This window comes from Novosphingobium sp. ES2-1 (assembly GCF_015169775.1).
Lineage (GTDB): Bacteria > Pseudomonadota > Alphaproteobacteria > Sphingomonadales > Sphingomonadaceae > Novosphingobium > Novosphingobium subterraneum.
This window is the reverse complement of the sequence record NZ_CP063445.1, coordinates 615,463-838,098: the sequence shown is the minus strand read 5'-3', so window position 1 is coordinate 838,098 and position 222,636 is coordinate 615,463. Positions and strand designations below refer to the sequence as shown.

At 63.4% G+C, this 222,636-nt stretch carries 226 protein-coding genes, 2 tRNA genes and 4 pseudogenes (2 of these 232 cut by a window edge); 117 read left to right on the top strand and 115 right to left on the bottom strand.

Annotation, left to right across the window (positions count from 1 at the left end; all coding sequences use genetic code 11):
- The 6 genes from IM701_RS04150 to IM701_RS04125 all read right to left on the bottom strand — a co-directional run.
- Positions 1 to 542, bottom strand: the 5' portion of a protein-coding gene (locus IM701_RS04150) for a family 16 glycosylhydrolase (protein WP_193827864.1). The gene continues 364 nt to the left of window position 1, outside the view; only the first 542 of its 906 coding nucleotides appear in the window; its start codon is at positions 540 to 542; its stop codon lies off the left edge, out of view.
- Complete coding sequence (locus IM701_RS04145) at positions 539 to 2,041, bottom strand: tryptophan halogenase family protein (RefSeq protein WP_193827863.1); 1,503 nt, start codon at positions 2,039 to 2,041, stop codon at positions 539 to 541. Before IM701_RS04145 ends, IM701_RS04150 begins: the two co-directional genes overlap by 4 nt.
- Positions 2,038 to 3,060 (bottom strand): cupin-like domain-containing protein, encoded by a 1,023-nt coding sequence (locus IM701_RS04140; protein WP_230487789.1) that lies wholly within the window; start codon positions 3,058 to 3,060, stop codon positions 2,038 to 2,040. Before IM701_RS04140 ends, IM701_RS04145 begins: the two co-directional genes overlap by 4 nt.
- Complete coding sequence (locus tag IM701_RS04135; RefSeq protein ID WP_193827862.1) at positions 3,053 to 3,772, bottom strand: SapC family protein; 720 nt, start codon at positions 3,770 to 3,772, stop codon at positions 3,053 to 3,055. Before IM701_RS04135 ends, IM701_RS04140 begins: the two co-directional genes overlap by 8 nt.
- Positions 3,769 to 5,316 (bottom strand): tryptophan halogenase family protein, encoded by a 1,548-nt coding sequence (locus IM701_RS04130; protein ID WP_193827861.1) that lies wholly within the window; start codon positions 5,314 to 5,316, stop codon positions 3,769 to 3,771. The genes IM701_RS04135 and IM701_RS04130 overlap by 4 nt, the downstream gene beginning before the upstream one ends.
- Before the next feature lie 126 nt (positions 5,317 to 5,442).
- The gene (locus IM701_RS04125) at positions 5,443 to 8,418 is read right to left on the bottom strand and encodes a TonB-dependent receptor (protein WP_193827860.1); all 2,976 of its coding nucleotides are present in this window, start codon (positions 8,416 to 8,418) and stop codon (positions 5,443 to 5,445) included.
- Between the two features lie 273 nt (positions 8,419 to 8,691).
- On the opposite strand from IM701_RS04125, the pseudogene IM701_RS21810 reads away from it, so the two are divergent.
- From IM701_RS21810 to IM701_RS04100, 7 genes and pseudogenes are all read left to right on the top strand, one after another.
- Positions 8,692 to 9,543: pseudogene (locus IM701_RS21810) on the top strand (DUF3422 family protein); the annotation flags it as partial.
- Between the two features lie 65 nt (positions 9,544 to 9,608).
- Positions 9,609 to 9,788: a hypothetical protein gene (locus IM701_RS22230; RefSeq protein ID WP_193827859.1), complete on the top strand. Its 180-nt coding sequence runs from the start codon at positions 9,609 to 9,611 to the stop codon at positions 9,786 to 9,788.
- A complete protein-coding gene (locus tag IM701_RS22090) occupies positions 9,760 to 9,885 on the top strand; it encodes a hypothetical protein (protein WP_255527780.1) in 126 nt (41 codons plus the stop codon). Before IM701_RS22230 ends, IM701_RS22090 begins: the two co-directional genes overlap by 29 nt.
- A complete protein-coding gene (locus IM701_RS04115; protein ID WP_193827858.1) occupies positions 9,882 to 10,370 on the top strand; it encodes a chemotaxis protein CheW in 489 nt (162 codons plus the stop codon). The genes IM701_RS22090 and IM701_RS04115 overlap by 4 nt, the downstream gene beginning before the upstream one ends.
- 71 nt (positions 10,371 to 10,441) lie before the next feature.
- Positions 10,442 to 12,367: a methyl-accepting chemotaxis protein gene (locus IM701_RS04110; protein WP_193827857.1), complete on the top strand. Its 1,926-nt coding sequence runs from the start codon at positions 10,442 to 10,444 to the stop codon at positions 12,365 to 12,367.
- Positions 12,321 to 12,572, top strand: coding sequence for a chemotaxis protein CheB (locus IM701_RS04105; RefSeq protein ID WP_193827856.1), 252 nt, complete (start codon positions 12,321 to 12,323; stop codon positions 12,570 to 12,572). The genes IM701_RS04110 and IM701_RS04105 overlap by 47 nt, the downstream gene beginning before the upstream one ends.
- A gap of 3 nt (positions 12,573 to 12,575) precedes the next feature.
- Positions 12,576 to 14,285: a hypothetical protein gene (locus tag IM701_RS04100; RefSeq protein WP_193827855.1), complete on the top strand. Its 1,710-nt coding sequence runs from the start codon at positions 12,576 to 12,578 to the stop codon at positions 14,283 to 14,285.
- A gap of 23 nt (positions 14,286 to 14,308) precedes the next feature.
- On the opposite strand, the gene IM701_RS04095 is transcribed toward IM701_RS04100, so the two are convergent.
- A complete protein-coding gene (locus tag IM701_RS04095) occupies positions 14,309 to 14,491 on the bottom strand; it encodes a DUF1508 domain-containing protein (protein ID WP_039336565.1) in 183 nt (60 codons plus the stop codon).
- A gap of 349 nt (positions 14,492 to 14,840) precedes the next feature.
- Between IM701_RS04095 and IM701_RS04090 the strand changes: the two genes are divergently transcribed.
- Together IM701_RS04090 and IM701_RS04085 are read left to right on the top strand one after the other, a co-directional pair.
- Positions 14,841 to 15,791, top strand: coding sequence for a sugar phosphate isomerase/epimerase (locus IM701_RS04090; protein WP_039336564.1), 951 nt, complete (start codon positions 14,841 to 14,843; stop codon positions 15,789 to 15,791).
- An 18-nt stretch (positions 15,792 to 15,809) separates the two neighbouring features.
- Complete coding sequence (locus tag IM701_RS04085) at positions 15,810 to 16,733, top strand: sugar phosphate isomerase/epimerase (RefSeq protein WP_193827854.1); 924 nt, start codon at positions 15,810 to 15,812, stop codon at positions 16,731 to 16,733.
- Here the strand turns inward: IM701_RS04085 and IM701_RS04080 are convergent.
- Both IM701_RS04080 and IM701_RS04075 read right to left on the bottom strand, forming a co-directional pair.
- Positions 16,724 to 17,803, bottom strand: a complete 1,080-nt coding sequence (locus IM701_RS04080) for an FAD-binding oxidoreductase (RefSeq protein ID WP_193828334.1) — start codon at positions 17,801 to 17,803, stop codon at positions 16,724 to 16,726. The genes IM701_RS04085 and IM701_RS04080 overlap by 10 nt on opposite strands.
- Before the next feature lie 32 nt (positions 17,804 to 17,835).
- Positions 17,836 to 18,825, bottom strand: coding sequence for an alpha/beta hydrolase (locus IM701_RS04075; protein WP_193827853.1), 990 nt, complete (start codon positions 18,823 to 18,825; stop codon positions 17,836 to 17,838).
- Between the two features lie 70 nt (positions 18,826 to 18,895).
- On the opposite strand from IM701_RS04075, the gene IM701_RS04070 reads away from it, so the two are divergent.
- From IM701_RS04070 to IM701_RS04055, 4 genes are all read left to right on the top strand, one after another.
- On the top strand, positions 18,896 to 19,396 hold the full coding sequence (locus tag IM701_RS04070) for a prepilin peptidase (protein ID WP_193828333.1): 501 nt from the start codon (positions 18,896 to 18,898) through the stop codon (positions 19,394 to 19,396).
- Positions 19,397 to 19,468: 72 nt separating this feature from the next.
- Positions 19,469 to 20,500, top strand: coding sequence for a Flp pilus assembly protein CpaB (cpaB, locus tag IM701_RS04065; RefSeq protein ID WP_039336557.1), 1,032 nt, complete (start codon positions 19,469 to 19,471; stop codon positions 20,498 to 20,500).
- Positions 20,500 to 22,158 (top strand): type II and III secretion system protein family protein, encoded by a 1,659-nt coding sequence (locus IM701_RS04060; protein ID WP_370584350.1) that lies wholly within the window; start codon positions 20,500 to 20,502, stop codon positions 22,156 to 22,158. The genes cpaB and IM701_RS04060 overlap by 1 nt, the downstream gene beginning before the upstream one ends.
- A gap of 14 nt (positions 22,159 to 22,172) precedes the next feature.
- Positions 22,173 to 22,844, top strand: coding sequence for a CpaD family pilus assembly protein (locus IM701_RS04055; protein ID WP_193827852.1), 672 nt, complete (start codon positions 22,173 to 22,175; stop codon positions 22,842 to 22,844).
- Positions 22,845 to 23,233: 389 nt separating this feature from the next.
- On the opposite strand, the gene IM701_RS22225 is transcribed toward IM701_RS04055, so the two are convergent.
- Positions 23,234 to 23,335: a TilS substrate-binding domain-containing protein gene (locus IM701_RS22225; protein WP_156451923.1), complete on the bottom strand. Its 102-nt coding sequence runs from the start codon at positions 23,333 to 23,335 to the stop codon at positions 23,234 to 23,236.
- Between the two features lie 815 nt (positions 23,336 to 24,150).
- Here IM701_RS22225 and IM701_RS04045 point away from each other — a divergent pair.
- Both IM701_RS04045 and IM701_RS04040 read left to right on the top strand, forming a co-directional pair.
- Positions 24,151 to 25,125 (top strand): type II secretion system F family protein, encoded by a 975-nt coding sequence (locus IM701_RS04045; RefSeq protein WP_039336552.1) that lies wholly within the window; start codon positions 24,151 to 24,153, stop codon positions 25,123 to 25,125.
- Between the two features lie 16 nt (positions 25,126 to 25,141).
- Positions 25,142 to 26,152, top strand: coding sequence for a type II secretion system F family protein (locus IM701_RS04040; protein ID WP_039336550.1), 1,011 nt, complete (start codon positions 25,142 to 25,144; stop codon positions 26,150 to 26,152).
- A 74-nt stretch (positions 26,153 to 26,226) separates the two neighbouring features.
- On the opposite strand, the gene IM701_RS04035 is transcribed toward IM701_RS04040, so the two are convergent.
- From IM701_RS04035 to IM701_RS04010, 6 genes are all read right to left on the bottom strand, one after another.
- A complete protein-coding gene (locus IM701_RS04035; RefSeq protein WP_193827851.1) occupies positions 26,227 to 27,234 on the bottom strand; it encodes a fumarylacetoacetate hydrolase family protein in 1,008 nt (335 codons plus the stop codon).
- Positions 27,231 to 27,689 carry a MarR family winged helix-turn-helix transcriptional regulator gene (locus IM701_RS04030; RefSeq protein ID WP_062343134.1) on the bottom strand — a complete coding sequence of 153 codons (459 nt, stop codon included), beginning with the start codon at positions 27,687 to 27,689 and terminating at the stop codon, positions 27,231 to 27,233. The genes IM701_RS04035 and IM701_RS04030 overlap by 4 nt, the downstream gene beginning before the upstream one ends.
- Positions 27,690 to 27,892: 203 nt before the next feature.
- On the bottom strand, positions 27,893 to 28,531 hold the full coding sequence (locus IM701_RS04025) for a TetR family transcriptional regulator (RefSeq protein ID WP_039336544.1): 639 nt from the start codon (positions 28,529 to 28,531) through the stop codon (positions 27,893 to 27,895).
- Entirely contained in the window at positions 28,528 to 29,400 is an 873-nt protein-coding gene (locus IM701_RS04020; protein ID WP_062343132.1) for a crotonase/enoyl-CoA hydratase family protein, read from the bottom strand. The genes IM701_RS04025 and IM701_RS04020 overlap by 4 nt, the downstream gene beginning before the upstream one ends.
- Positions 29,401 to 29,519: 119 nt before the next feature.
- Positions 29,520 to 30,305: an SDR family NAD(P)-dependent oxidoreductase gene (locus IM701_RS04015; protein WP_039336538.1), complete on the bottom strand. Its 786-nt coding sequence runs from the start codon at positions 30,303 to 30,305 to the stop codon at positions 29,520 to 29,522.
- A 31-nt stretch (positions 30,306 to 30,336) separates the two neighbouring features.
- A complete protein-coding gene (locus tag IM701_RS04010; RefSeq protein WP_062343188.1) occupies positions 30,337 to 31,509 on the bottom strand; it encodes an acetyl-CoA C-acetyltransferase in 1,173 nt (390 codons plus the stop codon).
- A 105-nt stretch (positions 31,510 to 31,614) separates the two neighbouring features.
- Between IM701_RS04010 and thiL the strand changes: the two genes are divergently transcribed.
- The 5 genes from thiL to IM701_RS03985 all read left to right on the top strand — a co-directional run bounded on the left by thiL (position 31,615) and on the right by IM701_RS03985 (position 37,857).
- Positions 31,615 to 32,490, top strand: a complete 876-nt coding sequence (gene thiL / locus IM701_RS04005; protein ID WP_193827850.1) for a thiamine-phosphate kinase — start codon at positions 31,615 to 31,617, stop codon at positions 32,488 to 32,490.
- Positions 32,491 to 32,610: 120 nt separating this feature from the next.
- The gene (locus tag IM701_RS04000) at positions 32,611 to 34,734 is read left to right on the top strand and encodes a sodium-translocating pyrophosphatase (RefSeq protein WP_193827849.1); all 2,124 of its coding nucleotides are present in this window, start codon (positions 32,611 to 32,613) and stop codon (positions 34,732 to 34,734) included.
- Positions 34,735 to 34,861: 127 nt separating this feature from the next.
- Positions 34,862 to 36,031: a GNAT family N-acetyltransferase gene (locus IM701_RS03995; RefSeq protein WP_230487785.1), complete on the top strand. Its 1,170-nt coding sequence runs from the start codon at positions 34,862 to 34,864 to the stop codon at positions 36,029 to 36,031.
- Positions 36,028 to 36,909: a transcriptional regulator gene (locus tag IM701_RS03990; protein WP_193827848.1), complete on the top strand. Its 882-nt coding sequence runs from the start codon at positions 36,028 to 36,030 to the stop codon at positions 36,907 to 36,909. The genes IM701_RS03995 and IM701_RS03990 overlap by 4 nt, the downstream gene beginning before the upstream one ends.
- A gap of 45 nt (positions 36,910 to 36,954) precedes the next feature.
- A complete protein-coding gene (locus IM701_RS03985; RefSeq protein WP_039336532.1) occupies positions 36,955 to 37,857 on the top strand; it encodes an acyl-CoA thioesterase II in 903 nt (300 codons plus the stop codon).
- Here the strand turns inward: IM701_RS03985 and IM701_RS03980 are convergent, their stop codons facing one another.
- The 4 genes from IM701_RS03980 to uvrC form a co-directional block, all read right to left on the bottom strand.
- A complete protein-coding gene (locus tag IM701_RS03980) occupies positions 37,858 to 38,286 on the bottom strand; it encodes a hypothetical protein (protein WP_193827847.1) in 429 nt (142 codons plus the stop codon).
- Positions 38,287 to 38,306: 20 nt separating this feature from the next.
- Positions 38,307 to 39,236, bottom strand: coding sequence for a hypothetical protein (locus IM701_RS03975; protein ID WP_193827846.1), 930 nt, complete (start codon positions 39,234 to 39,236; stop codon positions 38,307 to 38,309).
- 128 nt (positions 39,237 to 39,364) lie between these two features.
- On the bottom strand, positions 39,365 to 40,423 hold the full coding sequence (locus tag IM701_RS03970; protein ID WP_193827845.1) for a PLP-dependent cysteine synthase family protein: 1,059 nt from the start codon (positions 40,421 to 40,423) through the stop codon (positions 39,365 to 39,367).
- Positions 40,424 to 40,438: 15 nt separating this feature from the next.
- Entirely contained in the window at positions 40,439 to 42,376 is a 1,938-nt protein-coding gene (gene uvrC, locus IM701_RS03965; protein ID WP_193827844.1) for an excinuclease ABC subunit UvrC, read from the bottom strand.
- Positions 42,377 to 42,506: 130 nt separating this feature from the next.
- On the opposite strand from uvrC, the gene IM701_RS03960 reads away from it, so the two are divergent.
- Complete coding sequence (locus IM701_RS03960; RefSeq protein ID WP_052242589.1) at positions 42,507 to 42,914, top strand: PilZ domain-containing protein; 408 nt, start codon at positions 42,507 to 42,509, stop codon at positions 42,912 to 42,914.
- Positions 42,915 to 42,918: 4 nt separating this feature from the next.
- Here the strand turns inward: IM701_RS03960 and IM701_RS03955 are convergent, their stop codons facing one another.
- Positions 42,919 to 45,501, bottom strand: a complete 2,583-nt coding sequence (locus tag IM701_RS03955) for a TonB-dependent receptor (RefSeq protein ID WP_230487784.1) — start codon at positions 45,499 to 45,501, stop codon at positions 42,919 to 42,921.
- 294 nt (positions 45,502 to 45,795) lie between these two features.
- On the opposite strand from IM701_RS03955, the gene infA reads away from it, so the two are divergent.
- From infA to IM701_RS03905, 10 genes are all read left to right on the top strand, one after another.
- Entirely contained in the window at positions 45,796 to 46,041 is a 246-nt protein-coding gene (gene infA, locus IM701_RS03950) for a translation initiation factor IF-1 (protein ID WP_039338683.1), read from the top strand.
- Complete coding sequence (locus IM701_RS03945) at positions 46,041 to 46,646, top strand: nucleoside triphosphate pyrophosphatase (protein ID WP_193827842.1); 606 nt, start codon at positions 46,041 to 46,043, stop codon at positions 46,644 to 46,646. The genes infA and IM701_RS03945 overlap by 1 nt, the downstream gene beginning before the upstream one ends.
- On the top strand, positions 46,636 to 47,628 hold the full coding sequence (locus IM701_RS03940) for a ribonuclease E/G (protein WP_193827841.1): 993 nt from the start codon (positions 46,636 to 46,638) through the stop codon (positions 47,626 to 47,628). Before IM701_RS03945 ends, IM701_RS03940 begins: the two co-directional genes overlap by 11 nt.
- On the top strand, positions 47,625 to 47,801 hold the full coding sequence (gene yacG / locus IM701_RS03935; protein WP_062343545.1) for a DNA gyrase inhibitor YacG: 177 nt from the start codon (positions 47,625 to 47,627) through the stop codon (positions 47,799 to 47,801). The genes IM701_RS03940 and yacG overlap by 4 nt, the downstream gene beginning before the upstream one ends.
- A 108-nt stretch (positions 47,802 to 47,909) precedes the next feature.
- Positions 47,910 to 47,985 (top strand) — tRNA-Phe (locus IM701_RS03930).
- Between the two features lie 107 nt (positions 47,986 to 48,092).
- On the top strand, positions 48,093 to 49,028 hold the full coding sequence (locus IM701_RS03925; RefSeq protein ID WP_230487783.1) for an NAD(P)H-binding protein: 936 nt from the start codon (positions 48,093 to 48,095) through the stop codon (positions 49,026 to 49,028).
- Positions 49,029 to 49,096: 68 nt separating this feature from the next.
- Positions 49,097 to 50,512: an FGGY-family carbohydrate kinase gene (locus tag IM701_RS03920; protein ID WP_193827839.1), complete on the top strand. Its 1,416-nt coding sequence runs from the start codon at positions 49,097 to 49,099 to the stop codon at positions 50,510 to 50,512.
- Positions 50,509 to 51,654 (top strand): FMN-dependent L-lactate dehydrogenase LldD, encoded by a 1,146-nt coding sequence (gene lldD / locus IM701_RS03915; protein ID WP_193827838.1) that lies wholly within the window; start codon positions 50,509 to 50,511, stop codon positions 51,652 to 51,654. Before IM701_RS03920 ends, lldD begins: the two co-directional genes overlap by 4 nt.
- A 19-nt stretch (positions 51,655 to 51,673) precedes the next feature.
- Positions 51,674 to 52,747: an L-rhamnose/proton symporter RhaT gene (gene rhaT, locus IM701_RS03910; RefSeq protein WP_193827837.1), complete on the top strand. Its 1,074-nt coding sequence runs from the start codon at positions 51,674 to 51,676 to the stop codon at positions 52,745 to 52,747.
- A 27-nt stretch (positions 52,748 to 52,774) separates the two neighbouring features.
- Positions 52,775 to 53,548: a DeoR/GlpR family DNA-binding transcription regulator gene (locus IM701_RS03905; RefSeq protein ID WP_193827836.1), complete on the top strand. Its 774-nt coding sequence runs from the start codon at positions 52,775 to 52,777 to the stop codon at positions 53,546 to 53,548.
- A gap of 235 nt (positions 53,549 to 53,783) precedes the next feature.
- On the opposite strand, the gene IM701_RS03900 is transcribed toward IM701_RS03905, so the two are convergent.
- A complete protein-coding gene (locus tag IM701_RS03900) occupies positions 53,784 to 54,044 on the bottom strand; it encodes a hypothetical protein (protein WP_230487782.1) in 261 nt (86 codons plus the stop codon).
- A 60-nt stretch (positions 54,045 to 54,104) separates the two neighbouring features.
- On the opposite strand from IM701_RS03900, the gene IM701_RS03895 reads away from it, so the two are divergent.
- Positions 54,105 to 54,347: a hypothetical protein gene (locus IM701_RS03895; RefSeq protein ID WP_039332849.1), complete on the top strand. Its 243-nt coding sequence runs from the start codon at positions 54,105 to 54,107 to the stop codon at positions 54,345 to 54,347.
- 3 nt (positions 54,348 to 54,350) lie between these two features.
- On the opposite strand, the gene IM701_RS03890 is transcribed toward IM701_RS03895, so the two are convergent.
- Genes IM701_RS03890 through IM701_RS03865 form a run of 6 tightly spaced genes read right to left on the bottom strand, consistent with a single transcriptional unit; the run spans position 54,351 to position 59,967 of the window.
- Positions 54,351 to 54,815, bottom strand: a complete 465-nt coding sequence (locus IM701_RS03890; protein WP_039332848.1) for a low molecular weight protein-tyrosine-phosphatase — start codon at positions 54,813 to 54,815, stop codon at positions 54,351 to 54,353.
- Positions 54,812 to 55,825, bottom strand: coding sequence for an ACP S-malonyltransferase (locus IM701_RS03885; protein WP_193827835.1), 1,014 nt, complete (start codon positions 55,823 to 55,825; stop codon positions 54,812 to 54,814). Before IM701_RS03885 ends, IM701_RS03890 begins: the two co-directional genes overlap by 4 nt.
- On the bottom strand, positions 55,818 to 58,022 hold the full coding sequence (locus tag IM701_RS03880; protein ID WP_193827834.1) for an alpha-ketoacid dehydrogenase subunit alpha/beta: 2,205 nt from the start codon (positions 58,020 to 58,022) through the stop codon (positions 55,818 to 55,820). Before IM701_RS03880 ends, IM701_RS03885 begins: the two co-directional genes overlap by 8 nt.
- 45 nt (positions 58,023 to 58,067) lie before the next feature.
- Positions 58,068 to 58,964, bottom strand: coding sequence for a carbon-nitrogen hydrolase family protein (locus tag IM701_RS03875; protein WP_039332842.1), 897 nt, complete (start codon positions 58,962 to 58,964; stop codon positions 58,068 to 58,070).
- Positions 58,958 to 59,545, bottom strand: coding sequence for a GNAT family N-acetyltransferase (locus IM701_RS03870; RefSeq protein WP_039332840.1), 588 nt, complete (start codon positions 59,543 to 59,545; stop codon positions 58,958 to 58,960). Before IM701_RS03870 ends, IM701_RS03875 begins: the two co-directional genes overlap by 7 nt.
- Positions 59,545 to 59,967 carry a ketosteroid isomerase-related protein gene (locus IM701_RS03865; protein ID WP_193827833.1) on the bottom strand — a complete coding sequence of 141 codons (423 nt, stop codon included), beginning with the start codon at positions 59,965 to 59,967 and terminating at the stop codon, positions 59,545 to 59,547. Before IM701_RS03865 ends, IM701_RS03870 begins: the two co-directional genes overlap by 1 nt.
- Positions 59,968 to 60,194: 227 nt before the next feature.
- Between IM701_RS03865 and purC the strand changes: the two genes are divergently transcribed.
- From purC to IM701_RS03845, 4 genes are all read left to right on the top strand, one after another.
- Positions 60,195 to 60,980 carry a phosphoribosylaminoimidazolesuccinocarboxamide synthase gene (gene purC, locus IM701_RS03860; RefSeq protein ID WP_039332937.1) on the top strand — a complete coding sequence of 262 codons (786 nt, stop codon included), beginning with the start codon at positions 60,195 to 60,197 and terminating at the stop codon, positions 60,978 to 60,980.
- Positions 60,981 to 61,151: 171 nt separating this feature from the next.
- On the top strand, positions 61,152 to 63,992 hold the full coding sequence (locus IM701_RS03855) for a pitrilysin family protein (RefSeq protein ID WP_193827832.1): 2,841 nt from the start codon (positions 61,152 to 61,154) through the stop codon (positions 63,990 to 63,992).
- A gap of 139 nt (positions 63,993 to 64,131) precedes the next feature.
- On the top strand, positions 64,132 to 66,441 hold the full coding sequence (locus IM701_RS03850; protein ID WP_039332838.1) for a TonB-dependent receptor: 2,310 nt from the start codon (positions 64,132 to 64,134) through the stop codon (positions 66,439 to 66,441).
- Positions 66,441 to 67,421 carry an MBL fold metallo-hydrolase gene (locus IM701_RS03845; RefSeq protein WP_193827831.1) on the top strand — a complete coding sequence of 327 codons (981 nt, stop codon included), beginning with the start codon at positions 66,441 to 66,443 and terminating at the stop codon, positions 67,419 to 67,421. The genes IM701_RS03850 and IM701_RS03845 overlap by 1 nt, the downstream gene beginning before the upstream one ends.
- 110 nt (positions 67,422 to 67,531) lie before the next feature.
- Here IM701_RS03845 and IM701_RS03840 read toward each other — a convergent pair whose 3' ends face one another.
- Positions 67,532 to 68,137 (bottom strand): TetR/AcrR family transcriptional regulator, encoded by a 606-nt coding sequence (locus tag IM701_RS03840; RefSeq protein WP_193827830.1) that lies wholly within the window; start codon positions 68,135 to 68,137, stop codon positions 67,532 to 67,534.
- A gap of 383 nt (positions 68,138 to 68,520) precedes the next feature.
- Between IM701_RS03840 and purS the strand changes: the two genes are divergently transcribed.
- On the top strand, positions 68,521 to 68,754 hold the full coding sequence (purS, locus tag IM701_RS03835) for a phosphoribosylformylglycinamidine synthase subunit PurS (RefSeq protein ID WP_039332834.1): 234 nt from the start codon (positions 68,521 to 68,523) through the stop codon (positions 68,752 to 68,754).
- A 17-nt stretch (positions 68,755 to 68,771) separates the two neighbouring features.
- A complete protein-coding gene (gene purQ / locus IM701_RS03830) occupies positions 68,772 to 69,449 on the top strand; it encodes a phosphoribosylformylglycinamidine synthase subunit PurQ (RefSeq protein ID WP_039332831.1) in 678 nt (225 codons plus the stop codon).
- Here purQ and IM701_RS03825 read toward each other — a convergent pair.
- From IM701_RS03825 to IM701_RS03815, 3 genes are all read right to left on the bottom strand, one after another.
- On the bottom strand, positions 69,446 to 71,809 hold the full coding sequence (locus IM701_RS03825; protein ID WP_230487781.1) for a bifunctional diguanylate cyclase/phosphodiesterase: 2,364 nt from the start codon (positions 71,807 to 71,809) through the stop codon (positions 69,446 to 69,448). The two genes, purQ and IM701_RS03825, sit on opposite strands and share 4 nt — an antisense overlap.
- Before the next feature lie 172 nt (positions 71,810 to 71,981).
- Positions 71,982 to 72,140: a hypothetical protein gene (locus tag IM701_RS03820; RefSeq protein WP_011444689.1), complete on the bottom strand. Its 159-nt coding sequence runs from the start codon at positions 72,138 to 72,140 to the stop codon at positions 71,982 to 71,984.
- 119 nt (positions 72,141 to 72,259) lie between these two features.
- Positions 72,260 to 73,855 (bottom strand): isocitrate lyase, encoded by a 1,596-nt coding sequence (locus tag IM701_RS03815; protein WP_193827829.1) that lies wholly within the window; start codon positions 73,853 to 73,855, stop codon positions 72,260 to 72,262.
- A 145-nt stretch (positions 73,856 to 74,000) separates the two neighbouring features.
- Between IM701_RS03815 and IM701_RS03810 the strand changes: the two genes are divergently transcribed.
- Complete coding sequence (locus IM701_RS03810; protein ID WP_230487780.1) at positions 74,001 to 75,395, top strand: short-chain fatty acyl-CoA regulator family protein; 1,395 nt, start codon at positions 74,001 to 74,003, stop codon at positions 75,393 to 75,395.
- On the opposite strand, the gene IM701_RS03805 is transcribed toward IM701_RS03810, so the two are convergent.
- Genes IM701_RS03805 through IM701_RS03795 form a run of 3 tightly spaced genes read right to left on the bottom strand, consistent with a single transcriptional unit; the run spans position 75,376 to position 77,928 of the window.
- Positions 75,376 to 75,537 carry a DUF2474 domain-containing protein gene (locus tag IM701_RS03805; protein ID WP_082734349.1) on the bottom strand — a complete coding sequence of 54 codons (162 nt, stop codon included), beginning with the start codon at positions 75,535 to 75,537 and terminating at the stop codon, positions 75,376 to 75,378. The two genes, IM701_RS03810 and IM701_RS03805, sit on opposite strands and share 20 nt — an antisense overlap.
- Positions 75,524 to 76,522: a cytochrome d ubiquinol oxidase subunit II gene (cydB, locus tag IM701_RS03800; RefSeq protein WP_062342235.1), complete on the bottom strand. Its 999-nt coding sequence runs from the start codon at positions 76,520 to 76,522 to the stop codon at positions 75,524 to 75,526. Before cydB ends, IM701_RS03805 begins: the two co-directional genes overlap by 14 nt.
- A complete protein-coding gene (locus tag IM701_RS03795; RefSeq protein WP_193828328.1) occupies positions 76,519 to 77,928 on the bottom strand; it encodes a cytochrome ubiquinol oxidase subunit I in 1,410 nt (469 codons plus the stop codon). The genes cydB and IM701_RS03795 overlap by 4 nt, the downstream gene beginning before the upstream one ends.
- A gap of 239 nt (positions 77,929 to 78,167) precedes the next feature.
- On the opposite strand from IM701_RS03795, the gene IM701_RS03790 reads away from it, so the two are divergent.
- From IM701_RS03790 to IM701_RS03775, 4 genes are read left to right on the top strand one after another with little or no spacing between them, the layout of a single operon-like run.
- Positions 78,168 to 78,677, top strand: a complete 510-nt coding sequence (locus IM701_RS03790) for a GNAT family N-acetyltransferase (RefSeq protein ID WP_062342330.1) — start codon at positions 78,168 to 78,170, stop codon at positions 78,675 to 78,677.
- Between the two features lie 22 nt (positions 78,678 to 78,699).
- Positions 78,700 to 79,269, top strand: a complete 570-nt coding sequence (locus tag IM701_RS03785) for a DUF1285 domain-containing protein (RefSeq protein WP_193827827.1) — start codon at positions 78,700 to 78,702, stop codon at positions 79,267 to 79,269.
- Positions 79,266 to 79,868, top strand: coding sequence for a CoA pyrophosphatase (locus IM701_RS03780; protein ID WP_193827826.1), 603 nt, complete (start codon positions 79,266 to 79,268; stop codon positions 79,866 to 79,868). The genes IM701_RS03785 and IM701_RS03780 overlap by 4 nt, the downstream gene beginning before the upstream one ends.
- Positions 79,861 to 81,063 carry a CCA tRNA nucleotidyltransferase gene (locus IM701_RS03775; protein WP_039332817.1) on the top strand — a complete coding sequence of 401 codons (1,203 nt, stop codon included), beginning with the start codon at positions 79,861 to 79,863 and terminating at the stop codon, positions 81,061 to 81,063. The genes IM701_RS03780 and IM701_RS03775 overlap by 8 nt, the downstream gene beginning before the upstream one ends.
- Here the strand turns inward: IM701_RS03775 and IM701_RS03770 are convergent.
- From IM701_RS03770 to hisB, 16 genes are all read right to left on the bottom strand, one after another.
- Positions 80,981 to 81,868, bottom strand: coding sequence for a phytanoyl-CoA dioxygenase family protein (locus tag IM701_RS03770; protein WP_193827825.1), 888 nt, complete (start codon positions 81,866 to 81,868; stop codon positions 80,981 to 80,983). The genes IM701_RS03775 and IM701_RS03770 overlap by 83 nt on opposite strands.
- Position 81,869: 1 nt before the next feature.
- A complete protein-coding gene (locus IM701_RS03765; RefSeq protein ID WP_039332814.1) occupies positions 81,870 to 82,403 on the bottom strand; it encodes a J domain-containing protein in 534 nt (177 codons plus the stop codon).
- A gap of 109 nt (positions 82,404 to 82,512) precedes the next feature.
- On the bottom strand, positions 82,513 to 83,031 hold the full coding sequence (gene pal / locus IM701_RS03760) for a peptidoglycan-associated lipoprotein Pal (RefSeq protein ID WP_039332812.1): 519 nt from the start codon (positions 83,029 to 83,031) through the stop codon (positions 82,513 to 82,515).
- 92 nt (positions 83,032 to 83,123) lie between these two features.
- Positions 83,124 to 84,503: a Tol-Pal system beta propeller repeat protein TolB gene (tolB, locus tag IM701_RS03755; RefSeq protein WP_062342247.1), complete on the bottom strand. Its 1,380-nt coding sequence runs from the start codon at positions 84,501 to 84,503 to the stop codon at positions 83,124 to 83,126.
- Positions 84,500 to 85,459: a hypothetical protein gene (locus IM701_RS03750; RefSeq protein WP_193827824.1), complete on the bottom strand. Its 960-nt coding sequence runs from the start codon at positions 85,457 to 85,459 to the stop codon at positions 84,500 to 84,502. Before IM701_RS03750 ends, tolB begins: the two co-directional genes overlap by 4 nt.
- 10 nt (positions 85,460 to 85,469) lie before the next feature.
- On the bottom strand, positions 85,470 to 85,922 hold the full coding sequence (locus IM701_RS03745; protein ID WP_193827823.1) for a biopolymer transporter ExbD: 453 nt from the start codon (positions 85,920 to 85,922) through the stop codon (positions 85,470 to 85,472).
- 3 nt (positions 85,923 to 85,925) lie between these two features.
- Entirely contained in the window at positions 85,926 to 86,627 is a 702-nt protein-coding gene (tolQ, locus tag IM701_RS03740; protein WP_039332807.1) for a protein TolQ, read from the bottom strand.
- Positions 86,624 to 87,103, bottom strand: a complete 480-nt coding sequence (locus IM701_RS03735) for a YbgC/FadM family acyl-CoA thioesterase (RefSeq protein ID WP_193827822.1) — start codon at positions 87,101 to 87,103, stop codon at positions 86,624 to 86,626. The genes tolQ and IM701_RS03735 overlap by 4 nt, the downstream gene beginning before the upstream one ends.
- Before the next feature lie 74 nt (positions 87,104 to 87,177).
- The gene (locus IM701_RS03730) at positions 87,178 to 87,555 is read right to left on the bottom strand and encodes a histidine triad nucleotide-binding protein (protein WP_118072178.1); all 378 of its coding nucleotides are present in this window, start codon (positions 87,553 to 87,555) and stop codon (positions 87,178 to 87,180) included.
- 1 nt (position 87,556) lies between these two features.
- Positions 87,557 to 87,880, bottom strand: a complete 324-nt coding sequence (locus IM701_RS03725; RefSeq protein WP_039332801.1) for a phosphoribosyl-ATP diphosphatase — start codon at positions 87,878 to 87,880, stop codon at positions 87,557 to 87,559.
- A gap of 33 nt (positions 87,881 to 87,913) precedes the next feature.
- Positions 87,914 to 88,078 carry a hypothetical protein gene (locus IM701_RS03720; protein ID WP_193827821.1) on the bottom strand — a complete coding sequence of 55 codons (165 nt, stop codon included), beginning with the start codon at positions 88,076 to 88,078 and terminating at the stop codon, positions 87,914 to 87,916.
- Between the two features lie 98 nt (positions 88,079 to 88,176).
- A complete protein-coding gene (hisF, locus tag IM701_RS03715) occupies positions 88,177 to 88,938 on the bottom strand; it encodes an imidazole glycerol phosphate synthase subunit HisF (protein ID WP_193827820.1) in 762 nt (253 codons plus the stop codon).
- A gap of 1 nt (position 88,939) precedes the next feature.
- Complete coding sequence (gene hisA, locus IM701_RS03710; RefSeq protein WP_039332797.1) at positions 88,940 to 89,665, bottom strand: 1-(5-phosphoribosyl)-5-[(5-phosphoribosylamino)methylideneamino]imidazole-4-carboxamide isomerase; 726 nt, start codon at positions 89,663 to 89,665, stop codon at positions 88,940 to 88,942.
- 22 nt (positions 89,666 to 89,687) lie between these two features.
- Entirely contained in the window at positions 89,688 to 90,827 is a 1,140-nt protein-coding gene (locus IM701_RS03705) for a glycosidase (protein ID WP_193827819.1), read from the bottom strand.
- 67 nt (positions 90,828 to 90,894) lie between these two features.
- Positions 90,895 to 91,524: an imidazole glycerol phosphate synthase subunit HisH gene (gene hisH, locus IM701_RS03700; protein ID WP_039332793.1), complete on the bottom strand. Its 630-nt coding sequence runs from the start codon at positions 91,522 to 91,524 to the stop codon at positions 90,895 to 90,897.
- Positions 91,517 to 92,110, bottom strand: coding sequence for an imidazoleglycerol-phosphate dehydratase HisB (gene hisB, locus IM701_RS03695; protein WP_039332791.1), 594 nt, complete (start codon positions 92,108 to 92,110; stop codon positions 91,517 to 91,519). The genes hisH and hisB overlap by 8 nt, the downstream gene beginning before the upstream one ends.
- Before the next feature lie 86 nt (positions 92,111 to 92,196).
- Here hisB and IM701_RS03690 point away from each other — a divergent pair, with 86 nt between their 5' ends.
- The 3 genes from IM701_RS03690 to gmk are packed head-to-tail and all read left to right on the top strand — an operon-like array spanning position 92,197 to position 93,823.
- Positions 92,197 to 92,694, top strand: coding sequence for an SspB family protein (locus IM701_RS03690; RefSeq protein WP_062342268.1), 498 nt, complete (start codon positions 92,197 to 92,199; stop codon positions 92,692 to 92,694).
- Between the two features lie 34 nt (positions 92,695 to 92,728).
- Positions 92,729 to 93,121 carry a hypothetical protein gene (locus tag IM701_RS03685; protein ID WP_039332788.1) on the top strand — a complete coding sequence of 131 codons (393 nt, stop codon included), beginning with the start codon at positions 92,729 to 92,731 and terminating at the stop codon, positions 93,119 to 93,121.
- Positions 93,122 to 93,172: 51 nt separating this feature from the next.
- Positions 93,173 to 93,823: a guanylate kinase gene (gmk, locus tag IM701_RS03680; RefSeq protein WP_062342273.1), complete on the top strand. Its 651-nt coding sequence runs from the start codon at positions 93,173 to 93,175 to the stop codon at positions 93,821 to 93,823.
- 116 nt (positions 93,824 to 93,939) lie between these two features.
- Here the strand turns inward: gmk and IM701_RS03675 are convergent, their stop codons facing one another.
- The 3 genes from IM701_RS03675 to IM701_RS03665 all read right to left on the bottom strand — a co-directional run bounded on the left by IM701_RS03675 (position 93,940) and on the right by IM701_RS03665 (position 97,117).
- Positions 93,940 to 94,743 carry an SDR family oxidoreductase gene (locus tag IM701_RS03675; RefSeq protein ID WP_039332784.1) on the bottom strand — a complete coding sequence of 268 codons (804 nt, stop codon included), beginning with the start codon at positions 94,741 to 94,743 and terminating at the stop codon, positions 93,940 to 93,942.
- A gap of 70 nt (positions 94,744 to 94,813) precedes the next feature.
- Positions 94,814 to 95,953 carry an acyl-CoA dehydrogenase family protein gene (locus IM701_RS03670; RefSeq protein WP_062342275.1) on the bottom strand — a complete coding sequence of 380 codons (1,140 nt, stop codon included), beginning with the start codon at positions 95,951 to 95,953 and terminating at the stop codon, positions 94,814 to 94,816.
- 3 nt (positions 95,954 to 95,956) lie between these two features.
- Entirely contained in the window at positions 95,957 to 97,117 is a 1,161-nt protein-coding gene (locus tag IM701_RS03665; protein ID WP_062342277.1) for an acyl-CoA dehydrogenase family protein, read from the bottom strand.
- 193 nt (positions 97,118 to 97,310) lie between these two features.
- On the opposite strand from IM701_RS03665, the gene IM701_RS03660 reads away from it, so the two are divergent.
- The 6 genes from IM701_RS03660 (at position 97,311) to IM701_RS03635 (ending at position 103,557) form a co-directional block, all read left to right on the top strand.
- Positions 97,311 to 98,159: an SDR family NAD(P)-dependent oxidoreductase gene (locus IM701_RS03660; RefSeq protein ID WP_193827818.1), complete on the top strand. Its 849-nt coding sequence runs from the start codon at positions 97,311 to 97,313 to the stop codon at positions 98,157 to 98,159.
- A complete protein-coding gene (locus IM701_RS03655) occupies positions 98,156 to 99,583 on the top strand; it encodes an MFS transporter (protein ID WP_193827817.1) in 1,428 nt (475 codons plus the stop codon). Before IM701_RS03660 ends, IM701_RS03655 begins: the two co-directional genes overlap by 4 nt.
- Positions 99,584 to 99,688: 105 nt before the next feature.
- Positions 99,689 to 100,981: an acyl-CoA dehydrogenase family protein gene (locus IM701_RS03650; RefSeq protein WP_193827816.1), complete on the top strand. Its 1,293-nt coding sequence runs from the start codon at positions 99,689 to 99,691 to the stop codon at positions 100,979 to 100,981.
- Between the two features lie 11 nt (positions 100,982 to 100,992).
- Positions 100,993 to 102,081, top strand: coding sequence for a Zn-dependent alcohol dehydrogenase (locus IM701_RS03645; protein ID WP_062342284.1), 1,089 nt, complete (start codon positions 100,993 to 100,995; stop codon positions 102,079 to 102,081).
- An 11-nt stretch (positions 102,082 to 102,092) separates the two neighbouring features.
- Entirely contained in the window at positions 102,093 to 103,154 is a 1,062-nt protein-coding gene (locus IM701_RS03640) for a phosphotransferase family protein (RefSeq protein WP_370584349.1), read from the top strand.
- A gap of 13 nt (positions 103,155 to 103,167) precedes the next feature.
- Positions 103,168 to 103,557 carry a ribonuclease HI gene (locus IM701_RS03635; RefSeq protein ID WP_039332771.1) on the top strand — a complete coding sequence of 130 codons (390 nt, stop codon included), beginning with the start codon at positions 103,168 to 103,170 and terminating at the stop codon, positions 103,555 to 103,557.
- A gap of 62 nt (positions 103,558 to 103,619) precedes the next feature.
- Here IM701_RS03635 and IM701_RS03630 read toward each other — a convergent pair whose 3' ends face one another.
- Positions 103,620 to 104,993 (bottom strand): class II 3-deoxy-7-phosphoheptulonate synthase, encoded by a 1,374-nt coding sequence (locus tag IM701_RS03630; protein WP_039332769.1) that lies wholly within the window; start codon positions 104,991 to 104,993, stop codon positions 103,620 to 103,622.
- A 146-nt stretch (positions 104,994 to 105,139) separates the two neighbouring features.
- Here IM701_RS03630 and IM701_RS03625 point away from each other — a divergent pair, with 146 nt between their 5' ends.
- The 3 genes from IM701_RS03625 to IM701_RS03615 are packed head-to-tail and all read left to right on the top strand — an operon-like array spanning position 105,140 to position 108,350.
- A complete protein-coding gene (locus tag IM701_RS03625) occupies positions 105,140 to 107,134 on the top strand; it encodes a TadE/TadG family type IV pilus assembly protein (protein WP_230487779.1) in 1,995 nt (664 codons plus the stop codon).
- Positions 107,131 to 107,715, top strand: a complete 585-nt coding sequence (locus IM701_RS03620; protein ID WP_193827814.1) for a TadE/TadG family type IV pilus assembly protein — start codon at positions 107,131 to 107,133, stop codon at positions 107,713 to 107,715. The genes IM701_RS03625 and IM701_RS03620 overlap by 4 nt, the downstream gene beginning before the upstream one ends.
- The gene (locus IM701_RS03615; RefSeq protein WP_193827813.1) at positions 107,712 to 108,350 is read left to right on the top strand and encodes a TadE/TadG family type IV pilus assembly protein; all 639 of its coding nucleotides are present in this window, start codon (positions 107,712 to 107,714) and stop codon (positions 108,348 to 108,350) included. Before IM701_RS03620 ends, IM701_RS03615 begins: the two co-directional genes overlap by 4 nt.
- A gap of 22 nt (positions 108,351 to 108,372) precedes the next feature.
- On the opposite strand, the gene IM701_RS03610 is transcribed toward IM701_RS03615, so the two are convergent.
- Positions 108,373 to 111,264, bottom strand: a complete 2,892-nt coding sequence (locus IM701_RS03610; protein ID WP_193827812.1) for a pitrilysin family protein — start codon at positions 111,262 to 111,264, stop codon at positions 108,373 to 108,375.
- 54 nt (positions 111,265 to 111,318) lie between these two features.
- Positions 111,319 to 111,885, bottom strand: a complete 567-nt coding sequence (locus IM701_RS03605; protein ID WP_193827811.1) for an FKBP-type peptidyl-prolyl cis-trans isomerase — start codon at positions 111,883 to 111,885, stop codon at positions 111,319 to 111,321.
- Between the two features lie 114 nt (positions 111,886 to 111,999).
- Between IM701_RS03605 and IM701_RS03600 the strand changes: the two genes are divergently transcribed.
- The 12 genes from IM701_RS03600 to IM701_RS03545 all read left to right on the top strand — a co-directional run bounded on the left by IM701_RS03600 (position 112,000) and on the right by IM701_RS03545 (position 120,824).
- Positions 112,000 to 112,578 carry a NifU family protein gene (locus IM701_RS03600; RefSeq protein WP_039332925.1) on the top strand — a complete coding sequence of 193 codons (579 nt, stop codon included), beginning with the start codon at positions 112,000 to 112,002 and terminating at the stop codon, positions 112,576 to 112,578.
- Between the two features lie 10 nt (positions 112,579 to 112,588).
- Positions 112,589 to 113,206 (top strand): tRNA (adenosine(37)-N6)-threonylcarbamoyltransferase complex dimerization subunit type 1 TsaB, encoded by a 618-nt coding sequence (gene tsaB, locus IM701_RS03595; RefSeq protein WP_193827810.1) that lies wholly within the window; start codon positions 112,589 to 112,591, stop codon positions 113,204 to 113,206.
- A 20-nt stretch (positions 113,207 to 113,226) separates the two neighbouring features.
- Positions 113,227 to 113,700: a GNAT family N-acetyltransferase gene (locus IM701_RS03590; protein ID WP_193827809.1), complete on the top strand. Its 474-nt coding sequence runs from the start codon at positions 113,227 to 113,229 to the stop codon at positions 113,698 to 113,700.
- Between the two features lie 165 nt (positions 113,701 to 113,865).
- Positions 113,866 to 114,303: a MucR family transcriptional regulator gene (locus IM701_RS03585; RefSeq protein WP_039332761.1), complete on the top strand. Its 438-nt coding sequence runs from the start codon at positions 113,866 to 113,868 to the stop codon at positions 114,301 to 114,303.
- Between the two features lie 111 nt (positions 114,304 to 114,414).
- Positions 114,415 to 114,837: a Fur family transcriptional regulator gene (locus tag IM701_RS03580; RefSeq protein WP_039332758.1), complete on the top strand. Its 423-nt coding sequence runs from the start codon at positions 114,415 to 114,417 to the stop codon at positions 114,835 to 114,837.
- Entirely contained in the window at positions 114,821 to 115,594 is a 774-nt protein-coding gene (locus IM701_RS03575; RefSeq protein ID WP_193827808.1) for a 1-acyl-sn-glycerol-3-phosphate acyltransferase, read from the top strand. Before IM701_RS03580 ends, IM701_RS03575 begins: the two co-directional genes overlap by 17 nt.
- 34 nt (positions 115,595 to 115,628) lie before the next feature.
- Complete coding sequence (gene miaB / locus IM701_RS03570) at positions 115,629 to 116,954, top strand: tRNA (N6-isopentenyl adenosine(37)-C2)-methylthiotransferase MiaB (protein WP_193827807.1); 1,326 nt, start codon at positions 115,629 to 115,631, stop codon at positions 116,952 to 116,954.
- A gap of 87 nt (positions 116,955 to 117,041) precedes the next feature.
- Entirely contained in the window at positions 117,042 to 118,064 is a 1,023-nt protein-coding gene (locus IM701_RS03565) for a PhoH family protein (protein ID WP_039332754.1), read from the top strand.
- Positions 118,061 to 118,564 (top strand): rRNA maturation RNase YbeY, encoded by a 504-nt coding sequence (gene ybeY, locus IM701_RS03560; RefSeq protein WP_039332751.1) that lies wholly within the window; start codon positions 118,061 to 118,063, stop codon positions 118,562 to 118,564. The genes IM701_RS03565 and ybeY overlap by 4 nt, the downstream gene beginning before the upstream one ends.
- Before the next feature lie 20 nt (positions 118,565 to 118,584).
- The gene (locus IM701_RS03555) at positions 118,585 to 119,535 is read left to right on the top strand and encodes a CBS domain-containing protein (protein ID WP_193827806.1); all 951 of its coding nucleotides are present in this window, start codon (positions 118,585 to 118,587) and stop codon (positions 119,533 to 119,535) included.
- 9 nt (positions 119,536 to 119,544) lie between these two features.
- Entirely contained in the window at positions 119,545 to 120,426 is an 882-nt protein-coding gene (locus tag IM701_RS03550; protein ID WP_052242137.1) for a LysR substrate-binding domain-containing protein, read from the top strand.
- Positions 120,423 to 120,824 (top strand): hypothetical protein, encoded by a 402-nt coding sequence (locus IM701_RS03545; protein ID WP_193827805.1) that lies wholly within the window; start codon positions 120,423 to 120,425, stop codon positions 120,822 to 120,824. The genes IM701_RS03550 and IM701_RS03545 overlap by 4 nt, the downstream gene beginning before the upstream one ends.
- Positions 120,825 to 121,058: 234 nt before the next feature.
- Here IM701_RS03545 and IM701_RS03540 read toward each other — a convergent pair whose 3' ends face one another.
- Positions 121,059 to 121,838 (bottom strand): inositol monophosphatase family protein, encoded by a 780-nt coding sequence (locus IM701_RS03540; RefSeq protein ID WP_193827804.1) that lies wholly within the window; start codon positions 121,836 to 121,838, stop codon positions 121,059 to 121,061.
- Positions 121,839 to 122,004: 166 nt separating this feature from the next.
- Here IM701_RS03540 and IM701_RS03535 point away from each other — a divergent pair, with 166 nt between their 5' ends.
- Together IM701_RS03535 and IM701_RS03530 are read left to right on the top strand one after the other, a co-directional pair.
- Positions 122,005 to 122,946, top strand: coding sequence for a helix-turn-helix domain-containing protein (locus IM701_RS03535; RefSeq protein WP_193827803.1), 942 nt, complete (start codon positions 122,005 to 122,007; stop codon positions 122,944 to 122,946).
- A gap of 40 nt (positions 122,947 to 122,986) precedes the next feature.
- On the top strand, positions 122,987 to 123,325 hold the full coding sequence (locus tag IM701_RS03530) for a hypothetical protein (RefSeq protein ID WP_193827802.1): 339 nt from the start codon (positions 122,987 to 122,989) through the stop codon (positions 123,323 to 123,325).
- A 12-nt stretch (positions 123,326 to 123,337) separates the two neighbouring features.
- Here the strand turns inward: IM701_RS03530 and IM701_RS03525 are convergent, their stop codons facing one another.
- Positions 123,338 to 124,273, bottom strand: a complete 936-nt coding sequence (locus IM701_RS03525) for a ribose-phosphate pyrophosphokinase (protein ID WP_039332738.1) — start codon at positions 124,271 to 124,273, stop codon at positions 123,338 to 123,340.
- Positions 124,274 to 124,391: 118 nt separating this feature from the next.
- Here IM701_RS03525 and IM701_RS03520 point away from each other — a divergent pair, with 118 nt between their 5' ends.
- The 4 genes from IM701_RS03520 to gltX all read left to right on the top strand — a co-directional run bounded on the left by IM701_RS03520 (position 124,392) and on the right by gltX (position 128,190).
- Complete coding sequence (locus IM701_RS03520; protein WP_193827801.1) at positions 124,392 to 126,062, top strand: NAD+ synthase; 1,671 nt, start codon at positions 124,392 to 124,394, stop codon at positions 126,060 to 126,062.
- Between the two features lie 53 nt (positions 126,063 to 126,115).
- Positions 126,116 to 126,313 carry a hypothetical protein gene (locus tag IM701_RS03515; RefSeq protein WP_039332734.1) on the top strand — a complete coding sequence of 66 codons (198 nt, stop codon included), beginning with the start codon at positions 126,116 to 126,118 and terminating at the stop codon, positions 126,311 to 126,313.
- 72 nt (positions 126,314 to 126,385) lie between these two features.
- Positions 126,386 to 126,814 carry a hypothetical protein gene (locus IM701_RS03510; protein WP_193827800.1) on the top strand — a complete coding sequence of 143 codons (429 nt, stop codon included), beginning with the start codon at positions 126,386 to 126,388 and terminating at the stop codon, positions 126,812 to 126,814.
- Positions 126,815 to 126,861: 47 nt separating this feature from the next.
- Positions 126,862 to 128,190, top strand: a complete 1,329-nt coding sequence (gltX, locus tag IM701_RS03505; RefSeq protein ID WP_193827799.1) for a glutamate--tRNA ligase — start codon at positions 126,862 to 126,864, stop codon at positions 128,188 to 128,190.
- A 168-nt stretch (positions 128,191 to 128,358) separates the two neighbouring features.
- Here gltX and IM701_RS03500 read toward each other — a convergent pair whose 3' ends face one another.
- On the bottom strand, positions 128,359 to 128,814 hold the full coding sequence (locus IM701_RS03500) for a peptidylprolyl isomerase (protein ID WP_039332729.1): 456 nt from the start codon (positions 128,812 to 128,814) through the stop codon (positions 128,359 to 128,361).
- Positions 128,815 to 128,924: 110 nt separating this feature from the next.
- Here IM701_RS03500 and mgtE point away from each other — a divergent pair, with 110 nt between their 5' ends.
- Positions 128,925 to 130,370 (top strand): magnesium transporter, encoded by a 1,446-nt coding sequence (gene mgtE / locus IM701_RS03495; protein ID WP_193827798.1) that lies wholly within the window; start codon positions 128,925 to 128,927, stop codon positions 130,368 to 130,370.
- Positions 130,371 to 130,385: 15 nt separating this feature from the next.
- Positions 130,386 to 130,793, top strand: coding sequence for a DUF1489 domain-containing protein (locus IM701_RS03490; RefSeq protein WP_039332725.1), 408 nt, complete (start codon positions 130,386 to 130,388; stop codon positions 130,791 to 130,793).
- On the opposite strand, the gene IM701_RS03485 is transcribed toward IM701_RS03490, so the two are convergent.
- Genes IM701_RS03485 through IM701_RS03470 form a run of 4 tightly spaced genes read right to left on the bottom strand, consistent with a single transcriptional unit; the run spans position 130,790 to position 134,723 of the window.
- Positions 130,790 to 131,482 (bottom strand): DsbA family oxidoreductase, encoded by a 693-nt coding sequence (locus IM701_RS03485; RefSeq protein WP_193827797.1) that lies wholly within the window; start codon positions 131,480 to 131,482, stop codon positions 130,790 to 130,792. The genes IM701_RS03490 and IM701_RS03485 overlap by 4 nt on opposite strands.
- Positions 131,479 to 132,360: an NAD(+) diphosphatase gene (gene nudC / locus IM701_RS03480; protein WP_174544594.1), complete on the bottom strand. Its 882-nt coding sequence runs from the start codon at positions 132,358 to 132,360 to the stop codon at positions 131,479 to 131,481. The genes IM701_RS03485 and nudC overlap by 4 nt, the downstream gene beginning before the upstream one ends.
- Entirely contained in the window at positions 132,360 to 133,655 is a 1,296-nt protein-coding gene (locus tag IM701_RS03475) for a serine hydrolase (RefSeq protein ID WP_193827796.1), read from the bottom strand. Before IM701_RS03475 ends, nudC begins: the two co-directional genes overlap by 1 nt.
- A gap of 3 nt (positions 133,656 to 133,658) precedes the next feature.
- Positions 133,659 to 134,723: an A/G-specific adenine glycosylase gene (locus IM701_RS03470; RefSeq protein WP_193827795.1), complete on the bottom strand. Its 1,065-nt coding sequence runs from the start codon at positions 134,721 to 134,723 to the stop codon at positions 133,659 to 133,661.
- Between the two features lie 29 nt (positions 134,724 to 134,752).
- Between IM701_RS03470 and IM701_RS03465 the strand changes: the two genes are divergently transcribed.
- The 4 genes from IM701_RS03465 to smc all read left to right on the top strand — a co-directional run bounded on the left by IM701_RS03465 (position 134,753) and on the right by smc (position 140,471).
- Positions 134,753 to 135,322, top strand: coding sequence for a DUF721 domain-containing protein (locus IM701_RS03465; RefSeq protein ID WP_039332920.1), 570 nt, complete (start codon positions 134,753 to 134,755; stop codon positions 135,320 to 135,322).
- Positions 135,319 to 136,038 carry a thioredoxin domain-containing protein gene (locus tag IM701_RS03460; RefSeq protein ID WP_193827794.1) on the top strand — a complete coding sequence of 240 codons (720 nt, stop codon included), beginning with the start codon at positions 135,319 to 135,321 and terminating at the stop codon, positions 136,036 to 136,038. Before IM701_RS03465 ends, IM701_RS03460 begins: the two co-directional genes overlap by 4 nt.
- Before the next feature lie 211 nt (positions 136,039 to 136,249).
- A complete protein-coding gene (locus IM701_RS03455) occupies positions 136,250 to 136,999 on the top strand; it encodes a thioredoxin domain-containing protein (RefSeq protein ID WP_039332715.1) in 750 nt (249 codons plus the stop codon).
- A gap of 31 nt (positions 137,000 to 137,030) precedes the next feature.
- Positions 137,031 to 140,471, top strand: coding sequence for a chromosome segregation protein SMC (gene smc, locus IM701_RS03450; RefSeq protein ID WP_193827793.1), 3,441 nt, complete (start codon positions 137,031 to 137,033; stop codon positions 140,469 to 140,471).
- Here smc and soxR read toward each other — a convergent pair.
- Positions 140,468 to 140,908, bottom strand: a complete 441-nt coding sequence (gene soxR, locus IM701_RS03445; RefSeq protein ID WP_039332918.1) for a redox-sensitive transcriptional activator SoxR — start codon at positions 140,906 to 140,908, stop codon at positions 140,468 to 140,470. The two genes, smc and soxR, sit on opposite strands and share 4 nt — an antisense overlap.
- Positions 140,909 to 141,013: 105 nt before the next feature.
- On the opposite strand from soxR, the gene IM701_RS03440 reads away from it, so the two are divergent.
- Both IM701_RS03440 and IM701_RS03435 read left to right on the top strand, forming a co-directional pair.
- Positions 141,014 to 141,391, top strand: coding sequence for a VOC family protein (locus tag IM701_RS03440; protein ID WP_193827792.1), 378 nt, complete (start codon positions 141,014 to 141,016; stop codon positions 141,389 to 141,391).
- Positions 141,381 to 142,226 (top strand): arylamine N-acetyltransferase, encoded by an 846-nt coding sequence (locus tag IM701_RS03435; protein ID WP_062343673.1) that lies wholly within the window; start codon positions 141,381 to 141,383, stop codon positions 142,224 to 142,226. Before IM701_RS03440 ends, IM701_RS03435 begins: the two co-directional genes overlap by 11 nt.
- Here the strand turns inward: IM701_RS03435 and ubiA are convergent.
- A complete protein-coding gene (gene ubiA / locus IM701_RS03430) occupies positions 142,205 to 143,119 on the bottom strand; it encodes a 4-hydroxybenzoate octaprenyltransferase (protein ID WP_062343674.1) in 915 nt (304 codons plus the stop codon). The two genes, IM701_RS03435 and ubiA, sit on opposite strands and share 22 nt — an antisense overlap.
- A 46-nt stretch (positions 143,120 to 143,165) precedes the next feature.
- Between ubiA and IM701_RS03425 the strand changes: the two genes are divergently transcribed.
- From IM701_RS03425 to IM701_RS03415, 3 genes are all read left to right on the top strand, one after another.
- Positions 143,166 to 143,915 carry a 16S rRNA (uracil(1498)-N(3))-methyltransferase gene (locus IM701_RS03425; RefSeq protein ID WP_062343675.1) on the top strand — a complete coding sequence of 250 codons (750 nt, stop codon included), beginning with the start codon at positions 143,166 to 143,168 and terminating at the stop codon, positions 143,913 to 143,915.
- Between the two features lie 111 nt (positions 143,916 to 144,026).
- Positions 144,027 to 145,400 (top strand): glutamate--cysteine ligase, encoded by a 1,374-nt coding sequence (locus tag IM701_RS03420; RefSeq protein ID WP_193827791.1) that lies wholly within the window; start codon positions 144,027 to 144,029, stop codon positions 145,398 to 145,400.
- Positions 145,400 to 145,699, top strand: coding sequence for a putative quinol monooxygenase (locus IM701_RS03415; protein WP_193827790.1), 300 nt, complete (start codon positions 145,400 to 145,402; stop codon positions 145,697 to 145,699). Before IM701_RS03420 ends, IM701_RS03415 begins: the two co-directional genes overlap by 1 nt.
- 3 nt (positions 145,700 to 145,702) lie before the next feature.
- On the opposite strand, the gene IM701_RS03410 is transcribed toward IM701_RS03415, so the two are convergent.
- The 5 genes from IM701_RS03410 to IM701_RS03390 all read right to left on the bottom strand — a co-directional run bounded on the left by IM701_RS03410 (position 145,703) and on the right by IM701_RS03390 (position 151,466).
- Positions 145,703 to 147,037 (bottom strand): isoprenylcysteine carboxylmethyltransferase family protein, encoded by a 1,335-nt coding sequence (locus IM701_RS03410; RefSeq protein WP_193827789.1) that lies wholly within the window; start codon positions 147,035 to 147,037, stop codon positions 145,703 to 145,705.
- 151 nt (positions 147,038 to 147,188) lie between these two features.
- Positions 147,189 to 148,529, bottom strand: coding sequence for a PQQ-binding-like beta-propeller repeat protein (locus IM701_RS03405; protein WP_039332699.1), 1,341 nt, complete (start codon positions 148,527 to 148,529; stop codon positions 147,189 to 147,191).
- An 18-nt stretch (positions 148,530 to 148,547) separates the two neighbouring features.
- Positions 148,548 to 149,306 (bottom strand): tetratricopeptide repeat protein, encoded by a 759-nt coding sequence (locus tag IM701_RS03400; RefSeq protein ID WP_193827788.1) that lies wholly within the window; start codon positions 149,304 to 149,306, stop codon positions 148,548 to 148,550.
- Positions 149,307 to 149,445: 139 nt separating this feature from the next.
- A complete protein-coding gene (locus IM701_RS03395; RefSeq protein WP_193827787.1) occupies positions 149,446 to 150,615 on the bottom strand; it encodes a glycosyltransferase family 4 protein in 1,170 nt (389 codons plus the stop codon).
- Positions 150,612 to 151,466, bottom strand: coding sequence for an alpha/beta fold hydrolase (locus IM701_RS03390; protein ID WP_193828326.1), 855 nt, complete (start codon positions 151,464 to 151,466; stop codon positions 150,612 to 150,614). The genes IM701_RS03395 and IM701_RS03390 overlap by 4 nt, the downstream gene beginning before the upstream one ends.
- A gap of 72 nt (positions 151,467 to 151,538) precedes the next feature.
- Between IM701_RS03390 and IM701_RS03385 the strand changes: the two genes are divergently transcribed.
- Positions 151,539 to 152,960 carry a protein adenylyltransferase SelO gene (locus IM701_RS03385; RefSeq protein WP_193827786.1) on the top strand — a complete coding sequence of 474 codons (1,422 nt, stop codon included), beginning with the start codon at positions 151,539 to 151,541 and terminating at the stop codon, positions 152,958 to 152,960.
- Between the two features lie 143 nt (positions 152,961 to 153,103).
- Entirely contained in the window at positions 153,104 to 154,519 is a 1,416-nt protein-coding gene (gene astD, locus IM701_RS03380) for a succinylglutamate-semialdehyde dehydrogenase (RefSeq protein WP_039332690.1), read from the top strand.
- Positions 154,520 to 154,523: 4 nt separating this feature from the next.
- Here astD and IM701_RS03375 read toward each other — a convergent pair whose 3' ends face one another.
- Both IM701_RS03375 and IM701_RS03370 read right to left on the bottom strand, forming a co-directional pair.
- On the bottom strand, positions 154,524 to 154,742 hold the full coding sequence (locus tag IM701_RS03375; RefSeq protein WP_193827785.1) for a hypothetical protein: 219 nt from the start codon (positions 154,740 to 154,742) through the stop codon (positions 154,524 to 154,526).
- 117 nt (positions 154,743 to 154,859) lie between these two features.
- Complete coding sequence (locus IM701_RS03370) at positions 154,860 to 155,336, bottom strand: glycine zipper 2TM domain-containing protein (RefSeq protein WP_193827784.1); 477 nt, start codon at positions 155,334 to 155,336, stop codon at positions 154,860 to 154,862.
- A gap of 205 nt (positions 155,337 to 155,541) precedes the next feature.
- Between IM701_RS03370 and rarD the strand changes: the two genes are divergently transcribed.
- On the top strand, positions 155,542 to 156,429 hold the full coding sequence (rarD, locus tag IM701_RS03365) for an EamA family transporter RarD (protein WP_193827783.1): 888 nt from the start codon (positions 155,542 to 155,544) through the stop codon (positions 156,427 to 156,429).
- Between the two features lie 4 nt (positions 156,430 to 156,433).
- On the opposite strand, the gene pyrC is transcribed toward rarD, so the two are convergent.
- Complete coding sequence (gene pyrC, locus IM701_RS03360) at positions 156,434 to 157,474, bottom strand: dihydroorotase (protein ID WP_062343686.1); 1,041 nt, start codon at positions 157,472 to 157,474, stop codon at positions 156,434 to 156,436.
- A gap of 39 nt (positions 157,475 to 157,513) precedes the next feature.
- On the opposite strand from pyrC, the gene IM701_RS03355 reads away from it, so the two are divergent.
- On the top strand, positions 157,514 to 158,248 hold the full coding sequence (locus IM701_RS03355; protein WP_193827782.1) for a folate-binding protein YgfZ: 735 nt from the start codon (positions 157,514 to 157,516) through the stop codon (positions 158,246 to 158,248).
- On the opposite strand, the gene IM701_RS03350 is transcribed toward IM701_RS03355, so the two are convergent.
- Positions 158,232 to 158,819, bottom strand: a complete 588-nt coding sequence (locus IM701_RS03350; protein WP_039332680.1) for a TetR/AcrR family transcriptional regulator — start codon at positions 158,817 to 158,819, stop codon at positions 158,232 to 158,234. The genes IM701_RS03355 and IM701_RS03350 overlap by 17 nt on opposite strands.
- A gap of 37 nt (positions 158,820 to 158,856) precedes the next feature.
- Between IM701_RS03350 and IM701_RS03345 the strand changes: the two genes are divergently transcribed.
- Positions 158,857 to 159,741 (top strand): metal-dependent hydrolase, encoded by an 885-nt coding sequence (locus IM701_RS03345; protein WP_193828325.1) that lies wholly within the window; start codon positions 158,857 to 158,859, stop codon positions 159,739 to 159,741.
- 37 nt (positions 159,742 to 159,778) lie between these two features.
- Here IM701_RS03345 and IM701_RS03340 read toward each other — a convergent pair whose 3' ends face one another.
- The 3 genes from IM701_RS03340 to rplU form a co-directional block, all read right to left on the bottom strand.
- Positions 159,779 to 160,348, bottom strand: a complete 570-nt coding sequence (locus IM701_RS03340) for a GNAT family N-acetyltransferase (protein ID WP_193827781.1) — start codon at positions 160,346 to 160,348, stop codon at positions 159,779 to 159,781.
- Positions 160,349 to 160,580: 232 nt separating this feature from the next.
- Complete coding sequence (gene rpmA, locus IM701_RS03335; protein ID WP_039332678.1) at positions 160,581 to 160,850, bottom strand: 50S ribosomal protein L27; 270 nt, start codon at positions 160,848 to 160,850, stop codon at positions 160,581 to 160,583.
- A 28-nt stretch (positions 160,851 to 160,878) separates the two neighbouring features.
- On the bottom strand, positions 160,879 to 161,175 hold the full coding sequence (gene rplU, locus IM701_RS03330; RefSeq protein WP_193827780.1) for a 50S ribosomal protein L21: 297 nt from the start codon (positions 161,173 to 161,175) through the stop codon (positions 160,879 to 160,881).
- 269 nt (positions 161,176 to 161,444) lie between these two features.
- Between rplU and IM701_RS03325 the strand changes: the two genes are divergently transcribed.
- A complete protein-coding gene (locus IM701_RS03325; protein WP_193827779.1) occupies positions 161,445 to 162,017 on the top strand; it encodes a hypothetical protein in 573 nt (190 codons plus the stop codon).
- Positions 162,018 to 162,068: 51 nt separating this feature from the next.
- Here the strand turns inward: IM701_RS03325 and IM701_RS03320 are convergent, their stop codons facing one another.
- From IM701_RS03320 to coxB, 16 genes are all read right to left on the bottom strand, one after another.
- Complete coding sequence (locus IM701_RS03320; protein WP_039332672.1) at positions 162,069 to 162,491, bottom strand: hypothetical protein; 423 nt, start codon at positions 162,489 to 162,491, stop codon at positions 162,069 to 162,071.
- Between the two features lie 63 nt (positions 162,492 to 162,554).
- Positions 162,555 to 163,001, bottom strand: a complete 447-nt coding sequence (locus IM701_RS03315; RefSeq protein WP_193827778.1) for a molybdenum cofactor biosynthesis protein MoaE — start codon at positions 162,999 to 163,001, stop codon at positions 162,555 to 162,557.
- Positions 162,994 to 163,230 carry a MoaD/ThiS family protein gene (locus IM701_RS03310; protein ID WP_193827777.1) on the bottom strand — a complete coding sequence of 79 codons (237 nt, stop codon included), beginning with the start codon at positions 163,228 to 163,230 and terminating at the stop codon, positions 162,994 to 162,996. The genes IM701_RS03315 and IM701_RS03310 overlap by 8 nt, the downstream gene beginning before the upstream one ends.
- 3 nt (positions 163,231 to 163,233) lie before the next feature.
- Entirely contained in the window at positions 163,234 to 164,238 is a 1,005-nt protein-coding gene (moaA, locus tag IM701_RS03305; RefSeq protein WP_193827776.1) for a GTP 3',8-cyclase MoaA, read from the bottom strand.
- Positions 164,235 to 164,996, bottom strand: a complete 762-nt coding sequence (locus tag IM701_RS03300) for an SDR family oxidoreductase (RefSeq protein ID WP_193827775.1) — start codon at positions 164,994 to 164,996, stop codon at positions 164,235 to 164,237. Before IM701_RS03300 ends, moaA begins: the two co-directional genes overlap by 4 nt.
- Positions 164,993 to 165,367: a dihydroneopterin aldolase gene (locus tag IM701_RS03295; RefSeq protein ID WP_039332665.1), complete on the bottom strand. Its 375-nt coding sequence runs from the start codon at positions 165,365 to 165,367 to the stop codon at positions 164,993 to 164,995. Before IM701_RS03295 ends, IM701_RS03300 begins: the two co-directional genes overlap by 4 nt.
- Before the next feature lie 54 nt (positions 165,368 to 165,421).
- A complete protein-coding gene (locus IM701_RS03290; RefSeq protein WP_193827774.1) occupies positions 165,422 to 166,306 on the bottom strand; it encodes a class I SAM-dependent methyltransferase in 885 nt (294 codons plus the stop codon).
- A complete protein-coding gene (thrC, locus tag IM701_RS03285) occupies positions 166,299 to 167,705 on the bottom strand; it encodes a threonine synthase (RefSeq protein ID WP_193827773.1) in 1,407 nt (468 codons plus the stop codon). The genes IM701_RS03290 and thrC overlap by 8 nt, the downstream gene beginning before the upstream one ends.
- A 59-nt stretch (positions 167,706 to 167,764) precedes the next feature.
- Positions 167,765 to 168,358, bottom strand: a complete 594-nt coding sequence (locus IM701_RS03280) for an SURF1 family protein (protein WP_193827772.1) — start codon at positions 168,356 to 168,358, stop codon at positions 167,765 to 167,767.
- Positions 168,358 to 168,729, bottom strand: coding sequence for a DUF983 domain-containing protein (locus IM701_RS03275; protein WP_193827771.1), 372 nt, complete (start codon positions 168,727 to 168,729; stop codon positions 168,358 to 168,360). The genes IM701_RS03280 and IM701_RS03275 overlap by 1 nt, the downstream gene beginning before the upstream one ends.
- Positions 168,729 to 169,550, bottom strand: coding sequence for a cytochrome c oxidase subunit 3 (locus tag IM701_RS03270; RefSeq protein WP_039332657.1), 822 nt, complete (start codon positions 169,548 to 169,550; stop codon positions 168,729 to 168,731). Before IM701_RS03270 ends, IM701_RS03275 begins: the two co-directional genes overlap by 1 nt.
- 82 nt (positions 169,551 to 169,632) lie before the next feature.
- The gene (locus tag IM701_RS03265; protein WP_193827770.1) at positions 169,633 to 170,274 is read right to left on the bottom strand and encodes a cytochrome c oxidase assembly protein; all 642 of its coding nucleotides are present in this window, start codon (positions 170,272 to 170,274) and stop codon (positions 169,633 to 169,635) included.
- Position 170,275: 1 nt separating this feature from the next.
- Positions 170,276 to 170,440, bottom strand: a complete 165-nt coding sequence (locus IM701_RS03260; protein ID WP_169745704.1) for a hypothetical protein — start codon at positions 170,438 to 170,440, stop codon at positions 170,276 to 170,278.
- Entirely contained in the window at positions 170,440 to 171,366 is a 927-nt protein-coding gene (locus IM701_RS03255) for a heme o synthase (RefSeq protein WP_193827769.1), read from the bottom strand. Before IM701_RS03255 ends, IM701_RS03260 begins: the two co-directional genes overlap by 1 nt.
- Positions 171,367 to 171,520: 154 nt before the next feature.
- Positions 171,521 to 173,212: a cytochrome c oxidase subunit I gene (ctaD, locus tag IM701_RS03250; protein ID WP_062343694.1), complete on the bottom strand. Its 1,692-nt coding sequence runs from the start codon at positions 173,210 to 173,212 to the stop codon at positions 171,521 to 171,523.
- A 30-nt stretch (positions 173,213 to 173,242) separates the two neighbouring features.
- A complete protein-coding gene (coxB, locus tag IM701_RS03245; RefSeq protein ID WP_193827768.1) occupies positions 173,243 to 174,241 on the bottom strand; it encodes a cytochrome c oxidase subunit II in 999 nt (332 codons plus the stop codon).
- Between the two features lie 269 nt (positions 174,242 to 174,510).
- Between coxB and pyrE the strand changes: the two genes are divergently transcribed.
- From pyrE to IM701_RS03200, 9 genes are all read left to right on the top strand, one after another.
- The gene (gene pyrE, locus IM701_RS03240) at positions 174,511 to 175,095 is read left to right on the top strand and encodes an orotate phosphoribosyltransferase (RefSeq protein WP_193827767.1); all 585 of its coding nucleotides are present in this window, start codon (positions 174,511 to 174,513) and stop codon (positions 175,093 to 175,095) included.
- Positions 175,092 to 175,835 (top strand): pyridoxine 5'-phosphate synthase, encoded by a 744-nt coding sequence (locus IM701_RS03235; protein WP_062343696.1) that lies wholly within the window; start codon positions 175,092 to 175,094, stop codon positions 175,833 to 175,835. The genes pyrE and IM701_RS03235 overlap by 4 nt, the downstream gene beginning before the upstream one ends.
- A gap of 10 nt (positions 175,836 to 175,845) precedes the next feature.
- Entirely contained in the window at positions 175,846 to 176,265 is a 420-nt protein-coding gene (acpS, locus tag IM701_RS03230; protein ID WP_039332649.1) for a holo-ACP synthase, read from the top strand.
- Positions 176,262 to 177,173 (top strand): signal peptidase I, encoded by a 912-nt coding sequence (gene lepB, locus IM701_RS03225; RefSeq protein ID WP_370584348.1) that lies wholly within the window; start codon positions 176,262 to 176,264, stop codon positions 177,171 to 177,173. The genes acpS and lepB overlap by 4 nt, the downstream gene beginning before the upstream one ends.
- A gap of 110 nt (positions 177,174 to 177,283) precedes the next feature.
- Positions 177,284 to 178,240, top strand: a complete 957-nt coding sequence (locus IM701_RS03220) for an AI-2E family transporter (RefSeq protein WP_370584347.1) — start codon at positions 177,284 to 177,286, stop codon at positions 178,238 to 178,240.
- Positions 178,241 to 178,269: 29 nt separating this feature from the next.
- On the top strand, positions 178,270 to 179,400 hold the full coding sequence (locus tag IM701_RS03215) for a DUF3089 domain-containing protein (RefSeq protein ID WP_193827765.1): 1,131 nt from the start codon (positions 178,270 to 178,272) through the stop codon (positions 179,398 to 179,400).
- The gene (gene ruvX / locus IM701_RS03210) at positions 179,397 to 179,864 is read left to right on the top strand and encodes a Holliday junction resolvase RuvX (RefSeq protein WP_370584346.1); all 468 of its coding nucleotides are present in this window, start codon (positions 179,397 to 179,399) and stop codon (positions 179,862 to 179,864) included. Before IM701_RS03215 ends, ruvX begins: the two co-directional genes overlap by 4 nt.
- A 53-nt stretch (positions 179,865 to 179,917) precedes the next feature.
- Positions 179,918 to 180,421 carry a PaaI family thioesterase gene (locus IM701_RS03205; RefSeq protein WP_082013294.1) on the top strand — a complete coding sequence of 168 codons (504 nt, stop codon included), beginning with the start codon at positions 179,918 to 179,920 and terminating at the stop codon, positions 180,419 to 180,421.
- Between the two features lie 50 nt (positions 180,422 to 180,471).
- Complete coding sequence (locus tag IM701_RS03200; RefSeq protein ID WP_052242158.1) at positions 180,472 to 180,834, top strand: PaaI family thioesterase; 363 nt, start codon at positions 180,472 to 180,474, stop codon at positions 180,832 to 180,834.
- Here the strand turns inward: IM701_RS03200 and IM701_RS03195 are convergent.
- Genes IM701_RS03195 through IM701_RS03180 form a run of 4 tightly spaced genes read right to left on the bottom strand, consistent with a single transcriptional unit; the run spans position 180,831 to position 183,887 of the window.
- Positions 180,831 to 181,196, bottom strand: a complete 366-nt coding sequence (locus tag IM701_RS03195; protein WP_230487778.1) for a DUF2794 domain-containing protein — start codon at positions 181,194 to 181,196, stop codon at positions 180,831 to 180,833. The genes IM701_RS03200 and IM701_RS03195 overlap by 4 nt on opposite strands.
- 2 nt (positions 181,197 to 181,198) lie before the next feature.
- A complete protein-coding gene (gene epsC, locus IM701_RS03190) occupies positions 181,199 to 181,924 on the bottom strand; it encodes a serine O-acetyltransferase EpsC (protein WP_039332639.1) in 726 nt (241 codons plus the stop codon).
- A gap of 26 nt (positions 181,925 to 181,950) precedes the next feature.
- Positions 181,951 to 182,565, bottom strand: coding sequence for a DnaA ATPase domain-containing protein (locus IM701_RS03185; RefSeq protein ID WP_193827763.1), 615 nt, complete (start codon positions 182,563 to 182,565; stop codon positions 181,951 to 181,953).
- 32 nt (positions 182,566 to 182,597) lie between these two features.
- Complete coding sequence (locus tag IM701_RS03180) at positions 182,598 to 183,887, bottom strand: heavy-metal-associated domain-containing protein (protein ID WP_230487777.1); 1,290 nt, start codon at positions 183,885 to 183,887, stop codon at positions 182,598 to 182,600.
- A 112-nt stretch (positions 183,888 to 183,999) separates the two neighbouring features.
- Between IM701_RS03180 and purM the strand changes: the two genes are divergently transcribed.
- Genes purM through IM701_RS03165 form a run of 3 tightly spaced genes read left to right on the top strand, consistent with a single transcriptional unit; the run spans position 184,000 to position 187,191 of the window.
- Positions 184,000 to 185,106, top strand: coding sequence for a phosphoribosylformylglycinamidine cyclo-ligase (purM, locus tag IM701_RS03175; RefSeq protein WP_193827762.1), 1,107 nt, complete (start codon positions 184,000 to 184,002; stop codon positions 185,104 to 185,106).
- Positions 185,099 to 186,040: a phosphoribosylglycinamide formyltransferase gene (gene purN / locus IM701_RS03170; RefSeq protein WP_193827761.1), complete on the top strand. Its 942-nt coding sequence runs from the start codon at positions 185,099 to 185,101 to the stop codon at positions 186,038 to 186,040. Before purM ends, purN begins: the two co-directional genes overlap by 8 nt.
- Before the next feature lie 8 nt (positions 186,041 to 186,048).
- Complete coding sequence (locus tag IM701_RS03165) at positions 186,049 to 187,191, top strand: MFS transporter (protein ID WP_193827760.1); 1,143 nt, start codon at positions 186,049 to 186,051, stop codon at positions 187,189 to 187,191.
- Here IM701_RS03165 and IM701_RS22220 read toward each other — a convergent pair.
- The 7 genes and pseudogenes from IM701_RS22220 to IM701_RS03135 form a co-directional block, all read right to left on the bottom strand.
- On the bottom strand, positions 187,188 to 187,331 hold the full coding sequence (locus IM701_RS22220) for a hypothetical protein (RefSeq protein WP_370584345.1): 144 nt from the start codon (positions 187,329 to 187,331) through the stop codon (positions 187,188 to 187,190). The two genes, IM701_RS03165 and IM701_RS22220, sit on opposite strands and share 4 nt — an antisense overlap.
- A 186-nt stretch (positions 187,332 to 187,517) precedes the next feature.
- Positions 187,518 to 188,909: pseudogene (locus IM701_RS22215) on the bottom strand (TonB-dependent receptor); the annotation flags it as partial.
- 489 nt (positions 188,910 to 189,398) lie between these two features.
- Positions 189,399 to 189,827: pseudogene (locus tag IM701_RS22210) on the bottom strand (TonB-dependent receptor plug domain-containing protein); the annotation flags it as partial.
- A 227-nt stretch (positions 189,828 to 190,054) separates the two neighbouring features.
- The gene (gene ndk, locus IM701_RS03150; RefSeq protein ID WP_039332627.1) at positions 190,055 to 190,477 is read right to left on the bottom strand and encodes a nucleoside-diphosphate kinase; all 423 of its coding nucleotides are present in this window, start codon (positions 190,475 to 190,477) and stop codon (positions 190,055 to 190,057) included.
- Between the two features lie 78 nt (positions 190,478 to 190,555).
- Complete coding sequence (locus IM701_RS03145) at positions 190,556 to 190,987, bottom strand: DNA polymerase III subunit chi (RefSeq protein ID WP_193827758.1); 432 nt, start codon at positions 190,985 to 190,987, stop codon at positions 190,556 to 190,558.
- Positions 190,987 to 191,142 (bottom strand): DUF2256 domain-containing protein, encoded by a 156-nt coding sequence (locus tag IM701_RS03140; protein WP_193827757.1) that lies wholly within the window; start codon positions 191,140 to 191,142, stop codon positions 190,987 to 190,989. Before IM701_RS03140 ends, IM701_RS03145 begins: the two co-directional genes overlap by 1 nt.
- 9 nt (positions 191,143 to 191,151) lie before the next feature.
- Positions 191,152 to 192,624 (bottom strand): leucyl aminopeptidase, encoded by a 1,473-nt coding sequence (locus IM701_RS03135; RefSeq protein ID WP_193827756.1) that lies wholly within the window; start codon positions 192,622 to 192,624, stop codon positions 191,152 to 191,154.
- Between the two features lie 104 nt (positions 192,625 to 192,728).
- Between IM701_RS03135 and IM701_RS03130 the strand changes: the two genes are divergently transcribed.
- Both IM701_RS03130 and IM701_RS03125 read left to right on the top strand, forming a co-directional pair.
- Positions 192,729 to 195,008, top strand: a complete 2,280-nt coding sequence (locus IM701_RS03130; protein WP_193827755.1) for an LPS-assembly protein LptD — start codon at positions 192,729 to 192,731, stop codon at positions 195,006 to 195,008.
- 126 nt (positions 195,009 to 195,134) lie between these two features.
- A complete protein-coding gene (locus IM701_RS03125) occupies positions 195,135 to 196,493 on the top strand; it encodes a peptidylprolyl isomerase (protein WP_039332619.1) in 1,359 nt (452 codons plus the stop codon).
- 3 nt (positions 196,494 to 196,496) lie between these two features.
- Here the strand turns inward: IM701_RS03125 and IM701_RS03120 are convergent, their stop codons facing one another.
- Positions 196,497 to 197,516, bottom strand: a complete 1,020-nt coding sequence (locus IM701_RS03120) for a DNA topoisomerase IB (protein ID WP_039332617.1) — start codon at positions 197,514 to 197,516, stop codon at positions 196,497 to 196,499.
- A 90-nt stretch (positions 197,517 to 197,606) separates the two neighbouring features.
- On the opposite strand from IM701_RS03120, the gene yghU reads away from it, so the two are divergent.
- Both yghU and IM701_RS03110 read left to right on the top strand, forming a co-directional pair.
- Entirely contained in the window at positions 197,607 to 198,473 is an 867-nt protein-coding gene (yghU, locus tag IM701_RS03115) for a glutathione-dependent disulfide-bond oxidoreductase (protein WP_039332615.1), read from the top strand.
- 88 nt (positions 198,474 to 198,561) lie between these two features.
- Positions 198,562 to 198,636: transfer RNA gene (locus tag IM701_RS03110), tRNA-Gln, on the top strand.
- Between the two features lie 191 nt (positions 198,637 to 198,827).
- Here IM701_RS03110 and IM701_RS03105 read toward each other — a convergent pair.
- Positions 198,828 to 198,998, bottom strand: a pseudogene (locus tag IM701_RS03105) (transposase); the annotation flags it as partial.
- Between the two features lie 73 nt (positions 198,999 to 199,071).
- On the bottom strand, positions 199,072 to 199,701 hold the full coding sequence (locus tag IM701_RS03100; protein ID WP_039332613.1) for a TetR/AcrR family transcriptional regulator: 630 nt from the start codon (positions 199,699 to 199,701) through the stop codon (positions 199,072 to 199,074).
- A gap of 192 nt (positions 199,702 to 199,893) precedes the next feature.
- Here IM701_RS03100 and IM701_RS03095 point away from each other — a divergent pair, with 192 nt between their 5' ends.
- From IM701_RS03095 to IM701_RS03085, 3 genes are read left to right on the top strand one after another with little or no spacing between them, the layout of a single operon-like run.
- Positions 199,894 to 202,068, top strand: coding sequence for a TonB-dependent receptor (locus IM701_RS03095; protein ID WP_193827753.1), 2,175 nt, complete (start codon positions 199,894 to 199,896; stop codon positions 202,066 to 202,068).
- Positions 202,069 to 202,080: 12 nt separating this feature from the next.
- Positions 202,081 to 202,860 (top strand): SDR family NAD(P)-dependent oxidoreductase, encoded by a 780-nt coding sequence (locus IM701_RS03090; RefSeq protein ID WP_370584344.1) that lies wholly within the window; start codon positions 202,081 to 202,083, stop codon positions 202,858 to 202,860.
- Between the two features lie 11 nt (positions 202,861 to 202,871).
- On the top strand, positions 202,872 to 203,741 hold the full coding sequence (locus tag IM701_RS03085; protein WP_193827751.1) for a tyrosine-protein phosphatase: 870 nt from the start codon (positions 202,872 to 202,874) through the stop codon (positions 203,739 to 203,741).
- 97 nt (positions 203,742 to 203,838) lie between these two features.
- Here IM701_RS03085 and IM701_RS03080 read toward each other — a convergent pair whose 3' ends face one another.
- Positions 203,839 to 205,476 carry a sigma-54-dependent Fis family transcriptional regulator gene (locus IM701_RS03080; protein WP_193827750.1) on the bottom strand — a complete coding sequence of 546 codons (1,638 nt, stop codon included), beginning with the start codon at positions 205,474 to 205,476 and terminating at the stop codon, positions 203,839 to 203,841.
- Between the two features lie 245 nt (positions 205,477 to 205,721).
- On the opposite strand from IM701_RS03080, the gene IM701_RS03075 reads away from it, so the two are divergent.
- The 4 genes from IM701_RS03075 to IM701_RS03060 all read left to right on the top strand — a co-directional run bounded on the left by IM701_RS03075 (position 205,722) and on the right by IM701_RS03060 (position 209,356).
- Entirely contained in the window at positions 205,722 to 206,072 is a 351-nt protein-coding gene (locus IM701_RS03075) for a hypothetical protein (RefSeq protein ID WP_062348066.1), read from the top strand.
- The gene (locus IM701_RS03070) at positions 206,069 to 206,419 is read left to right on the top strand and encodes a cytochrome c (protein ID WP_062348063.1); all 351 of its coding nucleotides are present in this window, start codon (positions 206,069 to 206,071) and stop codon (positions 206,417 to 206,419) included. Before IM701_RS03075 ends, IM701_RS03070 begins: the two co-directional genes overlap by 4 nt.
- 17 nt (positions 206,420 to 206,436) lie before the next feature.
- Positions 206,437 to 208,023, top strand: coding sequence for an FAD-binding oxidoreductase (locus IM701_RS03065; protein ID WP_052242121.1), 1,587 nt, complete (start codon positions 206,437 to 206,439; stop codon positions 208,021 to 208,023).
- Between the two features lie 127 nt (positions 208,024 to 208,150).
- Complete coding sequence (locus IM701_RS03060; protein ID WP_193827749.1) at positions 208,151 to 209,356, top strand: aromatic ring-hydroxylating dioxygenase subunit alpha; 1,206 nt, start codon at positions 208,151 to 208,153, stop codon at positions 209,354 to 209,356.
- Positions 209,357 to 209,533: 177 nt separating this feature from the next.
- On the opposite strand, the gene IM701_RS03055 is transcribed toward IM701_RS03060, so the two are convergent.
- Positions 209,534 to 210,631 (bottom strand): alpha/beta hydrolase fold domain-containing protein, encoded by a 1,098-nt coding sequence (locus IM701_RS03055; RefSeq protein ID WP_193827748.1) that lies wholly within the window; start codon positions 210,629 to 210,631, stop codon positions 209,534 to 209,536.
- On the opposite strand from IM701_RS03055, the gene IM701_RS03050 reads away from it, so the two are divergent.
- From IM701_RS03050 to IM701_RS03040, 3 genes are all read left to right on the top strand, one after another.
- Positions 210,601 to 211,431, top strand: a complete 831-nt coding sequence (locus IM701_RS03050; RefSeq protein ID WP_193827747.1) for a TonB-dependent receptor — start codon at positions 210,601 to 210,603, stop codon at positions 211,429 to 211,431. The two genes, IM701_RS03055 and IM701_RS03050, sit on opposite strands and share 31 nt — an antisense overlap.
- A gap of 67 nt (positions 211,432 to 211,498) precedes the next feature.
- A complete protein-coding gene (locus IM701_RS03045) occupies positions 211,499 to 212,485 on the top strand; it encodes an alpha/beta hydrolase (RefSeq protein ID WP_230487776.1) in 987 nt (328 codons plus the stop codon).
- Positions 212,486 to 212,741: 256 nt separating this feature from the next.
- Positions 212,742 to 214,031, top strand: coding sequence for an adenylosuccinate synthase (locus IM701_RS03040; RefSeq protein ID WP_039332593.1), 1,290 nt, complete (start codon positions 212,742 to 212,744; stop codon positions 214,029 to 214,031).
- A gap of 46 nt (positions 214,032 to 214,077) precedes the next feature.
- Here the strand turns inward: IM701_RS03040 and IM701_RS21800 are convergent, their stop codons facing one another.
- Both IM701_RS21800 and IM701_RS03030 read right to left on the bottom strand, forming a co-directional pair.
- Complete coding sequence (locus IM701_RS21800) at positions 214,078 to 216,675, bottom strand: transferrin-binding protein-like solute binding protein (protein WP_230487775.1); 2,598 nt, start codon at positions 216,673 to 216,675, stop codon at positions 214,078 to 214,080.
- A gap of 25 nt (positions 216,676 to 216,700) precedes the next feature.
- A complete protein-coding gene (locus tag IM701_RS03030; protein WP_230487774.1) occupies positions 216,701 to 217,912 on the bottom strand; it encodes a surface lipoprotein assembly modifier in 1,212 nt (403 codons plus the stop codon).
- Between the two features lie 335 nt (positions 217,913 to 218,247).
- On the opposite strand from IM701_RS03030, the gene IM701_RS03025 reads away from it, so the two are divergent.
- Positions 218,248 to 219,279 (top strand): winged helix DNA-binding protein, encoded by a 1,032-nt coding sequence (locus tag IM701_RS03025; RefSeq protein ID WP_193827746.1) that lies wholly within the window; start codon positions 218,248 to 218,250, stop codon positions 219,277 to 219,279.
- 72 nt (positions 219,280 to 219,351) lie between these two features.
- Here IM701_RS03025 and IM701_RS03020 read toward each other — a convergent pair whose 3' ends face one another.
- From IM701_RS03020 to IM701_RS03010, 3 genes are all read right to left on the bottom strand, one after another.
- The gene (locus IM701_RS03020) at positions 219,352 to 219,987 is read right to left on the bottom strand and encodes an SCO family protein (protein ID WP_193827745.1); all 636 of its coding nucleotides are present in this window, start codon (positions 219,985 to 219,987) and stop codon (positions 219,352 to 219,354) included.
- Between the two features lie 83 nt (positions 219,988 to 220,070).
- Entirely contained in the window at positions 220,071 to 221,603 is a 1,533-nt protein-coding gene (locus tag IM701_RS03015) for a DUF4139 domain-containing protein (RefSeq protein ID WP_230487773.1), read from the bottom strand.
- Between the two features lie 8 nt (positions 221,604 to 221,611).
- Positions 221,612 to 222,636: the 3' portion of a DUF4139 domain-containing protein gene (locus tag IM701_RS03010; protein WP_193827744.1), read on the bottom strand. It continues 439 nt past the right edge of the window; 1,025 of the gene's 1,464 nt are visible here — the last part of the coding sequence; the start codon falls outside the window, past its right edge; the stop codon is at positions 221,612 to 221,614.

Sequence of the window (222,636 nt, the reverse complement as noted above, 5' to 3'; positions counted from 1 at the left end):
TCGCCGCCGAAGTGGATCGTGCCGAGCACGTGGTTCTCACGGCCACCTTCACAGGTCTCGCAAGGCTCGCCAAGGTTGACCGCCTCCATGATATCGATTTCGCCGGAGCGCGCCCAGCCGCCATAGGCCCAGTCTTCGGGCAGCATCCAGATCGCTGGCCAGGTGCCCTGCCCCTGCGGCAGGCGAGCGCGGACTTGGATCTTGCCGTAGAGCCAGGCAGCTTTGCCTGCCGTCGACAGCCGGGCGGAAGTGAACGGCTTGTACCGCTTGGCCTCGGCCTTTTCCATGCTGTCGCGCTGATCGCGCGGGAAGGCAGGGCCGGTGAAGTCCTCGCGCTGGGCGATGATCTCCAGCACCCCGTCGCTTAGCCGATGGTTGGCCTTGCGCGCAGTATAGCACTGGCGCTCCTCGTTGCCGCCGCCCCAGCAGTCCTCGGCCAGGACCCAGCGATTGCGGTCAAGCGTGGTACCGTCGAACTCGTCGGCCCAGACGAGTTGCCAATCGGGTTGGACCGCCGCTGCGGCCAGAAGCAGAAAGCTCATGCCGCTGCCGGAACCTCGGCGCCGCAATAGCGCGCAACGTAATCACCGTGCGAGGGCAGCGCGGCGACGGTGCGGCTGACCTGTTCGCGCAAGCTCCCGAGCAGATGTTTCAGTTCCTCGTCACGCAGCTTGGCGGCAACCGGGTGGTGGCTTTGCGGATTGATCCCCTGCCCCATCATCACCTGCACCCACGAGTTCTCGGCGAACAGTTCTTCGTGTCTGCGGAACACGCGGCCGGTTTCGCGGAACAGCTCGATCTTGTGCTCGAGGCTGGCAGGAATCTCCATGCTGGCGCAATGCCGCCAGAACGGCGTGTCACGGCGATCGGTCGCCTTGTAGTGCAGGACCAGGAAATCGCGGATCTGCTCCATGTCCGTGAACTGCTGGTCGTTGAATTCGTCGATATCGCGCTGGCTGATGGCGCCCGCAGGCAACATCCGCACAATGCGCAGGATGGCGCGCTGGATCAAGTGGATAGAGGTGGACTCCAGCGGCTCCATGAACCCGCCGGAAAGCCCCACGGCCACGCAATTGCGGTGCCACTGCTTGCGCCGCGCCCCCGTGCGGAAGCGGATATGGTTCGGCTTGACCAGCTTCTCGCCCTCGACGGTGGAGAGCAGCTTTTCGAGCGCAGCCTCGTGGGCAAGGTAGTCGCTGCAATAGACGATGCCGTTGCCCTGGCGGTGCTGCAGCGGAATGCGCCACTGCCAGCCAGCCTCGTGCGCGATGGCGCGGGTGTAGGGGACGGGCGGGCGCACGCTCGAGGTCTGGATGGCGATGGCGCTGTCGCAAGGCAGCCAGTGGGTCCAGTCGTCATAGCCCGCCCGCAGTGCGCCTTCGATCAGGAGCGCACGAAAGCCGGTGCAGTCGATGAACAGGTCGCCCTCGATGCGGCGGTCCCCTTCCAGCACCAGCGCGGCGATGTCGCCGGTTTCGCCGTCAAGCTCCACGCGGGCGATCTTGCCTTCGATCCGGATGGTGCCGTCGGCATCGGCCATGGCGCGCAGGAACTTGGCGTAGAGGCCGGAATCGAGCTGGTAGGCGTAGTTCATCCGGTCATCGGGAAGATGCGCGAACTTGCCCGCCTCGGCGGCCTTCAGCTCAAGGCAGTATTCGCCATAAAGGGCGGTGTGACCGCGCTCTCGCCCGTTGAGCCAGAAGTGCTGGAAGCCCGCCGACCAGTGGTCCTTGCCGGTACCGCCGAACGAGTGGAAGTAGTTCTCGCCCTGCACCCGCCAATTCTCGAAATTGATGCCGAGCTTGAACGTCGCCTGCGTGGCGCGCATGAACTCGGCCTCGTTTATGCCGAGCAGGCGGTTGTAAGTGACCAGCGGCGGGATCGTGCTTTCGCCAACCCCGATCGTGCCGATCTGCTCGCTTTCGACCAGCGTGACCTCGGCCACCGGGCCGAGCGTGCGGGCAAGCGCGGCGGCGGTCATCCACCCGGCGGTGCCGCCTCCGGCGATGACGATACGGCGGGGCAGATGCGAAGCGGTCATTGGCTGAGGCTCCTCAGGATGAACTGGTGGATGCGGGCAGCGCCCTGCGCGTCGATGGGGCCCAAGGCGCCCTGCCCCTCTTCGGGAATGTGCGCGCGCGCTTCATCACCGCCCGAGAACACGTAGTAATCGAACAGGTCGCGCCACACCGCGCGGTCCGCCTCGGCCAGGTCTCGGATGGCGAGCAGGGCGTGGGTCAACGCCGTCTGCGGCTGTCCCATGTAGCGCGGGGTATCGCGCCACCAGTAATTGAGCAGGATGTTAAACGGCTCAGTCGCCTCGACATGGTGCCACCACATCGAAGGCACGAACAGCGCGTCGCCCGGTTCGAGTTCCGCCACCTGCCCGTGCTCCAGAGCTTCGGCAAAGCGCGGGTAAGCCTCGAAATCGGGCGCCGCGAAATCGACCATGCTCACCGCGCGGCCCGCTGGCGTGTTGTCGATGGGGCCGAGGTAGAGATTGCGGAACTGGTTCGGCGGGAACAGCGTGAAGCGGCGACGCCCTGCCACGCAGCAGGCGAGGTTGTCGGGAAAATCGTTGTGCGCGGCGATGCGCGTTGGCGATCCGATCCACAGGCTGGTGATGGGATCGCGCGAGCCGAGATCCACCCGGTTTTCGGTATCGACGCCGTGGAAGTGCGTCGGCACGTCGATCGAGCCGAGGTAGATCACGGGGTGATCGGCGCTGCCTTCGTTGGCATCGAAACCTGAAAAGATATCCGCCAGCTTGCCGCGCGCCGTCCTGAAATTCATCTGCATGGCAACGTCATAGAACAGCCGACCACCGCAGCCGGGGTCGGCCAGCGAGACTGTGAACGGCACGGGTCGCGCCCGTTCGACCAGATAGGCGCGGGCGGCGCGGGCAGATTCAAGGCCCGCCTGCACCAGCGGCCAATCGCGCACCACCCCGCGCAGCACGAACGGTTCGCGCGCGCCCTGCAGCATGGCGTCGAGACCGCCCGGTGCTTCGAGTGTCCTCACAGCGACTGCAGGAAGCTTCAGGGCAGTTGTTTCAGCCACCGGCAACCTTGGCGTTCTTGCGCGCGACCAGATCGCCGAAGTGGGAGAGCGAGGCGATGATCATGTAGATCCGCGCGAGGTGGCCGCTGGCCATGAGGTCCTGCAGCGCAGCGCCGTCCAGGGTCGAGAGCTTTTCCTCGTTGATGGTATGATAGCCGACGAGCGAGTTCTTCGCGCCATCGTCGAGCGTGACTTCCAGCGTGAAGGATTCCGCCAGTTCATAGCGATCGAGCGTGGCGAAGAAATCGGCGGATTCGCGGTGGGCGTGATCGAGGTCGCCCAGCTTGGCGGCGATGTCCTCGAGGTAAGGCGTGGGCTGGCCGCTGGCATCGAACACCCGCACACCCTCGCCCGTCCTGCTGATGCGGGGGTGGTCGAGATCGACGTGGACCTGGCCCACGCCGTCGGGCGTTGGCGCGCGACCGATCAGGAACGGGCGGATCGCCATCGACAGCGGGCGGTAAGGCGCATCCCACCTGCCACTGCGCAGGAACAGGTTCTCGCCCGTCTCGAAGCCCAGCAGCGCCAGCGCTTCAAGCTTGCCGGTGGCAAGGTCGCGGCGCAGGGCTATGGGGTAATGCGCCTGAACCGAGCGGAACTCGGCCGGGACCGTGGCACAGGCCATGACGTTGTCGCCAAGTTCGGCGCTGGCGGCAGTGTCGATGCGCAACTCGCCGTGGTCGGCGGGATTGAGGACTGCGTGGTTGCTCATTTCACTGCCGCTCCGTGCATGGCGATTGGGGCTGCGGCCGCAACGGGGCGCAGGGCATCGAGATAGGTCCGATTGGACGGCAACGCCGCGGCCAAGGCGCGCGAGCGCTGGCGCACTTCGGCAAGCGCTTGCGTGGCTGTAGCGTCGGCTGCTCCGCCCGGCACAGGGAAGCCCATGCCGTAGAGCACGTATTGCTGGCTGGCGGCGCAGAACAGTTCGTCCATGCGAGGGAAGTCCCACGCCGACGGCGGCTGATCGCGCCAAAGCTCCAGACACTCGGCAAGGCGCGCCGGGACTGTCGCCGGATCGCGCTGCGCCAGCCAGTAAGGCTCGGGCCGGCGGCTGAGGACGTAGTGCAGCTTGAGAAATTCGACGATGCGGTCCCAGCGGTAGCGGAACAGCTCGTTGAACCGCCCGGCGAGCAGGCCCAACGTATCCGAGCGGCGCGGAAAGTTTTCGGCCAATGCCTTGATCGACAGTTCGATGGTGACGATGGCCGAGGCCTCGAGCGGCTCGATGAAACCAGCGGAGAGGCCCACGGCAAGGCAGTTGCCCTGCCAGAAGCGTTCACGGTGGCCCGTGGAGAACGTGAGCTTGCGCGGGCGCAGGGTCTGCAGGTCAGCGGACGGTAGCCGCGCGGCAATGTAGTTCCGCAGCACATCCTCCGCCCGCGCATCATCCATGAAGCGCGAGGAGAAGACGCAACCGATGCCGCGCCGCGTCGGCAGGGCGATGTCCCAGATCCAGCCCGCTTCATGCGCGGTGCCGATGGTCTGCGACGCAATCGGGCTGCCGGGTTCGACCGGGACCTGCACGGCAAGCGCACTGTCGTTGAAGGACACGTCGGACCGGTCCACCCACGGCACGCCGCAGTGGTCACCGATCAGGATCGCGGCAAGCCCTGAGCAATCGATGAAGAAGTCGCCGGCTATTTCGCGCCCGTCGAGCAGGCGCAGACTGGCGATATTGCCGGCCTCGTCATCGGCAATTGCAATGACTTGCGCCGAAACATGCGTCACGCCGAGCCGCGTCGTCGCGTGGCGCTTGAGCAGTGCGGCGAACTTGCCGGCATCGAGATGATAACCGTAGTTCAGCGCCCCGGCATAATCGGGCATGGCCCTTTGCCTTGGTGCAAGGTTGTCCTCGCAGGCCGCAGCTTGTGGCGTCACCAGCGCTGCGAAGGACAATTCCGGTGCCTGTGCGCGCCACGCCTGCAGCATGGCGGCCATGTCACCCGGCGTGGGCGGCGTGAACGGATGGAGGTAGCTGTCCTGCGCCGAACCATCGACCCAGCCATCAAAGCGCGAACCCTGCTTGAACGAAGCGTCGCACTCGGCAAGGAACTCGGCCTCGCGGATGCCGATGGTCGAGAGCGTTTCGCGCATCGTCGGCCAGGTGCCCTCGCCGACGCCGATGGTCGGGATGTCGGGCGCCTCGACCAGCGTGATTGCCAGCTCGGGCCGTCGCGCGGCCAGCAGGCACGCGGAGAGCCACCCTGCGGTGCCGCCTCCGACGATGACAACCTGCTTCACCGACCCGATCATCTCTCACCCGTTTCAGCCGCCGGTTGATCCGGCCAGCCTGTCAGTCCTTGAAAACCCCTGCGGCCCGCACTGCCGAAGCAATACGGGCCGCCGGTTCTTCGTTACCCGAAGGTCATCCCCTCAGGCTCAGAAGGTAAACCGCGCACCGGCAGCATAGCGCGCATATCCCGGTGCCGCAAAGAACACGGTCTGGCTATTGCGCTGGTAGCCCTTGCGGTCAGCGTTGGTGATGTTGATGCCTTCGACGAACACCGTCACGCCCTTGCGGATTTCGTAGGATGCGCTGGCGTCGAACTGGCCATAGGCCTTCACGTAGTACGGATCGAAGCCGTAGCCCGAGAGGAACCCCTCGCGCCAGTTATAGGCAACGCGCGCCTGCAGGCCATTCTTGTCGTAGAACAGCACGGCGTTGGCACTGTCGCTGACCCCGTTCACCGCGAACTGCGGGATGGTGTAACGCAGGGTGTTGTCGAACTTCGTGTCGCTCTTCACCACGGTGTAGTTCAGGATCGCACCGAAGCCGGTATCCCAGAAGCTGTGCTGGACCGCGAATTCCCAGCCCCACAGCTTGGCCTTCTGGTCGCTGTTGGTCGGCTGCGTGGTGATGAAGTTCACCAGCGGATCGGAGGCCTGGCCGACGACACCGGTGACCACCCCGTTGTTGTCACGAATGACCGTCGAGGGGAAGTTGGCGCCGATGTAATCGAGCAGTTGCTGCGCCGTAGCATTGGGACCCAGCGCTGCCCGCGCTGCTGCGGCATTGGCACCGGCAGCAGCGTTGGTCAGGCCGAACGCGGGCTGGTTGACCTGCGTCTGGCTGATGAAGTTCTTCACGACCTTGTGGAAGAAGCCCACCGAAACGTAGCTGGCCGGCGCATAGTACCATTCGGCCGAGAGATCGACGTTGTTGGACTTGTAGGGCAGCAGGCCGGGGTTGCCGCTCGAGGCCGTGCTGCCTCCGATGCGTATCGGCGAAGCCAGCGTGGTGCCACCTTGCAGCGAGGCATAGTCAGGACGGGTGATCGTCTGGCTATACGATGCGCGCAGGCGGACGTTGTCGATCGGCTCCATGTCGAAGTCGATGGCCGGCAGCCAGTTCTCGTACTCACCCTTGAGCGATGCGGCAGCGACCTGCTGCGGATTGCCATAATCGATCGCGGTTTCGTTGCCGCCGGTCCAGATCGTGCGGACCGGGATCGGAACCTGCGCAGTGGAGTCGACCTTGGTCTTCTCGTAGCGCAGGCCGAAGCGCAGGTTAGCCGTGCCCGCGCCCAGATCGAACGAGTGCTTGGTCTGCAGGTACGGCGCCCAGGTCCGTTCGCGGACGGTGCGGTCGGTCGTGTACTTGGCAATGCAGGTGCCGGCGGTGACGGCGGTGCTGCAGATCCCGATCTTGCTGTCGAGCAGACGGATCAGGCCGTCCGTGTCGATGTTGAAGTAGTTCGGGATGATCGAGCCATCGTTTGAGCCCGACATGCCCGCCAAGTCCTTCGGCAGGTCGCGGATCTGGTAGAGGTCGTCCGGGGTTTCGGCTGCGGAAAGCGTGCCGCCCCAGGTATCGTTCTGGATAACGCCGAATGCAGAGCGCACCTTGTTCTCGGTGTAGGTGACGCCGAAGTCGAGGCTGTCGATGAACGAGGCGTCGAAATCCCAACCGCCGCGGAAAGTGACTTCGTTGATCTCGTCACGCATGTAGGCGGTGCGGAAGGCGTTGCCGGCAGGGCGGATGTTCGAGGCCTTGATCTCGGCCCCCGGATACATCTGAACGCTGATGACGGGCATGTCGGAGGTGTAATCGACCTTCTGCGACTTCACGCCGAAGATCGCGCTGCCGACGGCAATGCCCGAACCATAAGGCTTGGTCGGCTTGCTTTCGGCGGTCGAGTGGTGACCATCGAGTTCGAGGCGCAGGCCGCCGGGGCCATCCCACTTGAGGTTGCCGCCGATCGACTGGTTGCGCGAGCGGTTGGCCGCGACTGCGCCGGTGATGGCGAGGTCCTTGTCGGTGCCGCCGAAGTTCTCGGCATAGAAGTTCGGGCCAGCTGCCGGGCCATCGGTCCAGCTGCTCGAGGTGTCGCCATGGTTGAACCAGACGCCGATCGAGTTGGTGCGGGCGTCGATGGTGTTCTGCGAGAAGGTGTAGTCGACGGTCGCAGTCAGCGTGTCGATCGGCTTGACCTGCACCACGGCCTGACCGTTGATGCGCTTGCGGCGGAACGTGGTGAAATCGTAGCCCGCGTTCTGCGTGACCTGATAGATGTCGTTCGGGCCGGGGCGGTTCTGGATGTTGGCAGCGCCCGGCGTGCCCGGCTGTGCCAGCGAACCCCAGTTGTTTTCCGAGCCGAGATAGCCTTCGCGCCAGCCCGCGTTGAACTGCGCCTGGCTGGCCTTGCGATCCTGGTAGGAACCGGTCAGCAGAACGCCGATGCGGCCATCAGCAAAGGTATCGCTGATGATGCCCGAGACTTCAGGCGTGATGCTGGTGCCATCGAACAGCGAGGTGTCATAGACCGCCTTGGCGCCGATGCTGCCGTGGAAGCCGGGACGTTCGAGCGGCTTGGCGGTCTTGATGTTGATGACCGAACCGATACCGCCAGTGGCGAGCGAAGCGCGGCCCGACTTGTAGACTTCGACGCCGGCAATGCCTTCGGAAGCGAGGTTGGCGAAATCGAACGAGCGCGAGGCGGGGGCGCCGCTGCTTCCGCCGAGGCTGGAAGCGGGCATCTGGCGGCCGTTGAGCAGGACGAGGTTGAAGTCCGGACCGAAGCCGCGAACGGTCACGGTCGAACCTTCACCACTGTTGCGGTCGATCGAAACGCCGGTGATGCGCTGCAGCGACTCGGCAAGGTTGGTATCGGGGAACTTGCCGATGTCTTCGGCCGAGATCGCGTCGACCACGCCCTGCGCGCTGCGCTTGATGTCGAGTGCCTTCGACAGCGAGGCGCGGATGCCGGTGACGACGATGGCTTCGCCTTCTTCAGCGGGAGCAGCTGCATCCTGCGGCGCTTCCTGCGCGTGGACGGCTTGTCCTGCAAGTGCGAGTGCAAGGGCACCCATGCTGGCTGCACGAACGGCAGCGGAACGTGTCATGGAAACCTTCATGATCCTCCCCTTTTACAACCTCGGCACTGCCACGCGAAATGCTCGCCATCAGCGCTCTTGTGAACGTTCACCTAAATGAGAACGTTCACGCGGTCAAGGGCCTTCGCCGATAATAGCCGGAAAACCTAGTTCTTTTGGGCAATCCAGCCAGGCACTTGCGCGAAACCTGCGCAAATCCGTTTGGTGGTGCGCTGCTCTTGGCATAGCGTTTTGCCCAAGCGGCGGCGTCAATGGTGCCTTCTCTCCTGCCAGCCGCGTCAGGGATTTTCACCCATGCGCGACCATGACCTTCGAAGCAGGGCCGTTGGCGAGATGCACTTGCGGCGCTGGCCGCCCCTGCCGGTCCCTTGCCATATCGTGCAGTGGGTCCTTGCGATCGACGACAGCGAGCGTGCCGATGAACTGTCCGCGATTGAGGCCTTGACGGCGAGCGACGACAGCGTCGGCAATCCGACGCACCGCGAAGGCCGGATCAACGAAAGGGTCACTTTCACCTGGGAACGCCAGAGCGAAGGCAGCAGCCTGACGCTGTTTTGCGCGCCTTGCGATGATGAAGGCTTTCTCGAACCGGCGACGGACGTTGAGCTATCGGCCGCAATCGCCTGGGCACGCACTCTTCCCGGCCAGATCGTGCGCAGCACGCGCGTGTGGCTGGCGCAGAGCGATGCCGACGTCGAGCGGGTTCTCGATCGCCATCCGATCAATCGCGATGAACTTGTTTCCAGCACACTGGGCGGCGGCATCCGCATATGGTCGGACTTCAGGCTGAAGGATGACGGCTTCGGGCGATTGCTTGCAGCGGCCAACGGCATTGACCGGCGCGATCTCACCCGACAGATCCAGCGTCTTCAGGAACTGGGCAACTATCGCAACAAGGCGCTGCTTGGCCTGCCGGTTGCCCGCGAATGCTGGCCCAAGCTTGATGCTGCCGAAGAACGCCTGAGCGATCTTGCCAACCGTATCGCAGATAGCGACGCACGTGACGACAGCCTGCTGGAGGAACTGTCGCGCCTTGCGCTCGATCTTGCCTCTGTCGCGACTGCAATTTCGTTCCGCATGGACGCCACCCGCGCCTACGGTCAGATCGTCGAGGAACGTCTGGAACAACTCGATGTGCGGCCGGTCGGAGGGTACGCCTCGCTGGTTGATTTCACCCAGCGCCGTTTCCGCCCGGCCACAAGAAACAGGCAATGGCCTGCGTGCGCGAGTTCAGCCTCGGCAATTTCGAGGCTCCGATGGAACAGCTGCCCGGCAAGAAGGCCTTCATCAACGATACGATCGAGACCCTGCGCGGCAATCTTGTCGGGCTGATCTCGGAAATGAACTACATGTCGAGCGAGCATGGCCACCAAGCCGGTAAAGCGCAATAGCGTAGCCGAACAGAAGGAGCGACTGGCCGGCTTTGCCCTCAACCTTACCGACGGTGGCGCCGACGCCGACGATGCAGACTTCGGACGCGCAGCATGAGCAGCGCGGGTGAACTTCAGGTCGTGGAATTCGGCCTGGGCAACGAGGTTTTTGCCATACCCGTCGCTCTAGTGCGCGAAATCCTCGATTATGCGCCACCCTCCTACCTGCCGAATGGGCCTGCGCATTTCATCGGCCTGACGGATCTTCGCGGCCAAGGCGTGCCCACGGTCGACTTCCGCAGGCGTCTCGGCCTGCCGACTGCCGACCCCACGCTGGCCACGCGCATCCTGATCCTCGATGTGCGGTTGACCGACCGCCTGCTTACGCTGGGCGTTGTCATCGACCGGGTGTTGAGCGTCACGAGTTTCGAGAAGGCGGACATAGAACCTGCCCCGGATATCGGGATCAGCTGGAACTCCGAATACATAACCGGCGTGGTGCGCCGGGACACGGGCTTCGTGGTCATCGTCGACGCGGCCCGGATTTTCACGACCGAAGATGCCATCGGGATCGGCAGCGAAGGTCAATTGGTCAACGCCTGAAACACCCGCGACAGCGAACGGAACGTGCTGCCGCCACAGAGGTGATCAGAACAAGAAGGACGGGAACAACCATGGCCATCAATCCATTCACGGCAGTGTCTTCTGCCCAGGTTCAGCAAGAGATTGCCCGCGTAGAGGCCGCCATCTCGAACGGCGATCTGGGCGCTCGCCTGCACGCTTCAGGCTGCAATGCCCGCACCAGCGCTTTGATCGACGCGATCAATGGCCTGCTCGACCAGTCGCAGGCTCCGGTCCGCGAGCTTGGCAGCGCGATAAAGCACATGACGGCGGAGCATGAGCGGGGCGATATCGACGTGGTCATCGCCTCGGACAATCTTCCGCTGGAAATCGCTGAGATTGCCGCTGACATCAACCATCTCGTCAACGCGCACATCGCGGTAAAGAAGCTTGCGATGAGCATCGTCCACGAGTTCAGCCTCGGCAACTTCGACGCCAGGCTCGATCTGCTGCCGGGCAAGAAGGCCTTCATCAACGACACCATCGAGACGTTGCGTCGCAGTCTGACCGGATTGATCGCCGAGATGAACCACATGGCGAGCGAGCATGAGCGCGGCGATATCGACGTGGTCATCGATCATGCCAGGTTTCCCGGGGATTTCGGTGTCGTGGCACGCGGCATCAACGACATGGTCGCCAGCCACATTGCCGTGAAAAAGAAGGCCATGGCATGCATCAAGGCCTTCGGCGAAGGTGATTTCAACGCCCCGATGGAACAGTTGCCGGGCAAGAAGGCCTTCATCAACGACACCATCGAGAACCTGCGCCAGAACCTGCGCGCGATAACCTCGGAGATCCAGATGCTGATCGGCGCTGCCACGGCCGGTCGCCTCGGCGAGCGTGGCGACGATCGTCGCTTCGTGGGGGATTTTGCCAGCCTGATCAGTGGCATCAACGGTATGCTCGATGCGACGATCCTGCCGATCGAAGAAGGCAATCGCGTGCTGAGCAAGCTCAGCGCCGGCGATCTTGGTGAGCGGGTCGAGATCGATTGCCAGGGCGATCACCAGAAGATGCGGGATTCGATCAACGTGCTGGTCGACAACCTGCGTGCCTTTGCCAGCAACGTGAGCCTTGCCGCCAACGAGGTGGCCGAAGGCAGTTCACAGATGGCAACCAGCTCGCAGCAGCTATCGCAGGGTGCGACCGAACAGGCCGCGTCGGCAGAAGAGGCTTCGGCCTCGATGGAGCAGATGGCCGCGAACATCAAACAGAACGCCGACAATGCGGCGCAGACCGAGAAGATCGCGCGCCAGTCCTCAAAGGATGCAGAGCTTTCGGGAACGGCAGTCGACAAGGCCGTCATTGCCATGCGCACGATCGCGGACAAGATCGGCATCGTGCAGGAAATCGCGCGGCAGACCGATCTCCTGGCGCTGAATGCCGCGGTCGAAGCAGCGCGCGCAGGAGAGCATGGCAAGGGCTTTGCCGTTGTTGCGTCGGAAGTGCGCAAGCTGGCCGAGCGCAGCCAAAGTGCTGCAGCGGAAATCGTTTCGGTCTCGGCCGAGACGGTAAAGGCGGCGAGCGAAGCCGGCGAGATGCTGAGCAAGCTGGTGCCGGACATCCGCCGCACGGCAGAACTCGTGTCGGAAATCAGCGCCGCATGCCGCGAACAGGACATCGGAGCTTCGCAGATCAACGAGGCGATCCAGCAGCTCGACAAGGTGACTCAGCAGAACGCCAGCGCTTCGGAACAGATTTCCTCGACGTCGGACTCTCTTGCGGCGCGGGCCGAGGAACTGCAGCAAACGACCGCATTCTTCCAGCTGGAAGAGCAGCGCACGTTCTCGCCAGCGGCACCGCGCACGCAGCGCAGCGCCAAGCCGAAGCCAAAGTCGGCGCCTCAGGCTCCCACCAAGGCTCGGCCCGTCAAGCCGAACTCGGTCGCCCACCAGAAGGAGCGGCTCAACGGCTTCGCACTCGACCTGACCAGTGGTGGGGCAGACCAAGAGGACAGCGACTTCGGCCGGGCACTTTGATTACCTCACGAGCACGGTCCTGCCGCTATATGCGGAAGAAGGCTGTCGCCAGATCCGCTGCTGGAGCGCGGCATGTTCGACGGGTGCCGAGGCAAGCTCGGTCGTGTTCGGAATGCCGAAGGAAGCAATCGCGCGCGGTGCGGCTGACCGGGTGCTGGGACTCGATAGCATTGCCGGGGAAATCCTCCGGGCCACGGCGCGCTGAGCGATGGCGGCTCTCAAACTTGTCGTCCCCACTCCCGCCAAGGACATCGGTCACGCAGCGCTGATCGAGGATCTGGTCTCGCTGCTCAAGCGTCTGGACGAAAGCTTCGACATGGCCAGCACGCACCTGTGCCAGTCGGTTACGCGCATCCAGACGATCACCTCGGCTCTGACCGAAGTGACCGGCATGTTCGATGGCGGCGTCGGCGTCGAAGCGGTCAATGGATTGCGGATGGCCGCCGAATCCCTGCGCAACGTGCGCAGTCTGGTTCAGGGCAGGTCTCACGAGATCGCGACCATGCACGAGGCCGCCCGGTCTTTGCGGACCAGCGCTGGCGAGGTCATGCGCTGCCTGCAGGTCCTCGACATTTACGGCATGAACGTGAAGATCACCGCATCGGGCCATCCGCAGTTCATGGAATTTGCAGATGCTATGCGCGGCAAGCTCGATCAGGGTGACCGGGAACTGCGCGGCCTCGACCATATGCTCGGAGGGCTTCTCGCAAGTCTTCGCGAGATGGGCGAGAACGACAGGCTGCTCGATCGCGAATGTGCGAAGGTCTTCCCGCAGGTACCCGATGCGCTGATGCGCGAAGCGGGCAACCTGCAGCAGCACCAAATGCGTCTTGGCAACCTGGCCAAGACCATTGCCGGCCTTGCTCTGGCGATTCAGACCGAGCTCCACGCCGCCATCCAGGCAATGCAGATCGGCGACAGCGTGCGCCAGCGACTGGAGCACGTGCTGGCGAGCCTGCGCACGCTTGAAACGCGACGCCAGGAAGGCAGCATGGCCGGCTCTGCTGGCGCACCGTTGCTTCGCGTTCTCGCTGCATTGTTCGAAGCGGCAGTCTCCGACTATGGGCGCGACAGGGCCGAACTCGCGGCTTCTCTTTCGCGACTGCAAAGCCAGTGCAGAAATCTCCAGGGTCTTGACGACGACCAGGCCAGCGAGGGCGACAGTGACATGCTGGAGCGCATCGAGGCAAGTGTTGCCGAGGCGCACCTGATGCTGCGCCAGCTGGACCGCGCGAACAGCGAGGGCATGGCGACACTCGACCTGATCCTGCAGACGGTCGATGAAGTTACGGAACGGGCAGAAGCCATCACCCGGCTCCGGCTGGATGTGCAGCACATGGCGATCAATATCGGTCTGAGTTGCCGCACTGCGCAATCCATCGGACGACCGGTGATGGTCATCGCCAACGAGATCAGGACATATTCCGAACGCCTTGATGCAATCGCCGATGCCATCCAGCGAACGCAAACGAACCTGTCGGCGCCCTGCCACCGCCTGCAGAGCCAGTCGCACGAGAACGGTGGTGCATCGGGGGAACTCCTCGCCCGCTTCCTCACCACGATTGGCGATTGCAACGAAAGAGGCCGACAGGCGATGGCCGTGGTTGAAGCCGAGTCAGACCAGTTGGGATCAAGCCTGGCACTGGCAATCGATGCACTGGAGGAAGCAGGGATGCTGGAAGCGCCCATGCGAAACCTGTCGTCCGTCCTGCAAGGCGCCGGTTCGGATTGCCAGCCGGTCGACGGTGACAAGGCGGTTCTATTGCAGACTATGCTCGACGATCTGGCGCGAAGCTACACGATGGCAGACGAGCGCCTCATCCACAACCAGGCGCTTGTCCCTGGCCTGAATGGGATCGCCATCGCGCCGGATGTGACGTTGGCCCCTGATGACGACGAGGACGATGGCCTGTTCTGAAACCGGCCAATCATCCCCAGCTCTCAATCGGTGGTCGTATCCACCACTGCCGCCTCGGGACCGTTCTTGAGGATCGATTCAATGGCATTCCGGGCGCCGGCCTTGCTAGCGTAGCCCTCGGTCCAGAAGATGGTTTCGCTGTTGTGGCAGAAGTAGGCGACAAACTCGCCTGCCTTGTTTCTGCGGATCTCGAAACGGTGCGCCATAATGACTCTCCCTGTCGTTAGCCCAGGTCCGCAGATATCACGGAAAAGGCGCAGCACAGCAGGCAAAATACGCACGCGGGGTTGATTTTTGCCTGCAAATGGCGGATGTCCGCCAGCACAAAGTAGCGGGCGTCTGACCCGCCAGGCAAACGAGCGCCAGTGCGCGTCGGGGCCGTGGAATGGGAATGGATCCTGTGTCTGCGGCGGTAAACTCATCACCTGCCAATAGCCATGCCGCCAGCGCATCTGCAGGCGTGGTTCACTGCGCCTGCGCGGCACGCGACCATGCCCCCAACATGCACGAACGCAATTGCCCCTTTGCCGGGGCAGGAACGCCAGAAGGTTGACCATGAACCCCAAAGATACCGCGATAAGCCTCGACCTTATCAATCGCCACTACCAGGAGCCGAACCGCAACCGGTTCGAAAGCAAGTATTTCTGGGAGGAGCTTTACCCCCTGATCGCCACGGCAGGGTTTTCTGCCATCGAAATTCCCTATGAGCCGGTTTGGCAGTTCGGCGGGCGCAGCGGCGTGCCGATGAACCGCTATTGCATCAACACCAAGTACAGCAGCGCGGCGCAGTACCGCGAAGTGCTGGCCGCAAGCGGAATCACGCGCGTCACAGGCGTGACCTTCGATCCCAACCTGTTCATGCGCAACGACAACATCCACTTCTTCTTCGGCGCATCCGGCCATTTCGCCGGCGAGGCCCTCGCCCATGCGGCCGATCTTGGCGCGGACTATTTCGCCATAAGCCCCTCGCCCTACTACGGGCGCATCAGGCAGTATCACCCCGATATCGACGCCCAGATCGCCATGTTCACCGATCGCACGGTCGAACTGCTGAGCGGCCTTGCCGCCAAGGCCGAGGAACTGGGCGTAAAGCTGGTGCTGCGCAATGAATACTGGAGCCTGTTCGGCGGTGAACGGGTGCTCGCGCTGCTTGCGCGCTTGCCCGAAAGCGTCGGCCTTGACGCTGACACCGCCAACCTCACCGTTGCCGGGATCGACCCGGTGCAGTTCATCACCACCAACATCGCCCGCATCGGCTGTGTCCACCTGACCGACACCAGCTTCGTTGACAGCAACGACACATGGAAGACGCCGAACCCCGAACACCCGCAGCCCCAGGCCACGCAGGTCTTCCGCGATCCCGGCACCGGCTCGGTCGATTTCGCCGCGATTGCCAGCACGCTCGACAAGCTGGGCTATTCAGGCCCCGTGACCTGCAGCGCCCGCCAGACGCGTGATCCGTTCCGCGCACTGCTGCGCACGCGCGCCATGCTCAACCAGCTTTGATTTCCGGAGTTATCCGAAATGCCCAATATCCAATACGCCAACATGAGCCACTGGAAGTCGATCCCTTTCAAGCAGATCGATAACTTCCGCGACTTCTACTACGAGGACAAGACCAACAGCGCCTACTATTCCGACTGGGACAACATCCTGAAATATCAGTCGGCGCTGGGCTTCAGCGGCATCGAGATCGCGCCGTGGGACATGGCAGACATCCTGCCGCTGTTCGGCTCGCCCGAAAACTTCACCGCCTTTGCAAAGGACCGCGGCGTCGAGGTTATCGGCATGTTCCATGGTGCCCACGCCTCGCACGATGTCGGCCACTTTGATGAAGCCGTGCAGTCAGGCCGCGAAGCGGTGGACACCATCGTGCGCTTCGGCGGCACCTACATGAACACCTGCCCGACCCAGAACTACTTCGGCTGCGGCCCCCTCACCCGCGAGGAAGTGCAGCAGTGTGCCAAGGTGATGAACGAGATCGGCCGCTATGCCACCGACAAGGGCGTCAAGATCGGCCTGCACAACGAGTTCTTCTGCGCGATCAACCTGCCAAACCATCGCGAACTGATCGAATCCACCGATCCCGCGCTGGTCCACTACTGCATCGACACCGCCCAGATCTCGATCATGGGCGAGGATCTGGTGACCTTCTACAACGACTATCACGACCGCATCAGCACGTTCCACCTCAAGGACACCGCCTCGTCCAACCAGCCCGACAGCCTGCGCTATTCACAGGACCCGGAAATCACAGACGACGGCACGCGCTGGTTCTGGGAACCGGGGATGGGCACGCTCGATCTCAAGGGACTTTACCGCGCGCTCAAGCAACACGGGTTCAAGGGCTGGATGTCGATCGAGTACGACGGCTCGCCCGACCTCCTCGCCTCGATGGCGATGACCCGCTACTACCTCGATAACGAACTGCGCCCGATCTACGATTGATCAGGCAGGAATCGCGCCGGCGCATATGCGTCGGCGTCGATTTCCACGGTCAGCTCGTCGCGGGGCAAGCCGAGCAGTAGCTGAGCGCCCAGCCGCGCCGCGGCAGGTGCCGTCTGTATGCCGAAGCCGCCTTGCCCGGCGAACCAGAACAAGCCCTCCACAACCGGATCGAAGCCGTAGACCGGCAGGCGATCCGGCGAGAAGGATCGAAGGCCTGCCCAGCGGCGCTCGAGCGCGGCAATGTTCCAGTCCACCACGTGCTGAAAGCGGTCGATGGCAATGGCAACGTCCAGTTCCTCGGGCGCGGCATCGCCAGCGACATCGGGGATCTCATCGTGCGGTGAAAGCCACAGACGCCCGGCCTGAGGCTTGAAATAGAAGTCCTCGTTGATGCCCAGCGTCAGCGGCAGGGAATCTGCCGGGGCAGGATCGGTGCGCAACTGGACAATCGTGCGGCGCAACGGCTGGATGCCAAGCGGGCAGGCACCGGCAAGGCTGGCAAGCGAGTCCGCCCATGCTCCGGCAGCATTGGCGATGATAGGAGCGCGTGCCTCGCCCCCGGCCCAGGCCAGCCGCCACTGTCCGCCTTCCCGCTCCAGCCGCTCGACGCGGGCCCGCACGCGCATGACTGTGCCGGTCCGCTTCGACGTTGCAAGGTAGTGCTGGTGCAAGCCGGCAACGTCGATGTCAGCGCAGCCGGGCTCCCACGCGCCGACAACCCATTCGGGCTTCAGGCCGGGCACGCGGGATTCAAGCGCCGACCGGTCCTGCAGATGCAGGGTGGCACCCAGGGCAGCGAACTTCTCGATGAAGGCCTCAACCTTGTCGCGGTCCGACGCCTGCCCGATGTTCAGCGCGCCACGCTGGGACAGGAACCCGCCTTCCCGCAAGTAACGGCCCGAAGCCATCGTCAGCGGGAAGACACCGGGTCCGCCATAGGTTTCTTCCCAGAACGCGGCAGAGCGTCCGGTGGTGTGGTAGCCGGGGGTGTCCTCGGCCTCGACCAGCAGCACGCGGGCGTGGGGCGCGCATTCGGCGGCGAGACTGGCACCTGCCATGCCCGCGCCCATGATGGCGACATCAAAGTCTCCGGCAAAGCTGGTCACGCGATGGGGGCCTCCGCGACGGGCGCCATGCGGTCTAGGAAATCGTCAATCGCAGCCATGACCTTGTCTCTCACCGGGTCAGCCTCTCGCAGCAATTCGTGTCGGGCTTCCCGTCCCCAGGTCATCAGTTGCGCACGTGGCAGGCGGCGGGCGGCACGCTCGATCGCCTTCCAGCTGACCAGACCATCGTGACGCGCGGCAAGCAGAAGCACCGGCACGTCGACCGCTTCCAGAATCCCGGGAGCATCCAGCACCAGCATCGAGGCATAGGCACGCTCGACCCACCGCCAGGAGCCGGGGCCCATTCCGAGAAAGGAGCGCTGCAGCTTCCATTGCGCCTCGTCCTCGTACCGTTCGGCATCATGCGTCAGCAGTGTGTTCCGGGCTGCGGCGGTCGTCCCGGGCTTCTCGCTGATCTTCCAGGCGGGGCGGGCAGGATCGCCGAATCGGCACATCGCCTCGGCCACCTTGTGCAACGCCCGATTCGGTCCCGGAGTGAGAAAGCCCAGCATCGGAGCACTCAGAACCACGGCAACAGGGTTAATGCGCCCTTCCGCAAGAGCACGTAGCACGAGGTGACCACCCATCGAATGGCCGATGACGACATGGGGGCCAGGCGTCTGGACGACCCATTGCGACCAGAATGCGGAGAGGTCCTCGATCCAGATCGAGAAATCTTCGACGTGCCCGATTGCAGGATGGGCAGAGAGCCGTCCTGAACCTGCCTGCCCGCGCCAGTCGAGCGCAGTTACCTGCCACCCTTCCTCATGCCAGTAATCGAGAGATTCCAGATACTTCTCGTAGAAATCTCCACGCCCCGGCAAGAACAGGATCGAACCGCGCGGACCGTACTGGGCCTGAGGAGCGCCATGACCGGGCCAGTCGATCCGGCGGATGACATGGCCGTCTGATGCGGTCCAGAACCCTTCGTTCGCATCCGCCGGAATCGCCCTGCGATCGATCCGACTGCTGGTACCGAACTCCATGCCTGAAACGCCTCCAATGGCGCAGTTGCGCGCCAAGGTTTGGTTACCGTTTGGTAAGTGATTGTCCCGTATGCCCCAGGACATGCAGGGGAACATCTTCGTTTACGGACTGGTCGGGGCATTGGCAATCGCGCTGCTGGTTGCCGCCTTCACCGATATCCGCCGCCGCCAGATCGACAACTGGCTGAACGCTGCCATCGCACTGGCCGCTCCGGCCTACTGGTGGGCGTCAGGGCTGTCACTGTGGCCGGGCGTGGCGATGCAGGTGGGCGTGGCGTTCGTCGCCTTTGTCGTCCTGGCGGGACTTTTTGCCCTCAAGCTGATGGGCGGCGGAGATGTAAAGCTGCTGGCGGCACTGGCACTTTGGTTGCCGCCGTTGAGCTTCGTCAAGCTGCTAGTGATCATGTCGCTGCTGGGCGGCGCGCTGACCATCGTGGTCGCCGCGTGGCACTATACCGTGACGCGCCGGCGCGATGCAAAGATTCCTTACGGCGTAGCAATCGCAAGCGCCGGACTGATCGTCCTGGCCCCGATGCTCGAGGCCGGTTGGCGCTCCGTTACAGGTGCATGAACATCATATCACAATTTTTAACCATTTTGCCCGAGACATGCGGGCCTGAGTTAAGAGGGCGGGACAAGTAGCATGGACAAGAGGAAGCTGATGTTGCTGGTGGGGGCGCTGATCGTTGCGATCGGCACGGCCTTCGCAGCAAGGAGCCTTTTCGCTGGCGCGTCCACGCCTCAGGCAGAAGCTGCGGCAAAGATGCCGATGGGCCCGAAGGTGCTGGTAGCCCAGCGCGCCCTGCCCGTCGGCACCATCATTACCGCCGACGCCCTCAACTTCCAGGCATGGCCCAAGGACATGGTCCAGGACGCCTACTTCGTCGAGGGCGAAGCTGACATGCAGAAGCTGCTGGGCACCGTGGTGCGCAACCCGATGACTGCAGGCGAGCCGGTCACCAAGGGCAACCTCGTTGCGCCCGGCGACCGTGGCTTCCTCGCAGCTGCTCTCGGGCCAGGCATGCGCGCCGTCACCATCCCTGTCTCGGCCCGCACCGGCGTAGCCGGCTTCGTCTTCCCGGGCGACCATATCGACCTGGTGCTGACCCAGACCGTCAAGGGCAGCGGCGACAGCGGCATGGCACTGAAGGCATCGGAAACGATCCTCAAGAACCTGCGCGTGCTCGCAACGGACCAGTCGACCGAGCAGGAAATGGTCGAGGGCAAGACCCGCGTGCGCACCTTCAGCACCGTCACGCTCGAAGTCACGCCCAAGATCGCGGAGAAGATTGCCGTGGCCCAGACGATCGGCACGATCAGCCTCTCGCTGCGCTCTCTGGCGGACAACTCGGCCGAGCTTGAGCAGGCGATTGCCTCGGGCGACGTCAAGATCCCGGCCGGCGCTACCAAGCAGCAGGAAGAGGCGCTGATCAAGCAGGCCATGGCTCGCCCTATCGAAAGCAGCAAGGCCAGCTTCGTGACCGGCGGCGATGTATCGCGCTTCCAGCGCACGACCGTGCCAGTGGCAACTGCTCCGGCAGGCGGCGGATATTCCGCTCCCGCCGCGAGCCCTGCCCCGCAGATGGCAGCAAACGGCCGACCGGTGCCTACCGGCCCCGTGGTCCGCGTGACCCGCGGCAAGGACACCGAAGATGTCTCGATAGGAGCGAAGTGATGAGCTGCGCTCTCCACACCAAGATCATGCGACAGATCCCGACCTCGAAGGGCAGCACCATGAACCGCCGTTTTTCCTCCAAGCTCCTCACGGCCGCGCTGATCGCTGCCCCGCTGGCGATGATGCCCGCATCCGGCATGCTCCACGCACAAAGCCTGACGAGCCCCGCCCGCACCGTCACGATCTCGATCGGTCGCGGAGAGCTGGTCACCGTCCCCGGTCGCATGGCCGACGTGTTCGTCGCCGACGACAAGGTGGCAGACGTCCAGGTCAAGTCGACCAACCAGTTCTACGTGTTCGGCAAGTCGGGCGGCGAGACAACCGTATACGCCAGCAACGCCAAGGGTGACGTCGTCTGGTCGGCCAACATTCGCGTCGGCAACAACATCGACTCGATCGATCAGATGCTGCACCTCGCCATGCCCGAGGCTCGCGTCAACGTCGCAACGATGAACAACACGGTCCTGCTGACCGGCACGGTCGGCGCGCCCGAGGACGCGGCCGAGGCAGAGCGCCTCGTGCGCGCTTTTGTCGGCGACAAGACCAACGTGATCAGCCGCCTGAAGATGGCAACGCCATTGCAGGTCAGCCTCCACGTGAAATTCGCCGAAGTCAGCCGCACGCTGGTGCGCGACCTGGGCGTGAACCTGACCGGCATCGATGGCACGGGCGGCTTCAAGTTCGGCATCGGACAGGGTCGTTCCGCAGCATCGACCTACACCACCGACCGTAACCTGCCGTTTGGTGTCGGAACTTCGTCGACCACTGGATTTACCTTCGATCCGACCAAGGTAACTGAGTCCAATCCGCTTGGCCTGGTGGAAAAGGCCGGCAGTTCGGTCACGGCCACTACTACCGGCACCACCATTGCCGGCATGGGCAAGCTTCTCGGCCTCGATCTGCTCGGGGCGCTCGATGCCGGTGAGACGCTGGGCCTTGTCACTACCCTGTCCGAGCCGAACCTGACCGCGCTTTCCGGCGAGACTGCCGACTTCCTGGCGGGTGGCGAATACCCGATCCCTGTCTCGCAGGGGCTTGGCACCACCTCGATCGAGTACAAGCGCTACGGCGTCAGCCTGGCCTATACGCCAACGGTCCTGGCCAACGGCCGCATCTCGATCCGCGTTCGTCCTGAAGTCTCCGAGCTTTCGAGCACGGGCGCACTGAAGCTCGACAGCGTCGAAATCCCGGCCCTGACCGTGCGCCGGGCCGAGACGACGATCGAACTCGGGTCGGGTCAGTCCTTCATGATCGCAGGCCTGCTGCAGAATGGCGCGCAGAACGCGCTGACCAAGATGCCTGGCGTGGGTGACGTGCCGATCCTTGGCTCGCTGTTCCGCTCGACCCGCTATCGCAAGGGCGAGACGGAGCTGGTCATCGTGGTCACGCCGTATCTGGTGAACCCGGTAAACGCCAACGACATCAAGCTGCCGACCGACGGCTTCCAGAGCCCGAACGACATCCAGCGCCTGCTTGGCAACATGGAGAACGACGGGGTCACCGGTGGCGACCGCCCCAAGCCGACCGAAAAGGAAGGCACAGTTCAGACCGGTCCCAAGGTCGGCGCTCTCGACAAGCCCGCGAAGGCACCGCAGCCAGCCGACCGCCGCAGCGACAAGAAAGTCGCCAGCGCCGAACCCGGCTTCAGCATCCAGTGAACGAGGGACAGCTCATGCGCACCAATCATAACCGCCGCGCTTCCGCAGCGCTGCTGCTTTCACTGGCAACGGCCCTCTCGGCCTGTTCGGTCAACGCCCCCGAGAACCGCATGCTCAACTCGGTGCATCAGCCGATTGTCGAGCGCGACCGTTACGTCTTCGATGTCGAGACCCTGCCGGGAGGTGGCATTTCAATCACCGAACAACGTCGGCTCGCCGGGTGGTTCGAAAGCCTTGGCCTCAAGTATGGTGACAAGATCGCGATAGACGATCCGTTGCAGTCGAAGGCCACGATCGCTTCGGTCGATACGGTCGCCGGTCGCTGGGGCATGTTCGTCGAAGGCCCCGCCCCGGTTACCCCCGGTTATGTTCCGGCTGGCGGTGCGCGCATCGTCGTGACCCGCGCCACTGCCTCGGTACCTGGCTGCCCCGACTGGACGGCCAAGTCCGACTTCTCGATGAGCAACCGGACGACGTCGAACTTCGGCTGCGCCATCAACAGCAATCTCGCCGCGATGGTCGCCGACAAGGAACACCTCGTGAAGGGCGCCAACAGCACCGGGGAAACGGTGGTGATGAGCGGAACCAAGGCCATCGACAGCTTCCGCGCCGCCAAGCCAACCGGCGAAGATGGCCTGAAGAACAATTCGACGTCCAATGCCTCTGGCGGCAGTGGAGGAAACTGACATGAGCTGGAAGAATGCCAATCGCGACGCCTTCGCCGCTTTCATGTGCGACGAGACCGCGCTCGACGTCCTTCGCCCGGTCGTCGTCGACATGGGCTGGGCGCCGGAGAAGTGCCACCGTGGTGGCCTGCGCAACGCGATCCAGTCGCTTTCGATCACGGCCAGCCCGAACATCCTCATGGTCGACCTGTCGGAAAGCGGCGACCCGCTGAACGACATCAACGCTCTTGCCGAAGTTTGCGAGCCCGGCACCGTGGTCATCGCCGTGGGGCAGGTCAACGACGTACGCCTGTATCGCGACCTGATTGCCTCGGGCATTCAGGATTACCTGCTCAAGCCGCTCAATGCGGGGCAGATCCGCGATGCACTCGTCCAGGCGCAGACCATCTTTACCGCACCCAAGAGCCATGATCCGAGTGCGGCGAAGCGCCACATCTCGACAGCCATCGTCGGCACGCGTGGCGGCGTCGGGGCGTCGACGCTGGCGACATCGCTCGCCTGGCTGTTCAGCACCGATCACAAGCTGCCCACTGCATTGCTGGATCTCGACGTCCATTTCGGCACCGGCGCACTGACGCTCGATCTGGAGCCCGGTCGCGGCCTGACCGACGCGATCGACAATCCGAGCCGCATCGACGGCTTGTTCATCGAACGCGCAATGATCCGGGCAAACGACAATCTGGCCATTCTGTCGGCCGAAGCGCCGATCAGTTCGCCGCTCATGACCGATGGCAGCGCATTCGTGCAACTGGAGGAGGAATTCCGCCAGGCGTTCGAGATGACTGTGATCGACATGCCGCGCAACATGCTGATCAACTTCCCGCACCTGCTGGGTGACGTGAACGTGGTGATCGTTGCGACCGAACTGACGCTGGCCGGCGCGCGCGATGCCATTCGCCTGCTTTCGTGGCTCAAGACCAATGCTGCCCACGCCCGTCCGATCGTGGTTGCCAACAAGGTGCAAGCCGGCGCCAACGAGATCAGCAAGGCTGATTTCGAAGCCTCGATCGAGCGCAAGATCAACTTCATGTTGCCCTACGACATCAAGGGGGCATCCAACGCGGCCAAGCTCGGACAGTCGTTCGTTGCAGCCAATCGCTCCTCGAAGGTCGGAGCCACGATCCGGGACATCGCCTTCGCGATCATCGGAACCGGTGAGGAAGATGCAGCGGCGGACACCACAGCCAGTGCGCGCAAGCCCTCGCTGCTCGGCAAGTTCGATCTCAAGAAGATGCTAAACAAGCCCAAGGCCGGTGTGCCCGCCTGACGGCCCGCATTCGCTTGAGGTGACGGGAAGAGACCTGCAATGGGGAATACGATCCAGCTGATCCTGATGGCCGGCGGCATGATGGCGGCGATGGTGCTCGGCTATGCCGCGCTGTCCGGCCCGTCCGCGTCCAAGGAGAGCGGCCGCCGTCTCCAGTCGGTACGGTTTCGGCACTCGGACAGCGCGGTTGACAAGGTCGAAGCGCAATACCGCAAGACCGTGGCAGCCCGCAAACCGCGTGCAGGAAAGATCGCCGGCTCGGGATCGCGGATGGAAGCGCTCGAACTGCGCCTCCACCGCACCGGCAAGGGCTGGACGCTGTCCCAGTACCTCTATGTCAGCGGCGGTCTTGCCCTGGCGGTCTTGCTTCTGGTCTTCCTCAAGACCGGAGCGCCCTTGCTGTCGCTGGTCGCTGGCTTGTTTGTCGGCATCGGCTTGCCGCACTTCATCGTCGGCCGGGCCATCGGCAAGCGCGTCGAAAACTTCACCACGCGCCTGCCCGATGCTCTCGATCTGCTGGTACGCGGGCTTCGATCCGGTCTTCCGGTGACGGAGACCCTGGGCGTGGTCGCGAGCGAACTCCCCGGCCCTGTGGGTGAAGAGTTCAAGCTGGTGACCGATCGCATCAAGGTCGGCCGCACCATGGAAGAGGCACTGCAGGACACCGCCGATCGCCTCAACATGCCCGAGTTCAACTTCTTCTGCATCACGCTTGCCATCCAGCGCGAGACCGGCGGCAACCTGGCCGAGACGCTTTCGAACCTTTCGGACGTGCTGCGCAAACGCGCGCAGATGAAGCTCAAGGTCAAGGCGATGAGTTCGGAATCGAAGGCATCAGCCTATATCGTCGGCTCGCTGCCCTTCATCGTGTTTGCGCTGATCTATACGATCAACCCGGCCTATCTCAGCAAGTTCTTCGTGGACGAGCGCCTGATCATCGCCGGTCTGGGCGGGCTCACCTGGCTTGGCATCGGTTCGTTCATCATGGCCAAGATGGTCAACTTCGAAATCTGAGCGGGAGGGACCGGCCATGATCAACAACCCCGCAGGACCAACGCTGCTCGGCTTCGACGTTTACCTTGTCGGTTCAATCCTGATCGGGATTGCCGCAGCGGCCGTGATGCTTGCAGTCTACGCCGCCGTCACCGTGCGCGACCCCATGGCCAAGCGCGTGAAGGTCCTGAACGAACGCCGCGAACAGCTCAAGGCCGGCATCGTCACGGCGAATGCCCGCAAGCGCCAGAGCATCGTCCGCCGCAACCAGACCACCGACCAGATCCGCGGCTTCCTCGAATCGCTCAAGGTCCTGCAGGACAGCCAGTTGGCGGTGATCCAGCAGAAGCTGGCGCAGGCCGGCATCCGCAAGAAGGAATGGGCCGTCGCGGTCATCCTCGGACGCCTGGTTGGCCCGATCACTCTGGGTCTTCTGGGCGCGGTGCTCTTCTACTGGACCAACACGTTTGGGGATTGGGGTCCCATGAAGCGGATGGGCGCCTTCATGTTCATGCTCATCGCAGGGTACAAGGGGCCCGACGTCTTCATCCAGAACATGGTTTCCAAGCGGACCCACGCGATCCGCAAGGGCCTGCCCGATGCGCTCGACCTGCTGGTCATCTGCGCCGAAGCCGGCCTCACGGTCGATGCGGCCTTCAGCCGCGTCGCACGCGAACTGGGCCGCGCCTATCCGGAACTCGGGGACGAATTCTCGCTGACCGCCATCGAGCTGTCGTTCCTGACCGATCGTCGTCAGGCGTTCGAAAACCTCGCCTATCGTGTCGATCTGGAATCCGTCAAAGGCGTGGTGACCACGATGATCCAGACCGAGCGCTATGGTACGCCCCTCGCCTCGGCGCTGCGTGTCCTCTCTGCCGAATTCCGCAACGAGCGCATGATGCGTGCCGAGGAAAAGGCTGCACGCCTGCCCGCGATCATGACCATCCCGCTGATCCTGTTCATCCTGCCGGTGCTGTTCGTCGTGATCCTCGGCCCTGCTGCCTGCTCGATCAGCGACACGCTGATCAACAAGAAGCCCGGTAGCTGATCGGACCAGCCAAGGCATGAAAAAAGCCCCGCCGGACCTGCCGGCGGGGCTTTTCATTTTGCGGCAGAACGCGATCAGGCGCGGGTAACAGTCTGATCGATTGCCCCGAAGATGCTCTTGCCCTTAGCATCGCGCACTTCGATGCGCACCGTATCGCCCCACTTCAGGAACGGAGTCGAAGGCTGGCCCGAGGTAATCGTTTCAACCATGCGCTGTTCGGCAATGCAGGCGTACCCCTTGCCGCCTTGCGACACCGGACGCCCGGGCGAACCATCAGGATCGCGATTGGACACCGTGCCGGAGCCGATGATCGTCCCCGCCCCCAGACCGCGGGTCCTGACAAGATGCGCGATCAACACCCCAAAATCGAAGGTGCATTCCTCGCCCGCCTCGACCCGACCGAAAGGCTGGCCGTTGACGTCGACCGAGAGCGTCCGCATCAGCTTGCCACCGCTCCATGCCTCGCCAAGGCTGGCCGGCGTCACGAACACCGGTGAAAAGTGGCTGGCAGGCTTCGACTGGACAAAGCCGAACCCTTTGGCAAGTTCGCCCGGAATGAGATTGCGCAGCGAAACGTCGTTCACCAGGCCGACGAGACGAATGTGCTTGAGTGCTTCGTCAGGCGCAACGCCTTGGGGAACGTCACCGGTCACGACGACGATCTCGGCCTCAAAGTCGCAACCCCATGCCTCGTCCCTCAGGGCAAGCGGTTCGCGCCCTCCGCGCAAATCGTCGCTACCCCCTTGGTACATCAGAGGATCGGTCCAGAAGCTTTCCGGCAGTTCCGCCCCGCGAGCCTTGCGGACGAGTTCAACGTGATTGACGTAGGCGCTGCCATCGGCCCACTGGTAGGCACGTGGGAGCGGGGCGCAGGCTTCACGTTCGTGGAACCGCTTGCGCGGAATTGCTTCATGGGCAAGCTCGATCGAAAGCGCCTCGACCAAGGGGAAGTAGCGGTCCCAGTCATCCAGCAAGGCCTGCATGGTCGGCACGATGTGATCGGCGTCGGCATACCAGGCAAGGTCGTTCGACACGACGATCAGCCGACCGTCGCGTCCCTGCGGTAATGATGCGAGCTTCACTTCTCTTCGCCTTCGAGCGTCCGGGCAGCCTTGAGCAGTTTCTCAAGAATGGCGCGCAGCTTTTCCTGTTCACGCGGGGATATTGCCGAGAATATCTTCTGGTACATCTCGAACGCCTGCGGCCAGATCCTGCCGTGCAGTTCGCATCCCGATGCCGTCAGTTCCAGATGATGAGAGCGACCGTCCTGCTCGTTCGGGCTGCGCTGGACCAGGCCACGCTCCTCAAGCACCTTGCAAGCACGATTGACAGCCACCTTGTCCATCAACGTGGCTCGAACAAGATCGCGTTGGGTCAAAGGCCCTGCGTCACCCAGCACGGCCATGATCCGCCATTCGGGAATCTTCAGGCCGAATTCGCTGCGATACTCGCCCGCTATGAGGCCGCTCACCGCATTCGAGGTGATGGCCATCCGGTAGGGCATGAAGTCGGTGAGGCGCGTTTGTGTTCCGGGCATGATTTCGTATCACATGAAACCAGCCTGATGCGCAAGAGCGAAATATTATGCCACCAAGCGGTGGCATGCGCGTTAGATCAATGCGCACGTAGGCGCTAGACGACATTTTCTTTATGCCGCCATGCCTCCAGCTTTAGCGCGCATTGCAGCGCAAGGGGTGCAGCATGGTTTCATGCTGCACCTGCTCGAGACTGCGATCCCGCTCAGTGTGCGAGGATGCCGGCCATGATGAAATCGACGGTGTGCTCGCGGTAGCTGTCGCGCAGTTCCTCGGTGAGGGTGTCTTGATCGAAGCAGTGCTTGAGCACCAGACGCGCCGAAAAGAAGCGATCGGCCGCGCCGGTAACCGTGAAGTAGAACAGCTGCGGGTTGATCGGCCGGAAGACGCCCGCCTTCACGCCATCGCCGATGAACCGGTTGTAGGCGCGATGCAGCGGCAGCAGATACTGGTCGGCGATTCGCTTCGCTTCAGCCTCGTCACTGTCACGAACAAGACGCATCAGCAGGCGGTTGAGATAGGGATATTCGAAATAGGTATCGATGCACTTCGAAATGTGCAGCCGCAGCTTGGCCTCGGGGCTCATGTCGTCCTTGGCGAGCAGGGCGTCGACCGACTTGACGATGTTCTCCATGTCTCGGTCGAGCAAGGCCTTGAGCATGCCCGCCTTGTTGCCGAAGTAGTACTTCACCAACGCGGAGTTCAGGCCGGACCGCAGGCTCAATTCCGATAGGGAGATGTCGACGACATCTCCCTCGCGCATGATGCTCGACGCGGTCTGCAGAAGCTGCTCGCGTGCGCCCGGCGTTTCCAGGCTTTCCCCCTTTGACACTTCCGTACTCATTCCCAACCCGGCTCGTTCCACCACGGATAAAACGACGGCATATCCGAAGAAACGCGTCCGGGGTAGCGGGGAGCGCGTTTTTCCAGAAAACTCGCGATGCCTTCGGCCGCATCGCCGCCGCGCGAGAGGGTGTAGATCGCACGGCTGTCGACGCGGTGCGCCTCCATCGGATGCGAAAACGACGGGTTATGCCACAGCATGGCGCGGGTCATCGCGACCGAGACCGCACTGGTGTTGTCGGCAATTTCGCGTGCGAGCGCGATTGCCGCGGGCATGAGGTCCTCAGGTTCGTGCAGCGAGCGAACAAGGCCGCCGCGCAGGGCTTCCTCGGCATCGAAAACACGGCCGGTCATGCACCATTCGAGCGCTTGGGGCAGCCCCACGATACGCGGCAGAAACCAGCTCGACGCGGCTTCGGGCACGATCCCCCGGCGCGCAAAGACAAGGCCGAAGCGCGCCTTGGTCGAGGCCAGGCGGATGTCCATCGGCAACTGCATGGTGACGCCGACACCGACCGCCGCACCGTTGATAGCGCCGATCACCGGCTTCTTGGACTGATAGATGCGCAAGGTGATCATGCCGCCGCCATCGCGCACGCGAGGATCGGACAGGTCTTCCACCGCATCGCCGCTGGAGAAGACGTGCTTGCCGTCACTGGGCGTGAGGTCTGCGCCGGCACAGAATGCGCGGTCTCCCGCCCCGGTAACGATCACCGCGCGCACGCTGTCATCCGCATCGGTGCGATCGAACGCATCGATCATCTCGTTCATCATCGTGCCGGTATAGGCGTTCATCTTTTCGGGGCGGTGCAACGTGATCGTCGCGATGCCATCGGCGATGTCGAGCTTGATCTGCGTATAGTCGGCCACGAAAGTCTCCCTTGAATGCCGTTGCGCTCCCGCGCAGGCGGGAGCCTCAGTCGGTTAGCGGAAGCGCCCCGCAAGACCACCGAGGTCCCCGCCTGCGCGGGGACACAACCTTAAGGCGATCAGCGCGGCGCCATGCGGATGGCGCCATCGAGGCGGACGTCCTCGCCGTTGAAGTAGCCGGTCTCGATCATGCACATGGCAAGGTTGGCGTACTCCTCGGGCATGCCGAGGCGCTTGGGGAACGGGACTGACGCCGCGAGCGCGTCCTTCACGTTCTGCGGCGCGCCCTGCAGCAGCGGGGTGTTGAAGATGCCGGGCAGGATGGTGTTGACGCGAATGCCCTCGCTCATCAGGTCACGCGCGATCGGCAGGGTCATGCCGACAACCCCGCCCTTCGAGGCCGAATAGGCGGCCTGGCCCATCTGGCCATCTTCAGCAGCAACCGAAGCGGTATTCACGATAGCGCCGCGCTCACCGAACTCGTCGCAGGGATCGAGAGTCATCATGCCGGCGGCCGACTTGGCAATGCAGCGGAATGTGCCGACGAGGTTGATCTGGATGATCCAGTTGAACGCATCCATCGGGAAGTGCTTGATCTCGCCTGTTTCCTTCGAACGGCTTGCCGTCTTGATGGCATTGCCGGTGCCGGCGCAGTTGACGAGGATGCGCTCCTGGCCATGCGCCGCGCGCGCCTTGGCAAAGCCGGCGTCGACACTCTCGTCGCTGGTCACGTTCACTTCGCAGAACACGCCGCCGATCTCGGCAGCCACGGCCTCGCCCTTTTCCTTCTGCAGATCGAAGATGGCGACCTTCACGCCCTTGGCGGCAAGCGCCCGGGCGGTGGCTGCGCCGAGGCCGGAAGCGCCGCCGGTGACCACGGCGGCAACGGTATTGTCGAGCTTCATTGCGAGTTATCCTCTCTAAAGGGCTGAAAAATCAAAGAGCTTCGATAATGGTGACGTTGGCAACGCCGCCACCTTCGCACATCGTCTGCAGACCGTACTTGCCGCCGCGGGCGCGCAGGGCGTGGACGAGCGTGGCCATGAGCTTCGTACCCGAAGCGCCCAGCGGGTGACCGAGCGCAATGGCGCCGCCATTGACGTTGAGCTTCTCGGGGTCTGCCCCGGTGTGCTTGAGCCAGGCCATCGGCACCGACGCGAAGGCTTCGTTCACTTCATAAAGGTCGATGTCCGAGATCTTCATCCCGGCCCGCTGCAGCGCACGGTCGGTCGCGAAGAGCGGCTCTTCGAGCATGATCACCGGATCGCCCGCAGTCACGGTAAGGTTGTGGATGCGCGCCAACGGGGTGAGCCCGTGCGCCTTCAGTGCGGCTTCCGAGACGACCAGCACAGCGCTGGAACCGTCGCAGATCTGGCTGGAGCTGGCGGCGGTCAGCGAACCTTCCGGGCTGAGCAGCTTGACTCCGGCAATGCCTTCGAGCGTGGCATCGAAGCGGATCCCTTCGTCCACGGTGTGCATGGCGGGGCCTTCAGGAGTCTCGATTTCGACCGGCACGATCTCATTAGCGAAAGCCTGCGCGTTCGTCGCGGCGATAGCCTTCTGGTGACTGTTCAGCGAAAAACGATCGAGGTCATCCTTGGAGAACCCGTGCTTCTTGACGATCATTTCCGCGCCCATGAACTGCGAGAACATGATCCCCGGATACTTCTCGTCCAGACCCGGCGACTTGTAGTGGCCAAGGCCCTCCTTCATGTGGAACGTGGCGTTCGAGCCCATCGGCACCCGGCTCATGCTTTCCACGCCCGAAGCGATCACCACGTCCTGCACGCCCGACATCACCGCCTGCGCGGCGAACTGGATCGCCTGCTGCGAAGAACCGCACTGGCGATCGATGGTAACGGCCGGCGTCGATTGCGGCAGCAGCTTCGAGGCGAGCACGGCATTTCGGCCGACCTGCATCGCCTGCTGTCCGGCCTGGGTGACGCAGCCCATGATCACATCATCGACGGCAGTCGGGTCAATGCCGGTCCGAGCGATGATGGCATCCAGGCTGCGCGCGGCGAGATCGACGGGGTGAACGCCTGCAAGCCGTCCGCCGCGACGTCCTCCAGCCGTGCGTACTGCGTCGACGATATAGGCTGTTGCCATGTGTTCCGACTCCTCTCGATACATCTTTAATCGAACGATTAAGGGGCAAAATGGTGCTGGTCAAGCGGACTTGTGCGGTTCGCCAGCGCGCCCCATAGACCGGGCGTGAGCAAGGAATCCGACCTGATTGCGGACATGCGCAAGCTGGCCCTGCACCCCGCCGCCCGCGGGTTGACTGATGACTGCGCGGTATTGCCGTTCGGCGGCGAGACGCTGGTGCTGACCCATGACATGATGGTCGAAGGCGTACACTGGCTGCCGGGACAGGACATGGCGGACGTGGCCTGGAAACTCGTCGCAACCAACTTGTCCGACCTGGCAGCCAAGGGGGCCGAACCGGTGGGTGTGCTGCTGGGCTTCACGCTCGGCGAGGAGGACACGCGCTTTGTTGCCGGACTTGGCGAGGCATTGCAGGCGTTTGGCGTGCCCTTGCTGGGAGGCGATACTGTCAGCGGCAACGGGCCCCGCAGCCTTGGACTGACCGCGCTGGGACGAGCGACCTGTTCACCCGTACCTTCGCGCAGCGGGGCAAAGGTGGGCGACACCCTCTGGCTTACCGGGCCGGTTGGTGCGGCGATGCTGGGGTTCGAGGCACTGCGCGACGGGACCGGCCGCGATAGCACCACTTTCCGGCGGCCCTTGCCTCGCCTTGCCGAAGGCCGGACACTTGCCCCACTGGCAACCGCGATGATGGACGTGTCTGACGGCCTGCTGATCGATGCGGCGCGCATGGCACAGGCCAGCGGCGTGACCTTCGCCATTGCCAGCGAGAGTGTGCCCTTCCCTGCCGCCCTGCCCGACAGCCGTCGCGACGATGCAATGCGCTGGGGCGACGATTACGAACTGCTGTTCACGCTCCCCCCGGGGTTACCTGCACCAGTCGCCGCCCTTCGCATCGGGGTGGCGCAGGCGGCGACATTATCACCTGTAATCATCGATGGTGCAGTGCCGCATGGCAATCTGGGTTATATGCACGATTAAAAAGCCCTTGGCCAAGGTCATGGAAGGGCTTGCGGGGCAGAAATAAAACGATAGCTTCCCCCCACCCGCAACGACGGGGACGGGCCACTCGTGGCACCGGACATAAAGGGGGATGCCAACGTGAACCTAGTCGTATTATCGATAATACTCGGGTTGCTTGCCGTCGTTTATGGCTTCGTGACCAGCCGTCAGGTGCTCGGCGCACCGGCGGGCAACGCCAAGATGCAGGAAATTGCCGCCGCCATTCAGGAAGGCGCGCAGGCCTACCTCAAGCGCCAGTACACCACCATCGCGATCGTCGGCGTGGTCGTCGCCGTGATCATTGCCGCAACGCTGGGCGCAATCTCGGCCACCGGCTTCGTGATCGGCGCCGTGCTTTCGGGCGTTGCGGGCTTCATCGGGATGAACATCTCGGTCCGCTCCAACGTGCGCACGGCCGCGGCGGCACAGAACGGCCTGCAGGCCGGCCTGACCCTCGCTTTCCGTGCGGGCGCAATCACTGGCATGCTGGTGGCAGGCCTCGCCCTGCTCGCCATCGCGGTTTTTTACCACTACCTGACCGACATCGCCGGTTACACCGTGGGCGGCGATGATCGCACCGTGGTCGACGGCCTCGTCGCGCTCGCGTTCGGTGCTTCGCTGATCTCGATCTTCGCGCGTCTTGGCGGTGGTATCTTCACCAAGGCGGCCGACGTCGGCGCCGACCTCGTCGGCAAGGTCGAAGCAGGCATCCCCGAAGACGATCCGCGCAACCCGGCCGTGATCGCCGACAACGTGGGCGACAATGTGGGCGACTGCGCCGGCATGGCCGCCGACCTGTTCGAAACCTATGTCGTGACCGTTGGCGCAACCATGGTGCTGACCGCACTGCTGCTCAAGGGCCTGGGCGATGCGCTCGGCGCGATGATGGCCCTGCCGCTGCTGATCGGCGGCGTCTGCATCGTCACCTCGATCATCGGCACCTACTTCGTCAAGCTCGGCTCCTCCAACAACATCATGGGCGCGATGTACAAGGGCTTCCTTGTCACCGCCGTCCTCTCCATCGGTGCGATCTGGTGGGCGATTTCCTATGCGCTGGGCGACATGGAAACCGCGATGAGCTACACCATCCTCGACAGCACGGTGACCTTCACCGGCCGCGTGCTGTTCTACTGCTCGCTGCTCGGCCTCGTCATCACCGGCCTGATCATCTGGATCACCGAGTATTACACCGGCACCAACTATCGCCCGGTGCGCTCGATCGCCAAGTCGTCGGAAACCGGCCACGGCACCAACGTCATCCAGGGTCTGGCCATCAGCCTTGAATCGACCGCAATGCCGACGATCGTGATCTGCGCCGGCATCATCATTGCCTACCAGCTCGCCGGGCTGATCGGCATTGCCTATGCGGCAACCGCGATGCTGGCGCTGGCCGGCATGGTCGTGGCATTGGACGCCTATGGTCCAGTGACTGACAACGCCGGTGGCATCGCCGAAATGGCGGGCCTCGACGATTCGGTCCGTGACAAGACCGACGCACTGGACGCGGTGGGCAATACCACCAAGGCCGTAACCAAGGGCTACGCAATCGGATCGGCCGGCCTTGCCGCGCTTGTCCTTTTCGCGGCCTACACCACCGACCTCAGGGAGTTCTTCCCGAACCTCGCGGTCAGCTTCAGCCTAGAGAACCCCTATGTCATCGTCGGGCTGCTGCTCGGCGCGCTCCTGCCGTACCTGTTCGGCGCGATGGGCATGACCGCTGTGGGCCGCGCGGCGGGCGACGTGGTGATCGACGTGCGTGACCAGTTCCGCGACAATCCGGGGATCATGGCGGGCACCTCGAAGCCTGACTATGCCCGCACGGTGGACCTCGTCACCAAGGCCGCGATCAAGGAAATGATCGTGCCTTCGCTGCTGCCGGTGCTGGCCCCGATCGCGGTCTACTTCGTGATCGCAGCGGTGGCCGGTCAGGCCAACGGCTTTGCCGCCCTTGGCGCCCTGCTGCTGGGCGTGATCGTCGGCGGTCTGTTCGTCGCCATCTCGATGACATCGGGCGGCGGCGCATGGGACAACGCCAAGAAGTACATCGAGGACGGCAACCACGGCGGCAAGGGCTCGGACGCCCACAAGGCCGCTGTCACGGGTGATACCGTGGGCGATCCCTACAAGGACACCGCTGGCCCTGCCGTGAACCCGATGATCAAGATAACCAACATCGTAGCTCTGCTGCTGCTCGCAGCTCTTGCAAGCAACGCCGTGGGTTAAGGAGCCAACGCCCAAGTTGGGGAGAGGATGCCCCGTCCGGAGCAATCCGGGCGGGGTATTTCTTTGCTGGCTTGTTAACCGAGTTTTCGGGCATTCCACCTAAGGCCGGTGGCGGAGACCCGAGAACTTGAACGTCGCGACATTCACCACGGCAAGCACGCCCAGTTCCTTCTGTCCGCCGAGCGCGGCGGTGGCAACGGTGCGGCCTTGGCGCGAGTGGACGGTCGACGGACGACCGGCGCAGTGGCAGGCGCTGGCCGAGAGTGCCTCGACCCCCAATCCCTTCTTTGAACCCTGGTATCTCATACCCTCGCTCGAAGCCTTCGATCCCCAGGGGACCAAGCGCTTGCTGACCGTCGAGATTGGTGGCGAACTGGCCGCGCTGATGCCGCTGACCAGGCCGCGCCGCTATGGGCGTTGGCCGCTGCCGCACTTGGCGAGCTGGCTGCATCCCAACGCCTTTCTGGGCGTGCCCTTGGTTCGGGCCGGCTGCGAGAGAGTGTTCTGGCAAGCGCTGTTGCAATGGGCCGACGAAGCGGCGACACGCGAACAGGCTCTGTTCCTGCACCTGCCCGCAATGCCTCTGGAACAGCCATTGACCGCGGCGTTGTTCGAACTGTCCGAACTGCAGGGCCGCAAGGCTGCGCTCGTCATGCGCGAACAACGGGCCATGCTGCATTCGCCGCTTTCGCCGGATCTTTACCTCGAGCGCGCGCTGACCGGCAAGAAACGCAAGGAGTTGCGTCGTCAGCACGCGCGCCTGGCCGAACAGGGCGCGCTAGCCTTCGAACGACAGCTGGATGCCACGGATCTCGAAAGCTGGATCGAGCAGTTTCTCCTCCTTGAAAGGCGCGGCTGGAAAGGCACCAGTGGCAGCGCAATGGCCTGTGCGTCCACGACGGAATCGCTGTTTCGCAAGGCGCTTGTCGAAGCTGCGGGGATTGGCAGGCTGGAGCGCCTGGCACTGACGCTGGACGGGCGCCCCATCGCAATGCTCGCCAATTTCCTGACGCCGCCCGGCAGCTTCTCCTACAAGACCGCCTTCGACGAGGATTTCGCGCGCTTTTCTCCTGGCGTCCTGTTGCAGCGGGAGAACCTCGCACTCCTGTCGCGACCGGACATCAGCTGGTGCGACAGCTGCGCCGCACCCGATCATCCGATGATCGACAGCCTCTGGACCGAACGCCGGCCGATCGGACGCATTTCGGTTGCCATCGGCGGCAGTATCCGGCGCAGGTTCTTCGAAACTCTCCTGTCGCTCGAATTGGGGCGCAACCCTGTCGGACTGAGCCGATGAACAAACCGATTGCCTTCGCTGGCGGAGCCGCGCCCCTCGACGCTTTCGACGAGACCTCGCGCGCCGCTTTCGCCGCCTCCTATCCGGAAGTGCCGCACAAGCTGGTCCACCGGCTGGGCATGCACCCGCTGATGCATCCCGATGCCCTCGCTATCCTTGGCGAGGCGCTGCCGGACCGCTCGGTCGAATACAATCGTGCGGCCTTGCCATTGGGGCTCAACGGGGAAAAAGCTCCCGCCAACGGCATTGGTATCGGCGAGACGATCCGCAACATCGCATCCACCGGAAGCTGGGCGGCTCTCAAGAATATCGAGCAGATCCCCGCCTATGCGGAGCTTCTCGACAGCCTGCTCGACGAATTGCGCCCGGTCATCGAACAGCGCACGGGCGCAATGCTGAAACCGCAGGGCTTCATCTTCGTGACCAGCCCGGGCGGCGTGACACCCTATCACTTCGACCCCGAACACAACATCCTCCTTCAGGTGATGGGGTCGAAGGTCATGACGATGTTTCCGGCAGGCGATGCCCGCTTTGCCCCGGACGAAACGCACGAGACCTATCACACCGGCGGCGGGCGAGACCTGTTCTGGCGCGATGAATGGCTCGGCGGCGGCAAGGACTGGTCGCTGTCCCCGGGCGAGGCGCTCTACGTGCCGGTGATGTCGCCCCATTTTGTACGCAATGGCCCGCAGCCCTCAGTTTCCCTCTCGATCACCTGGCGATCAGAATGGAGTTTTGCCGAAGCAGACGCGCGCGCCTTCAACGGGTTGCTGCGCAAGTTTGGCATGAAGCCACGCCCGCCCGGCCGCTGGCCGAATGGCAATCGCACCAAGGCGCTGTGCTGGCGGGTCTATGCCAAGGCGCGTGGCTTGCGCTGAATTGATCCCGTTGACGTAAACGGCAGCCACGTCCATCGCGTTTGCATGACCGACTCTGAAAATCCGACACCGCAGGAACTCGTCGAAAGACTGCTCGACCTTCTCGACGTGAAGGACCACGGCGGCGACCGCTTCGAGGGTCGTCGCAAGATCGGCGGCGTCGGCCGCGTGTTCGGCGGCCAGGTGATCGGGCAGGCCTTGGCAAGTGCAGAACGCACCGTCCCCGCCGACCGCCCCGTCCATTCGCTCCATGCCTATTTCCTGCGCGGCGGAAACGAGGATCACGAGATCGACTTCAAGGTCGAGCGTGACCTCGATGGCGGCAGCTTTTCGAACCGCAGGGTGGTCGCCAGCCAGCTGGGCAAGCCGATTCTCAACATGGTCGCTTCGTTCCACCGGCGCGAGGACGGGCGACACCATGCAGAGCCGATGCCCCAGGTCGTGGGGCCGGACGACCTTGCCAGCGAGAGCGAGTTGCGCCTGCGTTATGCCGCAAAGATGCCCGAGAAGCAGCGCCAGCAAATGCTGCAGCCGCGGCCGATAGAGCTGCGCCCCATCGAGGCCCGGCACTGGATGAACAATGGACCGCAAGAACCGCGTGCGCACACCTGGTTCCGCTCGGTTGGCGCCCTGCCCGATGATCCCCGCATCCACCGTGCGGTCCTGGCCTATGCCAGCGACATGACCTTGCTTGGCACGTCCACCCTCCCGCACGACATCAGCTGGTCGAAAGGCAACCTGATGGGGGCGAGCCTCGATCATGCGATCTGGTTCCACGACGAGTTCCGCGCGGACGAATGGATGCTCTATGCGTGCGACAGTCCCTGGGCAGGGCGCGCGCGCGGTTTCAATCGCGGACGGATCTACACGCGTGATGGCCGTCTTGTCGCCAGCGTGGCGCAGGAAGGCCTGATTCGACCGATCGAGCGGAAGACGTCTGCCGACTGATCAGGGCTTGGCACAGACGGCGCCGACGATGCGGGGCTTGTCGATCATTGCGAAGACCACCCGTCCGAGCGACGTCACACCGGGTTTGCCGGCAAGTTCCCGGGCGACTTTCTCGAAACGGTGACAGTTGGCAGTGTCAGTCGCGCCCCCGCCATAGCGGTTGCCAAGTTGCGTGGAATAGCTTTCGTACGCCCGCTTCTGCGGCGCGAAGAACGCGCGCATGCGCCGGTCCGCCGCCGCAAAGATCGGGTGGTGCGTGCCCATCATGGCTTCGACGACCGGCCCGATATCGGTGCCGATCGCCTTGCAGCGCAGGGTTACCGCCATCATCATCGTCTCGAATTCGTGAACGCGCGCCGCAGTGATGGTTTCACGGTCAAGGCACGCTTCGGCCTGGGCCGGGGTTGCTGCAAGCAGCACGCCAGCCATTCCCAGTTCCACCGCGCGCCTCACTTCGTCGCCGTCGCGATCTGGCAGGCCGTTATCGGCAAGGCCATGAGCTGGTCGAACTGGCGAACCACCGCAGCCTGACGCGCATAGGCGGCAGCGGCGACCTGCTGCTGGTAGGAGCTGGCTTCCGCCGCCAGGGCATTCATCGGCGAAGGATCGCGGGACAGCTGAAAACTGTCATAAGCCTGCTGCAGCTTCTGCATATGGGCAATGGCCGCATCATTGTTGGCGCGGGCAAGATCGAGGTGCGGCTTGTAGCGGGTCTCGTAGAACGCATTGCGCTGTTCGGCCGAGCAGAACGAGGTTGGCAAGGACAGGTCGGCAATTTCGGTCAGGACTGGCCGCGGGGGCAACGCAAAGCCATTTGCTGCAGCGACCCGGTCCGTGCCACCGCCAACTTCCTGCGACCTGGCCAGTTCGAGCAGCAGGTTCGCATCGCTGGTCACGTCCGAGGCTTCGGCAATGGCAGCCTTGGGCGCTGCAACCACTGCTGGCTTTGGTTCCGCGGGGCTCTGCATCGGCACAGGCGCGGCCGCTGGCGCAGTTGCAGCGACAGGCGTTGGCGGCGCGGACGGCGGAGCCGGCTGCGACACCACGGTCGCCACGGCCGGCGTCAGTTGAGCCGCAGGCGCCGCAACCGGCGCAACGGCTGGAGCGGCCACCGGCGCGACTGCAGCAGGCGAAATCGGAGCCTTACGCAAGGTGGCAAGTTTCGCTCTCGCCAATCCGGCAAAGGTACCGGCAGGGTACTGCTGCAGATAGGCATCATAGACCGCCGGATCATCGCTTCCTGCCACCGACTGCCAGAAAGCCAGTTCAAAGGGCGACCCGACTCCATTGGCGGATTGCGCATGCGCAGGAGCAGAAACGCTCAGCAGCAGACCCGCTGCCAGCGGAAGCGCTGCCTTGCGCAAATTCAGCCCCACCATGCCACTAGCCCCCCGGCTTCATCCATATTCGATGCAACTTCTGTAGACAACAGACAGCAGCAGCCTGAAACCGCTCCAAACAGAATAGGTTACCGATACGTCAATAGTGTTTTTGCGTATATCCTGCTTTAATTAAGCAAGTGTGTCGCCTTTTGGCCAAATTCGCGCCAATGTAAGCCCTGCGCTTCCAGCCACTGATCATCGTAATAGGTCTGGGCATAGCGCAAGCCCGAATCACACAGAATCGTTACGATCGATCCCACCTCACCCGCAGCCGCCATCTCTTCGACCAGCTGCAGGCAGGCGTGGATATTCGTTCCGGTCGAGCCGCCCACTGGCCTGCCGATCCGCGTGGCGATGGCACGCGTTGCACCGATCGAAGCAGCATCCGGCACGGCGATCATGCGATCGATCACCTCCGGCACGAAGGAAGGTTCGACGCGTGGGCGGCCGATGCCTTCGATCAGGCAGCACGCACCCTGCGGCGGTGCTGTCACGCTACGATCGGCATGGTGACGATGGAAGACGGAGCCTTCGGGATCGGCCACGCAAAGCCGCGTCGGATATCGGCCATAGCGGATGAAGCGGCCAAGCGTGGCCGAAGTGCCGCCCGTCCCTGCCCCGCAGACGATCCAGGCCGGCACCGGATGGTCCTCGCGCGCCATCTGCTGGAAGATCGACTGCGCGATGTTGTTGTTGCCGCGCCAGTCCGTTGCCCGTTCAGCGTAAGTGAACTGATCAAGGAACAGTCCGCCCGCTTCGGCGGCAAGTCGCTCTGCCGCAGGGTACATCTCGCTCGCGCTGTCGACCATGTGAACATCGCCGCCATGGAAGCGGATGGCCTCGATCTTCGCAGGTGAGGTGCTGCGCGGGATGACAGCCACGAATTTCAGGCCGATCAGCTTGGCGAAATAAGCCTCGGAAACGGCGGTCGAACCGCTGGTGGCATCGACCAGCAATGTGCCGGGCCCGATGCGGTTGTTGCACAGGCCATAGAGGATCAGCGAGCGCGCCAGGCGGTGCTTGAGGCTGCCGGTCGGGTGGACGCTCTCGTCCTTGAGGTAAAGCGTGATCCCCGGAAACTTGGGCAGTTCGACGCGGATCAGGTGGGTGTCGGCAGAGCGGTTGAAGTCCGCCTCGATCCGGCGCACGGCCTCGTCGCTCCATGCCCTGCGCTGGTCTGCCATCCTTGCCTCCATCCTCTACCCATTGGGATGATAGAAGTCATAGACGGTTTGCGCCACTGCCGCGCTGACGCCCGGTGCCCGCTGCAGATCATCAAGGCTGGCGGCGCGCACCTTGCCCGCCGTGCCGAAGTGCAGCAGCAGCGCGCGCTTGCGCGCCGGGCCGATGCCGGGGATTTCGTCCAGCGGACTTGCAGTAATCGCCCGGCTCCGCTTGGCGCGGTGTGCGCCAATGGCGAAGCGGTGGACCTCGTCGCGCATGTTCTGGAGGTGGAACAGCACCGGAGAGTTCACGGGAAGCATCTTCTCGCGCCCGTCGGGGAAGTGGAACACCTCGCGCCCTTCGCGCCCGTGGTGGGGGCCCTTGGCAATCGCGATCAGCGGCACGTCCTCGATACCAAGCTCGCCCAGTGCTTCCTTCACCGCCGACATCTGCCCCTTGCCGCCGTCGATCAGAACGAGGTCGGGCCACATGCCGCTTTCGCGATCAGGATCTTCCTCCTGCACCTTGCCGAAGCGGCGGGTCATCACTTCGCGCATCATGCCGAAGTCGTCGTTGGTCTGCGCGGTCTTGATGTTCCACTTGCGGTACTGGCCCTTCACGAAGCCTTCCGGCCCCGCGACGATCATCGCACCCAAGGCATTGGTGCCCTGAATGTGGCTGTTGTCGTAGACCTCGATGCGCTGCGGCACTTCCGGCAGCTCGAGGAACTCGGCCAGCTCGCGCATGACTTTGGCCTTGGTGCCGCTTTCGGCCATGCGGCGGTCGAGCGATTCCACTGCGTTGCGCTGTGCCTGCTCCATCAACCGGCGCCGGTCGCCGCGCTGTGGCACCGAGATCTCGACCTTGCCGCCCGCGCCCTCGCACAGGGCTTCGGCCAGCAGCGCAGCCTCGGGCAGTTCGCGGTCCACCAGGATCAGGCGTGCAGGTGGCACTTCCTCGTAGAACTGCGCGAGGAAGCTGGTCATTACCTCTTCCTCCGACCGGCCCTCGGTGTGGCTGGGGAAGAAGGCGCGGTGCCCCCAGTTCTGCCCGCCGCGGATGAAGAAGGCCTGCACCGCAACCTGCCCGCTCTTGACCGCCATGGCGAAGACATCGGCATTGCCGACCCCTTCGGCATTGATCGCCTGGCTGCCCTGGATGAAGGTGGCGGCGCGCAGGCGATCGCGCAGCATCGCGGCGCGCTCGAAGTCAAGGTTCTCTGCCGCCTCCTGCATCTGCGCCTCGATCTCGCGTTGGACGGCGCTTGATTTGCCGCCGAGGAAATCCTTCGCCTGCCGGACCAGTTCGCCGTAGTCCTCCGAGCTGATCCGGTCGACGCAAGGGGCCGAACAACGGCGGATCTGGTAGAGCAGGCAAGGCCGGTCACGCCGCGCCATGAAGCCGTCGTTGCAGCTTCGAAGAAGAAACAGCTTCTGCAACGCGTTGATCGTGGTGTTGACGCTGCCAGCGCTGGCAAAGGGGCCATAATAATTGCCCTTGGCCTTGCGCGCTCCCCGGTGCTTCTGGATGCGCGGGAACGCGTGATCGCCGCGCAAAAGGATGAACGGGAACGATTTGTCATCGCGCAGCAGCACGTTGTAGGGCGGGCGGAAGCGCTTGATCAGCTGTGCTTCAAGCAGCAGCGCCTCGGCTTCGGAATTGGTTGTGACAATCGTCATGCTGCGCGTCTGGCTGACCATGCGGCGCAGGCGGTTTGGCAGGCGATCCACCTGTGTGTAATTCGCAACGCGGTTCTTCAGCGCCCGTGCCTTGCCCACGTAGAGCACGTCCCCGCGCGCATCGAGCATGCGGTAGACGCCGGGCTTGGGCCGCAGCGTGTTCACCGTATCGCGGATGACCGACACGCCCAGCTCAATGTCCGGCTTGTCCGCTCCGCGCACGGTGGTGGACGCGCGATCTTCGTGGAAGCGCTCGGTATCGCGGTCGGGTGGAGGGGCGGGCGTGCGGGGCATGGCGTCCCCCTGCAAATAGTCGCTGAAGCGCGCGGCGCAATGGCAAGGTGGCCGGTTTCCCCAAAGTCATCAGGGTTTTCCCGCATGGTCCGTTTTGGCAGTATTAGCGCCGTTGCGCGACAAGCCTCACATGATCGGTCAACCATTTGGCAGGGCTGGAACGAGCGCAAGCGCCATTCCTCAGGGGCGGCGTAGCGACGCTCGCGTTCGCCTGCATCTGCCCGCACGCCTGATCCTCCTGACAAGCGTGCAGTCCTGCATACTCGAAGATCTCTCGGCTACCGGAGCCGCCCTTATCCCTGAGGAAGGCCTGCCCCCGGTCGGCGCTTCAGCGATCCTGCAATGTGAACATATTGAAGCCTTCGGCCAGATTCGCTGGGCCCGTTATGGCCGTTGCGGCGTGATGTTCGAGGAGAAACTGCCCCTGTCGCAAGTCATCGCCCTCAGGCACTTTTCCGACAACTTCGAGCAGACCGAGCGCGAACGCCACAAGGAACGCGCCCGGGCCTGGGTTCAAGGCAAGAGCCGGATCGTCTGAACCGTCAGAACTGCTTGCGGAACTCGATCTCGAACACCCGGCCGCGCGGATCCTGATACCCCGGCTGATAGCGCAGTGGCACCGCCCCGCTATCGTCAGTGACCCGCTGCTGAGCGTTGAACACGTTGTCGACAGACAGAGACACGCGCGAGCCTTTCAGGAACGGCACCTGCTCCACCAGTTTCGCCTTTCTGCCCAAATCAGCGAAAAGGCGCAGGTTGAATGTCGCGATCGGCGCGAACCTGAGAGTTGTGGAACCCGGCAGGCCGCTGGCATCGATGCGGGAACCGCCAGTGTAATTGCCACTGAAGCGCAGGCCGAACCCGCGATAGAATCCGCCGCCCTCCATCTCGAGCGAATGGCGCGCCACGCTCCCGCTGATGGCATCGCCATCCAGAAGGTTAAGCACGGTTCCACCCGACGCGATCTGCACCGATTGCTGGAAGCGCACGGTGTGGAACACCGAGAGGTTCCAGCGCCCCCGACCGTCGGAGTTGAACCCGCCCGGCCCACCGCGACCGCCGCCGCCCATGCGCGGTCCGGCACCGGCAGGCGGAGGACCAGCCTGGCCTGCCCCGGCCGGAGGCGCGCCAGCGGGCGGACCACCGGCACCAGGCCCACCCGGACCGGCCCCGCCCGACCGCAGGCCGGCCATTGGCCCACGTTGCATGGTCGGGTCAGGCTTGCCGAAATTGCCCGATAGGTTGAGGCCATAGCGCAGGCGCGAACCTTTCTCTTCGGCAAAAGTGACCGGGCTCTGGTCCACTGACACGATCCGCCCCGACGCATCGCGAATGACACGTCCCGGAAACGCTGCTTCCACCTCAGACGTCAGCAGAGGAAAATCGTTCGTTGTATTGGTCGACCGGTTGCGGAAGTATTCAGCGACGAAGGTCGAATCCTTGAGGAACGGCAGCGTCCAGTTGAAGCCGAATTTCCAGTCGCGCTGGCGCTCCTTCACGAGATTGGGATTGCCGCCGGATATCACCCGGGCCAGGACCGTCTCACCGCGCGAAAAGTCGTAGATCGAAACGTTCTCGGTGAGGATCGAAGGGCCGCCCAGTTCAGTCAGGCTCGGCGCCTTGTCGGCGGCGACATAACTGGCCTGCAGGGTCAGCTTTTCCGTGGGACTGTAGGTCAGCCCGCCGCCCCAGTTATAGAGTGTGCCGAAGTCCGAAAGCCGGTGCACTTCGGCATTCGCGTTAAGCGAAATGTCGCCAATGCCCGCACCAAACCCTTCCTTGCGACTGGTGATCGGCAGGTCAAAACTGAACCCTGCCTGCGCATCGCCGCGCTTCAGGTTCACTTGGCCCGCGGTCGTCCTCGTATCGCTGCTCTCAATCCCTGCGTAATCAAACCCGGCCTTCACGGTCAGCGCGGCCTCACCGGCCGGCAAGCGCATCATTCGCCCGCTCAGCGTGGCAAGACCGGTGAACGAATCGGTCTTCGACAGCGCCTGGTCGGCAGCACCCGTCACGATAGCGCTGGTTGGCAAGCTGCCACTTGCCGACAGTTCGCCAGAGGTCACCAGTGCCTGCAGTGCGGACAGGTCCGCACTGCGATCGATCGTGCTTTTCGTCTCGACGTGGCCGCCATCGGCCGTCACCGCGAGGTTCCAGTTGCCGAGCGGCTTGTTGAGCGCAGCACCTGCTTGCCAGGTCGTCGTCCGGCGTCGGGTGGTGATCGGATCGGGATAGAGCGTGGTCCGGGCATAGCTGGCGGTGCCATCGGTCAGCGTGATGGCATTGAGGCCATTGAGCGTTCGCGAATCGTCGCGCTGCGCGAGAAGGTTGACACTCAGCCCTGCTCCGCCGCCAAGTGCCCTTGCCAGAGTTGCATTTAGCTGCGCCGACTTCGAATCCCCGATCAGCGTTCTGTAAGCTGCAGGATCGGGATCGTCCGCCACCCGCATGCCTGACGTAGCGGTCTGCACGATGCCCCGCTCAGCCTCGGTCAAGGGGCTCGTGTCTTCGATCTTGCCAGTTATGTTGATGCGATTGCCACCGGTTATCTTTGTCAGCGATAGTTCCTGCTCCCACTCGGTGAAACCACCGCCACTCGGCAGGCGCAGTTCACTGTCAGAGCCATAGGCGCTGAAATTGTCCTTGAGGATGAAGTTCACCACCCTCTGGTCGGGCCGGTATCCGAATTTGAGCGCCACCTCCTCGGGCAGCACCTCGACGCGCCGGATCGCCTCCGGTGGCAGGCCTCGCATCTCGCGGAAGCCCGAAATTCGCATGCCGTTCAGCAGCACCACCGGCATCCCGTCGCCACGTCCGCGTCCTGACGAAGTCTGCGGCGAGAGGGCCGCAAGCAGTTCCTGCAGCGAGCCTGTGCCATACGAGGCAATGGCCTCTTCATCCAGAACCGCAATTGGCGGCTGCGCAGTATCGACCTGCCCCTTGATGCGCGTGGCGACCACAAGGATCTGACCTTCCTCGGCGACGACGGCATCGCCATCGAGGTCCTGACCTGGATCCTGCGGCACCTCCTCTGTGCCTGCCACGACCTCCTGCGCCGTGGCGGTGCCGGATGCCGACAGGCAAATTGCAATGGCTGCCAGCGAAGAAGCGGCATGAAGTCTCACGTGTGCAATTCCTTGAATTTGTGCCCGCTGGCTGAGCATCGGCGCTTTCAACGAAACAACTGGCGAGAGGGTCCCTCATCGGCAACGCGCATTTCGTATCAGTTTGTCGCACTGCAGCATGCGTGGTTACATCGGCAGCGAAACCTGAACCAAAGCTGGTCACTTCCAGCGCGCCTCTTCCCTTTTTCGCCCGGCAAGGCTATGGGCCGCGCAATTCCTCTGCGCGCGGATCATTTCCGATGACCTGCGCGTTCCTTTTTGCATACCTCTATACAAAGGCATCCGAGCCCGCCGATGGCGAAAGAAGAACTCCTCGAAATGCGCGGACAGGTGGTGGAACTCCTGCCCAACGCGATGTTCCGCGTCCGCCTCGAAAACGACCACGAAATCCTCGGCCACACCGCCGGCAAGATGCGCAAGAACCGCATCCGCGTGCTGGTGGGCGATGAAGTTCTGGTCGAACTCACCCCCTATGATCTGACCAAAGGTCGCATCACCTACCGCTTCATGCCCGGTCGCGGCGGTCCCGGCGGCTTTTGATGATGGGCGAGCTTTCGCCCGCGTCATCACCCCACCAACTGGTTCTGGCATCGGCCAGCCCGCGCCGGCTTGAACTGCTGCGGCGCATCGGCGTGACGCCTTCGCGCGTCGTGGCCACCGACATCGACGAGACACCGCGCAGGGGCGAACGTCCCCGCGCCCATGCGTCGCGGCTTGCTGCCGAAAAGGCCCGCGCCGCTGCCGCACTTGCCCCGGATTGCGTGATCCTTGCGGGCGATACCGTCGTTGGCGCCGGAACGCGCATCCTGCCCAAGGCGGAAGACGAGGCAACCGCACGCCAGTGCCTCGCCCTGCTCTCGGGCCGTCGCCATCGGGTATTTTCTGCCATCGCGGTGATTACCCCCGACGGAGCCTTGCGCGAAGCCCTGTCCGAGACGATCGTGCGCTTCAAGCGCCTCTCGGACGAGGAAATGGAAAGCTACATCGCTGGCGGAGAATGGCACGGCAAGGCCGGCGGCTATGCCATCCAGGGCAGCGCCGAAGGCTTCTGCGACTGGCTTTCGGGCAGCCATTCCGGCGTGATTGGCCTCCCCCTGTTCGAAACACGCAAACTCTTGCGGGCCGCAGGCATCGATGTCTGCTGACTGGCTCCATGAAGCAGGGATCGGCGAAGAACGCGCGATCCTGGTTTCGGGCGGTCGCATACTCTCTGCCCGCGTCTGCTGGGGAGAGAAGGTGCGTCCCGGTCTGGTCGCGCAGGCCCGCCTGGTCACCCGCCACGCCGGCAGCCGGCGGGGTGTCGTGCGCTTCGATGACGGCGCCGAAGCGCTGGTCGACCAGCTCCCGCGCGAGGCTACCGAAGGCGTAAGCCTGCCCGTGCGTGTAACCCGCGCCGCCATCGCCGAACGCGGCCGCACCAAGCTCCCTGTCGTCCGTCCCGCCCCTGGCGAGGATCCTCGCCCAGCACCAAGCTTGCGCGAAGAACTCGAAGCGACCGGCGCTTCGGTCAAATCGGTCGCCATCACGGGCCGTGCCTTTGCGGAGAATGGCTGGGACGAACTCGCTGAACAGGCCGTCACGGGCGAGATCGCATTCGCGGGCGGCTCGATCATCGTCAGCCCGACCCCGGCAATGACACTTATCGATATCGATGGCACCCTTCCGCCGCTGAAGCTCGCGCTGTCCGCGGTCGATGTCATCGCCGATGCGCTGCACCGGCTTGATATCGGCGGATCGGTCGGCATCGATTTCCCGACGCTGCACGAAAAGAAGGAGCGCCAACACGTCGACAAGGCGCTCGGCGATGCGCTGATCGACTGGCAGGGCGAGCGCACCGCGATGAACGGCTTCGGTTTCGTGCATCTGGTGTCGCGGCTTGAACGCGCCTCGCTGGTGGCGCGATACACGCGCTTTCCGGTCGCTGCCGCTGCCCGTGCACTTCTGCGCAACGCCGAGCGCGTCAGCGAGCCCGGCGCACTGTTGCTGACCGCCCATCCGCGCGTGCTTGCCGCGATTCTCCCCGCATGGGAGACGGAACTGGCCAGTCGGACCGGCCGCACGATCCGCCGCAAGGAAGACCCGGCCCTTGCCCTTTCCGGCGGATTTGCCCAAGGCGTGCCGCTATGAATACGCCTGCCGCCCGGCCCACCCAGAAGCGCTGCCCGATCTGCGGCAAGCCCCGCAGCGAAGCCCACACCCCGTTCTGTTCGACCCGCTGCAAGGACCGCGATCTGGTGCAGTGGCTGGAAGGCGGATACGCGCTCCCGGGACGACCGGCCGACGAGGATCACGAAGACTAGCCCTCTCCAAAATTTTCGCGCGATGGGGCTTGCCAAGCCCGCGCCGCTTCGCCATAGGCGCGCTTCCCATCGCCTGCAGGTCCTTCTCAGGACGCGGCAAAGGACGATGCCCGGGTAGCTCAGTTGGTAGAGCAGCGGATTGAAAATCCGCGTGTCGGCGGTTCGAATCCGTCCCCGGGCACCATTTTCACCGATCTTCACATCGCCGCTTGATCGCCTTTGAGATCTGCTTGACTGTTCCCGCCTGAGGCCTGTTCGTTGGTGGGCCGGGAGGAAGCGATGCGGGTCTGCGTGGCTGGGGGGACGGGGACAATCGGGCGTGCGGTAGTTCGCAATCTGGCGAAGCGCGGGCATGTGGTCAGTTGCCTTACGCGACGGCCGGATGACGGTCTGGCAGCGATTGCGCAAGTCATCCTCGCCGACCTGTCAGACACGAACGTCTTGTGGCGCACCTTCGGTGAAGGTCGGTTCGATGCGGTCATCTCGTGCATCGCTTCGCGCACCGGAGTGCCGGGCGATGCCTGGGCGGTGGACCACCGGGCCAACCTCAACCTGCTCGATGCCGCCAAGGAAGCTGGCATTGGGCACTTCGTGCTGCTTTCCGCGATCTGCGTGCAGAAGCCGCTGCTGGCGTTCCAGCATGCCAAGCTGGCGTTCGAGGCTGCGCTTGCCGCATCCGGCATCCGCTATTCGATCGTCCGCCCTACCGCCTTCTTCAAATCGCTCTCCGGACAGATCGAGCGGGTCAAGACCGGCAAGCCGTTTCTCGTCTTCGGCAACGGCGAATTGACCGCCTGCAAGCCGATCAGCGATGGCGATCTTGCAGCCTACATTGCCGAGTGCCTCGAGCATGAGGAGCGCTGGAACCGCGTGCTGCCGATCGGTGGCCCCGGCCCTGCGCTGACTCCGCGTCAGCAGGGCGGAGCGCTGTTTGCGATGCTCGGAAAGGAGCCGCGCTTCCGCTCGGTGCCGCTGGGGCTGCTCGACACCATTGCCGGGAGCCTCGGCCTCGCTGGCAAGCTCATTCCGAGCCTGGCGACCAAAGCGGAACTGGCGCGGATCGGGCGGTACTATGCCAGCGAATCGATGCTGATGCTCGATCCGGCAACGGGCCGCTACGATGCCGATGCCACCCCATCGACGGGCAGCGACACCCTGTTCGACCATTATCGCGCCGTGCTGGATGGCCGTGCCAGCGTCGATCGCGGCGATCACGCGGTCTTCTGAGTTTTTGCTGGAAACGATCATATTTGATTGCTATTGATCGTTTATTGAAAAGTCTGCGGGAGAGCGCAGTGCCATCAGGCGCAACCATCGTCATCGATCTCGGCAAGACGCTGAGCAAGGTCAGCCTGTGGGACGCGGGCGGGACGATGCTCGACCGTCAGGTGCGCCCCAACGTGCCGCTGGAAATGGGCGGGATCCGTCGGCTCGATGCGCCCGCAACCGGCAAGTGGCTGATCGAGACGCTGGCTCGCTACGCCCATGCTCCGGTGGAGACGATCGTGCCGGTCGGCCACGGCGCGGGCGTGGTCGCGCTGGTCGATGGTGCGATGGCATTCCCGCCATTCGATTACGAGCAGGCCCTGCCGCCCGAGATCATGGCCGAATACCGCGCCCAGCGCGATGCCTTTGGCATGACCGGCTCCCCCGCTCTGCCCGATGGCCTGAACTTCGGCAGCCAGCTGTGGTGGATGGAGCGCCTGGCGCCCGAGGCGATGGCCCGCGCCACGTTGCTGCCCTGGGCGCAATACTGGGCGTGGTTCCTCACCGGCAATGCGTTGAGCGAAGTGACCAGCCTTGGCTGCCATTCAGACTTGTGGTGCCCGCAGGAGGCTGACTTCTCGCCCATGGCCAGACGCCTCGGCTGGGCGGAGCGCTTTGCCCCGCTCGCCCGCGCCGGCGATACCGTCGGCAAGATCCGCCCGGAGATTGCCGCGCAAACCGGTCTTTCTCCAAACGTCCGCGTGCTCGCCGGCCTGCACGATTCCAACGCCGCCCTGCTCGCCGCCCGAGGTTTTGCCGAGATGGCCGATCATGAGGCCACCGTGCTGTCCACCGGCACCTGGTTCATCGGTATGCGTTTGCCCGCAACGCCGGTCGATACGGCAAGCCTGCCCGAGGGCCGCGACTGCCTCGTCAACATAGACGTCCATGGCCGCCCCGTCCCCTCGGCGCGCTTCATGGGCGGTCGCGAGATCGAGACGCTGATCGAGATCGATACCCGCCGCGTCGACATCAAGCCTGACCAGCCCGCGCTTCTCGCGGCCGTGCCTGAAGTTCTGCGCGCCTCCCGCATGGTCCTGCCCACCCTGATGCGCGGTTTCGGTCCCTATCCGCAGGGCACCTTCGGCTGGGTCAACCGCCCGGAGGACTGGTACGAGCGCCGCGCTGCCGCCTGTCTCTATGCCGCGCTGGTCGCAGACACCTCGCTCGACCTGATCGGCTCGTCAGAACGCCTGCTCGTCGAAGGCCGCTTTGCCGAGGCCGAGGTCTTCGTGCGCGCGCTTGCCGCCCTTCGCCCCGACACCGCCGTCTATACCGCCAACGCCCACAACGACGTCTCGTTCGGCGCGCTGCGCCTGATCGATCCCACGCTCACCCCGCGCGGCGAACTCGTCCGTGTCGAACCGCTCGATGGTGACGTCGACACCTATCGCAACCGCTGGCACGCCGAGATCGACGCCGCGCCCGAGAGAACCGCCGCATGATCGCCGCCTCCATATCGGACTTCCGCGAACTCGCCCGCCGCCGCCTGCCGCACTTCCTGTTCGAATACATCGACGGCGGCTCCTACAGCGAGACGACGCTCAGGCGGAATGTCGAGGACCTGCGCGATATCGCCCTGCGCCAGCGCGTGCTGCGCGACGTATCGGGGCTTGACCTGTCGACCGAACTGTTCGGCCAGAAGCTTGCTCTGCCTGTCGCCCTCGCCCCCATCGGCCTTGCCGGGATGAACGCGCGGCGCGGCGAATGCCAGGCAGTGCGCGCAGCCGAAACGGCTGGTATCCCTTTCACCCTCTCCACCGTCTCGGCCTGCTCGCTCGCCGAGGTGGCCAAGGCGGCAGCCAGGCCCTTCTGGTTCCAGCTCTACATGACTCGTGACCGCGGCTTCATGCGCGAATTGCTGCAGGAAGCGGTGGAGCTGAATTGCTCGACGCTGGTGTTCACTGTCGACATGCCGGTGCCGGGGAGCCGCTATCGCGACTATCACTCAGGCCTCGCCGGTGCCTCCGGGCTGACCGGCGCCATCCGCCGCACCCTGCAGGGCGCAGTGAAGCCTGCCTGGGCGTGGGATGTGGGCGTGATGGGCCGCCCGCATGGCCTCGGCAACGTGATCCGCAAGCTTGAGGGCAAGACCGGGATCGAGGACTTCTTCGCGTGGATGCGCGAGAACTTCGACAGTTCGATCTCGTGGAAGGACCTCGATTTCATCCGCTCCGAATGGAAGGGGCCGCTGGTCATAAAGGGCCTGCTCGATGCCGAGGACGCGGTGGAAGCGGCAAACCTCGGCGCCGATGGCATCGTCGTTTCCAACCACGGCGGCCGCCAGTTGGATGGCGTGCCGTCCACAGCACGCGCCCTGCCTGCCATTGCCGAGGCCGTGGGCGACCGGCTGACCGTGCTCGCCGATGGCGGCGTGCGTTCGGGGCTCGACGTGGTGCGCCTGCTCGCGCTTGGCGCAAAGGGCGTGCTGCTCGGCCGCGCCTGGGTCTTCGCCCTTGCCGCGCAGGGACAGCAAGGCGTCGAGCACATGCTCCGCCTGATCGAGGCCGAAATGCGCGTCGCCATGACGCTGACTGGCGTGAAAAGCATCAGCGAGATCGACCGCTCGATCCTCGTGAAGCCATAAGAACAAGGGACAGGAACCGATGGGCGCGAACCCGCTGCTGGGCGTAATCTTTCACTGGATCGGGGGCTTCTCCTCGGCCAGCTTCTATGTCCCCTACAAGCGCATCAGGCTGTGGTCGTGGGAGGTGTTCTGGCTGGCAGGCGGCCTGTTCTCCTGGGCGATCGCGCCGTGGCTGTTCGCCTCGATCAAGACGAAGGACCTCATTGGCGTCCTCTCCGCAACCCCGCGAGAAACGCTGATGTGGTGCTGGTTCTGGGGGGCAATGTGGGGCTTCGGCGGGCTGACCTTCGGCCTGACCATGCGCTATCTCGGCCTCTCGCTCGGTATGGCCGTGGCCTTGGGGCTGACCACCGTGATCGGCACGATGGGACCGCCGATCTTTGACGGCACACTGGGTGCCATCGCGGCAACGACCAGCGGCAAGCTGACGCTCCTTGGCATCCTGATCACGCTGGCGGGCATCGTCGTGGTCGCACGCGCCGGCAATGCCAAGGAAGCCGACCTTGGTGGCGCCGCATCAGAGGGCGTGGCCGAATTCAACCTTCGCAAGGGCTTGCTGATCGCGACCTTCTCGGGCGTGATGTCCGGCTGTTTTGCCTGGGGCCTTGCAGCGGGCCAGCCGATCCGTGACCTGACGCTGGCCGCAGGCACAGATCCGCTTTCCCAGGGTCTCCCGGTACTCTGCGTCGTCCTCGCCGGTGGCCTCACCACCAACGCGCTGTGGTGCGCCTGGCTGATCGCGAAGAACCGCAGCCTTGGCCAGTTCTTCGGCGCAGCCTCGCCAGAGGCACACCCGGGCGAACGTCCCAACCTGCTGGCCAACTGGCTGCTGGCCGCCTTGGGCGGCACGCTGTGGTACGGCCAATTCTTCTTCTACACCATGGGCGAGAGCCAGATGGGCGAATACGGCTTCTCCTCGTGGACGCTGCACATGGCCTCGATCATCCTCTTCTCCACCCTCTGGGGCTTCGCGCTCAAGGAATGGAAGGGCGCATCGCCCCGCACCCGCGCGCTGGTGTGGACCGGTATCGGCCTCCTCGTCGGCTCGACCATTGTCATCGGCGCTGGCAACATGCTGCAGGCGAGTGCATAAGCGCCAAGTTAGGGACGATGGGGCACCATGCACGCGGCAGAACGGGAAAGACGCATCTTCGAGGCGCTGCGGCCAACCGGCTTTGTCAGCTATCGCGATCTCGAAGTCCTGCTCGATGCCTCGCCCGCGACGATCCGGCGTGACCTGACACGGCTCGAGGAGTCCGGCCAGATCGTCCGCATTCACGGTGGAGCCAAGCTTCCCGAAACCGAAGATGCCGGTGGGCCGCGCCTTCTCGGCACCTCGTTCGATCAGAACATCACCCAGAACCTCGGGGCCAAGCAGGCAATCGGCAAGGCCGCAGCGGCGCTGTGCAGCCCAAGCGAAGGCGTGATGATCGATGGCGGCACAACCACGCTGCAGATGTGCCCCCATCTCGACGGTCTCGGACTGCAGGTGCTGACCAACTCGCTGCACATCGTCAACGCACTGCTCCCGCAGGCAGGCACGCGCATCCTCCTGCCATCGGGCGCAGTGTTTCGCGAACAGAACATCATCCTTGCCCCCGTCGGCGAGGAATCGATGCCACGCTTCCACGCCCCCCGCCTGTTCATGGGTGCCGCCGCCATCGGCCCGCAGGGCGCGATGCAGGCAGACCCGGTGCTGGTCGCCGCCGAACGTCGCCTGATCGACCGTGCCGAGGAAGTGATCCTCCTCGTCGACAGCAGCAAGTTCCGCAGCCAGTCAGGCACCATCGTCTGCGGTCTGGACGAGATCGACACCGTGATCACCGACAGCGGCATAACGCCGGAAATGGCCAAGGCCCTGCAGGACGCCGGCGTGAAGCTGGTAATTGCCTGAACACAGAACAGTTCGGCACAACCGGAACACTGCCCCCTCCTCCGCTCGTCCTGAGCCTGTCGAAGGACACAAGCACAACGCCGGATGCTTCGACAAGCTCAGCATGAGCGCACTGGGAAGGGCCTTTGCTCCGATCCCGCTCGTCCTGAGCCTGTCGAAGGACATGCGCACGGTGCCAGATGCTTCGACAGGCTCAACATTTGCGGGGTTGGGCAGATTCAGAAAATAGGTCGCGCTACTTCGCCTGCCCGCGCATTTCCAGATAGGCCGCTTCGCGCGCTTCCGGCGAAAGCGTGAGAAGATAGCGGCTCGCCTCCCTGAACGTCAGGAACGGCTTGCCATCCACCACGATCGGCACGGTCCGCCCGTTGTAGATCCGCCGCAGCAATCGGCGTTGCGGTCTGGTGAGCGATGCGTCGGCCCTACCAGGTTCGATGTCAGGATCGGTTTCAGATCCGGCTTCAAGTTCCGTTTCAAGGCCCGTTTCAATGTTCATCTCAGGGCCTATAGGGCACAGGATCAACGCCTGCCATTTCAATCGGACAGAGGAGACAGAATGAGCGCCCGATTCACCGAAACCGAACTGTCCGAGCATTTCGCCCACTGCATCCAGGTACTCGGCGGCACGACCGCTGCCAGCCGCCGGCTCGGCGTCGACGAGCGCGCGATCCGGCGCTTCGTCACCGGCGAAAAGCCCATTTCCGAAAGGCTGCTGCAGGACACGGCAACCGTGCTGCAGGCGCTGATTGAGGAAGCCTCCGCTGCCGAAGCGCGGATCACGGCAGCCTTGGGCGCCTGATTCTCAGCGCAAGTAGCGCTTCACCAGCCGCTCCGCCGCTGCGCTGACGTCGGCCCAGGCCTGCTCGAAATCGTCCTCGTCGCCATAGTAGGGATCGATCACCGCCGTACCCTTGCGGCCAGGCACCAAATCCATCAACAGCCCGACTTCGGCAATGTGGCGCGAAGGCTCGATCCGGCGCAGGTCCTTGAGGTTCTGCTGGTCGAGCGCGAAGATGTGGCCGAAGCGGTGGAAGTCTTCCGTCGTGACCTGCCGTGCGCGGTAGCTTGAGATATCGAGGCCGTGCTTCCGCGCGGTTTCCTGCGCCCGGGGATCGGGCGGTCGGCCGACATGCCAGTCACCGGTCCCCGCGGAATCGATGGTCATCGCCACGCCCGCTGCCACCGATTGCGCGCGCAAGGCCGCCTCGGCGAGAGGCGAGCGGCAGATGTTTCCAAGGCAGACGAACAGTATTGACGGTTGGCTCACGGGATCACGATACTCCGCTGGCAGGGTCTCCCCAGGCCAATCAGGAACGGATCCTCTCCCTGCCGCGCAGTGAACATGCTTCGTGACGCGATGTCCATCCATTTTCGAGCAATCAGCACCTGCCCGATAGCCCCGCCCAGCGTCTCCCCCGGTCCTAGCAGAACGACCCGGTCGGGCGCGAATTCGCGAATGCCCACGGTCATCGCAGCGGTGAAGTCGTAGGGGGCCAGGATCTGGTGCCCGAAAGTATAGTCCCACAGCGCCTCGCGGGCACTTTCGAACCGCCGCCACACCTTCCCTCGCCCGTCGATCAGCGGCACCTGCGGCTGATCGAACCAGTCCGCCGGAAACTGCGCCCGCGCCGCATCGCTGCTCTGCTGCATCAGCGGGGTATGAAACGGCCCATGCCCAGCGAGCCGCATCGGCGGGCGCGAAAGCGGCGGCAAGTCCTTCTCGAACGCATCGAGCGCCGCAACCGGCCCCGCGACAACCAGCATTCCCCCCAGCCGGATCGAGGGCAGCACGCCGTGCCGCGCCATTGCCGCTTCAACCTCGGCCTGCAGTGCAGGATCGACCGTCCAATCCTCCGCGGCCAGCACGAGCACGGACTGGCCTCCGGGCACGTGCTTCTGGGAATTGATTCCCATGCCATCGGCAATGGCAAAGCCATGCTCGGGCGAAACCGCCCCGGCACAGGCCAGCGCCGTGTACCAGCCCATCGAATTGCCGGTCACCGCGACGATCTCGAACCGCTCGCGGTCGATCTCGAGAAAATCCAGCCAGGCACAGGCGTGGATCAGCGGCGCCGCATTGTCCCCCCGCAAGTGCGCAGGCGTGAACTTCGCCGCCCCATCCAGTGCCGACAAGGCCTCCTTGCCCGCCTCGATCCGCATCGCATCGAACCGCGCCAACCATTCCGACCCGGCATGATGCCGCCCCAGATAGCCCAGTTCCGGGGCATTGTAGGTGCCGCGCCCGGGGCAGACGACAAGGACGGTTTCCTTAGCCACGCACCATCTCCAGCACCTTGGCCACGATCCCGTCCCGGCTCGGCAGGGTATGCGTCGCCGCGCGCGCAAGCGGGATGAAGCTGTCCGTCGCCGCCATGCGTGCAATTGCCTTGCCCGGCGCGCGCTCGGCCAGAAGCGCCATCAGCGCCTCGTTCTGCCCACCGGTGATGCGGCATTCGTCCACCACCAGCACGCGCGAACACGGCGCAACAGCCTCGATCACGGCATCTTCGTTCACCGGCCCCAACCAGCGCAAGTCGATCACGCGCACGTCCACGCCATGCTCGGCCAGCAACTTGCGCGCCTGCAGCGAAAGATAGAATCCGTTGCCGTAAGTCACGATGGCGACATCGGTGCCCTCGCCCGCAACACCGATCTGCCCGAAGGCAATCGCGCCCTCACCCGGCGGCTGATAGACGCTCGCCCACAAGCCATCCCCCGGCTCGTGCAAGTCCCGCGTCATGTAGAGCGCGATCGGCTCCACGAAGACGACGACGCGGCTCTCCTCATGCGCCAGCCGCACGCATTCGCGCAGCATTGCCACCGCATCGCGCCCATTGGACGGCACCGCCAGCACCACCCCCGGAATGTCGCGGAAGACAGCCAGCGAATTGTCGTTGTGGAAGTGCCCGCCAAAGCCCTTCTGGTATGGCAGCCCGGCGATGCGCACGACCATCGGGTTGGTGTATTGCCCGTTCGAGAAGAACGACAGCGTCGCCGCCTCGCCCCGGATCTGGTCCTCGGCATTGTGGACATAAGCGAGGAACTGGATCTCCGGCATCGGCAGCAGACCATTATGCGCCGCGCCAATCGCCAGCCCGAGGATCGCCTGCTCATCCAGCAAGGTATTGATCACCCGCGCCGAGCCGAACCGCGCATGCAGCTTCTGCGTGGCGGCATAGACCCCGCCCTTCGGCCCCACATCCTCTCCGCAGACGATCGCGTTGGGATACTGCAACAGCAGGTCCGCCATCGCCCAGCTGATCAGCTTTGCCATATGCTGCGGCTTGTCCATCGCGGCGGCATCGTCGGCAAAAAGCGCAGCACGGTCCTGCGGCGGGGCCAGCGGCCTCTCCACACCTTCGCGCTTCGGCGGCACGATGCTGGCCATCACCGCCGCCGCATCCGGCAGCTTGGGCCGCCGGATCGCCAGCTCCACCTGCCGCTCCAGCGTCGCCTCGATCTCGTCATAGACCGCGCGGACCTCTGGCGCGGTCATCACGCCTTCCTCGATGAGCAGCGCCGCGCTCGCCAGCAGCGGATCGCGCTCTTCCTCGGCCCGCACTTCTTCCTTTGTGCGATAGGAAAGCTGCACGTCGTTCCCGGCATGGCCGTAAAGCCGCACCGTCTTCATGTGCAGGAACACCGGCTTCCTCTGCCGCCGCGCCACCTGTTCGGCCTCGCGCGCCGCACGCATCGTATCGACAAGGTCCGAGCCATCACACCCGATGTAGTGCAGCCCTGCCCGCCCCGAGAAGTTCGCCTCGATCCACCCCGGCGGCGTCCACGTGGAAATGCCGATGCCATTGTCTTCGCACAGGAAGATGATCGGCATGGGCGTACCCTGGAATGCCGCCCAGCACGCGGTATTGATCGCTCCCAGCGCGGTCGAATGATTGGCGCTGGCATCGCCAAAGCTGCACAATACCACGCCGTCCTTCGACAGAACCGTATCGCTCCAGCCCATGCGCCGCGCGATGCCGATGGAGAACGCGGCTCCCACCGCCTTGGGCAGGTGGCTGGCAATGGTCGAAGTCTGCGGCGGGATGAACAGGCGCTTCGATCCCAGCACCTTGTGCCGCCCGCCGGAGATCGGGTCTTCCATGCTCGCGGCAAAGCTCAGCAGCATGTCCCACGCCGGGTTCTCGCCCGGCACGCGGTGGGCGCGGTGGATCTGGAACGCAGCGTCGCGATAATGAAGGAACGCCATGTCGTCGATGCGCAGCACTTCGGCCAGCACCGCATTGCCCTCGTGGCCCGAGGAGCCGATCGTATAGAACCCCTCGCCCCGCGCCTGCAGCTTGCGGCTCATCCTGTCGAGCTGGCGCGACAGCGCCTGCGACCGGAACAGCGCCGCCGCACTCTCGGGCTCCAGCCCCACATCCTTCAGTCCGAGGTTCGAGCGCCTGCGCGCCGTGCCGTTCTCCAGCGCATCAAGGAACTGCCGGTGGACCTGCTCGGCGGCATCAAGCGACATTGCGGATGGTTTCCCTCGTAACGAATCCGCGTGATAGCCGCAGGCCTAGCGCAAGTCCACGACCTCCACCGGCGGCAAGGCCACCGCCCCCGGCTGCTCCGACCAATGCCGCGCATTGAGCACGCCGCCATCGGCGCGCAGCTCTGCAACCTTCGCGGTATCGACCTCGGCAAAGACCCACTGCGCCGCGCCTTCGACGCCTACCGCCAGCACGCCATCCTCAGGCATCCCGCGATCCGGCGGCCCATAGACCGCCGCCGCCCCCCGGTTCTCGTCCACCGCCGGAGACCACGCCGCCTCTCCCACCGTCGGCGAGTGCACCGCATAGCACTGCCCCTCCAGCGCGCGCGCCTGCGCCCCGATCCGCACGCGCCAGTAGCCATGCAGCGTATCCGTGCACGAAGGCACCAGCAGCACTTCTGCCCCTGCTTCCACGCAGGCCCGCGCCAACAACGGAAACTCGCTGTCATAGCAGATCGAAACCGCCAGCCTTCCCAGCGCCGTATCGAACACCCGCAACGTGGCACCGGCGGCTATGTCCCACTGCTCCCGCTCGAACCGGGTCATCACCAGCTTGTCCTGAACCGAGGACTTGCCATTCGGCGCAAACAGCCGCGCGGCATTGCGAAAGCGCCCGTCCGCATCCTTGCGCGGTGCCGAGGCTGCCAGAATATGTAGGCCGGTTCGCGACGCAAGTTGGCCATGCAGTGCATCGACACGCGGCAGCAGCGCCGAAACCGTCTCGATCGACCCCGCCAGATCGCCCATCGTCGCCGGATCAAGGCTCGCCAGTTCCATCGCCCCGTATTCGGGAAACACGGCGAGCTTGGCACCCTGCGCCGCGGCCTGTTCCACCCACCGCGTCAGCTTGGCCTCATACGCCTCCCAGCTGTCCAACCGGTCAATCGGATACTGCGCAGCGGCGACGGTGAAGCTTACCATTGGCGCATCCAATATTGCATGAGGTTGACCCGCTCGGCCTCGTCGCCATGCTCCTTCCACGCAAGCTCGGTGGTCAGGTCCGGAACCACGGCATAGCCGCGCCGCGCCCAGAAGGCATCGAGGGGCGAATAGTCTTGCGGCTTGGCCGGATGGTCGTCAGCCCGCACCACGGCAGCAAAGCACGCGGCATTGGCACCACAGCGCACCGCCTGCGCCTCGCGCTGGTCGAAGAACGCATGCCCGATCCCGTGCCCGCGATACTCCGGCAGCAGCACGCTTTCGCCGAAATAGAACAGCCGCGCCACCTCGATTCCCCGTGCCTCGAAGGGTCTGCGAAACTCCGCCTTTTGGTGCATCATCGGCGCCGCCGTGGCCGCGCCGACTATCCGCGCCCCATCGAACGCTGCCACCAGCACCGCATCAGGCGCAGCGGCATATTCGGTCAGATAGTCCGCTTCATAGGCCGCATCGCCATCATAGAGATAGGGATAGGCCGCAAAGACCGTGATCCTCAAGGCGGCCAGATCATCCAGCGCCGCCGCGATCTCGTTTCCGGTCAGCGGCCGAACCTCGATCCCCATTACCCGACGACCTGCTTCGTCCAGTCGCCAAGGTTGTAGTACATGGTCAGCCGCGTGATCTTGCCGCCCTCGATCGCGAGGAACGCCCCGGCCGGCAGCACATAGGTCTGCCCGTTGGCCTCAGGCAGTCCTTCGTCGGTCGCCAGATATTGCCCGTGCACCACGAACTCCGCAGCCGCCCGCGTGCCGTCCTCGCTGGCCATCAGCACGATGTCTTCCAGCCGCTCCTTGTAGCAGCGCTCCATGTGCCTCAGGAATTCGGCAAACGCCGCCTTCCCGACAACCCGCTCGCCCTGGTTGATATCGTGTGCCACGTCATCGCTCAGGCATTCGAGCATCCCCTCCCAGTGGCCGGCATTGAACGCGGCGTAATAGCGGGCCTGCAGGGCAATCGCGTCAGTACGGGCGGCAGGGCTTGTCATCGGCAAAATCTCCTTCACCCTCCGGTCTAGCGCCCCCCGTCGCACCATTCCAGCGCTCCGCCCTGCAAGGCACCATTGCACGGGTGCGCGGAATTGCACTTTGGCGCGTGTTCGCCTATGGGCGGCAAGAACGCCCCGGCGCTTGCGATGGATTCGCCTCCAACGCGATGCCGGGGTTTTGTATTCTGGCCGGGCCGCTGCCCGGCGCCGTGCAGGAAGACGTTATCATGTCCCGTCGCCGCCAGATCTACGAAGGCAAGGCCAAGATCCTTTACGAAGGCCCCGAACCGGGCACGATCATCCAGTACTTCAAGGATGATGCCACCGCCTTCAACGCGCAGAAGCGCGGCACGATCAACGGCAAGGGCGTGATCAACAACCGCATCAGCGAGTACGTGTTCACGCGCCTCGCCCACATCGGCATTCCCACCCACTTCATCCGCCGCCTGAACATGCGCGAACAGCTCGTGCGCCAGGCAGAGATCATCCCGATCGAAGTGGTCGTGCGCAATATCGCCGCGGGCTCGATCTCAAAGCGTCTCGGCATCGAAGAGGGTGAACCGCTGCCGCATACCCTGATCGAATACTACTACAAGGACGATGCGCTGGGCGATCCGATGATCGCCGAAGAGCACATCGCCTGCTTCGGCTGGGCATCGAACGAGGAAATGCAGGACATCTCCTCGATGGCCATCCGCGTGAACGATTTCCTCTGCGGCATGTTCGCGGCGATCAACATCAGCCTCGTCGATTTCAAGCTCGAATTCGGCCGCATCTGGGACGGCGACTACAGCCGCGTGATCCTCGCTGACGAAATCAGCCCCGACGGTTGTCGCCTCTGGGACATGACCACCGGCGAAAAGCTCGACAAGGACCGCTTCCGCCGCGACCTCGGCGGCGAAGAGGAAGCCTACCAGGAAGTCGCCCGCCGCCTCGGCCTGCTCGAGAACGACGGCGGCCCAAGCGAAGTCTTCGACCTCGGCGCCCACCGCAAGCTCCGCGGGAAGAAGTAAACTTCAGGCCCTGCGCTGACATTCAAGACCCCCTTCGGCAACGGAGGGGGTTTTTATTTGTGCAGTCCCACCTCAATCCCGCTCGCCCTGAGCCCGTCGAAGGATGCTGGCACTTCCCTATCCCTAACAGCCCATTGCGCCACCGCGCCCAACCGGGCACATCGCTAGGCAATGTTCCTCCACCGCCTGCTTCCCCTCGCCGCAGCTCTCACCCTCGCCGCCTGCGCCGCGCAACCCGCAAGCGTAGATAGCGCGCCAAAACCGACCTGGGCCTTCCAGCAGAGCGACCTGCCGCCCGATCCCGCCTACCGTTACGGCCAGTTGCCCAACGGCATGCGCTTCATCATCCGCCGCAACGCCACGCCCGCCGGCACCGCGCAGGTGCGCATGGACATTGCCACCGGCTCGCTCGACGAGCGCGAGACCGAGCGCGGGTTTGCCCATTTCGTTGAGCATATGGCGTTCAACGGCTCGACCCGCGTGCCCGAAGGCGAGATGGTCAAGCTGCTCGAGCGCAACGGCCTGTCCTTCGGAGCAGACACCAACGCCCAGACCTCGTTCGAACAGACGCTCTATATGCTCGACCTGCCACGCAACGATGCGAAGCTGCTCGACACCGCGCTGATGCTGATGCGAGAAATCGCCAGCGAGCTGACCTTCGATCCGCAAGCCGTTGTGCGCGAACGCGGCGTCGTCCTGTCAGAACTGCGTGACGGGCAAGGCTGGAGCCGCACCAACCTCGAAGACCAGCTCGCGTTCTTCTACCCCGCAGCGACCTACCCCAGGCGCCTGCCCATCGGCACGGTCGAAACACTGAACGCTGCCACCGCCGATGCGCTCAAGGCCTTCTGGGCGCGCGAATACGTCCCGTCGAAGACCACGCTGATCGTGGTGGGCGATTTCGATACCGATGCGGTCGAACAGGCCATCCGCACCCGCTTCGCCGACTGGCAAGCCAAGGCGCAGACCCCGCGCCCCGATCAGGGCAAGGTCGAGCCGAAGCAGAAGGCCAGGGTCGACATCCACCTCGATCCGTCACTGTCCGAACGCGTCACCGCATCGCGGCACGGGGCCTGGCTCGACGAGCCCGACACCATCGCCAACCGCCGCCGCAACCTGCTGCGCCAGATCGGCTACGGCGTCGTCAACCGCCGCCTCGCCCGCCTCAGCCGCGCCATCGACCCGCCGTTCCGAGGGGCGGGCTTCGGCACAAGCGAGGTGTTCAGGATCGGCCGCACCACCAATGTCATCGTCGATACCGTTGACGGCGGCTGGCAGCGAGGCCTCGCCGCCGCAGCCGGTGTCTACGCGCGCGCCCTCGCCACCGGCTTCACTAAGCCTGAGATCGACGAGCAACTGGCCAGCATCCGCACCGGGCTGGAGAACGCCGCCGCCGGGGCCGACACCCGCTCCCACGGCACGCTGGTCGCCGCCGCGCTCGCCCTGATCCGCGATGATCAGGTGCCGACGACGCCGCAATCCGGCCTCGCCCGTTTCAACCAGTTCGCGCCGACGATTACCCCGAAGACCGTCATGGCCGCACTGAAAGAGGAAGCTGTCCCCCTCAAGGACCCCCTGCTCCGCTTCCAGGGCCGCACCGCGCCCAAGGGTGGCGAGGAGGCACTGCGCAAAACCTGGGCCAAGGCCACCCGCGCCAAGGCCCCGGCCGGCGAAGTGCCCGCGCCGATCCCCTTCGCCTACACCGACTTCGGCCCGGCCGGCACCGTCGTGGCGGACACCACCGAACCGCTCTACGGCATCCGCCAAATCCGCTTTGCCAACAACGTCCGCCTCAACCTCAAGCGCACCGACCTCGCCAAGGACCGCATCGACGTCCGCCTCAATCTCGACGGCGGCGAAATGCTCGACACCCCGCAAGATCCCCTCGCCACCGAAATGACCGGCGTCCTCGCCCGCGGAGGCCTCGGCAAGCACAGCGAGGACGACCTCCAGACCCTGCTCGCCGGGCGCTCGGTCGCATTCGGCCTGAGCGCATCGGGCGATACCTTCTCGGCCGATGCGACCACAACCCCGCGCGACCTGACGCTGCAACTGCAGCTCTTCGCCGCGCTGCTGACCGACCCCGGCTACCGCCCCGAAGGCGAAGTGCTGTATCGCCAGAACATCGCCAACTTCTTCGCCCGCCTGCGCTCAAGCCCCGGCGCGGCCCTGTCCAACTCCATCGGCGGCATCCTTTCGGACAACGACCCGCGCTTCACGCTGCAACCGCAATCGGCCTACGCCGCGCTCGGCTATGGCAAGCTCAGGCAAGAGATATCCGACCGGCTCTCCCGCGGTGCGATCGAGATTTCGATCGTGGGCGACATCGACGAAGCAGCGGCGGTCGACGCCGTTGCCCGCACTTTCGGCGCCCTGCCCAAGCGGGAACCCGATTTCCGCGCCTACACCGCCGAACGCCAGCGGGGTTTCACGTCCAGGCGCGGTCTCCAGATCATCCGCCACACCGGCGAGGCCAATCAGGCCGTGGTCCGCTACACCTGGCCCACCCGCGACGACCGGGACCCGGATGAAGCGATGGCGCTCTCGCTGCTTGCCGAAGTCGCCGGGATCGAAGTGCTCGATACGGTGCGCGAGAACCTCGGCAAGGCATACAGTCCCGGCGCGTCCTCGGCCCTCAGCCGCGTCTGGACCGGCTACGGCACGTTCACGATGAACGCTTCGGTAGACCTCGCCGACGTCGCAGCCACCCGCGCCGCATTGGAAGAAACGGCACGCTCCCTCATCGCCGCACCGGTCGACGCAGACGTGCTGCAGCGCGCCCGGGCCCCCATGCTCGAACGCATCGACAATTCGTTGAAGACCAACGGCGGCTGGAGTGCGCTCGCCGAACGTGCCCAGTCCCAGCCCGAGCGCCTCATTCGCGCCAAGGCGGCGCGCGCCCGGTTGGAAAAGCTCACCGCGACAGATCTGCAAATGATCGCCCGGCGCTATCTCGCCCCGGAGAAAGCGGTGCAGGTGCTCGTTCTGCCGGACGGAGCAGCCGTTCCTTGAGCACGAGCGCCGGTTCGCCCACCTCTCAATTCATAAATTTTGGGCATGTCCAAGTGCAAATATAATCTATTTTTCAAATCCAGTCTCCTCATGCATTCGTTTGCGCAAATCACAAGCCGTCGATCTACGGGAGACAAAAATGAGCAACAAATCAGTCATTCGCTGGACCGTGTCGCTGGCCGCCCTGTGCGCCGCCAGCCCGCTTCTCGCCCAGGAAGCACAGGTTTCAGACGAAGAACAGGGCATCACCGATATCGTCGTCACTGCACAGCGCCGTGAGGAAAGCTTGCAGCGAGCTGCCGTCGCGGTCACCGCCGTAACCGGGGCAGACATTGCCGAAGCCGGCATCACCGAACTGGTCGATCTCCAGAAGCTCGTGCCCGCCCTGGCCGTTTCGCCGACCGGCGGCACCACCAGCTTCTTCCTGCGCGGCGTTGGCACCAATTCGCAGAACTCGTTCTCGGAAAATGCCGTCGCCTTCAACTTCAATGGTGTCTACGTGGCGCGCCCATCGGCTCCTGCCGGTGCGTTCTACGATCTCGCCCGCGTCGAGGTGGTCAAGGGACCGCAGGGCACGCTTTACGGCCGAAACGCAACTGGCGGCGCCATCAACGTCATCCCGCGCAAGCCCGATCTCGGCAAGTTCGGCGGGGAAGTGCGCGCCGAATACGGAAACTACGACAGCAAGAAGGCATCGGCCGCGCTCAACCTTCCGATCGGTGATTCCGCGGCCCTGCGCGTCGCCGGGCAGGTCGTGGACCGTGATGGTTTCCTTACCGACGGCTACAACGACGAGAAGGGCGAAGGTGTGCGCGCCTCGTTCCTGATCGAACCGTCGGCGGACTGGTCGGTGCTGTTGGTCGGCGATTATTTCAACCAGCATGGCAAGGGTTGGGGCAGCGTCCTGCTCCCGAGTGCTACGCTGAATGCGCCAGACCTGAATGATCATGTCGGCATTTCCAGCCCCGCCGCGCTGGCCGCGATCCGCAACCTCGCCGCCGGCGTTTTCGCGCCACCGTTCTGCGGCGGCTTCGGCGGGTTCGTGACCAGCGGCTGCATCGATCTTCCGGCAGATACCGGCTTCCTCGACAACAAGTTCTATGGCCTGAGCGCGACGATCGAGGGCGACCTCGGCTTCGGCAAGCTCACGCTCCAGCCGGCCTGGCGCAAGACGGACATCAACTTCGTCACCTATCTCCCGGGCTTCCGCGGGGAAATCACCGAAAAGGCTGAACAGTTCTCGTTCGAAGCGCGCTTCGCGTCGGATCACGATGGCCCGCTCAACTATGTCCTGGGTGGCTTCTATTTCAAGGAAGACCAGAACGCGCTGAACTTCTTCCGCCAGGGTGATCTTTCCACCACGCGCTTCACGCCAAACGTCAACACGGAAAGCCTCGCCGCGTTCGGCCAGTTCACCTACAAGGTCACCGATGCGCTGCGGCTCGTTGCCGGCGGGCGCTATACCAAGGAAACCAAGGATCAGTTGACCGCCACGGTGTCCGGCGGACGGCCCGGACCGGTCAATCCGCCGCTGGGAGCGCCGTTCACCGGCGCGCTGGATTTCGAGAAGTTCACGTGGAAAGCCGGCATCGAGTTCGATGCGGGCCCTGCATCGCTTATCTATGCCGATGTTTCGACCGGCTTCAAATCCGGCGGTTTCTTCGTTGCCGCGCCACCGGAAAACACCTTCGCTCCCGAAACGCTCACGGCCTATACGCTGGGCAGCAAGAATCGCTTCTTCGACAACAAGCTGCAGGTGAATGTCGAGGCGTTCTACTGGGACTACACCAACCAGCAAATCACCTTCGTAGGCGGTGTGCGCACGGCGAACAACATCTTCGCCCAGGGTTCGCGCACCGAGAACGCGGGCAAATCCCGCATCTACGGGTTCGAAGCCGAAGTGCGCTTCCAGCCCAGCCGCAACGACCGGTTCGATCTCAATCTGCAGTACCTGAATGGCAAGTACAACAGCCTCAGGACGGCCAACTTCTCGCCCACGGGTGCGCCGGTGGCCACTGGCTGTACCACGCTGGGCAGCCGCCTCGCCAACCCGGGCGTCCCGGGCAACAATGCGCGCTTCTATGATATCGACTGTTCGGGCAAACCAGCCGTAAACGCGCCGAAGTGGTCGCTGGGCCTCGGATACGAACGCGGGTTCGACCTGTCCGATTCCATGCGCCTGCTGCTCGGTGGCCGGACCTCGATCGAATCCGGTCGCTTCCTCAATCCGAACTATCGCCCGGAAGAACGGCAAGGCGGCTTCATGATGTCCGATGCCTACCTCACGCTCGAGGGCGATGGTGGCCGCTGGACGCTCACCGGCTTCATCAACAACATCGAGGATGAAGAAGTGATCGTGCGGTCCGGTTCAAGGCCAATTCTCGACTTCTCCGTCGCGACGCTTGCTCCGCCCAGAACCTATGGCATCCGCATGGGATACACCTTCTGATGCGATTGGCCATCATCGCCGGCATCGCCATTGCTCTGGTCACGTCCGGAGAAGTCGCCCAGCTCGCAGCACATGAGTCATCTGAAAGTGGCTTACGCTTCATCACGCTTGGCACGATGGGTGGGCCGGTCGGTGATGGCCGCCGTTCTCAACCGGCCAACGCCCTCGTCGACGGGAAGGATCTCTATGTCGTCGATGCGGGCGACCGCGTCGTGCAGCAGATGGCCAAGGCCGGCCTGGCATTGCCGAACGTCAAGGCGGTGTTCCTCAGCCATCTGCACGCCGATCATACGGGCGGCCTCTCCGCGCTTCTGGCGCTGCGCAACCAGACTCTGGTTGCGCAGAAGCTGACGATCTACGGCCCGCCAGGAACGCGCGAAATGGTCGAGGGCATGATATCCTCGATGCGGCCCGCTGCTCGCGCGGGATACGGAATACCGGGCAAGCCCTGGCCCGATCCTGCAGGGACAGTCGCCGTCGTGGAAATGGGCGATGGGTTCAAGGCCAGCGTGGGCAACATGGTGGTCCGTGCAGTGCAGAACACCCACTATGATTTCGCCCCCGGCAGCGAGGAAGACAGATCCTTCAAGTCGCTTTCCTTCCGGTTCGATTTGCCCGGGCGATCCATTGCCTATACCGGCGATACCGGCCCGTCCACCGCCGTCGAGAAGCTGGCGGCAGGGGCAGACCTGCTCGTGAGCGAAATGATCGACATTGATTCGACGATGGCAACGGTCGCCCGCAACTCGCCGAACATGCCGGAAAAGGCGAAGGCGGATCTGGTCCGGCACCTGACCACGCACCATCTTGCCCCGCCAGACGTCGGCAAGATGGCCAGGCATGCCGGGGTCAAGGCCGTGGTCGTCACGCATTTCGCGGGCGGCAGCACAAGCGCCGCGCAAGTCGAAGGCGTCACGGCCGGCGTCCGCGCCGAATACGCGGGCCCTGTAACGATCGCCAACGATCTCGATAGCTTCTAGGATCCACGTCCGGGGGCCATTATCGCCGCAGGCGGAACGCGCCCCTTTCTTCCCCCCCTCCCGCAGGCGGGAGGGGGCGGGGGTAGGCCCCCAGCACCCAGCTCCCCGCCCTACCCGGTCGTCAGCCCGTAAAGCACCAACGCCGCCTGGTTCTCGGCCATCCAGTCCACGTTCAGCGGCTCTGCTCCCACCGGCTCGAACACGTTGCGCCACAGTGCGGCAAAGATGATACCTCCTGCCACGCATTGTGCCGCCGTCTTCGGATCGGGGCAGGCAAACTCGCCCCGGGCAATGCCATGGGCAATCAGCCGCTCGATCGCGCCAAGGATGCATATCATTGCGGTTTCGTGGTAAAATCGGGCAAGTTCGGGGAAATTGTGGCCCTCGCCCACGATCAGGCGCGGCAGGAAGGCCATTTCCGGGCTGGCGATGCGCTTGATCGCGTTCTTCACGAAGGCGCGCAGCAATGCCGGCGCGGGCAGGCTGCCGTAGTCGCTCGGCAGCAGCGACGGCATCATTTCGGTGATGACTTCCGACACCAGCGCACGGAACAGCGCGTCCTTGCTGTCGAACGCGAGGTAGAGCGCCGCGCGGCTGATGCCGACGCGCCTGGCCACGTCCTCCATGCGTGCGGCGGCAAAGCCCCGTTCGGCAAATTCCTCGCGCGCAGCGTCCAGAATGCGCTCGCGTCTGTCTGCTGGCGTAACTCGTGGCATGGCCGCAAAATAACTGACACGTCAGTCATGTAAAGCGGTAAAAGTCCGGTGGCAGGGTTTCCGGATGCGTTGCGTGGGGTGCAGTTATGGTGTCCAGGCCGCCCTGCCACCGAAAGGAGATTTCTCCTTGCGGAGTAAGGCCTTGATGCCATCTTTCTCCGGCTTCGTCTCAGCGTTTTCCTACGTAAGCGTTTTGTGCTATATCCGGAAAACTGGCGGTTTACCGGGGGTCCCGGCCCATCCCTCAGTGCGCCCGCGTGCCTTTGCCGAAGTTTCTCCGGACAGTGTAAACCCCGTAAACCCTTCGCCTTGCTCTTTCGGCTCTCCCGATGCATAGGCGCCCCCAAGATTCTCCAGCATTCAGGTTCCGAAAGGCCCCGCCGATGAAGGTCCGCGTCATTGTCACCCTCAAGAACGGCGTCCTCGACCCCCAAGGCCGCGCCATCCACCACGCGCTTGAAGGCCTTGGTTTCGAAGGCGTGAACGACGTGCGCGCCGGGCGGGTCATTGAACTCGACGTGGCAGACACCACTTCGGATGCAGCGCTTGACGAGATGTGCAGCAAGCTCCTCGCCAACATGGTGATCGAGAACTACCGCATCGAAAAGGCCGCCTGAGCTTAGGAACCCGCGCCATGGCTTTCACCTCCGCCGTCATCACCTTCCCCGGCTCGAACTGCGATCGCGACATGGCGGTGGCGATCGAGCAGGTCTGCGGGGGCACAGTCCATCGCGTCTGGCACGGCGATGCCGACCTGCCTGAAAATCTCGATTTCATCGCCCTGCCCGGTGGCTTCTCCTATGGCGACTACTTGCGCTCCGGCGCGATGGCGGCACGCTCACCGGTGATGCAGGCGGTAGTGCGCGCGGCTGAGCGCGGCGTGACCGTGCTCGGAGTATGCAACGGCTTCCAGGTGCTGACCGAGGCTGGTCTCCTGCCCGGCGCGCTGATGCGCAACGCCGGCATCCGCTTCGTCTGCCGCGACGTGAAGCTGACGGTCGAGAACAACCAATCGCTGTTCACCGCGGGCTATGACGCTGGCCAGCAGATCACGATCCCCGTCGCGCACCACGACGGCAACTTCTTCGCCGACGACGCGACGCTGGACCGGCTCGAAGGCGAAGGCCGCGTCGCGTTCCGTTATGCAGAGGCCGTCAACGGCTCGGCGCGCAACATCGCGGGCGTCCTCAATGATCGCGGTAACGTGCTGGGCATGATGCCGCACCCCGAGCGCATGATCGAAGCGGCGCAGGGTGGTTCGGACGGCCGCGCGCTGTTCGAAAGTGTCGTGCGCGGGCTCGTCGCCGCCTAACCTGCGGCCCGCTCCTTGAAGCGGGTCTGGCCAAACAGGGCCAGTGCGTCGGTCCGGTTCATCGGTCGGCCGAAGTAGTAGCCCTGGATCTTCTTGGCACCGAGACGGCGGATGCATTCGAGTTCGGCCTCGGTCTCGACGCCCTCGGCCGTCGTCGACATTTCCAGCGCGTCGGCCATGGCCACGACGGCGCGGACAATGGCAAGGCTCTCCGGATTGTCCTTGGCCGCGCCCTGCACGAAGCTGCGATCGACCTTGATCGTCGAGAAGCGCATCTTCCTGAGGTAGCCCAGCGACGAGTAGCCGGTGCCGAAATCGTCGAGCGCGACGCCGCAGCCGATGCCCATGAGGTTCTCGAGCGTCATCTGCGCCGTAGTACCATCGCGCACGAAGATGCTCTCGGTCACCTCGATCTCGAGCCGGTGCGGCGAAAGGCCGGTCGATGCGAGCGCGCCGACGACGGTTTCGGCAAAATAGGGATCGAGCAACTGTTCGCCGGACACATTGACCGCGATCTTGACATGCTCGGGCCAGTTCCTCGCCTCGGCGCAGGCAGTGCGCAGGACCCAATCACCGATCGGGACGATAAGACGCGTGTCTTCGGCCAGCGGAATGAACTTGGCCGGGCTGACGAAGCCGTGCTCGGTGCTGTTCCACCGGATCAACGCCTCGAAGCTCAGCACCTGCTCGGTCGTCGCATCGACGACAGGCTGGTACATCAGCGAGAACTCGTTGCGCTCAAGCGCGTGGCGCAGCGAGAATTCGAGCTTGCGGCGCTCCTCGGCGTGGGCGTGGAGGGAAGGCTCGTAAGTACAGTGCCGCCCACCGCCCTCATCTTTGGCGCGGTAGAGCGCAAGGTCGGCGTTACGCAGCAGGGTCTCGACCGTCGAACCATCACGCGGCCCGATCGCCGAGCCGACGCTGGCACCGACATAGAGCATGTGGTGATCGATCTCGTAGGGCTGCGAGAGCGTAGAGATGATTGCCACGCTGAGATCGGTGACGCGCGCCTCGTCGGCCGCATCGCGGATGACGACAGCGAACTCGTCGCCCCCCAGACGTCCGCAGACCTCGCCTTCCCGCATGATCAGCTTGAGCCGATCCGAGACGAGGGCAAGCAACTGGTCACCGACGAGGTGGCCGAGCGTATCATTGATCGCCTTGAAGCGGTCTAGGTCAATCATCAGGAAAGCGCAGCGCGTGCGCCACTTCTCGGCATAGCCCATCGCCTCGCCGAGGGCCTCGGTCAGCATCAGGCGGTTGGGCAGGCCGGTCAGCGTATCGTAGCGCGCAAGGTAGGCGATCTTTTCGGCGCTTTCGCGCTGCTCGGTCACGTCCGACCCGACTCCGCGGAAGCCGACGAAAGTGCCGTTTTCATCGAACTTGGGCGAGGCCGACAGCTCCCACCAGCGATAGCCGCCATGGAGCGACACGCGCACAAGCAGGTTGGAGAAGCTTTCGCGGCGCTTGAGGCGCTCGGCCAGATCGTGGAGGCTGGAATGGAAGTGGCCGGAATCCCAAGCCGGGCCTGCGATGAGCTGGATCAACGGCTTGCCGTCGACATCCTCGGGGTCCTCGCCCAGCGCGAAGGCAAAACGCGGGCTGACCGAGCGGACCCGGCGGTTGGCATCGACCTGCCAGAGCCAGTCGGCGTCTCCTTCCTCGAATTCGCGCAGCAGCAGCGACACGACTTCGGCTTTCTCCGCCATGCCTGCTTCGGCGACCCGCGCGCCAAGGAAAGTGCGCGCGGCCTCGACCCCGCCGACGCTGACGATCAGCACGAAAGCGACCGCAACCGCTGCCGCGATGTATTCCCCCCAGAACAGGAATGCAGCTATGCCCGACAGACCGACAATCCCGCCGAACATCACTGTCGCCATCGGCATGGCGGCAAATGTCACGGCCATGCCGGTCATCAGCATGGCAAGGACTGTCCACAGCGTCATGCGCTGCGCCTGATCTCCGAACGGGGAGAAGGCCAGCATGGGGATGGCCCAGATCAATGCAACGAACAACGAGCTGATAGTCTGCCGGTGCATCTCCTGACGGCTTACCCGCCGCCGGTCCGCATCGATAAGTGTGCGATCGAACCTTGCGCCGGAGATAAGGACGCCAACCAGCAGCGCCATCCAACCAACCAGAAACGCGACGTGGACTTCGCCAGCATAGGTCTGCAGAACGAGTAGGGCCGCCATTGCGTGAGCGACAAGCCGGGCGAACGTCAACTTCGCGAGGCTGGAGTACTGCAAGCCGCGCAACCTGCCCCAATCGCCTTCGACCGGATCACGCAATCCGATCACGGCAAGGATCGGCAGCTTCACCGGTAAAGCATCGGGTTCGGGCGCGTTGGGGTTCGTCACGATGGTTGAATTACAAGGAATTCATTATCCAATCGTAAGCAGCGGTAAACTTTGGCGTACCACCAACCCCGCAAAAAAGGCCCGCCGCGCCTGGCATGAGGCGCGACGGGCCGGACTTTCCTCCCCAGGAAAGGTCCTGTCAGGCAGCGAAGAGTGTTAACGCCGTGAAGTGTTAACGACCGAGGGCGCTGCCAAGCCGGTGGTAAAGGTTCGAGAACTTGACCGATTCGGGCTGGTCCTCGATTGCCTTCAGGTAGTGCAGTACGGCTTCGCGGATCAGCTTGAAGTCCTCGGTCGAGAGGACCGCGCGGGCACGTGCAGGTTCAGCCATGGTGGGTCTCCTTCTTGGATCTTCGAGGCTTGATTGCCGCGAGGATTTGCTTGGGTGGGAGGGGGAAGCCCCTCCCCAACCCCTCCCTGGCAAGGGAGGGGCTTTCTGCAATTCGCAGGTTACGCTGCGAACTGGTTCATCGTGTTGTGGGCGCCGCCAGCCTTCAGCGCTGCTTCACCGGCGAAGTATTCCTTGTGGTCGTCACCAATGTCGGAGCCGGCCATGTTCTGGTGCTTCACGCAGGCGATCCCCTGGCGAATTTCCTCGCGCTGGACCTGCTTGACGTAGCCGAGCATGCCCTCTTCGCCGAAGTAGCGCTTGGCGAGGTTGTCAGTGCTGAGCGCAGCCGTGTGATAGGTCGGCAGCGTGATCAGGTGGTGGAAGATGCCCGCCTGCGCCGCAGCGTCGCGCTGGAAGGTACGGATGCGCTCGTCAGCTTCGATCCCAAGCTCGGTGCCGTCATAGTCAACGCTCATCAGCTTGGCGCGATCGTAGGCCGAGACGTCCTTGCCCGCTTCGACCATGGCATCATAGACCTGCTGGCGGAAGTTCAGCGTCCAGTTGAACGACGGGCTGTTGTTGTACACCAGCTTGGCGTTCGGGATCACTTCGCGGATGCGGCTGACCATGCCGCCGATCTGGCCGATGTGCGGCTTTTCGGTTTCGATCCAGAGCAGGTCGGCGCCGTTCTGCAGGCTCGTGATGCAGTCCAGCACGCAACGGTCCTCGCCGGTTCCGCTGCGGAACTGGTAGAGGTTCGAAGGCAGGCGCTTCGGCCGCATCAGCTTGCCGTCGCGAGCGATCAGCACGTCGCCGTGGCCGAGGTTGGCGGCATCGACCTCCTCGCAATCGAGGAAGCTGTTGTACTGGTCGCCGAGGTCGCCCGGCTCCTTCACATAGGCGATCTGCTTGGTCAGGCCGGCGCCCAGGGAGTCGGTGCGGGCAACGATCACGCCGTCATCGACGCCGAGTTCCATGAAGGCGTAACGCACCGCGCGGATCTTTGCGAGGAAGTCCTCGTGGGGCACGGTAACCTTGCCGTCCTGGTGGCCGCACTGCTTTTCGTCCGAGACCTGGTTCTCGATCTGGATGCAGCAGGCGCCGGCTTCGATGAACTTCTTGGCGAGCAGGTAGGTTGCTTCCGCATTTCCGAAGCCTGCGTCGATATCTGCGATGATCGGGACGACGTGGGTTTCGAACTCGTCGATCTTGTGCAGCAGGCGGTGTGTGTTGACCGCATCGCCGGCCTTCTTGGCAGCATCGAGATCGCGGAACAGCATGCCGAGCTCGCGAGCGTCAGCCTGCTTGAGGAAGGTATAGAGTTCCTCGATCAGCGCCGGAACGCTGGTCTTCTCGTGCATCGACTGGTCGGGCAGCGGGCCGAATTCGCTGCGCAGCGCGGCGACCATCCAGCCCGAGAGGTAGAGGTAGCGGCCCTTGGTGGTGCCGAAGTGCTTCTTGATGGAGATCATCTTCTGCTGGCCGATGAAACCGTGCCAGCAGCCAAGCGACTGCGTGTAGTTCGCCGGATCAGCGTCGTAGGCTTCCATATCGCGGCGCATGATCTTTGCGGTGTAGCGGGCGATGTCGAGGCCGGTGTGGAAGCGGTTCTGCAGGCGCATGCGGGCCACGCTCTCGGGCTCGATGCCATCCCAGGTCTGGGCGAAAGGCGCGATGGCCTTGCCTGCTTCGACGATCTTGCTGTGGTAGGTCATGTCCCGTGTTCCCTCACGTGGTGTGCGTCTGTGTGAGATCGGGTAACGCGCGAATCGATGAAGCGGAACGGCGTTCGGAGTGATGTTGTCAAACTTTACAGGATATGCTTGTAAAGTTGTGCAGTCAGTACAAGAGGCGTGTGAAGTGTCGACAAGACCGTTGTACCTTGGACCTCGGCTCAAGCGCATCCGTCGCGAACTGGGGCTGACACAGCAGGCGATGGCGGACGAGCTGGGTATTTCGCCCAGCTACATCGCGCTGATCGAACGGAACCAGAGGCCGCTGACTGCCGACTTGCTGCTGCGGCTGGCACGGGCCTACAAGCTGGACATGGCGGACCTCGCCAGCGACGAGCGCGACGATTATGCGCGGCGGCTGACCGATGCGCTGCGCGATCCGATCTTCAACGACATCGACCTGCCGGTACTGGAAGTGTCGGACGTGGCGGCCAGCTTTCCGGGGGTGACCGAGGCCCTGCTGCGGCTTTACGGTGCTTGGCAGCGCGAGCAGCAGGCATTGGCCGAGCAGCGTAGTGCTGTTCCAGGCACCGGGGCGAGCGATCCGGTGGGCGAGGCACGCCGCTTTGTGGCAGCGCGGCGCAACTATTTCCCGGCAATCGATGCGAAGGCCGAGGAACTGTCGGACGAAATCGCGAAGGCGGGCGGCGCGGCAGAGTGGCTGCGGCTGCGCGGAGTGCGGGTGCGCTTTCTCCCGCCAGACGTCATGATGGATGCGGTGCGCAGATATGACCGGCACAACGAGCAATTGCTGATTGATGACACGCTGTCGCCTTCTGGCCGCGCCTGGCAACTGATGCAGCACATTGCCTACACCGCGCTGCGGGGTGAGATCGCGGGCGTGATTCGGGGGGAAAGCTTTGCCAGCGAGACGGCGGCGCAATTGGTGCGGCGGGCGCTGGCGGGCTACGCGGCGGCGGCGCTGGTGATGCCCTATGACCGGTTTGCAAGGGCAGTGGATGCCCGCAGGTACGACATCGAAGCGCTGTCCGGGCAGTTCGGCGCGAGTTTCGAGCAGGTGGCGCACCGGCTGACCACGCTCAACCGGCCAGGGCAGGAGCGCGTGCCGTTCTTCTTCATCCGCGTCGATACGGCGGGCAATGTGTCGAAACGGCTGGACGGCGCGGGCTTTCCCTTTGCCGCGCATGGCGGCGGGTGCCCGCTGTGGAGCGTGCACGAATGCTTCCGCACGCCGGGCGAGATCGTGACGCAGTGGGTGGAGCTGCCGGACGGGCAGCGCTTTTTCTCGCTGGCGCGGACGGTGACTTCGGGCGGTGGAGGGTTCGGGCGGGCGCGATGGACGCGCGCGATCGCGCTGGCCTGTGCGGCCGAGCACGCGCCGCGACTGGTCTATGCGGCGGGGGCCGACCCAAAGGCGGTGGAAGCAACGCCGATCGGGGTGACCTGCCGGCTGTGCCATCGCGCGCAATGCACGGCGCGGGCCGAGCCGCCGATCGGGCGCGAGATCCTGCCCGACGACTACCGGCGCGGGGCCGAGCCCTTCAGCTTTGCGGAGAGTTGAGCCAGTAGCGGATGACCATGGCGACAGCGCCGAGCGCAGCCACGCTCCCCAGCCAGATCGCCGCCATCCAGCCCAGACGCTGCCACAGGGGCTTTGCCTCGGCCTGCTCCGCACCATCGAGGCGGGGGTCAATGATAGCCATGTTCGCCCACCTTGCCGCGGAAGACCCAGTAGGCCCAGCCCGTATAGGCGAGGATCAGCGGCATGATCAGGCCGACGCCGATGAGCATGAAGACCTGTGAGCGTTCCGGCGCGGCGGCGTCCCAGATCGAAATGCTCTGTGGCACGACCCATGGCCACATCGAGACGCCCAGCCCGATCATGCCGAGCAGGAACAGGCCGAGCGCGTAGAGGAACGGACGCACGGCGTGGCGCTGTTGGAGCGAGCGCAGGAGCGAGATGGCGAGTGCTGCCGTCGCCAGCGGAACCGGTGTAAGCCAGAAGACCATCGGTTCGGTGAACCAACGCTGGAAGTACTGTCCCGCAAGGAACGGCGTGGCGAGGCTGACAGCAGCCATGAGCGCCAGCGTGGCCCAGGCGGCGCGGCGGGCGAAGGCGAAGGCCTTGTCCTCGGCGCGGCCCTCGACCTTGATCGCCAGCCAGCAGGCGCCGAGCAGCGCATAGCCCGCGACAACTCCCGCACCGGTCAGGAGCGAATAGGGTGACAGCCAGTCGAGCCAGCCCCCGGCATAGGCCCTCCCCTCAACGTGGATGCCCTGCAGCAGCGCGCCGAGGGTGATGCCTTGTGCGAGGGCCGCGACAAGCGAGCCGGCGAAGAAGGCCCGGTCCCAGAAAGCGCGGTGGCGGGGATCGCGCCAGCGGAACTCGAAAGCGACGCCGCGGAAGACGAGGCCGAGGAGCATGGCGATGATCAACGGGTAGGTCGCCGGCAGGATGATCGCATAGGCCAGCGGGAAGGCGGCGAGCAGCCCTCCTCCGCCCAGCACCAGCCAGGTCTCGTTGCCGTCCCACACCGGGGCGATGGCATTCATCGCCTGATCGCGCTCGGCGCCTTCGTCAAACCAGGGGAAGAGGATGCCGATGCCGAGGTCGAAACCGTCCATCACGACATACATCAGCACGGCGAAGGCGATGATCAGGGCCCAGATGACAGTGAGGTCGATCATTGCACTTCCTCCTGCTGCTGAGCGGGCGTGATCCCGGCAGAGCGGATCGGGGCGCGCTCTTCCTGTTCCGGGCCCGGCTCGTGCGGATGTGGCGCGTCCTTCATGAGATGCAGAATGTACCACGTGCCGATGCCGAAGACCGCGAAGTAGACGACGACGAAGGCGGCGAGCGAGGTGGCGACGGCAGGCGCGGCGATCGGGCTGACCGAATCTGCGGTGCGCAGCAGGCCGTAGACTGTCCAGGGCTGGCGGCCGACCTCGGTCGTCACCCAACCGGCGATCACCGCGATGAAGCCCGAGGGCCCCATCAGCACGGCAAGGCGGTGGAGCAGCGGCCAGTCGTACAACTTCTTGCGCGTGCGGGCGAGCAGGCTCCACAGGCCGAGGCCGAGCATGAGAAAACCGAGGCCGACCATGATGCGGAATGACCAGAAAACGATCCACACCGGCGGCCGGTTGTCCGGCGCGATGGTGTCCAGTCCCGCGAGGGGGGCGTCGGGATCATGCTTCAGGACAAGGCTCGAGGCCTTGGGGATGCCGATGGCGTAATCGAGCTTCTGGTCCTTGTCGTTTGGAATGCCGAACAGGTAGAGCGGTGCGCCTTCAGGGTGGGACTGGTAGTGCCCTTCCATGGCCATGACCTTGGCGGGCTGGTGCTCGAGCGTGTTGAGGCCATGCATGTCGCCGACGAAGATCTGCACCGGCGCGACGATTGCGGCCATCCACATCGCCATCGAGAACATCTTGCGGGCGTGAAGGTTTGCGCGGTCACGAAGCAAATGCCACGCGCCGACTGCGCCGACGACGAAAGCCGTGGTCAGGTATGCAGCAATCACGGTGTGGACGAGGCGATAGGGGAAGCTGGGGTTGAAGATGATCGCCGCCCAGCTTGGACCGGGCAGGAACTCGCCGTTCGGTCCCATCTCGAAGCCGGTCGGCGTCTGCATCCAGGAATTGACCGAGAGAATCCAGAACGCCGAAATGAAGGTGCCGATGGCCACCATCAGCGTGGCGGCGAAGTGCAGTCCCCTGCCTACCCGGTTCATGCCGAACAGCATCACGCCAAGGAAGCCAGCCTCGAGGAAGAAGGCGGTGAGAACCTCGTAAGCCATGAGGGGCCCGATCACGCCGCCGACCTTGTCGGAAAAGACCGACCAGTTGGTGCCGAACTGGTAGGACATGACCAGACCCGAGACCACGCCCATCGCGAAGGCGACGGAGAAGATCTTCAGCCAGTAGCGGAACAGGTCGAGATAAAGCGGCTTGCCGGTCTTCAGCCAGAGTGCCTCAAGCACGGCGAGATAGCTGGCGAGGCCGATCGAAAAAGCCGGGAAGATGAAGTGGAAGCTCACCGTGAAGGCGAACTGCATACGCGCCAGAACCAGCGCGGCCGTTTGGCTGTCCATACCTGCGAACACGTTTATCTCCCCTGCACGGGATCGGGCGTCTTCTCGTGGCGCCTCAATCACTTCCTAGCCATATATGAGCATGAGCTAAAGTGATATTCCCGAAGCAGCGCTTGCAGTTTCTGCATCCTGAAAACCCCTGTGCAAGCGCGCCGTTCCTCCAAACTTGCAGCATGTGGCCTTGGGGGCTATCGGCGCGCATCCCGCCCGCCTTCGCAGGGCCGAAGAAAGCACCGCCGTTGTCCAAGATCATCCCGCTTGCCGATGTCGATCCCGCGCTGGTCGAGCAGTTGCTCGATGCGGCGTTCGAGCCGACGCGGCACCAGCGAACCGCCTACAAGGTGCGCGAGGGCATGGAATGGCTGCCAAACCTGTCGTTCGCCGCGCTCGACGACGAGGACATGCTGGCGGGCACGATCCAGTGCTGGCCGGTGGCGCTCACCGATGACAGTGGCCGCATGCATCCGATGATCATGGTCGGCCCGGTGGCGGTCATGCCGCATCTTCAGGGCGAAGGCTTCGGCAAGGCGCTGATGACGGCGGCGCTTACCGCGATCGATCCGCGCGCGCCGCTGCCGCAAGTGCTGATCGGCGATCCCGAGTATTACGAGCGCTTCTTCGGCTTCAGCAACGCCCAGACTGGCGGATGGCGCCTGCCGGGGCCGTACGAGCAGCATCGCCTGCTGTGCCGCACCGCCAATCCTGCCGTCCTGCCGCAAGAGGGCATGTTGGGGCCTTGGCGGCGCTGATCCGATCTGGCATCGGCAAACGGTGCCCTACACTCCCCCGCCCGAACTCGCATCCTTGAGCCTTGCCGAACTTGCCGCGCAGGTTGCTGCGCGCAAGCTGCCGCCCATCGACCAGTGGAGCCCGCAGGAGATCGGAGACAGCGAAATGCGCATCGCCGCAGATGGCCGCTGGTTCCATCAGGATGGCGAAATCCGGCGTCCAGCAATGGTGCGCGCGTTTTCCTCGCTGTTGACGCGCGACGAGCAGGGCCAGCACTGGCTGGTAACGCCGTTCCAGAAGCTGGCGATCGCTGTGGAGGACGCCGCCTTCCTGGCGACTGACATGCAGGCCAAGCTGGACCCCGAGGGGCGCACGGCATTGGCCTTCCGGCTCAATAGCGACGATCTAGTGGTCTGCGGGCCGGACCATCCGCTGCGGGTTTCGGGCACGGCTGAGATCCCGGCCTTTTACCTCGCCGTCCGAAACGGAACAGAGGCCCGGCTCAACCGCAGCACCTACGGACAGCTCATCGATCATGCCCTGTCGCTGGGCAGCGCTGACCTTGCCGTGGAAAGTCTTGGCCACCGCTTCGTGCTGGTGCCCGGCACATGAATTTGCTGACAAGGCTTACGGACCTGTATGCCGAAGGACACCGGGAGCCTGCCAAGGAGCTCTACGAAGACTGGCGCCCACTGCCCGAGCACGGTTTGCGCCCTGCCGCTGTACTGATTGCGGTGACCGGGCGACAGAACCATCCGGATGGCCCCGGGGTTCTCCTGATCCACCGGCCCTCGCACATGCGCGCGCATCCGGGACAAGCCGCTTTTCCGGGCGGCAAGCTCGATCCCGGCGAGACCCCGGTCGAGGCAGCCCTGCGCGAAGCCAACGAGGAATTGGGCATCCGGCCGGAAGACGTGTCCGTGATCGGCGAAACCGACCGGTTCCGCACGGGCACGGGTTATGACATCACGCCCGTGCTGGCGCTGGTGCCGCCGGATCTGCCGCTTCAACCCAATCCAGCGGAAGTGGCGAGCTGGTTCGAGCCCCCTTTGGGCTTCCTGCTCGACCCGATGCGGCATGTCTGGCAATCGGCGGAATGGAACGGGCGCAAGGGGCGCTTCATCGAGATCCTTTGGAACGAGCATCGCATATGGGGCGTGACGGCGGCGATCATTTCCAACCTGGCCAAGCGGATCAGCTGGCATGACTGAGCGCCTGCCCGCCGCTGCGTGGACAAGACGCGAGGACCTCGCCGCCCTTGTAACCGCGCTCGATCCGCATGCCGAGGGCAACTGCCGGTGGGTGGGCGGCGTGGTGCGCGACACGATTCTCGGCCATGCCCCGAAAGACGTAGACATGGCCACGACGCTGCTGCCAGAGGAAACCGCCGCCCGGCTGGGCCAGGCGGGGATCAAGGCCGTGCCGACGGGCATTGCCCATGGCACGATCACTGCGGTTCTCGACGGTGGCACGGTCGAGATCACCACGCTGCGTCGCGACGTTTCCACCGATGGCCGCCATGCGACGGTGGCATTTTCCACCGACTGGCGCGACGATGCAGCCCGCCGGGATTTCACGATCAACGCGCTTTACGCCGATCCGCGCAGCCTGGAACTGTTCGACTATCACGGCGGCCTTGCGGATCTGGCCAATCGGCAGGTGCGTTTCATTGGCGATGCCCGCGAGCGCATCCGCGAAGATTACCTGCGCATCCTGCGTTACTTCCGCTTTCAGGCCCGCTTTGGCTCCATTCCCGCAGACAAGGCTTCAGAGGAAGCCGTTTCCGAGCTTGCCGCGGGATTGAAAGGGCTTTCTCGCGAACGTGTCGGCTGGGAGCTGATGAACCTGCTGGGCCTGCCAGATCCCGCGCCGACCGTCCGTCGCATGGCCGAACTCGGCGTTCTGGCCCATGTCCTGCCAGAGGCAACCGAGGCTGGCCTGGCATTGCTGGATACCCTTATCGACAACGAGCAGGCTGCCGGAGCGCAGGCCGTGGCACTGCGTCGTCTTGCCGCGCTCCTGCCGGCGGGCCCGGCTCTGGCCGAACAGGTTGCCGCCCGACTGCGCCTTTCCATTGCCCAGCGCAAGCGGCTTGCCATTGCTGCCGCCCGCGACGGCGAAGAGACCGATGCGCGTGCCCTTGCCTACCGCGTGGGTATCGAGGAAGCGCGTGACCGGCTGCTGCTGGCAGGTCAGGCAACGGCTCCGCTGGAGGGGTGGAACGTGCCCCAACTGCCGATCAAGGGCGGAGACATTGTTGCCCGCGGCATAAAGGCGGGCCCGGAGGTCGCGCGCATTCTTCGTCAGGTGGAAGCGCGGTGGATCAAAGCGCAGTTTCCGGACGCCGGGCAAGTCTTCGCAATGCTCGATGAAATCGTGGCGCATACCAGCGCACAAGGCGGTTGAAGGTCTGAGCCGCGCTGACAACGCCAGGCATCGGCCTGGCCCGCGCGAAATGCCTGTGGCGATCGGCAGCGATCCTTGCCCGCGCGTCCCGCCCGATGACAAGCTTGCGCGCATCCGGCACGAAGTTGGTGGAATCCTGCCAGAAGGCGCGGCAGGCAGTTGCGTAGAACATGGGCCGTGGCTCGGCGCTGTTGTTGGGCTGTCCGCGATGCCGGACCCGGAAATCCCAGATCATGCAATTGCCGCGCAGCACGGCGTTCCACACCGAGCCATCTGCACTATCAGGTGATTGCAAGATACGGTGCGTGCCCGGCAGGAATTCGGTCGAGCCGTTGACTTCGTCAACATCGACGAGCGGGATGGAAATCGTCAGCGCAAATGGCGGCAGCATCGCTGCAATCGTCTTGTCCTCGAACAGATGCGGACTGTCGGAGTGCAGCTTCTGCACCGTGGAACCCGGAAAGGAGCTGATGACGCCGAAGGATTCGTAGACCCAATTGTTGCCCAGGGCTTTGTCCAGCAAGGCAAGCAGCGCCGGGTTTTGCAGAAGGTCGATGCAGCCCGCCATCCTGCCGGCGATCGGGACAAGGCCGTTGATCCGCTTCGTGCCAACCACCCAGATGTCCTCCGGGAGCGGAGCGCGCGTGTCGAACGCGCCGGGAATGGATTGGCGCAGGGCCAGGGCCAGTTCGTCAATCCGCTGCGCAGGCCAAAGCCCTTCGAGGGCAACCACCCCGTCTCTTGATAACGCCTCGGCAGCGTCATCCGCGGCCTCTCCGCCGAAACGCGAGATGCCTGCTGTCATCTCAGCCCTTCCACTCGCGACGTTCTTCGGCAGCACGAAGCACCTCGTAGGACACCTGCAGCTTCTGGAACTGCTCTGCCGCGGCCTTGTCGCCGGGCCGCACATCGGGGTGGACTTCCTTGGCCCTGGAGCGCCAGGCCTTCTTCACCGCGTCGAAATCGGCATCCGGATCGAGGCCAAGGGTTTCGAGGGCGCGCAGTTCGTCGCGGCTGCGCGTGCCATCGCCAGAACCGCCCCATTCGGCCCATGCAGCCTGGCGAAAACCAGAGGCTTCGCCACGCTCTTCGGCTTCGCGACGTTCGGCCTCTTCCTTGTCCAGCCCTTCGAAGTAGTTCCAGCCCTGATTGTATTCCGCCGCGTGCTGCTGACAGAAATACCAGCGTTCGGGGTTGTTGGGGGACTTGGGCGCCGGGCAATCGCCCTTCTGGTCGCATCCCGCACGGTCGCACAGCCGCACTGGCGCAGCCTCGAAGGCGCTGCCGTAGCCACGCCAGCGCGGGAAGCCCCAGTCAGACGATCGTGTATTGCGTGCCATGCCTCAATCCCAAGCCAAACCCGCAGGAAAGGTCAAGATGGGTGTGGTGCCGGCAATGCGAAAGGCCCGAACCTGGAGGGGTTCGGGCCTTGCCTGCATTGTCGGGTGATCAGTTGACCGTGACGGTGACCGCGCGGCGGTTGCGCGCCCACGAATCCTCGTCCGAACCAAGCGCCAGCGGGCGTTCCTTGCCATAGCTGACAACCGTGATGCGCGATGGATCTACGCCGAGGCTGACCAGGTAGTTCTTGGCCGCATTGGCGCGGCGTTCACCCAGCGCAATGTTGTAGTCGCGCGTGCCGCGCTCGTCGCAGTGGCCTTCGATGGTGATGGCCTTGGCCGGATAGCGGGCCAGCCACGAAGCCTGGCTTTGCAGGATGCCCTGGTCGGATGCGTCGATGTTGTAGCGGTCCGTATCGAAGTTCACGGTGTCGGAGATGACCGACGCCACGAAATCGGCCTGGCTGCCGGGAACCGGGCCGGTCGGCTGCGTAGTCTGCGGGGTCGTCTGCGTTGTCGTGGTGGCACCGGGCTCAGGCGGAAGCTGCTTGGGCTTCGATGCGCAGGCACCGAGGCCAAGCGTGAGAGCAGCAAGGCCGGCAATCAGGATCGGACGGGTCATGGGCATTCTCCTTGGGAGAGAGGGGGAGAGATGGCGACGCAAGGTGCAGTTTCAGCGATGAATTGACAAGGGCGCAAATCGCCCTTGCCAAGGCAGGGTCAGGGCAGAACCGGCCCCCATGCAGGGTCTGAACCATCAACCGGCGTGTTGAGTTTCCGTTCATTTCGACCAGTCAGGTCGACTTGCCAGATGCCGGTCTTGCCGCTGCCGCGCTCGGTGCGGAAGAATTGCACGATACGGCCGTTGGGCGACCACGTCGGGGCTTCATCCTGCCACGAATCCGTGAGGAACCGCATGCCCTTGCCGTACGGGTCGGTCACAGCGATACGGAAGTTGCCGCCGATATGGGTAAAGGCGATCTGGTCTCCACGTGGCGACCATTCCGGCGTGGCGGCGCGACCTCCGAAGAAACTGATGCGCTTCTGGTTCGAGCCGTCCGCGTCCATCACGTAAAGCTGCTGGCTGCCCGAACGGTCGCTTTCGAAGACGATCTTGCTGCCATCGGGCGAGTACGAGCCGCCGACGTCGATGCCGGGGCTGTCGGTGAGACGTGTCGACTGGCCGCCAGTGGCGGGCACGCGATAGATGTCTGTGTTGCCGGCGATGGCCATCGAATAGAGGATCCACTTGCCATCGGGCGACCAGCGTGGGGCGAAAGTGGGATTGGTGCTTGAGGTTACCAGCGTCTGCTGGCCGGTGCCGACGTTGTAGACGTAGATGCGGGGCGCACCGTTCAGGTAGCTCAAGTAGACGATCCGGCTGTAGTCAGGGGAATAGCGCGGGGTAAGCGCCGTCGCCTGCCCGTTGGTGATGAAGCGATGGTTGGCGCCATCGGAATCCATGATCGCAAGTTGCTTGCGGCGACGGTCCTTGGGGCCGGTCTCGGCAATGTAGGCAATCTTGCTGTCGAAGAACGGGCTTTCGCCGGAGAGGCGCGAATAGACCATGTCGGCGCACTTGTGCGCGGCGCGCCGCCATTCCTCAGGCTTGACGACATAGCCCTGCCGCGCGAGTTCGGACCCGAGCGCAACGTCATAGAGATAGCAGCCGACTGTGAGGCGGCCATCTTCGTTCGCCTTGACGAAGCCTTGTACCAGCATTTCAGCCGAACGCCCGCGCCAGGTGTCGAACGTCGGCGCAGCGACTTGCGGGAAGGCGACTTCGGGAAGCTGATCGGGACCGACCGGCTTGAACAGACCGTTGTTGCGCAGGTCGTTGTAGACGACGCGCGCGACATTGCGGCCGAGCGCTTCGGTGTTGCCGCCTTCGGCTGCGGTGGCGACCGAGGCGTTGGTGGGAAAGGACGGGATGGCAATGCCGAGGTCCTGCCATTCGTTCTCATCGGAGACAGAGCCGGTCAGCCCTTCGTCGGCAGAGGCCTGCGCCGCAGTGGAGGAAGGAAGCGCAGTCTGCTGTGCAGCGACGAGCGCAGGCACCGAGACAAGCCCTGCGGCAACAACAAGGAAACGCATCTTCATTGGGACAACTTCCTGTCAAAGCGGAAGGCGGCAACGCGCTTCCAGCCGGAATAGTAGGTATCTGGCAGATCGAACGGAGCGGCCAATTGCACAGCGCGAATCGCCTGCTCGGCATGCCGTTTGGCTTGCGCCTCGTTGGCGGGGGTAATGCCCTGCTGATCGACGACGCGAGGGCGACCGGCGAGGCTGCCATCCGGGTTGAGGTCCCAAGCCAGGATAGTCACCAGCTTGTCGGCATCGACGCCCTGGGGCGCCGCCCAGTGCGGCTTGATCTGGCGCGAAATCGCGCCCGCCAGCGACGACCTGACCTCGGGTCCTATCGTTGCTGCAGGGGCCGCCTTTGCTGTTCCCGGCTTGGTCGAGCCGGGAATGCCTTTCAGAAAGTCCGAGCCGATTCGCGAACCGCCCGTGGGAGCATCCGGCCTGCGGCGGGGGCTGGTATCACCGGAACCGGACTTTGGCGTAGTGGCCTTCGCCGGTGCAGGCTTCGCCGCCGGTTTCGCTGGCGCAGGCTTGGCCGGAGCCGGCTTTGCAGGAGCGGGCTTCGGAGGAGCGGGCCTTGGCGGCGCCGGTTTGGGCGGTGCAGGCTTTGGTTGCGGCTGCGGCTTGGGCGCGGGCTTGGGCGGCGCGGGCACCGGCTTGGGCTGCGGTTGCGGCGGCGGTGGAACGGGTCTGGGCGGCTCAGGCAGCGGCTGCGGTTGCGCAACCGGCTCAGGCGCGGGCTCGCCCAGTTCGGGCGCAACGTCAGGCGCCGCCTCGGCCATGGGGTCGGGCGAGGTCGACTGATCGGCAATCTCTTCGGAGAACGTCACTTCCATGCGCTGCGGCGGTGGCTTCACCGTCTTGCCCGGTGGGGAAAGCATGAGGAAGCCGAGCAGGCCCGCGTGAGCCAGCGCGGCAATGGCCAGCCCTGCGCCTTCCTGCTTCGAGAGTCCTCCTGCGGTAGGATCGCGCATCGCTTCTGACCTATTGCGGTGCGGATGAACTGTTGGTGACCAGCGAGATCGACTTGAAGCCCGCAGCGTTCAACTCTCCCATCACGGCAGCGACGCGGCCCCAATCGAGCACGCGATCTGCGCGCAAGGTCACCAGCGGGGGCTTCGGCCCCTTCTGCAGCCCGGCAAGGCGGTCGGTCAGCTCGCCGGGGGCGAGCTGCTGATCATCGAGGAAGACGTTGCCCTGAGCATCGACAGTGACGGTGATCTGGTCCTGCTGCTGGTCGAGCGGGTCCGCCTTGCTGTCGGGCAAGTCGACCGGCACGCCAGCGGCCAGCATCGGCGCGGTGACCATGAAGATGATCAGCAGCACGAGCATGACGTCGACCAGCGGGGTGACGTTGATTTCGCTCATCGCGGCACGACCGCCACGCCCCCTGCGACCTCTGCCGCCTCCGCTGCCGGAACCCATGGACATCGCCATGACTCAGGCCTCCAGTTCGCGGCTGAGCGAGGCGTGGAAGCGGTCGGCGAAGCGATAGAGGCGGGTCTCGAAGCGGTTCACGCGGTGCGAAAAGCGGTTGTAGGCGATGACTGCGGGAATGGCGGCGAACAGACCGATGGCCGTGGCGAACAGCGCCTCGGAGATGCCGGGTGCGACGACGGCAAGCGAGGAGTTCTGCTGCGCACCGATGTTGAAGAAGCTATCCATGATGCCCCAGACAGTACCGAACAGGCCAACAAATGGGGCCACCGACCCGACGGTCGCGAGGAAATTGAGGCGACTGGCCAGCGCGTCTGTCTCAGTGACGACTGCGCCATCGAGCGCGGTGGTCAAGCGCTGGCGAGTGCCTTCGCGATCGATGGCCTTGCCCGAGGTGGAACGGCGCCATTCGACGAGCGCTGCATTGACGACGCGGGCGGAAGGCAGATCGCGGCCCTTGTTGTCCTTCTGGAACTGGTCGATGTCGCGCGCCTCCCAGAATTCGCGCTCATACTTGTCACAGCCCTTCTGGACGCTGCCCATCTTCAGCGAAAAACCGATGATGATCGTCCACGTCCAGATGCTGGCGAGCACGAGCCCGACCATGACGCCCTGGACGACATAGTCCGCATCGAGGAACAGCTGCACTGGGTTGAGAGAGGTCGGCGCGAAGGCAACGCCATTGGCGAGCATCGGGAGAATCATGCGGGTTCCTGTCCTTCGGGAGCAGTTGTGGCAGGGGCAATTGTGATTGTCTGGAAAGCGGCCATCCATTCGCGCGGCTGGCGACGGGGACGACCATTCGGCGCGACGAAGGCGACGCGCACCCTCGCCTCGCACAGAAGCGTTTCGTTCCTGAACGCACGCTGCACGATCCGGCAGGTGGCTGAGGAAAGTTCGGCGACGTGGCTGTGGATCAGCACTTCGTCGTCCAGCTTGGCGGGGCGCAGATAGCGCAGGTCCATCTCGCTGACGGCGTAGGCGCCCTCGCCGGCTTCGTGCGCAGCGCGCTGGTCTATGCCGAGCAGGCGCAGCATGTCGGAGCGGGCACGTTCAAACCAGCGCAGATAGTTGGCATGATAGACAACGCCCGACAGGTCCGTGTCTTCGAAATAGACGCGGACCGGATAGAGGTGTTGCGGGCCATCGAACAGGCCGGAAGGTGCAAGCGGAAAGGACATTCGCTGCGACCCTACCCTTGCGACGAGTCGAAGGGCAAGGGGGGGGAAACGCCTTACCCCCGTGTTCCCCCCGTTCAGCGCACCAGCATTGGCCCGAGCGGCTGCCCGGCGAAGAGGTGGACGTGCAGATGCGGCACTTCCTGATGGCTGTTGGTGCCGGTGTTGGCGAGCAGCCGATAGCCCGGAGCCACCAGACCGAGATCACGCGCCACCTTGCCGACTGCGCGGACGAAGCCGGCGATTTCGGCCTCCGAAGCCTTCTCGGAGAAATCGTCCCAGCACACGTAGGCGCCCTTGGGGATCACCAGGACGTGGGTCGGCGCCTGCGGGTTGATGTCGTGAAATGCCAGCGCATAATCGTCTTCATAAACCGTGCGGTTGGGGATCTCCCCGCGCAGGATCTTGGCGAAGATGTTCTGGTCGTCGTAGGGGAGCGTTGCGTCAACGGCCATGTCAGTTGCTCCGGCTGGCTTTTTCAGCGATGCCCGAGGTGCCTTCGCGCCGCTCGAGTTCGGCCAGCACTTCGGCGAGCGGCACGTCCTTGGCAGAGAGCAGCACCATCAGGTGGAAGATGAGGTCCGCCGCTTCGCCGACGAGTTCCTTGCGGTCTCCAGCCAGGGCGGCAATGACGGTTTCCGTGCCCTCCTCGCCAACCTTCTGGGCTATCTTGGCGATGCCCTTGGCATTGAGCTTGGCGACATAGCTGGCGGAAGGATCGCCCGCGCGGCGCTGGGCTATCGTGGCTTCTAGCCGGGCGAGGATTTCACCGTGTTCCATGCGCAGCGCAATGGCGCGGAACGGGCGGTGCGGTCAACCCCGGCGCTTGGCGATCTGGCGGCCGACGATGAGACCGACGAGCCCCAAGGCGAAGAACGCGCCGTCAGTCGGTTCGGGAATCGAGATGCCGGCCGACTGCGCCAGCGACGGAGAAACCGACGCGAGGACCGCAAGAAGGATGGTACCGATACGAAGCACAGGGCAAGCGACCTTGAGTTGTTAACCCCAACCCAATGCCAGACCGCGTGATTCGGTAAAATCCCTTATAACAAATGGTTAATGACCCATCTTGGGACTCAGGAGCGTGCTGGCAGACCTGCAGCCCGCAGCGCGGCGTGGGCTTCTGCAATCGAGTGGGTTCCGAAGTGGAAGATCGATGCCGCCAGCACCGCGCTGGCATGGCCTTCGGTTACACCTGCGACAAGGTGTTCGAGACTGCCGACGCCACCGCTGGCAATCACCGGGACCGGCACGGCATCAGCGATGGCGCGGGTCAGTTCCAGGTCGTAGCCCTTTTGCGTCCCGTCACCGTCCATCGAAGTGACGAGCAGTTCGCCCGCGCCCAGCGTGGCAAGGTTCACGGCGTGGGCCAGTGCGTCGACGCCAGTTGCCTTGCGCCCGCCGTGGGTGAATATCTCCCATTTGCCCGACCCGGTGCGTCGCGCATCGACCGAGCCAACCACGCACTGCGCGCCGAACTTCTCGGCAATGTCGCGCACCAGTTCGGGACGGGCGACGGCGGCGGAATTGACTGCGACCTTGTCGGCACCAGCGAGGAGGAGGGCGCGGGCGTCCTCGACTGCCCTCACCCCACCGCCGACTGTCAGCGGCATGAAACAGACTTCCGCAGTCCGCGCGACGACATCAAGCAGGGTGCCGCGGCCTTCATGGCTGGCGGAGATGTCGAGGAAGCACAACTCGTCCGCCCCGGCCTTGTCATAGGCGCGCGCTTGCTCGACCGGATCGCCGGCATCGCGCAGGTCGACAAAGTTGACACCCTTGACCACGCGGCCATTGGCGACGTCGAGACAGGGGATGACGCGGACTCGGACAGTCATGTCAGGCCTCGGCCATCGCAATGGCAGCCGCAAGATCGAGCTTGCCTTCGAACAGCGCACGGCCGGTGATGACACCTTCGATGCCGTCGGCTTCATGAATCTTGAGCATCCGGATGTCGTCGATGCCCTTGACGCCGCCGCTGGCGATCACGGGAATGTCGACGCGGCGCGCGAGTTCGACGGTGGCGTCAAGATTCACGCCCTTGAGCAGGCCGTCGCGTCCGATGTCGGTGAAGAGCAGGCTGGCAACGCCCGCATCCTCGAACCGGCGGGCGAGATCGACGACCGAGACGTCGGACACGTCGGCCCAGCCCTCGGTGGCGACCATGCCGTCGCGTGCGTCAACCGCGACGACGATGCCGCCGGGGAACTCCTTTGCCATGTCCTTGACGAACTGCGGGTCCTTGAGCGCAGCCGTGCCCATGACGACGCGGCTGACACCGACGTCGAACCAGCCCGAGACCGCCTCACGCGTGCGGATGCCGCCGCCAAGCTGGACGTGGCCGGGGAACGACTTGAGGATTCCCTCCACCGCCTCGCGGTTCTCGGCGCGACCGGCGAACGAACCGTCGAGATCGACGACGTGGAGGTACTGCGAACCGGCCTCGGCGAAGAGGCTCGCCTGATGGGCGGGGTTATCGCCGTAGACCGTGGCGCGGTCCATGTCTCCTTCGGCGAGGCGAACGACCTGGCCAGCTTTCAGGTCAATGGCGGGAAAGACGATCATGGACCGCGCGCCTAGCAGCGGATTACGCCGAACGGAAGGCTTCCTTGGGCACATGGGTGATGCGGCAGGCAAGATCGGCCTCGCCCGAGGCGACGATGTAGCGATCGTCCAGCTCAGCGATGCCGGTCGTGAACACGACATCGCGCAAGTAGAGCAGGTCTTCGAGCGGGCGGGTCAGCTCTGCTTCCGGCTCCAGCAGCGGGGTGTGGCTGCCGCCGATGGTCTTCCATGGCTCTTCCGGGTCGAGGAGGGTCCAGTAGGTACGGTAGATGCCCACGATCTCCTTCGGTTCGACGCCGTGCCAGAGGGTAAGCCAGCCACGCTGGCCGTCAATCTCCGTGAGGATCGGGGGTGTGCCACCACCCATGCGCGCCGTTGCGGCGGTACCAGCATGCGGACGAATGCCTGGTTCGAGGCGAGGACGCCAGTGAAGGGCATCCGGCGAAGTCGCAAGGTTGATCGAGGGGCCGGAGCGCCATTCGCTGCCAGGCGGGTAGGCGAAGTAGAGGTCGCCCAAGGGGCGGGTCTGTGCCCAGTATTCGCCGTGAACAAGGCCCTCGAAGATCAACATGTCCTTGTTCTGGTGATCGAGAGCAATGCCTTCGAAATGCCAGTTCAGGCCATCTTCCGAGGAATAGAGCGTGGTCGAGTGTCGTTCCGGGCTGACCGAGCAGGTGGTCATCAGATAGGCGCCCTCGCCCATGCGCGAGATGCGGGCATCCTCGATGCCGTAGCACTGGAACGAACCTTGCGGCGCGATGGCCTTGTCATAGTGGATTGCGATGACATCAAGCCCGTCGGCCGACATCTCGACCGGCAACAGCCATGACAGGGAGGTCAGCGCCATGATCTTCCAGCCGCCACCATGCAGAAGGAACTTGCGAGGGTCCGAAGTATCGGCAAGCTCCAGCGGCCAGCCATCGAGAACATAGCCCCCGTCGTGCCAGCGAATCGCATGGACCTTGCCATCGCGGATTGGCTGGCGCAGCGCCTCGGCCACGCGGACCATGAAGAGCAGGTTGCCGTTCGGCAGGACCGTCATGCCGGGGTTGAAGGCCCCCAGAACGTAAGTTTCCGCATCGAAGTGGCCGCGCAACGGTGACTGCGCGAGGTCCACCATGAAGGGCGTGAATACCAGGCGGTCGAACGGAAACGTGGTCATGCGGCAGGGCCTCCTTCAAAGGAAGGAAAGGTCTGGGCGCGTGTTACAGTTCCCTCAGGCTAACCTGTCAGGGCTTCCATTCAAGGAAGCGATTGAGCAGCGACAGGCCGTAGGACTGGCTTTTTTCCGGGTGGAACTGCACGCCGAGAATATTGTCGCGCGCGACGGCGGCGACGATCCCGCCGCCGTGATCGCTCATCGCCGCCACGTGCGTGCCCTCTTCGGGCACGAAGTGGTAGGAGTGCAGGAAATAGGCTTCGCCGGGCTCGAGCAGTTCGGCACCGCCCTGGTGCGGCATCGGCGCGACATCGTTCCAGCCCATGTGGGGCACCTTGATCGACGGATCGGCGGGTTCGATCACGCGGACTTCGCCCCCGATCCAGCCAAGCCCGTCGGTCGTGCCGAACTCGATGCCGCGATCAGCGAGAAGCTGCATGCCGACGCAGATGCCGAGGAAAGGAGCACCGCCGACGAGGACGCGCTCTTCCATTGCCTCGACGAGGCCGGGCACAGCGCAAAGCGCCGAGATGCAGGCGCGGAAGGCACCGACGCCGGGCAGGACGATACGATCCGCGGCCCGGACGACATTGGGATCGGCCGTCACCACCACGCCTTCGGCACCGGCTGCCTTGAGGGCGTTGGCGACGGAGCGCAGATTGCCCGCGCCGTAATCGACCAGCGCGAGGGTATCAGCCACCGAGAATGCCCTTGGTCGAAGGGACGGCATCGGCCTTGCGCGGATCGATGGTGATCGCTGCACGCATCGCGCGGGCAAAGCCCTTGTAGATGCCCTCGATGATGTGGTGGTTGTTCGAGCCGTAGAGGCTTTCGATGTGCAGCGTGATGCCGGCTGCCTGGCTGATCGACTGGAACCAGTGCTCGAACAGCTCGGTATCCATCTCGCCCAAGCGAGGCTGCGTGAATGAGGCCTTCCAGATCAGCACCGGACGGCCCGAAATATCGAGCGCGACGCGGCTCAGCGCCTCGTCCATCGGTGAATAGGTGTGGCCGTACCGGGTTATGCCCTTCTTGTCGCCCAGCGCCTGCGAGATGGCCTGGCCGAGCGCGATGGCGCTGTCCTCGGTGGTGTGGTGCTGGTCGACATGGAGGTCACCCTTCACCCGGCATTCGATATCGATCAGCGAGTGCCGGCTGAACTGCTCGATCATGTGATCGAGGAAGCCGATGCCCGTTTCCACCTTGTAGGTGCCGGTGCCATCGAGGTTCACCGACACGGCAATGTCGGTTTCCTCGGTCTTTCGCGTGATCGATCCGGTGCGCATGGGAAAGCGCCTATACGCCGCTCCGGTTTAGAATCAATGTCCGTCCCCACTTGACCCGAAGGGCCGGGGCGGTCAGTTGTGGCGGCATGAGCGATGCACCTGACAGCCTGATCCCCTACGACGAAATCGTGCAGGAGGCGCTGCGCGCCGTTGTCGGACGCGTGCTGGGCGAAGTGGCAGCGGGCGGCGGGATGCTGCCGGGCACCCATCACTTCTATATCACCTTCAAGACCGGCGCTCCGGGCGTGGACATTCCGCAGCGCCTGCGCGAACGCTTCCCCGACGAGATGACGATCGTGCTCCAGAACAAGTTCTGGGACCTCAAGGTCGAGGCAGATCAGTTCAGCGTTGGCCTTTCATTCAATCAGATCCCTTCGACGCTGGTGATTCCGTTCTCGGCAATCACGGCTTTCGTCGATCCGGCAGTCGATTTCGGTCTGCAATTCCAGGCAGTTGTCGATGACGAGGCGGAACCTGTCGAGCCTGCCGAAAACGATTCGCCGGAACAAGCCGACACGCCTGCCGTTGAGCGGACCGAGGACGGATCGAACGTCGTCACTGTCGATTTCGGCAAGAAGAAGTAAGGGGCACAACGCCCCGCTGACAGAAGGCAAGGGCATGGCTAAGAAGGGCAAGAAGCTGGCAAATGCGGCCAAGGATGCCGCTGACAAGGTGCCTGCCCCCAGCCCCAACCCGATGACCAACTTGATCCTGGCCGATATTGCCCTCCGCGCCGGGGGCTCGTTGCTTCGCCGTGGCGTTGAAAAAGGCCTGATCGGGACGAAGATGGGTTCAAAGAAGGCGGGTCGTGTGATCCAGGGGCGCACGATGATGCAGACTCTGGTCGGGACTGCCATCGCCCGGGTTGCAACCCGCTCCGTTCCCGGCGCGATCGTTGTCGGGGGTGGTCTTCTGGCCAAGACGCTTTACGATCGCCGCCGTAGCAGAACCGCCGAGGCAGCTGGCGAAGCGGCAATCGAGGAACAGGCCGAGCGCGGCAAGAAGGGCTGATCGGAGCCGTCCCCCCTTGACCGGGCGGGAACCGATGCGCCACTAGCGCACATGGTCCACGAGTCCCAAGACGACGACACCCTGCACCGCCGGGGCCTGATGCTCATCCTGTCCTCGCCCTCCGGCGCCGGCAAGACGACGATTGCGCGCAAGCTTCTCGCCGAAGATGACGAGATTGCGGCATCCGTTTCCGTGACGACGCGGCCGATGCGGCCTGGCGAAGTCGAGGGCAAGGACTACTACTTCGTCGACAAGGCCGAGTTCGACCGCATGGTCGAGGCGAACGAGTTCTATGAATGGGCAGTGGTCTTCGGCAATTGCTATGGCACACCCAAGGCGCACATTCGCGACCGGCTGAAAGCGGGCGGAGACGTCCTGTTCGACATCGACTGGCAGGGCACGCAGCAGCTGTACCAGAAAGCGCAGGCCGACGTGGTGCGCGTGTTCATCCTGCCGCCGAGCCTCGATGAACTGCGCCGCCGCCTGACCGGACGCGGCACCGACAGCGCCGAGGTTATCGCGGCGCGCATGGACCGGGCACAGGCCGAGATCAGCCACTGGGACGGTTACGATTACGTCGTGATCAACGACGACGTTGAGGGCTGCTTCGACAAGGTGCGAGAGATCCTTGCCGCCGAGCGCATGAAGCGCACGCGCCAGACCGGGCTGATCGACTTCGTGCGTGGGTTGATGCGGGGGTAGTATCTCATCTGGAAGTGTTGCGTCCCCGCGCAGGCGGGGACCTCAGCGGTTTGACGCCAAAATTCCGTAACAACACTTGCGTCCCCGCCTTCGCGGGGGCGCAAATGTCAGCGCCATCAATGCCCCGATGGATCCACGGCATTCTCAGGAATCCAGCCGTTGACGATACCGCCATCGATCGGCAGCGGCGTGCCGACGACATAGTCGCCCGCGCGGCTGGCGAGGAAGATCGCGCCCCCGGCCATGTCTTCAATCGTGCCGATCCGCCTGGATGGGATGCCCTTGGCAGAGGCTTCGGGATTCTTCGCCGCAGCCTTGTTCATCTCTGATGGGAAAGCTCCTGGACAGATGCAGCTTGCGACGATCTGGTCCCGGATCAGCCGCGCCGCCATCCGCTTGGTCAACTGGATGACGGCAGCCTTTGATGCCTGGTAGCTGTAGGTCTCCCAAGCATTGAGACGCAGGCCATCGACCGAGGCGATATTGATCACCTTGGCGGGCTGTTCCTTGCTGGCGGCGGCCTTGAGCAGTCCGTGCAGCTTCTGAGTGAGGAAGAACGGCGTCTTGACGTTCAGGTCCATGACCTTGTCCCAGCCAACTTCGGGAAAATCCTCGAAGTCTGCGCCCCAGGCAGCGCCCGCGTTGTTCACGAGAATGTCGAGCTTGTTTTCGCGGCCAGCAAGGTCTGCGGCGAGCTGTTCAATGCCGGCGACGTTGGAAATGTCACCGGGCAGTGCGATGCACCGATCGCCAAGGCGGCTGGCGGTTTCCTCGACCACGGCAGCCTTGCGAGCGGTGATGTACACCCGCTCGCAACCTGCGGCGAGGAAGCCTTCGGCGATCATCTCGCCAATCCCGCGCGAACCACCAGTCACGACCGCAATGCGGCCTTCAAGGCTGAAAAGCTTGCTGAAATCCATGTTGTCGTTCCCCTGCGCGCCCGTTTCCCGGGTCGTGTCCCCCTCCCCTGCCGAGGAGGGGGCGATTGCATCAATAGCCGCTAAGCTGAGCCACGCGCTCGGCATGGTAATACTGGTCGCCCATGAACTCGGCGAGCGAACGGTCGCGCTTCATGTAGAGGCCGATGTCGTATTCGTCGGTCATGCCGACGCCGCCATGCATCTGAACGCCTTCGCGAACCGAGAGGTTGCAGGCCTTGGCCGCCTTGGCCTTGGCAACCGAAACCATGAGGTCGGCCTTCTCCGAATTGCCGTCGAGCAGTTGCTGCGCCTTGATCACGGCGGCTTCGGCGATTTCCAGCTCGGAATAGAGGTGCGCGGCGCGGTGCTGAAGCGCCTGGAATTCTCCGATCAGCTGGCCGAACTGCTTGCGCGTCTTGAGGTAGGCGGTGGTGATGTCGAATGCCCCCTGCCCGACACCGGTCAGTTCGGCAGCAGCGCCGATGCGGCCTGCACGGAGAACCTTGTTCAGCAGCTCGCGACCGCCATCGACTTCGCCGATAACGCAATCGCCATCGAGTTCGACACTGTCGAAGGTGACGTTGCTGGCCATCGCGCTGTCGACGAGGCGCAGGTTCTCGTGGGACACGCCCGATGCGTCCTTGGGTACGGCGAACAGCGTGATGCCGTCGTTGTCGGTATCGCTGCCCGACGTGCGCGCAGCGACGATGATCGCGTCAGCCGAGGCTCCATGCACGACGAAGGCCTTGCTGCCCTGAAGGCGGAAGCCGTTACCAGCCTTTTCGGCCTTGCAGGCGATGCGTTCGGGGCGATGTTTCGGACCTTCGTCGACCGCTACGGCCAATACACTGTCGCCGGCGATTACCCCTGGGAGCCAGCGGCCGCGCAGCTCGTCCGATCCGCCCGCAAGCGCCGTCACGCCCATGACCGAGGTGGTCAGGAATGGCGAAGGGGTAAGGTTGCGACCGATTTCGCGCAGGACGATGCCTGCCTCGACGTGGCCCATCGCCAGACCGCCATCAGCCTCGGCAGCAAGCATGCCGGTGAGGCCCATCTCGGCGAACTGCTTCCACAGGGCATGGCCGAAGCCATCCTGGCAGTTCATGTCGCGATAGTGGCGCAGCTGCTTCTTGATGCCGCCTTCATCGGCCATGAAGCCGGTGACGCTTTCGGCCAGCATGGCCTGATCTTCGGTGTGGAAAAGGGGCATCGATCAGGCTCCCGGCAGTTCGAGGATGCGTTTTGCAACGACGTTGAGCATGACTTCGCTGGTGCCGCCCTCGATCGAGTTGGCCTTGGTGCGCAGCCACGAACGCGACGGGGAGCCGCCATTGGTGCGCTCGCTCTCCCATTCGAGTGCCGTCGCTCCGCCTGCCGACATCAGCAGTTCGTGACGGCGCTTGTTCAGTTCAGTGCCGGCATACTTCATCATGTTGGGCTGCGCGGGATGGGCACGGCCGACCTTGGCCTCATCCAGGAACTTCTCGCCCATGCAGGCATAGGCCAAGGCATCGACATCGAACATGGCGAGGTCGGCGCGCAGGATCGGGTCTTCGAGACCGTTACGGGCAACGATCGCGCCGATGGCGTTGAGGCGATCGCCGCCGCCCGCACCCGAGATCATCTCGCGCTCATGCCCGAGCAAGTACTTGGCGACGTCCCAGCCGCGGTTCAGTTCTCCGACGATCTGGTTCTTCGGCACCACGACGTTGTCGAAGAAGGTTTCGCAAAACGGCGAATTGCCGCTGATCAGCTTGATCGGCTTGGTCGTCACGCCCGGGGTGGTCATGTCGAACAGCAGGAAGCTGATGCCCTGGTACTTGTTGGTCTTGTCGGTGCGGACAAGGCAGAAGATCCAGTCAGCCTTATCAGCATAAGAGGTCCAGATCTTCTGGCCGTTGACGACCCAGTGATCGCCCTTGTCCTCGCCGAAAGTCTGCAAGCTGACGAGGTCCGAGCCCGAGCCGGGTTCCGAATAGCCCTGGCACCAGCGGATTTCGCCGCGGGCGATCTGGTTGAGGTAGTGAACCTTCTGCTCCTCCGTGCCGAACTTCAGCAGTGCGGGGCCGAGCATCCAGATGCCGAAGCTGGACAGCGGCGGACGGGCGCCGATGCGGGCGCATTCCTCGCGCCAGATCTTCGCCTCGGCCGGAGACATGCCGGCGCCACCATAGGGCTTGGGCCAATCGGGCACGGTGTATCCCTTGGCTGCGCAGCGCTCCATCCAGGTCTTCTGCGCCTCGTTCTTGAACTTGAAGTTGCGTCCGCCCCAGCAGACGTCGCCCTCGTCGCGGACGGGCTCGCGCATTTCGGCAGGGCAGTTCTCTTCAAGCCATGCGCGGATTTCCGCGCGGAAAGCATCAAGGTCTGACATGGTTATGCTCCTCTCTTAATCGGAAGGTTAAGGCGAGTCGCGATGGTCTGGCAAGGGCGGATTTGCGGCGCCTTTCCTGCGCTTTGGGGCAAGTGCCGCTTGCCGTAGCGTAAACCCCATCGCCATTGACGGACGGTCTTTCGCGCCTAAGCTGACGTAAACGTAAAACGACATAAGAACGCTGGAGAGAGGGATGCGATTCAACGGCAAGACGGTCGTCGTGACCGGCGCAGCTTCGGGAATCGGGAGGGCGAGCGCGATCGCTTTTGCGGCTGAGGGGGCAACGGTCTACGCTGCCGACATCGACGAGGCCGGCCTTCTGGCGACGGCGAGCGCATCCAACGGCAAGGTCGTCACTGCCCGCTGCGATGTCACGCGTTGCGAGGACATCAAGGCCCTGATGGACCGCGCCGCGGCAGAGACCGGCGGCATCGACTCGGTCTTCAACAATGCAGGCGCTGGCGGCGACAGAGCCCCGATCGACGAGATCGAGCCCGAAGGCTGGGACCGGACTATGGACCTGCTGCTGCGTTCGGTCGCGTTCGGTATCCGCTACGCCGTCCCCCACATGATCGGGCGCAAGGGCGCATCGTTCGTCAATACTTCAAGCGTTGCCGCAGTCGGACCGGGCTATTCGCCCACTGCCTATGCGGTCGCCAAGGCTGGCGTCCTGCACCTGACCAAGGTCGCCGCGGCCGACCTTGCCAAGCACCAGATCCGGGTCAACGCGGTCCAGCCGGGCTTCATCAACACCAACATCTTCACCGCTTCGCTGGATATGCCCGCCGAACTGGAGGCGCAGGCCAAGGGCGCGATTGCCGCAATGTCGCAGCAGGCGCAGCCGGTGGCGCGCGGCGGACAGCCTGACGACATTGCGAAAGCCGTGCTGTTCCTCGCCAGCGAGGCGGCGGGCTTTGTCACGGGTACATCGCTCATCGTCGATGGCGGGATCACCATCGGGCCGCGTCATAGCTGGGACCCGAACATGCCGGGTCTGTTCGACGCGCTGCAGCAGATGGTCGACAGCGGAAAGGCTGCATGATCCCGATCGAAGGCCGCGTGCCGACCCGGCTCGCCCTGGCGAACGGGTTGGGCAGTGTCGCCTATGGCGTGAAGGACAATGGCTTCGCCACGTTCCTGCTGCTGTTCTACAATCAGGTCCTTGGCATGGACGCGCGGCTGGTCAGCCTGGCCCTCCTGATCGCGCTGGTCTTCGACGGGTTGATCGACCCGATAGTAGGGCATTTCAGCGATCGTACCAGAACCGCCTGGGGCAGGCGATTGCCCTACCTGTATGTCGCGCCAATCCCTCTCGGGCTTGCCTGGATATTCCTGTGGTCTCCGATCGGGGAGCCGAGCTTTGCCGTGTTGCTGGCATCAGCCATCATCGTGCGCGCATTGGTGGCGATGTGCGAAGTTCCGTCTGCAGCCTTGGTTGCCGAGATCAGCCGTGACTACGACGAGAGGACGCGCCTGACACGCTTCCGCTTCCTGTTCTCATGGGGGGGCGGGCTGCTGATGCTTTTGCTCGCCTATGGCGTATTCCTGCCCGACGCGATGCTGTCACGCGAAGGTTATCGCAACTTCGGCCTGTTCGGCGCAGCGCTGATGGTGACCTGCGTGCTGGTTTCGGCATTCGGGCAACATCGGGCAGTTGCCGGCTGGCCACCGGAACGGCGGGCGACAGGGAAGAGCGCCCTCGCCTCTCTGGGCGAAATTCGCGAGAGCTTCTCACATCCTGCCTGCCTCATCGTGATGGCAGGCATTGCAGCGGCGCTGACCGCGCAGGGCATCACGTTTGCCTTGTCCAACTACCTTTACCTCTACGTCTGGAAATTCACGCCAACCGCCTTGCAGGCCTTCCCATTCCTGCTCTTCGCCAGCGTCGTGGGAGCATCGCTGCTCGTCGGACGCGCTCAACTGCGCTGGGGCAAGGCGGGGACAGTCATGCGGATGGCGCCGCTGGGCATGGTCTTCTGGGCAGGCCCGCTACTGTTGCGCTGGCTGGGTCTGTGGGCAGCAGACGGTTCTACCTTGTCGCTGGGGGGAATGTTTGCATGCACTCTGCTTTCGAACACCTTCACCGTCACCGGCACCATGACCTTGTGGTCCATGGTTGCGGATGTTGTGGAGGCGTCCGAGGAACAGACCGGGCGAAGGTCGGAAGGGACACTGTCGGCAGGCGCATTCCTTGCCTCGAAGTGTGCAGGCGGGCTTGGCGTGTTCTGTACCGGGCTGCTACTGAGCTTTGCGGGACTGGAACCCAACACCGCCCCCGATGCCGTCGCGCCGGAAGTGACATATCGCCTCAGTCTTGCCTATTGCGCCAGCATTGCCGTGCTGGCGGGAATGACCGCATTCGTGGTCCGGCGATTTCCGATTGACCGGGCGACGCACCAGGCTCGACTTGAACGGCTCAATCAGGTGGCAAGGGCCGATCCCGATGCCGCGGGATTGCATCCCTGACGCCGCAATGATCCCAATCAACGACAGAACTTAATCGGTCACTTAATTTCCGCTTGAATTCGCGCATGGCCCGATGGACATTGCCGGACAACCAAGGAGAGGCTCATGGATTTCGAACCGACCGACCGCCAGAAGTATTGGCGTGACCGCGTCCGCCAGTTCATCGAGGACAACGTCCGCCCGCGCTACAAGGACTACAAGGCCGAACAGGCGACGGGCGACCGGTGGAAGGTTTTGCAGACGGTCGAGCAGGAGAAGGCCAAGGCCAAGGCTGCCGGAATCTGGAACCTGTTCATGCCGCCACGCAACGGCGGTCACCATCATGTCGAGGAAAGCTTCGAATTCGAAGGCCCGGGCCTGACCAACCTTGAATATGCACTTTGCGCCGAGGAAATGGGCCGCATCGGCTGGGCCAGCGAGGTGTTCAACTGCTCGGCACCTGATACCGGGAACATGGAAGTGTTCCATCGCTACGGCACTCTCGAGCAGAAGGAGCAGTGGCTGCGCCCATTGATGAACGGCGAGATTCGCTCCGCCTTCCTGATGACCGAACCGGCCGTCGCCTCGTCGGACGCGACCAACATCGAAACCTCGATCCGCCGCGAGGGCGACGAGTACGTGATAAACGGGCGCAAGTGGTGGTCGTCGGGCGTGGGCGATCCGCGTTGCAAGATCGCCATCGTCATGGGAAAGACCGACTTCGAGGCCAAGCGTCACCAGCAGCAGTCGATGATCCTGATGCCGCTCGACGCGCCGGGCGTGGAGATCGTCCGTCACCTGCCTGTCTTCGGCTATGACGACGCGCCGCACGGCCACATGGAAGTGGTGATGAAAAACGTGCGCGTGCCCGCATCCAACATCCTGCTCGGCGAAGGTCGCGGCTTCGAGATTGCGCAGGGACGCCTCGGGCCGGGCCGCATCCATCACTGCATGCGCACGATCGGCGTGGCCGAGGAGGCGATTGCCAAGATGGCCAAGCGCCTGCAATCGCGCGTGGCCTTCGGCAAGCGCGTGGCTGATCAGTCGATCTGGGAATGGCGCATCGCGCAGGCCCGCATCGACATCGAAATGACCCGCCTGCTCTGTCTCAAGGCGGCGGACATGATGGACAAGGTCGGCAACAAGTCGGCTGCGCTGGAAATTGCGATGATCAAGGTCCAGGCCCCGAACATGGCCTTGCGGATCATCGACGATGCGATCCAGGCCCATGGCGGCGGCGGCGTTTCGGAAGACTTCGGTCTTGCCGAAGCCTATGCCCATCAGCGGACGCTGCGACTGGCCGATGGACCAGACGAAGTTCACGCCCGCGCCATCGCCCGCATCGAATTTGCCCGTCATTCGGAATTGCCCTCGGGCGACCGTGGCTTCAGTTCGGGCGATCTGGGCGTGGCTCGGTAAGGAGAGAGAAGATGAAAGCCGCCGTACTCGTCGAACCGGGCAAACCGCTCGAAATCCAGGACCTGACCGTTTCGAAGCCGGGTCCGCACGAAGTTCTGATCCGTACGGCCGCTTGCGGGCTGTGTCATTCGGACCTGCACTTCATCGAGGGCGCCTATCCGCATCCGCTCCCGGCCGTGCCAGGACATGAAGCAGCCGGGATCGTCGAGGCCGTGGGTTCGGAAGTGCGGACCGTGAAGGTGGGTGACGCGGTCGTCACCTGCCTGTCGGCCTTCTGCGGGCACTGCGAGTTCTGCGTCACCGGACGCATGTCGCTGTGCCTCGGTGCCGACACCCGGCGCGGGGCTGGCGCGCCCCCGCGCCTCACCCGCACCGACGATGGCAGCACCGTGAACCAGATGCTGAACCTTTCGGCCTTTGCCGAGCAGATGCTGGTGCATGAACATGCCTGCGTCGCGATCACGCCGGACATGCCGCTCGACCGCGCCGCCGTAATCGGATGTGCGGTGACGACCGGTGCCGGCGCCGTGTTCAACGCCGCCAAGCTGACGCCGGGCGAAACGATCTGCGTCGTCGGCTGCGGCGGCGTGGGACTGGCCACCGTCAATGCCGCAAAGATTGCAGGGGCCGGACGAATCATCGCTGTCGACCCCATGCCCGAGAAGCGCGAACTGGCGCTGAAGCTCGGCGCGACCGATGCGATCGACGCAGGGCCGGATGCGGCCAGGGAAATCGTCGAGATGACCAAGGGCGGCGTCCACCATGCCATCGAGGCAGTGGGCAGGCCGGCTTCCGGCGACCTGGCAGTTGCTTCGCTGCGGCGCGGCGGGACGGCCACTATCCTCGGCATGATGCCGCTTAATCACAAGGTCGGCCTGTCGGCGATGGACCTGCTGTCGGACAAGAAGCTGCAAGGCGCCATCATGGGCGGTAATCACTTCCCCGTGGATCTGCCGCGTCTGGTTGACTTCTACATGCGCGGGCTTCTCGATCTCGACACCATCATTGCCGAACGAATTCCGTTGGAGGGCATCAACGAAGGGTTCGAGAAGATGAAGCAGGGCAATTCTGCCCGCTCGGTCATCGTGTTCGGCCAATGAGCGAGGCGGTGATGGACGCACAGGCAGCGTTTACGGGAACGGTCGTTCCCGAAGGCGCGGACAAGCTGGATGAGGCGAGCCTGACCCGCTGGTTCGAGGAAAACGTGGCGGGCTTTCAGGGCCCGCTTACGGTCTCGAAATTCAAGGGCGGGCAATCGAACCCGACTTACAAGATCGACAGCCCTTCAGGGCCCTACGTGCTGCGGCGAAAGCCCTTCGGCAAGCTGCTGCCATCGGCCCATGCGGTGGACCGCGAATACAAGGTTCAGGCGGGGCTATCAGGAACAGGCTTCCCGGTTGCTCGCCAGTATGGGCTGTGCACGGACGACAGCGTCATCGGGTCGTGGTTCTATGTCATGGGCTGTGTCGACGGGCGGACGATCTGGGACGGCGCAATGCCGGGCGCCACACCGGAATTCCGGCGTGCGACCTACGACGCCATGGTCGATACGCTTGCCGCATTGCATTCGGTTGATATCGAGCAGGCCGGGCTTTCCGACTTCGGCAAGCCTGGCAACTACTTCGGCCGGCAAGTCGATCGCTGGACCAAGCAGTATCGCCTTTCGGAAACCGAGACGATGCCCGAGATGGAGCGGCTTATCGAATGGCTGCCCGCAACCCTCCCCGAGCAGACGCGGACCAGCGTGGTGCATGGCGATTATCGCATCGACAACATGATCTTCCATCCCACGCACGCCAAGGTCGTTGCGGTGCTCGATTGGGAACTGTCCACGCTGGGCGATCCGCTTGCCGACTTCACCTATTTCTGCACGGCATGGGTGCAGGACAATGGCGGACGTTCGGGCGTGCAGGACCTGGACCGCAAGGCGCTGGGCATTCCGGAACTTGAAGAAGTGGTTGCACGATACTGCGAAAAGACCGGACGTGACGGATTGCCGGGGCTTGACTGGTACATTGCCTACAACTTCTTCAGGCTGGCAGGCATCATCCAGGGGATCAAGAAGCGCGTGATCGACGGGACAGCCTCAAGCGCTCACGCCAAGGCGATGTCGGAAAGAGTCCGACCGCTGGCAGAGCTGGCGTTGAGTTTTGCGGTGAAGGCCGGGGCCTGATACCGCCCCACCCATGGCAGAGCACAAGCGTCTCAAGGTCTACTTCGACGGCGGCTGCCGGCCCAACCCGGGTCCCATCGAGGTTGCGGCTGTAATGCGTGGGATGGCCCAAGTGCGCACCGATCTTGGCAACGGCACCAATGGCGATGCCGAATGGCTGGCCCTGATCCATGCGCTTGAAGTGGCACAGGCCAGTGGCGCCGCCGCATTCGATCTGTTGGGAGACAGCCGTTCGGTGATCGCACAGGCCAATGGCCGTGCGAAAGCGGCTTCGCCAAGTGACCGGGTGCATCTGGAGCGCTTCCGGAAGCTGGCTGGAGCGAATCCGCCCACGCGTGTTCGATGGGTTAAGCGCGAGCAGAACCTTGCGGGCATATTCTTGAACGCCAGACACCCGCGCTAGGCAAAGAAATAGCCCCGGAGGCAGAACCCCCGGGGCCATGATTTTGCAGTCTGGGAAGGACGTCAGGCAGCTTCGGCCTTTGCCCCTTCCCGCTCGGCATTCAGTGCCTCGGCCAGCAGGAATGCCAGTTCGATCGATTGCGCTGCATTGAGACGCGGATCACAATGAGTGTGATAGCGATCGGCCAGCCCTTCCTGGGTGATCGCGACGGCACCACCGGTGCACTCGGTCACGTCCTGGCCGGTCATCTCGATGTGAATCCCGCCAGCGTGGGTGCCTTCGGCGCGGTGGACCGCGAAGAAGCCCTTCACCTCGGTCAGGATACGGTCGAACGGCCGCGTCTTGTAGCCGTTGTCGGCCTTGATGACATTGCCGTGCATCGGATCGCACGACCACACCACCGGATGGCCTTCGCGCTTCACGGCGCGAACCAGCGGAGCCAGCCCTGCCTCGACCTTGTCGTGGCCGAAGCGGCTGATCAGCGTCATGCGGCCGGCCTCGCGCGAGGGATTCAGCGTATCGAGCATGCGCAGCAGCGCATCCACGCTGAGCGAAGGACCGCACTTCATCCCGATCGGGTTGTTGACGCCGCGCAGGTATTCGACGTGGGCCGAACCTTCGAAGCGGGTACGATCACCGATCCACAGCATGTGGGCGCTGGTGTCGTACCATTCGCCGGTCAGCGAATCCTGCCGGGTCATCGCTTCCTCGTAGGCCAGAAGCAGCGCTTCGTGGCTGGTGTAGAAGCTGGTGCCCTGAAGCTGCGGCACGGTACGCGGATCGACGCCGCAGGCTTCCATGAAGTCGAGCGCTTCACCGATCTTGTCGGCGGTTTCACGGAACTTCGTGGCCCACGGGCTCTTGCCGATGTGGTCCAGCGTCCACTGGTGGACCTGGCGCAAGTTGGCGTAGCCGCCGCCCGCGAAGGCGCGCAGCAGGTTCAGTGTCGCCGCTGCCTGGCTGTAGGCCCGCAGCATGCGCTCAGGGTCCGGAATGCGCGATTCCGCAGTGAAATCAATGCCATTGATATTGTCACCGAGGTAGCTCGGCAGTTCAACGTCACCGATTTTCTCAACCGGGGAGGAACGCGGCTTGGCAAATTGCCCGGCCATGCGGCCCACCTTTACCACCGGTTGCTTGCTGGCAAAGGTCAGCACGACCGCCATCTGCAGCAGCACGCGGAACGTGTCGCGAATGTTGTTCGGATGGAATTCGGCAAAGCTCTCGGCACAGTCTCCGCCCTGCAGCAGGAAACCCTTGCCTGCGGCCACCTGCGCGAGGTCGGCCTTCAGAGCGCGCGCCTCACCTGCAAAGACCAGCGGCGGAAAGCTCGTCAGGGTCTTCTCGACCTCGTTCAGCTTTTCGGCATCGGGATAGACCGGCAGATGCCGCCCTTCAAACCCGCGCCACGAATCCGCAGTCCAGTTCTGTGCCACTTTCCATTCCTTTCAAGAGGCGCGCCCATACGCCGCCTGCGCAGGAAAAGCAAAGGAAGGCTTGCTGTCACAGCAATCGATCATCGCGATCACGCCCAAGGCCACCGATAGGGAATTTACCTTAGTCACCTCATCAGGATGTCTTGGTGGACGAGCGGTTAACCGTGCAGATCCCACCAAAGGTCGTTCGTTTTCCCATGCTTGCCCTTCGCCGCTTCCTGATTTTACTGGCCCGAAGCCGCGGTGGAAACATCCTGCCTCTATCGGCGATGGCAATCTTCGCCGTGGCCGCGCTGATTGGCGGCGCCATCGACATAAGCCGCGCCTGGCGCACCCAGACGAGGCTGCAGGCGGCATGCGACGCAGGTGTTCTGGCAGGCCGTCGAGCCGTAACCACAAACGGCTTCGATGCCGCGGCAAAGACGCAGGCGGACAATTACTTCTTCGCAAACTTCGACGAGACTCACCAAGGTTCGCGAGACACGACTTTCGAGCCGACTTCGGCGGACAAAGGCGGCACGATCGACGCCGTGGCCACAACCATGCTTCCGCCCCTGATGATGCAGATCTTCGGCTTCCAGGGTTTTGATCTGAGCGTCAGATGCACGGCCTCGATGGGCGTGGGCAACAGCGACATCATGATGGTCCTCGATACCACTGGCTCCATGGCCTCACTGCTGGCGGGAAGTACGCAGACACGCATCGAGGCACTGCGCGCTGCCATGAAGAACTTCCACAGCACTGTCGAGAACGCCTTGTCGGGCACAAACGCACGTGTGCGATACGGATTCGTGCCGTACAGTTCGTCAGTCAACGTGGGCAGGCTTCTACACGACCTTGATCCGTCGTATCTGGTTGACAGTTGGACAATCCAGTCTCGTCATGCGGTTTACCGAACCGTTCAGACCTTGAGTGGCTACGGCACGCCGAGAAGCGGGACACCGACGACCACAACTACAACGCCAACCTACTCCCTCTGGGCCAACTACGGCTCCAACATCTACCTGACGTCGACATCATGTAACAACGCAAAGCCAGCCGATACGGCCTGGGCCAATTCGGGGAGTGCCACCTCCACCTCGACGACGACAACGAACTCGTCCGGTCAACGGGTTGTGACGACCGTCGTGACCCAGCCGCAGACGGCGACTTTCTATCAGTGCGCCTGGCTGATCCTGAACTACAGGATCCAGTCGCGAACCGGCTCGCGCAACTCCGTGACGACGACGACCACGACGGCCGATCCGATCTATACAAGCTCGCAAGTCTTCGATCGTTGGGAGTATCGCCCGGTGACCTATGACACGAGCCGGTTCAAGAATTTCGAAGCGGTCTCGACACCAACCGGCGAAAACGGCGCGTCTGTTTCGTCAACTTGGAAAGGGTGCGTCGAGGAGCGTGCAACCGTATCCGAGCCGAGCTTCACGTGGTCATCGCTGGGGGGCTTCAACCCGGCCGGCGCCTTGGACCTCGAAATCGATTCCGCCCCTGACAGTTCTGCTTCGACCAAATGGGCGCCCATGTGGCCCGACGTCGCCTACATACGGACGGTCACCTACAACGGCACTGTGTACATGAACAGTGCAGTACCGTCATCGCAGGGACAGCAGGCGGCATCCTTCTGCCCGACTGGCGCGCGCTTGCTGGCCACGATGAACAAGACCGCGTTCGACGCGTTCGCGGATTCACTCGTTCCCGAAGGCGCGACCTACCATGACATCGGGATGGTATGGGGAGCGCGGCTGGCATCGCCAGACGGCTTATGGTCGAGCACTGTTCGCCAAGCGCCCACGAACGGCGGCGAGGTTTCGCGCCATCTGATCTTCATGACCGATGGCGAAATGGCACCCAGCTACTCCATCCAATCAGCCTGGGGCATTGAGTACCATGATCGCCGTGTCACCGATGATGGTGTAAACGAAGACGCTGCGCGCCATAACTCACGGTTCCTTGCCCTGTGCGAAGCCGTGAAGGCCAAAGGCATCCGCATATGGGTCATCGCGTTTGCGCAGGCCATGACGACCGAACTCCAGACATGTGCCTCGAGTGCGAGTGCCTTTACGGCAGCCAACGCAAACCAGTTGGATGCGGCATTCCAGTCGATCGCCAAGCAGGTCGGCGAATTGCGGGTGGTGCAATGACAGGCGCGCAGCTTTGCACCAACGAAGAGGGCGCAACGGTCGTCGAGTTCGCGATTGTCGCGCCCCTGTTCCTCTTGCTGCTGATCGGCATCATGGATGTCGGGCAGATGGTCTATGGCAAGTCGGTCCTCACTGGCGCAGTCCACCGTGCCGCACGCGATTCCTCGCTTGAAACGCGCAACACCAGTGAAGCCGACGCCTCGGTACTCGATGCGATCCGTCCGGTCCTTCCTGGCGTAACCATCAAGACGAGCCGGACCAGCTATTACGACTTTGCCGACGTTGGCAGGGCGGAAAAATGGAACGACACTAACGCAAATGCCGTGTGCGACGCCGGCGAGACCTTTACCGACGAAAACCGAAATGGCCAATGGGATCAGGACGTTGGGCAAAAGGACAGCGCCGGTACCGCCAATGATGTCGTCGTCTACAAGGTGACAGCAACCTTCAAACCGGTGTTCCTGGTGCCCTTTCTGCCCAAAATGTGGTCGGAACGGACCCTTGCGGCTACCGCAGTGACTAAGAACGAGCCATTCGGCAACCAGACCAGCTACGGCGCCACTGCCGGGAGCTGCTCATGACGCTTCTGCGCAAGTTGGCGAGCAGGCAAGACGGGGTATCAACCGTCGAATTTGCCCTGGTAGTGCCTCTGTTCATGATACTGGGCATGTACGGGGCCGAAATTGCGTGGCTCAACGCCGCCTCTATGGAAGCGAGCCAGGTTGCTCTGGCACTTGCTGACAATGCCTCGCGCTTGGGTCAAACCGACAATAGCGGCGTTACGCCTACGGTCACCGCCAATGAAGTGCATTCCGTCCTGACAGGCGCGCTGGAGGAAGGCTCGAACATCGGTCTGGCCGAGAATGGCCGGGTGATCCTGTCGAGCCTTGAAGTCCATCCGCTGACCGGCAAGCAATATATTCATTGGCAAAAGTGCATGGGCAAGGGCAAGCAGGCCTCTGCCCATGGGAAACCCGATGCGACCGGAAGTGCCCTGTCTTCAATAGCATCGGGCATTACGCTGGGCGGCAAAAAGATCACCTCATCCAGCAATAGTGCGGTCATGCTGGCCGAAGTCTGGTACGAATACCATGGCCTGTTTGGAACTATGTTCGTCCAGCCGATCACGATACACGAACAGGCAGCCATCATCGTTCGTGACGACCGAAATGTCGGCCCTGGCCTGAGCGGTACGAACGACAAGATCGAATGCTGACACAGGCCTGAGGACATTTCCGTCAGCGTTTTTCCGGGACGACCTCCAAACGCCAGCTCTTGTCCGCTCGCAGATATTTCTGGGCCAGAGCCTGCATGCGCTCGGGCGTTGTCTGGCTGTAATCGTTGAGGATCGTGCGGATCGCCGCAATCTTGCGCGGATCGTACGCAGCTCCTTCCAGCTGGTACATGTAGAAGCCATTTCCAGTGCTGGCTCGAGTGATCAGTTGCTTGAGCGGTTCAGTCACCCGGCTGATCTCGTCTGCTGAAGGCGGCGTAGCAGCAAGTTCAGCTGCGATCTTGTCAACGGCAGCAAAGAAAGTGTCGAAATCTCCCGGCCGCAATTGGACCATCGCCGAGAGGTACCCGCCCGACGGCAGATCGAGGGGCCAGCTTGAACCGACCTGAGGCGCGTAGCTCGCTCCCACCTTTTCGCGCATCGCATCGAACAGGCGGTTGTTGAAAATCTGCGCCAGGATCTCAAGCTGGCGGCTTTCACGCACACCGGCCTGCCCGCCCCCGGTTGGCCATGCCACCACGGCTGCGGCCTGCGAGGGATCGCCGCGATGGGTCAGAACCAGCGGTTCGGGGTTATGTGCCGGGATATTCGGAGCAAGTGTCGGCGCCGCTGTCGGAGTTCGGACGGGCAAAGCGCCGAAAGTCTTTTCCAGAGCAGCCAATGCCTGTTCGCGCGTGAAATCGCCGAACATGTCGATCTCGATCGGTCCTTCCGAAAGCAGCGGCTCCCATGTCTTGCGGAAGCCCTCCGGAGTTACCTTCTCCAGCTCGGCCGGATTTGGCGTCGCATAGCGGGGGTCTCCGTCACGCAACAGCCAGTTGAGATCGCGATTGAGCACCGCATTGGGCGCCGAATTGTAGCTTTCGTACTGGAGCTTTGCCGCGGCCTTGGCACGCAACACCGGATTGGCATCCCAACGCGGCATGCCCAGCTTGGCAGCCATGAGATAGAGCTGGTCGGCAAGGTCCGCCGGGCGCGTATCGGCTGAAAGCACGAATGCCGTGTCGTCGATGTTGAAATCGAGGCTCAGCTTGCGGCCTGTTGCCAGACGGTCCAGATCATCCCGGCCGAGTGCGCCGATGCCGCTGTCCATCAGTGCCACTTCGCCGATCGGGCCATAAACCGCATCCTGAGGCTGGATCGCCGAGTACCCGCCGCCAAACCTCGCCTTGATGATTATGCGGCCAGGCTCAGCATCATTGGGCCACAGCAGAACGCGAACACCATTGGAGAGTTCGACCTGCTCGATGCCTAGCAACCCGATCGGTCGCGCGCTGGCGACTGTACCGGGTGTACCAACGGGTGGAAGGTCCGAAAACTTGAGGGCGTTTGCCGCCACGCGGCTTTCCGATGCTGCCTTGACAGGAGCAGTCAATGCCGCGCGCAAGGAGGCTTCGTCAGCTTCGCCAGCCTTTGGCGTGATCATCATCGGGCGTACCACGGTGCCCCGGAACAATGCACGGGTATGTTCAAGCACCGCTTGCGGCTTGAACAAGGGGATGGAACGCCTGAATATGTCGTAGACGGTGTCGGGGTTGGCTACGGTCTCGCGGATATCGACGGCATTGACGATATCGTCAGCCGCCTTGGACCCGGCAATGGTGGACTGCGTTTCGACCGAGACCTTGAAGGCGACTTCAAATTCGGCAACTTCGCGGTCGATCTCTGCCTGAGACGGCGGCGTGGCCAAAGCATCGGCAATGACCGAGCGCACGTCTGTGACCGCACTTTTCCAGTCCTCGCTCAATGGCGTGACCGTCACGATCGTAGCGTCGGCAGATCGCGAAAGCTCCTGCTTCATCTCGTCCACGGACGCCACCAGATAGCTCCCGCCACCCCGCGCCCTGGCCTCAAGCCTGCGATTGATCAAAGCCAGCGCAAGGCGATCGATCATAAGGCCCTGGTTGTAGACAATGGTATCGTTGACCTTTGCCCATGGACGCAGGATCGCCCAGTTTACCAGTCGTGGCAGGTCCGGCTCGACCAGCACTTTCGCTTCGCCGACCGGGTTCTTGGGATCGATGCCGGCGGGCGCAATCGGCTTGCCGAAATCAGGCTGCAATGGCTTCTTGCCGGCCACCTGCCACCCGCCAAACCATTGTTCGATCCGCGCGACCAGTGCTGCCGGATCGGCATCGCCGGCCACCACGATCACGGTATTGTCGGGGCGATACCACTTGTCATGGAAGGCCTTTACCGCAGCAGCGTCAGCAGCTTCGAGAGTTTCCACCGTGCCGATAGGGCTGCGCGATGCCAGGAGCTGCCCCTTGAAGAACAGCCCCCGCGTGGCGTCCAGCACCCGCGACTGCGCGCTGGTGCGTTCGCGCATTTCGGCAAGGACGATCGGAACCTCGGTCTTGACGCCACGATCGGTAAAGATCGGCGCAGTGATCATCCCCGACAGCAGCTTGAACGTCTCGTCCAGCTTGGGTGCAGTCGCATTGGGAATGTCGAGCTTGTAAACCGTCTGCGTGGGACTTGTCTCGGCGTTGGTATCGCTGCCGAAGGTGGCACCCAGCCGCTGCCACGTGGGGATCGTCTCGCCTTCCTTGAGATACTTCGATTCACGGAAGGTCAAGTGTTCGATGAGGTGCGCATAGCCCCGCTGCGGCTCGGTCTCGTACATCGAACCCGCGTCCACCAGAACGCGGATCGACACCTGCTCGGGCGGAACGCCGCTGTGGCGAACCGCATAACGGATGCCGTTCGGCAGGATACCAAAGGTCCAGGCCTTGTCCTGCGGAACGTCCGAACCCTTGTAGAGCCACGGAACGTTGGACTTCGTCGCCGTGCTCGGAGCCTTGGCAGGGGTTTCGGCGACCACGGGAGCCGCCGAAACCAGCAGGAGGGAAAGAAACAGGCCGAAGCGCCGGGCGCGCGTGTTACGGGATCGCATCACTCGACTATAGGAAGCCTTCTCATGAAGGACCAGTGAATAGACCCGTTACTATCAGGGCGTTGTCGTGGCTGGCTGGGCAGGTTGAGCTGCCGATTGGGCAGCACGCATGGCTTCGACTTCTGCAGCGGTCTTGAAGTCGACCAGTTCGACCTGGAATACAAGGTCCGCATTTGCACCGATCGGGCCTGAGCCTTCCGCGCCGTAACCAAGCGCCGAGGGCACGCACAGACGCATCAGGCTGCCCTTGGACAGAAGTTGCAGGCCTTCAGAAAAGCCCGGAATGACTCCATCCACGGGAAATGCCGCCTGCATGCCCTGGTCGAACACCTCGCCATTGGCGGCAAGATAGCCGACGTAATTGACCAGCACGTAATCGCTCTTTGTCGGCTTCGCGCCTTCGGCAGGCTTCAGGAGCATCGTGCCGAGTCCGCTAGCAGTCTTGACAGAGCAGAGGCGCTGTGCGGGCGCGACCACCGGATTCAGCGGCATCGGAATGGCGACAGCCGATGGGGCGACCGGCTTTGCCGCAGGTGCGGCGGCATTCAAGGCCGAAGCACCGAAGGTGCAGGCAAGAACGGCAGGGGCGAGGCGGACGAGCGCAAGGGGGAGCTTGATCATCTCGCTGCATTAGCGAGCGTTGCGAGGTTCCGCCATGAGACCTTGCGCTGAAACTGCGCAAAACCCGGCCTGTCGGGCCCTTGACCACGCGAAGGACTGGCCTACATGCGAATCATGTTCATCGAGACAGAAACCACGCCCAACCCCGCCACGCTCAAGTTCCTGCCCGGCGAGCAGGTCATGGCAAGCGGAACGCGCGAGTTCACTTCGCCTGAAGCTGCTGAGGCATCGCCCCTCGCGCAGGCGCTGTTCGATCTTGGTGACGTGACCGGCGTGCTGTTCGGGCGCGATTTCGTTTCGGTCACCGCCGCACCCGGCGTGGAATGGGCCGGCCTGAAACCGCAGGTTCTGGCGATCCTGCTCGATCATTTCGTCAGCCAGGCTCCGCTGTTCCTGGGGGGCACTGCCGCCGGCATCGCGGTTCCTGCCGAAGCTGATGAAAGCTTCGCCGACGACCCGGCCGACGCCGACATCATCGACCAGATCAAGGATCTGATCGAAACGCGCGTGCGGCCTGCGGTGGCCAATGACGGCGGAGATATCATCTACAAGGGCTTCCGCGAAGGCGTGGTCTACCTCCAGATGCAGGGCGCCTGCTCGGGCTGCCCGTCGTCGACAGCTACGCTGAAGAACGGGATCGAGAGCCTGCTGAAGCACTACGTGCCCGAAGTTACTGAAGTTCGAGCAGCCTGATCCGACGGCGATGCGCAAACTCGTGATAGACTGCGCGACAGAAGCTTGTTCAGTCGCGCTGATCGAGGATGGCGTACTTGTGGCTGGTGAATACGCGCTGCTTGGTCGCGGCCATGCTGAACGTCTGGTCCCCATGATTGCTGCCCTTCCCGATAAGGGCATGGCGGATGTGATCGCGATAGACGTCGGCCCCGGAAGCTTCACAGGCATTCGCGTCGGCCTTGCTGCAGCACGAGCCCTTTCACTGGCATGGAATGCGCGATTGCAGGGGTATGAAAGCCTCGCGCTGGTTGCAGCGATGGCCCTTTCGGAACGGCCAGGCTCGGCTGTCGACGTCTGCATGACTGGCGGTCACGGCGAGTGGTTTTTCCAACCCTTCGACTCTGACGCAACACCGCTCGCTCCCCTTGCATCGCTCACGCCTGCCCAGGCCAAGTCGAGAAGCACGGCTCTGTTGCTGGCAGGCAGCCAGGCTGCAGCACTCGCCGCCGACCGCACTCATGCGGTTGCGATCAGCTTGCATCCCGATGCTCGCTGCGCTGGCCTTTTGGACGAGCGGGCGTTCCATAGAGATCCCAGGCCAAGCTACGGTCGCGCGCCCGATGCCCGCCTTCCTTCGGCAGCATGACCGAAGGGATAGGCTGACCGATGACTCCGCCACCCGATGATATCGACCGGATCATGGCCGTCATGGACCAGGCATTCGCCGCGGAGTACGGTGAGGCCTGGAACCGCAAGCAGGTAAGCGACGCGCTTCTGGTCGGCAATTGTCGCTACGGCCTCATTGCACCAGATGGTAGCGAAGACTTGGGATCCGGCGATGAAACTGCCGGTTTTTTCCTGAGTCGTGCGATCATCGACGAGGAAGAACTTCTCCTTTTCGCAATTTCTCCGAAGTACCGGCGAAAAGGATTGGGGCACGCACTTTTAGGTCGCTTTATCCTGTCCGCAAAGCAGAACGGGATGCGCCGCGTTTTCCTCGAGATGCGCGATAACAATCCCGCGGGCTTTCTTTATGCCGCGCACGGATTCCGCCAAATTGGATTAAGACCGGCTTATTATCGCACCCCCAGCGGGGCCAGAATTGATGCGATAAGCCAGGAACTTGCACTCGGCAATTGAAACAATACTTAGGATTAACCTAAGTAGCATTGACAGCGTCGTCGATCTGTCGTGAAACCGGTTGTATCCTTGTGGGATGCGACTATAAATGTGATCTGGATCACCAAACCAAGTCGCGAGTCCAGATGCCTACGCGCAGGACAAACATAGAAAGCCGGTTTTGCCATGAGTGAAATTCAGAACGACATGCGGGAGACGCTGATCACCCTCACTTCGGACATCGTTGCCGCGCATGTGAGCAACAACAGCGTCTCGGTGAACGATCTCCCGGCATTGATTTCAAACGTGTATTCTGCGCTGGCCGGGCTGGAAAAGCCGGTAGTTGCCGAAGAGCCCGCTCCGGAACCTGCCGTTTCGATCCGCGCTTCGGTGAAGAACGATCACATCGTCTGCCTGGAAGATGGCAAGAAGCTGAAGATGCTCAAGCGCCACCTCGCAACGCGCTACAACATGACGCCGGAACAGTATCGCGCCCGCTGGAATCTTCCTGCCGACTATCCGATGGTCGCGCCGGCCTACGCCGAAAAGCGCCGTGAACTTGCCAAGAAGATCGGCCTCGGCCGCAAGCCGGCGCCCAAGCGCGGCCGCAAGACCGCTGCCTGATCCGCGGGCAGATTGGTGGCAATGACTGTGCGCAATACGATTGCGTACAGTTGAAGATTTGGCCCGCCGGTCTATAGATCGGCGGGCCGATCCTTTCATGACGAGTACCCAGTGCATCAGCCGATCGACATCGAAGCTCTCTGCGCCGAACGCGGCCTGCGCATTACCGACCAGCGCAGGACAATCGCGCGCGTCCTTTCGGAGAGCGACGACCATCCGGACGTCGAGAAGCTGCACGAACGCGCCTCGGCCATCGACTCGCGCATTTCGATCGCGACGGTTTACCGCACCGTGCGCCTGTTCGAAGAAGCTGGCATTCTCGACCGGCATGACTTCGGTGATGGCCGCGCCCGTTACGAAGCGACGCCCGAGGCGCATCACGATCACCTGATCGACGTCGAGACCGGGAAGGTCATCGAATTCGTCGATCCCGAACTAGAACAACTCCAGCGCCAGATCGCGGAAAAACTTGGCTACCGCCTGGTCGATCATCGCATGGAGCTTTACGGCGTGAAGCTTGAACGCGACGGCTGACGCTATCCCTCGTCCGGCAATTTCGCTTGTCGGACGCCTGCGCATCGCAGTGCGGCTCGCAGCGATGCTGGTTCTGTTGCTCGTATGCGTACCGCTTTATTACGTCTGGCGAATCCTGCGGCTGCACAATCCCTGGCCACGGGTGTTCCTTGGCGGCATCGCCCGCATCGCCGGCGCGCGTGTCGCGATCTCGGGGGAGCCTTCGCGCAAGGGCGCGTTTCTCCTCTCCAATCATGTCAGCTGGCTCGACATCCCGGTCATCTCAGGCGCGAGCGGTAGCGCCTTCGTTGCCCACTCAGGGCTTGCCGATGTCGGTCTGCTCAAATGGCTGTGCGAAATGAACGACACGGTGTTCGTCGCCCGTCATGACCGGCGCTCGGTCCATACCCAGGTCGAACAGGTGCGTGCAGCTATCACCGACACTGGTGCGCTCACCGTGTTTCCGGAAGGCACCACGAGCAACGGCGTCAGCCTGCTGCCATTCAAGTCGTCACTATTGTCCGCGCTGGATCCGCCCCCGCCCGGCATTGCGATACAGCCGGTGTGGCTCGACTACGGGCCGGACGTCGCCGCGATGGCATGGGTGGGGGATGAGCATGGGCTGGACAATTTCCTCAAGATCCTCGCCCGGAGTAAGCCGATCCCGGTGACAGTGCATTTCCTCGCGCCACTCGGACCTGAGGAGACAGCGAACCGCAAGGTCATGGCTACAGCGGCACGCGAACGCATCCTCGCAGCGATGAGCGGCGCGCGTTAGACAAACCCTGCCAAATCCACTATCGGCGCGGCCCATGTCTTCCACCGCAACTTCTTCCCCCAAGACGTTCCGCGTCAAGAGCTTCGGCTGCCAGATGAACGTCTATGATGGCGAGCGCATGGCCGAACTCTTGGCAGCAGAAGGGATGTCTGCCGCGGGCGACGGGGATGACGCCGACCTCGTCGTCCTAAACACCTGCCACATCCGCGAGAAAGCGACCGAAAAGGTCTATTCCGATATCGGCCGGCTGCGCCGGGAAGATGGCTCGGCACCCATGATCGCAGTCGCGGGTTGCGTGGCCCAGGCTGAAGGCGAGGAAATCATGACCCGCGCGCCAAGCGTGAAGGTGGTGGTCGGCCCGCAATCGTACCACCGCTTGCCGGAAATGGTTGCCGAGGCCGCTTCCGGAAAGCGCGCCACCGAAACCGACATGCCGGCAGAGGCCAAGTTTGCGGCCTTGCCCAAGCGCCGCAAGTCAGCCCCCACCGCCTTCCTCACCGTGCAGGAAGGCTGCGACAAGTTCTGCACCTACTGCGTCGTGCCCTATACGCGCGGTGCGGAGATCAGCCGCCCGTTTGCCGATCTGATAGAAGAGGCGAAGCTGCTCGTTGCCGGCGGTGCGCGCGAGATCACGCTGCTTGGGCAGAACGTGAATGCGTGGACTGGAGAGGACGACAAGGGCCGCAGCATCGGCCTTGACGGGCTGGCGCGCGCCCTAGCAGCTGACCCGGACCTGAAGCGCATCCGCTACACAACCAGCCATCCCAACGACATGACCGATGGCCTGATCGCCGCGCATGCCGAACTTGAGAAGCTGATGCCTTTTCTCCACCTGCCGGTGCAGGCGGGCAGCGATCGTGTGCTCAAGGCGATGAACCGCAGCCACACCGCAGACAGCTACCTCAAGGTGCTCGACCGGATCCGCGCCGCCCGGCCCGACATCGCGCTGTCGGGCGATTTCATCGTCGGTTTCCCGGGGGAGACTGATGCAGAATTCGAGGAAACACTGCGTCTCGTCGACGCCGTCGGCTATGCGCAGGCGTTCAGCTTCAAGTATTCCGCCCGCCCCGGCACCCCGGCTGCGACGATGCCCGACCATGTTCCGGCAGCAGTGATGGACGAGCGCCTTCAGCGCCTGCAAGCGGCGCTCAACCGCGATCAATTGGCTTTCAATCAGGGCAGCGTCGGCAAGACCTGCGAAGTCCTCGTCGAACGCAAGGGCAAGCATCCCGGCCAGTGGCTCGGCAAATCGCCCTGGCTGCAATCCGTGCACTTCGTCGGCGAAGCCGAGATCGGCCAGATGGTTACGGTGAAGCTTGTTGAAGCCGGTCCGAACTCGCTGGCAGGTCAGCTCGTCTAATTGCCCTGTGCAAAGTCTGCGCGCGCGTCTTGTGCGCGCAACTTCCGTTCCTATGCTCTGAATCAGGCCCAAACCTGAAAGGAGCTCATGGCCCGTAAACCCCATCGCGCCGACGAGGCGCATCATCGCCCGGAAACACAGCATCGCCGTGCCCGGGTCGAGGTCGAGTTTGACGAGCAGACCGTGCTTGGCGCCCTGTTCGGCCAATTCGACACCAATCTCGTGCAGATCGAGAATCGGCTGGGAGTTTACATTTCGGCGCGCGGCAACCGCGTGCTGATCGAAGGGCCCGACGACGCTGTCGCCCGAGCGCGCGACGTGCTGAAGGGCATGCATCAACGGCTGCTGTCGGGGCAGGAACTTGATTCCGGCGCGGTCGAATCGCTGATCGCGATGAGCGTCGAGCCGACACTTGAGGGCATCATCACCGGGGCGCCGGGTGGTGCGCCGCCGATCATGATCCGCACGCGCAAGAAAACCATCATTCCGCGCAGTCCGACGCAGATCGACTACATGAAGGCGTTGATCAGCCACGACGTGATCTTCGCGCTCGGTCCGGCGGGTACCGGCAAGACCTACCTCGCCGTAGCGCAGGCCGTAGCGCAACTGATCTCCGGTTCAGTACAACGCCTGATCCTGTCACGCCCGGCTGTGGAAGCCGGCGAACGCCTCGGCTTCCTGCCCGGCGACATGAAGGAGAAGGTCGACCCCTACCTTCGTCCGCTCTATGACGCGCTGTACGATTGCATGCCGCCCGAACAGGTCGAGCGCCGCATTGCGAGCGGCGAAATCGAGATCGCGCCCATCGCCTTCATGCGCGGGCGCACGCTCGCGGATGCCTTCGTCATCCTCGACGAAGCGCAGAACACCACGCCTGCACAAATGAAGATGTTCCTCACCCGCTTTGGCCAGAACAGCCGCATGGTGATCTGCGGTGACCCCAAGCAGGTCGACTTGCCCGGCGGTGTCGGCGCCAGCGGCCTGAACGACGCGGTACAGCGTCTCGAAGGGGTCGAAGGCATCGCAACGGTGCGCTTCAATACCGCCGACGTGGTGCGCCATCCAATCGTCGGACGCATTGTCGAGGCATATGAAGGGAAGGACGCTTGAGCGCGCCAATCCTTGAAATCGACATCGATCCGGTCTGGGGCGAGGAAACCGATTGGGAGGACCTCGCCAATCGCGCCGCTGAAGCCACGGCGCAGATCGCCGGCGAACTGGCGCACGAGAACCTGCTGGTCAGCCTCGTCATGGCCGATGACGAGGAAGTTCACGCGCTCAACAAGCAGTGGCGCGCCAAGGACAAGCCGACCAATGTCCTGTCCTTCCCGATGTTGAGTCGCGAGGAAGTCCTTCATGCAGCGCGGGATACCGACGCGCCTGGAATGCTCGGCGACCTGATCCTTGCGCACGGGGTGTGCACGCGCGAAGCGGCGGAAAAGGGCGTGTCGGTAGAGGTCCATGCCACCCATCTGGTAGTTCATGGTCTGCTCCATCTTGCCGGCTACGACCACGAACTGGGTGAGGCCGAAGCCGAGGAAATGGAGAATCTGGAGCGGAAGGCGCTTGCGCTGATGGGCATTGCCGACCCATATGCGGTCGAAGACTGAACAAGTGAGGGAATACGACAGTGCCCGAGGGCAATGGCTCCGCCGGCGACAGCCGGTCGGGAGACGGAGACAGTAGCAGTAGTCGCGCCCTGTGGCGCGCGATCAGGGCCTTCTTCAGAGGTCCGGACCACGATCAATCGCTGCGCGCACAGATCGAGGAAGCGATCGACGAGCACGAGGGCGAGGTCCATCAGGATAACGGCAGCAACGGCAACGGCGACCTTGTTCCGCTCGAGCGCCAGATGCTGCGCAACCTGCTTCACTTCAGCGAACACGACGCCGATGACGTAGCCATTCCGCGCGGCGAGATCATCGCCGTGCCAGCCTCGGCGACGTTCGAGGAGATGGTCGCGGCTTTTGCCGAGCACGGCCACAGCCGCCTGCCCGTCTATGGCGAATCGCTCGACGAGATCGTCGGCATGATCCACGTGAAGGACGTTTTCGTCATCATCGCTGGCATGATGCTGTCGAACAAGCAGCCGCCCAAGGACTGGACGAGCCTGATGCGACAGCCTCTGTTCGTGCCGCAGGCCAGGGGCGCACTTGACGTATTGGCCGACATGCGCAGCCGCCGTACGCATCTTGCAGTGGTGATCGACGAGTATTCGGGCACAGATGGCATCATCACCATCGAAGACCTGGTCGAGGAAATCATCGGCGAGATCGAGGACGAACACGACGATGCGCCCGAAGAACTGCTCCGCAGGATCGATCCTGATACCTGGGATGCCGATGCGCGGGCAGAACTGGATGACGTCGCGGACACCGTCGATCCAAGGCTTGCGGAAGTGGAGGAAGACGTGGATACGCTCGGCGGTCTGGCCGTGGTATTGGCAGGCGAAGTGCCGCCTGTCGGTCGCGTGCTTGAACATGCCAGTGGTTGGCGGCTTGAAGTGACCGGAGGCGATGAACGGCGCCTCACCCGCCTCAGGCTGCATGCGCCACAGGCAGTGCTGGCCGAAGAAGAATAGGACGAAGAGATGATCCGCCGCCTGCCCCCACTGCGTTCGCTCGAGGCGTTCATTCGCGTCGTGCGCGCAGGCTCGGCCAAGACGGCGGCCGCGGAACTTGCGCTAAGTCCTTCGGCCCTGTCGCGTCGTCTCGGCGCGCTTGAGGATTTCATCGGCAAGCCGCTGTTCGAACGCAAGCATCAGGCGCTGAAGCTCACTGAAGAAGGCCAGCAGCTTTACGATGCCGTTGCTCCGCTGATCGACGAGATGGCAGACCGCGTCGATCGCCTGATCGATACCGGCAAGGTCATGCGCCTGCGGCTTGGCGTCCTGCCGCTGTTCGGCAGCCAGCGCCTGTTTCCGCGCCTCGGCGAACTGCGCAAGCTTCATCCGCAGTTGCACATCGATATCGATTCAGGCCACGCCGCCGAGACCAAGCTTGGCGACACCATCGATGCCGCCATCGTCCTTTCGGAAGGGCCGGACGCCTCTCTGCATTCGGTGCGCCTTGATCACAACCGGGTCCACGCGATAACTTCGCGCGAATTGGCCGCCGAGCTTGGCGAGCGTCCCGATATTGCCAAGCTCTCCAAGCAAACCTTCCTTGTACATAATGACCTTCCCGCCAGCTTCGAGGCATGGAAGAAAGCGCTACACCTCGAAAAACTCGAACCGGCCGCGATCGATCACTTCGATTCCGGTCAGCTGATCCTCGAGGCAGCGGCGCAGGGTCTTGGCATCGCGATCATGCACGATGACCATTACCATCGCAGCCATGATTCCCGCCTCGCCCGGCTTTACGATATCGATGTCGACAGTCCCTATTCGTACTGGTTCGTTTGTCGGCCCCGCGCACTGCAATCGCGCCCGGTGCGCCTGTTCCACGACTGGATGCTGAAGGCAGGGCTTTGAGCGCCAGCCGCCGCCGCGCCGTTGCGGTGAAGATCCACTGCCCGATTTCTACTCTGACACTCACTGCATTGCTCAATGGCAATGGCGACGCGATCGAACGCGACCCCGCCGCAGCTGCCATGTTGGCCGTGATCCGCGCCGACAATCCCTTGGGTGACTTCAAGCTCTACAATGGCGTTTGCGAGATATCGCCGGGATGGGAAAGCTTCCAGCCCGGGCCGGACGCCAAGCCGACGATGGGAAGTGCGGGCGAGCGCGCCATCTCGCCAACAGCGATCATCACGACTTACGCCGATTCGGACGCAGACCTCGCGCCCGCACTCGATGCGCTCATGGCTGCGCACCCTTGGGAGATACCGGTCATCGAGTTGTCCGAGGTACAGCTACTGGTGCGCTGAAGAAGATCTTTGCCTCTTGTTCGATAGCTGGAGCCCTGCGCTACACGATCCGCTGGAGCGATCAGGCGCCGCATCTGACAGACTATTGGATCGAGCCATCCGATTGCCTGCCGCTACTGCCGCTACTGCCGCTACTGCCGGTCCTGCCCTCAATAGGAGAGCGCTACAAGTTGATGGAACTTTCGCGCTCGCCCGGCAACTCGCGCTGAGGGTCGGACGGGATCATCGGCCAGCTCAGTGCGCGCAAGCCAACGCCTCCACCACGTCCTCCAGCCGTGCCGGATCTCCCAGTGCGATGACGTGACCGTCGGAACCTGCGTGCAAGGGATCGCCATTCCAGTCGGCCATCGTGCCACCGGCACCTTCGACAATTGGCACCAACGCGGCCCAGTCGTGAAGCTTGAGGTTCGCCTCACAGACAACGTCGAGCTGCCCCGTGGCGAGCATGGCGTAGTTGTAGCAATCGCCACCCATCACCATGCGCTTGTGATCGGTTTTCGCAGCAAGGCCCATGAAGTGCCCGCCATCGTGTTCGTCGAAATAATGCGGCCCGGTCGTCGCCAGCGTTGCTTCCGACAGTTCACGACAGATTCGCGTCTGCACCGGTTTGCCGTTAAGCGTAGTCCGCTTGCCCATGGCACCGACCCAGCGCTCCCCGGTGATGGGCTGGTCCAGCACGCCGAGCACCGGAAACCCTTCGACCACCAGCGCGATCAATGTGCCGAAGATCGGACGGCCGGCCAGGAAACCCGCTGTTCCGTCGATCGGATCAAGCACCCAGCTCCGACCCGACGAACCGGCGGTCGAACCGAATTCCTCGCCGATGATGGTGTCGCGCGGCACCTCTGCTGTCAGGATGCGCCGCATGGCCTCTTCAGCCGCACGGTCAGCCAAGGTTACCGGCGTAGCGTCGCCCTTCCGCTCGGCGGCTACTGTGCGGAAGTGCGGGCGAATGGCCTCCGCCGCCACGTCGGCGAGACGCATGGCAAGGGCGATGTCGTTTTCAAGCTTCATCCCCCGGCTCTGCCTGCTTTCAACCAATACGGTCAACCCGTACCACACGATTCGTCATTGGACAAACGCATGTCAGCAATTTTATGGGAGGCGTGACAAATGGCACGCATGGAAAGTTTCAGGGGCGCTAGGTCTGCGTGCGTAAATTGTCTTGGGGGCACGCTAGATGAGTCGCAGCAACAGGCCGGGCGTTGATCGCGCGATAGTTTCGCCGATCGCCACGCGCGATGGCCAGCCGATTTCCTACAGCCGGGCCCCGGCTCCCGACCTCGATCGCTGGATTGGAAGGCTCTACGTCACCATCGTCGGGACCCCGCCTGAACATCGCCTGGACTGTGGACTGTTGAGCGATTTCGCGTGCATCCGCATCCAGTTGCGCGGCAAGTGGGAGGCCACCACGGCGGATGGCGTGCGCACTTCCGAGCAAGCGGCAATGCTGTTCGGTCCACATTCTCGTCGGATGCCGATCAGCGTCACCGGCAGCTTCGTCAGCATCGGCATCTTCCTGCGACCTGGCGTCTGTCATGCGCTGCGGGGTCCGGACATTGCCACGCTGACAGACAGGCTGGCCCCTTTCGCCGATCTGGGGATGCCGGAGCAGCGCTGGTTAGACCTGTTCGATCCCGATGCGTCGCCGGAAGACTGGGTCAAGGCCATGGAATGCGAGATGCGCAGCCTGATCGCCGATCGCGCCGTGCGCGAGCCGGATCCGATTTCAGCCCACTTCGAGGCCGCCGCATTTGCCGATCCCACGATCAGCGTTGCACGGCTTGCCGAAAAGCTGGGCGTGACGCAGCGTCGGCTGGAAAGGATAGCTCACCGCGACTTCGGCATGCCACCCAAGCAGGTCTTGCGGCGTGCCCGCGCGCTCGACATGGCGAGTCACCTGCGCGGCGTGGCAGATCAAGAAGAGGCCGAGGCAATTGCCTTGCGCTATTATGACCAGAGCCACCTGATACGCGAATTCACCGCTCTGTTCGGGATGAGCCCGCGCCAGTTCGTCGACCGCCCTCAGCCACTTATGACGTTGGGCCTTGAAACACGGCAGGCCCGCAGGCTGGAGGAAATACGCAGGCTGGAACCCGGCGAGGTCAAGCCTTGGGAGTGACCAGCATTGCGCGCTTCCGCTTCACCACCTAGGCTCAGGCATGGCCAGGGCTGACCGTCTCGAACGTCTCGACAAACGCCGCTCCGAAATGGAAGCGGACTATCGCGCTGCGCTGATCCAAGCGCTTGAAGTGACCGCGGCGGGCAAGTGGGGCCTGTTCGATCACAACGCGGACAAGATGATGCGCGCCGCCACTGCACCGATTATCGACAACCTCACCGAGATTGCCGACGAGATCGCTGAGGCGCGCGAGGCCTTGTTCATGGAGCCGTTCACCCTCCACGACGAGTTCATGGCTTCCCGCGGCAAGCCTCCGGCCAACGCTGTGGGCGAGCCGAAGCAGGCTCGCGCATGGCTGGAGCGCCTGAAAAACGGCTGACTTGCGGCACGATCAGTCGAACAGGCTGGAAACCGAGCTTTCGTCGGCAATGCGGCGCACGGCCTCGCCGATCAGCGGGGCAATCGTCAGCACGCGGATGCGGTCGGAAGCGGCGGTCGCTTCGGTCGGCATGATCGTGTCGGTGATCACCAGTTCCTTGAGCGCGGAATTGCTGACGCGCGCCACTGCGCCGCCCGAAAGCACGCCGTGGGTAATGTAGGCCGAGACGCCCGCCGCGCCTTCGTCCATCAGTGCCTGCGCTGCGTTGCACAGCGTGCCGCCCGAATCGATGATGTCGTCGATCAGGATGCACATGCGGCCCTTGACGTCGCCGATGATGTTCATGACTTCGGACTGGCCGGGGCGGTCGCGGCGCTTGTCGACGATGGCGAGCGGCGCGTTGTTCAGGCGCTTGGCCAGCGAACGTGCACGGACCACACCGCCGACGTCGGGCGACACTACCATCAGTTCCTGCGTACCGTAGCGGGTCTGGATGTCGGCTGCCATCACCGGGGCCGCAAACAGGTTGTCGGTCGGGATGTCGAAGAAGCCCTGGATCTGGCCGGCGTGGAGGTCCACCGCCAGCACGCGATCGGCGCCTGCCTGCGTGATCAGGTTGGCAACGAGCTTGGCCGAGATCGGCGTACGCGGCCCGGGCTTGCGGTCCTGGCGGGCATAGCCGAAGTAGGGGACAACCGCCGTGATGCGCTTTGCCGAAGCACGGCGAAGCGCGTCGATGCAGATCAGCAGTTCCATCAGGTTGTCGTTCGCCGGGTAGGCGGTGGACTGGACGACGAAGACGTCCTCGCCACGGACGTTCTCGTGGATTTCCACGAAAACTTCCTCGTCAGCGAAGCGGCGCACGCTGGCGTCGGTCAGCGGCATTTCGAGATAGGCCGAAATGGCGCGGGCGAGCGGCAGGTTGGAGTTGCCGGCCATGATCTTCATTGCGTGCGATTCCCTCGGATTCGATCCCCAACGCGCCCTTAGCCCATGATGACAGCTTTGCAACTCTTGGCAGCCATGGGCGTTGCCGCCCAGCGAACAGTCCCTTAGGAGTTGGGCCATGGCCGATACGCTTCGCATCACCCTCGCCCAACTCAACCAGTCGGTTGGGGATCTTGCCGCCAATGTCACGGCTATGCTTGCCGTGCGGGAGAGCAACCCGGAATCGGACCTGATCGTCTATCCGGAACTGATGCTGATCGGCTATCCGCCGGAAGACCTGATCATGAAGCCGGCCCTGATCGAGCGAGCTGCCACCGAACTCGAAAAGCTGGCCAAGGTCACTGCAGATGGCGGCCCCGCCATGCTCGTGGGCTCGGTTTTCGTCCGCGATGGTGACCTCCACAATGGCGTCGCCCTGCTCGAAGGCGGTCGCATCGCAGCCACCCGCTTCAAGTACGAATTGCCCAATTACGGCACGTTTGACGAAAAGCGCTATTTCATGCCCGGCCCCTTGCCGGAGCCCGTGCTGTTCAAGGGCGCGATGCTGGGCTTGCCGATCTGCGAGGATATCTGGCACCCCGACGTCTGTCGCCACCTCGCCGACCTCGGCGCCGAAATGTTCATCTGCATCAACGGCAGCCCTTACGAGATCGACAAGGACGTGCTGCGGATCGACGGCGTGGCCAAGCGCCGCGCGATCGATACCGGCATCCCGCTGGCCTACCTTAACCGCGTCGGCGGGCAGGACGAGATCGTGTTCGATGGGGCGAGCTTCGTCGTCGGCCCCGAAGGCGCGCTGTGGGTGCAGATGCCGGACTGGGAAGAATCCGTCGTCACCACCGTCTGGACCCAGACCGCTGTCGGCTCCGGTTCGCGCTGGCGCTGCGAACCCGGCGTCGATCACGAACTCGCCGAGCATCCCGAAGACATCTACTGCGCCATGGTCATGGCCCTGCGCGACTATGTAAACAAGAACCGCTTCCCCGGCGTTGTCCTTGGGCTGTCGGGCGGGATCGATTCGGCGATCTGCGCGGCCATTGCCGTCGATGCTCTTGGCCCCGATCGCGTGTGGTGCGTCATGCTGCCAAGCCGCTACACTTCGCAGGAGAGCCTCGACGACGCTGCGGGTTGCGCGCAAATGCTCGGCGTCCGGCTCGACACTGTGCCGATCGCTCCGGCTGTCGATGCCTTTGACGGCATGCTCGCCCCGGTGTTCACCGGCAAGCAGCCCGACCTTACCGAAGAGAACATCCAGTCGCGCATTCGTGGCGTGACCCTGATGGCACTGTCGAACAAGTTCGGCCCGATGCTGGTCACCACCGGCAACAAGAGCGAAATGAGCGTCGGCTACGCCACGATCTATGGCGACATGAACGGCGGCTACAACCCGCTGAAGGACGCCTACAAGACCACGGTCTTTGCCGTGTCCGAATGGCGAAACGCGCATCGCCCGAAGATTGGCCTGGGTCCTGATGGCCCGGTCATGCCGCAGCGGATCATCACCAAGCCGCCAAGCGCCGAGTTGCGCCCCGACCAGAAGGATTCGGACTCACTCCCGCCTTACGACGTGCTCGATGCGATCCTGCAGGGGCTGGTGGAGAACGAGAAGAGCGTCGACCAGATCGTGGCCGAAGGGCATGACCGCGCGACCGTCAGCCGCATCGAACGGCTGCTCAACATCGCTGAATACAAGCGCCGCCAGGCCCCTCCTGGCGTGAAGCTGGGCGCGCGCAACTATGGGCGCGACCGGCGTTATCCGATAACCCACGGTTTCCGAACCGGAACCTGACATCCTCCATCCCGTAGTTGTTTTGTCATTCAACTATCTGGGAATATTCACGAATGCGCAAAAGCTCCCGCCTCAAGGGAAGCGGCTATCTGGTGTCGAGCGTCAGCGTCGTTCTGCTCGGCGTGCCCGCGCTCAAGTCCGCCCAAGACGAGCCACTGATGCTTGCTTTCATGCTTGCCGGCATGCTGCTGTCAATCGTCGGCATGGCCCTTCGCTGGCGATCCCACCGCGTAGCGGCGACTAGGGAATAGTTGCGAACGATTCGCATTGACCTGAGCCAAGCTCATGTTAACTTGCGAATCGTTCGCAAGAAAGGATGTGCAATGTCTGCAGGCCAGTCCTCCACCCGCTACTCCGCCCTGATCGACAGCATGGCCCGCCCACAGGACGTGCGCGGACTGTCGCTGAAGGGCCTGCACGTGACCATGGCGATGCGACTGTGTGCACTGTTTGAAGCCTCTGGCCGCGATCCCGTGCCCGACCTTGCCCAGCGCTACCGCTCCATCGAAGCGGCCTGCGCCGTCCACGGGCTCGTGCAGACGATCAAGCAGGTCTGGCCCGAACCGTTCCTGGTCAACCGCCCCTGTTGTCTTGCCATGACGCCGGACGAGACCACCCTTGCAGCCCTCGCCCGCGCCGCCGTCTCGGGCAAGCGGGAAGCCTTCTCGGAAAGCATCGCGGGCTTTGTCCGCGCTGACCGCCACGAAGCGCTCTACAACGCGACGATCCATGCCGTGGCGCTGATACCCTAGAGTCCCCGGCCTTCCCCTTGCAGCAGCGGCGCGCTAGGGCAGCGCGCATGACCACGGTAACCCGCTTCGCTCCTTCGCCCACCGGCAAGCTTCATGTCGGCAACGTCCGCACTGCGCTCCACAACTGGCTTCTGGCGAAGAAGACCGGCGGCCGATTCCTGCTGCGCATCGACGATACCGATGCCGAGCGCAGCCGCGAGGAGCATGTCGATTCCATCCGTGCCGACCTTGCCTGGCTCGGCCTGACCTATGACGGCGAGGAGCGCCAGTCGCTGCGCACCGAGCTCTACGAGCGCGAGTTCCAGCGTCTGGTCGACGCGGGCCGCATCTACCGTTGCTACGAGACTGCACAGGAACTGGACCTCAAGCGCAAGATTCTGCTCGGCCGCGGCCTGCCACCGATTTACGATCGCGCCGCGCTCAAGCTGACCGAGGCGGACCACGCTGCGAAAGCCGCTGCGGGCGAAACCCCTCACTGGCGCTTCCTGCTCGATCACGAACAGCCGATTACCTGGGAAGACGGTATTCGCGGCCCCCAGAACTTTGATCCGCGCCAGATGTCCGACCCAGTGATCCGCCGCGCTGACGGCTCCTGGCTCTACATGCTCCCCTCGGCAATCGACGACATTGCCATGGGCATTACCGATGTGCTGCGCGGCGAAGATCACGTCTCGAACACCGCCACGCAGCTTCAGATGTTTACCGCTCTTGGTGCCGGGCCTCCCCGGTTTGCCCATGAAGCGCTGCTGACCGGAAGCGAGGGCAAGCTGTCCAAGCGCCTCGGCGCATTGGGGATGGCCGATTTCCGCGAACAGGGCATCGAACCGGAGGCAATTGTCGCCTTGCTCGCCCGCCTTGGCACGTCCGATCCGGTCGATCCGTCACTCGATGCTGCTGCACTGGCTGAGAACTTCGACCTGTCCCGCTTCGGCCGCGCACCGGCCCGCTTCGACGAAGCCGACCTCCACCGCGTGAACGCCCAGATCGTTCACCGCCTGCCATACGCCCGCGTTGCCCATCTTCTGCCCGAAGGCATGGGCCAAACTGCTTGGGATGCCATCCGCCCCAATCTCGCCCATATCGACGAGGCGAAGGACTGGTGGCAGGTCGTAACCGGACCGGTGACCGTGCCTGCGTTCGACGAGGAAACCCGCGCCTACCTGGCGCAAGCCGCCAAGGTTGCCATCACACTCGACTGGTCTGCCGAGCCGTGGCGCGCATTGACCAGCGCCCTCAAGGACAGCACCGGCCGCAAGGGCAAGTCCCTGTTCCTGCCGCTGCGTCAAGCGCTGACGGGCCATGACCACGGACCCGAAATGGCCGCCCTCCTGCCGCTGATCGCGCAGGACGAGGCAGTGCGGCGGCTGAAGTTTTAATTTCCAACCCGCTCGTCCTGAGCCTGTCGAAGGACGCTGGCATTGCGCCGGATGCTTCGACAAGCTCAGCATGAGCGGGCTCAAGTCAATCATTGACAAGCTCGGCGCCAATGAAAAAGGGGCGGCAGCCGTCAGGCCCCGCCCCTCTTTTCTTGACCAGCAGTCCAATCAGGCAGCGACGACCTTCGCTTCCTTGATCACGCCGGGGTTCGCCGGCGGCTCACCCTTGGGCAGCGCGTCGATCAGGTCCATGCCGCTCTCGACCTGGCCCCACACGGTGTACTGCTTGTCGAGAAAGCGTGCATCGTCAAAGCAGATGAAGAACTGGCTGTTGGCCGAATGCGGATAGCTCGTGCGAGCCATCGAGCACACGCCGCGGACGTGAGGTTCATCGTTGAATTCGGCCTTGAGGTCTGGCTTGCTCGAACCGCCCATGCCGGTGCCCTGCGGGCAGCCGCCCTGCGCCATGAAGCCCGGAATCACGCGGTGGAACTTCACGCCGTTGTAGAAGCCCTCGTTCGCCAGTTCCTTGATGCGCTCGACGTGGCCGGGGGCCAGATCGGGACGCAGCTTGATCACGACATCGCCGGAATCGAGCGTGAGGACCAGTTTTTCGTCAGCCATTAGTCGCAATCCTTGCTTGTTTGCGCGCCGATATAAGGCTTCCGAAAATAAAGTCACGCATAGGTCTGCCGACTGGTTGCAATTGCCGCATCAGCCGGTAACCCGCCCCTATGGAGCGCGACGACGACATCATCGACAGCCTGCTCCCCGACGTGGACGATGCGCCCGCGCCGGCCGAACCCTCGCGCAATTCCGAAAGCCTTGACGAGGAGGACAATACCCTTCGTCCCAGCTTCGTCCGCCGCGTCGCCGAGGCACTCGAAGCCGGTGACGACGAGACCGTCTACAATCTTGTCGAACCGCTCCACCCGGCCGACATCGCCGACCTTTTCGAGCTGATCGACCAGGATGACCGCGTCAAGCTGGCCCGGGCGATCAACGACCTCATGGGCGGCGAGGTTCTTGCCGAGCTCAACGATCACGTCCGCGAACTGCTGGTCGAAGAGCTCGAGCCCGAGGAAGTCGCCGACCTAGCCGAGCAGATGGAGACGGACGACGCCGTCGCCCTGATCGAGGACCTCGACGAGGAAGACCAGCAGGCCGTCCTTGCCGAGATGGAACCGGAAGATCGCGCCGCGATCGAATCCGCACTGTCCTATCCGGAAGAAACCGCCGGCCGCCTGATGAGCCGCGATCTTATCGCGGTGCCCGAGGCGATGACCGTCGGTGACCTGATCGACTATCTGCGCCGCGACGACGAACTGCCCACCGAATTCTGGGAAGTGTTCATCGTCGACCACAAGCACCACCCGGTCGGCACCTGCAGCCTTTCATGGATCCTGCGCGCGCCGCGGAGCGTTCCGCTGGCCGACGTGATGAAGCGCGACCAGACGCTGATCCCGGTCTCGATGGATCAGGAAGAAGTCGCGCTGCGCTTCCAGAAGTACGCGCTGATTTCAGCCGCGGTGGTGGACGAAAGCGGCCGCCTCGTCGGCCAGATCACCGTCGACGATATCGTCCACATCATTCAGGAAGAGGCGAGCGAGGACATCCTGCGCCTGTCCGGTGCCGGCGATGGCGACATCAACGAGCCGATCCTGCTCACCGTTCGCACCCGGCTGACCTGGCTGGTGGTCAACCTTGGCACGGCGCTGGTTGCCGCCTCGGTCGTCGGCATGTTCCAGGGCGCCATCGCCCGCTTTGCCTTGCTCGCAGTGCTGATGCCGATCGTGTCGGGAATGGGCGGCAATGCCGGAACGCAGACACTGGCCGTGGTCGTGCGCGCAATTGCCACCAATCAGCTGACCAGTTCGAACACGATACGCATGATCCTGCGCGAGTTGCGAATCGCGGCCACCAACGGCGCGGCGCTGGGTATCCTGATCGGGCTGGGCACGGGTCTCCTGTTTGCCAACCCGCTGCTCGGTGCCGTCATCGGCTTGGCCATGGTCATCAACAACCTTGTGGCCGGCCTTGCCGGTATTCTTGTTCCGGTCACGCTTGATCGGCTCAAGGTGGATCCGGCTGTCTCTTCGGCCGTATTCGTGACCATGGCGACCGATGTCATGGGCTTCTTCTCGTTCCTCGGCCTCGCCGTGCTGAGCGGCCTTGCCTGATCCGGAAGAAGTTTCATGCCCCTGCACATGACCAAGGTGGCCTACGGCGCCCAATCACTGGCCGAGATCCACGAATGGTTCTCGGACACCGGCCGTCGCGGTGGCGCGAAAGTTGCCTATCTCACCACGCGCAACCGCCCGAAGCGCGCCGAGGAAATGATCGGCGGCTCGCTTTACTGGATCCACAAGCATCAGCTTGTCGCGCGATCGGAGATCGTCGGTTTCGAGGAAGCCGAAGGCGGCCGCACCAACATTGTCGTCAGCACCCGCCTGATCGATGTCCACCCCAAGCCCCGCCGCGCGCATCAGGGCTGGCGCTATCTCGAAGAAGCAGATGCCCCGGCCGATCTGGGTGACGGAGAAGCGGGCGAAGTCCTGCCCGCCCAGATTGCTTCGGAACTCGCCAAGCTTGGATTGGTCTAGGCTTTCCCGGCCGCTTCGCGAGCCAGGACCTTGCGGATCAGGTCGCTGTAGACTTCAGGCTCCTGCGCGCCGGGCACAATCAATTTGCCGTTGATTACCACCGCCGGCACGCCTGTGACGTTCCAGTCCCAAGCCTGCCGCTCCTCGGCGGTGACGATCGCATCGATCTGCGGGTCGATCATCGCCTGCAGCGCGTTAAGCCGTGGCAGGCCGACGCTCTCTGCAACCTCGGCCAGCACTTCCGGGTCAGACACGTTGCGCCGCGCCTGAAAGTGCGCGTCGAACAGCGCGCGTTTGAGCGCCTGCTGACGCTCCGGCCCGAAAGCACGCAGGGCCCAAGTCAGTAGCCGGTGCGCCATCCGCGTGTTCCACATCATCGCGGGTGGAGCATCACCTTCGCCGGTGTAATCGAACGAATAGCCCGTGCGCTCGGCGGCCTGCCGCATGGTTTCGCGCACGCCTGCCGACTGCTCTGCCGTGCGGCCATACTTGCGCTGGATATGCGCGGCTTGCTCCTCGCCTTCCTCGGGCATGTCGGGGTTGAGCTCGAACGGATGGAAGCGCACGGTCGCATCCACTTCGCCGTCCATGCTGGCCAGCGCCTTGTCGAGCTGCTTCAGCCCGATCACGCACCACGGGCACATCACGTCCGACCAGATGTCGAGCGTGACATTTGCAGGCGCGCTCATTGCGACAACCACCACTTGAGCAGGTGATGCGCCACGGCGAACGGCGGCGGCGCAATGAAAGCGCCGTCCTCGGCACCACTCATCGCATAACGGACTTCCTCGCGGGTGAACCACCGCGCGTCATCGAGTTCGGTCGCGTCGATGGTGATTTCCCGCTGCGTGGTGAAGGCGTGGCAAGCAATCATCAACGACGAAGGGAATGGCCAGGGCTGGCTCGCCACATAGCGCACCTCATCTACCTTCACCCCTGCCTCTTCCTGCACCTCGCGGCGAACCGCGTCCTCAAGGCCCTCCCCCGGCTCGACGAAACCCGCCAGCGCCGAATAGCGCCGGGGCGGAAAGCGTGGCTGACGGCCGAGCAGCAGTTCGCCCTCGCACTCGACCGTCATGATTGTCACCGGATCGACACGCGGAAAGTGTTCGCTCTTGCATGCCTCGTTGCTGCAGGTACGTTGCCAGCCGCCCTTGGCCAGCCTCGTCGCCGATCCGCAGCGAGCGCAGAAGCGGTGCCGCGCATGCCAGTCGACCAGGCTGCGCGCTCCGCCATAGATCGAAAGGTCGCCCGTCGAGAGTGATCCCATCGCCGCCCACAACCGTGGATTGGGCGGCGCAACGCTTCCGACGATCGCCGGCGTCACCTGTGCAAAACAGCCGCGTCCATCTTCGCTCAGACCAAGGAACACCAGTTCCGCCTCTGGATCGGCATCGGCCAGCGTGCCCCAATCCAGCCCGCCGTCGGGCGCGATCACCGGATCGATCCCTTCCAGCCGCAGCAGCCGCGCGCGCCAATTCATCAGGCTGCCCAACTTGTCCGCATCGCCACGAATGTGATCGGCGCGGTCGAGTCCGCCGCCAGCAAATGCAATCGTCGTGTCCATCAGGCTGCGGCCTTCTTCCCCGTTACGTCGGCCAGCACGGCCTTCGCGAATTCCCTGTGCACCGGATAGGCATCTGACGGCATGTATTGAGTATAGACTCCCGCCCGCAGCCCGACCCGGTAATTGACGAAGCCCACAGTGCCTGCCGCCCCGGCCCAGCCATAGGTCCCGGCATCCTCGCTCAGCCCCACCGAACCGCCGGCGCCAAAGCCGTTGCCCTTGATAAAGGCCTGCGACAGGTCTGTGCCTGCCGGCAGGAGATTGCTGGTGCCGAGGCGCACGGCAGCCTCGCTCATCACCTGCCTGCCATCGATCCGCCCGAAGCCCAGCAGCATCCGCAGGAATCGGTCATAGTCGCGAGGGCTTGAAACCAGCCCTGCCCCGCCGAACGGATAGGGCGGCTGATCGAGATAGATCGACGCCTTGGCCGGATCGATCGGCAGCAAGGCACCCCCCACCGCGGCGTAGTTCGTGGTCAGCCGCCCCACTTCGCTCTCGGGCACACGGAACCAGGTCGAGGTCATGCCGCAGGGGGCGAACAGCCGCTCGGCCAGAAACACGTCGAACGGCTTGCCCGATGCCACTTCGATCACCCGCCCCATGAGGTCGAGCGCAACCGAATAGCTCCACACCGTACCCGGCTCGTAGACCAGCGGCATCGTTGCCAGGACATCGGCGAACTCGGCAAGGCTGCCCAGTGGCTTGGGCGCATCCATGCCCGGAAGCCGCATGCGGCTGGCCTGCCCCGGCACAAGCCCCGCGTTGATGTATGCGTCCTTGATCGGGCCCTTCTGGATGATCGAATAGCCAAGACCTGCGGTGTGCGTCAGCAGGTGCCGAACCGTGATCTGTGACCTTGCCGGGCACAGATCGGTCATCGAACCGTCAGGCGTGACCTGAACCTGCATCTTGCCGAAGGCAGGCAGCAGATCGGCAATCGGTTGGTCGAGCCGGAGCTTGCCTTCATCCACCAGCATCATCGCCGCCATTCCGGTAATCGGCTTGGTCATCGAATAGATGCGGAACAGGCTGTCCATCTCGATAGCTGGCGCCATCCCCTTGGCTAAAGTGCCGCGGGCGATGTCCATCGGCGCCTCTCTTGCCCCCCAGCCCAGCGCCGCGATCATGCCGGGCAGCTTGCCCGACGAGACATAGCCATCGAGCATTCCCGCAACCGTCGGAAAGCGCGCTTCCGCCGCAGCGCTTGCCCACGCCATGCGCGGCAAGGCCATGCTTCCGGCGACCAACCCGAGCGACCCGATGAACCCGCGCCGCGAAACCGAAATCTGCTGCATTGCTCAGTCTGTCCTTCCAGCGACCACCAGCCGCGCCGCCTTGGCGAACACGGTCGGCAATCCGGCAGCCTCGATTGTCTCGACCGGCCACCATTCTCCTTGCGGAAGACTAACCGCTTGTGGCTGAACCGAAAGCATCAATTGCAATTCGAGATCGAAATGCGTGAAGCCGTGGCGCACTATTCCGCCAGCGCGCCAATCTCCCGCCAGCGCATCTGCGCCATCACCCTTGGCCGACCACCCATCGTCGGGCAAAGCGCGCATCCCGCCCAGCATTCCGCGCCCGGGCCGGCGCACCAGCAGGACCTTGCCATCGCGCTCCACCCAATAGACCCGGCCGGTCCGAACCGGCTTGGCCTTCTTCGCCGCCTTCACCGGCAGCCGCTCGGGCGAACCTTGCGCGTAACCACGGCATCCCTCGCGCAATGGACACAGCATGCAGCGCGGAGACCTTGCCGTGCAGATCGTCGCGCCCAGATCCATCATCCCTTGCGCAAAGTCCCCGGCGCGCTCCTCCGGTGTCACCTGCCCCGCCGCAAAACGGATTGCCGCCTTACCCGCAGGGAGGGGTTCGTCGATCGCGAACAGCCGCGCCACGACCCGCTCGACGTTGGCATCGACCACCACTGCGCGGCGCCCGAACGCGATCGCGGCAACGGCAGCAGCAGTGTATTCCCCCAGTCCCGGCAATTCGCGCAAGCCCGCCTCGGTATCGGGAAAGTTCCCGCCGCGCGCCGCCACGGCCCGTGCGCAGGCCAGCAGATTGCGGGCGCGGGCATAATAACCGAGCCCCGCCCAAGCGGCCATCACGTCGCCGTCGTCGGCTGCCGCGAGATCCGCCACCGTCGGCCAGACCTCGGTGAATCTGGAATAGTATGGCCCCACCGCCGCCACGGTCGTCTGCTGCAACATCACTTCGGACAGCCAGACCCTGTAGGGGTCCTGCCGCTCCTCGCCCGGCAACCGTCGCCATGGCAGGCGACGGGCGTTGGCATCGTACCACGCCAGCAGAAGCGGGGCGATTGCCTCCGGATCGAATGACTTTGCGGCTTCCTCTCTGGCTTGCATCGCGCACCTATGGCATGGCGCGAAGCGATATGGAAAGCACCCCTTCGGACGCGCCGAAACGCAAGAGCGCCCGGTCCACCAAGACCGAGGCGGGCAAGCTCTACGAGCGCCCCAGGGGCGGTGAAGCGCGCCAGATCGCCGATCTCATGCCCGCCATCGGCCGCACCGCCTTCCGCCGGTTCGGCTTCGTGCAATCCAGCGTGGTCACCCGCTGGCCCGAGATCGTGGGCGAGCGGCATGCGCGGCACTGCATGCCCGAATCGATCCGCTTTCCCCCGGGCGAGAAATCCGAAGGTATCCTGCAACTGGTCGTCAGCCCGGCGCATGCGCCGCTGATCCAGCATGTCACGCCCGAGATCATTGATCGGGTGAACCGCTTTTTCGGCTACAATGCCGTGGCCAAGGTAAAGATACGGCAAGGCGCCGTTCAGGCACCAAAGCCCAAGGAAGCACCGCGTGCGGCGCCTCCCTCGCTGAAGCCGATACCGATGGAACTGGGGGATTCGCTGCGCGATATCGGCGATCCTGAACTGCGCACGGTGCTGGAATCGCTGGCGCGCAGTCTCGATAGTGCAACCGGGGGGAAGAAGATCGGATGATCCGCAAGTTTGCAGCAGCAGCAATTGCCGCCATGGCACTCGTCGCAACGGGAGCATCCGGCCAAGCAGCCAAGAAACCTGCACCGCGCCCGGCAGGCGGCCTCAACTGGGCCGTCACCGGCTCCATCACGGCTGAAGGCCATCACGTGCTCGGCAACCCCGCCGCCAAGTTGCGCTTGATCGAATTCGTCAGCTACACCTGCCCGCACTGCTCGCATTTCGAGACCGAGTCCGAAGGCCAGCTCAAGATCGGCATGATCGCCCCCGGCAAGGGCGCAGTTGAAGTGCGCAATTTCGTGCGCGATCCGGTGGACATGACCGTGGCGCTCATCACCAATTGCGTGCCCGCCAACCGCTTCTTCCAGCTGCACACTGCCTTCATGCGCCTGCAGCCGCAGTGGATCGGCCCGCTTTCGAACGCCACCGCAGCGCAGCGCCAGCGGTGGACAACCGGCCCCTTCGCCACCCGCACCCGCGCCATCGCCAGCGACTTCAAGTTCTACGAATTCATGGCAGCCCGTGGGATGGACCGTCAGGCGATGGACCGTTGCCTGTCGAACGAAGCGCTGGCCAACAAGCTTGCCCAGCGGACCAATGACGCTGCCGAGAAGCTCGGCGTCACCGGCACCCCCAGCTTCATGATCGATGGCATCCTGCTCGCAGGCACCCATGACTGGGATTCGCTGCGCCCGCAAATCCTCGCGCGGATGGATTGAGGAAGTTTCATATTTCGGGCCTCATGGGCCCCGGCCCGCGCCGGGGCGACAAGCAAGAAGGCCATTCATTTCTCCGTTGCCCCGGCGCAGGCCGGGGCCCATGACCTCTCGATCAACCGCCATCCACAACCCCACCGCACACCCCCTTCAAACCCCGGCAACAATCCGCTAGCGTCCTTCCAAACCGCCAGAAAACGGGAATATCCAGACGATGAAACTCGCCCGCGCGCTCCTGCTTGCCACCCTTCCGCTGACGCTTGGCCTTGCCGCCTGTGACAAGAAGGACGCCGCTGCCGGAGGCGAGATTGCCAGCGCAGAGCCGATTGCCAAGGTTCCTGCGCCCGCCGGCCAGTCGTGGACCGAAACTTTCTCGGTCACGCCCGAAGGCGGTTACCTGATGGGCAATCCCAACGCCCCGATCAAGCTGATCGAATTCGGCGCGCTGTCGTGCTCGCACTGCGCGGAATTTTCGGAAAAGGGCTTCCCCAAGCTCCGCGATGAATACATCGCATCGGGCCGCGTTTCCTATGAACTGCGCCTGTTCCTGCTGAACGCGCTCGACATGCCGGCGGTGCTGCTGGCCACGTGCGGCGCCCCCGAAGCTGTGATTCCGCTGTCGGAGCAGTTCTGGGCCTGGCAACCCAACATGTTCACCAACCTGCAGAAGGACGAAGCCGCCTTCCAGCAGATCCAGAACCTTCCCGCTGACAAGCGCTTTGCCGGCATTGCCCAGCTCGGCGGCATGAGCGAATTCTTCGCCTCGCGCGGCATTGCGGCCGCTCAGGGGTCGTCATGCCTGGCTGACAGCGCCAAGGCGACAAAGCTTGCCACCACCAACGAACAGTGGAGCAAGGAGTTCGACATCACCGGCACGCCGACCTTCTTCCTCAACGGCAGCAAGACCGGCGTTGCCAGTTGGCAGGAACTCGAACCGCTGCTGCAGAAGGCTGGCGCCCGCTAAGGGGGCCGAGACGGGTCGGGGGGCCTGATCGGTGCAATTCAAGCGCTTGAAACTCTCCGGTTTCAAGAGCTTCGTCGAACCTGCCGAACTGCGCATCGAACCTGGCCTCACCGGCGTCGTTGGCCCCAACGGCTGCGGCAAGTCGAACCTTCTCGAAGCCATCCGCTGGGTCATGGGCGAAAGCTCGCCCAAATCCATGCGCGGCGGCGGCATGGAAGACGTGATCTTTGCCGGGACCGCAACCCGCCCGGCCCGGTCCTTTGCCGAAGTCCTGCTCACCGCCGAAACCGATCCTGACGGGCCATTCGGGGCAGAGCTTGAAGTCATCCGCCGCATCGAGCGCGGCGCAGGCAGCGCCTATCGCGTCAACGGAAAGGACGTTCGCGCCAAGGACGTGGCGCTGGTCTTTGCTGACGCGGCAACTGGCGCGCACAGCCCAGCCCTGGTCAGCCAGGGCCGGATCGCCGCAGTAATCGCCGCCAAGCCTGCCGAACGTCGCATGATGCTCGAAGAAGCGGCCGGGATTGCTGGCCTCCACGTGCGGCGCCGCGATGCCGAACAGAAGTTGCGCGCAACCGAGGCAAACCTGGCGCGGCTTGAAGACATGCTGGCAGGCCTCGAAAGCCAGATCGGCACGCTCAGGCGGCAGGCCCGTGCTGCCGAGCGTTATCGCGCCGTCAGCGAGAAGATCCGCCTCGCCGAAGCCCGCCTCGTCTTCGCCCGCTGGCGCGATGCCGCCGCCGCCGCCGATGCTGCACGCAAGCAGGCCGTCGCGGCCGAGGAAGCAGTGAAGCGGGCTACCGACCTCGCGCAAGCGGCCCAGAAAGCCCAGCACAAGGCTGCTGCAGCCTTGGCCGAGGCGCGGGACGAACTGTTCGACCGGCGCCAGGACGCCGCAGCCCACGGCCAGCGCATGGCCTCGCTCACGGCGCAGCTCGAAGCGGCTGAGCAGCGGGTCAAGGACATCGATCGCCAGCTGACTCGGATCGAGGAAGACCGCGCCAGCGCGGATCGGCTGACCGAAGATGCCGCCGCGGCGATGGCGAAACTGGAGCAGGACCTCACCGCAGCCGAGGACTCGCTTGCCGCCGATAGCGAACGTCGCCCCACGCTGGCCGCAGCCGTGGACGACGCCGATCGTGCCGCCCGTGCAGCCGAAGTCGCCCTCGCTCAACGTGTGGCGGAGCAGGCCGGGATCGATGCCGAATGGCGCGTGGCCGAAGCAGCCGTCGCCGCTGCGCGCCAAAGGCTGACCCGGCTCGATGGCGATGCCGCGCGCTTGACCCAGCAGGCCGAAGCGCTTGCCCGCGAAGCCGATCCGGCTGCGCAGATTGCCGAGGCGGAAGCAAAGCGCGCGGCCGCCGCGGAGGCCATCGCGTCTGCCGAGGGACGCCGCGCGGACCTCACCGGCCAGCGCGAAGACCTGTCTGCCCGCCGTGACGCTACCAGCAATGCGTTGGCCCAAGCCCGCGCCGATCTTGCCGGGATCGAGCGTGAAGCCGACGCGCTCGCCCGCGACAAGGCGGCGCGGGAGAAAGCGCGCTCCGCCAAGGGCTTGGGCCAGTCCGCCATTGCCGGAACCCGCGCTGCTCCAGGCTACGAGCGCGCCTTGGCCGCCGTGCTCGGGCGTGACGCCTCCGCTCCGGTGGGCGCGGCCCCGGCCACTGCGGAGGGGCGCTTCTGGACAGGTGCGCAAGTGCCTGAGCCACTTGCGGATTCGCTGGCCCATCACGTCCCCCAGTGCCCGCCCGAACTGTCAGCGCGCCTCGCCCTGGTTCGCGTCGTCGATGCCGACGAAGGTCAGGCGCTCGTCCCCGGCGAATGGCTGGTGACAAAGGCCGGGCACTTGCGCCGCTGGGACGGTTTCATCGCGCGGGGCGAAGGGGCCGCAGAAGCCGCTGCGCTTGAGGCCGAGAACCGGCTGGCGGAGTTGCAGGCGCTCCTGCCCGAGCGGCGTCAAGCGGTCTCGTCTGCCGAGACCGCGCAGGAAGAGGTTCGCGCCAGGCTTTCCGAGGTGCAGGGCGAACTCACGCAAGTGGAACGCGCGCTCTCTGCCGCTGCGGATGCCGAGCGTATGGCACTGCGGGCATTGGATGCCGCAGAGGCAGCGCGGGCGCGGCTCGAACAGCGCAAGGCGGAACTGACGCGGGCGCAGGAAGAGCTTTCGGATCAACGCCTTGCGGCCCAGGCGGAAGTGACGGCGGCTGAGGACAAGCGCAGCACCCTGCCCGATCCGGCGGCGGGCCGGGCGGCGCTGGAAGCGGCGCGCGCGCGCAACGACGCAGCCCGCGTCACCCTGCAATCCGCCACCGCCGCGTCGGCTGCGCTCGAACAGCAGATCGCCGCGGGCAAGGAGCGGCTGGCGGGCCTCAAGGGCGATATCCGTGCGTGGCAGGCCCGTTCTGGCGATGCCGCCAAGCGCCTTGCCGAGATGACCGGGCGGCGCGAGGAGCTGGAAACCGAGCGCGCGATCTCTGCCGCCAAGCCTGCGGGACTGATTTCCGAGATCGAACAGGGCGAGGGAATCCGCGCGCGGCTCACTCTCCAACTCTCCGAGGCAGAGCGGCAACTCTCCGAGGCGGAAGGCCAACTCTCGCAGGCAGAGGCCACACTCTCGACCGCAAACGAGGCGCTCGCCACGGCCCGCGAAGGTCGCGCCGGGGCATCGGCTCGTGCCGAGAACGAAGACGCCCGCCGACAGGAGATGGCGGCCATTTCCGGCGAGCGCTTCCAATGCCCTCCCCCACTCCTGCCCGAGCGGTTCGAATTTTCCTCAGCCGACGTTGCCGCCGCGACCGAGGAGTCGGCGACGATGGACCGTCTCTCGGCGGAGCGGGAGCGCATTGGGCCGGTGAACCTCGTGGCGGCTGACGAGCTGAAGGATGCCGAGGAAAAGCATGGTACCTCGGTGGCCGAGCAGGCGGAGCTAACCGAGGCAGTTCATAGACTTAGAGGCTCCATCGGCAGCCTCAACCGCGAAGGGCGCGAGCGCCTGCGGGCGGCATTCGAGGCTGTCGATGGCCACTTCCGCCGCCTTTTCAGCCGCCTGTTCGGCGGTGGCGAGGCGCATCTGGCGCTGGTCGATTCCGACGATCCGCTGGAAGCAGGCCTCGAAATCTTCGCGCAGCCACCCGGCAAGCGCCTGCAATCGTTGACTCTTCTTTCGGGCGGCGAGCAGGCGCTGACTGCCGTCGCGCTGATCTTCGCGCTATTCCTGACCAACCCCGCCCCGATCTGCGTGCTCGACGAAGTCGACGCGCCGCTTGACGATGCCAACATCGAGCGGTTCTGCGACCTGCTCGATGCGATGGTCGCCGAAACCCGCACCCGCTACCTGATCGTCACGCACAACGCCGTGACGATGAGCCGCATGCACCGCCTGTTCGGTGTGACGATGGTAGAGCGCGGCGTATCGCGCCTTGTCAGCGTGGACTTGGGCGGTGCAGTGGAACTGCTTGAGAACGCGGGCTAATCCAGCACATACCTTGGCCCCGGCCCAGCTGCGGCGGCGCGGTCATCCTTGTTGTAGAGCTGGCAGCGTTCGAGGCTGAGGCAGCCGCAGCCTATGCATTCGTCAAGCTTGTTGCGGGTGCGGGTAAGGAGCTGGATGCGGCTGTCGATTTCCTTGCGCAATGAGCGACTTATGCGCTGCCAATCAAGCACGTTCGGGGTGCGGCCCTGCGGCAGGGCGGCGAGTTCGCGTTCGATCTCTGCCAGGCCAAGCCCGAGCTTCTGCGCGATCTGCACAAAGCTCAACCGGCGGATGTCGGAGCGAAGGAAGCGGCGCTGATTCCCGCCCGTGCGGATCGAGGTGACGAGCCCGCGATCCTCGTAATAACGGATGGCGCTGACCGCGAGGCCGGTGCGGCGCGCGAGCGTGCCGATCGGGATGAGATCGTTGCGGGTAATGGCCAAGGTTCTGCGACTCCACGCTTTCCGCTTGACCTCAAGTTAACTTGAGGTTGCAGATTCGCAAGCATCGATTCGACACCGTATCCCGAAAGGACCCCGACGATGCCGTCTGCCCGCCTTGAACACGTCAACATCTCGGTCAGCGATGCCGAACGCTCTGCGGCGTTCTTCACTGAGCTTTGCGGGTGGCACGAACGCTGGCGTGGCCTGGCAATCGACGATGGATTTTCGATCCATCTCGGCACCGAGAACCATTACATCGTGTTCTATACCCCGCCGGGTGGTGTCTCGACGCGCTTTGCCAAAGGCATGCCGCTGCAGCACGTGGGCATCGAAGTGGATGACCTCGTCGCTGCCGAGCAGATCGTGATTGCAGCGGGGCTCGAGCCGTTCAATCATGCGGACTATGAGCCGGGCCGGCGGTTCTATTTCTATGACTGGGACGGGATCGAATTCGAAGTGGTCAGCTATGGCGATTGAACCGCTCTCCCCTGCGCAACTGGCCGCCTATCTGGCGCGGATCGGCGTGTCCGCGCCTGTGGCCGCCGACCTGCCGACGCTGGATGCCATCGTGAGGGCGCATGTTCAGGCAATCCCGTTCGAAAACATCGATGTACAGCTTGGTCGCAGCCTGACGATCGATCCTGCCGCGGCCTTCGCCAAGCTGGTGGAAGCGCGGCGCGGAGGCTGGTGCTATGAGCACAATGGCGTACTGGGCGCGGCATTGTCGGCAATCGGGTTCGATGTCGTGCGGATGAGCGCCGGGGTCATGCGACAAGCGCGCGGCGATGAGTGCATGGGTTCGCACTTGTGCCTGCTGGTGCAGTGCGATGGGCCGAAGCTGGTCGATGCGGGGTTCGGAAGCTGGCTCGGCGCGCCGGTGCCGCTCGAACCGGGGCAGTGGATGCATGATCCGCTGCCGGTGTCGCTCGGCCGGACAGACGACGCGATGTGGCGGGTTTCCGTCAGCCTTGGCCCCACAGCGATGTCGTACGATTTCGTGGACCAACCTGCCGACGAGGGTCAGCTTTCGGCGCTCTGCCATTGGCAGGCCAGTGATCCTGCCTCGGTCTTCGTACAGAACCTGACCGTGCAGAGGCGGCTTTCGGGCAGCTACCTGATGCTCAGGGGCAAGGTGCTCACGGTTGTGGGAGCGCATGGCGAAGAGCGGCGCGAACTGGGCTCCGCTCGGGAGCTGGTCAGCATCCTGCACGACCTGTTCCTGATCGACGTGCCCGAAGCGGCTGACCTGTGGCCCGCGATCGAGGCCCGCCACGAGGCGCTGTTCGGCGCTCAGGCCGCGCCGACGACGTAGCAGGCCGCGGCCATCAGGAAGCCGGCAAAGCGGTTCGACCGAAACTTGGCCAGCGGATCGGCACCATCTTCCTTGAGCGTGGCGACCTGCCACAGGAGGTGGAGCGAGACCGGTGCCAGTGCCAGCAATGCGAGCGGATCGGCGCGCGTGAGCCAGATCGCCCCTGCCCAGCACAGCAAGGCCATCGCGTAGAGCCCGCCGACGCCTGCACGAACGTGGCTCCCGAACGAAAGCGCGGAGGACCCGATGCCGACCATGGCATCGTCTTCGCGATCCTGCAGTGCGTAGATGGTGTCATAGGCCATGCACCAGGCCCAGCACCCGGCGTAGAGCGCAGCCAGCGGGGCGAGGCGTTCAAAGCCCGTCGCCTCGACCCAGCCGACCGGCGCGCCCCATGTAAAGACAAGACCAAGCCACGCCTGCGGCCAGCCGGTAATGCGCTTCATGAAGGGATAGGCGGCCACGAGTGCGAGACTGCCAAGCGCCACGACCTGCGCTTCCCAGCGCAGTTGGAGCAGGACCACAAGACCTACGGCGCAGAGCGTGAGCAGCCAGATCCACGCGGTACGCTTGGTGGTTGCGCCGCTGGCAATCGGGCGAGCCGCGGTGCGGGCGACGCGGGCGTCGAGATCGGCATCGACAATATCGTTGTAGACGCACCCTGCCCCGCGCATGACGATGGCTCCCAAAAGCATCCACGCGAGGATGCCCCAGCGCGCCGATCCGCCGCCCAGGAACAGGCCCCAGGCGCAGGGCCAGAACAGCAGCCACCAGCCGATCGGCCGGTCGAACCGCGCCAGCAAGGCAAGGTTGCGCCAAGGTTGCGGCAGGCTGGCGACCAGACCCTTATGTTCACTGTCGGGGACGATCGTTTCGGAAGTGGTCGAAGTCACATTACAGACTCTTAACGAAAGGCAATATCCGCGCTAGGCGGTGGGGATGACCGCGACTCCTGCCTGGCCACCGAAATCCGCGCCGCGGCTGTTCGTCGATACGACGTTGAGCGAGGGAATGCGACTGCCGATCGAGGGGCAGCAGGCGCATTATCTGGGCAAGGTCATGCGCGTGGGAGCAGGCGATGCGGTGATCGTCTGCGATAACCGCACCGGTGAGTGGCTGGCGCGCGTGACCGAGGCCGGCAAGCGCGAGGTGGTCGTCGAGGTCGAGCGGCGTCTGCGTGAACGCGAGGACGTTCCTGATTTCTGGCTCTGCGCGGCACTGCTGAAGAAGCCGAACTTCGATCTGGTGCTGGAAAAGGCGACAGAACTGGGCGCGGCAAAGATCGTGCCGGTGGTGACGCGGCGCTGCGTGGCGGACAAGCTGAACCCGGAACGCGCGCTGACGATCATGACCGAGGCGGCCGAGCAGTGCGCCCGCACGGCGTTGCCAGACCTTGGCGAGACGGTGAAGCTGGAGCATCTGCTGCGCGACTGGCCGGAAGGGCGAACGCTGTTCTTTGCCGACGAGAACGGCGGGATGCCGGCGGCGGTGGCGTTTTCGATCCATAACGGGCCGGCCGCCTTGCTGATCGGGCCGGAGGGCGGGTTTGACGAGGCGGAGCGGGCCCTGGTGAGGGCGCATCCGGCGGCAGCGGCGCTTTCGCTGGGACCGCGCATCCTTCGCGGCGAGACGGCGGCGATCGCCGGGACGGCCTTGTGGATGGGCATGCAGGGCGACTGGTTCGGATGAGAGCCGCCTGAAGTTACAGGCGATTGGCGCGCTCTTGGCAACATTGCCTTGCAGGTGACGTGCTACAATTAGGCTGGCTAAAAGCTGTCCCGCCCATTAACGGAAGCGGGCATGAGCACGCGGCAAGTTTCAAATAGCAACGATCCCGTCATCGAGAGCCGCGACATGCTCGTGGTGCCGATGCAGAAGGGCGAAAAGCCCAAGGAAAACTGGCGGATCGGCACCGAGCACGAAAAGTTCGTCTACCGCACGGCTGACCGGGCGGCGCCTTCATATGGCGAGCAAGGCGGCATTCGCGACCTGCTGAACGCGCTGACCGAGTATGGTTGGGAGCCGATCATCGAGGGCGGGAACGTCATCGCAATGTCTGGCCCCGATGGTGCGGTGAGCCTGGAGCCGGCCGGGCAGCTGGAGCTTTCGGGCGCGCCGCTGGTGAACCTGCACCAGACCTGTGCCGAGACCGGGCGTCATCTGGCGCAGGTCAAGACGATCGGCGACAAGCTGGGCCTTGCCTATCTCGGCATGGGGTTGTGGCCGGACAAGACCCGCGAAGAGCTGCCGATCATGCCCAAGGGCCGCTATGACATCATGCTGCGGCACATGCCGCGCGTGGGCTCGATGGGCCTCGACATGATGCTGCGGACCTGCACGATCCAGACCAACCTCGATTATCGATCCGAGGCGGACATGGTGCAGAAGTTCCGCGTCAGCCTTGCGCTGCAGCCGCTGGCAACGGCGCTGTTCGCCAATTCGCCGTTCCTCGAAGGCAAGCCAAACGGGTTCCTGTCGTACCGCAGCCATATCTGGACCGACACCGATCCGGCGCGCACGGGGATGCTCTCGTTCGTGTTCGACGAAGGCTTCGGGTATGAGCGCTATGTCGAGTACATGCTCGACGTGCCGATGTATTTCGTGTTCCGCGACGGCAAGTACATCGATGCGGCAGGGCTTTCGTTCCGCGATTTCCTTGACGGCAAGCTATCGGTGCTGCCCGGCGAGAAGCCGACGCTTTCGGACTGGAACGACCATCTTTCGACCGCCTTCCCCGAAGTGCGGCTCAAGTCGTTCCTAGAAATGCGCGGGGCCGATGGTGGTCCATGGAGCCGTATCTGCGCGCTGCCGGCGCTGTGGGTGGGCTTGCTCTACGATCAGGGCGCGCTCGATGCGGCGTGGGACCTGGTCAAGGGCTGGGACATGGAAGGGCGCGAACGCCTGCGCGCCGAAGTGCCGAAGCTGGGGCTTGATGCGTCGCTGCCGGGTGGGGGCAAGTTGCGCGATGTTGCTGCCGAAGTTGTGGCGATCTCGCGCTCAGGCCTGGCTGCACGCGCGCAGTTGAACGAGGCGGGTGACAACGAGACGGGCTACCTCCAGCCGCTCGACGAGATTGTCTCTTCGGGCAAGACCCCCGCCGAACGCCTGCTTGACCTCTACCACGGCGAATGGGGCGGCGACCTTTCGCGCATCTATGGCGAGAAGAGCTTCTGATGATCATCGTGATGGGCACTGTTCGCGTTCCGGTCGAGAACATCGAGGCGATCCGCCCGATGATGGCCAAGGTCATCGCTGCGACCTTGGCCGAGGATGGCTGCATCCAGTATGCCTATGCGCAGGACGTGCTCGATCCCGAGCTGATCCATATCGCCGAGAAGTGGCGCGACATGGGCGCGCTCAAGGCGCATTTCCAGACCGAGCACATGAAGGCGTGGGCGCAGGAGCGTGCGACGCTGGGGCTGTTCGAGCGCAAGATTCGCGTGTTCGAAACCGACGAGGGCGCGGAGGTCTGACGCCTATTCGGCCGGCTGGACAACTGGCCGGCGCGGCGTGACAGCGCGGGCGAGCTTGCGCAGGATCGACGTGATAAGGCCGTGTTCGGCCATCCACGCATGGTATTCGCGATACTTGGCGTCATCGACAAGAAGGTGCTGCTCCTCGGTGCGGGCGCGCCAGTAGTAGACCGCGCTGACGAGGCCGAGGATCACGGTGTTGCGGATCGCATCGACCATCGAACCGCTGGTGGTGAGGAACGGCAGCGAGGCGAGCCACCAGTAGGCGTTCTTGGACAGGTAGGCGGGGTGGCGGGTGTAGCGGTAGGGGCCGTTGGTCAGGACGCCGCGATAGGTGAGGTTCGAAAAGCGCAGGCCGAAGGCGACGGTGGCCCAGGCGTAGACGGCGGTGAGGAACACCAGCGCTCCTGCCCAGAGCCAGAGCAGGCCGGTGTGACCCTGGAGCCAGTAGGCCCATTCCGCGCCGTTGTGGCGATAATCCAGCACGTCGCCATCGCCCATGAGGATGAACGGCGGGTAGCAGATCAGCGCTGCCACCCATGCCGAGAGGTGCGGGTTGGCGGTGCGGATCTGCGCGTCCAGGGGCTTCATGGTGACGAGGTAGCCGACCATGGCGATCTGCACGTCGATCATGAACATCGTTTCGATCAACAGGGTGCCGAGCGCGACGGGGTCGTCGAGAACGGAAGCCCAGTCGAAGTGGATGACTGCGGCGAAGCCACCGGGCACGATCGAGATCATGAAGGCACAGAAGAAGCCCTTGACCAGCCAGGCCAGGGCGTGGCGCTTCACTTCCGCCGGGTCCCAGGGTTCGCGCCCGATGAGCATGGCGCCGAAGTGCCACGATGCATCGCGCGGGTTGACGAGGACGCGGTCCAGCCAGAGGACATAAGGGATGGCGCCAAGGAACAGGAATGGCGCGGCCGTTTCCAGCACTTCCATCGCGAAGACGTATTGTCCGCGCCAGTACCAGCGGGCGATGCAGTAGGCAAAGCCGATGACGGCCCACGTGGTCCAGAGCCCGGCGATCTTGGTGATCGAGATGTCGAGGACCTCGCGCAAGGGGCGTGGGCGAGACCAGTCTATGCCGGTCGATGGGCGCAGGTGGACCTTCTCCACCAGCAGCGCGTAACCGATCATCGCGCTACCCGAGAACAGCAGGGCGGCGAGCGCAGCGGAGGGGCCGTCCATCACTTCAGCGGGGGCAGAGAGGCCCAGCGTGGTGACGATCTGAGGCCAGAAGCGGCAGGTGAGGACCCACAGCACAAGGCCGATGATCCCGGCAAGGCCGGTGCCTGCGGAGACGTCTGACGGAGGCGGGGCCGGACGGGCGCTCATGCACCTGTCCATCGCATCAAAGGGTTAGGATATGGTTGTGATGACCAAGCGCGGGCATCCTTCGACAGGCTCAGGGTGAGCGGCCCTTTGATGAGCCGCTACCAAATCCGCTCATGCTGAGCTTGTCGAAGCATCAGACCCAAGGTCGCGCTCAGCGGAACGCGGTGATCTTGCCGCCATCATCGAGGATATAGAGCGTCTGGTTGGCGACGATGGGCGCAAGGGTGACGCTGGAGCCGACCTTGGTGAATTCGCTTACCGTGCCGTCATTTACCGAGGCGCGCATGACTTCACCGCGCGAGTTGGCGATCCACAGCTGGTTGCCGGCAAGAACGGGGCCGGTCCAGAGAATCTGGTTCTTCTTCTTCTTTTCGTTCCGGTAGCGCTGGAGCTGCGTCATCCAGCGGACCTTGCCGCTCGACTTGGCGATGCACAGCAACTTGGCTTCGTCGGTCAGCGCGAAGATCCAGTCTCCGGCGATGGCGGGGGTGGAGATGCCTGCGAGGTTCAATTCCCAGATGCGCTGGCCGGTGACCAGTTCATAGGCGGCCATGCGTCCGCCCTGCCCCAGCGCATAGACGCGGCCGCGTTCGATGATCGGATCGGCGTCGATGTCGGTCAGGGTCGAAACCGAGGTGGCGATCGAGGTGCGAGCCAGAGCGTCAGCCCAAAGCTGGCGACCGTTCTCATAGCGATAGGCGACGAGCTCGCCCGAGGAGAAACCGGCGACAATGGTGCCCTGCCCTGCTGCTGGCGAGGCAACGCCGAACACGTTGGTCTGGCCTACCGAAGCGCTTTCATTCCACAGCACAGCACCATCGGCTTCGTTGAGGGCAAAGAGCTGGTTATCCTGACTCATCACCATGACCTGCCCGAAAGCGACCGTGGGCGAGCCGCGCAACGGGCCAGCGGGCTTCACACGCCACTTGATTTCGCCCGAGCTGGCATCAAGCGAGGCGACTTCCCCGACGCCGTTGGTGACGTAGACCTTGCCGTCATCATAGGATGCGCCACCGCCGAAGGTGGAGCCGGCGTTCTGCTTTTCAGCGCGGACCGAGGTGTCCCACACGCGGGCGCCGGTGCTTGCGTCAAAGGCATGGACGGTGCCGTCCGTATCCATCGCGAAGAGCTTGCCGCCGCCAACGACCGGCGATGCGGCGAGGCGCTGGCGGGCATTCGAGCCCTTGATCGAGACGCTGAAGGCGCGCGAGGGCGATTCCGCAAGGGCGGCGTGGCCGTAGGATTTCGAGGCGTTGCCGCCGCCTTGCGCAAACTCGGTGTTCACTTCCGCAGCGGGAAGCACGACCGTCATCAGCGAGATCGAATCATCGACCTTGGTGCCGGCATCGATCTTGGAGAGGATCGGCTGGCGCGAACCGACCGTCGGCGTGGTCTTCACGCCCTTCTTGAAGACGCCGCAACCGCCAAGAGCGAGCGCGAGAACCACCACGCTGGTCAGCGAAGCGCGGCGGAAATTGGGTTTCGGCGTCATCGAATGCATCCTCAAAACTTATTGCGCGCTCTGCACTATCGTGGCGGTGCCGGGATCCTCCACGGCATCCACCCCGAGCAACCCGGCCATCTGGCGCGTGCGGCGGCGCAGGGTATCAGGCACGGTCTTGTCCTTGGCAATCTGCGCGAACATCGCTCCGGCAAGGTCGTTCTTGCCCTGCTTGACATAGGCCATGCCGACGAGTTCACCCGCGCTGCCGAACCAGGCATTGCCGGGTACGGCCAGCGGCTTCAGACGCTCAACCACCTTGTCAGGACCGAGCTGGTCGAAAGTCAGCGAGACTTCGCGGATCGTGGCGAGATCACGGTAGGCCTGCGGAATGTCGGCATCGGCGGCAATCGCGGCAAAAGCCCTGGCCGCTTCGGCGTTCTTGCCCTGTTCGGACAGGACACCCGCCGCCAGCATCTTCGCAGTAGCGCGGTAACCGTCAGTCCCTTCGGCAGCGAGGGGGGCAACCGCATCGGTGGCAGCCTTGAGATTGCGCACTTCCAGGTTGTCGAGTGCCTTCGTCAGCACTTCGCCCTGTTCGGCAGCCTTGGCGTTGCTGTGGTTTTCATACCAGAGATAACCGCCCAGACCGAGCAGGCCCGCCACGATCAGCGCACCGACGGGCTTACCGTACTTCTGGATCGCGGTGTAGACCTGATCTTCGCGCAGGGCATCGTCCACTTCACGCAGGAAGGCATCGCCCTGCCCGGCCGAACGCTCGGCGAGTTGGTTGGAACGGGATTGCGGATTATCAGGACGGAGAGCCAAGGCAGCGCTTTCGGGAATTGGTTGACGTTTGCTAGCGTGTGTCTGGCGCGGTGTTTAGCGGATGGGCCCGCCTTTTCAACGGAATTGATTGCTCGTGCCCCACCTGCCGCGACGAGCGTGAACGCTTGCTGAAGGCTGTTCAGCGGAACGGGTTGGTCCCCAGCGCCTGCGCGTAGACTTGCGCGTAGAGGTTCGCCATCACGGACTCATCGAATTCGGCGCGGGCGCGATCACGATTGGCCTTGCCGATGGCGCGGCGCAGCGGTTCGTCACCAGCGAGCGTGGCGATTGCGCCGGCGAAGGCAGCCTCATCGTTGGCGGGCACGATGAAGCGCCGGTTTGGCTCCGCCACCATTTCCGCGACGTCACCCACGTCCGGGCTGGCAACGGCGAGCCCGGCGGCCATGGCCTCGATCACCGAAAGCGGTGCCTGTTCGCTGTCGGACGAGAGCGCGAAGAGATCGAACAGGCCGACGGCGAGCGACGGATCGGCGACGTGACCGGGCAGGTGAACGCGGTGGCCGAGCTCCAGGCGGATGGCCTCGGCTGTGATCGCCTCGCGTTCCGGGCCTTCGCCGAGGATGACAAGGTGCCATTCGGGCGGCAGATCCTTCATCGCGCGGACCATGCGCGGCAGGTTCTTCACCGCGCGCAGGCCGGCGAGCGTGCCGAGCCACTTCTCGCCGGGGCGCTTGACCACGCGAGGCAGCAGGTCGGGCTTGGGCTTGCGGGCATAGAGACCAGTGTCGATGCCGTTGGCGATGCGCTGAACCCGGCTGCGCGGCTGGTGCCAGACGGTGAGTGCAATGTGCTCAAGCTGACGCGAGGGGACCATCAGCGCACTGGCGCGGGCAAGCGCAACGCGACGGTACCAGTTGCGGCTGGTCTTGAGGCCATCGGCCTCGTCGGCATTGAAGCCGTCTTCATGGTGGATCAGGGGAGGAAGGCCCATGGTCGGCGCGAAGACCGCATGGGCCATGCACGCGTCCATCGCGCCCCAGTTGTAGGTGAGGACGAGGTCGAATCCCCGCATCGCGCGGGCGAGCTGGCGCAGGCGGCCAACGCCAAGCTTTCCCGCAAGCGGCGGAAAGCCGAACGGGAAAAACGCGGACACCTTCTTGTCGATCAGGGCCTTGGCGCCCATCGCGCCAGGTTGAGCCGAGACGATGTGATGCTCGATCGGCTGATCTTTCCGCCCCTTCCCCCAGCGGTTCATCAGCGCGACGGCGCGCCGTTCCTTGCCGCCTGCATCGAACGTCGAATGCAGGTGGAGCAGTTTCAGGGGTCCCTTGACCGGTGGGCGGCTCATGCCCGGGCCAGCAGCCGTCCGATCGCGGCGATGCTTTCCGGCTCATCGAGTGTTGGCGCATGGCCGGTGCGCGGGAGAGTGACGAGTTCGACGCCGGGCCGTGAGGCCATCTTTTGTGCGGTGGCGGCTTCGAGAATGTCGGAATTCTCGCCGCGCAAGATCAGCAGCGGACGGGTGGCGAGTGCATCGAACAGCGGCCACATGTCGACTTGCGGGGTCGCGCCGGCGGGAGCCTCGAACGGCTCGGCAATCTTCATGTCATAGTCGAAGGCGATGCGTCCGCCGGTACCCAGGACCATGATGCGCTTGGCATAGCGGAGCCATTGGGTGATGTCCCAATCGGGGTAGACGTCGCCGCTGCTTTCCTGAAGCGCGCGGGCGGCGTGCATCCAGGTTTCGAAGTTTCGCCCCTGACCGACATAGCCGCGGATGCGTTCGAGGCCTTTCTCTGAGACCTCGGGGCCGACGTCGTTGAGCACGGCGGCGGCGATGCGCTGTGGGTTGGCGGCCGCGAGCAGCATGGTGAGCAAGCCGCCGAGCGAGGTGCCGATGGAAACGAAACGCTCGATCCCTTCCTGCGCCAGCAGCGCCTCGACGTCCTGCAGATAGTGCATGGGCGTGTAGGTCATCGGGTCCTTGGCGTAATCACTGTCACCGCGGCCGCGCATTTCCGGGCAGAGGACCCGCCAAGAGCCGGCAAGGCGGGCAGCAAGATCTTCGAAATCGCGGGCGTTACGGGTCAATCCCGGCAGGCAGATTACCGGAGGTTTGCTGGAATCGCCGTCGAAGTAGCGAAAATGCAGGCGCAATCCGTCGCTGCTGGTCCAGTAGCGATCTTCGTATTCGGCCATTTCGTCTGGTATTCCGCGTGAAATCGGGGGTGCCTGCTTGCGGGCAGGCCTGGTCATGCCCACTATTGCCGGATGCAGGCGCTCCCGCAAGACGCGATCTATCGCCCCTCACCCCGTATCATGGCTCTGGCCGATTGGATCGGCGATCCGGTGAAGGCGGCGGACTTTCCCGAAACCATACTGCGCTGGCGCAATGACCGGGCGGCGGCCGAGATCGGGCTGGCGGGTCTGACCGACGAGGAATGGGTGCGCCATTTCGGGCGTTTCGAGCCTTTGGCCGACAACATGCCGGGACCGCTGGCGCTACGGTATCACGGGCATCAGTTCCGGGTTTACAACCCTGACCTGGGCGACGGGCGCGGGTTTACCTTTGCGCAGATGTTCGACGCAGGCGGGCGGCAGATGGATCTGGGCACCAAGGGTTCCGGCCAGACGCCGTGGAGCCGCGCCGGCGATGGGCGACTGACGCTGAAAGGCGCGGTGCGCGAGATTCTGGCGACCGAGATGCTCGAGGCGCTGGGGGTGAATACCAGTCGCACGCTTTCGGTGATCGAGACCGGCGAATCGCTGTATCGCGGTGACGAACCCTCGCCGACGCGATCGGCAGTGCTGGTGCGCTTGAGCCATGGGCACATCCGCATCGGCACGTTCCAGCGGCTGGCGGCGCTGGAGCTCGATGACGAGATGGCGCAACTGGTGACTTACTGCCTAGACAACTTTCCAGGGGCGAACTTTCCGGGGGGCCACACAGATGCGCCCCATCCGGCGGTGCGGTTCTTCAACCAGGTTGTCGAGCGCATGGCCGACATGGCGGCGAGCTACATGGTGGCAGGCTTCGTCCATGGCGTGCTCAATTCCGACAACATGAACGTGACGGGCGAAAGCTTCGACTATGGGCCGTGGCGTTGGCTGCCGAAGTGGGATCCTGGCTTCACCGCGGCGTACTTCGATCACCAGGGGCTTTATGCCTATGGCCGCCAGCCCGAGGCAATTCACTGGAATTGCGGGCAGTTGGCCGTGGCCTTGCGCACGCTGGTAGAGGCGCCGCCGCTGATCGAGGCGCTCAACCGCTATCCCGAGCTGTACCAGCAGGCCATGACGAAGCGATGGCTGTGGCGGCTGGGTGTGGAACAGCGAGGGCTGGAAGAGGATACGGCGCTGATCGGGGCGTGCGAAAAGGTGATGGCAAGGCGGGGACTGGGACCGGATGCGTTCTTCTTCACCCATCGCGGCGGGCGCGGACCGTTCGGGGCAAGCGAGGAGGAGCAGGCGCTGAAGGCATCGTTGGCGCCTTACGTTGCGACCGACAGTAGCCATCCGTACTGGTCCGATGCAGCACCGCAGTCCATGCTGATCGATGAAGTGGAGGCGATCTGGGCTCCGATTGCCGGACAGGACGACTGGAGCGGTCTGTTCGCCAAAGTCGATGCAGTGCGGCGCATGGGCGAGGCAATGGGCGCAAGGCCGGAACCTGTGGGTCATTCGGCCGCGTGAATTCCGCCCCGTTTGAAATCCGAAAGGCAGGGGTGGTCCCTCCCATGAATTTTGTTTAATCGGTAACCAACGCTGCGTTACGGTACGCCCGGGATCGGGACCCATCGTTCGCGCAAGAATTGAAAAGAAGAGCAGGCAAATCCGTGGCAGCTGCCGAAATCGTTTCGTTTGAACCCGCAACCGGCGCCGAAGTGTGGCGCGGCAAGATCGGCGACGTCGAAGAAGTCGTCGCGCGTGCGCGCAGGGCCTGGCCGGCATGGGCAGCGCAGCCCCTTGCCACGCGCATCGAGCTGGTGCGCCGCTTCGCCAACGAAGTGCGCAAGGACGCCGACAAGCTGGCGACAATGATCTCGCGCGAAACGGGCAAGCCGCTGTGGGAAGCGCGCACTGAAGTCGAAAGTGTCGTCAACAAGGTCGAGATCTCGATCCGCGCCTATGCCGACCGCACGTCGCAGCGCAAGCTGGACAGCGCGCTGCAAGGCACGGCGGCGCTGCGCCACAAGCCGCATGGCGTGCTGGCAGTGCTCGGGCCATACAACTTCCCGGCCCACCTGCCCAACGGCCATATCGTGCCGGCTCTGATTGCCGGCAATGCCGTGGTGTTCAAGCCTTCGGAAAAGACCCCGGCGACGGGTGAACTTCTGGCGCAGTGCTTCCACCGGGCGGGCATCTCGGCGGCCGTGGTCCAGGTGCTGATCGGTGGCCCCGCCGAGGGTCAGGCGCTGGTCGCCCATGACGGGATCGACGGCGTGCTGTTCACCGGCTCTGCCCACGCTGGCATCGCGATCAACCGCAAGCTGGCCTCGAATCCCGGCAAGATCGTGGCGCTGGAGATGGGCGGCAACAACCCGATCGTGGTGTGGGATACACCCAAGATCGAGGATACCGCCACGCTGATCGTGCAATCGGCGTTCACCAGCGCCGGGCAGCGTTGCACGGCCGGGCGGCGCCTGATCGTCAAATCTTCGATGTACGACGAGGTGGTGAGCCAGGTGAAGCATCTGGCCGACCGGATCATCGTCGGCGCTCCGTTCGACGAGCCGGCGCCCTTCATGGGCCCGGTGATCGACAACCGCACGGCTGACGGGCTGACCGAAAGTTTCGTCTACCTGCTGTCGTCGGGCGGACGGCCAATCAAGCACATGGTGCGGCTTCAGGACGGACTGCCGTTCCTGAGCCCGGCGATCATCGACGTTACCGGCATTGCCGAGCGGCCTGATGTGGAACTGTTCGGCCCGCTCCTGCAGGTGGTGAAGGTCGATGATTTCGACGAGGCGATTGCCGAGGCGAACAACACGCGGTTCGGTCTTTCTGCCTCGCTGATCGGCGGCACCCCGCAGGACTACAACCGCTTCTGGGCCAATATCAGAGCGGGCGTGGTCAACTGGAACAGGCCGACCAATGGTGCGTCGTCTGCCGCGCCGTTTGGCGGTGTCGGGCTTTCAGGCAACCACCGGCCGAGCGCCTATTACGCGGCGGACTATTGCGCCTACCCGGTCGCCTCGAGCGAGATGGATCAGCCGCGCGCAAGCATCGGCGTGGGCCTGCGCAGCGAATAGGCATTCAGCTTTTCGGATCGGGGAGCGGGAGCGCCGGATCGATCGGACCGCCGGGAACGATCGCGAGATTGCGCATGTTCTGCTGGCTGAGGTCGGGATCGACCATCAGTTGCCCTTCGAGCGCCTCGGTCATTACCGGGTCCAGCGGGGTCTTGTCCTGCTCGACAGGCGCAGACCCGCAGGCAGCGACAGTCAGTGTGAGAACGAGGCCAAGGCTGCGCATGATGGTGGACTAGCGCGGCATGGTTAAGAAAAAGGGAGCGTCCCGCATCTGCGGAGCGCTCCCTCGCCGACCTTTCAGTGCGACCCGAAGGACGGTCAATAACTCAGGAGGCCTGACTTAGCGGCAACGCGAGCCGCCACGGTCGACCTCGCGGCCGAGCAGGGCGCCACCGGCGGCGCCGAGGATCGCGCCGAGAGTGCGGTCGCCATAGTCACCGGCGACTTCACGGCCGAGCAGGGCGCCGGCTGCACCACCGATCAAGAGGCCAGTCGTGCCGTTCGAGCGGCGGCAGTAGTAGCGGCCATCATTGCCGCGCCAGACGCGGGTGTTGCGATAGACGGGGTCGCCATAATAGCGACGGTCATTTCCGCGGTAATAGTTGCGGTCGTAGCCACGGCCGTAATAGCGGTCACCGCGCCAGTCGCGGTCGCGACGACCATGTTCCCAGCTCTCGCCATTCCAGCCTTCATTCCACTGGGCGGCAACGGCGGTGCTCGCCTGAGCCTGCGGAAAGACTGCAGCGCTTGCCGGAACGGCAGCAGCGACGGTTGATGCGGCAACCAGGGCCAGGGCGGTATTCTTCAGGTTGAACATTGACGTTCTCCTCATTTGATCGAGGACCCGCACCGTTCGGAGTCTGGTCCTGTTGCTTCGTTGGTTAAGATTTACGCCCGCCAACCTGAACAGATCGCAACCGGGGCGTCAGATTTGAACTTTGCGGCGAAGCGATTGCCGTTGCCGATGAAACGAGGGCCAGAGCGGGGTTGGCCCCGTCCGACATTGCTGGCAGGGACGCCGCATGAACGAATCCAGCACCTTACGCCGGGGACTCGCATCAGCACTGGCGGCTTATGTGATGTGGGGCCTGCTCCCGCTCTATTTCCGCGCGCTTCACGCGGTGCCCCCGCTCGAACTGGTGGGCTGGCGGGTTCTGTTCACTGTGCCGGTTTGCTTCGTGATCATCAGCTTCCGCAAGCAATGGCTGGATGTCAGGGCGGCGCTGACCAGCGGCCATGTGCTCGGCCTGCTTGTGCTGAGCGCGCTGCTGATCGGATCGAACTGGCTGATCTTCGTGATCGCCATCAACAGCGGGCACGTCCTGGCGACTAGCCTTGGCTACTATATCAACCCGCTGATCAACGTCGTTCTCGGCACGGTCTTCCTCGGCGAGCGGCTGACCCGGGTACAATGGATGGCGGTGGCGCTGGCTGGTGCGGGAATAGCCCTGCTGCTCGGGGGCGCGCTGGATACGCTGGCGGTCGCGCTATCGTTGGCGTTCACGTTCGCGTTCTATGGCTTCGTGCGGAAGAAGGCGCCGGTCGGTGCGGTTCCTGGCCTGACGATCGAGACCGTGCTGCTGGTGGCGCCAGCGCTGGTCATCGTCTGGCTTGGCGCGGTTTCACCCGCGGGGTCGGCCCTCGCGATGGGCGGGCATGAGACCCCGCTACTGATCGCTTCGGGCGTGGCGACGGCGATACCGCTGCTGCTGTTCGCCGTCGCGGCGCGAAGCCTACCGCTCTCGACCTTAGGCTTCGTCCAGTTCCTGTCACCCACGCTCAGCTTCATTCTCGGGCTGACGGTGTTCGGCGAAGCGCTCGACACTACGAGGCTCGCATGCTTCGCGTTGATCTGGGCGGCAATCGCGCTCTACAGCTGGGACATGGTGAAGCGGACCCGTCAGGCCTGAAGGTTCAAGCCAGCCGCCATGCGAGAGTTTCGCCCGCATGGAACGGCACGATCAGCGTGCCGTTGCAATCGAGCACTTCAGGGACTTCCACCGGAGCCTTCTCGAGCGTGATCGTGCTTTCGTTCACCGGCATGCGATAGAACGCCGGGCCGTTGAGCGAGGCGAACGCCTCGAAGCGGTCCAGCGCGCCTTCCTCGTCGAACACGGTGACGTAGCTTTCGAGCGCGAAGGGCGCGTTGAAGATGCCGGCGCAGCCGCAGGCAGTTTCCTTGAGGTGCTTGGCGTGCGGCGCGGTGTCAGTGCCGAGGAACACGCGCTCGCAGCTGGAGGTGGCAAGCTTGCGCAGGGCAAGGCGGTGCTTTTCGCGCTTGGCCACCGGCAGGCAAAAGGCATGTGGCCGGATGCCGCCGACCAGCATGGCGTTGCGGTTGATGTGGAGGTGCTGCGGCGTGATCGTGGCCGCGACGTTCGGCCCCGCCCCTTGCACGAACTGCGCGGCTTCCTCGGTGGTGATATGTTCGAAAACAATCCTGAGCTCGGGCATGTCGGCAACAAGGCGCGTCAGTGTGCGGTCGATGAAAACGGCTTCGCGATCGAAGATGTCGACGTGGCTGTCGGTGACTTCGCCATGGATCAGCAGCGGCATGCCGATGCGCTGCATGACCTCCAGCACCGGATAGATATTGCGGATGTCGGTGACACCGTGGGCAGATCCGGTGGTGGCATGGGCGGGGTAAAGCTTGGCCGCGATGAACACACCTTCGGCAAAACCGCGCTCAACTTCGGCAGTGTCGGTCGAATCGGTCAGGTAAAGCGTCATCAGCGGGGTGAAATCGCTGCCCGCCGGGAGCGCGGCAAGGATGCGGTCGCGATAGGCGGCAACGCCCGCAACATCGGTCATCGGCGGCGAAAGGTTGGGCATGACGATCGCCCTGGCAAACTGGCGCGCGGTATAAGGTGCGACACCAACGAGCACGTCCTTGTCGCGCAAGTGGGTGTGCCAGTCATCGGGGCGGCGGATCGTCAGAGTCGTCGTTGTCGTCATGGGGTTCCCCTTAGCGGTGACGCTTCCTATCTACCAGTCATGACCCGCCTCTTCGAACGCGCCCTGATCCGCCTTTCTCCGCTTGAGCCCGGCGAGGATGTTGCCGGTTTCCTGCAGGGGCTTGTGACCCACGATGTCAAAGGTGTGCTGCCGGTGTGGACGGCGCTGCTGAGCCCGCAGGGCAAGGTGCTGTTTGACTTCCTCGTCTGGCCCGATGGCGTGGATGGCCTGCTGATCGATTGCGAGGCGGCCAGTGCCGATGCCCTGGCCAAGCGCCTCATGCTCTACCGGCTGCGGCGCAAGATCGGGATTGAACGGGCCGATTCGCTCGGCGTGTTCTGGGAGGATCACCCCGGCGATGGAGGCGCGGACGATCCCCGTCTGCGCGCGCTGGGGCAGCGGTGGATTGCGCCGGTGTCCGATGCTGACGAAGCGGGAGACGATGCATGGCGCGCGCATCGACTCAAGTTGGGCGTGGCCGAAGGCCAGGCTGAATTGGGCAACGGCGAAGTGCTCTGGCTTGAGTGCAACGCCGTGGACCTCAATGGCGTGAGCTTCACCAAGGGCTGCTATGTGGGTCAGGAGAATACGGCGCGGATGAACTGGCGACAGAAGGTCAATCGTCGGCTGGTGGTGGTGCCGCTGGACAAGTCAGACCCGGCGCGGCAGCGCGTGGCCTATGCGGACCTTGGCCTTGCGGTTGACCATCGCCGGGTGGATGACATTCCAGCCGACCTTGCCCCGGACTGGATGGACCTCAATCCGCCTGAGTAACCTGCCCGGCGGCAATTCCTTCGATCAGCATCTGTTCGGCGCGATCGCGCGCTGCGGTGCGTGGCAGTTCCAGACCCTTTGCAAGCGGGCCGCCCATCAAGGCATCGCCCAAGGCCATGAGCGTGAGCGCAAGGGTGGTGCTGCGCTGCGCGTCGGAACTGTATTCCTCAAGATCGACGACGAGATCGTGAATGGTGTCGACGATGGGGTCGAGCGCATCCTCGTTGCCGGAAAGCAACATCCACGAGGCCAGCGCGCCCGCGCCTTCACGGTCAAAGGCATCAAATGTCAGGTCCACGACATCGCGGGGTTTGCCGATGCCCGAGCGGCTGGCGATCACCGCATCGCGGATAGTGGCGCAGATCGTCTCGGCAAGATGCTTGGCCAGTGCCTTCTGGAGACCGGACGCGGAGCCGAAGTGATGCAGCAGGTTGGCGTGCGTACGACCGATTCGCCCGGCAACAGCCTTGAGCGTGACAGCCTGAGGGCCCGCTTCCACCAGCAGCGCGCGCGCGGCTTCGAGCGCAGCCATGCGGCTTTCTTCAGGCGGAAGACGCTTCCTTATTGACATTGGTGTAAGCACGCCTAGATTACGGCTCATGACTGCCATGACCCCCACGATCGCCCTAGAGCGCACCGCCGCCTCCGGCAAGGCCGTGCCCACCCCATCGGACCTGACGATCACGATACGCGACCGTCGCTTTGGCCGCAATGAGCCTGCGGGCCGCTGGTGGCTGGCTGGCGATCCGGTGGCAACAGCGTGGCACAATGCACTGTCGGGCACGTTTCCTCGCGGCGAGGCGTTCTTCATCGAAGCGGTCAAGGCGCACCGCGATGGCGTGCCGTCAAAGCTCGAGGCCGAGATCCGGGCTTTCGTGAAGCAGGAGATCAACCACACGCGCGAGCACATCGCGTTCAACCGTCAGGCCGAAAACGCCGGTTACGACATGGCGCGGATCGACAAGCGCGTCGAGGAACTGCTGGCGCTGACCAAGGACCGCCCGGTCATTCTCAACCTGGCGGCCACCATGGCGCTGGAGCACTACACCGCGATGATGGCGCACGAATTCCTTGCCAACCCTGCACACTTTGCCGGGGCAGAGCAGGAAGCCGCCGACATGTGGCGCTGGCACGCGATCGAGGAAATCGAGCACAAGGGCGTTGCCTATGACACCTGGCTCCATGCCACGCGCAACTGGAGCCGGTGGAAACGCTGGAAGGTCAAGAGCCTGATGATGGTGGTGGTGACGAAGAACTTCATCACCCACCGCGTCGAGGACACGATGGACCTGCTGGCGCAGGACGGGCTGACGGGCGCCAAGTGGAAGTGGAAGCTGGCCGCCTACCTGCTGTGGAAGCCCGGCGTGATCCGCCGCATCTTCCCGGCCTGGCTCCGCTACTTCCTGCCGGGGTTCCACCCGTGGCAGCACGACGACCGCGCGCTGATCGGCAAGGCCGACAGCGAGTTTCCCGATGCGGTGATGCCGCGCTGAAGATCGAAGGGCTCCCGGTGGGGAGCCCTTTTTTACATCAGGCGGCGCGTCGCATCGGCTCGAATCCGCCATCTTCCGGGCCGTCACAATCGACCGGGGCAACCAGATCAATGACGTGGTGGATAGTGGGCGCAGGCTTGGCCCGCGCCGGACTATGGCCGAGGCGGATTTCGCCGGTCGGCCGGAAGCCTGCCTTCTCCAGAACCCTTGCCGAGGCCGGATTGTCGGCGAAATGGCGCGCATTGACGCGGCGATGGCCGAGCGTGCGCGCCAACGAGAGGAGGCTGCGCACGGCTTCGGTAGCAAAGCCGCGGCCCCAGTGCGCCTGTGCGACCCAGTAGCCAAGTTCGGTCTCGCCCGCATCCTCGATGAGGCCGACGCAGCCGATCAGCCGCGATCCATGGGCACCTGGAAGCGTTGCAAGGAAGTGCGGGTGATTGTCACCTTGGGGAGCCGCGACGAAACGCTTGGCGTCGTCGGGGCCATAGGGCCATGGCGCGCGCGAGAGATTGCGCACGACGGCCTCATCGTCGATCAGGGCATGGAGTTCGGCCCAGTCCTCCGGCCAGGCAGGCCGCAGGAACAGCCGTTCGCTGCGAATGAACATCAGATTCTCCTTCATCGGCCCCTCTGCAAGCGCGCCTAAAACGCTGACGTGACAGAGGTATTGCGCCCTTCGCCGGATCGGACAGTCTTTGCATCCGATTGCGAGGGGAGCGGTTTGCGTCCGAGGGAGACATGAAAAGAGGGAGATGGGCGGGGCCCTCTCCCTCTATCGGCCAGCTACGAAGTGCTGGCGGGGCCACCCCATCGGGATGGCCCTTTGAATGACCATCCGGTTATTCAGCCGCTTCGGCCATCATGTCGACCGACACGTACTTGCGGCCAAGCTTGCCAGCGTGGAAGCGTACGCGGCCTTCGCCAAGCGCGAACAGGGTGTGATCCTTGCCCATGCCGACGTTGGCGCCCGGGTACACCTTGGTACCGCGCTGGCGGATGATGATGTTGCCGCCGACCACTTCCTGGCCACCGAACTTCTTCACGCCGAGGCGACGACCGGCTGAGTCGCGACCGTTGCGCGAAGAGCCGCCTGCTTTCTTGTGTGCCATCTCAGATTACTCCGAATTCCGTTTGCGCTCAGGCGACCGAGACGATGCGCAGCAGGGTCATCTGCTGGCGGTGACCGTTGCGGCGACGATAGTTGTGGCGACGGCGCTTCTTGAACACGATCACCTTCTCCGACTTCGCCTGGGCGATGATCTCTGCCGAAACAGTGACCTTCGCGGCGTCAGCCAGCGAATCACCTTCACCGGCGAGGAGGACTTCACTCAGCGTGATCTTGTCGCCGGCTTCGCCTGCCAGCTTCTCGACCGCGATCTTGTCTCCGGCGGCGACCCGATACTGCTTGCCGCCCGTGCGCACGATTGCGAACATCGTTCTGTGTATCCGTTCCAAAAGCCCGGTTGCCCTGGGCGATTCCAAATGAGGCGCCCAACGCCTGCGAATCGCTGACTGAGGGCAACATACCGATACCCCGCTGCTGCAGGGTCCCGGAAAGAGTGGCGCGGATAGTCAAACACGGCCCCGCTGTCAATGCCCGCAATCAAGGGAACTTGGCAGCTTCGCGCCCGAAATCCGGCTTCGTGACGCCCGGCCACCAAGCAAGGCTGGCGAGCGCGCGTGCGCATGCTATGGCGACGTTCATGGCTCGCCACAAGACTTTGATCGCCCTGCGCACAGCCGCTCCGCGTGTTGCCGCCCATCGTGCTGCCATCGTGGCCGCTCTCGCCGCTGCTACCCTGCTGGGCGGCTGCGCCGACCGCGACAGGTTCCCCTCCCTCGCCCGGAGGCCCGCAGAAGACGCCTATCGCACAGCGCAGGCGGCGCCTCCTGCTCCGCCCGCTCCGGCCGTCATGTCCGAAGGCATGGCCAAGCGGTTGGCTGACCTGACCGAGCGAGCGCGCGACGCACATTCTGCATTCGAGGGCGCTCGAGCCTCGGCCACCCGCGCCGTCAGCGCCGCACGCGGCGCACCGAAGGGCACGGAGAACTGGTCAGTGGCATCGCTGGCGGTGGCGCAACTGGAATCGGCGCGGGCGCGGGCCGGACTGCCGCTTGCCGATCTTGACCGGCTGGAGGCAGAGGCAAGCAATCGTGCGGTCGACGGGTCCGATGCAGATCTCAAGGCCGTGCGCGAGGCGCGCGGGCAGGTCGAGGCGCTGGTCGCAAGTGAGACTTCGGTAATCGATTCGCTGCTTTCGCAACTTGCCGGATAGGAAAAGGGCGCCGCGCTCAAGCGCAGCGCCCTTCGGGGGGTAATCGATAGGTCAGCGGACCGTCGCGACAATCACGGCGATGGCAAGGCCCCACACCGCGATCAGCACTGGCAGGATCAGCACCTGCGCCATGGCCGAGCCGGCATCAAGCTTGCCCGAAAGGGTCTGGATGCCCTTGCGGCGGAAATCGTACCAGCCGAGCGCATCGGGGTGCCGGTCCGCGCCGAGCTTGGTCCAGACCGCCGGGATACCGAAAGCGCAGGCGACGAAGAGCACGAATATCGTCATCGGGATGGCAAGTTCGCCATTGCCGAAGATCGAGGCCATCATGGCAATGAAGGCGAGATAGCCGCCAGCCGACACGGCATAGAGCCCGCCGGGCAGGCCAAAGTTGCGATCGACAGTGGTGTGGTGCGGCTGCTCGACGATTTCGGCGACATGCTCGATCCGGTCGGCGGCGATGTGCATGCTCATGGACTGGGCTCCTTTTGCTGGAGCCTTCATGCGCCTGTCGCGGAGGCTATTCCTTGACGCGAATCAAATGCGCCAGCGGGAAATGTCTTCGTGATCCTCTGGCCTGGGTTCGATCCAGCGCCAACCCGCTGCGGTCTTCTCACGCTTCCAGAACCACGATTCGCTCTTGAGGTGGTCCATGGCGAAATCGGCGGCGGCGAAAGCGTCACGACGATGGCGGGCGGCGGCACAGACGAGGACGATCGCGTCACCGGGATGCATCACGCCGCTGCGATGGAGGATGAGCAGGCCTTCGACGGGCCACCGCTTTTCGGTCACCCGGGCCAGCTCTTGCATTCCGGGGAGGGTCATCGGTTCATAGTGCTGCAGTTCGAGCGCTTCGACGCCGCCCGAATCGCGAACCTGGCCGAGAAAGGTGACGATGCCGCCCGCGTTGGGGTGACGCGCATTGAACGACGCGATCTCGGCGGCAGGATCGAACGCCTCGAGCGAAAGACGGACGTCAGCCACCGCTCACCGGGGGAAGGAAGGCGAGTTCGTCACCTTGGCCAAGGACAATGCCGCCGACGTCAGTGAGGAGGCGGCCATTGAGCGCCATACGGACCTTTTCGCCCAGCAACTGGACGGCGAGTGCAGGATCGAGCGTCGCAAGGACCCGTTCGACCGGTCCGGGCTGGACTGCCATTTCGGACAGGCCGGCTGCGTCTTCCAGCCGCCCCATGAACACCAGCTTTGCCATGGTTCAGCCGCCCGTCGTGGACATATGGCGCGACACGGCGGGCGCGCTGCCGGGCCTATCGATCACGAAGGCGTGACGTTCCTGCTTTTCGCCCATGGCGCGGGCGAAACATTCGGACAGGGCACTGTCCGGATTATCGGAGCGCAGCGCGGCACGCAGGTCGACGCGCCCTTCGCCACCGAGGCACATGTAGAGTTGGCCGGTGGCCGTGACGCGCACGCGGTTGCAACCGGCGCAGAAATTGCCGGTAAGCGGGGTTATGAAGCCGAGGCGACCGCCGGTTTCGGCAATGTCGACGTAGCGCGCCGGGCCGCCGGAGCGTGCATCGCTGTCGGTCAGGGTCCAGCGCGTCTCGAGATCGCGGCGGACGGCATCGAGCGGGAGGTAGTGATCGAAGCGGTCGCCTTCGATCTCGCCGAGCGGCATGACCTCGATAAGAGTCATGTCGTGCCCTGCACCATGCGCCCATTCGATCAGCCCGGGAATTTCGGCCTCATTGATGTCCTTGAGCGCGACGGCGTTGATCTTGACCCTGAGGCCCGCGGCTTTGGCAGCGGCGATGCCTTCAAGCACCTGCGGCAGCATGTCGCGCCGGGAGAGCTTGGCAAATGCCTCACGGTCCAGCGTGTCGAGCGAGACGTTGATCCGCTTGACGCCCGCGGCCGCGAGGTCATCGGCGAATTCGGTCAGCCGCGTGCCGTTGGTCGTCAGCGTCAGTTCGTCTAGCCCATCGCCCAGTTTGCGGCCCAGCGCGCGGACCAGATCCATCATGTCGCGGCGGACCAGCGGCTCGCCCCCGGTCAGACGAATCTTGCGAACGCCGCGGGCAATGAAGTGGAGCGAGAGTCGGTGCAGCTCTTCGAGAGTAAGGACTTCAGCCTTGGGCAGGAACTCCATGCGCTCGGGCATGCAGTAGGCGCAGCGCAAGTCGCAGCGGTCGGTCACCGAAAGGCGGAGGTAGGTGATCCGGCGGGCGAACCGATCAATCAGAGGCGCTTGGCTGCTCACTTCTCGAGATATACGAAGTCGCGCGCGTAAGATTCAAGAGCCGCGCCGGCATCGACGAACAAAGTCTGCCCGGTGACCGATTTGGCGCTCGCAAGGTAGTGCACGGCGTCGGCGATTTCGTCGGCGCCAGGGAGGCGCTTGAGCGGCATGATGTCCTCGAGCCGCCGCCATTGTTCGGCGTCGTAATCAGCAGTCGGCAGGATCAGGCCCGGCGCGACCCCGTTGACGCGCACCTTGGGCGCCATGGCGCGGGCCATCGTTCGCACCGAGGCATGAAGCGCCTGCTTCGAAAGCGTGTAGCTGATCTGGTCCGGCACGGGATTGAGCACGCGCTGGTCGAGGATGTTGACCACGGAACCGCCCCGCTCGCCCAAGGCCTCGGCGAAGGCGCGGGTCAGCAGCAGCGGGGCGAACAGGTTCACACGGAAGTGCTGTTCGAGCGCTTCGGAGGTGATCGTCTCGGCGCGATCATCATGGAACAGCGAGGCGCAGTTCACCAGCAGGTCGGGCGAGCGACCGGCAAGCGCGGTCACTTCGCAGAGCAGGTTGGGTGGATAGGCGGGATCTTCGAGGTCGCCCGATACGGGATGGACCGCAGCACCGAACCATTCGAGCTGGGCCTTGAATTCATTGTCGAATGTCGAGGCGCGGTGCGCGTGGAGGGCCAGGTCCCAGCCCTCACCCGCAAGCTTGCGGGCAATCGCGCCGCCGATCCGGCGCCAACCGCCGGTGACCAGCGCGAGTGGGCGCTGGCTCAAGCCTTGCGCTCGCGCTTCAGGGTGATCCCGATTTCCTCGCCGTTCTCGCTGATCGCCAGCTTCACGATCTTCACTTCCACCCACTGAACCCGATCATCCTGCAACATCAGCGTTTCGATGATGTGATCTGCCACGGCCTCGATCAGCTTGAAATGCACCCCCTTGGGCAAGCCGTCAGTGGCCGCAAACTTGAGGTCCATGTAGTTCTTGCTGGCCGCAAGCGGGCAATCGGCGGTGTAGCGATCCTGATGCCTGAGCCCGACTCGCATCGTGATGCGCAGGGGCTGCGGACGGCCGGTCTCTTCCGAATAGATCCCGGTCAGGACATCGGTTTCGAGATTGGCGACTTCGAGGATCAGGCTGTCTGACATGGGATGAGCTCTTTGGCACCGGCGCGACCTCAAGTCCATCGCACCGGGTGGGATTCAGCTTTTCCAGCGGGCGAAGATGGCCGTGGGCAAGTGACGTCCGCCCCCACCCTGTTCGCGGATGCAGAGGTCGCCGTGCTCGATCGTGCCGGGCAGGTCCTTCAGGGCCTCTGCCAGAAGCCCGGCAATGGCGAGGGAGGACATACGGACAGCATAGACGGTGAGGAACAGGAAGCGGCTGTCGGCATCGAGCAGTTGCGCGCAGTCGTTGATAAGGCCCGGCAGACCTTCCTCGAGGCGCCAGACTTCGCCATCGGGACCGCGGCCGAACTTGGGCGGATCGAGGATGATGCCATCGTAGCGGCGACCACGGCGTACTTCGCGGGCAGTGAACTTGGCAGCATCGTCGACGATCCAGCGCACGGGGCGCTCTGACATGCCCGAAAGCTGGGCATTGGCGCGGGCCTGGGCGACGGACTTCCTCGAGGCGTCTACGTGGGTGACGGGGCCATATTCTGACAGCGCCAGCGTGCCGACGCCGGTGTAGCCGAACAGGTTGAGCGTCTGCGCGTCAGGCTTGCCGGCAAGACGCTCGCCCATCCAGTCCCACACCGGAGCCATGTCCGGGAAGAAGCCGAGGTGCCGGAACGGGGTACAGGAGGCGGTGAAGCGGACGTCGTTCCAGCCAAGCTCCCAGCCCTCGCGCGGGACCGGGCGATCGAACTGCCAGCGACCGCCACCGTCCTCGTCGGAACCTGGGACGAACTCGGCGTCGGCGCTCCAGTCCGAAGTGCGCGGTGTCCACATCGCCTGCGGTTCAGGGCGGATGAACCGGTGCGGGCCGTATTGCTCCAACTTCCGACCGTGGCCGGAATCCAGCAGCGCGAATTCCGCCCAGCCCTCGCCGACCATCAGCTTCGGCTGGAGATCGAGATCAGCCATGCTTGAGCGTGGCGCGCTCGGCGACGTAGGCGGCGACAGCATCATACTCGCCGGGAAGGCGATCATAGCGCTCCTCGCGCTCGAACAGATCACCTACGCGCGAAGGCAGGCCCGGGCGGACGCCGGTGGCGCGCTCTACCGCGTCGACGAACTTGGCGGGATGGGCGGTGGCGAGCGTGACGATCGGCACGCCCGCGGGGATACCTTCTGCAACGCGAGCGGCGTGGAGGCCGATTGCCGTGTGGGGATCGAGCACTTCGCCGCAAGCCTCATAGGCCCAGCGCATGGCATTGGCCATCTGACCGGCATCGGCGCGCTCGGAGGTGAACAATTCAGCTGCCGATTCGCGCTGCGCGTTGGTCAGCTGCATCGCCCTGGTCGCCTCGAAGTGCTTCATCTGCGCGGCAAGCGCAGAGCCGTCTCGGCCGCAGCCGTCAAACAGCAGGCGTTCGAAGTTCGAGGACACCTGGATGTCCATCGATGGCGCAGCCGTTGGCGTGACGGTGCTGGCGGAATAGTCGCCGCTGGACAGCGCGCGGTGGAGGATGTCGTTGACGTTGGTTGCAACGATGAGGCGCTCGATCGGCAGGCCCATCTTGGCCGCGACGTATCCTGCAAAGACATCGCCGAAGTTGCCCGTCGGAACCGAGAACGCAACCTTGCGCTGTGGTGCGCCAAGCTGGAGCGCGGCGTAGAAGTAGTAGACCACCTGCGCCATCAACCGTGCCCAGTTGATCGAGTTAACCGCTGCGATGCCGAAGCGGCTGGTCATTGCGGCATCGTTGAACATGCGCTTCACCATCGCCTGAGCGTCGTCGAAGCTGCCGTCGATGGCGATGTTGTGGACGTTGGGCGCGATGACCGTGGTCATCTGGCGACGCTGCACGTCGGACACGCGGCCATGTGGATGGAGCATGAAAATGTCCACCTTGGCACGGCCGGCAACAGCGTCGATCGCGGCCGAGCCGGTATCGCCCGAGGTCGCGCCGACGATAGTGATGTGATCATCGCCGCGCGCAAGGAACTCCTCGAACAGCAGGCCGAGCAGCTGCAGCGCGACGTCCTTGAACGCGAGCGTGGGGCCGTGGAACAGTTCGAGCACCCACTGCGTCTCGTCGAGCTGCTTGAGCGGGACGACAGCGGCGTGGGCGAAACGGCCATATGCCTGTTCGCACAGTTCAAGCAGGCGGTCCGGCGTCAGACAGTCGCCGACAAAGGGCTGCATGATCGTCTGCGCCAGCTTCGCGTAGGGCAAACCGGCCATGGCGGCGATCTCGTCCGCGCTGAACTGCGGCCATGCCTCGGGCACGTAGAGGCCGCCATCCGAGGCGAGGCCTGCGAGCGTGACGCCCTGGAAATCGAGCGAGGGTGCCTGCCCCCGGGTGCTGACGTACTTCATGGGTTTGCGCGGTTAGCGGCCAAGGGCGCAAAGGGCAAGGATTGAGGCGCCCCTTGCTTTCAGGACGGTGAGCCCCGCTCCCGCCAACGCTTGCGCAGGGCGAGGGCATAAATGATCAGTGCCACACCGGCGAAGAAGAACCATTGCACCGCATAGGCAAGGTGGTTGTTGGGAATGTCGCTGGGGTTGGGATTCGCACTGGCCTCGAAGCCGGAAATCGCGGGGTCGGCTATCAGGCGGGCGTTTCCATCCATGTAGGGCGCAATCAAACCACTGACCTCTCCGCCTTCCCACTCGGGATGCTGGGGGCCTTGGGTCCAGCCTACCTGGACATACGCTGTCTTGTTCCCATCAATCCCGCAGAGCACGACATGGACGTAACCTGCCTGATCTTTGCCGTTTCGCCCGGCGATGGAGTTCCAATCCGAGGTGAAGCGGCAATTCACGCTCGACCGGCGGAACAGAACGGCCTCGGTCTGCTGCGGATCGGCCGAAGGGAACGGCACTGCCGCCGGATTTGCCATGGCCGCCGCGTAATGCGCCATGAGGTTCTGCTTCCACTGCAGCCGCTCAAGCTGCCAGACCCCGAGCCCGATCATGGTCAAGATAGCAGCAATCACGATCACGGTAGAGACAATCGGCACGCGCCGCATCAAAGAAGACCTTCCTTTTCGAGTCGCGCCATCAGCACGGTTGCCTTGGCGTAGCGCAGGGCGACGGTCACGACGGCCGGGACGAGCGTTCCCCACAGGCCAATCAGCGCCCAGATCGGCAACTGGACAATATCGTCCAGCTTGAGCGCAGCAAGGACCAGCAGGATCGTGATGGGGAGGACCACGAGATACATTCCCCGCCCTCGCGGCTCATGGCGTTCGAATTCCAGCCCGCATGAAGCGCACCGTTCCGCCAGAGCCCCGAGCCCAGCCCACAGCCCGTTCGCGCCACAGCGTGGGCATAAACCGAAAAGGGCAGCCTGGGTGATCCCCGGCTGCCCCTTCGTGTTCTGACTTTTGCCTTCGGGCATCAGTGGGTGGGATAACCCCAGCTGCCCCACACGTAGATCGCCACGAACAGGAACAGCCAAACCACGTCAACGAAGTGCCAATACCACGCAGCCGCTTCGAAGCCGAAGTGCTGGCGCGGGGTGAAATGGCCCTTGTACGCACGAATGAGGCACACGATCAGGAAGATCGTGCCAACGATCACGTGGAAGCCGTGGAACCCGGTCGCCATGTAGAACGACGAACCGAAAGTGTTGGTGCCGAAGGCGAACGGTGCACCAGCGTATTCATATGCCTGGATGCCCGAGAAAAGCAGGCCGAGCAGGATCGTCGCCCAAAGGCCCTTCTTGAGACCTTCGCGATCACCATGGATCAGAGCGTGGTGCGCCCAGGTAAGCGTGGTGCCCGAGCAGAGCAAGATCAGGGTGTTGAGCAACGGCAGGTCAAAGGGATCCATCACCGCTTCGATCGCCTTGGGTGGCCACTGGCCACCAACCACTTCGGCCAATTCCGAGGGGAACAGCGAAAAGTCGAAGAACGCCCAGAACCAGCCGACGAAGAACATCACTTCGGAAGCGATGAAAAGAATCATGCCGTAGCGCTGATGGAGCTGAACGACCGGAGTATGGTCGCCCGCATGCGCTTCCTTGATGATCTTGCCGAACCACGAGAAGAACGTGACGATGACGCCCAGCAGGCCAAGCAGCATGACGGCAGTGCCGCCAGCCATCTTGTGCATGTAGAGCACGCCACCGCTGGTCATGGTCAGGGCCGAGATGGCACCGACGAAGGGCCACACGTCGGGCGGAAGGATATGATAATCGTGGTTCTTTGCGCCGGCCATGATCGCCTCAATTCCCCCAGTCAAATCTGGTCGTAATGGCTTGCCCGCAGCAGGACGCTACAGGAGCAGTTCATCTGGGCCTTTATCGCCGTGCTTGCGCGCGGTCCAGAGGCTTTTCTGCCAATGAGGCAAGTGGCTTGTTCGCAGCGGAATTGCCGGCCTGCGCCGCACTTTCGGGAGTCTCGTTGAACGTGTAGCTCAACGTGATCTCCTCGATATTGCTGGCACCGGGATCGTCGAGAATCGCGGGATCGACATAGTAGATCACCGGCATGCGCACATCCTGGCCGGGCATCAGCTTCTGTTCGGTGAAGCAGAAGCACTGGATCTTGTTGAAGTACTTGCCAGCCTGCTCGGGTGAGACGTTAAATATCGCGGTTCCGGTGATCGGGCGGCCCGAGAGGTTCCGGGCCTCGAACGTTGCGATCTTGCGTTCACCGATGCGGAGATCTTGCGTCACCTGCTGCGGCTTGAACATCCACGGCATGCCCGGCGCGGTGTTGGCATCGAAACGGACGCGGATCATCCTTGCGGCGACCTTTACGCCGGCCAATTTCTCCGAATCCGCGCGCTGCGTGGTGCCACCGTAACCGGTGACCTGACAGAACAGGCGGTAAAGTGGAACCGAAGCATAGCCAAGCCCGAGCATCGCCAGCGCAGCGCCAGCGGCCATCAGGCCAACGTTGCGGTTCTTGCGCTGGTCGGGAACGACTGCGCCAGCCATGTCAGTGGTTCACTTGTGCAGCGATCTTCACGATCGAGATCGCGAAGAAGAGCACGGCAAGCGATCCGAGCACGATGCCGAGGACCTTGTTGCGGCTGCGCTGACGTGCGCGATAGAGCGTGGTCTCTTCCTTGCCGAGGTGCGTATTCTGCTTGGGGTCGTTCATCATTGCCAGCCTTGCACTGTGGCAAGCCGGTCCCCCGCCAGCATGCCGAAAAGGACGAAGAGATAGAGTACCGAATAGGCGAAGAGGCGCTTTTCAGGCTTCATCTTGTCATCGGGTACCGAACTGCGCAGTCCCACTTGGATCGAGAGCGCCACGAAGATCACCCCCAGCACCAGCGCGGAAACACCGTAGACCCAGCCCGTTCCGCCGATCCACCAAGGCGCGAGCGTGACGGGCAGAAGCAGCAGGGCATAAATCAGGATCTGGCGGCGCGTCGACTTCTCGCCTGCGACCACTGGCATCATCGGTATGCCGACTTTCGCATAGTCAATCTGCACGAACAGGGCGAGTGCCCAGAAGTGCGGCGGTGTCCACATGAAAATGATCAGGAACAGCAGAACAGGCATCAGCGTGATGTTGCCCGTCACCGCTACCCAGCCGATCAGCGGCGGGAACGCCCCCGCCCCGCCACCGATCACGATGTTCTGCGGCGTCCGAGGCTTGAGCCAGACGGTGTAGATCCAAGCGTAGTAAAAGATCGAGAAGGCGAGAATTCCAGCCGCCAGCCAGTTCACGCCCAGCCCCATGATCACGACCGATGCGCCAGATAGCGCAAAGCCGAAATCGCGGGCCGAGGTCGGGTCCATGCGGCCCGATGGCAGCGGCCGCTTCGACGTGCGCTTCATGCCTGCGTCGATATCGGCTTCCCACCACATGTTGAGCGCCGCAGCGCCGCCAGCACCGACGGCGATGCACAGGATCGCAGTGAAGGCGAGGATCGGGTGGATCTGGCCGGGCGCGGCTAGAAGGCCGCACAGGCCGCTGAAGATGACCAGCGTCATCACGCGCGGCTTGGTCAGCGCGAAGAAATCGCGCCACTCCGCGGGCAGGGCTACGGTCGAGCCGAGGGGTGTTGCAGAATCCATGATTGGCCGCGCCTATACGCGCACCTGACGTTCATGGAAAGCGAAACGGGACGAGGCGTTCGGGCAGGTTTGTTGTGCTTGGTCCGGGCAAGAAAAGGGCCCCCGGATCGCTCCGGAGGCCCTTTCTGTTTCAGCCCTTGGGCTGACGATACGCTCAGTGTGCGTGAGCCGCGTCGTCAATCACCGGCAGGGTTTCGAACTGGTGGAACGGCGGGGGCGAGGACAGGGTCCACTCCAGCGTCGTCGCACCTTCACCCCAGTAGTTGGCTTCGGCCTTCTTGCCTGCAAGGAAGGCGTAGAGGATGTTGATGAAGAACACGCCGATCGAGACAGCCATGATCACATAGCCGAGCGACGCGATCTCATTCCAGTACGAGTAGGCAACAGCGTAGTCCGGATAACGGCGCGGCATGCCCTGGACCCCGAGGAAGTGCATCGGGAAGAAGATCAGGTTCACGCCGACGAAGAAGATCCAGAACTGCAGGTGGCTCAGGAACTCGGAGTGCATACGGCCGCTCATCTTCGGGAACCAGTAATAGAACCCGGCGAAGAGCGAGGTCACGGCACCCAGCGACAGCACGTAGTGGAAGTGTGCGACGACGTAGTAAGTGTCGTGCAGATTGTCGTCCACGCCGCCGTTGGCCAGCACCACGCCGGTGACGCCGCCCACGGTGAACAGGAAGATGAAGCCAAGTGCCCAAACCATGGGCGACTTGAACTCGAGGCTGCCGCCCCACATCGTTGCGATCCACGAGAAGATCTTGATGCCGGTCGGAACCGCGATGACCATGGTCGCGGCCGTAAAGTACATCTTCGTGTTCACGTCGAGGCCGGTGGTATACATGTGGTGCGCCCACACGATGAAGCCGACGACGCCGATCGCAACCATGGCGTAGGCCATGCCGAGGTAGCCGAACACCGGCTTCTTCGAGAAGGTCGAGATGATTTGGCTGATGATGCCGAAGCCAGGCAGAATCATGATGTAGACTTCGGGGTGGCCGAAGAACCAGAACAGGTGCTGGTAGAGAACAGGGTCACCGCCGCCAGCAGGATCGAAGAAGGTCGTGCCGAAGTTGCGATCGGTCAGCAGCATGGTGATGGCGGCGGCCAGAACGGGCAGCGCCAGCAGCAGCAGGAATGCGGTGACGAGCACGGACCACACGAACAGCGGCATCTTGTGCAGGGTCATGCCCGGCGCACGCATGTTGAAGATCGTGGTGATGAAGTTGATCGCACCGAGGATCGAACCCGCGCCTGAAAGGTGCAGCGAGAAGATCGCGAAATCGACGGCCGGTCCGACCGAACCTGAGGTGGACAGCGGTGCATAGACCGTCCAGCCCGTGCCGGCACCGATGCCCGTGCCGCCCGGCATGAATGCCGAGAACATGAGCGAGCAGAAACCGACGAAAGTCAGCCAGAACGACACGTTGTTCATGCGCGGGAAGGCCATGTCCGGCGCACCGATCATGATCGGAACGAACCAGTTGCCAAAGCCGCCGATGATTGCCGGCATGACCATGAAGAACACCATGATCAGACCGTGGGCGGTGATCAGCACGTTCCACATGTGGAGCGTGGCGTTGAAATCAGCCGCGTTGCCTCCAAGGAACTCGGTCCACCACCCAAGGTACTGAATACCAGGCGCAGCGAGTTCGGCACGCATGATGCCGGATACGGCACCACCGATGACCCCCGCGAAGATTGCGAAGATCAGGTAGAGCGTGCCGATGTCCTTGTGATTGGTAGACATGAACCAGCGGGCGAAAAACCCAGGCTTGTGGTCATGATCGTGGTCGTGCGCATCGTGATGCGCATCGAAACCTTCGTTTGCGGGAATGGTGGCCATCTCGGTCAAACCTTGTGCATGAACATCGCGTCAGGCGGCAGGGGCAGCCGAAGCTGCTCCCACGGTGCCGCCAGGCTGGGTCTTCACCCAAGCCTCGAACTTGTCGCGCGGCAGGGCTTCCACCGCGATCGGCATGTAGCCGTGGCGGGCGCCGCACAGCTCGGAGCACTGGCCGTAATAAACGCCCGGCTCCTTGATGAAGAGAACCTTCTCGTTGATGCGGCCCGGCACGGCGTCGAGCTTGAACCACAGCGACGGTACGGCAAAGGCGTGGATCACATCCGAACCGATGGTCTGAATGCGGACCGGCTCACCTGCAGGCACGACCATGCGGTTATCAACAGCGAGCTGTGCCGGTTCACCGTTCTTCACCGCATCCTCATCCGGCAGCATGTTCGAAATGACCTCGAAGCCGCCGTTGTCCGGATAGGTGTAGCCCCAGTACCACTGATAGCCGGTAACCTTGACGGTCAGCGCACCCTTAGGGGCGGGATCGTACTGGTGAGCGAGAAGGCGGATCGACGGAACCGCGATCACGACCAGGATGAGAACCGGAACCAGCGTCCAGATCACTTCGATCAGCGTGTTGTGGCTGGTCTTCGAAGCGACCGGGTTGGCGCGCTTGTTGAACTTGGCCATGACGACCAGCAGCAGCACCAGCACGAGGATCGAGATAGCGACAATGATCGGCATCAGGATCACGTCGTGCATCCAGAGGCCTTCCTCGCCGATCGGCGAATACTGGTCTTGGAAGGTCCATCCCTTGTCGACTGGCTGGCCCTTGCCGGCAGTCGGCTTCATGGGGGTGTAGAAGCCCTTGTCGACCGGTGCGGCTTCGGCGGCAACTGCAGGTGCAGCCGAGTCGCTGGCGGCCGCAGCCGGCGCAGCGGCAACCGGAGCTGCAGCTTCGGCTGCAACCGGCGCAGCAGGTGCTGCAGCCATGGCCTGGGTCCCGAAAGTCAGCGCGGCAGCGACGCCAAAGGTCCGGAAAGCTTTGCCCATGGAACGGGCGGTATCGGCAAGACTCATCGTCAAAGTTTCCGCTTTTTCCCTGTTTGCGCGCTTGTTGCGCTGCATCAAGGAGGCACTTGCGCACCTCCTCTAAGTCCCTCGATTGGAGCGGCCTATACGCGTAGCTGTCCCAAGCCTCAAGCGGCAGAACGCATATTTTTCATGGGGCTCTCATGGCCATTCGGGCAATGTCGAAACAGTGCGTCATAACGCTGTTCGAAAAGGGTTGCTCCCGGCGCAGGCAGGGGCCATTTGCGGGGCGTTGCGGCAATATTCCAGGCAGACCGATGCTCGAAGACGACATCCTTTCCGAATTCCGTGCCAGCCAGGCGTTGCTCGAGGGGCACTTCCTGCTCTCCTCAGGGCGTCACAGCGCGCACTACCTGCAATGCGCCCGAGTCCTGATGGACCCGATGCGCGCCTCGCGTCTCGCTGCAGCAACCGCTCAGAAGATTCCGCGCGAATTGCGCCAGCAGATCCAGAAGGTGGTTTCGCCGGCCATGGGCGGCGTAATCATCGGGCATGAAATGGGACGCGCGCTGGGTGTCGAGGCTATGTTCGTCGAGCGTCCGACCGGGACGTTCGAGTTGCGCCGTGGCTTCTCGCTCAACCAGGGTGAGAAGGTGCTGATGGTCGAGGACGTGGTGACGACCGGCCTTTCCAGCCGCGAGGCCATCAAGGCCATCGAGGAAGCCGGCGGCCAGGTCATAGCGGCGGCGGCGCTCGTCGACCGATCGGCCGGTAGCGTCGACCTCGGCGTTCCGTTCTTCCCGCTCGTCGCGCTGAACTTTCCGACTTATGCGCCCGATGAACTGCCGCCCGAACTGGCCGCGACCGAAGCGGTCAAACCGGGCAGCAGGGCCAAGCCGTGAACAGCGTTCTGACACCGGGCCGCCTCCGCCTCGGCGTGAACATCGATCACGTCGCAACGATCCGCAATGCCCGAGGCGGAGATCATCCGGACCCGGTTCGCGCAGCCGAGATCGTTGCCAGCGTAGGCGGTGATGGGATCACCGCACACCTGCGCGAAGATCGCCGGCACATCCGCGACGAGGACCTCGCCCGCATTCAGGCGGCCACCAACCTGCCGCTCAACCTCGAGATGGCCGCGACCGACGAGATGCTCGAGATCGCGCTGCGCCATAAGCCGCACGCTGCCTGCATCGTCCCGGAGCGGCGCGAGGAGCGGACGACCGAGGGCGGGCTTGATGCCGCCGGCCAGCACAACCGGCTTGCCCCCATCGTGGCACGCCTTTCGGATGCCGGAATCAGGGTAAGCCTGTTCATCGCACCCGAGGCCCGCCAGATCGAGGCGGCAATGAAGCTCGGCGCACCGGTGGTTGAACTGCATACCGGTGAATACGCGCATGCTGAAGGCGACGCGCGCGCAATCGAATTGAAGCGTATTGCCGATATGGCTGCGCTCGCAGCACGGAACGGGATCGAGCCGCATGCGGGACATGGCCTGACTTACGAGAACGTCCAGCCGATCGCAGCGATTCCGCAGCTGGCCGAACTGAACATCGGCCACTACCTCATAGGGGAAGCTATCTTTGTCGGACTCGAGGCAGCGGTGCGCCGCATGCGCGACCTGATGGACGAAGCACGGTAACGGCCGAAGCATGATCATCGGCATGGGCTCGGACCTCTGTAACATCGAGCGGATCCGGAACTCGATCGATCGTTTCGGCGACCGCTTCATTGATCGCGTGTTCACCGAAGTCGAGAAGGCCAAGGCCGCACGCCGCCCCCTCACCATAGCTGGCACGCTGGCCAAGCGCTTCGCCGCCAAGGAAGCGTTTTCCAAGGCCGTCGGGACCGGATTCAAGGCCGGTGTGTTCATGAAGGACATCGGAGTCGTCAACGCGAAGTCGGGAGCGCCGACGCTTGCCTTGACAGGGGGGGCTGCAGCTCGCCTTGCCGCGATAACCCCCGATGGTTACGAGGCGATTGTTCACCTGACCTTGACCGACGACCACCCGTGGGCTCAGGCCTTCGTTGTCATCGAGGCCCGCCCCCTGGCAGAAAAGTCCGCAGTTTGACCGCCGAAACCCCAGCCCAGCCGCAGCAAGAGCTTTCACCTCCCCCGCCACCGCCCGGTGGCGTGGATTGGTGGGCAGAGATCCGCGGTCTTTTCCTGATGCTGCTGGCGGTCGTGACGTTTCACAGCCTGATTGCCAAGCCCTTCTACATTCCCTCGATCTCGATGATGCCGAACCTCCTGGTGGGCGACCGGTTGATCGTTGCCAAATACCCCTACGGCTGGTCCTGGGTTTCGGCATCCTTCCACATCCTGCCTCGCGGGTCGGAGCGCTTGCTGCCCAAGACCCCGGAATATGGCGACATCGTGATTGCCGTGCCGCCGGACAGGGATGAGGACTACATCAAGCGGGTCGTCGCTCTTCCCGGGGACCGGATCGCGGTCATCCACGGACAGATCATCCTGAACGGAAAACTCGTCCCGCAACAAGCCGAGCCGCCAGTGCAGATCTCTGCCGACCCCCAGCTTTCGTGCGACGGTGCCCCCTGTTACGACATGTTCGAGCGATACCGGACCCGTCTGGATGATGGCCAAGAAGTCTTCGAGCTGCCGGCCTTCAGGGAGACACTCCCCAACGGGGCCAGCTATTTGATCATCGACCACATGGACCAGGTGCTGGATAACTACCAGGAAACGCTGGTTCCGCCGGGACATGTCTTCCTGATGGGGGACAACCGCGACCATTCGGCCGATAGTCGGGCTTTGATCGAGGAACGTGGCCTTGGTGGACCGGTGCCACTGGCCAACGTCGGCGGCCGGGCCGAGTTCGTCACTTTTTCGCTCGATGGCAGCGAAAGCTGGAACCCGTGGACCTGGTGGACCGCCTTGCGCAAAGATCGCGCCTGGACCAGACTGCGCCCGGAAATCCGCCAGCAATCCTTGGTGACGGACGGTCCAGACAAGCGGTGAAGCAAATGGATGAATGCGAGCCCACCGCTACGGCCGGTCCGACCGATATAACTGACAATCTGGTGCGCAGAGAGGCAAAGAAGGCCGCAGTCTGGTTGGGAATCGCCGGGTTGTTCGCGCTGGCGGTGCTGCTGGCGCAGCCAATCATGGTCATCATCGGCGGCATTGTCTTTGCGGCCATGATCGACGGAGGCCAACGGCTCATCGCGAGGGTCCTGCCGCAGATTCCCCGCAGCTTGAGGATCGTCATCGTCCTGGTTGGCACGCTGGCATTCCTGGTGTGGGTGGTGATCTTTGCTGGCGGGCAGATCGCAGCGCAGGCAGCCGAACTGCCCCAGGTCATCCAGACGCAGCTCACCAGGTTGAGCGCCTGGGCGGAAGGGCACGGCGTGAACGTGCAGAATCTGGATCTCCAGAACATCGCGGGTCAGGTTCTAGGCAGCGTCGGACAGGTCACGCGGGCGCTTGGAGGCGTACTGAACGGATTCACCACCGCCTTTCTGATCCTCATTCTGTCGATCTACTTCGTTCTCGAGCCGGACCTCTACCGCCGGGGCGTTGCCTGGATGCTGCCGGAAGACAGCCGCGAGCATTGGGAAACGACCGCTCTGCGCATGGGCAAATCACTGCGCATGCTGCTGTTCGGCCGCCTCCTCGGAATGACAGTGGAAGGCGTGGCCACCTGGGCCCTGCTCGCGTGGTGGGGTGTGCCGATGGCTGCATTGCTTGGTCTGCTGACCGGGCTGCTAGCATTTCTGCCCAACATCGGCGCGCCAATTTCCGGAGCCCTGATGATCATGGTCGGCTTTTCCGGCGGCACCGAAATGGGACTATTCTGCATCGCGGTCTACATCGTGGTGCAGACGGTGGACGGGAATGTGATCGTGCCAATGGTTGCAAGGAGGACAGTCGATCTTGCACCCGCGCTCGTGCTTGGCGCACAGTTGATGTTCGGGCTGCTGTTCGGAATTCTCGGCCTTATGCTGGCGGATCCAATCGTCGCCATGATGAAGATCATGCTCGAACGCCAGGCTGAACGCAACTCTGCAAACCGGGTCGATAGCTGAATCTGGCCCCTCGAGATTTGAGACGAAGAATGGTCCGCAAGTTCCTGTATCTCATGGCTCTCCTCATCGTGATGGTGATTGCTGCGGTCTTCGCGCTGAGCATCTGGCAGAACGAGCTGACCCGCTTCGCATTTGTTCCGCGCGTATCGTACGGCAGGCTCGAGCCTCTTCCGGCCGATGCCTATTCCGGAAACAAGATGTGGTTCGCGCGGCCGGGGATGCAGAACGACCCGGCGCAGTGGGTCCCGACAGGCGTGGACAATAGCGGAGCAAAGGGGCCTGCTGCGGTTTTCTTCATTCACCCTACGAGCTATCTTGCTCGCGAGAACTGGAATGGACCCCTGGACGACGCTGACAGCAATCGGCGCGCAACCTTTTTCGTGCAAGGCATGGCATCGGCCTTCAACCAGCAGTCACAAGTCTGGGCTCCACGCTACCGTCAGGCCGCTTTCGGCGCTTTTCTCACCGACAAGGCCGAAGGGGAGATGGCGCTTGAATCTGCGTACGCCGATGTGCGCCAGGCTTTCGATGCGTTCCTGGCGAACGTGCCCGCCGACAAGCCGATCGTGCTGGCGGGTCACAGCCAGGGCGCCCTTCACCTCATGCACCTGCTCAAGGATCGGGTTGCGGGCACACCGCTCGCGTCGCGGATAGTCGCGGCCTATCCGATCGGCTGGCCGATATCGGTTGAGCATGATCTGCCACAGATGGAACTTCCGGCCTGCGCTTCGGCCGAGGCGGCAGGATGCGTGATGACCTGGGCCAGTTTTGCCGAGCCTGCCGATCCCGAGCTGGTACTGGAAGCCTACCGCACGCGGCCTGCCCTGGATGGCAAGCAGAAGGACGCGCGCCCCGTACTATGCACGAACCCGCTGACCGGTAGCGTGGGCGGTTCGGCCCCAGCTGCCGCCAATCTGGGCACATTGAAGCCGAGCGAGCATCTCGACTCGGGAGAGTTGATTGCGAAGGCCGTGCCTGCACGATGCGACGCCAAGACCGGCTTGTTGCTAATCGGAGACGCGCCCGATCTCGGGCCCTTCGTCCTTCCGGGCAACAATTATCATGTCTACGACATACCGCTGTTCTGGGCGAACCTGCGCGCCGATGTAGCTCGGCGGGCGGCGGCATGGGAAAAGCTGCACGGGCGTGCGGCCAAGTGATCACCCAGTCGGCCCTTTCCATGCGCGACGAGTTGCCCGAAGGCGGGGTGCTGATGGGGCTGGATACTGGCACCAAGACCATCGGCATTGCCCTGTGCGACCGAGACTGGCGCTTCGCCACGGCAGGCAAGACACTTCAGCGCGGCAAATTCACCGCCGACAAGGCAAAGCTGCAGGCGCTGATCGAGGAACGCGGTGTCGTAGGGCTCGTGATTGGTCTGCCGCTCAATATGGACGGATCGGAAAGCCCGAGGTCGCAGGGCGCCAGGGCTATCGCTCGCAACCTCGAGGATCTTGGGCTGCCGATCCTCCTTTGGGACGAGCGGTGGACTACGCAGGCCGCCGAACGGGCGATGATCGAGCAGGACTTCAGCCGGGCCAAGCGGGCAGAACGCATCGATTCACACGCCGCTGCCCTGATCCTGCAAGGCGCCATCGACGCAATGGCCGGAAGCGCATTTTAATCGCCCGCTTAATACGCTTGTAATCGCACCATAGCTGCGGCAGGGAAACAGTCATGGATACAACGCCCGAACCCGCCGGAGGAAGGCCCGCGATTCCGCCGGGCATGGATTTCAATCCGAAGCAGTTCGGCAAATTCATGATGCGCCACGGGCATACCGGCTTCATAGGCATGCAGTATCGCACTCATGGCGATAACTGGGTCGAGCTTGGCCTGCCTTGGCGCGAGGACTTGGTCGGCGATCGCGAGACGGGCGTACTCGCTTCCGGCCCGATAATCAGTTTGCTGGACAATGCCACGTCGATGTCCGTCTGGGCACTGCGCGGCGGCTTTCGCCCGCAAGTGACGTTGGACCTGCGTGTCGACTATGTTCGCGCCGCAACGCCAGGCAAAACGATTATTGCCTGGGCAGAGTGCTACCAGTTGAAGAAGTCGATGGCGTTCGTCCGGGGCATTGCCCACGACGGCGACATCACTGATCCCGTAGCGCACGCCGCCGGCATCTTCATTCAGGTCCAAGCAGACGGTTGGGCGCGTTCACCAGGAGAAGCGAAGTGAGCGAAGCTGGCGTTCTCTTATCGGAAAAGTTGCCGCCCTATGCGCGATCAATGGGCATGCGAATCGCTGGCATGCTGGACGACGCCCCGCTTCTGGCAATGGATTTTTCCGATCGAGCCATGGGTCGGCCTGGATTCCTTCACGGCGGCGCTATCGCAGGCATGATGGAAATCGCCGCGATCATGGCCCTTCACGCCCATCTCGGCGAGGAGGACGCGAGGATGCGAATCAAGCCAGTGAACATCTCCGTCGAATACCTGCGAGGCGGCGTGACGGTGGAAACCTTCGCGCGCGGCGAGGTAATCCGCGCAGGAAGGCGCATTGCCAACGTGCGCGCAGAAGCTTGGCAGTCTGATCGCGACAAACCGCTGGCAAGCTGCTGGATGAATTTCCTGATCAAGCCGAAGAGCTAATCCTCCACGACCTTCATCAAACGGCGCTCGAGCGGCGACAGAACACCCGCCAAGTCATGGCCGCGCTTCAGGACTTGCCCGGCTTCTCCGAACAGTGCCCACATGCCCTGCTTGCTGCGCAGCGAGGGCCGTTTTTCAATCCTTGCCGTGGGGCGTTCAGCGGTTCGCTTGAACGCTGCGAAGACAGCGGCATCCTTGCCAAAGTCCATTGCATAATCGCGCCACAAGCCGGCTGCGACCATGCGACCGTAGAGATCGAGGATCTTCAGCAGCTCTGGCCGTTCGAAGCCGACCTGCTGGATCGCACGCGCGTTCGGGAATGGGACGACGGTGCCGGACGTCCCGGCATCAGGGCCGGTCACGCTCAGCTGCGGTTCCTTCTGCCGACCGTGGTCGGAGTCGGCGCAGGCGAGGTATCGTCGCCACCCGTCTGAGCAGCGACGAGTGCCGCAACCTGTGCCTTCAGCGCTGCGACTTCGGCCTCAAGCTCATCAACCCGCGAGCCGCCGTTCGGCTCGCACGGCTCCTTGCACGGAGTGCCGTAGGGAATGAATTCCTTAAGCCACGTTTCTGCAGGCACCAGCGTGGAGCGAGCTTTCAGCCCGACCATCGTAGCGCCTTCAGGCACATCGTCGGTCACAACGGCATTTGCCCCTACTCGAGCGCGAGGACCAACAGTGATCGGCCCCAGGATCTGGGCACCCGAGCCGATGATCGCATTGTCGCTCAACGTCGGGTGACGCTTTCCGGGGATACCATTTGCAGGGTTCGTCCCGCCTAGCGTGACGCACTGGTAGATGGTGACATTGTCGCCAATCTCGGCCGTCTCGCCAATGACGGTGAAACCGTGGTCGATAAACAGGTGTTTGCCGATCCTGGCGCCCGGATGGATGTCGATCGCAGTCAAAAAACGGGAAAAATGGTTCACCAGACGAGCCAGGAAGAACAGCTTGGCCTCGAACAGCCAATGCGCGACTCGGTGGAAGCCGACGGCCCAAAGGCCCGGGTAGAGCAGGATCTCCCAACGAGAACGGGGCGCGGGATCGCGCGAGCGGATCGAGTCCAGATAGGCGATCAGGCCGTTGAACATGCCCTGATTCTCTCTCTTTCAGGCGCTTAAAGCAAGCGCGGCTGGAATTCCCCTGTCCGCTCGGCAAGCGCGTCGCGGACCAGTGATATGGTGACGGGTGATTTACGCTCAAGAGACAGACGGTCAAGAGTTTCAATCAGCAACTCGATTTCTGCGTGCGTGCGTTCCACTCTGGGCAGGAGGTAGGCGATTGCCTGTTCGCCCAGAACAAGCCCTCGCCGCGCGGAATGTTCCACGATCAAGCCCGCCATGAGCTCGTCGTCTGGTGCGCCGATCTCGATCAGCAGGGCCGAACCCAGGCGCGAGGCGAGATCGGGCAGAGTGATCGTCCAGTCACCCGGAGCGCGATCGCTTATCAGCAAAAGGGGACGTCCCGAAGCTTGTGCGCGGTTCCATTTATGGAAAATCTCGTCCTCAGGCAGCGAATCGGCGCTGTCCAACACCTCCCCTGCCCCACTCTCCGCAAACCAGCGCGCCAGCAGGCTTTTGCCCGAGCGTGGTGGGCCGACGAGAATTGCGGTGCGGAAGGGCCAGGTGGCAGCCGACTGCAGCGCTTCGATCACAGGCACCAGGCAGGGCCCCATGACCACGGTTTCGGCACCGCGCGCTGTCACGAGCGGAAGGGCGATCTGCGAAGACATCTGCCGAATATACGCTCGAATCGCGGTTCGGGTTACTTGCGAATCGAAAGCGCGCCCGCGCCGACCGTCACACGCCAGCCCTGCGCCCGCAATGCTGCGGCCAACGTATCTATTTCGCCCGCGTAGGTGACGCGCATGACCGACGTGCCGCCAATCGCGATCGAACTCGAGACCGCGCTCTTCACCCCGGGGATGCCACGCACTGCGGCGATGCCGGCGTCGACCGCCGGGCCGTCCGCAGTGGCGAACTGGATGGTTATGGTTGCTCCGCCCGCAGCCACCGTCGGCGTGGCAGCGGCGCTTGGCGTGGCTTCGGGAGCGGTCGCCGAGGCAGGCGTGGCGACCGGCCCTGCGCTTGCCAGCGTCTGCTCGATCAGCTTCGGATCGATTTCGGCCACCATGTTGAGCGTCGGATCGGGCTTTAGGACCCCTGCAACGAGAGCCTGGGTGTAGATGCCGTCCAGCCGGCCGATCGCATCTTCCAGCATCCTGGGCAGATCAGCTTCGCTCTTGGCGGTCAGGGTGAAGCTGCCGAGGAAGCGATTGTCCGGACCGTAGCGCGCGGTGAACGTGCCGGTCACAGGGCCCCCGGGGAATTGCCGGTCCAGGCGCGCGATTGGCATGATCACGTCGGACGCTCCGAATTCGTCCAGGATCAGCCGCCACCAGTTGCGACTGCGCCTATCAAGCTGCCCCGCCGTCAACAGGAGCGAATCGGAGCCTGCGCCAGCTGGTCGCACGTAGTCGATCGCGCTGCTGCCTGTGCGATACTCCGCCCACGCCTTTTGCCATGGAGTGCGGGTTTCGTAAACCGTCGCCACGCCGCCCTGGTAGAGGACCGGCACGACCAGCAGCGGCGCCGAGCGGGCCTTCGCGCCGGTCATGCCGAGTCGTTCACCGGTGCGGGCGCGGTCGAAGATCACGCCGAGACGCGCGATGTAACGGCGCGGACCGATCTGTTCGTGCTCGACAACCACAGCCGAAACCATCGATTCGATCGTCGAATCATCGAGCCCTGGAGCGGCCCCGCCACTACCGTTGCTTTCCCAGAGCTTGGTCCACGCCTTGCGCTGCGCTTCGCGCCAGCCCTTGTTGCGTGCGTCCTCGGCATTGTCGCCGCCGACGTTCACCTCGATCCCACGCACTTCGTAGTCGCCATTGCTGGCGATCGGCGGGATGCCGCGATCACCCTCGATCTGCGCGACAAGAGCAGCCCCGCCCAGTCCCGCGACGAGGGCAATGCCCAGCATCAGCGCCTTGCGGTTCTTCGCTTTTTCGATTGGCAGATGCAGGGCGACCAAGGGAACTCCGAAACCAGTCATGGCCGAAGGTCCGGCCGGTAAAGCACACGGAATTCGAATTCCGCAACTGGATGCCCGCTTTTGCCGAAACGAAAGTGGAAATCCAAGCAGGAAAGCGCTAGGCGCGCGCACCATGAGCGACAAGCAGGAAAAGCCCGAGAGCTATAGCTACGCCAAGGCTGGCGTGAACATCGCCGCTGGCAATGCGCTGGTGAAGGCCATTGGCCCATTGGCGAAGTCAACCGCCCGGCCCGGCGCGGATGCGGAGCTCGGCGGCTTCGGCGGCTTCTTTGACCTCAAGGCGGCGGGCTACAAGGACCCGCTTCTTGTCGCTGGCAACGATGGCGTTGGCACCAAGGTCAAGCTGGCGATCGATCACGACCGGCATGACACGATCGGCATCGATCTTGTCGCTATGTGTGTGAACGACCTGATTGTGCAGGGGGCCGAACCGCTCTTCTTCCTCGATTATTTCGCCACTGGCCGTCTGGACAATGGCGTGGCCGAGCGCGTGGTCGCCGGAATTGCGGAGGGCTGCAAGCAGGCCGGATGCGCCCTGATCGGTGGCGAAACCGCGGAAATGCCCGGCATGTATGCCGACGGAGACTACGATCTCGCTGGCTTCTGCGTTGGCGCCGTTGAGCGCGGCGAGCAGTTGACCGGGGACCGCGTGGCCGAAGGCAACGTGCTGCTCGGGCTCGCCTCGTCTGGCGTTCACTCAAACGGTTACTCGCTGGTGCGTCGTCTCGCGGCGGACAAGGGCTGGAAGATTGACCGCCCTGCCCTGTTCGACAACGAACGCCTGCTGATCGATTACCTCATCGAGCCGACCCGCATCTACGTGAAGAGCCTGCTGCCCTTCATCCGCTCGGGCCGGATCAATGCGCTGGCCCACATCACCGGCGGTGGCCTGCTCGAGAACGTGCCCCGCGTCTTGCCGCAAGGCCTTCATGCGCGCATCGATGCCGACAGCTGGGAGCAGAGCCGCTTGATGGCGTTCCTGCAGGCGCAGGGAAATATCGAACCCGAGGAAATGGCCCGCACCTTCAACTGCGGCATCGGCATGATCCTGGCGGTGGAAGCGGCCGAGGCCGAATCGCTTGCCGCCGACCTCGCCGCGGCTGGTGAAACGGTCTATCGCGTCGGGACGATCGTCGCGGGCGAAAAGGGCTGCACCGTCACCGGCAGCGCCGAGACTTGGTCCGCCCGCGAGGCATGGGAAGCCACCCACATTGGCTGACCGCGTCCCCGTCGCCGTCTTCATTTCGGGCAGCGGCACCAACATGGCCGCGCTGCTCTATGCAAGCCGTGCGGCGGACTGTCCTTATGAGATCGTACTCGTTCTCTCGAACAACCCGGATGCTTCGGGTCTGAAACTCGCCGAGGCTGAGGGGGTGGCGACGTTCTGCCTACCGCACAAGGGCATTCCCCGGCCAGAGCACGACGCGATGATGGAGGCCGAGGTGGTCCGGGCCGGGGCGCGCTATATCGCCCTTGCCGGCTACATGCGCATTCTGAGCCCCGAATTTGTCGGACGCTGGGAAGGTCGGATGCTCAACATCCACCCTTCGCTGCTGCCCAAGTACAAGGGCCTGCACACCCACGATCGCGCGATCGAGGCTGGGGACAGCCACGGTGGGTGCACAGTGCATCTCGTGACCGCAGAACTCGACGATGGCCCGATCCTCGGCCAGACGCCGGTAGCAATCATTCCGGGCGATACCGGCGACAGTCTTGCCGCTCGTGTCCTGTTCGCCGAGCACCAGCTCTATTCGCGAACCCTCGCCAGCTATGTTGCTCGCGAGTACAGCGCTGGATGGTTGCTCGAGAAGGTGCGCGGCCTCGCTGCTGCCCTTCCTGATGTCGAAGAGCGTGAAAGCCACGGTGCCCCCGGCTGGCGCGTGGGCGGCAAGTACTTCGCCTATTTCAACGATCAGCACCATGGCGCCCCGCACATAGCACTGCTGGTGAAGACGAGCGGTCAGGACGAACTGGCAGCCCTGATCGAGCAGGACGAGGACACCTGGTTCCGGCCAGCCTACTATGGCGCAAGCGGCTGGGCAGGGCTGATTCTCAACCGTCCCGATGTCGACTGGGAGCACGCAGCCGACTGGCTCCGCCGCAGCTGGGCCGCCGTGGCGCCCAAGCGGCTTGCCGCAATGCTGGAGTTCTAAAGAGCGCCATGCAGCTCACGGCCATCCGCCGCATTTACGCACACACAGGCCTGCAATCGTTTGTTGAGGCGAGCGGCGGGCTTTTCGTGGTCGGTTTTCTGGTCAAGCAGGGGCTGAGCCCGGCACTTGCGCTGGCCAGTTTCGCTCTAGTGCTGCTTTCGCGCTTCGCCCTGCGAGCGGCGGTACTGCCCATTGCCCATGCGCACGGACTGCGCACCGTGCTGTTGCTGGGCTGCGGAGTGCGCGCAGCTTCGTTCCTTATGCTGCCGTTCGTCGAGGGCATGGGACTGCTGCTGGTGGCGTATATCCTGGTCTCCGGGCTTGGCAGCGTGCTCTATTGGACCGGCTATCACGCTTACGTCTCCGCTGCAGGCGACAACGCTGCGTTGGGGCGACAGGTGTCGATCCAGCAGGCGACCACCGCCGCAGCGGGAATCGTTGCCCCAGTTGCGGGGGGCTTTCTGCTTTCGGGCGCCGGGCCAGTCATCGGCTTTGCCGTGATTGCGGCGATGCAGCTGCTCGCGGGCCTGCCGTTGACGGGCGCGCCCAATCCGGCGGTCCCGCGCGAAAGCCGTGCAGACCCTGCGATCGTCAGCGCGGGGCGTAGAATCTATTTTGCCGAAGGGCTCCAGTCGGGCTGCTCGGTCGTGGTCTGGAACCTCGCGCTGTTCGTCACCCTGGGGCAGAGCTTCGAGAGCTTTGGCGGCGCGCTTGCGCTTGCCGGGTTGGGCGCAGCGGCAGGCAGCCTGATCATCGGCCGGCTGATCGACGGCGGGCGCGGGACGTATTCTCTAGCGCTGGCTTATGGTCTTGGCGCTGCGGTTCTGGTGCTCAAGGCCCTTGCGTGGGCCTCACCCCTGCCCGCGCTGATCGCAACTGCGCTCGGTGCGCTGGCCGCGCCCATGCTGGCAACTGCCATGCTTTCGCCGCTTTATGCCATGGCCCAGCGCTCGCAATGCACGCTGCGCTTCAACATGGCCACCGAGGGCGGGTGGGACCTCGGTTGCTCTTCTGCCGCACTGGTTGCCGCAGCACTGCTTGCCACGGATTTCGGCTACACTATGCCGATCCTGCTTGGCCTGCTCGCCATAGCCGGGATCGGGTGGGGCCTCACGCAATGGTATCGCGGCGAACGCGCCCTCACTGCCTAGATCTCGCTGGCCTGCACATTGGGACGGTTCTCGCGCGTCCCACGATAGCGAACGGACCTGTCGCTGGGATCGCCTGCAATCACCACATGATCTTCGTGCACTTCCAGCAGTTCGCCGGCGAAAGGCATGTCCTCGAACATCGGACTGCCGACGATACGATAGCTACAGTGTCACCGACCTTGAACGTCGAAGCATCGAAGTTGAACTCGAACGGACAGTCGCCAGCACCCATGCCCTGCATTTCAGGTCTCCTCTTGTGAATGACCTAAACAGAAAGGCCGCCGGGGTGAACCGGCGGCCTCTTGTCATTTGATCTGGGCGATGGCTCAGAATTCGTAGCCAAGCGTCACGCCGTAGGTCCGCGGCGGCATCAGCGTGCCACCGATGGTGCGGCTGGTGGCAACCGCGTAGCTGCCCGCCCAGACCAGTTCGTTGGTCAGGTTGCGCACCCAGAGATTTACCGAAGTCCGGTCGTCCGAATGGCGGTACTTCACGTTCGCATCAACCAGCACATAGCCGTCAGCGGCCATGCGATCGTCGTTGAACTCGGTGTGGTACTGCTTTGAACGGTAGGACACGTTCGTGCCGAACAACACGCTGGCCCCGCTCGAAAGGTCGGCCGTGTAGGTCGGGTTGAAGTTCAGCGTCCACTTCGGGCTCATGCGGGTAGCGTTCCCGGACAGGTCCTCGTCAGGCAGCGAAGCGCCGCCAGGGCCGAACAGCGCCGCGTTCAGCGGGTTCTTCGAGAAGAACTTGGTGAACTTGGAGTTCAGGTAGGCTGCCGAAGCGTCGATGGCGAGGCCATCGATCGGGCGCCAGCGCAGCTCGAACTCCGCACCATAGGCCCGCGACTCCGCTGCGTTTTCCAGAGCGCTGGCAAAGAACGGCGGGTTGGGGATCGGGAAGGTCCGCTGGAACTGGCCGTTCTTGAGCTTCTGGTAGAACACGGCAAGGTTCGTCTGCAGCGAGCCGGCGCTGTACTTGATGCCGCCTTCGAAGGCCTCGACCTTCTCGGGGTTCACGAACGGCGTGACCGCAGTGGCCGAACGGCGCGAACCGATTTCGGCGGTGCCGGACTTGAACCCGCGCGACCAGTTGAAATACGCCATCACATCGTCATTCGGACGGAACTCGACGCCGAGCGAGGGCGAGAAGTCGTCCCAGGTCTTCGATGTGTCCCACTGCAAGGGATCAAGCACGAAGCCGGTCGCGGCGGTGCCGATGCCGCTGTTGTTCTTGATCTTGCGCTTTTCCCACGAATAGCGGCCACCGGCCTTGATCGAGAACTGCTCGGTCAGGTCGTAGGTCACGTTGCCAAACACGGCCCAGGTCTCGACATCAAGCTTGCCGTCGAACTGGACGCGATAGGGGTCGGTGTTGGTCAGCACGTCAAAGCCGATGTGGTTTTCGACGCGGATGTGGTCCTTCAGGTAGAAGCCGGCGAAAACGGCATGCAGTTTGTCTGTATCGACGTTGAGCTGCAGTTCCTGGCTGAACTGGTTCTCGAATACCGGCTGCCAGTGGTTGGCGCTGGTACGCACGGCGTTGGTCTGCGCCAGCGGATAACCGGCGTAGGACGACATGTCGAAGTCATGGAAGAAGATCGCGCGGAAGTTGCGGTAGCTTGTCAGAGACTTGAGCGCGACCGTATCGGACGCCGCATAGTCCATGATGCCGGTGAAGGCATACTGCTTGCGATCGTTGATCGGGTCATAGTTGGTGTTGAGATTGCGCACGTTCTTGGCGAACGATGCTGCGCTGCCGTCGGCGTTGGTGCGCTGGCCCAAGGCAGTCAGGCTCGGAACCGTCGTGCCGGGGAACGAAACTTCGCGGAACTTCACAGCGAGCGAACGATCGTTCTCGGTGTGAAGTTCACCCGTCAGCAGGATGGACAGCTTGTCGGTCGGCAGGAACTGCAGATGACCGCGCACCGACCACTGGTTGGCGTTGTCGATCTCGTTGCCCGTGAATTCGTTGATGCCAAAGCCATCGCGCTTGATGCGCTGGACCGCGAGGCGAGCCCGTACGCCTTCGGTGATCGGACCGCCGATCGCGGCATCGGTCTGCACCAGGAACGCATCGCCACCGAGGGTCTGGCGAACGTAGCCATCGAGCTTGTCGGTGGGTTTGGCGGTGATCAAGTTGACTGCGCCGCCGGTGGCATTGCGACCGTAGAGCGTGCCCTGAGGCCCGCGCAACACTTCAACGCGCTCGAGATCGAACATCGAGCCAAGCTGGGCCTGCGCGAGGCTGACGACGACACCATCGACATGGAGCGCGACCGATGGGTCAACGCCCGGGAGCGAGCTCGACAAGCCGATGCCGCGGATGAACAGCTTTGCGAAGTTGAAGTCGTTGCCGAAGCTGATCGATGGAACCAGCGCCTGCAGGCCTTCAAGATTGACAGTGTTGTTGGCGGCAAGCTGCTCGGTGCCGACAGCAGCAACCGAAAGCGAGACGTCTGACAGCGACTGCGCACGCTTCTGCGCGGTCACGATAATTTCGCCGCCGTCCTCTGAGGACGCTGCGTCCTGAGCGGCGTCCTGCGCCAGAACAGGCTGCGAAAGAGCGAAAGCTGCAGCGGCAAACAGACTGGTGCGCGCCAGCAGGCGCGCGGAAGCGCGGGTTGTGAACATCAGGTATCCTCCCTGAAGAGGCTGGAAGGCCTCAGCGTTCTCGTGTTGGAACGACCGGCTACCTACGCCTTGTATGCTCCGCTTACAATTATGGTTATGTGGGATAACATGTGATTTGCAACGAAGCGTTGCATCTGCGCAACATTGACCGAAGGTCCGTCTCGCGCCCACGAAAAAGGCCGGAGCATCTCTGCCCCGGCCCTTCAATCAGCGGCGGCTTTCGCCGATCAGCCGACGATTTCTTCGGGCTTGAAGAAGTAGGCGATTTCGATCGCCGCGTTCTCGTCCGAGTCCGAGCCGTGGACCGTGTTGGCTTCGATCGATTCAGCCAATTCCTTGCGGATCGTGCCGGGCTCGGCGTTGGCAGGGTTGGTCGCACCCATGATGTCGCGGTTGCGCTGCATGGCGTTCTCGCCTTCGAGAACCTGCACGACGACCGGACCCGAGATCATGAACTCGACGAGGTCGTTGAAGAAGGGGCGTTCCTTGTGAACGGCGTAGAAGCCTTCTGCCTGCTCGCGCGTCATGTGGATGCGCTTCGAAGCGACGACGCGAAGGCCTGCTTCTTCCAGCATCTTGGTGACCGCGCCGGTCAGGTTGCGACGCGTGGCGTCGGGCTTGATGATCGAGAAAGTGCGGGTAACCGCCATGGGAGCGTTCCTTGCGATAGGGGGAATCTGATTGCGCGCGCCCCTAGCGATGTTTGTGCTGCGGTGCAAGGATGGTGCTCAGGGCCCTTCCTTCCACTTGCCGCCCTCTTGCCGCCAATAGCGGCGCTCGACGCCTTCGCGGCTGCCGAGCATGCGCCAGCAGCCCCGTGCATCGTCAATCCGCGCGGGCGGGAACAGCAGGAACACCCGTTCAAACTCACCCTCGCGCCAGATACCGTCGGCGAGCGCCATGTACCTTGCGCCATTGGCGGGCTCTGGCGCATCGGACAGCAGGACCGGCTGGCGCTCGTCCTGATCGGTCCCGGCACGGCCGTTGGCGAGAAATGTCTCGGGCAAGCGTGTCCAAAGTGCCTCACTGACACTGCGAAGCTGCGCCTCGTCTTCCGACACGACCAACAGCCGTTCTCCTGCGCCAAGCGTATTGCGCGCAATCAGCGGCAGGACCTGTTCGGCCGGATCACTGGTAAGCTGGTAGAAATCGACGCGCATCAGCCTGCAACCTTGCCCTTGCCGCTACGGCAGCGGTCAGAACAGAACTTCACGTTATCCCAATCCCGCTCCCACTTCTTGCGCCAAGTGAACGGCAGCCCGCAAGCGGCGCAAATCTTGGTAGGAAGGTCAGATTTGCGCCGCATCCTGGGCATGGGAAAGCCTCAAGCCTCCAGCACGTCGCGGACGTAGCGGTCGAGTACGCGCACACCGAAGCCGGTGGCGCCCTTGTCCCAGGTCTGGCCGGGCTTGTCAGCCCAGACCATGCCGGCAATGTCGAGGTGCGCCCAAGCCACGCCCTTGTCGATGTAGCGCTGGAGGAATTGCGCTGCGGTGATCGATCCGCCGTAACGCGGGCCAACATTCTTCATGTCGGCGATCGGACTCTCGATCAGCTTGTCGTATGAAGGGCCGAGCGGGAAGCGCCACAGCTTGTCGCCCGAAGCCTTGCCGGCTGCATCGAGCTTGGCGGCAAGGTCATCGTCATTGGCAAACATGCCGCCGTATTCATGGCCGAGCGAAATGATCATGGCGCCTGTCAGGGTAGCGAGATCGACGATCGTCTTGGGGGAATACTCCTTCTGCACCCAGGTCAGCGCATCACAAAGCACGAGGCGGCCCTCGGCATCGGTGTTGATCACCTCGACCGTCTGGCCGGACATCGAGGTCACCACGTCACCAGGGCGCTGAGCGTTACCGTCGGGCATGTTTTCGACAAGGCCGCACACGCCGATGACGTCTGCCTTGGCCTTGCGCTTGGCCAGCGCGAGCATTGTCCCGGCAACAGCGCCAGCGCCGCCCATGTCCCACTTCATGTCTTCCATGCCGGCGGCAGGCTTGATCGAGATGCCGCCGGTATCGAAGGTGACACCCTTGCCGACAAAGGCGGTCGGGCCAGAAGAACTTGAGGCTCCCGCCTCTGCCCCCTTCCAGCGCATGGCGAGCAGCTTCGGCTCGCGAACCGAACCCTGGGCCACGCCAAGCAGTGCGCCCATGCCCAGCTCGGTCATCTCCTTGAGGCCCAGCACGAGGATCTCGACGCCGGTGCCCTCGAGCCGCGCCTTGGCGCGCTCGACGAAGCTTTCGGGGTAAATGATGTTGGCGGGTTCAGCGACGAGTTCACGCGTGAACTCGATGCCTTCGGCAAGCGCCGATTCTATTTCCCAAGCTGCCGCAGCGCCTTCCGGGGCATTGACCGCCACGATTTCAGTCAGCGACGGCTTCTGCTCATCGCTCAGCTTGGTGCGATAGACATCATGGCGCCAGCCGCGCAGCCGTGCACCGAACAGAACGGACGCTGCCTCGGCACCGGACAGGCCCGAGCCGCTGAAGTCGATCGCCAAAGAAGTCTCGCCCGATGTCAGGTACTTTGCGGTCAGTGCCGCGCCGGCCTTCTCAAGACTGGCGCTGCGCTCGGTGGCGTCTGCCTTGCCCAAACCGGCCAACGCGAGCCGCTTCACGCCTGCATCGTGCGCAACGAAAGCTTCGAATACCTGGCCCACCTTTCCGGCAAACCGGGCGGCCGCAGCACCTTCGCGCACCACTGCGTCAAGATCGGACGGCAGCGCATCCTGCGCCACGAGACGGGCGACCAGACGGGGAAGCGGGGCATCGCTGGTGCGGAAAACGACCTTCATGGGGAACTCCTGAACGGAATGGACGTCACACTTCGACGCAAGCTGGGCGGGAAGCGGAAATTGTGGAATTGCAGTTAGGGTGCACTGGTGCGATAGGCAAGCGCATGCAACCCGCCCGGCGGCCGCAGCCGCAAGCCCTTGATCGTCGCTTGCGCCTTGCGCGTATTGCCGCTGCCTCTGCCGCGGCATTGTTCCCGCTCGCCGCATCGCAGGCCCTTGCGCAGGAAGCGCCGATGGCCTCGCCCGCCGGCGACGAATCGAGCGTTGACGATCAGGTCCGCTTTGAAGCCGACAAGGTCCGCTACGACAGCAACGCCGAAAAGGTCTTTGCCGAGGGCAATGTCGTGCTGCGCCACGATGTTCAGACAGTGCGTGCAGACAATGTCACCTGGGACCGCAACACAGGGCAGATCCTCGCGACAGGCAACATCCGATTCGTGGATGAAGACGGCAACATCGTCTACACCGATCAGGTCGAGCTGACGGACGAATTCAAGGCTGGCGCTATCGAGGACCTGCTGGTGGTGTTGCGTACCGGGGGCCGCCTTGCCGCCGAACGGGGCACGCGCGACGAATCCGGCAACATGACGCTCGAGAACGCGGCCTATTCGGGCTGTGCAGTCGAAGATGACAAGGGCTGTCCTAAAAGGCCGAGTTGGGAAGTGACGGCAGCCCGCGTCTATTTCGACGCCAAGCAGAAGCGCGTGAAGTACAAGGGCGCCACGCTCCACATGTTCGGCGTGCCGATCCTGCCACTGCCCGGCCTGGGACACACCTCGGACTTCCGTGCCGAAACAGGCCTGTTGATTCCCGACTTCCGCCTTGGTGCAGCCAACGGCGCGGAAATCAGCGAGACCTGGTACTGGCGCATCGCCGACAACCGCGACCTTGCGTTGACCGGCACTTTCTATACCGGCTCGCTACCGATGCTGACGGCCAAGTACCGGCATCTCACCAACCTCGGTGCGTTCCAGGTTACCGGCTATGCGACGCGAAGCGCGCGCATTCCGCTTGGCAGTACCTCGACGGGCGCAGCCAACGCCAGCCAGCAATCATGGCGCGGGTATCTCGACGCCAACGGGAAGCTCCAGTTCTCGCCGCACTGGAGCCTGACCGGCAACGCACGTTTTGCCTCTGACCGCACCTTCCTGCGCCGCTACGACATCAGCCGTGACGACCGCCTGCGGTCTTCGCTGAACCTCGAGCGCATCGACGACGGCAGCTATCTCTCGATTGCCGGCTGGGTGACGCAGACGGTCCGCGTCAACGATCCACAGGGCATGGTGCCGCTCGCCCTGCCAGCGATCGACTATCGCAAGAGGATGGCGTTCGACGGTGTTCCAGGACGGTTCGAACTGGAGGCCAACAGCCTGGCCATCGTCCGCACTGCGGGGCAGGACAGCCAGCGCGCCTTCGCGCGGGCGCAATGGGATCTGCGCACGATAACTGGGATGGGTCAGGAAGTAACCCTGACCGGCCTTTTGCGCGGCGATGCCTATCACAGTTCGGACAACGACCTTACTACAACGGCCATCTATCGGGGCCTGCCCGGTTGGCAGACTCGTGGAATTGCCACCGCAGCCATCGATGTGAAGTGGCCTTTTGTGGGCGATGCGTTCGGCGGAACTCAAGTGCTGACGCCTCGCCTGCAAGTCGTCGCGACTCCGGGCGTTCGAAATTTCGAAATCCCGAACGAGGATTCGCGCTCGGTCGATTTGGAAGACACCAACCTCTTCGCGCTGAACCGCTTCCCGGGTCACGACCGTATCGAAGATGGGGTACGTTTCACATATGGCTTTGACTGGACGTTCCAGCGTCCGGGCCTGCGGGTCATGACAACCATCGGGCAGAGCTATCGTCTATCAAGCCAGGCGACCATTCTGCCCGACGGCACCGGGTTGACCAATCGCGCCTCGGACTATGTCGGTCGCACGACGGTCCGTTTCGGCGACGTCATCAAGTTCACGCACCGCTTCCGGCTCGACAAGGACAGCTTCGCGCTGCGCCGCAACGAGTTCGACGCGACGATTGGAAACCATCGCCGCTACATCGAAGCAGGCTACCTCAAGCTCAACCGCAATATTGCGACCGCGTTCGAGGATCTTCAGGACCGTGAAGAGCTGCGCATTGCCGCGCGCACGCCAATCACCAATGCGTTTTCGGTGTTTGGTTCGGCAATCGTAAACCTGACGGACCGGAATGAAGACCCGACGCGCACGTCGGATGGATTCCAGATGTTGCGGCACCGCCTAGGCGTGGCCTACACCGACGATTGCCTCGACCTGTCGTTCACTTGGCGGCGTGACTATGTGAACATCGGTGACGCGGTGCGCGGCAACTCGTTCCAGATATCCCTCTCGCTCAAGAACCTCGGGGTGAAATAGCCTCTTCTATTGCCCTTTTGCGTCTGATGCGCCACTCAGCTTGGGTTAAGCCGTACGCGGCCAGAGAGAGATCATAGCAGAAGGCCGCCTTACGAGCGCCAGTTCGACAGGACAAATTCCAAGACCATGACGTCCAAGCTGAAGATCACCCGCAAAGCGGTTTCGCGCACGCTGGGTTCCACCGCCATGGCGCTCGGCGCGCTTTCGATCGCCGCCTCGCCGGTTCTGGCGCAGGGAGCAAATGCGCCTCTCAACATTCCAGCCAATCCAACCATGTTCGGAACGAACGATCCGAACGTCCGTCGCGCGACCGCCATCATCAATGGCGAGATCGTGACGGGCACCGACGTGGAACAGCGTCTAGCCCTGATCGTGTCGGCCAACGGTGGAAAGATCAGCGCAGAAGAAACCGAACGCCTGCGCATGCAGGTGTTGCGCAATCTGATCGACGAGACGCTGCAGATCCAGGAAGCCAAGGCAGCTGACGTCCCGGCCGACGACGCTCAGGTGGAATCGACCTATGAGCGCGTGGCCACGCAGAACTTTGGCCAGTCGCCCGAGGCGATGGAAAAGTATCTCGCACGCATCGGCTCTTCAGCAGCTTCGCTCAAGCGTCAGATCCGCGGTGAAATTGCGTGGCAGAACCTGCTGCGACGCAACGTACAGCCTTTCGTCAACATCTCGGAAGGCGAAGTGCAGGAAGCCATCCAGCGACTGCAGGCCTCGAAGGGCACCGATGAATACCGCATCGGCGAAATCTTCCTCGCCGCAACCGATGAGAACAAGGCTCAGGTCTTTGCGAACGCAGAGAAAATCGTCGAGCAGCTGAAGCAGGGGGGCAGTTTCGTCGCCTATGCCCGGCAGTACTCGGAAGCGTCGACGGCTTCAGTAGGCGGTGATCTCGGCTGGATCCGTCTTGGGCAGCTACCGACTGAGCTGGCGTCAGCTGCGGGATCGATGGCTCCCGGGCAGCTTGCAGGCCCGGTAGAAATCCGTGGTGGATTCTCCATCCTGTACCTCATCGACAAGCGCCAGGTACTTACCGCCGATCCGCGTGATGCCTTGCTCAGCCTCAAGCAGATCTCCATCGAGTTTGCCAAAGGCACCACCAATGAGCAGGCGACCAAGCGCGCAGCAGAGTTTGCTGCGACCGTGAAAGCGATCAAGGGCTGTGGCGATGCCGAAGCGCAAGCCACGAAGATCGGCGCCACTGTTGTCGCCAACGATCAGATCAAGGCCCGTGATCTGCCGGCCCAGCTTCAGGACACGTTGCTGAACCTTCAGGTCGGGCAAACAACCCCTCCATTCGGCTCGATCGACGAGGGTGTTCGCGTACTGATGCTCTGCGGTCGCGATGATCCGCAGGTCGCCAGCGGCCCCAACTTTGACGAGATGATGGCGCAGATGGAGGATGATCGCGTGAACAAACGCGCCCAGACCTACCTTCGCGACTTGCGACGCGACGCTGTCATCGAATACAATTGATCATCAACCGGCGGCTCTGATCAGTTCGGCAGCCGTCGGGCCACTTTCTAGCAGCTCCAGCAGCCCTCGCTCGTGCCGCGACAACCATCGCGTGGCGCGAGGTAGCCGGAGCTGCTGCCGCCAGTGATCTTGCTCATCGAGCAAGCCAAGCACCGCAGGATGGATATAACTCTTCCGGGCGATTGCCGGCGTGTTGCCGAGGTGGTCCGAGACTTCCGCCAACAGCGTCTTGAGCGAAACCTGATCAGGGGCTTGCGCCAATGTTGCAAAACCAAGCACGCTTGCTCGCCAGGTTCTGAAGTGCTTGGCAGTGAAGTCTTCGCCCATAACCTCGCGCAGCCAGTCGTTGACGTCTGCCGAGCCCACCGGGCAGGGGCAGCCATCTTCGTCTAGGTACTGAAAGAGGTGCTGCCCCGGCAGATCCTGCATCTTTTTCACGAAGCGGACGAGTCCCCGATCAGTTACCTGCATTTCCCGATCCTTGCCCGATTTGGCCCGGAACCGCAGACGAAGCACCTGTCCCTTCACTTCGGCGTGCCGCATTCTCAGCGTCGTCGCGCCGAAACTGCTGTTGGCTCGCACATAGGCTTCGTTGCCGATGCGTATCCCGCCGGTGTCCAGTAACCGCACGACGCTGGCAATGCAGCGGTCGCGCGAGAGCTTGCTACGCTCCAGTTCATCCGACACGCGCGCTCTGACCAGTGGTAGGAGATGCCCGAATGCGGCACAGCGATCGAACTTCTCGCTTTCCCGTTCGGCTCGGAAGTCGGGATGATAACGATATTGCTTGCGTCCCTTCGCGTCGGTCCCCGTCGCCAGAATATGACCGTTAGGAGCGGGACAGTACCAAGTGTCCACATAAGCCGGAGGCAAGGCAATCGCATTCAGACGGGCAATCTCGGCACGGTCGGCGATGCGTCGGCCTTTTGCATCGAAATAGGCCCAGCCTCTGCCGCATCGCCTGCGTGTCACGCCGGGAAGGTTGTCATCGACATGCACGAGTTTTGCGGCTTTGCTCTCCATGAGTTGGCGAACGGCTGCAGAGCACTTGCAGTTCCCGTGACCAGCCGCGATATAGTATGTAACACTAACAAATTTAGAAGGAGCCCCTTGATGTCAGAAGAGTACGTTCCACCCAAGGTCTGGACTTGGGACAAGGCCAATGGCGGCGCCTTCGCCAGCGTCAACCGCCCCATCGCCGGCCCCACAAGCGAGCGCGAGCTGCCCGTCGGCAAGCATCCGTTCCAGGTCTATTCGCTGGGCACGCCTAACGGTCAGAAGGCGACGATCATGCTGGAAGAGCTGCTCCAGATGGGCTTCTCCGAAGCGGAATACGACGCTTGGCTGATCAAGATCTTCGATGGTGATCAGTTTACGACGGGCTTCGTCGACATCAACCCGAACTCCAAGATCCCTGCGATGGTCGACCGGTCCGGACCGGAACCGTTCCGGGTTTTCGAATCAGGCGCAATTCTCATGCATCTGGCTGAGAAATTTGGCGTCCTCTTGCCGACATCCGGTCAGGCGCGTGCCGAATGCTTGTCCTGGCTGTTCTGGCAGGTCGGTTCGGCACCCTTCATCGGGGGAGGCTTCGGCCATTTCTACAACTACGCGCCGATCAAGATAGAGTACGCCATCGACCGCTATGCGATGGAAACCAAACGCCTGTTCGACGTCGCCAATCGCCAGCTTGCCAAAACCCGCTATCTCGCAGGTGACGATTACACCATCGCCGACCTTGCGACTTACACCTGGTTTGGCAACATCTACCGGGGCGAGGCCTATGGCGAAGCTGCAACTTTCCTTTCGATGCACGAATATGAGCACGTCGGACGCTGGGTCGCGGAAATCGACGCGCGCCCTGGCGTACTGCGGGGCCGGCTTGTAAACTCGCAGAAAGGCCTTGCGGAACGCCACGACGCGAGCGACTTCGACGCCCTCCCCCCTGAAAAGTTGCAGAGCATCGTCAAGGGCTTCTGATGAAATCGAAATGGGTGGACGGACCTCCGCCACCCCTTTCAAGCCCTCTTGGCATATGCCCTGACCACGCTATAAGCGCGCCTCCTGATGGGGCGTCGCCAAGTGGTAAGGCACCGGTTTTTGGTACCGGCATTCGCAGGTTCGAATCCTGCCGCCCCAGCCAGCAGTGCCCAAATATTTGAAATTGGTGTGCGGCAAGCGCTGGAAACATGGGGTTTCCATGAAGTGTTGCCATTCAGGGGAGAACTTTCCCGTGCACCCTGGTCCCAGCTCTTTCCCCGCGCTGCGCCGTCCACATTTTTGACGGCAGATCCGCATTGCCGATAGCGATCCACTTCGGAAGCGCTGCATTCTTTCTGCAGCGCAGCTTTGATGGGGCTGGAGGAAGACCTGAGGTATGGCAGCAACGACAGTATTTTGGCCCTTGGGCACGTAAGCCAACGCGTTCTTCGTGATGTGGGCGCGGCACCGCTGTCAGGTTGTGCCGTGCACGCGGGCGATCGAGGCCTTGCGCCCCTCGTGGGCAGCCAAAGGCTTCCATTACAAGGATTTGCGCAACAATCTCTTGCTCAATGAAATCCCAAGTCCGTTTCGACCGCTACTTGAGGACGACCGCAACGGCTTGCTGGTGAACAACCGCGCGGAATGAAGCCAGAGTTGCAGGGTCCGCTGGGTCGTAGCGTCTCCCGGTGCCCAACTGATTGGCATTGCAAACATAGAACAGCGCCCCAGCCGCAACGCTGTTTAGGATGTGCACCGCCGGGACTTCACGAAAACTGCCTTCCGCCACGCCTGATGCGAGGATCCCTTCCAAGTCTCGCAGGGCGGTGTCGGAGAACTGCACCGGATCCTCGCCTCGTGGCGTGGGATCGGCCACCACGCGTTGGATGATACGCGCTGCCGTCGGGCGGTGGACAAGGAAGTCGAGCCAGGCGTCGAACAGCCCAAGCAAGCGATCCAGCGGCGTGTTCGCACCCTGCATCCGCTCGGTCACGAATTGGTGCATGGCAGTGAAGATGTCCGCCTCGACCTCATCATAGAGCTGCTGCTTGCCAGGGAAGTAGTAGACGATTGATGGCCGACGAATGCCGACGACTTGCGCGACATCTTCTAGGCGGGCGGCCGCATATCCAACCTCCGCAAACACCTGCTCGGCAGCGCTCAGTATCGCACTGCGCGTTGCGTCTCCGCGTGCCTGCCGGGCAACGGGTCTGGAGGCGTTGGACAATCGTATCCCCTCAATTAAATGGCCGGCCAAACCGCCCGACCTGAGAGCTGTCATAGTCGCTCTCATAGCCAAGCCCAAGCCACGCAGTGCTCCATCGCATAAAGCACCTTGCTATTCTACCGTCGGGTAGGTAGAAAATCTACCGTGATGTAGATAACCGCGGGCATGGCCGTGGAAGTGCGGGAGAGAATCATGAAGGGATTGGAAAACTTGGCGAGTGCCGTCGCATTGTCGATGACGCTCGGGTCGTCGCCGTCACTCGCGCAAGACGCGGCCGGACAAGCGAGTGAATCCGCCACAGATGGCGGCATCGCCGAAATAGTGGTGACTGCGCAGAAGCGCGCCGAGTCCTTGCAAAAGACGCCTTTGTCGATCGTTGCGCTCACGTCGGCCGATCTTGAGCGAAAGGGTATCCTGGATCTGACCGATCTACGTTCGCAGGTGCCAGCGCTTCAAGTCACGCCCCATCCCAACAGCGCCACGACGGCCCGCGTGTTCGTGAGAGGTGTGGGTAACAACGATGACCAGATCACGGTTGACCCCAGCGTCGCGGTTTATCTCGACGGAATCTATGTTGCGCGCGGACAGGGGCTCGCGGCGGAAATCGCCGAGGTCGAGCGTATAGAAGTGCTGCGCGGGCCGCAGGGCTCACTTTACGGGCGCAATGCTACAGGTGGGGCAATCAACTACATCACCCGCAAGCCGGCACTCGGCGAGTTCCATGCGCGCCAGACGCTTGCGCTCGGGAACTATGACCAGTTCCGTTCGCGCACGAGTGTTAATGTGCCACTGGGCGACAGCATCGCAGTTGAGCTTGCCTACCTGTACAGCGAGAAGGACGGGTTCGTGCGGAACCTCGGCACGGGAGTCTCCCGCTTCGGCGATCAGATGCGCCAAGCTTATCGCGCAACGGCGCTGTGGCAACCGAGCCCAGACGTCGAGCTGCGCTATGCCTACGACCGGTCGGACATCGCCGATACGCCGGCCTACATGGTCCTGGCACCCTTTCATCCCGCGCTTGCGACCAGACCAACCTATGGGTCATCCGCAGTCCGGGGATTGCTGGCAAACGACGTGTCCGCACAGGGCCATGGCCTCACGGCAAGCTGGGCGGTGTCGGAAGCGCTGACGTTGAAGTCCATCACTGGTTATCGCAAGCTCGCCAACTCCACCAACCAGAATTACCTGACCGGAGCACTCGGCCCTTTCCCGGTCTTCGTCACCGCATTCGACCAAAAACAGCGGCAGTGGAGCGAGGAACTGCAGGCGGTGGGATCAGCGCTAGACAACCAGCTCGAATACACGCTGGGCGCATACTTCTTCGACGAGAAGGCATTTAGCTTTGACAGCACTGTGCCGACCGGTCGTCCGACTTCCCTGCGCACCGCGACAGTTCACAACCGCGCCTGGGCGCTCTACGGCCAGGCGACCTGGCGTCCAGCCGCTATCGAGGGGCTCTATCTTACGGGAGGGCTGCGTTGGTCGCAGGACGAACGCGAAGCAACCTTGGACCAGCGCAGCGTAGCACAGAACGGCACTATCGTTACTCGTCCTCAAGGCCGGGGTAGCAACACTTTCAGCGACTACAGTCCAAGCGTCATCCTCGGCTACCAGGCCAGCACGGATCTCAATCTTTATGCCAAGTGGTCTCGCGGATACAAATCCGGCGGGTACAACTTGCGCGCGAGCACGATTAGCCGTTTTGCGGTGGGATATGGACCGGAAAGGTTGGACAGCTTCGAGTTCGGCGTGAAGTCGAGTTGGCTCGACAATCGCCTGCGCGCCAACATCGCGCTGTTCCGTGCAAACTACCGCGATATCCAGGTCAACATCCAATCGGACCCGGCCAATCCGGCTGTGACCGACATCTTCAATGCCGGGCGGGCGCGCATCCAGGGATTGGAGCTGGACCTTACGGCGAAACCCGCGAGCGCATTCACCTTAAGTGCCAACTATGCATATCTCGATGCAGGTTATCGCGAGGTCAGGGATCAGATCACCGGCGCCAATATCGCAGGCCGCTTCAATTTCGTGGAGGCCCCGCGCCACACCCTCACAGTGGGCGCGGAGTGGGTGCTTTCATCAACACCCCTTGGCGTACCAAGCGCCAGCGTCGACTACTACATGCAGAGCGACAAGTTTTCCTCGACCACCGACTCTCGCTACATCATCGGGGATTACGGCCTGCTTAGCGCGAGGGTTGCCCTCAGTGACATTCCGATCGGGGTGGGCAAGTGGCAGCTGGCTGCCTTCGGGCGCAATCTCACTGACACCAAGTACTATGTCGCCCATTTTTCCGCTGGACTTCCCGCAGCCTTCTTTGGCGATCCACGCAGCTACGGCCTCGAACTTCGCTTTGAGTACTGACGGATGACCCTGATGAAGAACCTTGAGCCAGCTGTCGCTTACCTTTCCACACCGGTGATCGTTACCGGCGGCGCATCTGGGATCGGTCTTGCGACTGCCGAGGCGCTGGCTGCTGTCGGACGGCCCGTGGCGCTGTGGGACATCAATGGCGACGCCGCAATCCGCGCAGCCGAACGAATTGCTTTGGTATTCGGAGTGAGGACTCTGGGTTTTGCCGTCGACCTGCGTGAGCTCGCAGCGTTCGGTCCTGCTCTCACGGCCACACGCGAGGCACTCGGACCAATCGGAGCTCTGGTCCATTCCGCAGGAACCGTCGACACGGATTCGATCGATGGACTTACCCCGCAAAGCTGGGATAGCGGTATCGCGATTCACCTTCGAGCCCTAGCGTTTCTGGTGAAGGAGCTGCGCGAGGACATGGCTGGACAGGCCGGTTCGGCAGTGGTCGCCGTCAGCTCGATCAATGCAACCTTGGGAAACGCGGTCAACCCGGTCTACACAGCCGCAAAGGGAGGAATGCTTTCGCTGGTACGGTCGCTGGCTGATCGTCTCGCGCGCGACGGTATCCGCATCAACGCGGTTTCGCCGGGCCAGATCGTGACACCAATGACGAAGCCGGTCATCGACGCGCTGCCTCAAGGGTTTTTCGAAAAGCGCGTCCTGCTTGAGAGGCTTGGCCAGCCCGAAGAGGTTGCAAGAGCCATACGCTTTCTGCTTTCGTCCGAGGCTAGTTACATCACGGCGACAGAACTCGTCGTGGATGGTGGCAATATCTCGTCCCAACGCGGATGAGGGAGAGGGAGATGACAATGCGACTGGCAAATGCATTCGCCCTCGGGCTCTTGATTACTGGTTGTTCGCCCGCGCCAATGCCGCCGGCATTGCAGGCCCATGCCAAGCAGGCGGCCCCCTCGCTGCGACTGGCCGGCGCGCCCAACTTTCGCGACATAGGAGGCTACGAAACGGAGAACGGCGGTAAAGTCAGGACAGGCATTGCCTATCGTTCGGATCAGACCAATCTCCTTGGTGATGCCGATCTTGCAGCACTTGACGCCTTGCATCCCGCTGCGGTGGTTGACCTCAGGACTGCGACCGAGAGGCAAAGGGAACCGGATCGAGTGCCGCCGGGCGTCGACTACGTTGTCCTCGACGTCGCGGCCGACAGCACGGAATCACTGGGCGGAGACATGCGCCTTGCCATGACGCAAATCGCGCAAGGACAAGGAGAGGCGCTCCTTGTGGCAGCAAACCGTGAGTTCGTTACCCTCCCCAGCGCGCGGCAGTCCTACGCCGGCCTGATACGGCTCATCCTATCATCGAAAAGGCCTGTGATCTTTCACTGCACCGCCGGGAAGGACCGCACAGGGTGGGCGACTGCCATCATCCTGACATTGCTAGGCGCAACACGCGAAACTGTTTTGCAGGATTACCTTCTCAGCAACGAACGGCTTGCAGCGAAGAATGCATCAACCCTGTCAGCCGTCGCAGCTTCACAAAGCAATATACCGCCCGCATACCTCGAGCCTGTACTGACAGTGAAAGCCAAATACATCGAGGCAGCATTCTTCGAAGTCGACAGAACATATGGATCATTTGACAAATATGCGCGTGATGGCATTGGATTATCGGAAGAAGAAATCCAAGGACTAAGAGAGAAATTTCTTTCGTCCTGAACACAAAAGGGAGCTCAATCGGCCCAGTGAAAACCTGTTCGGTCAGTCCGTGAACCAATGGCGCAATATTGGAAGAAATATCGTAGTCAACATTCGCTCAGTTCGAATTCCTTTCATCCCGCGCACGACCCGCAGATAGCCTGTATATGAGTTGCGACCTTGTAATGCCTAGTTGCCTTGCCGCCCGCGTCCTGTTGCCTGAAGCGTTGGCCAAGGCCCTTTCGATCATCTGCTTCTCGACAGTCGCAAGATCAAGCCCGGCATCGACGAGCGCGGCAGCCGCTCCTGGGTCAGAGCCAGGGGGCTGCAGACTTCCGCCCTGAGGCCTCCACACAGGTGGACCAAGGATTTCTCCGCCGCTGAACAGATGATGCTGGCGCAGGGGCTCGCCGTCGCGTGCCATGATCACCCCTCGCTCGATCACGTTCTCCAACTCGCGAATGTTGCCGGGCCAATCATAGCCGAGCATGGCTGCAATCGCCGACTCCTCGAAGCCAGTTACCCGTCGTCCATGCCGCTCAGCATAGAGAGCGAGGAAGTGTTCCATCAGCAGGGGCAGGTCCGCGCGCCGCTCCCGCAGTGGCGGAATCCTAATCGGAAACACATTAAGGCGATAGAAAAGATCCGCGCGAAAGGTCCCTGCCTCCACCGCGGCTCTCAGATCAGAGTTGGTCGCGGCGACCAGACGCACGTCGGACTCTTGCAGCTTCGTGCCCCCCACGCGTTCGAATTCGCCTTCTTGAATGGCTCGCAAAAGCTTGCCTTGGGCTGCGAGCGAAAGAGTCCCGATCTCGTCGAGAAAGAGGGTGCCGCCACTAGCCCGTTCGAAGCGTCCCGGCCTAGATACGTTTGCACCTGTAAATGCACCCCTCTCAACCCCGAACAGTTCGGCCTCGAGAAGATTTTCGGGAATAGCTGCGCAGTTTACGGCAATGAACGGGCCTGCCGCACGCCGTCCCATCGCGTGAAGATTACGTGCAAAGATTTCCTTGCCCACCCCGCTTTCGCCAGAGAACAGCACGACGGCATCGGTATCGGCCACATGGCCCAGCAGGTCGAAGGCAACGTTGAATCCCGCGGAGGCGCCAACGATCTGCCTCCCGAGGATTGGTTTCCCGCGCGGCAAGTGTGCTGGCGAGACCTCGCCCAATTGCGACCCCCGCATGTAGCGCACATCGCCGTCCCCGTCCTGCCACTCATCAGCAGGACGGCCGACAATGCGGCAGCACTCGTGCCCCATGGCCACGCATTCAACCTCGCGGAACAGGATGGGGCGACCGAGAAAAACGCTGGCATATCCGCTGGCATAGCCGATCTGAGACCATCCAGCGGGATAGGCTCCGCGCCCGAACAGTTCGAGGTGCGCCTCACACTCGGTCGAGCCGCGCCAGATGTATTCCGCTGCGAAAGTGCCCGTCGCCGTGTCCACCTTCACGCTGACCGGATCGGTGCGGACCATGCCTTCAAGCATGTGCAGTTCCGGCCCGACGGCGAACATCTGCTCAATCGTGGCATCAGGCCTCACCTTGGCTGCGATCTCGGCATCCATTGCGCCGCTGTTGTACCCCTGCCGCGTGAACACACCGCGCGCCTTGTCGAGACCTACAGCCTCGATGACTTCGTGCCGCAGGAGACCGAACGCGCGGGCATGGATCATCATCATTCGCCGCCCGGCGAGCCAGATATGACCTTGCGCATGATCGAAGTGTAGCTGGTTGAAAAGGTCGTCGGACATGCAGCAACCGTATTATTTCAAACAATGATTCACAAGCGCTGTTCGAAATCAGACATTTTGCCCATCAAGTTTTCGCCCTGTCTCGGCGACAGTAGCCGTCCCGAAGAACCGATATACTCGTGAATTCAGCATGATGCGCCCGCGTCGAAATGACGAGCGCAGACTTGGCACGGCCATTGCGATGGATAGGCAACAAAAGCGCTCAACGGCGATGCCAGCCCCGTGGCAACAGAGAGGAGAACTGCATGTCCGATGCCTTGCCTGCGATAAGCCGCAGAACCTTTATTTCCGTCAGCACACTGGCAGGGGTCGCAACAGCAGCACCGTTAGCGGCCTCCACCATAGCTTGGTCCGGCCCCCTAGCTATCGCGTCCCAGCGTTCTGCCATACCCGCCGGCTGGCAGGGGAGTGCGACGGTACTAGCTGGTGACTACTTTCAACGTCTTGGCCAGATCCGCATCGCGTTAGCCACCAGCGTAGGGCGCAAGTTGGCTCTCTTCCTGGATGGTGCGGATGAAGCTCTGTTCGACATCGCCTTAATTGACCGCCGCGCAACGCTGCGTCCGGTCGTCCTTCCCGCAGGAGGAGTCGCATGAACCTGAGCATCCTGTCCAAATGTGCCACGTTCGGCGCGGCACTCGCGGTCGCCCTTGCCCTTCCGGCAGATGCCGCTCCTCCAGCGCCCGCCCGCAACGGTCAGTCTGGTCAATGGGCATCGCCACAGGTCCTGTGGGAGCAAACCTGCGCCCGCTGCCACACAACGGGGGTTGGCCCCGAACTGCGCGGCCGCGCGCTACCCCAGGAATACGTCGTCAGCGTAGTGCGCAATGGCATGCTGGCGATGCCGGCATTCCCGCATTCGGCAATAGATGATGCCTCACTCAGCGACATCGCGCGCTTTGTCTCCACCTCCAGGCTGCCAAAGCCTGCGGCAAAGCACTGAGAGCAAAGGAGAGTTAGATGCCAAGCAAGAAGCCTGCTCCTGTCGCGCAACCAGCGGCACCCGCAGATCCCGCCGTGCTGCCCGCTGGCGTCAGTGCCGCCGACATGCACGCCGCCATCACGAAGTTCGTTGCGATTCTCGGCCCACAGAATGTCATCACCGATGCCGACCACATCGCGCCCTACACCAAGGTCATGATTGCCGAGAGCGAGGACCTGCATCGTCCGTCCGCAGTGCTCTATGCCCGCGAAGTTTCGGAGATCCAGCAGATCCTTAAGGTCTGCAACGAATTCAAGGTGCCGATCTGGACGATCTCGACCGGGCGCAACTTCGGCTACGGTTCGGCCGCGCCCCAAAGCGCGGGCCAGGTTGTGCTCGACCTCAAGCACATGAACCGCATTCTCGATGTGGATCCCGTGCTGTGCACTGCGCTGGTCGAACCCGGGGTGACCTACCAGCAACTCAAGGATTACCTCGAGGAAAACGACATACCTTTGTGGCTGTCTTGCCCGGCTCCCTCCGCGATCGCCGGACCTCTCGGCAATACGGTTGACCGCGGTGTCGGCTACACGCCCTATGGCGAACACTTCATGATGCAGTGCGGAATGGAGGTTGTTCTGGCCAACGGCGACGTCCTGCGCACCGGCATGGGCGGGGTCGAGGGCACAAGCGCCTGGCAGGTCTTCAAGTGGGGTTACGGCCCCTACCTCGACGGCATCTTCACGCAGTCCAACTACGGTATCGTCACCAAGATGGGCATGTGGCTGATGCCAAAGCCTCCGGTCTACAAACCGTTCTGCATCCGCTACGACAAGGACGAGGATATCCACGATATCGTGGAGACGCTGCGGCCCCTGCGCATCGCCAACGTCATTCCCAATGCGATGGTTTTTGCAAATGTCATGTGGGAAGCCGCCGCGATCATGCCGCGCAGCAAGTATTACGACGGCGACGGTGTGACGCCCGACAGCGTGCTCGAGGAGATCAAGGCAAAGGAGGGCCTCGGCGCGTGGAACGTCTATGCGGCGCTTTACGGCACCAAGGAACAGGTCGAGGTCAACTGGCAGATCATCACTGGCGCAATCAAAGCCAGCGGCAAGGGCACGATCATCACGGAAGAGCAGGCCGCCGGCACCCAGCCCTTCGATTATCGCGCAAAGTTGATGCGCGGCGACATGACCTTGCAGGAGTTCGGCCTGTATCGTTGGCGCGGCGGCGGCGGCTCGATGTGGTTTGCCCCCGTAACTGCAGCGAAAGGTAGTGAAACTGTTGAACAGACCCGCCTCGCCAAGCAGATCCTTGGCGAATACGGGCTTGATTACGTGGCCGAATATATCGTCGGGATGCGGGACATGCACCATGTGATCGACGTGCTCTACAACCGCTCGGATCCGGACGAGATGGCCCGAGCGCATGAATGCTTCGCCAAACTGCTCAGCGAATTCGGCAAGCGCGGCTATGCGGTCTATCGCGTCAACACGGCCTTCATGGACCAGGCGGCCGACCTGTTCGGCCCGGTCAAGCGCAAGGTCGACCAGACGTTGAAGAGGGCGCTCGATCCTAACGGAATCCTTGCGCCTGGCAAATCCGGCATCAGGATTTGAGCAGATCCGAGCCGCTTGCAGAGCGTGAACTCACTGAAAGTCCAGCTGCGTCCTTCGTTGGGACGTGGTTGGACGTGGCTCGCCCGAGCGCAATGGCGCCGGCAAAGTAAGACGCAGAGGAACTGGAATGGACGTCAGATCGGTCCTGGTCGCAGATGCCCGGCGCATGCTCGAACGCCTTGCCAGCGGCAGCATCACTCGTGCCCCCAAGGTGACCAGCAGGCCATCGTCGATCTACACCGATGCGGATCGGTTCAAGCGTGAGAAGGAGCACCTGTTCCGACGCGCACCATTGCTGCTGGCAGCGTCGTGTGAGCTGCGCAATCCGGGCGATTGCAAGGTGATGGACGTGGTTGGCGTGCCGTTGCTGATCGTGCGCGGGAAGGACGGCGTGGTGCGCACGTTCCTTAATGCCTGTACCCACCGTGGGGCGCGCCTCATGCGCGAATGCGGGAACGCAGCTCGGCTGACCTGTCCCTACCATGCATGGAGCTTCCGGCTCGATGGATCGCTGCTGGGCATTGCGGCGCGGGAGTCTTTCGGCGAGATCGACAGCGATGCCGCCCGTCTCGTTTCCTTCCCCACTACCGAGCGGGCGGGACTTGTCTGGGCCATCATCGACCCCGCCGCCGAACCCGATTTTGACGCCTTCCTCAACGGGTTCGACCAGTTGCTTGCACAGTTCGGGTTCGACACGTGGCATCATTTCAAGAGCCGCAGCCTACCCGGCGCGAACTGGAAGCTCGCGTTCGATGCCCACCTCGAGTTCTACCATCTGCCCGTATTGCACCGCGAGACCTTTGGTTCTGGCATGAGCAATCTCGCCGAATACTTTTATCATGGCCCGCATCAGCGCCTCGGTTTGCTGACCAAAGCGGACCATGTACTCGAACAGGATGACATCGCCGGCCTCGCCGACATGCCAGAGAGCGAATGGCCGCTCGCCTCCCTGCTGTTCGGCGAATGGATCGTCTTCCCGAACGTCTCGATCAACTGCTTTTACAAGGGCGGACGCGGCGTGATCCTGTCCCAGGTCTGGCCTGGCCAGACGGTAGGAGAATCCGAAACCGTGCAGATATTCTTGCACGAGAACCCGCCGGATGAAGAACACTTTGCAGATGCAACGGCGATGTCGGACTTCCTCGGTAAGGTCGTCGGAACCGAGGACCTGCCAATGTCACGCGAGCAGCAGTCAGTACTCTCATCGGGCCTGCTCCGCGAGGTTCGCTTTGGCCGGAATGAGGGCGGTGTCGAGCATTTCCATGAATGGGTGGATCGATTTGCGGGTTCGCCAAAGGACCTGCCAATGGCACAAGTGATGCAGCGTCCGTGATGGTGCCGGTTTCACCGGTACGTCTCTCACTTTCCCGGAAATCTGCCATCAACAACTGACACCCGCTCCGATCGTCGGTGACAGCCACAAGGGTTATCAAAGCCACTAGGTGCACGCTGTTTGGAGGCCCAAATCGCAGGATCTCCCAGCCAACGATGACTCCTTCAGGTGCGCAGATCAGCGACCAAGGTGGGCATCAAAAAAACGGAGCATCACGTCGTACGCTTCAAGCGATTCGGGAATATCGGAATTGTAGAAGAACCCGTGAAAGAGCCCCTCCCAAACGTGGAGATCGGCTTTGACGCCAAGCGCAACCAGGCGAGAATGTGTCTTCACGGCAGAGCTTAGCTCAAAGCCCCTTGTTCCGGAAATGATCAGCGTTGGTGGAAACTGACGCAGTGTTTCATCTGAGGACCCTGGCGAAACGGTGGGATCTTTCGGATCTGCCCCCTTGAAATAAGGCAGCGCGGTCCAAGGCAATTGCGCGTCGGTCGGCCAGACCGGGGCAGCACGCGCGTCGCCGATGGCAGCGGTCATATAGTCCGCATCCCCACCGAAGCCGAAGGCGGAAGTGGTTAGCCCAGCACAGAATACTCCGATCGCACCCGGACGTGGCAGGCCGTGCTTCTGAAACCATGCCGTAGCCATACCGGTTAGCATTCCGCCCGCAGAGCACCCATAAATGCCGATATTGCGCGCCGGATAGGTTTTGAGCAGTTCGCGATATACGGCAGCCACGTCCTCACTGGCAGCGGGAAAGACATGAGCAGGTCCTTGGCGGTAGTCGACCGATACGACACGGACTTTGCCGATTGCGGTGACAGGGATGGATTCCAGCTCTGCGCACCCCGGGAAACAACCCATGAAGCCGCCACCGTGAAGATTGATCAACACGCGCTTGCGATTCTGGCGTAAAACGCCCTCTCGAGGGCTGTAATCCAGAACGTGCACGCCGCCGATCTGGCGCTCGACCATGGTCGGAGCGAAAGTTGCCTTCGCCTTCGCCAAGTATCCCTGCATGAACACGGGCACGCCAGCCACCTGCTTTAGCTGCTCCGGATCCTGCATGGCCTTGAGGTGGTCGGTCAGATAGGCCTTGGCCTCAGCGCTCAGCATCGAAGAGACCGGCACCGCCATGGCGGGCGCATGGACCGTACCATCGTCATCCACTTGGATTCCGGAGGGCATGCTGGCCTGCGCAAAGGCTTTGGCGACGGGGCCGAGCAGCAGTGCCAGTGCGACCAATGACGCCACAATTCGCTTCAACACCGACATCGCTTTACCCTCTCTTAGCTGGAGCGGATCGCGGGGGTGGCCTGCAGCCGAGTTCCAATCCGGCGAACTTCCGAAGCTATGCGCCTGAAACCGTCGACAATTTCGAGCTGGGTCTGCGCGCCAACCTGATGGGTGGCCGCCTGTTCCTTGGCGCCACGGCCTATCAGATGAACTACAAGGACCTGCAGGTGTCGTCGATTATCGTCGATCCGGTGCAAGGCCCGATACCGGTTACGACCAATGCGGCCCGAGCGCGCATTCGTGGCATCGAGCTGGAAACAAGCTTCCGCCCCACCCCGGCAGATCGGTTCACGGCCTACTTCTCTTGGCTGGATACCAAGTTCCTGCGATTTGCCAACGCACCTGACAATCTGCGCTCAGCCGATACGATCTACAACATCTTCGCGCCGATCCTGGGCTTTGCGCCGATTGCGCCGGCAGTTGCCGATTACTCGGGCAATCGGCTGCCTTTTGCACCACGCTTCAGCGGGCGCTTCAGCTATGCTCACGAGTTCGAAACCGCTTCTGGCTGGAAGATCACTCCGGCAGTCGACTTCTTCGCGCAGACGGCAACATTCGCCAGCGTGGACAACGCCATCCAGGGCCGGATTGCAGGTTACACGAAGACCGATCTCAACCTGCAGTTCGACGAACCTTCGGGGCATGCCTACCTCAACGTGTTCATGAACAACGTCGAGGACCGTCGCATCCCCACAACCGTCGTTCCCGTTTGGAGTTCGACGACGGCCAGCTATGCCATGCCGCAAACCTATGGCTTGCGCGTCGGCTTCAAGTATTGATCGCATTGACAACAGGAAGCGCCGTGGCCGGAGCGATGATCTCCGGCCACGCATGCCGGAGAAGGTCATGCGTATGCCGGTCGATCGCAGGCAAATGCTGCTGGGAAGTGGGCTTTTTCTGATGACTTTACCTGTCAGCGCCGCAAGGGAAGCGCTGAAGATTCCGCAAGGAGCCGGACCGCTTCCGGCCGAATGGATCGGAGCGCCGTCGATCACCTTGTGGGACGGCCTGCTGCCCGGAAGCCCGCGTACAGCGCCCAAGCCATCAATCACACTCGACCCCACTTTCATTACAGGGGTCGCCCGACCGGAGATGCGCGTGTTCCGTCCAAAAAGGAGCAACGGGCAGGCTATACTGACGATCCCGGGCGGAGCCTACACGTTCGTCTCGATCCGCAATGAAGGCACGGACGTTGCGCGTACCTTCACTGAACTGGGCTACACCGTATTCGTGCTAGTTTACCGCCTTCCTGGCGAAGGCTGGGCGAATCGCGCCGATGTGCCATTGCAGGACGCACAGCGGGCGATGCGCTTGATCAAGAGTCGGGCAGGACAATTCTCCATCGATCCCGACAGGATTTCCGTGATCGGATTTTCTGCAGGTGGTCATCTTGCTGCATCGTTGATCACCGCCGGCAGGGACGGCTGCTATGATGGGCGCGATGCGGCGGACCAGTTGGATCCGCTGCCCAGCCTCGCCGCTCTGATCTACCCGGTTATAAGCACCGAACCGCCCTACACGCATCAGCAGTCGGTTGAAATGTTGCTCGGCCCAAATCCGACTGCTGAGGCAATTGAGCGCCGCTCTCCTGCACGCCGTATCGGTGCAAACACGCCCCCAACCTTCCTCGTGCACGCTCTTGATGACGTGCCAGTGCCATCCCAGAATTCCCTGCTGTTCCTCGATGCGATGCAGCGCGCCAGGCGTCCGGTTGAAATTCATCTGTTCGAAGAAGGGGGGCATGGTTTCGGCATCGGCCCATCCAATGCGCCGGCGGGACAGTGGCCCCAACTTTTGAGTGCCTTCATTGCCCGCCACATGGCACCGTCCTGACAACAGGCCTTGGCTTGGCCGACAGTTGCAGCAAGGCAACCCGGTCTCCCCGCGATAGGTCAGAGCTGCTGTCGGCAAGCCGAGGAGACCTTCCATCTCACCAGCCCAGTTCGCGGCGCCCTTGACTTTGGGTTGCCTATGCCACTAGGGCGCGCACCGAAAACCGGGGTCTTGCCCCGCTCATCCATCCCGTTTCGCCGAGTCCTGTCGAAGGGCGTCTTGAGGATCCACCCGGGCAGGGTGGAGGAGTGTATTCATGGCCAATGTAACCGTTATCGGCGCCCAATGGGGCGACGAAGGCAAAGGCAAGATCGTTGACTGGCTGGCCAGCCGTGCCGATGCCGTTGTCCGCTTCCAGGGTGGGCATAACGCCGGCCACACCCTCGTTGTCGGCGAACAGGTCTACAAGCTTTCTCTGCTACCCTCGGGCATTGTCACTGGCACGCTCTCGATCATCGGCAACGGTGTGGTCCTCGATCCGTGGGCGCTGAAGGCCGAGATCGAAAAGCTGACCGCGCAGGGCGTCGAGATCAATGCCGAAAACTTCGCCATTGCCGACAATTGCCCCCTGATTCTCCCCCTGCACCGCGACCTTGATGGTCTGCGCGAACAGGCGGCCGGCTCAGGCAAGATCGGCACCACGGGCCGCGGCATCGGCCCTGCCTATGAAGACAAGGTCGGCCGCCGCGCGATCCGCGTGTGCGACCTTGCCCATCTCGATGCGCTCGATGTCCAACTCGATCGCCTCTGCGCGCATCATGATGCGCTGCGTGCAGGCTTTGGACAGCCGCCGGTCGATCGCGCCGCACTGATCGCCGAATTGCGCGAGATAGCGCCGTACGTCCTGCAGTTCGCCCAGCCGGTCTGGAAGCGCCTCAACACCGTCCGCAAGGCCGGCGCGCGCATCCTGTTCGAGGGCGCGCAGGGCGTCTTGCTCGACGTTGACCACGGCACTTATCCGTTCGTCACCTCGTCCAACACCGTCTCGGGCACCGCCGCGTCCGGTTCGGGTCTTGGCCCTTCGCAGACAGGTTTCGTGCTTGGTATCGTCAAGGCCTACACCACCCGCGTCGGCTCCGGGCCGTTCCCTACCGAGCTTGAGGACGAAGTCGGCCAGCGCCTTGGCGAGCGTGGCCACGAATTCGGCACGGTTACGGGGCGCAAGCGCCGCTGCGGCTGGTTTGACGCGGTGCTGGTGCGTCAGTCCTGCGCCATCTCTGGCGTGACTGGGATTGCTCTCACCAAGCTTGACGTGCTGGACGGTTTCGAGAAGGTGAAGATCTGCACCGGCTACCGCCTGCGCGGAAAGGTGCTGGACTACTTCCCGGCCCACGCCGCCGATCAGGCTGAGGTTGAGCCCATCTACGAAGAGATGGACGGCTGGGATGGCACCACTGCTGGCGCGCGTTCGTGGGCTGACTTGCCCGCCCAGGCGATCAAGTACATCCAGCGCGTGCAGGAATTGATCGAAACGCCGGTTGCCCTTGTCAGCACCAGCCCGGAGCGCGAGGACACGATCCTTGTGCGCGATCCCTTCGTCGATTGAACACCTGCAGCCTCACCATCCGGGCGGATGGTGAGGCTGCAAAGCTTTAGTTCTTCTTGCCGACGGTCACACCTGAATAGATCGATTGCTGTCCGCCCGGCGGATTCAGCTGCAGGAGGAACGAGCCGCCCCATTCGGCAGCGTTGGCTCCAAAGAACATGCCGTTGAGGAAGCTGGTGCTGAGCACGTCGGTGCCGGTTCCCCTGAGGGAGAACGTGTTGCCAAAGCCGCAACCCGGACAATTGCCCGCAAGCGATCCACTGTAAGTAAAGTTGCCGAGGCTCGACGTCGCGTTATTGCCGACATCTGTCGCCGTCAACGCGAGGACGGCGCTGCCAGTGCCTGCGGCGAAGTCTGCCGTGAAGGTGCTGGTCCCCGAAAGCGAAGCCTCGCGCTGCGTCGCACCGTTCCGGCCATAACCGTAGACTACCCCGGAATAGCTTGCCGAGCCCGTTCGCGGGATCTGGAAGCTTGGCGTCAGGCCGCCGAACGGCACATAGTAGTGGGTCGCCACCTGGCGTCCGTCTACCGTGTCGGTTCGCACCACTTCGGCAAAACTGGTGTAAGTCAGGGCAATCGAGGGGTTGCCGCTACCGAACTTGAACACCCGCGCCGTGTAATCGGCACCGCGATACACATCGAAGGTGCTGGTGCTTTCCGCCGCCTTATAGTCCGCCGCCGCCAGCGTCTGCGACAGCTGCACGGCGTTGCCGAAGTTCGTGCCAGTCGTCTTCGACGTGAGAACATATGACTTGTTCGTCGGGTTGTAGGTAACCTCGACATTGGTATCGAGAAGCGCCTGCTCCGCCGGGCTGAGACCGTTGACGACATAGTACTGGGAATCGTTGCCATTCAGCACAGTAGTCGTCGTGAGGCCGGCAAGTCCGCTCTGGGAAGCGGTGCTGTCCGAACCGCGTCCGCCTGCAAGCGTAGCTGCCATGACGGCACCGCCGGAACTGTTAGCCTGAACCACCGCCCCGATCTGCTCCGCAGCCGGACCGAAGAACTTGCCGGTCAGCGTGCCGTTGTAATCGGTCGTACCATCGAAGGTGATGTTACCATTGAACGCATTGGCGCTTGATGAAAGCGTCGCGTTTCCGCTCCAGTTGCCTGCATCCGATTGGGCTCCCGGCAGGCCCGCCGAGGTGCCCGGAATGGCATTGCCAACAGTATAGGCTCCAAGCGTCGAAACGGCGCCAGTCTGGAAGTTGACGTTGAAACTGCCATTGCCGTTCACGCCACTGATCTTCGACCCGTTGGCCAGTATCCCGCCATTGAGGGAAACGTTGAAGGCAGCCGTCCCTGTTCGCGGGGTTGAGGAATTGGCCGTCGCGAAACCATAAACGAACGCATCTATCTGGCCGATGCTCGATCGCCGGTCGGTCAGAATGCCTGCGCGCAGGTAGTCGCTGCTTGTGTAGAAGTCATACGTCAGCCCGACCTGTCCCGCCTTTGTCGGCTGCCACATGATCCGGGCATCAGAACCGTAAAACACCAGTGGCGATCCATTCTCACCCTGATGCACAGACGCAAGCCCGCTGCCGGCGCCCACTGCTGAAAGATAGCCTGCTCCATCAAGGGTGCCCTTCACGGAGGCGCTCAACGGTTGATAGAACTGGTCGGTGGAAGGGCTGGCAAGGCTGGTCGAGGTATTGACCGGTGTCGTGCCGCGAGCGCCGTAGATCACACCGGTTGCGGCGACGTCCGAGTTGGGGTTTTGCGAGAAGGCCGCCCCAACTTCCTCGGCGTTGGGGCCGAAGAAAGCCCCGTGCAACTCACCCGTTCCGGCGCTGCCCAAGGTCAACTGGCCAAGAAAACTGTTCGCGCTCTTGGACAGCAGCGCAAAGGCGTTCCAGTTATAGCCCCGCGCGGTGACATTGGTCTGAACATCGGTCTCGTCGTAGAAGCCGCTTCCGGCAATGCCGCCGGACAGGAAATCGACCGAAAGCTTGCCTGTCCCTCCCAGCGCATAAATGTTCGTGCTGAACGTCCGCGCGCCCAGCAGCTTTACATCGAAGCTGGCCGCGCCCGTCCTCGGCAGCGTTCCGTTCGGCGTCTGTACCCCATAGGCGAAGGAGGAAATGCGCCCATCGATCGTGGTGCTTCCATTGACCTGGCGCTGCCAGATCCCTGCCCCCACGAAACGGGTCTGACCTGCGGCTGTGCCTGTCGTGGTCAACGAGAGGAACTCGGTCGTATTGCCCGAAACGAACTTGTAGGTCGTGATAGCGCTGTTCGATTGCGTCGCGTCGATGTCGCCTGGACCGAAAGTGCGGCTGCGCGTGCCGTCCGAGACAGTCCAGGAGCGGTTAGTGGCATTGTAGGAGACCGTGAGCACCAAGGCTGAAGCCGAGGTGCTGACGGCGGCGCCATTGGTCGGAACACTTACAGTTCCGACAGATGCCACGTTCTTGAAACTTTCGCTGACAAGCGGCGCGACCAGGCTCGTGTTTGCTGTCGGTGTCGGTGTCGGTGTGGGCGTGGGTGTCGGCGTAGGCGTAGGCGTGGGTGTAGGCGTGGGTGTAGGCGTAGGTGTAGGCACCGGAGTGCTGCTGACGCCATTGCCGCCACCGCCGCACGCTGCCAGCATCAATGCAATGGTCAAGGCAGACGCTGTCGCCGCCCTGCGGTCATGTCTGGTCATTGCCCCTCTCCCCTTTTTCCTTACGCTAGAATGCCGACGTCAGGCCAAATTCCGCCGCGCGCCGATCAAAATCGAAAATGCCCACCGTCGAACGGTTCCGCTCTATCCTGAGGCGCAGGAAAGGTGCGATGCCCTTCCACTGGATGGCGCGGAACGTTGCCGAAAGCCCGAGGCTGAACCGGTCATCCACACGCTTTCTCGGATAGAGGAACAGGCGCTCATCGGCCTCCAGGCGCGAGTAGCTTCCGTCCATCACGACCGTCGTCCTGCCCAGTTCCCTGAACACATACGCCGATGTCCCGCCGGTCCAATCCGACCAACCCGGATCGCGCGCCGAGGTGCGGCTCATCCGCAATTGCATCCCGCCGCCAAAGCGCGCGCTGAAGGCACGATCGATCCCGAGCGTGCCGGCATAAATGGTTGAATCCTGCAAGTCGTTGCGGCGATTGTCGAGGCGCGAGACAGCCGCTTCGGCACGCACCTGCGATCGCTTGCCCAAGGGGTGCTGGAAAACCGCAGTGCCCCCCCATCCTTGGCTGAACGCCGCTTGGCCGTACCAGCGCCAGGACGGGCCTCCTGAGAAAGTGATCCGGTCTGCACCGGACTGGAACTCTGGTCCGAATTGCACGGCCAGCGCATAATCGTCGAACTGTCCGGAGCGATAGAAGTCAGCGCTGCCTGATACCCGCGCGAGCAGACGGGCTCCGGCGCTAAGCGGCACGCGGAGATACCCCTGCGCGCGCGCCGCAAGCCCCAGGCCGGACTTGGCTTTGGCGTCGTCGCTTAGGGTAAAGTCGCCTATGACAGTGCCTAGCGTGTCTGCCCTTGTTGCGCGATTGATGTTGCTGTCTGGCGCAAGCGCAAGCTCCAGGCTGCCGCCAAGGGGTTTTGCCGCAGCAAGCGCCGCAGCGTAGAAACGCACGGCACGCTCGACGTCTGCCGGAAGTTGGCCATTGGCTTGGGCGGCACGCATTTCACGCTCGGCGGCGCCAAGTCGCCCCATCATCGCGTCCATCCGGGCCAGCTCAAGTCGCACCCGCGCGGCATCCGGCTTTTCGTCGAGGATGCGACGCAGTTCGACCGCAGCATCGCGCGTTCGCTTCATCTGGTCGGCAAGCATCATCGCCAGGCGAAACCTTGCTTCGCTCCGCAACTCGATATCTGGGTTGCCCGCCAAGGCGCGATAGGCCGTCTCTGCCGTGGCGTAATCGCCAGCATCGCGAGCAGAATCGGCCAATTGGAAAAGTTGCGCCGCTGTCAGCTGCAAGCTGGGCGCCGATTCGTCCTGCTTGGCATTTTCATGTGCTGTTTCAATGAGAAATCGCTGAGACTGCACTAGTTGCGCTGGAACATCCGAAATGGAGGCAGTTTGCAGTAAGAACACCGATCCGATATTGCGAACAAATCAGCAGTTATCAAGCGCGGAAAAGACGTCGTTTCAACCGAGGCCATATTCACCTGCCTCCGGGTCACCGCGAAACTATATCCAGAATCGAGATAAACGATCTTGACCTGATCCACATATGTTCCACTCATGTTCGCACTTAGGGCAAGTACTGAGGGAACATTGCAATGACGCTGGTCCAAGCCTTCGCACCAAACTTTGCTGCAACAGATTTTGACGTCCCTCCTTTCGCCGACGAGCAGGCAGCGTGGCTCAGCCCTTCCGCGCCTCTTGCCGTGTCAATCTTCGCCGATCGTAGTTATCTGCGCATGGAGATGGCCGAAGATGCATCGGCTGCAGGGTTGCGCGTCTGCGGCACGGGCGAGCTGACGCAATTGCTCGATGCGCGTGCAGAGCAGACCTTGGGCGATCTGGTACTGGTCGATTGCCCGCTCCTCGAAGGTGCCGACATTGCAGCACTTGTCTCGCTGGATGAACGTGCTGCCCGCACAGGTAGCCAGTTGATCGTTTCGACGAGCGTGGGGGCACTGGATGATGTATTCGGTTGCCTTGATCAGTCCGGTGCGCAGATCCTCGTCAATCCATCTCGGTCGGACCGGGTCATCGCGCTCGGCCACGTCCTCGCCTCTCCTACGCTCTCGGCCAAGGGAGGCCGAGTTCGTGAGCTGTCGGACACCGATCGCATGTCCTTGCTTCGCTTGACCCAGCAGGTAAGCGAAATCGCCAATCGCCTGGAAACGCTGTCTGGCTCATCGGCGGCGACTGATCACGTCCAGGCCTCCGCCTTCGCTTTTGATGCGACCGGAGAGCGTGACTGTGCCGGCGTGCGTATCGCGCGAGGTACTCGCCCCTCGCTGCCCGACCCTCGCCTTGTCCGCAAGATCATACGCCAGCGCCAGTTGCGCGCCCGCTTCTTCGAAGGCGATCTGTTCGCTGACCCAGCATGGGACATGCTGCTCGATCTCACGGCGGCGCGGGCCGAACACAAAAGGGTTTCCGTCACATCTCTGTGCATTGCATCGGGCGTTCCGCCGACAACTGCGCTGCGGTGGATCGGCCAGTTGACCGAGGCCGAGCTTCTTTGCCGGGCGGAGGATGCTACGGATCGCCGCCGCGCGTTCATCGCCCTTTCGGACAAAGCGGCTGACGCAATGGCGCACTACTTTGCGGAAATCGAGGCGGCCGTGCCACCGCTCTGACAACCAGCAACTCAAGTTCGGCAACCGCGAGAGACAAAGCCAGTCGCTCCGCAGCCCGACAACGAGATAGAGTTATCGACGCCTGTCCAAGGTGGCGTGAGACATTTCGGTTTTCGGCGGTGGGCTTACTGCGGCGTCACGCAATTTGGCTTCGATCCGGGCGTCGGCTTCCTGCGGACTGACCGTATCCCAAAAATCGCCGTCCACGTTGTAGAGGAACGCCTTCGTCGTATGCTCGATGCGGTAGTTGTCGCCGGACTGCGGAATGATCTTCACGAAGACACCAGCATTGTCCGTAATGCGGTTTATGACTTGCGGTTCGCCTGTCAGCGCGATGATATTCTCCCCAAGGCTTTTGACAAAGGCATCAAGGCGTTCCGGAGTGTCCCGCGCGGGATCTACGGTGATGAACACGATCGGCAGGTCTTCATGCGTCCACCCCATCCGGGCTCGGATGCGCGAAAGCCGAGCAAGCATCGCCGGGCATCTGTCGGGACAGGATGCATAGCCGAAGTATGTAATGTACGGATGCCCCTTTAGGCTGGACCGCTGAAATAGTGATCCGTCCTGCGCGACGAGCCGATAGTTGCCGTCTTCAGCAACACCTGACTGTTCGTATCGCCTCTCCGGCCGCGCAGCCCACCACAGATACCCCGCCGCGCCAAGCAATAGCAGAAGCACGACAATCAGCCGCAGCTTACGATCCATGAACGATCGCCGGAAGTCGCTCTGCATGGTCATGCCGCCGAGATAGCAGGTGAAAATCTCTTCGGAAGGATAAGTGTCGGTTTTTAGTCAGAATTAACAATCCTGTACGTCAGACTGGCCTTGCCGCGCGCAGGTATCACGACCGACCAGATCGTCCGTCCGTCCCTGCGCACAAGACGTCGCTGCGAGATACCCTCCATTCTCCCACCTGAGAAAATCCGGGCCTCGAAGCGCACAGGAACCGGCCGAGCATTGCTCACGTCCAATGCCACCGTACGCGATACGTCGTCAGAAGCGATCTGCCGGACGCTGGCCGCAATCTGCGTCGCCTCTCCAAGCACGATCTCGACGTCCTCCCCCACCGCGCGGTCTGGAAGCCCACCCTCCCCGGCCAAAAGCATTGCCCCTTGATCCGGGCCAGAGCGAACCGGTTCGAACACCGTTACCGGCCCACCCGGCAACGGCAGGCCCAACCCGTCTTCCTTGCGGTTGCGCGTGCGCAACATCTGGCGCACCTCTCCGACCCTGTCTTCGGAGACATCCGCACGATAGAGTGCCTCCATCTTCACGTCATGCTTCTGCGCCAACGCGACCTGCTTCTGCGCATTGGCCGCCACGGTAACCGGCACTGGCACCCGGTACAGCTTGAGATCGCCAAGGCCCTCCTGCTGCACGGTGACGGGCGCATTCAACGGACCCACACGCTGAGCCGTGACCACGATGTCGGCCATTTCCATCGCTGGCGCGGGCATGACCATAGGCGGAGGCGGCGGTGCAGGCGGGGGCGGTGGTGCCAGCTGCGACAGCGAACAGGTCAGTTCCAGTTCCCCGCCCGAGGGCTTTTCCCCTTGGGAGCTGTCCTCGCGGTTGACCTTGCCTGCGATCACCGCAGTCTCCGCATCGGCAAAACTCATGGAATCGCTGCTGGCCAGGGTTACCCACGCCGAGACATCGGCCGTCTGGCCATCCGCGTTCATTCGCACGACGTAGTTGGATTGCCAATCGAAACCCCAAGCGAGGTAGGACAAGGACAGCGTTGCCTTGTGCGCCACCTGGCTATCCGTTTCGATTGAAAGCGTCGGCTTCGCAGACAGGTCCCTTGGTGCTTCGGGATAGAGTATTTCGTCCTCGAGGCCGCCGCAGTTGGCAACCTCGAAGCCCGCTGCCGTCTGCACGATGGCAGCCCCATCAGGGCCAGAGCGGATCACCGCGCGCTCTTCGCGGACCGTGTCGGTCGCAAGGTCGGTTCGCCGCAAGATCACCGGCCGGCCAAACATGCGCGCGTAGAGGCTGCGCGGCGAAAGCAGGTCTGCATCAAGGTTCTTCTCCCGCACGCCCGAAGGCAGTCCGGTGACGATCGCGCTTTCCGGGAACAACCCCGCCGCCACGCCTTCGAAGCGCACGGTGGCCTTGCCCGCAGGGATATCCACGGTGCGCTTCTCGGTAACGAGTGCATAGCCTTCGAGCCAATCGAGATCCATCGCCTCGTCGCTGTCCCGGTCGGGCGCGCGATAGATGCTGACCGAGACGCTGTCGGACCCGGGCGATGTGACAATCCCCTGTCCCAGCGCTGGTGCCGCGCTCAGCATCAGGGCCACGATGGCAAGGCGGCGCACCGGCGCGCTCAATATCGCGTGTCGAACTGCACGGTCAGCGTGGCCTCGCCATTGGCAGAGACCGGGACCTGCCACACCCGCTCGTCGGCCGAGCGCTGCTCGCCCTTGATGCTCTCGCTCGGCACGCGCGCATCATGCCACCAATTGTCGAGCCCGCCCTGTACAACTTCAACCGTCACCGGCGTGGCCCGGGCGTTGGTCACCTTGTAGGTCATTGTCGTGCGCCAGAACACCTTCTCGCTCTCCACCGTCACTTCGCTGGGGGCCTTGCCCGGCGTGGTGATGCGATAGCGCGCAGTCTTCTCCCATTCCCCGCTGTCGATCCGGTCGCGCTTTTCAAGCACCGGCTGGACCTTCACGTCGAACGCCTCGCCAGTCTTGAGGGCAAGGCTGGATCCCATCGGGGTGTGGCCGATTGCATTCTCGCCGATGAACTGCGGCTGCCCGCGCGCATCGCGCATGTAGACCCGCACCGTGCCTGCAGGCAGGGCATCGCCCAGTCCGGCTTCCCTCGATGTCGAAAAGCGCAGCACCGTATCGGCGCTCTGCGGCTCGGTCTGGCTGGAAAGCCAGCCGTTGCGGAAGTGATAAGCCTTGGTCGCGGGCGCGCCGCCGACGTCGAGGAAGCTGACTTGCTTCTGCTGCGCATTGGCCACCGTGGTTCGCCCGGCAATCGGATAGACGTAGAAGTCGCCCAGGCTCTCGCGATTTGCACTTTGCGTTCCGGGTCGGTTCCCCGGCATCATCGGACGCTGGGGCCGAAATCCGCCATTATAGCCGCCGCTGCCATCGCCGACTGCGCCCGCCACCAACAGCACCTTGGCCTTGTCAAACGTCGTGCCGCTATTGTTGGTGAGCGTGATCCAGCCCTGCACATCAATCTTGCCGGCTGCCTCATCGAACAATGCCACGTAATCGGCCTTCCAGCCGAACCCGCGCGAGAGATAGCTCAGCGAAACCGGGCGCGCGCCCGGCGCGGTCGTGTCCAGGGTTACCGACAACGTCGGGCGCGCCCGCAAGCCCGGCGGCAAGC

What these genes read in the sequence shown, in the direction of transcription:
- IM701_RS04145 (WP_193827863.1), bottom strand. Translation starts at nt 2,041, where the DNA reads ATGACCGCTTCGCATCTGCCCCGCCGTATCGTCATCGCCGGAGGCGGC.
- IM701_RS04135 (WP_193827862.1), bottom strand. Translation starts at nt 3,772, where the DNA reads ATGAGCAACCACGCAGTCCTCAATCCCGCCGACCACGGCGAGTTGCGC.
- IM701_RS04130 (WP_193827861.1), bottom strand. Translation starts at nt 5,316, where the DNA reads ATGATCGGGTCGGTGAAGCAGGTTGTCATCGTCGGAGGCGGCACCGCA.
- IM701_RS04125 (WP_193827860.1), bottom strand. Translation starts at nt 8,418, where the DNA reads ATGAAGGTTTCCATGACACGTTCCGCTGCCGTTCGTGCAGCCAGCATG.
- IM701_RS22230 (WP_193827859.1), top strand. Translation starts at nt 9,609, where the DNA reads ATGGCCTGCGTGCGCGAGTTCAGCCTCGGCAATTTCGAGGCTCCGATG.
- IM701_RS22090 (WP_255527780.1), top strand. Translation starts at nt 9,760, where the DNA reads ATGGCCACCAAGCCGGTAAAGCGCAATAGCGTAGCCGAACAGAAGGAG.
- IM701_RS04115 (WP_193827858.1), top strand. Translation starts at nt 9,882, where the DNA reads ATGAGCAGCGCGGGTGAACTTCAGGTCGTGGAATTCGGCCTGGGCAAC.
- IM701_RS04110 (WP_193827857.1), top strand. Translation starts at nt 10,442, where the DNA reads ATGGCCATCAATCCATTCACGGCAGTGTCTTCTGCCCAGGTTCAGCAA.
- IM701_RS04100 (WP_193827855.1), top strand. Translation starts at nt 12,576, where the DNA reads ATGGCGGCTCTCAAACTTGTCGTCCCCACTCCCGCCAAGGACATCGGT.
- IM701_RS04095 (WP_039336565.1), bottom strand. Translation starts at nt 14,491, where the DNA reads ATGGCGCACCGTTTCGAGATCCGCAGAAACAAGGCAGGCGAGTTTGTC.
- IM701_RS04090 (WP_039336564.1), top strand. Translation starts at nt 14,841, where the DNA reads ATGAACCCCAAAGATACCGCGATAAGCCTCGACCTTATCAATCGCCAC.
- IM701_RS04085 (WP_193827854.1), top strand. Translation starts at nt 15,810, where the DNA reads ATGCCCAATATCCAATACGCCAACATGAGCCACTGGAAGTCGATCCCT.
- IM701_RS04080 (WP_193828334.1), bottom strand. Translation starts at nt 17,803, where the DNA reads ATGGGCGCGGGCATGGCAGGTGCCAGTCTCGCCGCCGAATGCGCGCCC.
- IM701_RS04075 (WP_193827853.1), bottom strand. Translation starts at nt 18,825, where the DNA reads ATGGAGTTCGGTACCAGCAGTCGGATCGATCGCAGGGCGATTCCGGCG.
- IM701_RS04070 (WP_193828333.1), top strand. Translation starts at nt 18,896, where the DNA reads ATGCCCCAGGACATGCAGGGGAACATCTTCGTTTACGGACTGGTCGGG.
- cpaB (WP_039336557.1), top strand. Translation starts at nt 19,469, where the DNA reads ATGGACAAGAGGAAGCTGATGTTGCTGGTGGGGGCGCTGATCGTTGCG.
- IM701_RS04060 (WP_370584350.1), top strand. Translation starts at nt 20,500, where the DNA reads ATGAGCTGCGCTCTCCACACCAAGATCATGCGACAGATCCCGACCTCG.
- IM701_RS04055 (WP_193827852.1), top strand. Translation starts at nt 22,173, where the DNA reads ATGCGCACCAATCATAACCGCCGCGCTTCCGCAGCGCTGCTGCTTTCA.
- IM701_RS22225 (WP_156451923.1), bottom strand. Translation starts at nt 23,335, where the DNA reads ATGTCGCCAGCGTCGACGCCCCGACGCCGCCACGCGTGCCGACGATGG.
- IM701_RS04045 (WP_039336552.1), top strand. Translation starts at nt 24,151, where the DNA reads ATGGGGAATACGATCCAGCTGATCCTGATGGCCGGCGGCATGATGGCG.
- IM701_RS04040 (WP_039336550.1), top strand. Translation starts at nt 25,142, where the DNA reads ATGATCAACAACCCCGCAGGACCAACGCTGCTCGGCTTCGACGTTTAC.
- IM701_RS04030 (WP_062343134.1), bottom strand. Translation starts at nt 27,689, where the DNA reads ATGCCCGGAACACAAACGCGCCTCACCGACTTCATGCCCTACCGGATG.
- IM701_RS04025 (WP_039336544.1), bottom strand. Translation starts at nt 28,531, where the DNA reads ATGAGTACGGAAGTGTCAAAGGGGGAAAGCCTGGAAACGCCGGGCGCA.
- IM701_RS04015 (WP_039336538.1), bottom strand. Translation starts at nt 30,305, where the DNA reads ATGAAGCTCGACAATACCGTTGCCGCCGTGGTCACCGGCGGCGCTTCC.
- IM701_RS04010 (WP_062343188.1), bottom strand. Translation starts at nt 31,509, where the DNA reads ATGGCAACAGCCTATATCGTCGACGCAGTACGCACGGCTGGAGGACGT.
- IM701_RS03990 (WP_193827848.1), top strand. Translation starts at nt 36,028, where the DNA reads ATGAACAAACCGATTGCCTTCGCTGGCGGAGCCGCGCCCCTCGACGCT.
- IM701_RS03985 (WP_039336532.1), top strand. Translation starts at nt 36,955, where the DNA reads ATGACCGACTCTGAAAATCCGACACCGCAGGAACTCGTCGAAAGACTG.
- IM701_RS03980 (WP_193827847.1), bottom strand. Translation starts at nt 38,286, where the DNA reads ATGGCTGGCGTGCTGCTTGCAGCAACCCCGGCCCAGGCCGAAGCGTGC.
- IM701_RS03975 (WP_193827846.1), bottom strand. Translation starts at nt 39,236, where the DNA reads ATGGTGGGGCTGAATTTGCGCAAGGCAGCGCTTCCGCTGGCAGCGGGT.
- IM701_RS03970 (WP_193827845.1), bottom strand. Translation starts at nt 40,423, where the DNA reads ATGGCAGACCAGCGCAGGGCATGGAGCGACGAGGCCGTGCGCCGGATC.
- uvrC (WP_193827844.1), bottom strand. Translation starts at nt 42,376, where the DNA reads ATGCCCCGCACGCCCGCCCCTCCACCCGACCGCGATACCGAGCGCTTC.
- IM701_RS03960 (WP_052242589.1), top strand. Translation starts at nt 42,507, where the DNA reads ATGATCGGTCAACCATTTGGCAGGGCTGGAACGAGCGCAAGCGCCATT.
- infA (WP_039338683.1), top strand. Translation starts at nt 45,796, where the DNA reads ATGGCGAAAGAAGAACTCCTCGAAATGCGCGGACAGGTGGTGGAACTC.
- IM701_RS03945 (WP_193827842.1), top strand. Translation starts at nt 46,041, where the DNA reads ATGATGGGCGAGCTTTCGCCCGCGTCATCACCCCACCAACTGGTTCTG.
- IM701_RS03940 (WP_193827841.1), top strand. Translation starts at nt 46,636, where the DNA reads ATGTCTGCTGACTGGCTCCATGAAGCAGGGATCGGCGAAGAACGCGCG.
- yacG (WP_062343545.1), top strand. Translation starts at nt 47,625, where the DNA reads ATGAATACGCCTGCCGCCCGGCCCACCCAGAAGCGCTGCCCGATCTGC.
- lldD (WP_193827838.1), top strand. Translation starts at nt 50,509, where the DNA reads ATGATCGCCGCCTCCATATCGGACTTCCGCGAACTCGCCCGCCGCCGC.
- rhaT (WP_193827837.1), top strand. Translation starts at nt 51,674, where the DNA reads ATGGGCGCGAACCCGCTGCTGGGCGTAATCTTTCACTGGATCGGGGGC.
- IM701_RS03905 (WP_193827836.1), top strand. Translation starts at nt 52,775, where the DNA reads ATGCACGCGGCAGAACGGGAAAGACGCATCTTCGAGGCGCTGCGGCCA.
- IM701_RS03900 (WP_230487782.1), bottom strand. Translation starts at nt 54,044, where the DNA reads ATGAACATTGAAACGGGCCTTGAAACGGAACTTGAAGCCGGATCTGAA.
- IM701_RS03895 (WP_039332849.1), top strand. Translation starts at nt 54,105, where the DNA reads ATGAGCGCCCGATTCACCGAAACCGAACTGTCCGAGCATTTCGCCCAC.
- IM701_RS03880 (WP_193827834.1), bottom strand. Translation starts at nt 58,022, where the DNA reads ATGTCGCTTGATGCCGCCGAGCAGGTCCACCGGCAGTTCCTTGATGCG.
- IM701_RS03875 (WP_039332842.1), bottom strand. Translation starts at nt 58,964, where the DNA reads ATGGTAAGCTTCACCGTCGCCGCTGCGCAGTATCCGATTGACCGGTTG.
- IM701_RS03870 (WP_039332840.1), bottom strand. Translation starts at nt 59,545, where the DNA reads ATGGGGATCGAGGTTCGGCCGCTGACCGGAAACGAGATCGCGGCGGCG.
- IM701_RS03865 (WP_193827833.1), bottom strand. Translation starts at nt 59,967, where the DNA reads ATGACAAGCCCTGCCGCCCGTACTGACGCGATTGCCCTGCAGGCCCGC.
- purC (WP_039332937.1), top strand. Translation starts at nt 60,195, where the DNA reads ATGTCCCGTCGCCGCCAGATCTACGAAGGCAAGGCCAAGATCCTTTAC.
- IM701_RS03855 (WP_193827832.1), top strand. Translation starts at nt 61,152, where the DNA reads ATGTTCCTCCACCGCCTGCTTCCCCTCGCCGCAGCTCTCACCCTCGCC.
- IM701_RS03850 (WP_039332838.1), top strand. Translation starts at nt 64,132, where the DNA reads ATGAGCAACAAATCAGTCATTCGCTGGACCGTGTCGCTGGCCGCCCTG.
- IM701_RS03845 (WP_193827831.1), top strand. Translation starts at nt 66,441, where the DNA reads ATGCGATTGGCCATCATCGCCGGCATCGCCATTGCTCTGGTCACGTCC.
- IM701_RS03840 (WP_193827830.1), bottom strand. Translation starts at nt 68,137, where the DNA reads ATGCCACGAGTTACGCCAGCAGACAGACGCGAGCGCATTCTGGACGCT.
- purS (WP_039332834.1), top strand. Translation starts at nt 68,521, where the DNA reads ATGAAGGTCCGCGTCATTGTCACCCTCAAGAACGGCGTCCTCGACCCC.
- purQ (WP_039332831.1), top strand. Translation starts at nt 68,772, where the DNA reads ATGGCTTTCACCTCCGCCGTCATCACCTTCCCCGGCTCGAACTGCGAT.
- IM701_RS03820 (WP_011444689.1), bottom strand. Translation starts at nt 72,140, where the DNA reads ATGGCTGAACCTGCACGTGCCCGCGCGGTCCTCTCGACCGAGGACTTC.
- IM701_RS03815 (WP_193827829.1), bottom strand. Translation starts at nt 73,855, where the DNA reads ATGACCTACCACAGCAAGATCGTCGAAGCAGGCAAGGCCATCGCGCCT.
- IM701_RS03805 (WP_082734349.1), bottom strand. Translation starts at nt 75,537, where the DNA reads ATGGCTATCATTGACCCCCGCCTCGATGGTGCGGAGCAGGCCGAGGCA.
- cydB (WP_062342235.1), bottom strand. Translation starts at nt 76,522, where the DNA reads ATGATCGACCTCACTGTCATCTGGGCCCTGATCATCGCCTTCGCCGTG.
- IM701_RS03795 (WP_193828328.1), bottom strand. Translation starts at nt 77,928, where the DNA reads ATGGACAGCCAAACGGCCGCGCTGGTTCTGGCGCGTATGCAGTTCGCC.
- IM701_RS03780 (WP_193827826.1), top strand. Translation starts at nt 79,266, where the DNA reads ATGAATTTGCTGACAAGGCTTACGGACCTGTATGCCGAAGGACACCGG.
- IM701_RS03775 (WP_039332817.1), top strand. Translation starts at nt 79,861, where the DNA reads ATGACTGAGCGCCTGCCCGCCGCTGCGTGGACAAGACGCGAGGACCTC.
- IM701_RS03770 (WP_193827825.1), bottom strand. Translation starts at nt 81,868, where the DNA reads ATGACAGCAGGCATCTCGCGTTTCGGCGGAGAGGCCGCGGATGACGCT.
- IM701_RS03765 (WP_039332814.1), bottom strand. Translation starts at nt 82,403, where the DNA reads ATGGCACGCAATACACGATCGTCTGACTGGGGCTTCCCGCGCTGGCGT.
- pal (WP_039332812.1), bottom strand. Translation starts at nt 83,031, where the DNA reads ATGCCCATGACCCGTCCGATCCTGATTGCCGGCCTTGCTGCTCTCACG.
- tolB (WP_062342247.1), bottom strand. Translation starts at nt 84,503, where the DNA reads ATGAAGATGCGTTTCCTTGTTGTTGCCGCAGGGCTTGTCTCGGTGCCT.
- IM701_RS03750 (WP_193827824.1), bottom strand. Translation starts at nt 85,459, where the DNA reads ATGCGCGATCCTACCGCAGGAGGACTCTCGAAGCAGGAAGGCGCAGGG.
- IM701_RS03745 (WP_193827823.1), bottom strand. Translation starts at nt 85,922, where the DNA reads ATGGCGATGTCCATGGGTTCCGGCAGCGGAGGCGGCAGAGGTCGCAGG.
- tolQ (WP_039332807.1), bottom strand. Translation starts at nt 86,627, where the DNA reads ATGATTCTCCCGATGCTCGCCAATGGCGTTGCCTTCGCGCCGACCTCT.
- IM701_RS03735 (WP_193827822.1), bottom strand. Translation starts at nt 87,103, where the DNA reads ATGTCCTTTCCGCTTGCACCTTCCGGCCTGTTCGATGGCCCGCAACAC.
- IM701_RS03730 (WP_118072178.1), bottom strand. Translation starts at nt 87,555, where the DNA reads ATGGCCGTTGACGCAACGCTCCCCTACGACGACCAGAACATCTTCGCC.
- IM701_RS03725 (WP_039332801.1), bottom strand. Translation starts at nt 87,880, where the DNA reads ATGGAACACGGTGAAATCCTCGCCCGGCTAGAAGCCACGATAGCCCAG.
- hisF (WP_193827820.1), bottom strand. Translation starts at nt 88,938, where the DNA reads ATGACTGTCCGAGTCCGCGTCATCCCCTGTCTCGACGTCGCCAATGGC.
- hisA (WP_039332797.1), bottom strand. Translation starts at nt 89,665, where the DNA reads ATGATCGTCTTTCCCGCCATTGACCTGAAAGCTGGCCAGGTCGTTCGC.
- IM701_RS03705 (WP_193827819.1), bottom strand. Translation starts at nt 90,827, where the DNA reads ATGACCACGTTTCCGTTCGACCGCCTGGTATTCACGCCCTTCATGGTG.
- hisB (WP_039332791.1), bottom strand. Translation starts at nt 92,110, where the DNA reads ATGCGCACCGGATCGATCACGCGAAAGACCGAGGAAACCGACATTGCC.
- IM701_RS03690 (WP_062342268.1), top strand. Translation starts at nt 92,197, where the DNA reads ATGAGCGATGCACCTGACAGCCTGATCCCCTACGACGAAATCGTGCAG.
- IM701_RS03685 (WP_039332788.1), top strand. Translation starts at nt 92,729, where the DNA reads ATGGCTAAGAAGGGCAAGAAGCTGGCAAATGCGGCCAAGGATGCCGCT.
- gmk (WP_062342273.1), top strand. Translation starts at nt 93,173, where the DNA reads ATGGTCCACGAGTCCCAAGACGACGACACCCTGCACCGCCGGGGCCTG.
- IM701_RS03675 (WP_039332784.1), bottom strand. Translation starts at nt 94,743, where the DNA reads ATGGATTTCAGCAAGCTTTTCAGCCTTGAAGGCCGCATTGCGGTCGTG.
- IM701_RS03670 (WP_062342275.1), bottom strand. Translation starts at nt 95,953, where the DNA reads ATGCCCCTTTTCCACACCGAAGATCAGGCCATGCTGGCCGAAAGCGTC.
- IM701_RS03665 (WP_062342277.1), bottom strand. Translation starts at nt 97,117, where the DNA reads ATGTCAGACCTTGATGCTTTCCGCGCGGAAATCCGCGCATGGCTTGAA.
- IM701_RS03660 (WP_193827818.1), top strand. Translation starts at nt 97,311, where the DNA reads ATGCGATTCAACGGCAAGACGGTCGTCGTGACCGGCGCAGCTTCGGGA.
- IM701_RS03655 (WP_193827817.1), top strand. Translation starts at nt 98,156, where the DNA reads ATGATCCCGATCGAAGGCCGCGTGCCGACCCGGCTCGCCCTGGCGAAC.
- IM701_RS03650 (WP_193827816.1), top strand. Translation starts at nt 99,689, where the DNA reads ATGGATTTCGAACCGACCGACCGCCAGAAGTATTGGCGTGACCGCGTC.
- IM701_RS03645 (WP_062342284.1), top strand. Translation starts at nt 100,993, where the DNA reads ATGAAAGCCGCCGTACTCGTCGAACCGGGCAAACCGCTCGAAATCCAG.
- IM701_RS03640 (WP_370584349.1), top strand. Translation starts at nt 102,093, where the DNA reads ATGGACGCACAGGCAGCGTTTACGGGAACGGTCGTTCCCGAAGGCGCG.
- IM701_RS03635 (WP_039332771.1), top strand. Translation starts at nt 103,168, where the DNA reads ATGGCAGAGCACAAGCGTCTCAAGGTCTACTTCGACGGCGGCTGCCGG.
- IM701_RS03620 (WP_193827814.1), top strand. Translation starts at nt 107,131, where the DNA reads ATGACAGGCGCGCAGCTTTGCACCAACGAAGAGGGCGCAACGGTCGTC.
- IM701_RS03615 (WP_193827813.1), top strand. Translation starts at nt 107,712, where the DNA reads ATGACGCTTCTGCGCAAGTTGGCGAGCAGGCAAGACGGGGTATCAACC.
- IM701_RS03610 (WP_193827812.1), bottom strand. Translation starts at nt 111,264, where the DNA reads ATGCGATCCCGTAACACGCGCGCCCGGCGCTTCGGCCTGTTTCTTTCC.
- IM701_RS03605 (WP_193827811.1), bottom strand. Translation starts at nt 111,885, where the DNA reads ATGATCAAGCTCCCCCTTGCGCTCGTCCGCCTCGCCCCTGCCGTTCTT.
- IM701_RS03600 (WP_039332925.1), top strand. Translation starts at nt 112,000, where the DNA reads ATGTTCATCGAGACAGAAACCACGCCCAACCCCGCCACGCTCAAGTTC.
- tsaB (WP_193827810.1), top strand. Translation starts at nt 112,589, where the DNA reads ATGCGCAAACTCGTGATAGACTGCGCGACAGAAGCTTGTTCAGTCGCG.
- IM701_RS03590 (WP_193827809.1), top strand. Translation starts at nt 113,227, where the DNA reads ATGACTCCGCCACCCGATGATATCGACCGGATCATGGCCGTCATGGAC.
- IM701_RS03585 (WP_039332761.1), top strand. Translation starts at nt 113,866, where the DNA reads ATGAGTGAAATTCAGAACGACATGCGGGAGACGCTGATCACCCTCACT.
- miaB (WP_193827807.1), top strand. Translation starts at nt 115,629, where the DNA reads ATGTCTTCCACCGCAACTTCTTCCCCCAAGACGTTCCGCGTCAAGAGC.
- IM701_RS03565 (WP_039332754.1), top strand. Translation starts at nt 117,042, where the DNA reads ATGGCCCGTAAACCCCATCGCGCCGACGAGGCGCATCATCGCCCGGAA.
- IM701_RS03550 (WP_052242137.1), top strand. Translation starts at nt 119,545, where the DNA reads ATGATCCGCCGCCTGCCCCCACTGCGTTCGCTCGAGGCGTTCATTCGC.
- IM701_RS03540 (WP_193827804.1), bottom strand. Translation starts at nt 121,838, where the DNA reads ATGAAGCTTGAAAACGACATCGCCCTTGCCATGCGTCTCGCCGACGTG.
- IM701_RS03535 (WP_193827803.1), top strand. Translation starts at nt 122,005, where the DNA reads ATGAGTCGCAGCAACAGGCCGGGCGTTGATCGCGCGATAGTTTCGCCG.
- IM701_RS03530 (WP_193827802.1), top strand. Translation starts at nt 122,987, where the DNA reads ATGGCCAGGGCTGACCGTCTCGAACGTCTCGACAAACGCCGCTCCGAA.
- IM701_RS03525 (WP_039332738.1), bottom strand. Translation starts at nt 124,273, where the DNA reads ATGAAGATCATGGCCGGCAACTCCAACCTGCCGCTCGCCCGCGCCATT.
- IM701_RS03520 (WP_193827801.1), top strand. Translation starts at nt 124,392, where the DNA reads ATGGCCGATACGCTTCGCATCACCCTCGCCCAACTCAACCAGTCGGTT.
- IM701_RS03515 (WP_039332734.1), top strand. Translation starts at nt 126,116, where the DNA reads ATGCGCAAAAGCTCCCGCCTCAAGGGAAGCGGCTATCTGGTGTCGAGC.
- IM701_RS03510 (WP_193827800.1), top strand. Translation starts at nt 126,386, where the DNA reads ATGTCTGCAGGCCAGTCCTCCACCCGCTACTCCGCCCTGATCGACAGC.
- gltX (WP_193827799.1), top strand. Translation starts at nt 126,862, where the DNA reads ATGACCACGGTAACCCGCTTCGCTCCTTCGCCCACCGGCAAGCTTCAT.
- IM701_RS03500 (WP_039332729.1), bottom strand. Translation starts at nt 128,814, where the DNA reads ATGGCTGACGAAAAACTGGTCCTCACGCTCGATTCCGGCGATGTCGTG.
- mgtE (WP_193827798.1), top strand. Translation starts at nt 128,925, where the DNA reads ATGGAGCGCGACGACGACATCATCGACAGCCTGCTCCCCGACGTGGAC.
- IM701_RS03490 (WP_039332725.1), top strand. Translation starts at nt 130,386, where the DNA reads ATGCCCCTGCACATGACCAAGGTGGCCTACGGCGCCCAATCACTGGCC.
- IM701_RS03485 (WP_193827797.1), bottom strand. Translation starts at nt 131,482, where the DNA reads ATGAGCGCGCCTGCAAATGTCACGCTCGACATCTGGTCGGACGTGATG.
- nudC (WP_174544594.1), bottom strand. Translation starts at nt 132,360, where the DNA reads ATGGACACGACGATTGCATTTGCTGGCGGCGGACTCGACCGCGCCGAT.
- IM701_RS03475 (WP_193827796.1), bottom strand. Translation starts at nt 133,655, where the DNA reads ATGCAGCAGATTTCGGTTTCGCGGCGCGGGTTCATCGGGTCGCTCGGG.
- IM701_RS03470 (WP_193827795.1), bottom strand. Translation starts at nt 134,723, where the DNA reads ATGCAAGCCAGAGAGGAAGCCGCAAAGTCATTCGATCCGGAGGCAATC.
- IM701_RS03465 (WP_039332920.1), top strand. Translation starts at nt 134,753, where the DNA reads ATGGAAAGCACCCCTTCGGACGCGCCGAAACGCAAGAGCGCCCGGTCC.
- IM701_RS03460 (WP_193827794.1), top strand. Translation starts at nt 135,319, where the DNA reads ATGATCCGCAAGTTTGCAGCAGCAGCAATTGCCGCCATGGCACTCGTC.
- IM701_RS03455 (WP_039332715.1), top strand. Translation starts at nt 136,250, where the DNA reads ATGAAACTCGCCCGCGCGCTCCTGCTTGCCACCCTTCCGCTGACGCTT.
- IM701_RS03440 (WP_193827792.1), top strand. Translation starts at nt 141,014, where the DNA reads ATGCCGTCTGCCCGCCTTGAACACGTCAACATCTCGGTCAGCGATGCC.
- IM701_RS03435 (WP_062343673.1), top strand. Translation starts at nt 141,381, where the DNA reads ATGGCGATTGAACCGCTCTCCCCTGCGCAACTGGCCGCCTATCTGGCG.
- IM701_RS03425 (WP_062343675.1), top strand. Translation starts at nt 143,166, where the DNA reads ATGACCGCGACTCCTGCCTGGCCACCGAAATCCGCGCCGCGGCTGTTC.
- IM701_RS03420 (WP_193827791.1), top strand. Translation starts at nt 144,027, where the DNA reads ATGAGCACGCGGCAAGTTTCAAATAGCAACGATCCCGTCATCGAGAGC.
- IM701_RS03415 (WP_193827790.1), top strand. Translation starts at nt 145,400, where the DNA reads ATGATCATCGTGATGGGCACTGTTCGCGTTCCGGTCGAGAACATCGAG.
- IM701_RS03410 (WP_193827789.1), bottom strand. Translation starts at nt 147,037, where the DNA reads ATGAGCGCCCGTCCGGCCCCGCCTCCGTCAGACGTCTCCGCAGGCACC.
- IM701_RS03405 (WP_039332699.1), bottom strand. Translation starts at nt 148,529, where the DNA reads ATGACGCCGAAACCCAATTTCCGCCGCGCTTCGCTGACCAGCGTGGTG.
- IM701_RS03395 (WP_193827787.1), bottom strand. Translation starts at nt 150,615, where the DNA reads ATGAGCCGCCCACCGGTCAAGGGACCCCTGAAACTGCTCCACCTGCAT.
- IM701_RS03390 (WP_193828326.1), bottom strand. Translation starts at nt 151,466, where the DNA reads ATGGCCGAATACGAAGATCGCTACTGGACCAGCAGCGACGGATTGCGC.
- IM701_RS03385 (WP_193827786.1), top strand. Translation starts at nt 151,539, where the DNA reads ATGCAGGCGCTCCCGCAAGACGCGATCTATCGCCCCTCACCCCGTATC.
- IM701_RS03375 (WP_193827785.1), bottom strand. Translation starts at nt 154,742, where the DNA reads ATGCGCAGCCTTGGCCTCGTTCTCACACTGACTGTCGCTGCCTGCGGG.
- IM701_RS03370 (WP_193827784.1), bottom strand. Translation starts at nt 155,336, where the DNA reads ATGTTCAACCTGAAGAATACCGCCCTGGCCCTGGTTGCCGCATCAACC.
- rarD (WP_193827783.1), top strand. Translation starts at nt 155,542, where the DNA reads ATGAACGAATCCAGCACCTTACGCCGGGGACTCGCATCAGCACTGGCG.
- pyrC (WP_062343686.1), bottom strand. Translation starts at nt 157,474, where the DNA reads ATGACGACAACGACGACTCTGACGATCCGCCGCCCCGATGACTGGCAC.
- IM701_RS03355 (WP_193827782.1), top strand. Translation starts at nt 157,514, where the DNA reads ATGACCCGCCTCTTCGAACGCGCCCTGATCCGCCTTTCTCCGCTTGAG.
- IM701_RS03350 (WP_039332680.1), bottom strand. Translation starts at nt 158,819, where the DNA reads ATGTCAATAAGGAAGCGTCTTCCGCCTGAAGAAAGCCGCATGGCTGCG.
- IM701_RS03345 (WP_193828325.1), top strand. Translation starts at nt 158,857, where the DNA reads ATGACCCCCACGATCGCCCTAGAGCGCACCGCCGCCTCCGGCAAGGCC.
- IM701_RS03340 (WP_193827781.1), bottom strand. Translation starts at nt 160,348, where the DNA reads ATGTTCATTCGCAGCGAACGGCTGTTCCTGCGGCCTGCCTGGCCGGAG.
- rpmA (WP_039332678.1), bottom strand. Translation starts at nt 160,850, where the DNA reads ATGGCACACAAGAAAGCAGGCGGCTCTTCGCGCAACGGTCGCGACTCA.
- rplU (WP_193827780.1), bottom strand. Translation starts at nt 161,175, where the DNA reads ATGTTCGCAATCGTGCGCACGGGCGGCAAGCAGTATCGGGTCGCCGCC.
- IM701_RS03325 (WP_193827779.1), top strand. Translation starts at nt 161,445, where the DNA reads ATGGCTCGCCACAAGACTTTGATCGCCCTGCGCACAGCCGCTCCGCGT.
- IM701_RS03320 (WP_039332672.1), bottom strand. Translation starts at nt 162,491, where the DNA reads ATGAGCATGCACATCGCCGCCGACCGGATCGAGCATGTCGCCGAAATC.
- IM701_RS03310 (WP_193827777.1), bottom strand. Translation starts at nt 163,230, where the DNA reads ATGGCAAAGCTGGTGTTCATGGGGCGGCTGGAAGACGCAGCCGGCCTG.
- IM701_RS03295 (WP_039332665.1), bottom strand. Translation starts at nt 165,367, where the DNA reads ATGTCAGACAGCCTGATCCTCGAAGTCGCCAATCTCGAAACCGATGTC.
- IM701_RS03290 (WP_193827774.1), bottom strand. Translation starts at nt 166,306, where the DNA reads ATGGCTGATCTCGATCTCCAGCCGAAGCTGATGGTCGGCGAGGGCTGG.
- thrC (WP_193827773.1), bottom strand. Translation starts at nt 167,705, where the DNA reads ATGAAGTACGTCAGCACCCGGGGGCAGGCACCCTCGCTCGATTTCCAG.
- IM701_RS03280 (WP_193827772.1), bottom strand. Translation starts at nt 168,358, where the DNA reads ATGCGGCGCGTGCCGATTGTCTCTACCGTGATCGTGATTGCTGCTATC.
- IM701_RS03275 (WP_193827771.1), bottom strand. Translation starts at nt 168,729, where the DNA reads ATGCCCGAAGGCAAAAGTCAGAACACGAAGGGGCAGCCGGGGATCACC.
- IM701_RS03270 (WP_039332657.1), bottom strand. Translation starts at nt 169,550, where the DNA reads ATGGCCGGCGCAAAGAACCACGATTATCATATCCTTCCGCCCGACGTG.
- IM701_RS03265 (WP_193827770.1), bottom strand. Translation starts at nt 170,274, where the DNA reads ATGGCTGGCGCAGTCGTTCCCGACCAGCGCAAGAACCGCAACGTTGGC.
- IM701_RS03260 (WP_169745704.1), bottom strand. Translation starts at nt 170,440, where the DNA reads ATGAACGACCCCAAGCAGAATACGCACCTCGGCAAGGAAGAGACCACG.
- IM701_RS03255 (WP_193827769.1), bottom strand. Translation starts at nt 171,366, where the DNA reads ATGGATTCTGCAACACCCCTCGGCTCGACCGTAGCCCTGCCCGCGGAG.
- ctaD (WP_062343694.1), bottom strand. Translation starts at nt 173,212, where the DNA reads ATGGCCACCATTCCCGCAAACGAAGGTTTCGATGCGCATCACGATGCG.
- coxB (WP_193827768.1), bottom strand. Translation starts at nt 174,241, where the DNA reads ATGAGTCTTGCCGATACCGCCCGTTCCATGGGCAAAGCTTTCCGGACC.
- pyrE (WP_193827767.1), top strand. Translation starts at nt 174,511, where the DNA reads ATGCTCGAAGACGACATCCTTTCCGAATTCCGTGCCAGCCAGGCGTTG.
- acpS (WP_039332649.1), top strand. Translation starts at nt 175,846, where the DNA reads ATGATCATCGGCATGGGCTCGGACCTCTGTAACATCGAGCGGATCCGG.
- IM701_RS03215 (WP_193827765.1), top strand. Translation starts at nt 178,270, where the DNA reads ATGGTCCGCAAGTTCCTGTATCTCATGGCTCTCCTCATCGTGATGGTG.
- IM701_RS03205 (WP_082013294.1), top strand. Translation starts at nt 179,918, where the DNA reads ATGGATACAACGCCCGAACCCGCCGGAGGAAGGCCCGCGATTCCGCCG.
- IM701_RS03200 (WP_052242158.1), top strand. Translation starts at nt 180,472, where the DNA reads ATGGGCATGCGAATCGCTGGCATGCTGGACGACGCCCCGCTTCTGGCA.
- epsC (WP_039332639.1), bottom strand. Translation starts at nt 181,924, where the DNA reads ATGTTCAACGGCCTGATCGCCTATCTGGACTCGATCCGCTCGCGCGAT.
- IM701_RS03185 (WP_193827763.1), bottom strand. Translation starts at nt 182,565, where the DNA reads ATGTCTTCGCAGATCGCCCTTCCGCTCGTGACAGCGCGCGGTGCCGAA.
- IM701_RS03180 (WP_230487777.1), bottom strand. Translation starts at nt 183,887, where the DNA reads ATGACTGGTTTCGGAGTTCCCTTGGTCGCCCTGCATCTGCCAATCGAA.
- purM (WP_193827762.1), top strand. Translation starts at nt 184,000, where the DNA reads ATGAGCGACAAGCAGGAAAAGCCCGAGAGCTATAGCTACGCCAAGGCT.
- IM701_RS03165 (WP_193827760.1), top strand. Translation starts at nt 186,049, where the DNA reads ATGCAGCTCACGGCCATCCGCCGCATTTACGCACACACAGGCCTGCAA.
- IM701_RS22220 (WP_370584345.1), bottom strand. Translation starts at nt 187,331, where the DNA reads ATGTTCGAGGACATGCCTTTCGCCGGCGAACTGCTGGAAGTGCACGAA.
- ndk (WP_039332627.1), bottom strand. Translation starts at nt 190,477, where the DNA reads ATGGCGGTTACCCGCACTTTCTCGATCATCAAGCCCGACGCCACGCGT.
- IM701_RS03145 (WP_193827758.1), bottom strand. Translation starts at nt 190,987, where the DNA reads ATGCGCGTCGATTTCTACCAGCTTACCAGTGATCCGGCCGAACAGGTC.
- IM701_RS03140 (WP_193827757.1), bottom strand. Translation starts at nt 191,142, where the DNA reads ATGCCCAGGATGCGGCGCAAATCTGACCTTCCTACCAAGATTTGCGCC.
- IM701_RS03135 (WP_193827756.1), bottom strand. Translation starts at nt 192,624, where the DNA reads ATGAAGGTCGTTTTCCGCACCAGCGATGCCCCGCTTCCCCGTCTGGTC.
- IM701_RS03130 (WP_193827755.1), top strand. Translation starts at nt 192,729, where the DNA reads ATGCAACCCGCCCGGCGGCCGCAGCCGCAAGCCCTTGATCGTCGCTTG.
- IM701_RS03125 (WP_039332619.1), top strand. Translation starts at nt 195,135, where the DNA reads ATGACGTCCAAGCTGAAGATCACCCGCAAAGCGGTTTCGCGCACGCTG.
- IM701_RS03120 (WP_039332617.1), bottom strand. Translation starts at nt 197,516, where the DNA reads ATGGAGAGCAAAGCCGCAAAACTCGTGCATGTCGATGACAACCTTCCC.
- yghU (WP_039332615.1), top strand. Translation starts at nt 197,607, where the DNA reads ATGTCAGAAGAGTACGTTCCACCCAAGGTCTGGACTTGGGACAAGGCC.
- IM701_RS03095 (WP_193827753.1), top strand. Translation starts at nt 199,894, where the DNA reads ATGAAGGGATTGGAAAACTTGGCGAGTGCCGTCGCATTGTCGATGACG.
- IM701_RS03090 (WP_370584344.1), top strand. Translation starts at nt 202,081, where the DNA reads ATGAAGAACCTTGAGCCAGCTGTCGCTTACCTTTCCACACCGGTGATC.
- IM701_RS03085 (WP_193827751.1), top strand. Translation starts at nt 202,872, where the DNA reads ATGACAATGCGACTGGCAAATGCATTCGCCCTCGGGCTCTTGATTACT.
- IM701_RS03080 (WP_193827750.1), bottom strand. Translation starts at nt 205,476, where the DNA reads ATGTCCGACGACCTTTTCAACCAGCTACACTTCGATCATGCGCAAGGT.
- IM701_RS03075 (WP_062348066.1), top strand. Translation starts at nt 205,722, where the DNA reads ATGTCCGATGCCTTGCCTGCGATAAGCCGCAGAACCTTTATTTCCGTC.
- IM701_RS03070 (WP_062348063.1), top strand. Translation starts at nt 206,069, where the DNA reads ATGAACCTGAGCATCCTGTCCAAATGTGCCACGTTCGGCGCGGCACTC.
- IM701_RS03065 (WP_052242121.1), top strand. Translation starts at nt 206,437, where the DNA reads ATGCCAAGCAAGAAGCCTGCTCCTGTCGCGCAACCAGCGGCACCCGCA.
- IM701_RS03060 (WP_193827749.1), top strand. Translation starts at nt 208,151, where the DNA reads ATGGACGTCAGATCGGTCCTGGTCGCAGATGCCCGGCGCATGCTCGAA.
- IM701_RS03050 (WP_193827747.1), top strand. Translation starts at nt 210,601, where the DNA reads ATGACGCCACAATTCGCTTCAACACCGACATCGCTTTACCCTCTCTTA.
- IM701_RS03055 (WP_193827748.1), bottom strand. Translation starts at nt 210,631, where the DNA reads ATGTCGGTGTTGAAGCGAATTGTGGCGTCATTGGTCGCACTGGCACTG.
- IM701_RS03045 (WP_230487776.1), top strand. Translation starts at nt 211,499, where the DNA reads ATGCGTATGCCGGTCGATCGCAGGCAAATGCTGCTGGGAAGTGGGCTT.
- IM701_RS03040 (WP_039332593.1), top strand. Translation starts at nt 212,742, where the DNA reads ATGGCCAATGTAACCGTTATCGGCGCCCAATGGGGCGACGAAGGCAAA.
- IM701_RS21800 (WP_230487775.1), bottom strand. Translation starts at nt 216,675, where the DNA reads ATGACCAGACATGACCGCAGGGCGGCGACAGCGTCTGCCTTGACCATT.
- IM701_RS03025 (WP_193827746.1), top strand. Translation starts at nt 218,248, where the DNA reads ATGACGCTGGTCCAAGCCTTCGCACCAAACTTTGCTGCAACAGATTTT.
- IM701_RS03020 (WP_193827745.1), bottom strand. Translation starts at nt 219,987, where the DNA reads ATGGATCGTAAGCTGCGGCTGATTGTCGTGCTTCTGCTATTGCTTGGC.